Raw genomic sequence first — 178340 nt, 5'->3', positions numbered from 1 at the left:
AAATACGTTTATCTATGTCTAATTGTTCTGTTGCTTTTTCTGTAATTTTGACCAATTCCGTATACACCTCAAAAGCACCAAAATCGCCAATAGTTTTAGCGAGTCTTGTTTTTACAGTTCCTAATTTTATGTTTTTGACAAACACAATAACAAGTGATTTATTCATAGATTTTAGTGCCTTTTAATAACCATTTACTCCAATCCTTAGAGTAAGCGTGTACGTGATCTGTTTCATTTCCTTCTAAATTTAATAGAGGGAAATTGTTGTTCTTCCATTCAAAAATACCACCAAATAAATTGTAAACATTGGTGTAGCCTTTCTTTTTGAGTTGTTCAGCAATGTCTTCAGATCGTATACCAACAGAACAATAGATTACAATAGTTTTTGAAGTATCTGGAATTGATTTTACAACGGTATCTAAATCGAAATCATCATAACCAACATAAGTTGAGTTAGGAATATGACTTACATTATATTCTTTAAGTTCTCTGGCATCCAATAAGATAGCGTCCGTTTTCGGCATCGCTAATTCTTGAACAGAAATATAAGGAACACGCTCTGTATTATGAGTTTTTAATAACTCTTGAAGGGTTTCTTGGCTATTTCCAAAGAAACTTAAGAGTAAAAAAAATATGATAAAGAGGTTTCGCATTTCTAATTAGTATAAATAATTTAATTAACCTTACAATTCTATTGGTTTTCCTTGCTGCTGTTTTTCGGGTTCAGGTAAAATTTCCATGTTGTCCCAAATCCCTGTAACGATCGTTTTTGCATAAGATTCTGGAAGCAATCCGTTTAGCATTAATTTGTTAGTGAGCGTATGGTTATAGTCTAACTTACGAAGATTTACCTGCAAGGGTTTTACAGAATTATCCAAAATAGCAAACCAAACATTGGGTTTTCCATCATTGGCAGGCATACCAATGACACCAGGATTTATCCAACGTTTATTATTGTTTTTGTTTTCGAAAGGTAAACCGCAATGACCAGCAATAATGATGTCACTTTCAGTAGCTTCAAAATTAGAGTGCTTCGTAGTCCAAGGTGTCGATTTAAAAATAAATTCTGAAACGTTAAAATACGAACCATGTACGACAGTTACTTTTTGATTACCGATTGTGAATTGGATATGATCCGGAATCGTGTCAAGATAGTCAAGAGAATCTTTAGAGAGTTTGCTCTTCGCATAAGGATACCATTGTTGCGAAAAACCATCGCATCGCGACCCTTCTCTAAAATCGCAACCGCAATCGTCTTCATCATCACGTAATTGTATTTCTACATTACCAACGATGATTCTGGCATTCCAGTTTTTAAATGTTTGTATGGTTTCTTCAGGTTGTGCGCAATAGCCAATAATATCGCCAGTGCAAATACAATTTTCAGGTGGAATACCTTCAGATTCTGCCACAGCAATTAATGCTTCAAGCGCTTGAAGGTTACTATAAACACCACCAAAGAGTAGTACTTTATCTGAAAGTTTTCCTATGTCAACTATGTTTTTATCCATAACATTTTCCACGAAAGTGGACATCTTATTTATTTGATTTCAACCATTTCGGTATGAAATATAAAATATTACAACTTAAAATTCCCCAAATATTAACCCATAGTAAATCTGCATACTTGCCTTCTGTAAAAATTAAGGCTTCCGGAAACACATTAAAAACTAAGGTAAATCCAAATATTAATCCGGTAATAACACTCAAATAGAAACTCATTTTGGGTACTTTGATATTCCAAAACAGAAAGATGGGTGTTAAACCAATAACCATGGTGCCAGATATGGTGGTTGCTGATAAAATTTCGGCTTCGAGAAAAACAGGCAGTGTACCTAAAATAGCAATTGCTGCCATGGATGCTCTGCCAAAGGTGAGATCGTTAACCATACCTAAATCAATCGCTAATAATTTTGAAAAGGACGAAAAGGTAGAGTCTAATGTTGAAGCGGCTGAGGTAATCATTATAAAATTAATGACTAATAAAATAACCACTCCAAAGGCTTTTCCAACTTCTACGGCGGCTTGACCTTTAAAGCCTTGGGTTTGTGCATAGACACCAATAACACTAAATAGTATAATACAAAGTACACCTAATAAACTTGCCCATAAAAAGCTTTTACGGGTGACTTTAGGAGAGCTGATAAAGGCTCTATCCGTTAAAACGGGATCGTGAAACGGATAACTAAATGATTGGATAATAGCTGCGAAAAATAAATTTAAACCCAATTCAAAACTCCACGTACCAGAGGTTACGACATCCGTAACGCTAAAGGTTTCTATAGAAAAGATATTCCATAAAATTACCATGAGTAAAATACTAAACAATACCATTTGAATGACATCGGTAAAAATAGAACTACTTAAGCCTCCTTTTATCGCATACGCTAGAGTCAAAACGGTAAAAACAATAATCGCCCAATAATAATTTGAACTGCCTGTTTCGCCAAAATAACTACCAATAACCATCGTGTTACTCCAAACTTCATTGAACAACCTGATGGCAATCAATATCGAAAATAAAGCCATGGCTCCTTTTCCGAATTTGGTGGTTAAAAACTGATGAATACTTTTAAATCCGCCAACAACGCGCATTTTGTAAATTAATAAACCAGCGACAGCAAACGAAACATAATAACCAGCATAGGCAACACCACCAACAATACCAAAGTCTAAACCTAAATTGGCTGCATTGGTAATGCTCTTGGCAAAAATCCAAGAAATGATAAGGCTTCCGGTAAGCACTAGGCTGTTTGGTGCTTTCTTTTTATGAACCGCCTTAAAAAATTCCTCCGTTGTCTTTGCTAATGGCGATAATATAAAGAGTATTAAACTCGATGCAATTATCAATGTCCATTGCCAGTTAATTATATCCATCTATGTCTATTCATTCCACCAAACTGGCACGTTTATACTATTGTTGTCTGTTGCATTTGCAGCAACACTGTAATTTTCAAAATTTAAAGCTGCTTCTTCAGCAGGATAAGGCATTCTAATCGGGATTAAATCATTGTTTAAACTTGCTGAAATAGTTTGTAACTGAGGGAAACCTGTTCTTCGGTATTCTATCCAACCTTCGTAACCATTGATCACGCTAGCTATCCATTTCTGAGTTAAAATTTGTTCTATTGGATTTGACCCAAAAGCATTATAAGCCGCAGGACCAGTGAGGTAATCTGTAGGTAATGCTGTGTTCCAATATTCGAAAGCTAAAGTGACTCCGGAATTATAAAGCGTTTGTGCATCTGCGTTGATAAAACCTTTGGCAGCCGCTTCAGCTAAGGCAAGTTGCACTTCCCAAGCGGTAATAAAATTAGCGTCTAAAGTTGAGGTGTCTTCTCGAAAAGCAGTACTTGCTAAAGAGTAATTAGACAAAGCAATAGAAGTAGAGGAGGCGTCAATACCGTTTAGCAAGCCATTAAATTCATTGGCAGTTGAATTAGAAAATGGTCGGAATAAACTTGAAAGTCGCGTATCATTCAAACCCACTAAAATCGTTTCCATTGTTTCGGATAAGACAAAATTGTTGAAATCACCAATGCGTAATTGTGCTAGCCTAAAACTGTTTGGGTCTGTGTTAGTGAAATTGAAAATGGCATTCTCACTGTTGGAAGTGATATAATTACCTTCATCAAAAAGCGTTTGTAAATCATTAGAAACATCAATTTTATCTGAAATACGCACCAAATATTTAATTTTTAAGGCATTCGCGAATTTTATCCAAGCCTCTAAATTGCCATTAAATAAAATATCTCCTTCTAACGGAATGACATCAGTATATCCTTCAATAGCCGCAATGCCTTTATCTAAGTTATCTAAAATGCCGTTTTCATTGAGGTAAATATCTTCTTGTAAATTATATGCTGGTGTTACTGTGCCGTTAACGCCATTAAAAGCTTCAAAATAAGGAACGTCTCCAAATAAATCAGTTAAGCCAGCAGCCATATAGGCTTTTAAAATTAACGCAGGACCTTCATAACCAGCAAAGGTTTCTGTGGTTCTAGCTTGATTTAGTATAATCTCATTATCTCTTAAATTGGTATAAAAAATAGGCCAAGGATTACCTCCTAGTTGTGGCGATTTTAAAGCGTGTCTATCAAATAGATTGAAATCTAAAGCGGTTCTGTGTTGCGCTAATAAATCGCCAGCAACAAAACCTTCATAGCTCATGTTTTCGCCAAAATCGTATATCACTTGTCGCAGTAATAAGCTAGGCTGAACAGAACTTGGTGCATTTGGATTGGTATTGATGTCTTCAAAATCTTTAGTGCAACTCATTGTTGTTGCAATAAATAAAACCAAAAGTATATATGTGAATTTTTTCATATTGCTTTTTTAAAAATTAAATCCGGCTTTAAAACCAATACTTCGTGTGGTCGCATAACTCATATCTTCAACGCCGCTTACAAATCCATTGCCTTGAACGGCTAGTTGTTCTGGGTCAAAATGTGGATTTTCGGTAATTGCAAATAAGTTGTTTCCAACTAACGAAAGACTAATATCAGCACCTTCTTTCAACCCTAAAAATCCATCTTTTAAATCAAAAGTATAGCCAATAGCGAATTGACGTAACTTTAAAAAGGAAGCGTCATAAACATTATTTTCTTCGTGATTTCTATCGTAAAATTGTCGGTAATAACTTTCTGCAGTAATCGCAACGGTATTTGCTTGTCCAGTATTTACATTGATACCTTGTGCAACAATTCCGGCATCTGGTCGGTAACTCGTTTCAGCTAGTTGACCACCAACATTTCCTAAGGCACGTGTTCTAGAAACGACTTCTCCTCCTTGTCGCCAATCGAATAAAAAGCTCATATTCCAATTTTTATAATTGAAATTGTTACTCCATCCTAATGTGAAATCTGGATTATAATTCCCTAATTTTTTAAGTTATCATCGGAGATGTAATTGCCGTCATCATCAATTAAAAATTTACCATTATCATTTTTTTGATATCCTGTTCCGTAGAAATCTCCAACACGTCCACCTTCTTCCACCTGAAACCAAACGGTTTGGTTGGCGCTATCATAAATTCTACTGTAAGCCAATGTTAATCTTCCGTCGGCTTGTGGTAAATCTTTGATGACAGAACGATTAGTTGCAAAATTAAATGTACTATTCCAATTGAAGTTATCCGTTTGAATTGGTTTAGTCCCTAAAATAATTTCCACACCTTGCGTATTTACTTTTCCGCCATTAATCACTTGCTGATTGTAGCCAGAAGAAATAGCCACAGGTAAAGAAATGATTTGGTCTTCGGTATTGGCGTTGTAATAGGTAACATCCAATCGTAATCTATTGTCAAAAAAGCGCAAGTGGGTACCAAACTCATAAGAGGTGGTGCGTTCTGGTTTTAAGTTGGCATTCGGGATAAAATTTTGATCGCTAAATGTGGGCTGACTATTATAAGGGGTTTGTGATACAAAAGCACCAGAAGTTTGGTAAGCACTTGTGTCGTTTCCAACTTGTGCCACACTCGCTCTCAGTTTTGCAAACGATACAGCATTTGGTAATTCTACAACATTAGATAAAATAAAACTTGAAGAGATAGAAGGGTAGAAAAACGAAGTGCCATCTACCGAAAAAGGTGTGGCTAATGCACTAGACCAATCATTCCGTCCTGTAATATCTAAAAATAAAAAGTCTTTATAGCCCAGTTTTGTAATACCATAAAATGAATTGATACGCTTTTCACTTTCAAATTGAAAGACTTCAATAGGTGAAGCTGCATTGTTTAAATTGTAAATTCCGGGTTGTGCCAAACTAACCGTTTGTGATTGTTTGGTAGTTGCGATTTGATTCAATCTATTTCCACCTAAAAACACATCTACAGAAATATTATTAAACTGATTTTTATAGTTGATTAAAAAATCGGTATTCACTTCTCTAAACATTACATCGTGTTCTGCATATGCACCATTACTAAAACGATTACTACTGTAGGCTCTGCGTAATTGTCGAGTTTCGGTACTGTAATCCATTCCTGTTCTAAGAGAAACACTTAATTTTTTAGTCAGTTCTTGTGTAATGGATAGATTTCCAAAAATACGATCGCGATTAAAGGAATTGGTGTTCTCATTTAAAATGAAATACGGATTATCAAAAAATGTGTAATTAAATGAATATTGTTGCGTGCCTTCTAAACCAGGTTGCCAATAATTTTTTAGGTTTTCAATATTTAATGAACGTGGTCCCCAAGCTACCAAAGAATAATTGGCATTTTCACTGCCATAGCCATTAGAAGGTCTGTTGTCACTATTAGAATTTATATAACTGAAAGATGAATTGATTTCGGTAATGTCACTTGGTTGAAAGTTTAATTTGGCAGAAATGGTTTGTCGGTCTAAATTAACGCTAGGAATAATAGATTCGCTTCTCAAATCGGTGAACGATAATCTGTAATTACCTGAATCGAACCCATTAGAAACTGAGATGTTATTAATAGTGGTAACACCAGTTTCATAAAAATCCTTCAAGTTATCTGGATTCGATTTAAAAGGTGTTGCTGTGATTTCTAAACCATCGTAAAGCGCAGTATCTCCACCTCTAACAAAAGTGCCATTTGACAATTGCACAGGACTATCAAATTGCGGAATTAACAAACCAGTGTCTAATTGTGGTCCCCAAGAATAGGTGATGTTGTCGTTAATTCCGCCGCCAAGGCCATCACTATATTCAAACTGACCCGAATTTCCTTGACCATAAGAATTTTGAAAATCGGGTAATTTAAAAGCAGTGTCTACAAAAAGAGACGAATTAAAACTGATGCCTAAACCTCTTTGTTTTTCCGTTTTGGTTTCAATAACAATAACACCATTCGACGCTCTTGTACCATATAACGCAGCTGCACTTGGTCCTTTTAAAACGGTAACAGAGCCAATATCATCAGGGTTGACTTCCATGGCACCATTACCAAAATCAATTTCTTGAAATCCGGCTGCAGCTTCATTGGTGAAATTAAAAACAGTCTCATTGTTTATTGGTACACCATCAACCACAAATAAAGGATTGTTGTTTGAAAAGGACGCTTCACCTCTAATCGTGATTTTCGATGAAGAACCAACGCCTGTAGCACCTTGCGTTACCGTAACTCCTGCTAATTTACCTTGCAGGTTGTCTAAAAAGTTCACCGTTTTTACTTCCGTTAATTTTTTAGAGGAAATGGCTTGTACAGCGTAACCCAATTCTTTGGTATCGCGTTCTAAACCTAAAGCAGTAATGACCACTTCGTCTAAAGTAGCCGAGTCTTCTTCAAGTGCAATGTTGATTATAGTTGTATTACCAACACTAATGGTTTGTGTTTTAAAACCTAAAAAGGAAAAAGTAAGTTTTTCGGTACTTGAGTTGACGACAATACTATATGTGCCTTGCTCGTCTGTCGTTGTTCCATTGCCATTACTAGATGTAATGTTTACAAACGGCAAAGGTGTGTTAGAAACAGCATCGGTGACGGTTCCGATAATTGTAATTTGCGCATTGCTAAATAGGCATAAGCATAGCAGCAAACATGAGTAAATGTACTTCATATTACGACCACAAAACGTGGCGATTTTTTAAGATGTGAGAATGTTTAGTTGTAAAAATTCTTAGACTTTAATAGCATTAAAATCCTTCTTTATACATGAAGTGATATTGGTGAGCCTTTATTGTATGGCGATTTAAAGACTGTAGCATATTGAAAAACGGAAGCAGACGTTAAAATGGTCTTTGTTGTTTTTCGAAGTATTAATAATAATTGTTTTATCTTGAAATCTAAAGTTTTGAAACTTTCTAAAACGAAGTCGATATCTGAAACATCATCAATATCTGTTAGCATTTCTAAATAGGAAACACTTTCGTTTTGATGTTGTAATTCGGTGTTTAAACAATGTCTTAGTTTAGACGTTTGCCATGGTAAATTCTGGAAACTAGTTTTATTAAAATGTGCTTTTTTGAAACCCATTAAATAAAAACCACCATCGGTTGAAGGTCCTAAAACATAGTCTGAAGTTGCTAAGTTTTGAGTCGCCTTTAGAATGTGATTGGCTCTAAGATGAGGTATGTCGTTTCCGAGAGAAATAACATGTTCAAAACCTTTATTAAAAACAGCTTCAATGGCATTAGTAAAGCGCTCGCCAAATGAACTACCAATTTGTTCTTTTTCGGAAAAATGAAAATAAGCTAAATTCGTTTTCTTAACTGTTTTTACAGTATCAGAATCAAGCAAATTAAAGAAGTCAGAAGAAGAAATTGATTTTGAGTTCAATTGCTTTTCTGCAGAATTTGCAAAGATTAATATGGCGGTTTTGTTCTTCATTATTTATTCCTGCGAAGGCAGAAATCTTAATTGGTTTAAATCTGAGATTCCTGCCTTCGCAGGAATTTTGTTATGCTACAACACCCTGACAGCTACTTCCTGCGCCAGCAGTACAACCGTAACAATGTTGAGAAATAACGATGTTTCGTCCTTCTAATAATTCTTCGTTAAATTCTGAAATATGTCTCGATTTGCTATTTACGGGTAATTCTAGCATTTGATTAAAATCACAATCAAATAAATACCCATCCCAACTAATTGATAAGGTATTGGTACACATCACATTTTCTACAGCAGCCGGATTATAAGCTTCTACTAAAGAATACATATAATCTTCGTAATTTTCTGAAGCAATTAAATAATCTAAGAATCGTGCGATAGGTAAATTTGTAATGGCAAATAGATTATGAAATTCAATTCCGAAATCGTCCATCAAGGCCTTTTTAAAATCCTTTTCCATCGCAACTTGATCACCTGGTAAAAAGGCTCCAGACGGATTGTAAACTAAATCTAATTTTAAATCGCTTCCTGGCATGCCGTAACCTACAGCATTTAATTCTTGCAAGGCTTTTATAGATTTATCAAAAACACCATCTCCACGTTGTTTGTCTGTTTTTCCTTTTGTCCAGTGTGGCATAGAACTCACTACATGAACATTGTGCTTTTTAAAGAAGTCTGGTAAATCGTAATATTTTTTATTGGCTCTAATAATAGTTAAATTAGAACGTACAATAAAATCTGTAATACCAACTTTGGCTGCTTCTTCTACAAACCATCTAAAATCCGGATTCATTTCAGGTGCTCCTCCAGTTAAATCTAGCGTGTGTGCTCCAGAATTTTTGATCACCTCAAGACATTGTCTCATGGTGTCTCTCGTCATAATTTCTTTTCGATCCGGACCTGCATCTACGTGGCAATGGTCGCAAACTTGGTTACACATGTAACCAACATTAATCTGTAGAATTTCTAGTTTTTTTGCTTTAATTGGAAATTGACTCGTTTCTGAAATCTTATCTTTAAAGGTTGGTAATTCACCACTTTTAAAGATACCATTAGAGAGTATTTCTATTTGTTTATTGCTTTGTGCTAAATCGTTTCCGAGTTTTTTTAGGGACTTTGTTGCCATTAATCGTTTCTCTTGTTTGTAATTCGTACGAAATTAATGCGGTTGAGGTTTTTATCTTAACCGTCTAATTTGTTGACTTTATTCATCATTTGTACACCATGTACTAAAGTTGCGCCGCTTTTTATTGCTGCACCAACATGTATGGCTTCCATCATTTGTTCTTTGGTAATGCCACGTTGCAACGTGTCTTTTGTATAGGCATCAATACAATATGGGCATTGTTCTGTATGCGCTACAGCTAAAGCTATGAGTGATTTTTCACGCGCCGTTAAAGCGCCTTCCTCAAAAACTTTTCCGTAATAATCGAAGAATTTTGTTCCTAATTCTTCACTCCATTCCGTGATTTTTCCAAATTTGCGTAAATCCGCAGCATCGTAATATGGTTTCGACATAAAATTATTTTTTGATTTAGAAAAATCAATATAACGATTAAGTCGAAGTTAAATCTTAAAGATTACAGAAAATTTTAAAAGATTGATTTCTATTAAATGGTTTGACTCTAGTTTTGAAAATAGAAGACTATTTAAATCAAAAAACCTTACTTTTAAATTCTCTTTTTTATTAGAAATGCAAAACTGGATTGAATTACTTTCTGAATTTAAACAAAAGCAAATACCTGTTGCCTTTATAACGGTGACCAAGTGTTTAGGGTCAACTCCTTGTGTGGTGGGTTCGCGTATGCTTGTGACTGAGGATAAGGATATTCACGGAACCATAGGAGGAGGGAAGCTTGAATTTAAAGCCATAGACGAAGCTATCGTTGCTTTAAAAGAGAATAAAATTATTGAATCTACCTATACTTTAGGCCCGGAATTTGAGCAATGTTGCGGAGGAAAAGTAGAATTTATCATAGAACCCATGAATCAATCACCAGAATTATTTTTATTTGGAGCAGGACATATTGGTGTTGAAATCTGCAAACTTCTAGTCGATACACCTTTTAAAGTGAACTTAATAGATTCGCGTGACGATTGGTTTTCTAATTTAGAATTAGACAGCAGTGTAACGACACATCAAGCAACCGAAACCGATTTTAAATCGTTTAAAGATGCTGTGAAATGGGGGCCTAATTGTTATGTTTTAGTGTTGACACATAATCATGCCATCGATTTTGATTTGATAACCATGGCATTACAAAATGAAACTAAATTTTTAGGGTTAATAGGCAGTAAAACAAAAAAGTACGGTTCAATAACATGCTCATTAAAGAAATGGATATTCCCGAAGGGATGACAAATGTGGTTTGTCCAATAGGATTAGATATCGGAGGAAATACACCAAAAGAAATTGCGATTAGTGTGGTAGCACAGTTACTACAAGTGCATTATCAGTCAGTAACTAAATAGATTATGTCATTCTGAGCAAAGCTAAGAATCTCTTCATAAAACGAAACTTAAAAAAGATTCCCGTTTTCACGGGAAGTAACATGAAAAACAACAAATCCATCATAGAAAAACTCACCGCACTTTGGGCTTTAAACGAGTCGGGTTTAGGTGGTTTTTTGCATGTATTTAACTCACCATTTACAGGATTGATCGTAGGTGGAGTGTCCATTTTACTCATTAGTTTAATTGCCTATTATGCCACAAATAAATGGCAAGCCATCTTAAAAGCATTGGTCATTGTCTTAATTATAAAAATGGCAGTGAGTCCATATTCACCTTTCGGAGCTTATGTTGCTTTGAGTTTTCAAGCGGTTTTAGCAGCGATTTTATTTTCTAATTTCTCATGGAAAGGAGCTACGATAATGGTTTTAGGAATGGTGACTTTTTTTAGAATCGGCACTTCAAAAATTATTAATTCTAACCATTGTTTATGGAACAAATCTTTGGGAAGCCATTGATATTTATGGAGCTTGGGTTCAGAAAAAATTAAATTTTGTTTCAGAAACCTCTACAACATCGCTTTTAGTCACCACCTATCTTTTGGTTTATGGGATTTGCGGAATTTTAGCAGGGATTTTTATTAAAAATACGATTAAGATTATTTCGAATAAAAAAGAAACTGATTTTTATCTTCATCTTGAAACGGATAAACTTGATAAGAAAACCAAAAAAGTAGCTTTTAAAACGAAAGTCATTTGGGTGTGGTTAGGCACTGTTACGGTTATGGTTTTAGCATTTTCAATATTTGGAGGTCCGCTTTTGGGTTGGCAAAAAGCCATTTATATTGTCTTACGAAGCTTCTTAATTTTAATGCTTTGGTATGTAGTGATTGGTCCTTTTTTGTTAAAAGTGGTTCAGAAGTATCTTCGAAAAAAAGAATCTAAATATCAAGAGGATATTGCGAATGCGATGGATTTGTTTCCGTATTTCCGTCAAATTATTGCATTCACATGGAAAGACACAAAACACTTAAAAGGCTACGCGCGATTCCAAAATTTTATGGCGAATAGTATTTCTAATTGTATTCATTTTAAAGTGCCTTCAGAATGATATATATCCTCACAGGTGCTATACGAACAGGAAAAACAACAGCTTTACTAGAATGGTGTAAAAACCGTGATGATGTTGATGGATTATTGTGTCCGGATAATGCTGAAGGAAAACGCTATTTTCTGGAAGTAAAATCTAAGAATGAATTTGAACTTGAAACTGAATTCGAAACTGAAGGTATCATTGAAATAGGAAATTTTAAATTTTTAAAATCGGGTTTTGAAAAAGCGAATACTTATTTGCAATCTGTTGCTTCTGAAAACGAATCGCAATATCTTATTATTGATGAATCAGGGAAGTTGGAATTGAAGAAAGAAGGTTTGCATTTGTCAGTAGAAAGGTTGATTCCTAATTATGAAACTAATGAAAACAAGCACCTCATTCTTGTTGTTAGAGATTATTTATTGGATGCTGTTTTGGCGCATTATTCAATAGAAGAATATAGGATTCTCACAAAAGTAAATTTAGAAACACTGAATTAGTTCTGAAGACCTAGCAGGTTTTTCAAACCTAGCAGGTCTAGCTATGGGATATGCCGCATCACAGAATTACATTTGTATGCGTATGGTGAGGTCTTATATGAAATAGTAAGACCTCACTGGTTTTTCAAACCTAGCAGGTCTGGTAAAGCAAGAACATATAATCTATTTGTTCGGCTGTTATCCTGATATGATTTTAAAAAACTTTATTGCTGTTAATTAGCTTTTATACCTGTCAGGTTCTAAAAACCTTACAGGATATGTACAATAGTAATTTTATTCTCATTAATGAGATTCCTGCGTTTGCAGGAATTTGGTTAACTAAAAATAGTCTCACTCAAAGCATAATAAATCGCCATTAAAGCAGAAAAAACGGCAGATCCAAGAAACCTCCATTTCAGTCGGAATCGGTTTTGAATAATATAATTTGCCATAAAGGAAATAGGAATATTTACTAAAAACGACCAAAACGCAATCTGTAAAAGGTTAAAATCAATTGCTTCAAACTGACCAGAAAATAATTTAATAAACAGTAAATGTCTGGCAATCCACAAGGGATTAAAATAGGCTATTGCTAAAATAGTTTTACTTAATGTGGCTTTAGCGCCTTTTCGAAACTGTGTCGTTTTTACAATCCAATCAAAATAATTTGGGATTTCAAACGCATAAAAAGTAGCACCAATAAACATCATGCCTAGTAAGCGATACCAAGAGAACTCGTCTAACAAGAGGGCCGCAATAGTATCACCAGCACTGTAAATTAGTGCGCCTTTAAGGATGTTTTGTTTTTGTAATGAAGTGCGATAAGCTAGGTTTTTATCCTGCAAGGTTTCAGAAACCTTGTAGGTATCGTTTTTAATGAGTATTTATACCTACAAGGTGCAAAAAAGACCTTGCAGGATATGTACGATTATTATTTTACTTTTCATATAGCCCCATCAAAACCTTCTCAGGTGTCATCGGTGCATGAAATTCTAAATCATAATTAGAATTAAAAGCTTTTATCGCATTTTGAAGTGCGAAATAAGCACCAATACCATACATTAATGGTGGCTCACCAACGGCCTTAGATTTCAAAATCGCCATGTCATTGCCTTCGGTTTCTACTGGAATCACTTCCACACGTTTTGGTACAGAAAATATATCAGGTACTTTATAGGTTGATAGCGCATTCGATAACAATTTACCATCATCATTATAGGCAATTTCTTCCATGGTCATCCAGCCGATACCTTGTATTAAAGCACCTTCTACTTGACCTAAATCGATGCCTTCACTCATACTTTTTCCGTAATCGTGTACAATTTTAACAGAGTCAAATTCGTAAGTGCCACGCGTACAATCTACAGTCACCGTTGTGATGGCTGTTCCGTAGACGTGATAGGCAAAAGGATGTCCTTTTTCTTTCGTTTTATCAAAGTGAATTTCTGGTGTGGCATAATGGGCATTTTCAGTTAAAGCGACACGTTTGAGCATGGCACTACTAATGAGGTCTGTCCATGATAATTCGGATGGTTTATCATTTATAAAGACAGATTCATTTTTTAAAGTAATGTCCTTTTCTGACACATTTAAATCTTCTGAAGCTACTAGTTTTAAACGTTCTACCAAAGCATTACAAGCCATTAAGGTGGCTTTTCCGTTTAAATCTGCCGTAGAACTCGCAGCAGAAGGTGAGGTGTTTGCTACTCTGGTAGTATTGGTAGTTTCAATCTTAATTTTTTCAATAGGAATCGAAAATACATCCGCAGCAATCTGCATCATTTTGGTGTTCACACCTTGACCCATTTCTACAGCCGCTGTGCTTATACCAACACTACCATCTAAGTAAATATGAACCAAAGCACGTGCATGATTCATTGGTGTGTTGGTAAAGGAAATACCAAAGGTAATTGGCATAAACGAAAGCCCTTTTTTGAATGCTGTATTGTTTTTGTTGAAATCAGCAACCTCTTGTTCTAAAGCATCACTATTAAATATGTTTTTAGCAGAATGCCATGTGTTTTTGGCTTCTACTTTTTTAGCAATTTGTCCATACGAAAATGTGTCATTTTCATCCAACAAATTAGCCTCTTGAATTTTTATAGCTGAAACCCCAATTTCAGAAGCTGCTTTTGCAATCGCAGACTCAATCACAAACATACCTTGTGGTCCACCAAAACCTCTAAAGGCCGTATTTGGTGGTAAATTGGTTTTACAACTCAATACTTTTGTGGTCACATTTGGTACGTAATAACTGTTGGTGGCATGAAATAAGGTACGCTCAGCAATCGCAGGTGATAAATCTGCTGCTGCTCCAGAATTTTGTAAAAATTCGGTTTGGTAAGCTAAAATTTTTAAGTCCTTAGATAATCCAATTTTATAGGTGCTTTCGTAAGGGTGACGTTTTCCTGTCATGCGTAAATCATCATGACGATTCAGTATCAATTTCACCGATTGATTTAGGTGATGCGTTGCCAAAGCAGCCATAACTGCCCAAGGTGTGGCTTGATCTTCTTTTCCACCAAATCCACCACCAAGACGTGTGACATCGACTTCAATTTTATGCATTGCTAATCCTAGAACTCTAGCTGTTGTGGCTTGTACAGCTGTTGGACCTTGCGTAGATGAAGTGATTTTTATATTGCCATTTTCCATTGGTTCAGCGTAAGCGCCTTGTGCTTCAATGTATAAATGCTCTTGTCCGTTGGAAAAGGTTTCACCTTCAAAAACATAATCACATTCTGTAAATGCTTTTTCAGTATCACCTAAACTAAAAGAACGTGGTGCGTTGATAAAACTACCTTTTGCTTTGGCTTCTTTTGCTGTGGTGATGACTGGTAAATCTTCTATTTCAATCTCGATTAAACCTCTCGCTTTTCGTGCAATAAATTCTGATTCGGCAACAATTAAAGCAATTGGCATGCCCCAAAAATGAACCTCGTCTTCTGCAAATAATGGTTCGTCTGCAATGATGCCTCCAATTTCGTTTTCGCCAGGAACATCTTTGTAGGTAAAAATACGTTCGACACCTTCCAAAGCTTCTGCCTTAGAATAATCGATATGTTTTATTTTTCCGTGTGCTTTTGGTGAGTCAAAAACCACGGCGTGAAATGTGCCTTGTCTAATATTAACATCATCAACATACAAGGATTCACCACGAACATGCGTATAAGAATCTAAGTTTTTAATGCTTTGTTTTAATGATTTTGAAACCGCATCTAATTTAGTGTCGCGAACTGTATTTGTCTTGTTATTATGCATACTGAACAAAATCGTTTAAGGTGAAATGATTGGGGAACAACTCCGTAAAATGTGCGAAAAATAATTGTCTTGCGAGTAAACGCTTATAGTCGCTAGTCCCACGAACATCACTAATTGGACTAATTTCCTTTTGAAGCATCTCGTTAGCTTCTAATATCGTTTCTGAAGTCAGTGGTTTTCCTGTTAAAAATGCTGAGGTATCGTGTAAATATTTCGGAATAGCAGCAACACCGCCCAGAGACACATGCGCTTCTGCAATGGTACCATTTTCAACTGATAAATGTATAGCTGAATTGACACTTGCAATATCCAAATGGGTGCGTTTACAGACTTTTTCAAAATTGAAAAAAGACTGCGCTGTTGGTAACTTAAAGCTGATGGTTTTTAAAAGTTCACCATCGTTTAAGTCGTAAGTTTTATAACCTTGATAGAAGTTGTTTAGTGCAACACTGCGCTCTTCGTCTTTTTCATTGGTAATCGTAAGATCACTATTAAATGCTAAGAAAAATATAGTCATATCTCCAATAGGCGAAGCATTGGCTATGTTTCCACCCAAAGAAGCCATGTTTCTAATTTGCTCTGAAGAGACCAACTTTAAGTGTTTTCTTAAATTGGGTAAAATGCTGTTTAACTCTGTGTGATTCCATAAATCGGAAACAGTCGCATTAGTACCAATCGTGCAAATCTCATCTTCAATTGAAATGCCTTTTAAATACTCTTTTTCAGCAATAAGATGGACAGGATTATCTATTAAATTGTCAGCTTGTTGGACGTATAAATCGGTTCCTCCAGAAACATATTTTCCTTTGGGTTGATTTAAATCTTTAGATTCAATATCTTTTAAACGTTGTGGAATACTTTCAAAATACTCTGGAATAAATCCATTGTCAATTAACCATTTAAAAGAATTTTTTTCTTGATGTTCTAATTTTTCAACCACTTGATGTGCCGCTTTTTCAATGGCTTTATAACCTGTACATCTACAAATGTTTCCACTAATAGCGTCAATGGCATTACTGTAATTGTTTTCAGAATTTGATAAAGCAAAGCCGGTTAAGGCTATCACAAAACCAGGTGTGCAAAATCCGCATTGCGTCGCGTAATTTGCTTTCATGGCTTCTTGAGCTGTGGTGAGTTTGTCTTTTAGATTGGTGCCTTCAACCGTTACAATATGTTTGCCATGTGCGTTTCCTATAGGTGAAATACATGAGGTGATACTTTGGTATTCCATCGTATCGTCGCTTAGTGTACCGACCAAAAGTGTGCAAGCACCACAATCGCCTTCACGACAACCAATTTTGGTTCCTGTTAAGCGTTGTTGGTAACGTACAAAATCCAATAAAGTGGTTCCGGAATGCTCCGATGTTTTAATGGTTTTGTTATTTAGGATGAAGGTGATCATGTTAGTTATTTCAATTATAAATGAATTAAAAATGTAACGATAGCGTCACTTCGAATAAAATTCTCTTTGCGGAATTTTGTATCGAGAAGCTTTATTTGTGATGAAAGTTCTCGATACATTTCGACCCAAAAGTCAAAACACTCGAACTGACGTATTGGATTATTTAGTATTCTGTTTTATCCATTTTCTTAGTCCATTCCTGAAAAGGTTCCAATGCAACCTCACGAGCTAATTGTTCAAATGGAATGCTACGTTCTGAATATGGTAATGGAATTTCTTTGTAAATAAATTCATCATCAAAGCCAATATTTGCAGCATCTACTTGGTTACTTCCATAATATACTTTGTCTGGTCTCGCCCAATAAATAGCGCCTAAACACATAGGGCAAGGTTCGCAAGAGGTGTAAATTTCGCAACCATCTAGTTGAAAAGAATCCAAGTTTTTACAAGCATCTCTAATCGCTGTAACTTCAGCATGAGCGGTTGGGTCGTTGGTAGAGGTAACTTTGTTATTTCCGCGTCCTACAATTTTTCCGTCTTTAACAACGACACAGCCAAATGGTCCGCCTTCATTGTTGTTCATTCCTTTTAAAGCTGCGTTTACAGCTTCTTTCATGAATTGTTCTTTATCTGTCATATAGTGTTATTGTCTTATTTGAATTTTTAGTTTGAATAAAGGTATTAAATTTTTGAGAATAGAATGAAAACGGATTTATTTTAAGAGTCGTGAGTCGTGAGTCGTGAGTCGTGAGTCGTGAGTCGAGAGTCGTGAGTCGTGAGTCGTGAGTCGTGAGTCGTGAGTCGTGAGCCGTGAGTTGTGAGCCAAGATGAGCTGTGAATTTAAAATTTCAGTTTCAACTTCAGCTACAACTTCATTTAAAACGAATACCCAATGGCGAAATTTAGCACAGGTTCATCGATTTTAAAGTCCCATCGTTGACCTTCTGGTAGAGAAGGGTCGTGAAATGGTGCAGCCAAATCGAAACGAATGACAAATCCTTGCACATCTATATGAAGACCAATCCCTGTTCCCATACCCAATTGATTGATGAAGTCGGATGTAAATTTGTCTTCTTCATTATCAAAAGATGGGTTCGATTTTGAGTTCCAAACATTTCCAGCGTCAGCGAAAATAGCTCCTTTAAAAAATGAAAATATTGGAAAACGGTACTCCACATTGGCTTCTAATCTAATGTTTCCGGTTTGGTCAAAGTAAGTGCTGCTATTATTGTCTTCATCAGCTTCTGCGCTATACGTTCCTGGGCCTAAGGAACGAATTCTAAAGGCTCTAACGCTATATGGACCGCCTGAGAAATATTGCTTCACGTAAGGAATCACATCAGAATTGCCATAAGGTAAGCCGTAGCCAGCGAAGAATCGGGTTGCTATAGTTTGTGACTTATTTTTTCCGAAGTTGAGATGAAATCGTAAATCCATATCCGCTTTTGCATATTGCGCATATTGCAGCCCAAGAAATGTTTTAGGCTCATCTGGTTCTCCATCTTTACCAAATAAACCAATGGAGTTTCCTGCGACATCTAGGGTTGTATTTAAATAAAATTGATGCGGATCATTAGAATCTACCATTTCGTTGTAGGTGAAGGAAAAGGTTAATCCGGAAATAAATTGCTGATCGAAACTTTGTTGTAAAAACGGATTGTCGTCTAATATCTCTTCAAATTCCGTTGACGTTTTTGTGAGTTGTGTGTAATTAACTGAAATAGGATTAAACTCATAGGTGATGTATTTGTTAGCATTCCATGAATATCCAAAAAGCGCACTGCCAGATAATAACGTGTATAATTTACTTCGACTTAAATAATTAACACCAAGGCTCGTTTTTGTTTTCGGAATGGAATATTCAAAGAAATTTTCGTTGAATGTTATCGGGAATATCACGCGAGGAAAAATTATTTCACCTTTTAAACCCAACTCTAAACTGCTTAAGCCCGAATTATCACCACTCGCAAACTGCGTTTCATAACCAACATTGGTACTAATGTTTAAAGTCTCGCCACCTTTAAAAAGATTTCGGTTACTATACGTTAAGGCTAAGTTTGGCCCTGTGAAATTGTTAGATTTTGTTACGGCTTGTAGCTCAGCTCGCACTGCGCGTTTAGTTAAAGGTGATAAGTAAATATTAGCTTCGAGAGTACCCAAACTATCGGTTTGTAAGGAGTCTATTTCTTTATATTGAATATTGACATATTTATAAGCGCCAATAGTCGATAAGCGCCTTGCTGTATTTTTTGAGGATTGCGGATCGTAAAAATCTCCTTCTTTTAGCGTAATATATTTATCTAGATATTTTGGCTTTATAAAAAGCGAGTCTTGATAGTAATTTTTTCTTTAAAACGCTGCTTTTCGCTATAGGTTGAATCTTGTAAATCGTAGTTTGGGTAAATGTTAAGCTGTTTAATATGGTAGGGGATGGTTGCCTTTTGAGGAACTTCAGCCTTTAGCCTTAAGAATAAATCGAAACGTTTATTATCGTACTGATTGGTGTCTGCTTCAAAAATAAAAAAATCAGGGTTGAGGTTATAATAACCTCTTTTCTTTAATTCTACATCGATACGCTGACGCTCTAATTTCATATTAGATAAGTCAAAACGCATATTTTTGTGAATAGGGGAATCTTGAGTCACATTTTTGACGTCCTCGTATATTGGTGAGGGCATAGAATCGAGTTGGAAATTTGCTAAGGTGTAGGGTTTTGTAACTTGTACTTTATAATTTACAAAAGCCTCTGTTTCTTTTTCTTCTATAGAAGATGCTGCTGAGCTATAAAAGAAACCTTTGTTTTCTAACCGGTTTATCAATACATCTTCGATTTCAAATGTTTTTATATCCGATTGATAAATAGGTTTTTCTCCTATTTTTTTATTTAACCATCGGTTGATGAAACCTGGGTTGTCCTTTTGAGATTTGTAATGGTAATATAAACCTAAATGCATCCCTAAAAATTTTGAATTAGGTTCTGGTCTTAAAACGGTTTCTAAATCTGATTTTAATGCTTTAATATTTTCAACAGCAGAATCGGCTTCAATTTCAATTTTAGCACCAGTGTATAATTTCTCTCCTTCAGGGATGTATTTTTTAATACTGCAAGAGTATAAAATCATTCCGAAGACTATAAAGTAGATACTATGTTTTAAAATTCGTTTCAAATTCAATTCTTTTTCTGTTCTAAGCTTTTTTCTGTGGTTTCTGCTTTAGCTTCAAGTTCTTTCTTTGCCGCTTCTTTTTTTGCGTCATTCGTTTCATCTTCCTCTTTTTTGGAACGTAATATCGCATCCCAAAGTTCGCTAAATTGGTTAAATTCTTGTGTAAAAATTAAACCGATACCACTAACGATGGTTTGTCCGTCTATAACATTTTCAAATTCACTTTTTCTAAAACCTTTTAAGCGATACCTGCCATCTTCTGTAAGAGTATATTCTAAACTTACGTTACCAATTATTGGAGCTTCTTCACCTGTGCTGCTACTGCCTTGAATATCGACTTCACTACCAACTCTAACGGTTAACCGATCGTTAAATAGTTTTTTCTGCGCTGCAATATCTAATTGTGTTCGGTCTGTTGGAGCATCTCCTTGGTAATCGGTGTAGCTATTTAATCCAAAGTCGAGCTCAATACCAGATTTCCCTAATAATTTATCTGAAAACGCGTTCAGCTGATCCGAAACCGCATCGTTTAAATTGTCTCTTGCAATGGTCGCAAAACCACCATCACTACCATCACTGCCGGCATCTGGATAAAAACGATTTAAGACTAAGAGAGAAAATACCTGACGATTAAGTTCTCCTTCTTGTTGATTAACTTGTTGAACTCTACCATAAACCTGTCCGCCAATGGCACCTTGGTCTTCTTCTGGCATATCTAAACCAAAGGAAATTTTAGGCTGTAACAATTCTCCATCGATATTAAGATACACATTAAATGGTAAAACTTGCTTGTATTTGCTTTTTACTGAGGGATCTGATCCCGAAATTTGTGATGCCATTAATCCAGAAGCAGAGGTTTCTAAATTGTAAATAGCACGCACATCTAATTTGGCATCCAAAGGATCACCAGACCACGTCACTCGACTTCCAGGCGCAATTAAGAATTTTCTATTTACTAAATTGTATAGGTTTAGCTCGTAATGACCATCTAAGATCTCATAAGCACCCGTAAGTGTGATTCGTCCATTTGGGTTCATCGTGAAGACAAAATCACCCTCTCCAGAAGCTTTAAAGTTGTCTCCGGTTTCTTCGTCTATAATAATAGTAACTGCTGCATTTTTGCCAATTTTGAGTAATGCAGAAATATCGAAACCTTTAATAGTGGCGGTTTGTTCTTCTGTTTGGGTTAGAATCGCATCAGGATTTTCACGATTTACAAAAATCACCACACCATCGCGTTCTTCAATACTCGCAACAGAAGACGGCATTACATAAGTTAAATCTGTATCGGAGCCTAAGGTTAATTTGGCGTCTAGTTTAGGAATTTGTAAATCGCCAGTTAATTTAGCGCTAGCATCAAAACTAACTTTGCCGTAAAATTCTTCATTATCTTCTTTTGTGGCATTTAATACCTGAAAATTAGTAGCCTTAACACTTAGATCGAATGTAGGATTAATAAAGTTTTTAGTACCCACTTTTCCTGAAAGCACCAATGCATTATTATTTTCATCACGAATGGTGAAATCGGTCATTGAAAGTCCTGCGTTGTTAATGTTCAATTTTTCATTAGCCATGCTAAATTTTGAGTTGAGCTTGGCAACATTAAAACTTGCATTATTGAATGTTAAAGAACCATTGTATTGCGGATCTGAAGTGGTGCCTGTAACTTTAAAATTACCAGAAAAACTACCATCTGTTTCTTTGATTTCTCCCAAAGATAGCGTGTTGAGTGCTTTCATTTTAAATTCATTAATATCAAAATCAAGATCTAAATTAGCAACGGTGTTGGTAACCGTATAATCTCCAACGAGATCAAAGTCGATATCTCCACCTTTTAATCCTGCATTAAACGCATAACTGCCTGCTCCAAGTGAATTACCGTTAATACTTAATGTGCCTAAATCTGTTTTAAGGGCGTTGAATTCTTCAATGCTTAAATCAGCAATAATTCCTGTATTTTCAAAAGGATCTTCGAGAATAAAATCACCATTTAATTTGCCGCTTGCTAATTCTGCTGTAGGGTTTAAATAGTTGAATACTTCATTAATATCAAAATTTTCAAAAGCTATAGCAATATGTTTTTTTGAAATGTTATTTAATTTATCAGTAAGTTCTATGGATTGATTGTTCTTTGTGATTTTGAAGTCGTTAAACTCAAGATTTTTGTCGGTTAGAACCATTTCATTACTTTGAGGAATGGTCCATTTTTCTTTGTTAAGAATTAAACTGTCAGGACTTACAGTAAAAACTAAGCGTTCACGATCTCCTGTGAGTTTAGTATTTATATTCATTAATTTTTCACCGTCATGATAGCCTAAAAAGTCTAGTGATAATTCATGGTCAGTTTGTTTTCCTTTTATGATGGTTTTCGGAACATCTAAAGGACCAGCATTTACATTGTTAAAGCCAAGATTAAAATTGAAATTCTCCTTATCTGTATCTATTGAAAATGCAAGACTATCTAAAGTGTTGCCGCTATAATTAATGTGTGGGGCCGTAATATTTGCTTTTAGTTTACGCCTTCTTTCATTGAAATCTACAGCAATATTTATAGTGTCTAAATCTCTTGCGTTAACTAAAAAGACGTCGTTAAGTAAAGGTGATTGTGCAATTCTACCTTTAAGGTTTAAATTCACAAAATCAGAAATAGAATCGGATTTATCCGTTTCTCTATAGAAATAGCTAAGCACATGTCTTTTTAAAGCCTTACTAAAGGTTTGTGGATCTGTATTTGATTGCAAATCGAGATCTATAATTTTATTTTTTATCGTAACCGAAGTGGTGTCTTTTTCTACATGCGCAAATGCATTAAGATCGCCTATTAAATAACTTCGATTGTCATAAACCACAACACCTTTATCTAGTGTTGCACTAGCGTCATAACGTTCCCCATTGCTTTTAAAATCTGCCGTTAAATGCATGGCTGTTTTAACATTGCGATTCATTAAACCAAGTGCTTGTAAATTCGCACCAATAATATCTAATGTTACATTGGCTTCAGGAGAAATTGAGTCTAAAACAACATAGGCCTCTAGATTAGCATTTAGGTTGTCGTCTTTGTATTTTGAATTAATAGTTCCGGATCCGTCTTTTATGTCACCATTAATATTAAGATTTTTTATAGCATAATTATTAAGCTGAAAATCCGAAATAGTAGCCTCTAAATCCGCATTTAAGGTATTGATAGTACTACCAGATCCTTTAGATTTTAGCGTAAGACTTAAAGCACCAAGTTGAGGGTTGTTAAGTAATTCGTTCACCTTGTATTCCTCAATAGTTAATAGCGCGTCATAAGAAATGTTATCGGTATTTTTAAAATTCCCATCTACTGATGCCAGACCTTGTGAGGTGGTGAGTTTTGCTTTAGTTGAAATGTCTTCAAGGCTTCCTTTAAATTGTGCGACAAATTTCACATCAATTGGAAAGCTAATTCCTAAGTCTTCCTCATTTACAAACTGAATTAAATCAGATCGTTTTGTAACTGCTGAAAACTGTGGAATATTAAATTGAAGTGTTTCAGGATTGGTGACGTTTTGAAGCGTTCCTTTAGTAGAAATTTTTGTTGAATTTCCCCAATTGAGCTCCGCTTTATTTAAATTAATTGATGCTAAAGTTCCTGAAGCATTTAGATTTCCTAAAACTAGTTTTTTGCTTAATTTATTGAGGTATTCGTTATTTTTTAAATCTGGTTGAAATTTGAAAATCTCTGTCAATGAGAGTTGAAACGCTGGTAGATTTAAGTTAACTTTAGTAGTTTCAGGAGCTTCTATTAATTTTGAAAGTGATTGATACTCTAAATGTGCATAGCCTGAAATTGAGTTGTTATTTAATTTGAATTTTAAATCATCCAAATGCATATTTTGGTCTGTTGCGTTAAAATTAACAGCCAATTGATTAAGGTTTAATCCTGAAAATTCATTAAAATTTAGTTGTTCTAAAGCTAGTGTCGCTTCTTTATCTTTTAAAGAAATGTCTTTCGCTTGAAGCGTAAAATTTGAAAGTGAGATCGCATTCGGGTTAAAAATATCCTTGGTAGGTTTTGCGTTACCCACACTATAATTTATGTGATTGTTTTCAAAATCAATAGACGCGATATTAATTGTTAGTTGCGGCCATTCAAAAGTGGTGATATCTGTTTTGGCTTCGTTTGTAACTTCTTCATTTTTTTGCGTTAATCCATTAATTTCAGCATCTGTGGTTAAGCTGATTTTAGAATTTTTAAGCGTGATGTTTTTAAGATTGAAATCACTAGCCGCTAAATTTATGAGCGGTGATTCTGTTGAGAACTCCGAAATGTCAACATCTGCAATAAGCCGATCAGGTTGTGATTCGTAATAAGCAACCACATTGTTTAATGCAATAGTTTCAAAAGATAATTTTGGTAAAGGAGTCTCTGAAGTTGTGGTGTCAATCGTTACTGGTTTTTGAATAAACTTAATATTGGCTTCGCTGAGTTCAATCGTTGAAGCATCAAAAATCATGTCTTCAATATTGGTAGTTTTCATATTAGCCTTCAACTTCCCAATTTTAAATCTAGAATCGATGCCTGCAACCGCATCATCAAAAACAATATCGAAATTGTTGAAATTTAAGTTGCCTAAAACTAAATTAAGTGGAGTGGAAGTGGTGTCTGTTGCAACGGTTGTCGTATCCGTTGAAGCAAAAGCATCAATTAGAAATTGAAAGTTATAACCTTCAATGCTATCTTTTCTAATCACATTGGCACGCAAACCATCCCAATCTAAAGCGTCTACTCCGATGCCATTACCACTTATCATTTTAATGAGTGGCATGTTAGCTTCTAATGATTTTGAATAAACTAAAGTATCTCCTTTTTTATCTTCAAGATAGAGACCATCGAGTTGTATATCACCATCAAACGTAATAAAAAGTTTTTCTATGGCGACTTTAGTTCTGGTTTTATCAGAGACATAACTGACTGCTTTATCCACAATAATACCTTGTCCCCAAGGGCTACGAACAAAAAGAACTACCAGAAAAAAGAACACAAGAATGCCTAGCAGTACGCGTAAGGTTCTGCGAAACCAACGATATTGTCGTTTTTTTGGTGCTTGAGGCTCTGTATTTTCGATCTTATTCAACAGTCAAATATATACGTGTAAAAGTATAACTATTGTCGTTAATGCTAATAATATTAACGCTCTCACATTAATTTTTAACTAAAATTAAAAACGAAAAAAGCCGAACGACTAGTTCAGCTTTTGTTTACATGTAAGGCTCTTTTATGCCACGCGCTGTTCTAGTTTTTCGTTTGCTTTTAATTTCGTCGAAAAAATAGGCTTCAAAAAACGCGCTAATTGATCAAATTCTATTAAAAAAGCATCATGACCATGCACGGATTTAATTTCATGAATATGTACGTTGTCTTTCACTGCTTTTAAGTCCACGTAAGTATTCCAGTTTTCATCCGCTTTAAAAAACAAATCAGAATTAATGGTGATGATATGAATATCACTTTCAATTTTTGAAGCGACTTCTAAAAAATTAGTTCTGTTTCTGGTAATATCAATAGTGCGCAAAATCTGATTCATCAGTTTATATGCAGCAACCTGAAAGCGATTGTCTAGAGCTGAGCCATGGTAACTCAACCAAGACTCAATGTTGTAAAGGGTATCGTTTTTCTTAGTGCGTTCAAATTTTTGAGTCAACGATTCTGGTGTACGATATAAGGTCATGGCGTGCATTCTAGCATCGACTAAAGGTTGTGAAGAATTGTTCAATATCGCATCTTGAATGTGGCAATTCGCAATCACCCAATCCGTAGATTTCCAGTCGGTCGCAATAGGAATTAAATGTTGAATTAATTGCGGTTTTAATGCTGCTAATTCCCATGCAATTCCGCCACCAACAGAGCCGCCAATTACGGCAAATAAATGTTTAATTTCTAATTGTTCTATGGCTAAAGCAAACAGTTTTGCAATATCTCTTGCTGTAAAGTCTTTGTAATTTTCAATGCAGTTTTCTGCAATATTATCATAGCCATTACCAAGAATATTAAACGCTAAAATGGTATATTCATTGGTGTCTATACATTTGTTGTTGCCAATAATATCATTCCACCAACCGTCTTCTCCAACTACATTTGAGTTTCCGGTAAGGGCGTGGTTGACTAAAATTATGGGTGCGGAATGTAATGCTTTACCAAAAGTTTGGTAAGACAATTTAGGGGTTATTGTCTTACCGCTTTCAGTAACATAATTAGTTAGGGTTATGTAGTGTAAATGTGCCATGGCAAATTTTTATATAGCTGTATATTCTTTTTCTACGGAAATTTTTAAAGGTGTTTTATTCTGTAAATTATCTTTTACAGGACAACGTTCTTCAACAATCTGAAGCCATCGTGTTAAGACTTCGATACTGGCATCGGTCTCCGGAATAAGGTTAAGATTAATGGTTTTAAAGCCTGCGCGTTCTTTGGTAGACGTCCCTAAAAACCGATCAGGATTTAATTCGCCCGTCACTTCAATCTTTAAATTTTTAATTGTAAAACCTAATTCCTTTGCTACGAGATGTCCAACAACATTGGCGCAACCGGCAAAGCCTGCTAAAATGTATTCTACCGGATTGGCATCTTCATCGGTGCCACCTAAAGCTTCGGGTTCATCTACAACTAAAGTAAATTGTCTTGTTTTTCCTATAAATTGGGTTGCAGAAGCACTGTCTCCTACAACGGAGAATTTTAAATCACTCATATTTTTGTCTTTTTAGTATTGAATATTATAAAACAGATGCCTTTACAATTAAAGACATCCGTTCTACGTCACAATTTAAATTTAATTTTGAAGAGCTTTTTTCTGTTTTACAACAGCAAAAGCTTCTTTTAAATCGTCTTTTAAATCTTCTATATTTTCAATACCTACAGACAAACGAATTAAATCTTTAGTAACACCTGTAGTTTCTTGTGCATCATCACTTAATTGTTGATGCGTTGTACTTGCAGGATGAATGATAAGTGATTTTGTGTCTCCTATATTGGCTAATAATGAGAATAGTTTGGTTGTATCAGCAATAGTTTTTGCAGCTTCGTAACCACCATCCACTCCAAAAGTGACGACGCCACTTTGACCTTTTGGTAAATACTTTTTAGCTAACGCATTGTACTTGCTAGATTTTAATCCTGGGTAATTCACCCATTTAACTTCAGGTTGAGATTCTAACCATGTTGCTAATTCAAGGGCATTTTCACTATGTTTTAAAATACGTAATTCTAAAGTTTCCAAACCTTGAATAATTTGAAAGGCATTAAACGGACTCAGCGCTCCACCATAATCCCGTAAACCTTCAATTCTAATTTTTGCTATAAATGCTGCTGCGCCTATTGCTTCGCTATACACTAAACCATGGTAACCTGCAGAAGGTTCTGTGAATTCTGGGAATTTTCCGTTGGTCCAATCAAAAGTACCAGCATCGATAATAATGCCTCCTAGGGATGTTCCGTTTCCGGTGATATATTTAGTTAACGAATGAATTACGATGTTTGCACCGTATTCTATGGGATTTAATAAATAAGGTGTAGCTACCGTATTATCTACAATTAATGGCACTTTATGCGCTTTCGCTCCTTTTGAAATCGCTTCAATATCTAAAACATCTAATTTCGGATTCCCTAAAGACTCTACAAAAAAGGCTCTTGTGTTTTCTTGTGCTGCTTTTTCAAATTCTTCCGGGTTTGACGCATCAACAAATGTCGTCGTAATACCATGTCTCGGTAAGGTAACGCTCAATAAATTGTAAGTGCCTCCATACAAACTGCTCGATGCAACGATGTGGTCGCCTGCTCTTAAAAGTGTTAGTAAAGTTGTTGCAATTGCTGAGGTTCCAGAAGCTGTAGCAACCGCTGCAATTCCGCCTTCTAGTGCTGCTAATCGCTGCTCTAAAATGTCGTTTGTTGGATTGTTTAAACGTGTGTAAATAAAGCCAGGAACCGACAGGTTAAATCGTCCTGCGGCTTCATCTGAATCTTTAAAAACATACGATGATGTTTGGTAAATAGGAACAGCTCTTGTTCCTGAAGTTAGATTGGTGTCGTGACCTGCGTGCAACGCTTGTGTTGCGAATTTTTGTGTACTCATTTTTCTAAGTTTTTGAGTTAATAAATGATTAAACCAAAAGCCAAATAAGCCTCTTTTGTTCCTTGAGCGTAGTCGAAGGAAGAAGCGTACTTAATAGAAAAATATTAAAAAGAAAATGCTAATTACAGATGGGTAATTAGTCTTGAGTTATCTATCCAATTTTTCGATTAATGAATCAAATAATTAAGTAGAATTTAGCACCTTCTTAGTAAATCTAAGGGTTGCTAAGGCTTCATAGGGTCATTCCCTCCGCCTTTCTTGATAACATTTCAGTAAGTGTTTGAACTTTGTGAGCACAAATATTGCAATACAAAAACTACAAATCCAAATAATTTCTTGATTTTGTGATTTTTTTATGAAATTCGTAGTATTACGAACTTTTCTTTGCTAAATACTTAGTTTGGATGATTTTACTCACCGGTTTGTTCTCAATTTTACTCTCTAGCCAAGAAATAATATCGAGATATAAAAATGCACGTCGTTCATACGGATGATCTTCAAAAGTCTTCAGCGTTTTGTGTAATTCTATAAATGCATTTTTAAGGTCGTGAGGGTAAATATCCTGAAGGCCTCTAATGAATTTTATCATTTCTTTTTGGACTTCATGCAGGTCGTTCATCTTAATTAAAAACTTATACGTGCTTCGTAAAAGCGTTTCTAAATGATAATCTAAACCAGCTTCATAATGTGCTACAAGATTTAAAACTCTTGAAAAACAGAGTAAATCTTCGCGCATCGAAAGTGTTTTGTTTGAGATGATTTTATCTAAATATTTTATACAAGCTTTATTGTTTCCGGCTCCAAATTGTAAACTCGCAAACTTGTAATAAAATATCATTTTATGATGCGGATCTATTCTGTTGCTAAATGGAATTAATGTTTTTTCAATTTTAGGAATTAAATCCAAGCCTTCCTCAAAACTCCCGTCAATAAAGTGTTGGTTAATACTGTGGAAATTGGTGTAGAGAAAAACCAAAGTGGCAACATTCTCATCTTGTGGAAAATTAGATTTTTGAACAGTAGCTTCAAATTCTGAAAACTTTTCTAAGAATTTTTGTTTGTTGCCAATGAAAACAAGTGCTTCTAAAAGGTAGTTGTTGCCTTTTAAAAAAAACACAGGATTTAAGTTAATCATGTTTGGATTCTGATAAAATAAATCTACCCATTTTGATGCGTATTTGTAACAGTTCAGGAAATCTTGAAGCAAAAAACTTTGCCATAAATTAGCTTTATAAAGCCATAATTTTTCTCTAAATCCTAATTTTTCAATATCAACTTTTGGAACATGTTTATTAAAATAATCAATAACCATGTTGGCTTCTTTTTCATTTCTTATATAGCCTGTTTTTAGAATAGTACTATAAAGTTGAAGTGATAAATTGGAGAGTTTACTGGCAATGACATTTAGCGAACTCAACTCTTTTGCTTGTACTGCCAGTTCATCTGCTCTGGTGCTAATACTTCTTGTAATATATTGTGATTCAATTACTTTTTCGAGCTCAACAATCTCGAAAGCTGAATTTTTTTCTTCGTTAATAATCGCCAACTCTTTGGCTTTATCTAAAATTTTTAAGCTTTGCTTATATAAGCCTTTATGATACAAAATGGAAGCAAAATCGAGTTGTTCTCTAATTTGTGAACGCACATTTTGATGGGATGGATTGAGCTTAAGACTGATTAAAATTTGTTTGTATAAGTGCGCCTTTACATTGGCAAGTTGTTGCTTTTTTACAATGCCACTTTTTATAATAGAAGCTTCATTGTAGGTTTTAGCTTTGTCCAAAAGATTGAATAAATTCAAGAATTTAGAATCTGAATTTACCCCAAGTCTCCCTACGTAAAGTTTAAATTGCCGTTTTTCGGATTTTGTTAAGGACTTTACAAGTGAGAATAAATTATCTTTTTGGTCTTTAGTTATCAATAGAAAATAGATTTATTAATCTGTTAATCAGTTGTTTGAGGTATATTTTGGCGACTGAACATCGTAAACTAACTATATCAATAATGTTTAAATCTAAATCAAAACATACATTCGTTAGACAATACTATAAAATATATTTTGATATATGTCAAATAACAACATACAAATCTTCGATACAACACTTCGCGATGGAGAGCAAGTTCCTGGTTGTAAACTTAACTCAGAACAAAAAGTGGTTATTGCAGAACAGTTAGATCAACTTGGAGTTGATGTGATTGAAGCAGGATTTCCGGTCTCTAGTCCAGGTGATTTCATATCGGTAGAAGCGATTTCGAAAATTGTTAAAAATGCTACTGTTTGTGGTTTAACAAGGGCCGTAGAAAATGATATAAAAGTAGCGGCAGAATCTTTAAAATATGCTAAGAAGCCTAGGATTCATACAGGAATTGGGACTTCTGATTCTCATATCCTTCATAAATTCAAATCTAACAGAGCGGCTATTATTAAACGTGCTTTTGAAGCGGTGAAATATGCAAAGTCATTTGTTGAAGATGTTGAGTTTTATGCTGAAGATGCAGGGCGAACAGATAATGAATATTTAGCAAGAGTATGCGAAGCAGCAATTAAAGCTGGTGCAACAGTATTGAATATTCCTGATACAACAGGGTATTGTTTGCCAAGTGAATATGGTGCAAAAATAAAATATTTAAAAGAAAATGTAAAAGGTATTGAAAAGGCGATTCTGTCTTGTCATTGCCATAATGATTTAGGCTTAGCAACAGCAAATTCTATTGAAGGAGTGATTAATGGAGCACGTCAAATTGAATGCACAATTAACGGTATTGGTGAACGTGCAGGAAACACGGCTTTAGAAGAAGTGGTGATGGTGTTAAAACAGCATCCATATCTTAATTTAGATACAAATATTAATACATCGATGCTATTCGGAATGAGCCAGTTGGTTAGTGATAGTATGGGGATTTATACACAACCAAACAAAGCGATTGTTGGAGCAAATGCTTTTGCGCATAGTTCTGGGATTCATCAAGATGGTGTGATAAAAAATAGAGCAACTTACGAAATTATCGACCCTAGAGATGTCGGTGTTACGGAGTCGGCTATTGTGTTAACCGCAAGAAGTGGAAGAGCAGCCCTGGCTTACAGAGCAAAAAATGTAGGTTATGAACTTACGAAGTTGCAGTTAGATGATGTGTATGCTAACTTTTTGAGTTTTGCAGATAGAAAGAAGGAAATCAATGATAATGATATTCATCAAATTATCGAAACGAGTAATGTATATCAACAAATAATTTCAGCATAAGATAGATGAGTAAAACATTATTTGATAAAGTTTGGGATTCGCATGTGGTCAGTACAATAGAAAATGGGCCGCAAATACTATATATAGATAAACATTTAATACATGAAGTAACAAGTCCGCAGGCTTTTAATGAGTTAGAAGATCGTGGAATTCCTGTTTTCAGACCTGATCAAATTGTGGCTACTGCAGATCATAATACTCCGACGTTAAATCAAGATCAACCGATAAAAGATGTGTTGTCTAGAAATCAATTGGAGCAATTATCTGAAAATTGTAAAAAAAATAATATAACCCTATACGAATTAGGGCATAAATATAATGGTATTGTGCATGTAATGGCTCCAGAGTTAGGGGTGACACAACCAGGCTTAACCATGGTCTGCGGAGACAGTCACACTTCAACACATGGTGCGTTTGGGGCCATTGCTTTTGGTATCGGAACAAGTCAGGTGGCGCAAGTATTTGCAAGCCAATGTTTGTTGCTTACAAAACCAAAAAGTTTAAGAGTTACGGTAAATGGTAAGTTGAAAAATGGAGTTTTACCTAAAGATGTGATTCTGTATATCATTTCAAAATTAGGAACCAATTCTGGTACGGGCTATTTCTGTGAGTATGCAGGAAATGTGTTCGAAGACATGAGTATGGAAGGTCGAATGACCGTCTGTAACATGAGTATAGAAATGGGTGCAAGAGGAGGAATGATTGCTCCAGATGAAACGACTTTTGAATACGTAAAAGGCAGAGAATTCGCGCCAAAAGGTGAAGCGTTTGATAAGAAAGTGGCCTATTGGAAAACCTTGCCAACAGACAGCGATGCTAAATTTGATAAAGAATACAGCTTCGATGCAGAAGATATAGCGCCAATGATTACGTATGGAACGAATCCAGGAATGGGAATTAAAATTTCTGAAATGATTCCTGTGGATGAAAATCCATCGTTTAAAAAATCTTTAGCTTATATGAATTTTGAAGCTGGAGAAAGTTTAATTAATAAGCCCATCAATTTTGTGTTTATAGGGAGTTGTACCAATTCTAGAATTGAAGATTTTAGAGTGGCAGCAGATTATATTAAAGGAAAGAAAAAGGCTGAAAATGTTACAGCTTGGTTAGTGCCAGGAAGTAAGCAAGTGGAAACTCAAATAATAGAAGAAGGTCTAAAATCTATTTTCGTTGAAGCAGGTTTTGAGTTGCGTCAACCTGGTTGTTCAGCGTGTTTAGCGATGAATGACGATAAGATTCCTCAAGGAGAATATTGTGTATCAACCTCAAATAGAAATTTTGAAGGTCGACAAGGGCAAGGTTCAAGAACCATTTTAGCAAGTCCATTGGTAGCTGCAGCAACTGCTGTAGAAGGTAAAATTATAGATATTTCAAAGCAATTGAATTGATATTATCCTACAAGGTTTAAAAAAACTTGTAGGTATTTAAAATGAATTAAAAGAAGATACCCACTTTTGTGGACATTACTATGGAAAAGTTTACAACATTACAATCGAGAGCCATTCCATTAAATATTGAGAATGTAGATACGGATCAAATTATCCCGGCTCGTTTTTTAAAAGCGACGGATAGAGAAGGGTTTGGTAACAATGTGTTTAGGGATTGGCGGTATGACAAAGACGGAACAATTAATACGGATTTCACACTTAATGATTCAAGATATTCTGGAAGGATATTAGTAGCGGGAGATAATTTTGGTTGCGGATCGAGTAGAGAGCATGCGGCTTGGGCTATAACAGATTTTGGATTTAAAGTTGTGGTGTCTAGTTTTTTTGCAGATATATTTAAAGGAAATGCATTAAATAATGGATTGTTACCTGTGCAGGTTTCGCCAGCATTTTTAAGTGACTTAATGCAGAAAATTGTGTCCAATCCAGAGACAGAATTAGTGGTTGATCTCGAAAACCAAACCATTTCAGTAAAAGATTCAGAACTATCCGAAAATTTTGAAATTGATGCCTACAAAAAAACGTGCATGATCAATGGTTATGATGATATCGATTATCTGATTAATAATAAAGAACAAATTGAAGCTTTTGAAGCTCAAAAAATATACTAATAATTAAACGTAAGATTTTCGTTAATTCGGGAATTGATTTTTCTTCGATGAAATTAAACATAGCAATTTTACCAGGTGATGGTATTGGTCCAGAAGTTACAAATCAAGCTATAAAGGCTTTGAAAGCAATTGCTTCGGAATTTAATCATAATTTTAAATTTACAACGGCAGATGTTGGTGCCGTTGCCATAGATAAGCATAATGATGCTCTGCCAGAGAAAACATTAGAACTTTGTAAAAAAAGTGATGCCATCTTATTTGGAGCTATCGGTGATCCTAAATATGATAATGATCCTTCAGCAAAAGTACGTCCAGAACAAGGCTTACTTAAATTACGTAAAGAGTTGGGTTTGTATGCTAATATTAGACCTGTAAAAGCTTATAAAACATTATTGGATAAATCTCCTCTAAAGAAGCATATCATTCAGGGTACAGATATTTCTATTTATAGAGAATTGACTGGAGGTATTTATTTTGGTGAAAAACATACGTCGGAAGATGGTGATTATGCATCGGACTTATGTGGATATTCTCGTGAAGAAATAGAGCGCATTGCACATTTGGCATTTGTTGCCGCTGAAAATAGAAGTCATAAAGTAACCTTAGTAGATAAGGCTAACGTGCTAGAAACATCTCGACTTTGGAGACGCGTAGTGAAAGAAGTTGCGCAGCAATATCCTGATGTAACACTCGACTTTTTATTTGTAGATAATGCAGCGATGCAGATGATTTTAAATCCAAAACAGTTCGATGTTATTTTAACTGAAAATATGTTTGGTGATATTATTAGCGATGAAGCTAGTGTTATCGGTGGTTCTATTGGTTTATTAGCGTCAGCTTCAGTTGGAGATAAGTATGCGATGTTTGAGCCTATTCATGGTTCATATCCTCAAGCAGCTAATAAAGGGATTGCAAATCCGATTGCGTCAATTTTATCTGCTGCTATGTTGTTGAGTCATTTCGAGTTACATAATGAAGCCGAATTAATTAGGTTAGCTGTAGAAAAATCGTTAAAATTAAACATCACAACACCAGATATAAATTCGGTGGTAAATACGGTGACGACCTCTAATGTTGGTGACTTTATTGAAGATTTTATCTACAATCCAAAAGATACTAATCTCAATTTTAAGAATATCCACTTAGGGCAGTCAACAATAATATAATTTAAGATAATGCCCACACAACCAAAATTAACACGATTTAATCAAAACGTATTGTCTAAGTATCAGATATACAATAGTATATTTATGACGTTGCCTTTTGATACCATAACAAAAACAGGTGCTTTATTGCCCTTGTTTCACGAAACTTGTCAAAAGGGATTTACGCATCAAGAGGATCCAACGACAATTGTTGATTCGTTTTTCGAAAAGTATCAAGCCAGACGCTCTCCTGAAAGTCAAATTAATTTATTATTTCGATTTATTCAATATATAGAGAGACAGGTGGTATTGTTTGATGCTATTGAAGATGCTGCTTTTCCGGTTGTAAATAATATGGACGGTATTGGTACGTTGCGTAATTTGAAAGAAACCGTTACGGCGGAAAATAAATTAGAAACACTTCAAAAATATCTTGAAGAGTTTAAAGTACGTATTGTATTAACAGCGCATCCAACGCAATTTTATCCGGGTTCTGTTTTAGGAATTATAACCGATTTAACGGAAGCTATTCGTGAAAATGATTTATTGCGAATTAATGATTTATTAGCACAACTTGGTAAAACACCATTTTTTAAGCACGAAAAACCATCACCTTTTGATGAGGCAGTGAGTTTAATATGGTATTTAGAGAATGTGTTTTATAAATCTTTTGGAACGATTTACGATTATATTCAGCAAAATATTTATGATGGTAAACAGATTGAAAACGATATTATCAATATTGGTTTTTGGCCAGGAGGTGATAGAGATGGAAATCCTTTTGTAACGCCAGAGATTACATTAAAAGTTGCTGCTAGATTACGTCTCTCAGTTATAAAGAGCTACTATAGAAATGTAAGACAATTAAAACGAAAATTAACGTTTCAAGGTGTTGAAGATCGAATGGGTAATTTAGAGCGCGAGCTTTACAATATTATTACAAATGAGCCTTCTGATATAACGTTGCCTTATTTTGTTTCAGAATTAAAAGCAGTAAAGCAGGTAATTATTGAAAAGCATCAATCACTTTATTTAGATGAACTCAATAGTCTTATTAACAAAACACATTTGTTCGGATTTCATTTTGCGAATTTAGATATCAGACAAGATAGTCGTAAGCACGATCAGTTTTTCAATGATATGGTGGATGCACTCATAAAGAGTGGAAGTGAAATATTTCCTAAGAATTATCATGATTTATCGGAAAAGGAACAAGTGAATATTTTATCTAAGGTAAAAGGAGAAGTTGATTTAACTTTAATAAAAGATGAAGAAACTTTAAAAGCTTTAAATACAATGAAAGCTATAAAAACCATTCAGGAAACGAATGGTGAAAAGGCTGCTAATCGTTATATAATTAGTAATAATCAAACAACGTTAAACGTAATGCAATTGTTTGCGATGTTGAAGTTGGTGGCGTTTCATGATAAATTAACCGTAGATATTGGACCGCTTTTTGAAACGATTACAGATTTAGAAAATGCACCAGCAGTAATGGAAGAGTTGTATTCGAATCCAGAATATGCTAAGCACTTAAAATCTCGTGGTAATAAGCAAACTATTATGCTTGGTTTTAGTGATGGTACTAAAGATGGTGGTTATTTAATGGCTAACTGGGCAATTTATAAAGCGAAAGAAAATTTAACTAGAGTGTCTCGAGAACATGGTGTCAAAGTTATTTTCTTTGATGGTCGTGGTGGACCTCCTGCAAGAGGAGGGGGAAAAACGCATAATTTCTATGCATCTTTAGGACCAACGATTGAGGATGAAGAAGTGCAGTTAACCATACAAGGGCAAACGATAAGTTCTAATTTCGGAACCTTAGAATCTTCACAATATAATCTTGAGCAATTAATAAGTTCAGGTATTGGAAATAGTCTTAGTACTAAGGATTTGAGCATGTCTCAAGAAAATAGAGATGTAATGACGGATTTGGCTGGTAGAAGTTATGAGGCTTATGTGAATTTTAAAGCACATCCGAAGTTTATACCTTATTTGGAAAACATGAGTACGCTTAAATATTATGCGAAAACCAATATTGGAAGTCGTCCATCTAAACGTGGAAAATCTGAAGGCTTAGTTTTTGAAGACCTAAGAGCAATACCTTTTGTCGGTTCATGGAGTCAATTAAAGCAAAATGTACCTGGTTTTTTTGGAGTCGGAACGGCTTTAAAACATTATGAGGATACTAATGAATTTGAAAAAGTTCAGACCTTGTTTAAAACATCAGATTTCTTTAAAACTCTTATTGAAAATAGTATGATGTCTTTATCTAAATCGTTTTTTGGTTTAACTAGATATATGGCGGAAGATCCTGAATATGGTGAATTCTGGAATGTGATATATAAAGAATATGAAACCTCAAAACGTTTAATTTTAAAACTCACAGGTTATAAAGAATTAATGCAAGAAGAGCCATCAGGAAAGGCATCGATTGCAGTAAGAGAATCTATTGTGTTGCCGTTATTAACGATTCAACAATATGCTTTAAAGAAAATACAAGAGCTAGAAAAAGCTGAGGTACGAGATGAAGAGCAGATTAAAATCTTTGAGAAGATGGTAACGCGTTCTTTATTTGGTAATATTAACGCGAGTCGTAATTCAGCATAAAACAAAAAGTTTATAATATTATAAATCCTCAGAAATTTTAAACTTCTGAGGATTTTTTTTGTGTAATTATAAAACAGTATTAAAGCAAAAACCCTCGAAGGTTAGGCTTCGAAGGTTTTTATTCTAACAACTAAATTAATTATCAATTTAAACTTATATGAAAGAATGTTACAAGTTAATTATCTTTCTCTTTTTCCTGGGTAAGCAATTTCACCATGCTCAGAAAGGTCAAGTCCAACTAGTTCTTCTTCTTCACTAACACGAAGACCCATTGTAGATTTTAATATTTTTAGAATAATGAATGACAATCCAATAGACCAAGCGGCGTAAGCTACCACTCCAGTTGCCTGAGCGCCTAATTGAGTAAATCCTCCGCCATTAAATAGGCCTATTCCTGTTTCTCCATCAATTCCCCAAAGACCAATAACGATTGTTCCCCAAACTCCGGCAACACCGTGAACAGAGGCAGCGCCAATAGCATCATCAATTTTAAGTTTTTTCTCAATAAATTCTATAGAGAATACAACGATAATACCACCAATTAGTCCGGCTAAAATCGCACCTAATGTAGACATGTTTCCGCAGCCAGCAGTAATACTTACTAAACCAGCTAAAGCTCCGTTTAAAGTTTGTGGTAGATTTGGTTTTCCGTACCAGATCCATGTCGTTATTAGTGCGCCTAAACCACCGGCCGCTGCTGCTAAGTTTGTTATTAAAACAACATTAGACGCTGCGATAGAGTCTGCACCTCCCCAAGCAAGTTGAGAACCACCATTAAAACCAAACCATCCTAACCATAGGATAAAAACACCTAATGTTGCGAGTACTTGGTTATGTCCAGGTATAGACATTACTTTTCCATCTACAAATTTTCCTATTCTTGGGCCTACCATGTAAGCGGCAACTAAAGCAGCCCATCCGCCAACAGAGTGTACAATTGAAGATCCTGCAAAGTCAATAAATCCGAGTTCTGTTAACCAACCAGATCCTTGCCATTGCCATCCACCAGCAATTGGGTAGATTAATGCCGTCATCACTATAGAAAAAATAGCATAAGTAGAGTATTTTGTTCTACCTGCAATTGCTCCTGATACAATAGTTGCAGCTGTTGCAGCAAACATAGTTTGGAATAATAAATCAGCTCCTTCTCCTTGCATTAAGCCACTCCAGAAAAACCATCCGTTAGATGTGTCTCCGTACATTAAAGAGTAACCAACAAACCAATAGGTCAATGAACCGACACAGATGTCTAGTAAGTTCTTCATGGCGATATTGGCTGCGTTCTTGGAGCGCGTCATACCTGTTTCAACTAGCGTAAATCCAGCTTGCATAAAGAATACTAGAATTGCTGAAATCAACATCCAAAGCATTCCCATGTCGCTATTTATTGCTGCAACTGCGGCTTCGACTTCTGTAGGTTCAGCGGCATCTTGCACTGCTGCTAGAGTTGGGAGTATTGTTAAAAAATTATATATCATAATAGTAGAAATTAGTTAGTGTTGTGATTTAGAATGTGTAGATAGCGGCTAAAGTAAAAGCACTTAGACTACTAGCTGCTAAGCCATCATTGTCAATAACATTACCGTATATACCTCCATCGGCATCAGTTAAAGAATCTAATCTAAACTCTGGCTTAATTATTAAGTTACTATCTACGGTATAGCTACCTGTTAATGTAACTCCAAATACACTTGGGTAGTCAAAATCATCAACTTCACCATGTAAAGCAAAATACTCGCCTCTTAAGCCAATGCTAAAATCTTCAGATGTAGCATATTGTGGATATAAAGCAGCACCATAAAAACCACTTCCATCATTATCATTGTAGGCTGCGTTGATTCCTAAGAAAAAGGCATCAGAAACATCAAAGCCACCTGTGTAATCAACTTCAAAACCTAATCCGCCGTTGTTTCCACTGTCATAATAAAAATTTAAGAATTGACCAGAATAGCCTAATTGCGCTCCAAATGAATATTCGCCAGTTGTAGATGTATCATTAGTGTCCCAAGGATTCATAACGGCTAGCATTAAACTAAAATCATCAGATAAAGCAAAATCTGCTTTTAAGCCCATGTGAGAGAAAGGACCGCTAGAGAATAGGTAAGATGTGCTATAGTTAAAGTTTGCTGCTGGAGCAATTACTTCGTAACCTAAAAATGTATTAAAACGTCCCATTGTTAAGGTTGTCTTTTCTGAAACATTCCAGTAAACATATGCTTGGTTTACAATACCATCAACAATGTCAGTATTAAATGTAGCGGCACCACCTCTTGGTCCTGTAACTAAATCTAAAACGGCACCTACTTTGCCACTTTCATAGCTGGCAATTATATTACCCATACCAAAGGCGAAACCTGATTTATCTGCGAAAGCTGTACCGAATGTTGCGCCAGCATCATCAGGGGCAGATATGTAGGTTTGGTAATAGGCGTCAACGCTACCGCTAATAGTAAAGGATTTTTTTTCCTCAGTTTCCTCTTCTTGAGCAAATAAACCAAATGCAATAAAGAACATTGAAAGCGTAAGTAATTTTTTCATAATAATATATTTAATAATAGTTAGTTCGAGTCAAATCTATATAATCTTTATTTACACCCTATAAAAAAATGGGGTTAAAATGTAATTTTTATGAATATTCAATTTTATACCCTATAAAATTTAGGGTTAAAATTAAATCAAGTGATTTTTTTATTATATCGATAATTAGAATTTTCATAAATTGAGTAAAAACCCGTAATGTTTAAATTATATTTAGTTCTATATCCTTGTTTTAGACGTTTTCGCAATAAAGTGTGATTTTTGTTGAATATTTATAATTGTTTATTCATCATTATATCCCGTTATTATTGCAATATTTTCATTCTGAATGCGCTTAACTATCGATATGGGAAAAGTGTTTCAACTATTTTTTAAATCAATTTTTTGAATATATATTAGAGGAGTAATAAGGTGTAAAAACCTTGAAATTTTATTGAAATATGTTTAAGAAACAAGGGCTCTATTTACCAGAATTTGAACACGAAAATTGTGGTGCAGGATTCATCTGTAATCTAAAAGGAGAAAAGACAAATCAAATTATACATGACGCCTTAGAAATACTGGTAAAATTAGAGCATCGCGGAGGTGTAAGTGCTGATGGAAAAACAGGTGATGGAGCAGGTCTTTTAATAGATATTCCTCATGCTTATTTTAAACGCGTTTGTGGGTTTAAAGTTCCTGTAAAAGGGAAATATGCTGTAGGTATGGTTTTCTTGCCAAAAAACAGAAATCAATATAAATTTTGTAAAGATACTTTCGAAAAAGAAATCATTGCTCAAGGTCTTACTGTTATAGGATGGAGAGAAGTGCCTGTAGATTCTACACAATTAGGTGAAATAGCTTTAGCATCAGAACCAAATATTGAGCAGCTTTTTGTTGGGAAATCGAATGAAGTTTCTGAAGCTGATTTTAAAGCAAAACTATATGCAGCGCGTAAGATAACGGAACATACGGTTCGGAAATCTAAAATGTCTCAAAGCGCTTATTTTTACGTCTCTAGTTTGTCAATGAATACATTGATATATAAAGGTATTATTATGCCTGAAGATATTGGGCCGTATTATAAAGATTTACAAGAATCAGATTTAGTAACGCGTTTAGCATTAGTGCATCAACGTTTTTCAACCAATACGATGCCGACATGGGAATTGGCGCAGCCATTCCGTTTTATGTGTCAAAATGGTGAGATCAATACATTGCGTGGTAATGTGAGCCGAATGCGTGTTCGAGAAGAAATTATGAAAAGTGAAGTCTTCGGTCCGCAAATAGATAAATTGTTTCCAATCATTTTACCAGGAAAATCAGATTCAGCGTCTATGGATATGGTTGTTGAACTATTAACGCATACGGGACGTTCATTGCCAGAAGTCATGATGATGATGATTCCTGAAGCTTGGGAAAAACACGCTACAATGTCGCCAGAACGAAAAGCATTCTACGATTATAATGCTTGTATTATGGAGCCATGGGATGGACCTGCTTCTGTACCATTTACAGATGGAAATTATATTGGAGCACTATTAGATAGAAATGGTTTAAGACCATCGAGATATACAGTTACAAAAAGTGGTAAATTAATTATGTCTTCTGAAATTGGAGTTGTTGATATTGCTCCTGAAGATGTAGAAAGTCATGGCCGTTTAGAGCCAGGAAAAATGTTCTTGGTGGACATGAACCAAGGTCGAATTATTAATGACGAAGAAATAAAAAGTAAAATTGTTAAAGAAAGACCATATCAAGAATGGTTAGATAAAACGAGATTACATTTAAAAGACATTCCTTATACAGGAGAAACATGTCCAATTGAAACTTTAGATATCAAAACAAGACAGCGTTTATTTAATTATACGTTCGAGGATATTCAAGAAGTTATTACACCAATGGCTATAAATTCTAAGGAAGCTTTAGGTTCTATGGGAACTGACACACCTTTAGCCGTTTTGTCAAACAAACCACAGATCATTTCTAACTATTTTAAGCAATTATTTGCTCAGGTTACCAATCCACCTTTAGATGGAATTAGAGAAGAAATTGTAACTGATATTAGCTTGTCATTAGGTAAGGATAGAAATATTTTCAGTATTACAGAACGCCAATGTAGAAAATTAAAAATTCAGAATCCTGTAATCTCAAATGATGATTTAGATAAAATCCGACATATTAATGTTGAAGGCTTTAAAGCTGAAACCATAGAAATGTTGTACCAGAAAGATAAAGGTCTTAATGGATTGGAGGATGCTTTAGACAATGTAATTATTCAAATTGAAAAAGCATTATTAAGAAAAACAAATATTATCATTCTATCTGATAGAGGTGTAAGTAAAGCTATGGCGCCAATTCCGTCGTTATTAGCGTGTTCTTATGTAAACCATCAGATGAATCGTTTACGTAAGCGTTCTTATTTTGATATTATTATTGAATCTGCAGAACCACGTGAGCCACATCATTTTGCAACTTTATTTGGATATGGTGCAAGTGCTGTAAATCCTTATATGGTAAATGAAATCATCAGAGCGCAAGTAAAAGAAGGCTTCATTACGGGAATGGATGAGCAAAAAGCAGTGGATAACTTCAACAAAGCTATTGGAAAAGGTATTTTAAAAGTGATGAACAAAATAGGGATCTCTACATTACATTCTTACAGAGGTTCTCAGATATTTGAAATCGTTGGTTTCAACTCTCAATTTGTTGAAAAATATTTTCCATATACAGCTTCGCGAATTGAAGGTATAGGCTTGTATGAAATCGAAAAAGAAATTGATAAGCGCTACAAGTATGCGTATCCAAATACAGAAGTTGATAAGCGTTTAGGACTCAATATTGGAGGTGATTACCGTTGGAGACGTAATGGAGAGAAGCATTTGTTTAACCCTACAACGGTAGCAAAATTGCAACAAGCAGTTCGATTAAGTGATCAGGCTAGTTATGATGTTTATGCAAAAACAATTAATGAACAGTCCGAAAATTTAATGACCATTCGTGGCTTGTTTGAATTTAATAATATCGACCCAATTCCTATTGAAGAAGTAGAGCCTTGGACAGATATCGTAAAACGATTTAAAACAGGAGCCATGTCTTATGGGTCAATTTCTCGTGAAGCTCATGAAAATTTAGCGATTGCCATGAATAGAATTGGAGGAAAATCTAATTCAGGTGAAGGAGGAGAAGACCGCAGACGTTTTCAACCCGATGTAAATGGAGATAGCAGAAATTCTGCGATAAAGCAAGTTGCTTCGGGTCGTTTTGGAGTTACTTCTCACTATTTAACGAATGCGAAAGAGATTCAAATAAAAATGGCTCAGGGAGCAAAACCTGGAGAAGGTGGTCAGTTGCCTGGTGAAAAAGTATTACCATGGATTGCTGCAGCTCGAAACTCAACACCATTTGTAGGTTTAATTTCTCCACCACCACATCACGATATATATTCAATTGAAGATTTAGCACAATTAATTTACGATTTAAAAAATGCAAATCGCGAAGCTAGAATTAACGTAAAACTTGTTTCAGAAGTTGGGGTAGGAACAATTGCTGCAGGAGTCGCCAAAGCAAAAGCAGATGTTGTGTTAATTGCGGGTTACGATGGAGGTACAGGAGCATCCCCTTTAACATCATTAAAACATGCGGGCTTACCTTGGGAACTTGGTTTAGCCGAAGCACAACAAACCTTAGTGCTTAATAATTTAAGAAGTCGAATTGTTGTTGAATGCGATGGACAATTAAAAACGGGTAGAGATGTTGCAATTGCAGCCTTATTAGGTGCGGAAGAATTCGGATTTGCAACGGCGCCATTAGTGGCTTCAGGTTGTATTATGATGCGAAAATGTCATTTAAATACCTGTCCTGTTGGAATCGCAACTCAAGACAAAACCTTGCGTAAAAACTTTAAAGGCACGCCAGAACATGTCATTAATTTCTTCTATTATATCGCTGAAGAATTAAGAGCGATTATGGCCGAATTAGGATTTAGATCTATGGCTGAAATGATTGGTCAGACACATAAAATAAACGCCAATAAAGCAATTACGCATTATAAAGCTAAAGGCTTGGATTTATCTTCAATTTTATACCGACCAGAAGCTTACAGTAAAATGACAGTTAAGAATACTGAAAAGCAAGATCATAATCTAGATAACGTTTTAGATTTTACGATTCTTAAAGATTCGCATCGTGCTTTATATAGAAAAGAACAGATGACTTTGTCTTATCCAATTAAAAATACAAATCGTACGGTTGGAGCTATTGTGAGTAACGAAATTTCAAAAATATATGGTCATTTAGGCTTGCCAGAAGATACGTTGAATATCAATTTTGAAGGCTCAGCCGGACAGAGTTTTGGTGCCTTTGGAGCGCACGGGTTGACCTTCAAATTAGAAGGAAATACCAATGATTATTTAGGGAAGGGTTTGTCTGGAGCTAAACTAATTGTTAAGAAGCCAACAAAAGCAGATTTCAAAGCAGAAGATAATATCATTATTGGTAATGTTTGTTTGTTTGGAGCTGTGGAAGGGCAAGCGTATATCAACGGAATTGCAGGTGAACGTTTTGCTGTCAGAAACTCTGGAGCAATAGCAGTTGTAGAAGGTGTTGGTGATCATTGTTGTGAATATATGACGGGTGGAAAAGTAATTGTTCTTGGTAAAACAGGACGAAATTTTGCTGCCGGAATGAGTGGTGGTATTGCTTATGTTTATGATCCTGAAAACAAATTTGTAAATGGATTATGTAATACAGAAACCATAGAATTTGAAAAGATTCTTAAAAAAGATGCGCTTGATTTAAAAGCAATAATTGAAAATCATGTAAAATTTACAGATAGTAAAAGAGGTGCTGAATTATTAGCAGATTGGGAGACGAGTTTAAACAATTTTGTTCGGGTGATGCCAACGGAATACAAACGTGCTTTAAAGCGTTTAGAGACAGAGGAACAAATGTTTGAGGAATTAGAAATAGCGTAATTCCAAATCCAATTAGTTGGAGAAAAAAATAAACTTATAGTAGAATTAAAATTAGAAAGTCAGGGTGAGATTCCTGCTTTCGCAGGAATAAAATGGGAAAAGTAACAGGTTTTAAAGAGTTCGAAAGAAAAGATGAGTCCTACAAGCCAGTAAAGGATCGTGTAAAGCATTATAATGAATTTACGGTGCCTTTAAAGGATAAAGATATGGCCGAACAAGGGTCGCGTTGTATGGATTGTGGAATTCCGTTTTGCCATAGTGGTTGTCCTCTGGGTAATTTAATTCCAGATTTTAATCATATGGTACACCAAGGCGAATGGCAAAAAGCATCTTGGATATTACACTCAACTAATAACTTCCCAGAGTTTACAGGACGTTTATGTCCTGCACCTTGCGAACAAGCTTGTGTCTTAGGTATTATTGAAGATCCAGTTTCTATAGAAAATATTGAAAAAAATATTGTAGAACGTGCCTTTAAAGAAGGTTGGATTAAACCGCAGCCACCTAAAACGAGAACCGGAAAAACAATTGCCATTGTCGGTTCTGGTCCTGCAGGTTTAGCAGCTGCTCAACAATTAAATAGAGCAGGGCATTTAGTAACCGTGTTTGAGCGCGATGATGCTGTTGGTGGATTACTACGTTACGGTATTCCAAATTTTAAAATGGAAAAAGGCATCATAGATCGTCGTTTAGCCATATTAGAAGTGGAAGGTATTGTCTTTAAAACTAACGTAAACGTTGGAGTTAATTACGATGTAAAAGATTTAAAAAAGTTTGACGCTGTAGTACTTTGTGGTGGTGCAACGGAAAGAAGAAGTTTACCGACACCTGGCATTGAAGCAGATGGAGTGGTTCAAGCTATGGATTTTTTAACCCAACAAACCAAAGTTGTTTTTGGTCAGAAAATTGAAGACCAAATATTAGCGACGGGCAAAAATGTCATTGTTATTGGTGGTGGAGATACAGGATCGGATTGTATTGGAACATCAAACCGTCAAGGTGCAAAATCAGTTGTTAATTTTGAAATTATGCCAAAACCACCAGGACATCGTTCGCCTGCAACACCTTGGCCATATTGGCCGTTGCAATTAAAAACGTCATCGTCTCATAAAGAAGGTGTGGAACGTAATTGGTTAATTAATACTAAAGAGTTTGTTACGAATGCTAAAGGTAAGTTAACAGCCCTAAAAACTGTAAATGTAGAATGGGAAATGGTGCCAGGAGAGCGTCCTAAATTAGTTGAGGTTGCTGGTACTGAAAAAACTTGGAAATGTGATTTAGCATTATTAGCTTTAGGTTTTACTGGGCCAGAATCTACAATCGCAGATAAATTGGGATTAGATAGAGATGTGCGTTCTAATTATAAAGCAAGCTATGGGCAATATCAAACTAATATTCCCAACGTATTTACAGCAGGTGATATGCGCAGAGGTCAGTCATTGATTGTTTGGGCAATTTCAGAAGGTAGAGAAGCGGCTAGACAAGTTGATATTTACTTAATGGGTAAATCCGATCTAGCGACCAAAAATGAAGATGGCGATTTAGTAGGATTATAATTTAATAATACTTCTGCTGCTATAAATTCTAGGGTAGTCTTTTACTAGAGTAGAAACTTAAAAGCATCTGTTTTACAGATGCTTTTTTTATTTTTCGTGATAAAGATTCAAAACATTTATTACTAACACGCCCTAAAGGCCCCTCAAGGGGACAATCCTCAAAATAAACTTTAGTACTAGTGTCCCCTTGAGGGGACTTTAGGGGTGTTATTTACTTTGGAAACTTCTCTCTAATATCATCCAAACACAAATTATGAATACTTCCTATATGAGAGTGTTCTTTTCCTAAATCTGGTTTATAAGTTCCAGCTTGTACTTCACTTCCAATTTTTTGATACGCTTCTCTAAAGCTCATACCTTCAACCACTAAATTATTAATGCTATCTACTGTAAATAAGTATTGGTATTTCTCATCAGTTAGGTCAATATCCTTCACGATGATTTGTTGAATCGAATAATTAAAGATGTCTAGAATATCTTTTACATCTTCAAAAGCATTGATGATATTTTCTTTCAACAATTGAAAATCTCTGTGGTAACCACTTGGTAAATTATTGGTAATTAATAACATTTCAGAATGTAAGGCCTGAATTTTATTACACTTACCTCGAATCAATTCAAATACATCAGGATTCTTTTTGTGTGGCATGATGCTACTTCCTGTGGTTAATTCATCTGGAAACGTCACAAAGCCAAAATTCTGACTCATATACAAACAAATATCCATGGCAAAACGCGCCATTGTATTACATAAACCGCCTAAAGCACTGGCGATAGCACGTTCACTTTTCCCTCTACTTAACTGCGCGGCAACCACGTTATATTTTAAGGTTGAAAAGCCTAATTCTTTAGTGGTAATGTCTCTATCAATAGGAAAAGAGCTTCCGTAACCAGCAGCTGAACCTAATGGGTTTTGGTCTGCGATTTTAGATACTGCATTTAAAACGTATACATCATCAATCAACAATTCAGCATAGGCAGAAAACCATAAACCAAAAGATGATGGCATGGCGACTTGCAAATGTGTGTAACCTGGTAAAAGTTGTTTTTTATGAGTATCGGCTAAACCTAAAAGCGTATCAAAAAATGTTTTTGTTTTAGAATTTATAATTTCAAGATTCTCTTTATAGTAGAGTTGAAGGGCTACTAAAACTTGATCATTTCTAGAACGTGCTGTGTGGATTTTCTTTCCGACGTCGCCTAAGGTTTTTGTGAGTTCGTGTTCAATTTTAGAATGGACATCTTCAAACGAGTCTTCAATAATAAACGTGCCATCTTCAATAGATTCCGCTAAAATTTTTAATCCTGATTTCAATTGTTCTAACTCTTCCGAAGTTATTATTCCGATAGATTCTAACATCACAGCATGTGCTCGCGACGCTTCTACATCATATTTTGCAATATGCATATCGATTTCTCTATCGTTTCCGACGGTAAATAATTCTATTTTTTTATCTATTGAAAATCCTTTGTCCCAAAGTTTCATACTTATAAATTTTACTTATTAAAATTTAGAGTCAAGATGCAAGACCGCTGCGCTTCTAGAACATAGACTTCTTACTCATATGAATGAGCTATTGGTCTTGATTCTTGTCTCTTGATTCTATTATCTTTTTATTACAATACTTTCTCTAATAATTTAATATACAAATCAACACCTTCTTCAATTTCAGCCAAATAAATAAATTCATCTGCTGTGTGCGAACGTGTGCTATCTCCTGGTCCTAATTTCAGTGAAGGGCAAGTTAAAACCGATTGGTCAGATAATGTTGGCGAACCATAAGTTTCTCTACCTAATTCAATTCCTGCCTCAACCAATTCGTGATTAATAGGAATTGAAGACGAATTCAATCGTAAACTCCGCGCTTTAATACTTGTGCATGGTGACTTTCTAATTAAAATTTCTTCAATTTGTTGATTCGTGTATTTGTCATTCACACGGACATCGATGACTAAATCAACTTCAGCAGGAACCGCGTTGTGTTGTTTCCCAGCATTAATTTGAGTAACGGTCATTTTTACATCACCTAAAACGGGTGAGTTTCGTGCAAACTGATAATCTTTAAACCATTTTAAAACCTCAATAGTATTGTAAATTGAATTATCCTTATTTGGATGTGCGGCATGGCCAGCTGTACCTTTTACTTTGGCATCAAAAACGACTAAACCTTTTTCGGCAATAGCTAAATTCATTAAAGTAGGTTCACCAACAATGGCGACATCAATTTTTGGAATGATGCTTAACATGCTATTGAGTCCGTTTGGGCCACTACTTTCTTCTTCAGCAGAAGCGACGATAACTAAATTATAGTTAAGGTCTTTTTTGTCGTAGAAATAAGTGAATGTTGCAATTAAAGACACTAAGCAACCACCAGCATCATTACTTCCTAAGCCATATAATTTTCCGTCTTCTTCAATGGCTTTAAGCGGGTCTTTGGTATAGCCGTTATTAGGTTTTACGGTATCGTGATGCGAATTTAATAAGAGTGTTGGTTTGCTGTCATCAAAGTGTTTGTTGGTAGACCAAATGTTATGATGATCTCTTTTAAAAGGAATCTTGTGTGACTTAAACCAATCTTCTATAAGCAACGCTGTGTTGTCTTCTTCTGACGAAAATGATTCTGTTTCTATAAGTTGCTTTAGTAAAGCAATGGCTTGTGTGGTTAGTTTTTCAATCATTGGGTTATAGTTGTGTGTCTATTGTTGTTATTGAAAAGCATGTCTGATTTTCCAATACAAACTTTTTGAACGTTTTGATTTATGGCATGAAAACAGTTATCTAATTTAGGTAACATGCCTTCAAATATGATTTTGTTTTCTTTTAATGTTTTGTAGCTTTCTGTATTGATGTTTTCAATTACAGAATCGTCATTATTTACATCTTCTAAAACACCACTTTTTTCGAAACAATAATAAAGCTCTGTGTTGTAAATCGAAGCAAAGCCAATGGCTAATTCTGAAGCAATGGTATCTGCATTTGTGTTTAATAATTGACCGTTTTTGTCGTGTGTAATAGCGCAAAAGACAGGTGTAATATTGTTTTTTAAAAGTATTTCTAAGGTTTCAGTGTTCACTTGTTTTACATCGCCAGCAAATCCATAATCAATCGGTTTTGTTGGACGTTTCTCTGAAACAATCGTGTTACCGTCTGCACCAGAAAACCCAATAGCGTTACAGGTGTTGGCTTGCAACTGCGCAACGATATTCTTATTGATTTTCCCTGCATAAACCATGGTGATAATATCTAAAGTATCCGCATCTGTAATACGTCTACCTTCATTCATTTGCACAGGAATATTCATTTGGGTCGCTAATTTAGTAGCTAATTTCCCTCCTCCATGCACTAAAATTTTAGGGCCTTTTAGAGCTGCAAAATCTGTAATGAACGCTGCTAGTGCATCGTCATTATCGATGATATTTCCACCTATTTTTATGACTTTTAGTATTTTCATCTTGTTGTTTTTGTCATTCTGAACATAGTGAAGAATCTTAAACTAAGAGATTCTTCACTCTGTTCAGAATGACATTCGCTTACTTTTATAAATCCTCCAAAATCTGCTTCAGCACAATTTGTGCCGCATACGTTCTATTATTCGCTTGCTTAATCACCACCGATTGGTCGCTATCTAAAACGGCGTCTTCAACCACAACATTTCGTCTTACAGGTAAACAATGCATAAATTTGGCGCCACCTAATTTGGCTTTCGTCATCATCCAATTCTCATCTTGGTTCAAGACTTTACCGTAGTCTTTATAGTTACTCCAGTTTTTTACATAAACAAAATCGGCATCTTTTAAAGCCTCTTCTTGGTTGTGATTTATAGGCGTATCTTTTGTGATGGCTTCACTTAATTCATAACCTTCAGGATGCGTTATTGTGAAATCAACTTCTAAATCTTGCATCATTTCTACAAACGAATTCGCAACCGCTTGTGGTAATGCTTTGGGATGTGGAGCCCAAGATAATACGACTTTAGGCTTTGCTTTTTCGGTTAATTCAGAAATGGTAATGGCATCTGCTAACGCTTGTAAAGGATGTGCTGTAGCGCTTTCCATATTTACTATGGGAACAGTCGCGTATTTTTTAAAGTTATTGAGAATATATTCTGATTCATCCTTCGCTTTGTCTTGCAACGTTGGAAATGCTCTTACAGCAATGATATCGGCATATTGCGAAATAACTTGTGCGGCTTCTTTAATATGTTCAGATGAATTGCCGTTCATAATGGAACCATCTTCGAATTCAATATTCCATGCGTCATTGACGTTTAATATCATAACGTCCATTCCTAAATTTTTTGCCGCTTTTTCGGTGCTTAATCGTGTTCTTAAACTCGAATTAAAAAAGAGCATGACTAGAGTTTTATGTTTCCCTAAATCTTGAAATTCAAAAGGGTTCATCTTTAATAAGATGGCTTCCTTTATGGTTTGTGACAAGTTGGGTAAATCTTTTATTTTGGTGTAATTCTTCATCTCTGTGCCCACGAAAGTGGGTAACTTTTTAATTAAACTTAATTTAAACCTACAAGGTTTTTAAAACCTTGCAGGTTGCTTCAAAAAAGATGTCAATATGTTTTTTCTGAATCGTTAAAGGTGGAAGAATTCTTATCAAATTAGGATTTGTAGCACTTCCAGTAAAAATATGATGATCGAAAATCAGCTTTTTTCTCAATTCTGAAATCGGAAAATCAAATTCTAATCCTATCATTAAACCACGACCTTTAATTGATTTTAAGTTTGGTAATTCTTTTGCTTTTTCTTGAAAATAATCAGCAATATCTTTAGCATTTTGCATCAGCTTTTCGTCTTCTAAAACATCTAAAACAGAAAGCGTTGCTGCACAAGCTAAGTGATTGCCACCAAACGTGGTACCTAGTAAACCAAAAGAGGCTTTAATTGAAGGGTGTATTAAAATCCCTCCAACCGGAAAACCATTCCCCATGCCTTTGGCAATAGAAATAATATCTGGTGTAATATTGTGTTTTTGAAATGCAAAAAAGTCGCCAGTTCTACCAAATCCTGATTGTACCTCGTCGGCAATTAATGCGGTGTTGTAGTGCTTACAAAGTGTTTCAAGACCTTGATAGAATTCTGTTGTGCTTTGGTCTAAACCGCCAACACCTTGGATGAATTCTACGATGACTGCGCAAGTGTCGTTTTGTTTTAAAATGGCTTCAACAGCATCTAAATCTCCCAATTCTACAAAGTCAACCTGTTGTTGTGCATTTATAGGTGCTACAATTTTTGGGTTGTCGGTTGCAGCAACTGCAGCAGAAGTTCTGCCGTGAAACGAGTTTTTAAAAGCTAAAACTTTCTTTTTACCATTATGGAATGATGCTAATTTTAAAGCATTTTCATTCGCTTCTGCTCCAGAGTTACATAAAAATAATTGGTAATCTTTACAACCAGAAAGCGTTTCCAATTTATCGGCTAATTCTACTTGTAATGGATTTTGAATTGCATTACTGTAAAACCCTAATTTTTCAACTTGATTTGTAATTGCTGATACATATTTTGGATGCGAATGTCCAATAGAAATCACAGCATGGCCTCCATAAAGATCTAAGTATTCAACATTTTTATCATCATAAACGTAAACATCTTTGGCGCTTACGGGAGTGATGTCGAATAATGGGTATACATTAAATAAACTCATGTTATTTTTTTTATCCTGCAAGGTTTCAAAAACCTTGTAGGTATAGTTTGTTATTTTTATACTTACAAGGTCAAAAAAAGACCTTGCAAGATTTATGATTCAACAGAATGTACTATATCTGCTCTTTTTTAATGTTACTAATTTTATTGAACGAAGCTACCATGCCTTGAATTAAAGACGAGCTCAATCCTTTGTGCTCCATTTCATTTAAACCTTCAATAGTACATCCTTTTGGTGTGGTAACACGGTCGATTTCTTCTTCAGGATGATGCCCGTTTGTTATTAATAAGTTGGCTGCTCCTTCGCTAGTGTACATGGCTAATTCTTGTGCTTCTTTAGCATCAAAACCTAATTGAATAGCGGCTTGTGTTGTAGCTCTTATTAATCGCATCCAAAATGCAATGCCACTAGCACAAACAACGGTTGCGGCTTGCATTTGTGATTCTGGAATCGCTAAGGTGTGACCTAATCTGTTAAAAATAGCTTCAGCAATTGGTATGCGTTTTTTGCCGTTTTCATTACTACACATGCAAGTCATGGATTTACCAACCGCAATGGCTGTATTTGGCATAGCTCTGATGATAAATTGATCCGTGCCGACAATAGCTTCAATTTTCGGAATTAAAAATCCTGTAATAGTGGAAATTAATACGTGTTTTTCAGTTAAATGTGGTTTAATGTCATTTAGAATCGTTTCAAAATGTGCTGGTTGAACGGCGAATATTATAATATCAGATTGTTTAACAGCTTCAATATTATCGGTTGTTAATGTTACATTCTTATAACCATCTAAATCTTGAATGCCGTTCAAGTTTCGTTTGGTTAAGTATAGTGTGGTAATGGCGTTGTTGGTGATCAGTCCTTTTGCTATGGACTTTCCTAAATTGCCTGTTCCTATGATTGCTATTTTCATTTTGCTTTTCTATTCTTTTTTAATGGTAAAATGTGTTCGCATTAAAAAATGCTCGGTTCATATTTATTAACCGCGAAAGCGGTTATCTCTTTAAGTTAAACTTTATTTTAATCTAGACCTTTCGACTGCGCTCAATGTGACAACTTTTATCGATTTTAAATTTGATTTTAGACCTGCTAGGTTTTTGAAACCTGACAGGTTTGAGTATGTGTTAAAAATAATTAGCCTTTAATTTCAAGCCTTCAGTTTCCTCATATCCAAACATTAAATTCATGTTTTGAATGGCTTGTCCTGATGCACCTTTTAATAAGTTATCGATGATACTCGTGACTAATAATTTATCGTTGTGTTTATGTAAATGAAGGATGCATTTATTGGTGTTGACCACTTGTTTTAAATGAATGTCGTCATCTGAAATAAATGTAAATGCAGCATCTTTATAGAAGTCACGATATAATTGTTTTGCCTCTTCTAAACTGCCTTCATATTTTGTGTAAAGTGTAGCAAAAATGCCTCTTGAAAAATTCCCGCGATTCGGCATAAAGTTGATATCAGACTTAAAATCTGATTGCAACATATTTACAGTTTGATTAATTTCTCCTAAATGCTGATGCGTAAAAGCTTTATAATGTGAAAAGTTATTATCTCTCCATGTGAAATGTGTGGTTGTAGATAATGAGGTTCCTGCACCTGTGGCGCCTGTTACGGCATTAATATGCACGTCATCTTGTAATACTTTGGCGTTAGCTAGTGGTAACAATGCCATTTGAATCGCGGTTGCAAAACATCCAGGATTAGCAATATAATTCGCTTTTTTTATGGCTTCTTTATTTAATTCAGGTAAACCATAAACAAAGGTTTTGCCATCTAAATTTGACTCTGCGTCTAGCCTGAAATCATTACTTAAATCAATGATTTTAGTCGCGTCGGAAAAGCTGTTATTTTCTAAAAACGCTTTTGAATTACCATGACCTAAACATAAAAACAGGACATCAACTTCTGCATTAATGACATCTGAAAACACTAAATCTGTTGACCCCAATAAATCTTGATGCACCTTACTAACGTTGTTTCCGGCGTTAGAGGTGCTGTAAATAAAATCGATTTCTACTTTAGAGTGATGAATCAATAATCTAATTAATTCTCCTGCTGTATAACCAGCACCTCCAATGATACCTGCTTTGATCATGATTCTGAATTTACTTGCTGATAAATCTTATTTTGATTGCCAAATATTTTAATAAATCCTTTGGCTTCATCTGCAGTCCAACCTTTATTTTCTTCACCATAACTTCCGAATTTAGCATTCATTAAATCGTGCTTAGATTTGATGCCATCTAAAGAAAAATGATAAGGCTTAAGCGTTACGATAACATCACCTGAAACTTTATCTTGACTACTTTGTAAAAAGGCTTCCATATCTCGCATTACAGGATCTAAATATTGCCCTTCGTGTAAATGCATGCCGTAAAAACTAGATAAATAATCTTTGTGTTGCAGTTGCCATTTCGTCAACGTATGCTTTTCTAGTAAATGATGTGCTTTGATGATAATTAAAGCCGCTGCAGCTTCAAAACCAACACGTCCTTTAATACCAACAATCGTATCTCCAACATGTATATCTCTGCCAATCGCGTATGCAGATGCTAAATTGTTTAAGACTTCAATATTGACTTCAGGATTATTTTCAACACCATTTAGAGCGACTAATTCACCTTTAGAAAATGTTAAGACTACTTTTTCAGGATCTGAATGTTTTAATTGTGAAGGATAAGCCGAATCTGGTAATGGTTTTTCAGATGTTAAAGTTTCTTCTCCTCCAACACTCGTGCCCCAAAGTCCTTTGTTTACTGAGTATTTAGCTTTATTCCAAGACATATCGATTCCGTTTTCTATAAGGTAATCAATCTCTTGTTGTCTACTTAAACTTCCATCTCGTATAGGTGTAATGATTTCAATTTCTGGTGCTATAGTTTGAAAAATCATATCAAAACGTACTTGGTCGTTTCCCGCTCCAGTACTTCCGTGGGCAATATATTTGGCGTCTATGCTTTTGGCATATTGTACAATTTCAATGGCCTGAATAATACGTTCTGCACTAACAGATAAAGGGTAAGTGTTGTTCTTTAAAACATTTCCAAAGATTAAATACTTAATTACTTTATCATAATACGATGCAATAGCATCAATGTTCTTATATGTCGAAACGCCCATTTTATAGGCATTGCTTTCAATAGTCTTAATTTCTTCTTGAGTAAATCCACCGGTATTCACACTAACCGCATGAACATCATATCCTGCTTTACTTAAACTTACTGCGCAGTATGAGGTATCTAATCCTCCGCTATATGCTATAACTAATTTTTTACTCATCTTTTTTGTCTTTTTTTAAAAACATATTCTGTTTTATCAATTTTAATCGTGTCCATACTTTCTTGTCGTAAGGACGTTCTTTGGGTTTTGATGTTTCGGCTTTAGCAGGATCATATAACATTCCTGTACACAAGCACATTTTTTGTTCTGTACGTGTTAAAACATCGAAATTTTTACATGTTTGACAGCCTTTCCAGAAGGATTGGTCGTCTGTTAATTCTGAAAATGTAACGGGTTTATAGCCTAATTCGCTATTCATTTTCATAACAGCTAAACCTGTGGTAATACTAAAAACTTTAGAATCTGGAAACTTGGTTCTAGAATGATCAAAAATGACTTTCTTAATTTGTTTCGCGAGTCCTATATTTCTAAAGTCAGGATGTACAATTAAGCCAGAATTTGCCACAAATTTACCATGACTCCATGCTTCGATATAACAGAACCCAGCAAACTGATCTCCTTCTAAAGCAATAACAGCATTACCGTTTTCCATTTTGGTAATGATGTATTCTGGTTGCCGTTTTGCAATACCTGTACCTCTAACTTTAGCAGCTTCGGCAATGGTTTCGCAAATAAGTTCTGCGTAAATACTATGCGATTTATCAGCAATAACAATTTTCATTGTGATTGTTTTTTATAGATTATAAAATGTTTGATTTTCTTTTGAATGAAGAACTGGACACACCTAAGTTCCTAATATAAATTGTACCCTTACGGGCGACGACTTAAAATATGGCGTACAGAAACCAGCTTAGTAGTTGGGGCTGCTATAGTTGAAAAAAGAAATAAATGTGATGAATTGTTCAATGTAAAAAAAATTAAAATTGATTAACTAAATGGTTTAAAGTAGATTCCATTAGCGACGTCGCTTGTTTAATAACAAGCGTGTGGGTCTTTCAATTCTATTTCTTTGACTTAACATAATGTAAATTTAGAATTAATATTTAAATATTGACTCAATATGTGGGCTTTTATGAAATTTTTATCAAATTCATAATTCTTTTAAAAAATACTTTAAATAATTCAAATTGAGTGGCTTCAAACCACCTTTCACTAAAGTATATAATCTGTACTCACAAAGTTTGAAGCTCTAGAATCTAATAAATCTTTTAAAATAGCATTGTTATAATCGTTGTCTTTAGAGGCTACAAATGTTCTAATTGAAAATGAACGCAAAGCATCATGGACACTCAGTGTAGCAACTGCCGAATCTTTACGACCTGTAAACGGGTATACATCTGGTCCACGTTGACATGAGCTATTTAAATTCACCCGACAAACTAAATTCACAAGAGTATCAATTAATGGCGCTAATGTTTTTACATCGTTTCCAAATAAACTGACTTGTTGCCCGTAATTAGATTCTGCCATATCATCTAATGGCTCTTCAATATCTGAAAATGGAACGATAGGAATTACAGGTCCAAATTGTTCCTCTTGAAAGACGCGCATATCTTTTGTGACAGGATATAAAACCGCTGGAAATATGTAGTTTTCAGTGGTGTCTCCACCTTTCTCATTAATGACTTTTGCTCCTTTTTCTGTAGCGTCGTCAATTAGATCTTGAATGTAATCTGGTTTATCTGGTTCTGGTAATGGAGTTAATTTAGCTCCATCTTCCCATGGGTTTCCAAATTTTAAAGCATCGACTTTAGCTGAAAAACGTTTATTGAATTCTTCAACAATGTCTTCATGTACATATAAGACTTTTAAAGCTGTACAACGTTGACCATTAAAAGAAGTGGTTCCTGCAATACATTCATCTATGGCTAAATCTAAATCGGCATCTGGTAACACAATTGCTGGGTTTTTAGCTTCAAGACCTAAAACTAAACGCAGTCTATTACTTTTTGGGTGCTGATTTTGTAACGCATTTGCTGATTTACTATTTCCGATTAAAGCCAAAACATCAACTTTACCAGATTGCATAATTGGCGCAGCAACTGTTCTTCCACGACCATAAATGATATTAACAACTCCTTTTGGAAAACTATCTCTAAACGCTTCTAATAATGGTGAAATTAATAACACACCATGTTTTGCTGGTTTAAAAATGGCTGTATTTCCCATGATTAATGCAGGAATCAGCAAAGCAAAAGTTTCATTTAACGGATAATTATAAGGACCTAAACACAAAACAACACCTAAAGGTCCTCTTCTAATGTGTGCGTTAACGCCAGAACTCTTTACAAATTTAGCACTATCGCGATCCATTTGTTTGTAGTCTTCAATAGTGTCGTAAATGTATTCAACGGTTCTATCAAATTCCTTTTCAGAATCTGGTAGGTTTTTGCCAATTTCCCACATTAATAATTTTACAACTTCCTCACGTTTGGTTTTCATTTGTTCTACAAATTTTTCCATGCAAGCAATCCGATCTACAACTTTCATTGTTGGCCACAACCCTTGTCCTTTATTGTATGCAGAAACAGCAGAATCTAATGCTCTTATAGCTTCTTTTTTTCCTAAAGTAGGAATAGTTCCAAGTAATGTTGGTTTGTAATCTTCAGTGGAGGAAATTGTAGAATATACTTTAGAAGTTTCTCCTCGCCAAGGAATCAGTGCGCCGTCTACTAAATAGGTGTTCTGGTCGACTAAATTTTTAATTTGAAACTGTTCTGGAATATTCACAAATGTTGAAGTCATATTAACTTGTTTTGAACTATTAATTGTAAGTAATAAAGATACTTAATTGTATCCTTTATGTGGGTTAAGTATATGTTAACCTATACTAAAAATTGAAATAAATCGGGTTTGTCATTTAGGTAATCTCCATAGAAATTATGAAGTTTCATTTTGGTAATTAATGGCTCTAAATCATCAGGTGATTTTAATTGTATGCCAACTACGGCCACATCGTTTTCGCGGTTAGCTTTCTTGGTGTATTCGAAATGTGTAATATCATCATTTGAACCTAAAATATCAACCACAAAATCCCTTAAGGCTCCTGCACGTTGTGGAAACTTAACGATGAAATAATGTTTTAGATTGGCATAGAGTAGGGCACGTTCTTTAATTTCTGCCATTCTAGTAATGTCATTATTACTTCCGCTAATAACACACACTACATTTTTGCCTTTTATTTCTTCCGAAAATTGGTCTAATGCACAAAGACTTAAAGCTCCTGCAGGTTCAACAACAATAGCATCTTTATTATATAGGTCTAAAATAGTTTGACAAATTTTACCTTCGTCTACAGTAACCACACGATGTAATGTCTCTTTGCAAATAGCAAAACTTAAATCACCAACACGCTTAACAGCGGCTCCATCTACAAAACTATCGATGGTGTCTAACTTCGTGTTTTTATTAGCTCTAATAGATGTTAACATAGCCGGAGCACCTTTTGGTTCTACGCTAATGATTTTTGTTTGAGGTGATAAGATTTTAAAAACAGAGGACAATCCTGCTGCGAGTCCACCACCACCAACAGGTACAAATACATAATGAATGGGATGCGTTTCTGCTTGGTCAATAATTTCTAAACCAACTGTTGCCTGTCCTTCAATAACTTTTTCATCATTAAAAGGGTGTACAAACGTTTTGTTGAGTTCTTCACTTTGTTGCATTGCGGCATGGTAAGCATCGTCAAACGTATCTCCAACTAAAACAACTTCAACAAAATCTTCCCCAAACATTTTTACCTGTTCAATCTTTTGATTGGGAGTAGGAGAAGGCATAAAAATAGTCCCTTTTATTTTTAAAAGCTTACATGAAATTGCAACACCTTGGGCGTGGTTTCCTGCACTAGCGCACACAATCTCATTTTCAATTTGAGAAGGACTCAAAGAGGATATTTTATTATAAGCACCACGGATTTTGTAAGAACGTACAACTTGTAGATCTTCTCTTTTAAAATAAATGTTAGCATCAAAATCTTTAGAATATCTGGCGTTTTTAATTAAAGGTGTTACTGATGCAATACCTTTTAACTTTTCTGCTGCAGCTTCAATAGCTTTTAATGTTGGTCTGTATGTAGTTTTGGTTTCCATATTCCTGCGAAAGCAGGAATCTCTTGAGAATGACCTACTTTCATTTTATCTTAAAGTTAATGTTCTACGAAGTTTTAATTTTCGCAGTAAACAGAGTTTTTTTTGTCTTAAAACCTACAAGGTTTTTTGAAACCTTGCAGGATAATTTTTGTTACGCTAAAACAGATGCTTTCACATCATCAGTTTTAATCACCTTCATTGCTGTCATTGCCGCACGTAAACGTTGACCAACAGCTTCGATAGGATGATTTCTAATCGCGTCATTAACAGCGATTAACTCTATATTGTCAACTCCTGTTGTTTTTGAAAATGATTGACCAATAATAGATGTATCTACCGTTTTCATGAAATCCGTTAATAACGGTTTACATGCATGATCAAATAAATAACAACCATATTCGGCTGTATCAGAAATGACACGATTCATTTCAAATAATTTTTTTCTAGCGATTGTATTAGCGATAAGTGGTAATTCATGTAAAGATTCGTAATAAGCAGAATCTTCAATAATACCTGCACTCACCATAGTTTCGAAAGCGAGTTCAACACCAGATTTCACAAAAGCAATTAATAATACACCATGATCAAAATACTCTTGTTCTGTAATGTGATCTGAAGTTAATTCTGTTTTTTCAAAGGCAGTTTCTTCAGTTGCAGCTCTCCAAGTTAAGAGGTTGATATCGTCATTTGCCCAATCTTCCATCATAGTTTGAGAGAAGTGACCAGAAATAATATCATCCATATGCTTTTCAAAAAGCGGACGCATAATACCTTTTAATTCTTCAGATAATTCGAATGCTTTTAGTTTAGCAGGATTAGATAAACGATCCATCATGTTAGTAATCCCACCATGCTTCAATGCTTCGGTAATCGTTTCCCAACCAAACTGAATCAATTTAGCAGCATAACCAGGTTCTATGCCTTCTTCAACCATTTTATCAAAAGATAAAATGGCTCCGGTTTGTAATAAACCACAAAGAATAGTTTGTTCTCCCATTAAATCACTTTTCACTTCTGCAATAAAAGACGATTCTAATACACCAGCACGATGACCACCAGTTGCGGCAGCATAAGCTTTAGCTTGAGCCCAACCTTTTCCTTCAGGATCATTTTCAGGATGTACAGCAGTTAATGTTGGTACACCAAAACCACGTTTGTATTCTTCTCTTACTTCAGTTCCAGGACATTTAGGTGCTACCATTATTACTGTTATGTCTTCACGAACTTGTGTGCCCTCTTCAACAATATTAAAACCATGAGAATAACTTAGAGTTGCTCCTTTTTTCATTAAAGGCATTATGGCTTTTACAACATTTGTGTGTTGCTTGTCTGGTGTTAAGTTTAACACTAAATCTGCTGTTGGAATTAATTCTTCATACGTACCAACAGTAAATCCGTTAGAGGTTGCGTTTTTGTAAGAATCACGTTTTTCATCAATAGCTTGTTGACGCAACGTGTAAGAAATGTCTAATCCGGAATCGCGCATATTTAATCCTTGATTTAGGCCTTGAGCACCACAACCAACAATTACTATTTTCTTTCCTTTTAATGCGTTTACACCATCTTCAAATTCTGAAGCGTCCATAAAACGGCATTTTCCTAACTGATCTAATTGTTCTCTTAATGGTAATGTGTTGAAATAATTTGACATTGTTTTTTGTTTTTGAGAAAATAGAAGAAAGATAAAAGAGTAAAGACACTGTAATTGTATGTCATTAAATCTTCTGTTTTCTTTATTCTATTCTCTTATTTCTTTTTAAATTTAATGTTGCAACGCTTTAAGCATTGTTGATATTTTCATTTCGTCTTTAGTTACAGCAATGCGACCTGAACGTGTAAATTGCATGATTCCGAAAACGGTTAATTCTCTATGTAATAAATCTATTTCTTCTTTTCTACCTGATTTTTCTATAACGAAGAAATCACGATTTACAGTGACAATTCTAGCGTTGCTTTCTTTTATTATATTTTGAATTTGGCGTTCATCAAACAATAAGTTAGATCTCATTTTGAAGATACAGGATTCTTGATAAATGATTTCTTCCTCTGTATGATAATAGACTTTTATAACTTCGACTTGTTTTTCAATCTGACCTTGAATCTTTTTCATTTGAGATTCGGTAATATTGACGACAATTGTGAATCTTGAAACACCGTCTATTTCTGATGGTGATGTATTTAAACTTTCAATATTCATGTGTCTTCTTTGGAATATTGCAGAAATTCTATTCAACAATCCAATGTTGTTTTCCGTATAAATTGAAACGGTATATTGTTTGTTTTCTGTACTCATTTTTTTGAGATTATAAATAAAAGAAAATTGAAAACAGACTCATATTTAGTTCTATTTTACTTTTTTCTCTATATTCTATTTTCTTCGTTTTACTCTAATCTTATATCTGAAACACTTGCTCCGGTTGGAATCATTGGGAATACATTCCCTTCCTTTTCTACCCTAACTTCTAAGAAATAAGGACCTTCACAGTCAATCATTTCTTTTACAGCAGCTTTTAAGTCTTTACGTTCTGTTACTTTTTGTGCTTCAATAGAATAGCCTTTTGCAATGGCTACAAAATCTGGGTTGACCATTTCGGTAGAAGCATAGCGTTTATCGAAAAATAACTGTTGCCATTGACGTACCATACCAAGGAATTCGTTGTTTAATACCACAATTTTCACAGGTACTTTTTGTTGAAAAATTGTTCCTAATTCTTGAATCGTCATTTGGTAACCACCATCACCAGCGATCATAACGACTTCTCTGTCTGGCGCTGCCATTTTTGCACCAATAGCTGCAGGTAAAGCAAATCCCATAGTTCCTAAGCCACCAGACGTAATATTACTTTTGGTTTTGTTGAATTCGGCATAACGACAGGCAGTCATTTGGTGCTGACCAACATCACTAACAATCGCAGCATCTCCTTTGGTTTGAATGTTGATTTCTTTCAACACTTCAGCCATAGTTAGGCCTTCTTTGGTAGGATGCAAATCGTCTTTAATTACTTTTTCGTATTCTATTTTATATAGATCTTTAAATTTTTGATGCCAATCATTATGAGAATTTTCATTCAATAATGGTAACAAACTTTTTAGACTGGCTTTTGAATCCCCTAAAACAGCAACATCTGTTTTTACGTTTTTATCTATTTCCGCAGGGTCAATATCAAAATGAATGATTTTTGCTTGCTTAGCATAAGTTTCTAAATTGCCCGTTACACGATCATCAAATCGCATTCCAATAGCAATTAATACATCACAATCGTTAGTTAAAACATTTGGTGCATAATTGCCATGCATACCAACCATACCAACGTTTAATGGGTGAGAAGTAGGGATTGCTGAAGCACCTAAAATTGTCCATGCAGAAGGAATTCCGGCCTTTTCAATAACAGCCTTAAATTCTTCTTCGGCCTTTCCTAAAATGACTCCTTGTCCCCAAACGACTAATGGTTTTTTTGCATTATTGATAAGTTCTGCTGCAGCTTTTAACGAATTTTCATCCGTATCAGGAATCGGTTTATAGCTTCTAATGCCTTTGCATTTTTCGTATTTAAAATCGAATTCTTCAAATTGAGCATCCTTTGTAATATCTATTAACACAGGCCCGGGTCTTCCGCTTCTAGCAATGTAAAATGCTTTTGCAAAAGCCTCTGGGATTTGAGACGCTTTAGTAACTTGACAATTCCATTTGGTAATAGGTGTAGAAATTCCGACAATATCAGTTTCTTGAAAAGCATCACTTCCTAGTAAATGCGAACCTACCTGACCAGTGATACAAACCATTGGAGTAGAATCGATTTGAGCATCAGCAATACCAGTAATTAAATTGGTAGCTCCAGGTCCAGATGTTGCCATGCAGACACCGACTTTTCCTGAAATACGAGCATAACCTTGTGCAGAATGTGTGGCACCTTGCTCATGACGTGTAAGCACATGATGAATTTTATCTTGATACTTATATAGTTCGTCATAAACTGGCATGATGGCTCCGCCAGGATAACCGTAAAGGATATCAACACCTTCGGCTAATAAACATTTAATTACAGCTTCGCTACCAGAAATACGTTCTGTAGTTTCGGTGCTTTTAGTTTTATTTTGTATGGTTTGAGTTTCTTTCATGTTTTTACTTCCCGCTAAATTGGGAATCTCATTTTAAAATCTATCATCTCTTAGGATGCTAGATGGGTTATTCTATACTTATATTTTAGTTCTCTTTTTCAGCGATTGGCTTGATGCTTTTTAACTAAGAGATTCCTTTTTGCAAAGAAATTTTTTAGAATTCGTCTGTGACACACCCTTTAGATGCTGATGATACTGTTTTAGCATATTTATAAAGTACACCACGTTCAAATTTTAATTCTGGTGCTTTCCATTTTTGACGTCTTCTTTGAAGTTCTGCTTCTGAGACTTCTAATGAGATGGAGTTGGTTTCTGCGTCAATAGTAATAATGTCTCCATCTTTTACAACTGCTATGGTACCACCTTCTTGTGCTTCTGGTGTAATATGGCCAACAACAAAACCATGTGTTCCTCCTGAAAAACGACCGTCTGTAATTAAAGCCACATCTTTACCTAGACCTGCTCCCATAATTGCAGCCGTTGGTTTTAGCATTTCGGGCATTCCAGGTCCACCTTTTGGTCCTTCATATCTAATGACGACGACATCTCCTTTCTGAACTTTACCATCTCTAATACCATCATTTGCGGCATATTCTCCTTCAAAAACTTTAGCTTTTCCTCTAAAACATAACCCTTCTTTTCCTGTTATTTTAGCTACACTTCCTTCGGTAGCTAGGTTTCCATAAAGCATTCTTAAGTGTCCTGAAATCTTGATAGGTTCTTCAATCGGTTTTATAACGTCTTGTCCTTCTTTTAGATCTGGTACATCTAATAAGTTTTCTGCAATAGTTTTTCCTGTTACAGTTAAACAATCGCCATGAATCATACCTTTCTTTAAAAGATATTTTAATACTGCAGGAATTCCTCCAACAGCATGAACATCCTCCATTAAGTATTTTCCGCTAGGTTTTAAATCTGCTAAAAATGGCGTGTTATCACTGATAGCTTGAAAATCTTTTAGCGTAAAATCTATTTGAGCAGCTCTAGCAATGGCTAAAAAGTGTAATACAGCATTTGTAGAACCTCCTAAGATAGTCACTAGTCTTACTGCGTTTTCTAAAGATTTTCTAGTAATAATATCTGAGGGTTTTATGTCTTTTTCCAATAATAAACGTAAAGCTTCACCAGCTCTTATGGATTCTGTTTTCTTAGCATCACTTAATGCAGGATTTGAAGAGTTGAAAGGTAAAGTCATTCCTAAAGCTTCAATTGCAGATGCCATAGTATTTGCCGTATACATACCGCCACAAGCACCAGCTCCTGGACATGCTTTTTCAACGATACTTTGATATTCAGTTTCGTCCATAGTTCCAGCAACTTTACTTCCCCACGCTTCAAAAGCAGAAACGACATCTAACTTTTTCCCTTCGTGGCAGCCAGAATCGATTGTACCTCCATAAACCAATATGCTTGGTCTATCTAAACGAATCATAGCCATTAAAGCGCCTGGCATATTCTTGTCGCAACCTACCACAGTTATTAATCCGTCGTAGCTCATGGCCTGGACTACGGTTTCCATAGAATCTGCAATAATATCTCTAGAAGGTAATGAGTAACGCATTCCTGGTGTTCCCATAGAAATACCATCACTAACACCAATGGTGTTGAAAATTAAGCCAATGATATCTTCGTTTTTTGTGCCTTCTTTAACCAATTTAGCTAAGTCATTGAGGTGCATGTTACAAGGGTTGCCCTCATAACCTGTACTTGCAATACCAACAATAGGTTTAAAAAAATCTTCTTTTGTTAATCCAATAGCATGCAACATGGCTTGAGCAGCTGGTTGTGTTGGGTCTTGGGTAACTGTTTTACTGTATTTGTTTAATTCGCTCATACGTTTTATTAATGCAAAAATGATTTGCTGAATCTAAATTACTTGATATGCCATGCTTAAGTAGTAGTGTTCTATTAGTTCTTCTAAATCCAATACTGATAACGTTGGTTTAAGTTGTTGTATATCAGGTTTTTTGAATCTAAATAATTATGATGTTCAAGTGGGTGAATTTTTTATGGAAAAAGTAGCGTTTACCTTTTTATATAGGCTTAAATTCTGTGTCTTTTTTATTGTTAAAGTTATATTAAACCCGACCTTGATAAAATCCATAGGCCTGTATTACCGTATATATAGTATAACCAAGTAAATAAGATTTAATTATGAAATTAAAAATGAATAGAATATTAGGAACCGTAACGTGTATGTTATTTGTAGTATTAACAGCATGTAACGATGGAAAAAAGGATGCGGAGAAGATGAAGATGGAAGCTGAAAAGGTTGAGGTGGAGGCCATGGATAAGAAAGATATGGAAATGAAAAATATGGAAGAAGAGAAGAAGGCAATGGCTAAGGAAACTAGTATTACAGGAAAAGCCTTGTCTAATACTGATTTATCTACTTTAGTCGCAGCATTGAAAGCTGCTGATTTAACTACAATGTTGTCAGAACCTGGAAACTATACTGTTTTCGCACCATCTAATCAGGCATTTTCTAAATTGCCAGAAGGTACGGTAGATAACTTGCTGAAGCCTGAGAATAAAGAGAGTCTTAAAAGTGTTTTACAATACCACGTAGTATCTGGAAAAATAACTTCGGATAAACTGATGGAAGCTATTAAAGGTGGGAAAGGTAAATATACCTTTAAAACTGTGACAGGCGAAGAGTTAACGGCTATGATGGACGGTGATCAATATGTAATCCAAGATTCAAGAGGTAAAAAATCTCAAGTCGTGCAAGGAAATGTTGATGCATCAAACGGTATTGTATATATTATTAATGATGTATTGATGGCTAAAAAATAATAACATTCTAAATAGTAATTGATTAAAGGCTCAACTCAGGTTGAGCCTTTTTTTATATCACGAATTATTTACGTAAGTGCAGTCACGTTGAATGAAATTCTTATTTTTAAAGCGTTTTCATAAAATTTGTATATTGTTGCTACATGAAAAAAATATTATTTTTCTTAATTTTCTTACTTGTTTTTTCTCCAGACTGTTATAGTCAATTCTCTCCAAACATCCATAATTTCACTTTGGCAGAGTATAAAGCGGGTAATCAAAATTGGGGCATTTCTAGAGCTGATAACGGTAAAGTCTATGTTGCTAATAATAGTGGGTTATTAGAATATGACGGTTTAATTTGGAAATTCCATCAATTACCTAATAAGACTATCGTGAGATCTGTTTTAGCAGTTGATGACATTGTCTATACAGGATCTTATGAGGAATTTGGGTATTGGAAAAAAGATGAATTTGGGTATCTAAAATATTATTCCTTAAGTGATACCGTACTTGACTTAATCTCTCCAAACGAAGAAATATGGGAAGTTGTAAGCTTTAACGGTAAAATCATCTTTAGATCATTTCTGAATATTTATATCTATGATTTTGAGAGCGTCATTCAATTAAGTCCTGGTTCGGTTATAATTTCTTGTAGCGTCGTTGAAGACAACTTATATATAAGCACCTTAAATCAAGGTATATTTAGATTGAAAGAAAAGGCACTAGAGCCTTTTTATTCTAATGAGTTATTATTAGATACTAAAATTGTTTCTGTCAATAAATACAAGGATAAACTTTTATTAATGACGTCACTAAAAGGAAGTTTTTTCTTGGGGAATGGACGGCTAATTCCAACGAATTTTGAAATTGATGAACAAATACGTCTACATCAATTAAATGCATTTTCCATTTTGGGCAATGGAGATATGGTTTTTGGAACTATTAAGGATGGTGTATTCTTAACGGATAATAATGGAAAGTCCAAGTTTCATATTAGCAAAGAGAATGGCTTACTTAATAATACGGTTTTAGGGCAGTCTATAGATAATACAGACAATCTTTGGTTGGGCTTAGATAATGGTATCGCTAATATTGAGCTTAATAGTAGTAACTATTTTTTTAATGATGTTTCTGGTAAACTAGGGGCTGTTTATGACGTCGTAAAGTATAAAGGTGTTATTTATATAGGAACTAATACCGGACTTTTTAGATTAGATGAAAAGGAAAAATTGAAATTCATTGAAGGGTCTCAAGGTCAGGTTTGGGATTTAGAGATTGTTGAAGATCAACTTTTTTGTGGACATAATGAAGGTACATTTATTGTAGAAGAAGATCGGATGATTAATATTTCTACGTATACAGGTGGTTGGACCATAAAAAAAGTACCAGAACGGAACCACACCTATATACAAGGTACATATTCTGGTTTAGTGCGGTTTCAAAAGGTATCTGGAGAATGGCATGTGAAACATCTTGGTAAAACCTCAGTTCCTTCACGTTTTTTAGTGTTTGAAAATCCACATACGGCATGGGTGGCTCATGCAACCAAAGGGGTTTCTAAAATTAGTTTTGATGAGAATTATGATGAGATTACTGAAGTTAAGGAATATGATGATAAAGGTTTAAGTTCTCATTATAATGTACGGGTTTACAACATTAGGAATAATATTAGTTTTAAATCTAATGAAGGCTGGCAAAAATATGAACCGATTTTAGATTCTATAGTGCCTTATGAGTTACTCAATGATTTATTAGGTAAGAATAGTTACATTATTTCAGAAGACAATACTGATGTTTTTGCCTTGAAAAATAAAGGTGGTTTTATAGAGTTTAAATCATTTGATACTACACGAGACGATTTTTATTTAAACGACATATTTTTAAAGAATAGATATATTGTCGGCTACGAAAATGTCTCTAAGATTAAAGATTCCATTTATGCTTTAAATCTTGATAATGGCTTTATGATGATAAATAATACCTCTATTGCAGGTGTCAATTTATATAAACCAAACATAGAGACTATTTCAATAAGTGGAGTTCCTCTTAGTGTTTCTGCTATTGAAGATGAATCTGTAGATTTTAAATTCAAGGAAAGTGTTGCTGTAGAGTTATCGTCTTCTAAATCTCTAAATCATTTTTTTGAGTATCGTATTTCAGAAGCAGGTACTGATGAGGATAATGAAATATGGTATGTTATAGATGGTAATAAAGTAGAGTTTTCTAATCTTATAGACGGTGATTATACGATTTCGTTTAGAACTAGTGATAATGCAGGTAATGTGTCAGCGAGTCAATCTCTACGAGTGGATGTCTATCCTCCTTGGTACAGAGATACCTTAGGGTATGTATTATATTTTCTTTTAGCGGTTTTGGTAATATTTATATTTTACACACTTCACAATAAAAAAATAGCAAAAGAACAGCGAATTATAAAAATTAAATATCAAAAAGAGCAGCAAAAGTTATTGCGAGAAAAAACCTTAGAAAATGAAAAGCGAATCGTTCAGCTTAAAAATGAATCATTACAGAACGAAATAAAGCTTAAAAGCAAGCAGCTAGCTAATAATGCTATGGCCTTGGTTAAGAAGAATGAAACGCTGCAAGACATTAAAAAGGATTTAATGATTAATAAGGATGGCTTCAATAATTATTACTCATATAAAAAACTGGTAAAGAAGTTAGATAATTCAATTGTTCTAAAAGACGAATGGGAAGTCTTTGAGAATAATTTTAGTCAAGTACACGATGAATTTTTCGAGGCTTTAAAAGTGCAACATTCTAAACTTACTCCGAAAGATTTAAAAATTTGTGCATACATCAAAATGAATTTATCTTCAAAAGAAATTGCACCACTTATGAATATCTCAGTTAGAGGTGTTGAAACTCATCGATATCGATTAAAAAAGAAATTAAACTTAGAAAATGATATTTCTTTGGTGGATTATTTATTAAATATTAAAAATTAGGTGTGTTTTCTTACTTTATCGCTGTTCTTTAATACGTCATCACTACGTCACATTGTTAATTCTCTTTCTACTACAACGTTTTTTTTATAGCTTTAGAGTACGTCAAATGGGGTTTTATTTACAGTTAATAGCCTTCTTCATAATATGTGGTGTATTTAAAATGTAAATGGATGTTATCAGAGTTTAACTTTTCATTATAATTTAGACTTTTAAATAAACTAACTCTAATTTATTAAATATTAATCAATCTATATGAAAACAAAAATTAGTCTATTGTTGATGTTGTTTATTTCAGTCTGTTCTTTTGCTCAGCAGATTGAAATTAATGGAATTGTAACAAGTGAAAGTGACGGGATGCCTTTACCAGGTGCAAGTGTCATAATTAAAGGAACGAGCAGAGGAACTACAACTGATTTTGATGGTAGATACATAATTAAGGCAGATGCTGGAGAACAAATTGAATTCAGTTATGTCGGTTTTGTTCCACAGCTCATTACTGTAGGTGGTCAAACACAAATAAATATTACACTACAAGATGATGTGGCATCTCTAAACGAGGTTGTTGTTGTCGGTTATGGTACTCAGAAAAAAGCGGATTTAACAGGTGCTATTTCTACTGTAAAATCGGAAGATATTGCTAAAACACCTAGTGGTAATATTATGCAGTCCATACAAGGAAAAGTGGCAGGTGTGCAGGTTGTAAGTAGTGGTTCGCCTGGTGGTTCACCAACGGTTAGAATTAGAGGTGTGAACTCTTACAAAGGAGGATCAACTCCTTTATATGTCGTTGATGGTATGTTTTACGATACTATTGATTTCTTAGATAGTAATCAAATTGAAACAATTTCGGTTTTAAAAGATGCCTCTTCAATTTCTATTTTTGGTCAAGCTGGTGTTAATGGTGTAATCATCATAGAAACAAAGAACGGAAGAACGGAGCAGAAGCCAGTTTTCACTTATAACGGATACTCTGGTTACCAAAATGCTCAGAATGTTGTTAAAATGGCAAATGCAGAGCAATTTGTGACTATGGCTTATGAGTCAAATTCTCAACCAGATATTGATTTTGTTAATAACGCAATGCAACGTTTTGGACGTAGCAGAGTGAATCCTAATATTCCAGATGTTAATACTGATTGGTATAAAGAGATCTTGCGCGTTGCACCAATTTCAAGTCATGGTATAGGAGTTACTGGTGGTTCCGAAAAAACATCTTATAGTGTTAATGCTAACTATTTTTCTCAAGAAGGTATTTTAGATATGGAAAACGAATATGAGCGTTTCAACATTCAATCTAACCTTACGATAGAGTTATCTGACCGTTTAAAAATTGGAACTAATGCTATTTTTAGTAATGCAACGCAATATAATCCTGAAAATGGAGCATGGTTTCAAGCGTATTCTGCAGTGCCAATTTTACCAGTTTATGATTACGCAAATACGCAAGCAACTTCTACGCCGTATTCAGATGCAAGTCTATTAGGATATCGTGGCTCGCAAAACCCGTTTCCGGCTATGACTTACAATAATAATCAACTAAAGATTAGAAAAGTTTTAACCAGCATGTTTTTAGAGTATTCTTTAGTTCCTGAGAAATTAAAGTTTAAAACATCTTATAGTCATGATTACTCAACAATATCTGAACGAAATGTAAGGTCTCCTTATTTTATATCATCACAATCGCAAAGAGCACAGTCTTCTATTAGACGAGCAGAATTAAAGTATTCAAAACAAATTTGGGATAATACATTAACTTATAATGATACTTTTGGGGATCATAATATAACCTTACTAGCAGGTTCTTCATATAGAGATTATCAAGATAATTCTTTTGAAGCTACAGGGAATGAGATACAGGGGATTGATTTAGAAAGCTCTTGGTATTTAGATTTTGCAAATCCAACGACATTTAGTGATCAAGTAAAAGAAATAGGAGATCGCCAATACTCAATAGCATTTTTTAGTCGATTAGAATATAGTTTTAAAGAAAGGTATTTACTTAATGCTACCATAAGACACGAAGGTGACGGAAGATTTCCTAGAGAAATTTGGGTAACTACGCCAGCTGTAGGTTTAGGTTGGATCATTTCTGAAGAGAACTTCATGAAAGATAATAGCACTATTAATTTCTTAAAGCTACGTGCAGGTTGGGGACAATTAGCTAACGGATTTTTAGGCGGAAGCACAGGGACAAGAACCGTATCTACAACAACAGCAGATATAGGTGACTCACAGACGAACGGTATTTTAACAACGAACACATTTCTTAATTTAAAAAGAGAAATTTTAGAAGAAACCAATTTTGGTATTAGTTCTCGTCTATTTGATAATAAATTAAGTTTAGAGATCGATTATTATATACGTGATACTAAAGATTTGGTACTTCCAAAAGATACACCAATTACAGCAGAGGTTGTTGACACTAATATTGGTGAGATGAGAAACCAAGGGTTAGAGGTTGCAGCCAACTGGAACCAACGTATTAATGATAATTGGAGTTTCTCTGTTGGAGGAAATATAGCAACGCTTAAAAATGAAATAACTAAGATTGATAGTGAACAAGGTTATTTTGATACAGGTGAAGCTGAGTTTCGCCAAAGACTTATAGTCGGTGAACCTGTAAATGCTTTTTATGGGTGGGAAGTTGCAGGAGTGTATCAAAATGCAGGTCAAGTAGCAACAGATCCAACGGCTCAGAATGAAGCTTCAGCAAACAATAACCAGCTTATACCTGGTGACTTTATTTATAAAGATCAAAATAATGATGGTATTATTGATGATAAAGATAGAGTGGTTCTAGGGTCGTATTTGCCAACATTTACTTATGGTGGAAATTTTAATGTAACTTATAAGAACTTTGATTTATCAGTAGCAGTTTCAGGACAAACAGGAAATAAAATACTGAACCGTAAAAGAGGTGAAGTAATATTTACGAATGATACAAATATCGATGCTGACTTTGCTGTTAATAGATGGCATGGTGAAGGAACTACGAATTCATATCCTTCTTCTGAAGGAAGAAGAAAAGCATGGAACCAGAAAATGAGTAGCTTCTTTGTAGAAGATGGGGCTTACTTTAGAGTTCAAAATATTCAATTGGCTTACACGATTCCTGCGAAATCACTTGGTAAAAATATGCCAGAAGTTAGATTTACATGTACAGCAGAGCGTCCTATAACATTGTTTAGTTATAATGGATTTAATCCTGAAGTAGAGAATGGAGTAGATCGTCAAACATACCCAGTTCCAGCGGTATATACATTTGGTGTAAATATTAAAATTTAAAAAAATGCTAATTATGAAAAATATAAATCAAGTAATAAAACAGCTAGCATTAATGTTAGCAGTCTGTATGGTCGTTTTTTCTTGTACAGATAAATTAGAAGAAAATGATGGTCAGCTTGCTGCAGGCGATTTAGACTTTACAATCTCAGATGATATGGTATTACCTCTTATTGGAGGGTATTCAGCTGTATATTCTAGAGGTTGGGAAGATCCTTTACTTATTGGTGTTAGGGGAGATGATGTTAATGCAGGTGGCTTAGGAGATCAACCTCAGTTCGCCGATACAGATCTTTTTATCTACGATAATGGGTTTTGGATGTACAACCAAATTTGGGAGAATTTCTATGGTGATATTGTTAGAATTGTAAGCTCTCGCGAAACCATTCAATCATATAAAGATTTTGCAGTAGAAGATGAAGATTTAGATAAAGCAGATCAATACATGGCAGAATGTAAAGTGTTAAGTGGTTTTACACATTTTCAGATGTCAAGACTTTGGGGAGATATTTTCATAATAGGAACTTCAGATATTACAGCTGAGCTAGATAAGGGTGTTAAAACAAAAGCTGAAGTTATGCAATACATCTCAGATTTAATGGATGAAGCTATTCCGTTTTTGCCAGATGCTAGACCTAATGAAAGACAAGATGTTTCTGGAGGTGTTACTAAATATACAGCTTTGGCTATAAAAGCCTTAGCGAATTTAGAATTAGAGAATTATCAAGCAGTAGCGGATGTTACGGGTGAAATAATTAATTCTAGTAAATTTAATCTTTATCCAGATTTTTATGATCTGTTTAAGAAAGAAGGAGAGCGCAGTAATGAAAATTTATTCGAGTTGCAATATTCAGATTACGGTACCGAATCTGGTGCAGAGAATTCTCATGAATATGGCCCATTTGGTCCTTCTAATTGGACTCCAGTTGTAGCGGGTGCATCTGAAGGCTGGGGTTTTTACGAGCCAAGTTTAAAGTTTATTAAATTTATGCTAGACAGAGGTGAAACGACGAGATTAATTACAAGTGTTAATTTTACACCTCGTGGTATAGCTGAAATTACATCAGATCCTGCTTATGCTACCTTACCGAGTTTTGTTTCTAACGTAACACCAGATGGTGATATTTTTAATGACTATTCTAGAGCTAAGTTTGCAAGTGGTAAACATTACCTACCTTCTATTGATTTAACTCCAGGAAGAACAAGATATGGTTCTGGAAAAAACCTCATTGTTATCAGATACGCAGAAATATTACTTATGTATGCTGAAGCTTTAACTCAAGGTGCAAGTGGATCAGCTGGTTCTGCGGATCAAGCAGTTAATACAGTAAGAGCAAGAGTTGGAATGCCTGCACTTTCAGGTGTTACAACAGATGACGTTATGGATGAAAAATTTGCAGAGCTTGCTATGGAATGGGGAGTACGCTATTTTGATATGATTCGATTGAATAAATATGAAGAGTTGAGCTACGAAGGACGCACATTCACAGCGGAAGACGAGCTTTTACCATATCCACAAGCACAATTGGATTTATTACCACTTGATAACAACTAAAAAATTAGAAAATGAAGAAAATTAATAAATATATTGTAGCAATTACTGCATTGCTGATGATGGTGTCTTGTTATGATGGCATAGATCCAATCACAGAAGTAGATTCAGGGCCAGATCTAGAAGATCCTACAGCAGAGCTTATAAGTCCAAATGGAAATGTATTAATTCCATTTACGGATACAGAGGTCGATTTAGATATTGAGGTTTTAGTAGAAGATGATATAGAAATTAATAATGTAACTGTCACTTTAGACGGTAATACAATAAGAACTTTTGATAGTTTTTTAGATTACCGAATATTTATGGAGGCATTTCAATATGAAAACTTACAATTAGGAAGTCACACTCTTGTTGTAGACGTGACGGATACTAGTGGTAAAACAGCATCAGATACCTTAGCGTTTAATCTAGATAATACTTACTTGCCTAGTGTGGAAGGGGAAACGTTTTATATTCCGTTTTTTGAAGGATTGTATACTGAGTTAATTAGTGAATCGGATCCTATAGTTATAGGAACACCAGATATCGTTTCTGGTGGTTATTCTGGTAATACATATGAAGGAGCTACCGATTCATACTTAACATTCCCAATTGAAGGTTTATTTGGTGAAGATACATTTAGTGCAACATTTTGGTATAAGATAAATAGTACACCAGATCGCGCAGGGATTCTAGTTGTTGGAAATGATATTCCTGAAAACAGAAACCAAGGTTTCAGACTATTTAGAGAAGGTAGTGCAACGGAACAAACTATCAAAGCAAATATAGGTGTTGGTACTGCAGAAAGTTGGAATGATGGAGGAATGATTGATGTGACAGCCGGAGATTGGGTTCATGTAGCTTTCACTGTTTCTGCAACAGAAAGTAAAATCTACTTAAATGGTGAACTTAAAAACACAACTGTTCTCGATTCTAGTATCGATTGGACAGGGTGTACAGATATTACAGTTGGTGCTGGTGGGGAAACTTTCAGCTATTGGGGCCATTCATCTGATTTAAGTTTAATCGATGAGTTAAAGTTGTTCAATAAGGCTTTAACACAAGCTGAGATAGAGGATATGCAGTAAAAAGGATAATTCAATTGAGTTAGTCTAATAATTTTTTAATTATCACTTATTTATTTTAAGCGGCATTTTATTTTCTAAGATGCCGCTATATTCTTACTTAATTTTTAAATGATGAACTTATATAAAACACTGGTCATTGGTTGTTTATTGTGTCTTGTTGTTGGGTGTAAATCCAATGATAAAAAGGACGATGTAAGTAATCTAGAAGTGAACCAAAATGAGACGAGCCTTGTAATGGATTTACGTAACAATGGTCTTCTAGATACCATCCAAAAACAAACCATCAATTACTTTTGGGAAGGTGCTGAGCCAAATTCTGGTTTAGCTAGAGAGCGTTTACATATGGATGATGTCTATCCTGATTCTCCAAAAAATACGGTAACAACAGGTGGAAGTGGTTTTGGTTTAATGGCAATCTTAGTTGGTATAGAAAGAGGATATATTAATAAAGTAGAAGCCTTAGATAGATATCTTAAAATCGTCAATTTTCTTGAAAATGCAGATCGATTTCATGGGGCATGGCCACATTGGATAAATGGAGAAACAGGAAAAGTACATCCCTTTGGTAAAAAAGATGATGGAGGAGATTTAGTAGAAACCGCATTTCTAGTTCAAGGTTTATTAACCGTTGCAGAATATTTTGATGGTAACACAGAAAAAGAAAAGCAACTGGTTTCTAAGATCGATGAATTGTGGAGAAGTGTAGAATGGGATTGGTATACTAAAAACGGAGAAGACGTATTGTATTGGCATTGGTCTCCAAAATATGGTTGGGATATGAATTTCCCTGTAGGCGGTTATAACGAATGCTTAATAATGTATGTATTAGCTGCAGCCTCACCAACACATGCTATTACTAAATCGGTTTATGAAAAAGGTTGGGCTAAAAATGGAGCTATTGTTTCTGATAAAACCTTCTACGATGAAGAGGTGGTGTTAAACTATTATGAACACAATGATTATTTAACCGGGCCACTGTTTTGGGCCCATTATTCTTATTTAGGTTTAAATCCAAAAGGCTTGTCTGATCAGTATGCAGATTATTGGAAATTAACCCAAAATCATGCTAAAATCCATTATAAATACGCTGTAGATAATCCAAAGAATTTTAAAGGTTATGGAGATAGTCTTTGGGGATTTACATCGAGTTATTCGGTTAAAGGCTATTTTGGTCACAGTCCAGAAAATGATATCGGCGTAGTGTCTCCAACTGCTGCATTATCATCATTTCCATATACTCCACAAGAGAGTATGAATGTATTAGAAAATATTTATAAAAACCACGATAGCTTGGTTGGTAAATATGGGCCATATGATGCTTTCAGTTTTGAACATAAGTGGTCTACACCACGATATTTAGCTATCGACCAAGGCCCTATTCCTGTAATGATAGAGAATTATAGAACAGGTTTATTATGGAACTTATTTATGAAAAATAAAGATGTACAATCAGGTTTGGATAAGCTTGGTTTTAATTATATAAAGATTGATTAAGATGAGAATTTTCAGTTTAGTATTAATCGGCTTAATGTGTTTTAGTTGTGGTTCGGATGATGGTCCTGGTTACCAAGAGCCTTATAATCCAAACGATGATGATCCTGTTGTAGAAACGTTGACGGATGAAGAATTAATGGATTTAACACAAGAAACAACCTTTAAATATTTTTGGGATTATGCTGATGCTAACTCAGGTGCGGCAAGAGAACGCTACCATCCTAATGATCCTACAAATAGTGAAAATATAGTAACTACTGGCGGAAGCGGATTTGGATTAATGGCCATTTTGGTAGGCATAGAACGTGGTTATATTTCAAGAGCTGAAGGCTTTAATAGATTAAGTCAAATTGTAGACTTTTTTGAAGGCGCAGATCGTTTTCATGGAGCTTGGTCACATTGGGTCAATGGAACTAACGGAAACGCAATTGCATTTAGTACAGAAGATAATGGTGGAGATTTAGTTGAAACTGCTCTCTTAGCTCAAGGTCTTATTTGTGTTAAAGAATATTTTAAAAATGGCTCTACCGATGAAGCGGCTTTAGCGACTCAGGCAGATGAATTATGGAAAGGCATAGAATGGAATTGGTACACGCAAAATCAAAATGCATTGTATTGGCATTGGAGTCCTAATAATGGCTTTTCAATAAACTTAGAACTCAAAGGTTATAATGAAACGCTAATAGCGTTTATCTTAGGTGCAGCTTCGCCGGACTTCCCTATTCCGGCAGAAGTGTACCATCAAGGTTGGGCTGGTAATGGAAATATTGTAACCTCTACAAGTCAATATGGTATTCCATTAGTATTAGATCACGCAGGTTTTGGTACTGGTCCATTGTTTTGGGCGCACTATTCGTTCTTAGGCTTAAACCCTACTAACCTTTCAGATCAGTATGCTAATTACTGGGATCTAAATGTAAACCATACAAATATCAATTATCAACACAGTGTTATCAATCCTAATAATTTCGCAGGTTATGGTGAAGATTGTTGGGGTTTAACAGCAAGTTATAGTCGAAATTCAGATGGTTCCACAGGCTACTCAGCACATAGTCCCGAAAATGATTTAGGTGTTATTTCTCCAACGGCAGCCATTAGTTCTATTCCATATACTCCAGAGAAATCATTAGCAGCAATGCATTATTTCTATAGTAAAAAGGACATTTTAATGGGGCCTGCAGGTTTTTATGATGCCTTTAGTCCACATTATAACGATTGGGTAACCGAACGTTATTTAGCCATAGACCAAGGACCAGAAATTATTATGATTGAAAATTATAGATCAGGTTTACTATGGAATCTTTTTATGCACAATGAAGATATTCACAACGGCTTGGATGCTTTAGGCTTTAACTATTAAATAATAAAAATAACTGAATATGAAATATCAATTATTAACCTTAATATTTAGTGTTATGGTCTTTAGTTCAGGTGCTGTAAATGCGCAGCAAAATGAATCTTCAAAAGAATTATTTTCATATGAAAATCATATTGTAGATGGAGACACGCTTAATTATAGAATGCTTTTACCTAAGGATTTTGATGAATCTAAAACCTATCCATTAGTCCTAATGCTTCATGGAGCTGGTGAACGTGGAAATGATAATAAAAAGCAACTCGCTCATGGTAGCACCTTGTTTTTGAAGGAAACGATAAGAGATTCGTTTCCTGCAATTGTGATTTTTCCTCAATGTCCCCGAAATGATTATTGGTCTAAATTAGAAGCAGATCGTTCAACAAAACCAATCACATTCAAGTATAAATATAATGAGGCACCAACTACTGCGATGGCATTAGTGATGGATTTAATGGACGAGATGGTTGCCAAACCTTACGTAAAAATAGATCAGGTTTATGCTATGGGATTATCGATGGGAGGCATGGGAACTTTCGAAATTATCTACCGCAAATCTGAAATGTTTGCAGCAGCTATTCCAATCTGTGGAGGTGGTGATCCAGCTTCAGTAACGGAATATGCTAAGACAATTCCTTTATGGATACTACACGGAGCAAAAGATGATGTGGTGGATCCTAAATTATCTTTAAATATGGCTTCTGCAATAATAAGTGCAGGTGGCTTTCCTAAATTGACTTTATACGATTTTGCAAACCATAACAGCTGGGATCCAGCTTTTGCAGAACCTGAATTATTAACATGGCTTTTTTCAAAAATAAAATAACACAATGACAAAACAAATTTTCCTTAAACTAACTGCATTTTCTATAATAGCATTCACGTTAACGAGTTGCGATTCAAATTCGACGGCAACTAAAACAGCTTCTGCAAATAATAATCCATTTGAAGCTCAAGTCGATTCTATTTTGGGTCTTATGACTTTAGATGAAAAAATAGGACAACTTAATCTTCCTGTTTCCGGAGATATTACAACGGGTCTGGGTACGAGCTCTGATGTAGGTAAAAAAATCCAAGACGGTTTAGTAGGAGGTATGTTCAATATCAAATCGGTTGAAAAAATTAGAGCAGTTCAAAAGATTGCTGTTGAAGAAAGCCGCTTAAAGATTCCATTACTTTTCGGAATGGATGTTATTCATGGTTACGAAACAACATTCCCAATTCCTTTAGGTTTATCGTCTACTTGGGATATGGAACTTATAGAAAAAACAGCACGTATGGCGGCGACCGAAGCGAGTGCGGATGGTATTAACTGGACGTTCTCTCCGATGGTAGATATTTCTCGCGATCCACGATGGGGACGCGTTTCTGAAGGAAATGGTGAAGACCCATATTTAGGAAGCCGTATTGCAGAAGCGATGGTGAGAGGGTATCAACAAGATGACTTAAGTGAGAATAATACGTTGATGGCATGTGTAAAACATTTTGCTTTATATGGAGCTTCAGAAGCTGGTCGTGATTACAACACGGTTGATATGAGTAAAATCAGAATGTATAATGAATATTTAGAGCCTTACAAAGCTGCTATTGATGCAGGTGTAGGTTCTGTAATGGCTTCGTTTAATGAAATTGATGGTATACCAGCAACAGGAAACAAATGGTTGCTTACAGATTTATTAAGAGATGATTGGGGTTTTGATGGTTTTGTAGTTACCGATTATACCGGAATCTATGAAATGATGGCACATGGAGTAGGTAATGAAGAAGAAGTGGTGGCTCAATCTTTAAATGCAGGAATTGATATGGATATGGCAGGTGATTCGCCAATTGTAACAGCTGCTTTTGTAAAATCTTTAAAGGGTGCTTTAGATAAAGGCATGGTTAAGATTGAAGACATAGACATCGCCGTAAAACGTATGTTAACTGCAAAATATCAATTAGGTTTATTTGATGATCCTTACAGATATTTGGATAGCGACAGAGCAAAAAACGAAGTGTTTACAGACGAAAACAGAGCTTTTGCTAGAAAAGTGGGAGCAGAGTCTACAGTATTACTTAAAAATGAAAACAATCTATTGCCATTAAAAAAAGAAGGTACTATTGCTTTAATCGGGCCACTAGGAAATAATGCCGTAAATATGGCTGGTACTTGGAGTGTGGCGACAAACCAAGAAAAATCAAATCCGTTTTTAGCAGGTTTAAAAACGGTTGTTGGCGACAAGGCTAATGTTTTATATGCTAAAGGAAGTAATCTAGATTACGATTTAGAACTAGAACAAAAAGCAACCATGTTCGGTAAAACCATTCCAAGAGATGGTAGAACAGATAAACAATTATTAGATGAAGCCTTAAGTATCGCTAATAAAGCTGACGTTATTGTTGCTGCTATTGGTGAGTCTGCTGAATTTAGTGGAGAAAGCAGTAGTAGAACAGAAATAGGAATTCCTCAAGTTCAAAAAGATTTATTAAATGCCTTACTTAAAACAGGAAAACCTGTCGTTTTAGTATTGTTTACAGGACGACCTTTAGAATTGGTAGAAGAACATGAAAATGTACCTGCGATTCTTAATGTTTGGTTCCCTGGAAGTGAAGCTGGTTTAGCTATTTCAGATGTGTTATTTGGTGATGTAAATCCTTCAGGAAAATTAACGGCAACCTTCCCAAGAAGTGTTGGTCAAATTCCAATTTTTTACAATCATAAAAATACAGGAAGACCTTTAATGAATGAAGAAGGTAAATTTGAAAAATTCAGAAGTAATTACATCGATGAACGCAACGAGCCATTATATGCTTTTGGTTATGGATTAAGCTATACGACATTCGATTATTCAAATTTTAAGACCAATACAACTTCAATTAATATGGATGGTACTGTAGAGGTTTCTGTAGATGTGACTAACTCTGGTGACTACGACGGTAAAGAAGTGGTGCAACTCTACATTAGAGATGTTGTAGGTTCTGTAACGAGACCTTTAAAAGAATTAAAAGGTTTTCAGAAAGTTGAAATTAAAAAAGGAGACACAAAAACAGTAAGCTTCAAAATAACAGTTGAAGACTTAAAATTCTATAATTCAGATTTAGATTTTGTAGCAGAACCAGGAAAATTCCATGTGTTTGTGGGTACAGATTCTAATACTAAAATGATGAAAGAATTTGAACTAATAAAGTAAATCGAGCATGAAATTAAGATTTCTATATATCGCACTTATTTGCCTTTTCAATCAGAGTTTTTCTCAAAACTATGAAGCTAAAGTAGATTCGTTAATGCAATTAATGACACTTCAAGAAAAGATAGGACAAACGGTTATGTATGGTGGTCATTGGGATCAAACAGGGCCGTTTGTTGGAGCTGATAATGGCAAATATATTCGCGAAGGTAATATGGGCGCCATGCTTAATGCTATGTCTGTAAAAGGCACGCGCGACTTACAGAAAATTGCAGTAGAGGAAACCCGTTTGGGAATTCCGTTATTGTTTGGCTATGATGTCATTCATGGGCATCGTACTATCTTCCCAATTAATTTAGGCTTATCGGCAAGTTGGGATCTTAAAATGGTAGAAGAAAGTTCAAGAATTGCAGCGGAAGAAGCCTCAGCCGAAGGTATTCATTGGACGTTTGCTCCTATGATTGATGTGTCTAGAGAACCACGTTGGGGACGCATTTCTGAAGGTGCTGGTGAAGATGTCTACCTGAATAATGAAATGGGTAAAGCTTACATTCATGGATTTCAAGGAGACGATTTATCACAACCTAATACCATTTTAGCTTGTGCTAAACATTATGTTGCTTATGGTGCTGCACAAGCCGGAAGAGATTATCATACCACCAATATGGGGGAAGGAGAACTTAGAAATGTGTATTTACCACCTTTTAAAGCTGCTGTTGATGCAGGTGTAGAAACCTTTATGTCGGCTTTTAATGAATTGAATGGTGTGCCAACATCTGGAAATAAGTTCACCTTACGAGATATTCTTCGTGATGAATGGAAATATGATGGCTTCGTCGTTTCAGATTACACATCTATTAACGAAATGATTCAGCATGGCTTTGCTAAAGATAGTATCGATGCGGCTAGAATAGGCATGAATGCTGGTGTAGAAATGGATATGATGGGCCATGTTTACCGTTTACATCTTCAAAAATTAGTAGAGGAAAACAAAGTGCCTGAAGCTTATATAAACGACGCTTGTAAACGAATCTTATTAGCTAAATTTAAGTTAGGCTTATTTGATGATCCTTATCATTATATCGATGAAGAGCGTGAAGCGACTACAGCATACAAACCAGAATTTTTAACTAAAGCGAGAGAAATTGCCGCAGCATCATCGGTGTTACTGCAAAATAAGAATAATGCTTTGCCACTTTCAAAAAACATAAAAAAGATTGCGTTTATAGGACCTTTAGTAAAAGATGAATCTGATATCATTGGCAATTGGGCGGCACAAGGTGATCGTGGAGGAAAAGCAGTTAGTGTGTTCGAAGGTATTTCAGAATATCTAAATTCTAATCAGATTTTATACGCCAAAGGTTGTGACATTTTAAAAGATGACGACTCTGGTTTTAAAGAAGCGATTTCAATATCTAAAGAAGCTGACGAAATCGTTTTGGTCATGGGTGAAGATCATCACATGAGTGGAGAAGCAGCATCTAGAACGGACTTGAAAATCCCAGGGATTCAGCCAGAATTGATTAAAAAAATACGAGAAGCGAATCCTAATAAAAAAATCACTTTGGTTTTAATGAATGGTCGTCCTCTAAATCTTTCTGATGAGGTAAACTTGGTGGATGCTATTTTAGAAGTTTGGTTTCCAGGAACGATGGGTGGAGCTGCAACTGCAGATTTATTGTTCGGAACGGTTAATCCTTCAGGGAAATTGACGGTTACATTTCCAAGAAATGTGGGTCAGGTACCAATTTATTACAATATGAAAAATACAGGACGTCCGATTCCTGAAAGCAATCCTAAAGAGGATTATAAAAGTAACTATATCGATGTGCCAAATACGCCTTTGTTTGTCTTTGGTCATGGTTTAAGCTATACGGAATTTAAATATTCGCATTTCAAATTGTCTTCAGAAAACCTCACATTTTCAAATACAATTGAAGCGAGTATTATGATTACAAACACAGGGAATTCTGACGGCCATGAAATCGCTCAACTTTACATTCACGATAAAGTAGGAAGCGTCACACGACCAGTTAAAGAATTGAAAGGCTTTCAAAAAATATTTCTAAAAAAAGGAGAAAAGAAAACAGTCACTTTTACGATTTCAGTAGAAGACCTAAAGTTTTATAACAGTGAAATGATATATGGAGTGGAGACTGGTGATTTTGAGATTGCCATTACACCAAGTTCTGATTTTAAATTTAAACATAGCTTTCAATTACAATAACGGCAATAAAAAATTACAGCGGTTTAAAAACTGAAGTTTTTAAAGAGCAACTTAAATATGTAAGGTCTTTAATTTTAACTTAATAGATTAATAATCAAATTATGCTACATAGAACAACATATAAAGTTTTAGTCTTTAATACATTGTTAGGTGTAGCTTTTTTTATGCAGTAGTAATGTTGAAATATAACACCTTAATCTAGTGCGTGATTTTTAAGGAGGTAAAAGAGTGTAAGGCATTGGAATATGGCAAAAGCAGATGATGATAAATACAGAGTTGAACAAACTGCTTAAAGGCATATTAAAAATAATACAGGATTAACAATTACTCCAAATTCATTTAAAATTGATAGAGTACTAAGTGGAATTTTAATTGAGAAAATAAACGAAATGAAAACTATACTAATCACACTCGTAACACTAATTACGTTTAGTCTTTCTGCTCAAAAAAAGGAAACCTATATCTATTCTATTAAGGGAAAAGATACCTTACGAATGGATGTATTCACTCCGAAAAACATTAAAAAGTCAGATTCACTTCCTGTACTTCTTTGGATGCATGGAGGTGGGTTTTCGGGCAGTCATCGTGCGTATCCAGATGACACCAATTTGGTAAAATATGCAGCTGAAAAACAAAATTATATAGGTGTTTCTATCGATTACCGTTTGCTTAGAAAAAATAAAACTACTGGCTTTGGATGCGATTGCACTAAAGATGAGAAAATGGAAACCTTCAAACAAGCTGCAATCGATTATTTAGATGCCGCAAAATTTTTGGTTGAACGTGCTCAGATGCTTCAAATTGATCCTACTAAAATTATAGCAGGAGGCAGTAGTGCAGGGGCAGAAGGCATACTAAATGCCGTGTATATGAAGGATTATTTTGTAACGGACAAAAACGCTTATATTAGTGTGTCATTTGCAGGAGTGTTTTCTTGTGCAGGTGCTGTGGTTGATGCGAGATATATTACAAAAGAAAATGCCGTTCCAACAGTATTATATCACGGAACAGAAGATCGATTAGTGCCGTTTGCTAATGCATCACATCATTATTGTAACCCAAAGAAAGATGGTTATATTATGTTAGATGGTTCTGAAATTATAGCGAATCAACTCGAAAAATTTGATACTGCATATTCCTTTAATATCGTTAAAGGTGGTGGTCATGAGATTGCCCGAATTCCTTTTGAAGATTTAGAGAAGGTCTTCCGCTTTTTTGAGCAAACTATGCTTAATAAACAAGTTATTCAAACTAAAATTATAAGAACTAAATAATCATGAAAAACATACTTTTTCTAATCACTATAGCACTTCTTTTTTCGTGTAACAACGACAAGAGTCAGCGTTCAGAACAACTTTCTAATGCCAAGGAAAAAGCAGAACTTATAAAAGGGCTCGACACCTATATTAATCCATTAGATATAGATTACACCTATATGGTTTATAATTCTAGCCAAAATAAATCGTACCGTTCTGGGGCAGATCCTGCTGTTATAGAATTCAAAGGCGAATACTACATGTTTGTAACGCGGTCGTTTGGATATTGGCATTCTACCGATTTGGTTAATTGGAATTTTATTAAGCCGCAACAGTGGTTTTTTGAAGGCAGTAATGCACCGACAGCTTTTAATTACAAAGATTCGTTAGTGTACTTTGCTGGTAATCCTGCGGGTTACGGAAGTATTCTTTATACCGACGATCCAAAAAGTGGAAAATGGGAACCAACAGCGTCTATATCGACTGATATTCAGGATTCGGAATTGTTCATTGATGATGATGGTAAGACCTATCTATATTGGGGGTCTTCTAATGTGAATCCACTTCGTGTAAAAATGTTAGATAAAGACGATCGTTTTTTAGAAACAGGAGTTCAGAAAGAATTATTTAACCTGGTTGAAGAAGAGCATGGATGGGAACGTTTTGGGGAAAATAACTTTCATCCTACTTTAAAAGAGGGTTATATGGAAGGGGCTTCCATGACCAAACACAACGGAAAATATTATTTACAATACGCAGCGCCTGGTACACAGTTTAATGTATATGCCGATGGGGTTTATGTTGGCGATACGCCTCTTGGACCTTTTACATATATGAAAAATAATCCGATGAGCTTTAAACCTGGTGGATTTACAAATGGTGCAGGTCACGGAATAACGGTTAAACAAACTAATGGACAATATTGGCATTTTGGTACTATGGCGCTTGCTTCAAATGCGCAATGGGAACGTCGTTTGTGTATGTTTCCGACCTATTTTGATGCCGATGGTTTAATGTATACCAATACGGCTTATGGAGATTATCCGCGTTTTGGTTCTAGTCATCCTACAAAAGCAGGACAGCATAATGGTTGGATGTTGTTGTCTTATAAAGGAGATGTTACGGTATCATCTTCGTTAATGCAGATCATGAAATTTACGTCGAATGATGATGACGTAAAAGTCACCGAATTACCACTCGAAAAAAATGCGGATGGTGAAATAACATCTGAAATATTAACCGATGAAAACCCTAAAACATTCTGGGTAGCAGAAGCTAATGACGATAAACAATGGATAACTATAGAAATGCAAAATCCTGGTAACATCAATGCTTTTCAACTAAATTTTCATGATCATGACTCTGGAATTTACACACGTGTGGAAGGGTTGAAACATCAATTTACTATTGAGGTTTCAGAAGATGGTACAAAATGGCAAACTGTAGTCGACAGAAGTAATAGTGAAAAGGATACACCAAATGCTTATATCGTATTAGATGAAGCGGTAAAGGCAAAGTATGTGCGTTATAACAACATAAAAATACCTGGAGCAAACTTTGCGATGTCAGAGTTTAGAGTGTTTGGGTTAGGACTAGATGCTAAGCCAGCAAATGTTTCCAAATTCGAGGTTAAAAGAGAAGAAGATCGTAGAGATGCGTCATTTTCTTGGAATCCTGTAAAAGGAGCTCAAGGCTATAATATCCGCTGGGGAATTGCAGAAGATAAGCTTTATCAGTCTTGGCAAGTATATGATACTAATGAACATTTTATGCGTTCTCTAGATCGCGATACACCATATTATTTTACGATAGAAGCGTTTAGCGAAAATGGTATTTCTGAAAAGAGTGAAGTCATATTTGTAGAATAATTTTTTAATATGAAGTGTTAATTGATACATGTAGTATCCCTCAAACCATTTGCAAATTTTAATTACATTGCGGCTATAAAAGCTTAAATAAACTAAAACTCTAACTAATATTAAATAAATTTATAAAATGAAAAAAAGTGTTTTTTTATTATTAATCGCAGCGGTTTCCGCTTTAGGAGGCTTGCTCTTTGGTTATGATACAGGTGTTATTAATGGAGCGCAATTTTATCTTACTGAGTATTTTGACTTAAGCGACGCCTTAAAAGGCTGGGTTGTTGGTAGTGCACTTTTAGGGTGTTTTGTAGGGGCTATTATTGCAGGACCTCTGAGTATTAAAATAGGTCGAAAAAAATCTTTAATAATTTCGGCAATATTCTTTACTGTTTCGGCTTATGGATCGGGTTTACCGGAGCTATTCCCTCAAACAGTTAGTATGTTAGTGGTTTTTAGAATTATCGGTGGATTAGGTATCGGTGTGGCATCGATGAATGCACCTATGTATATCGCAGAAATTGCTCCATCAAATATTAGAGGACGTATGGTTACCTATTATCAATTGGCGATTGTAATTGGCTTTTTTGTAGTATTCTTAGCGACTTATTTTATTGGTAACGATTTAACCGTGGCAGAGAATATAGAATTCGGTTGGCGTCGTATGTTTTGGTCAGAGTTAATCCCGAGTTTTTTATTTTTAATACTATTGTTTATAGTACCTAAAAGTCCGAGATGGTTGGCTTTAAAAGGAAAAGAAAAAGAAGCTTTAGCTGTTTTACAAAAGATAAATGGTGATGATTTAGCTGCTGAAGAAATGGTGAATATCCAGAAATCTTTAAATGAAACTAACGATGGTGCTAAAGTGAGTTACTTCTCTAAAGGCATATTAGCTATTATCGCTATTGGTACAGTACTTTCTGTATTGCAACAATTTACAGGTATTAATGCGGTGTTGTATTATGGTGCTGATATTTTTGAAAAAGCACTTGGCTTTGGGAAAGAAGATGTACTTGCCCAACAAATATTATTGGCTTTTGTAAACTTAGTATTCACATTCGTGGCGATGTTTACAGTAGATAAATTTGGAAGAAAACCGTTACTTTATATTGGTTCTATTGGAATGATTATTGGATTCTTACTTTTAGGAGTTACACTACAACAAGAAAATGTAGGTGTGTTATCTCTAATTGGTGTGTTGATTTTTATTGCGTCGTTTGCATTATCAATGGGACCAGTAGTATGGGTTTTATTATCAGAAATGTTTCCAAATAAAATAAGAAGTGTCGCTATGTCTGTTGCTGTTGCTGCACAATGGGCTGCTAATTATGTAGTGTCACAATCATTCCCTGTTGTAATGGGAAGTGAGGTGAATAATAGTGCACCTTGGAATGGTTCCTTGCCTTATTACATATTTATAGCATTTATCTTAATCATAGTCTTTGTAACCTATAAGTTTATACCAGAAACTAAAGGAAAGTCTCTTGAAGAGATTGAAGGCTTTTGGAAGTAAGTAAAATGAAATTTTAAAATATAAAGAAACCCGATTCACATGAATCGGGTTTTTTATGTTAGAGCCAAAAAACTAAAGGAGTAACTATTATAAAAAATAGGATTTATTTAAATTCTGGGATAACTAGAAATGGGATTATAGTATGAAATCCAATTTTCTGAATTACAGGTTCGTTTAAAAAACTTTCAATAAAACTGTGTTTATAGTTTATCATCGTAAGAATATTAATATCAAATTCATCAATAAAATCTATGATGGCTTGTTCTTTAGTTCCAAAGCTTGGCTTCCAATTAATAGAACTTGGATGATCTTCAAGATAAGCCTTTAGCATTGCTAAATTATAACTTTGCTTTTGTGTTAAATTGTCTTTTACATTGACATGAACAACTTGTATTTTAGAATTGTGTAATTTGGTTAACTCTAACAACGGTTGCAATTCATCACCATAAAACCTATTGAAATCAGTAGGGAAAGCGATTTGTGTTGGTTTAACAAAGTCGTAAGCATCTGGAATAATTAAAATAGGGCAAAGTCTTATTTTGTTAATGATATTTACAGTATTACTACCAAAAATAAATTCTTTAGCACCAGTGGCACCTTTAGTACCCATAATGACTAGGTTTATTTTGAATTCTTTAATGGTGTTTTTAATCGTATTCAATAACGGTTCTGTACTATAAACCGTTTTAAATTTGTGATCGGGATTTATGCTTTCTGCCTTTGCTTTATCTTTTAACTCAACAAGATCCTTTTTTGCTTCTTCTTTGTTTAAATCTATAAAACTTGAAGTGATATAGGTTCTAGATGTTGGATTCTTAAAAGACCATGTATGTAAAAAATAAAACGTACAAGGTTCGTTAGCGTATAGTTTTAATGCATAAAGTATAGCACTCCATGAATTATCTGAAAAATCGGTTGGAAGTAATATGTGATGTCTCATAATCTTTTGTATATAAGCAAAATTAAAGCACGGCTACTCTAATAAAAATGATTTATATCAGTTTTGAGGTATGACTAAAAAAGGAACAGTAGGATGAAACCCAATATTGGTTATTACAGGTTCTTTGATTATGTTTTCTATAAAGCTATGCTTGTAATTTACCATAACTAAAATATTGATTTTGAACTCCTCAATAAACTCTTGAATCGCTTTTGCTTTTCTATCGTAATTAGGCACCCAATGTAAACTATTGTCATAATGCTCTAAGCTCATTTCTAATAAAGCTAAATTTTGTTTTTGAGTTTCAGAAATGTCATCTTCATTATTAATATGAACAATTCTAATCTTAGAGTTATTAATATCTGCTAATTGTTTTAGTGCTAGTAATTCATCTCCATAAACGCGGTTAAAATCTGTAGGAAAAGCGATTTGCTCAGGTTTAACGAAATCAAATTTATTTGGAATAACCAAAATAGGACAGTTTTTTACCTGTTTAATAATATTTACGGTGTTACTTCCAAAAAGTATTTCTTTAGCCTTAGTTTCTCCTTTTGTACCTATAACAATAAGATCTATATCTTCTTTTTCTACTATAACTTCAATTAAACTATGCAAATCATTAGAGCTTAATATAACTTCGAAAGTATGGTTCTCATTAGCATAATCTCTTTCTGCCTTAGTTTTTAAATCAGATAATTCCTTTCGTGCATTTTCAGCTAAAACACGAGATAGTTTATTAGACATACTAGTCATTGAAGACATATTTATTTTAGAAGAATGTAAAAAGTGAAATATACAATGTTCTTCTTCGTATAATTTTATAGCGTATATAGCAGCGCTTAAGGCATTATCCGAAAAATCGGTAGGTAAAAGAATATTTTTTGGCATAATTACGTTTTTATATTAAGGGTGAATACTAAGTTTTAATTTCTGACCGTGTTTTGAAAAGCCAGAAGAGGAATGTCTAACCCAAGACTTACTTTGTCTATGGTAGATGGAAAAAGCATATCCTCTAGAAATGAATGTTGTGTGTTTATCATGGTTATCATTTCTATAGTGTTGTCTTTGATGTGATTAGTAATGGCATCCGCAATTTTTTTACTGTCTTTAATAATAAAATTTACTTTGTTAGGTGATAAGGTGTCTTTAATAAATTTTTGATTATCCTCTTGTCTCATAGATAATTTTGAGCTTGTGCTGATGTAAATGACGTCGATTTCACTTCGGTATGATTTTGCTAAAACGGATAACAGTTTTAATTCGCGTCGTTTATAGGGAATGAGATAATTTGTTGGAAACAAAATTTTCTGAGGTTGTGTATTATTATAGTTCTCAGGAATAGCTAAAACCGGACACTGTACATACTTTAAAACTTGAAATGTCTGACTTCCAAATACAATATTACGAGCATTAGATTTTCCTTTTGTACCCATAACAATTAAATCGATATTCTGCTCATTAGCTATTGTGTTTGCTTCTTCTACAAGTGTATTGTCAGCAGAAATACTATGGTAAGTATATCTAGGGTTTGGTGCAATTTGTTTTAACTCAGTTAATAGTTTATCTAAATTATTTTGAGAATTTGTTTTTACCTTATTCAATACACTTTCAAAAACATCACGAGAAACCAATTCTCCATGGTCATAAAACTCATTTCTGTAAGCATGCATCACATAGAATTTAACGTTTTGATATTTAAAAAACTCTAAAGCATACATTATGGCATTTCTAGAATTTTTAGAAAAATCGGTAGGTAAGAGTATGGATAACATAGCTTTGTATTTTACATTGAAATGTAAAATTAGAGACTAAATATATTTTAAACTATGATAAATGTCAGTAGATAAGTAGGTATCAGTAATTAAGGTTTACAGCAAAAAGAAGAAAACTTAGTATTTAGGTGCGGTAAATACATGATAGAGGTATTTCAAAAATTTTTTAAAACCAAAAAAGCCTTAAATCATTTATTTCTAAATGTTTAAGGCTTGTTAGTGGTGGTGCCTCCAGGAATCGAACCAGGGACACAAGGATTTTCAGTCCTTTGCTCTACCAACTGAGCTAAGGCACCAATTGCTTTGTTAAGCGGGTGCAAATATAAAAGCATTTTTATTATTAACAAAAGGAATTTGATAAAATTTGATTTTATAAATTTGCAAATAACAAAATTGATTATGAATCTTATTGTAGATGTGGGGAATACGTATGTTAAGTTTGCTGTTTTTTTTAACGCAGATTTAATTTATAAATTGAGTTTTGAGCTTAAAGAGTTTAAAAAGCAGTACAAAATTGTAAAAAAAGACTTTCCAAAGTTGAAAAAAGCAATCATTTCATCCGTTGGTCACTTGTCAAAAGAGCAAGTAGAACTTATAGAAAATGATTTAAATGTGATGGAATTAACATCAGAGTTAAAATTTCCATTTAAAAATGATTATCAAACACCAAAAACATTGGGTGTAGATCGTATCGCTTTAGTTTGTGCTTCGGTAAATCAGCTTCCAAATAGAAATGTTTTAATTATTGATGCAGGTACCTGTATTACATATGATTTTGTTACAAAAGAAAATCATTATAAAGGAGGTGCTATTTCACCAGGATTAAGATTGCGCTATTTATCTTTAAATAATTTAACAGCGAATCTTCCGTTATTAGAGACCATGATACCCAATAATGTTATCGGAAACTCAACAGAGACATCAATTCATTCAGGTGTTGTTTATGGTGCAATTAATGAAATTGATGGAGTAATTAATCAATATCTAGAAAATTACTCAGATTTAACAGTTATTTTAACAGGTGGAGATAGTAAATTTTTGTCAAACCAATTAAAAAATACCATATTTGCGAAATCAAATTTTCTTTTAGAAGGTTTGAATTTCATTCTAGAATATAATTCAAAATAATGATAAAACGTTTTATTGTAATATGTATTACAATTATAAGTTCTGCAGCTTTTGCACAACAAGGGACAGGTTCTCCATACTCATTTTACGGTATTGGAAGTCTAAAGTTTAAAGGAACTGTAGAGAACCGTAGTATGGGAGGCATGAGTGTTTACTTAGATAGTATACATTTTAATTTGAAAAATCCGGCGTCTTACGCAGGCAATCCTTTAAAGGGTACTTATTTCAATGGTGAAAGTAGACCAGTGAAATTTACAGTTGCAGGTACTATGACTGAATCTACATTAAAAAGCGACTCTGGTGAGGCAAATACCAATAGTACTATTTTTGATTATTTGGCTGTAGCAGTGCCTTTAGGTAAATTTGGATTAGGATTTGGTTTATTACCATATACTTCGGTAGGTTATAGACTAGACGATGTTAATGATGAGAGTGTTATAGTCAATCGTTTTAATGGTGAAGGTGGTTTAAACAGAGTTTTTGCTGGTTTAGGGTATCAAATTACAGAAAAATTGAGTGTTGGAATGGATTTTAACTATAACTTCGGAAACATACAGAATGTAGCTCTCGAAATTCAATATACTCCAGAAGGTGATGTTGTACAGTACCAGACAAGTGAGTTTAATAGATCTGATTTAAGTGGTTTAAACGTTAATTTTGGTTTGAATTACAAGACCATGATTACTGATAAGTTAGAGTTGTCTACAACAGCGACGTATGCGCCAGGAAGTAAACTTAACTCAGATAATACTAGAACATTTTCAACGGTTACTGTTGATGCTACTACGCTTGAAACTACAGCGACATCTAATAGAATTGAAGCAGACCTTGGAGGACAAAAAAGCACAAAATTAACTTTACCGGCAACATTATCTTTTGGTGTAGGCGTCGGAGATCCAAAATCATGGTTTGTAGGTACAGAATATACCTACCAAAGCTCAGCTGATTTTTCTAATCCTGTTTTTCCTAATCAAAATTCTACTTTCGAAAATTCTTCAAGGATTGCTGTAGGTGGATTTTTTATTCCGGACTATAATGCGTTCTCAGGGTACTTAAAACGAGTAGTTTATAGGGCTGGATTTAACTTTGCAAATACAGGTTTAGTTGTAAAAGATGAATCCATAAAGGAGTTTGGCATATCTTTTGGTTTAGGTTTACCAGTTGGGAATCGAAATATGTTCTCTAATGCCAATTTAGGCTTAGAGTTTGGAAAACGAGGAACAACGAATCAAAACTTAATTCAAGAGAATTTTATAAATTTAAATGTAAGTTTATCTTTGAACTCTCGATGGTTTGAACAAAAGAAGTATAACTAACAAAATAACTAAAGATGAAGACGAGAATTACAATACTTTTTTTAGCACTATTTATGAGTGTTAATTTAGGGTTTGCTCAACAAGATGAAGAATGTATGAACAACCTATCAATTTTTTGATAGTTATGTAAAGAGCAAAAAATATGATGACGCATACGGTCCTTGGAAAATAGTTAGAGAAAAGTGTCCAAAGTTTAATAGAGCGATTTATGTACATGGAGAAAAAATCCTAAAACATAAAATTGAAAACTCGTCTGGAGCAGAACAAGTAGCACACATTAAAGATTTAATGTTGTTATATGATCAGAGTAGAGAGCATTTTGAGTCTAGATACGATCTTGGTGAAATTTTAGTCGATAAAGCTAACTTAGCTTACAAATACAGAAAAGAGTTAAATCTGTCAGACGAACAAGTCTATAACATGTTTGACGAAGCATTTAAAAAAGATGTGGAGAATTTTGATAGTTCAATAGGGCTTTATACTTATTTTTCATTAGCCGTAGATTTATATGATGTGCAAAAGAAAACTGCGCAGCAAATGTTTGATAAGTATGATGATGTCATGGAGATGATTGAATCTATCGAGGAATCTTACACAGAGAAACTAAACAAATTAGTAGAGAAAGAAGAAGCTGGTACGGCGTTGACTAAAAATGAACCAAAGTACAAAGCTAATTATGAAGCCAATCTAGAGGCCTTTGATAAAGTGAAGTCTAGTATGGATCAAAAAGTTGGTGAAAGAGCAACTTGTGAGGTTTTAGTACCATTATACGAAAAAGATTTTGAAGAAAACAAATCTAATGGTGAGTGGTTACAACGTGCAATGAACAGAATGTATGCTAAAGGGTGTAAAGAAGATCCTTTATTTTTAAAATTAGTTCAGCAAAAAAATAGTATTGAGCCTAGTGCAGATACAGCATTCTATTTATACTTATTAACTGGTGAGCAAAAGTATTTTGATCAGACTGTTAAATTAGAAACAGACCCATTAAAAAAGGCAAAGCTTTACAAAAAATTAGCGCAAGAACTTAAAGCTAAAGGTAGTTACGGAAAAGCAAGACAATATTATATGGAAGCTTTAAAACTTAACCCTTCAGATGGTTCACCGCATTTATCAATTGCTAGCATGTATGCTAGTAGTGCAAACAACTGTGGAGATACTAATTTTAATAAAAGAGCGGTGTTTTGGTTAGCTGCTCTTGAAGCAGAAAAAGCAGGGCGAGTAGATGGACGCTTAAGAAGTGCTGCTGCTCAATCAGCAACTAGCTATAGAGCAAGTGCTCCTTCAAAAACTGATATTTTTAACTGTACATGTGCAGGTGAAGTTATCCAAATCGGTTGTTGGATAGGACGTTCGGTAACGGTTCCTAAAAATTAATGAGAAAACATTTTTTACATATAATAAAAAACCTAGTCACAGCAATTGTTGTGACTTTGTTTTTTTCGTGTGATAATGACTTTAACGAAGTTCAAAAAGTTGGTGTATTACAAAACCAACCTATTGGTGAGGCTGAAAATATAGATTTAAAATATACTGAGGTAAAAGAAGATACCGTTAGGTTACTCGCCAATTTACTAAGTCCGAAAATGTTAGATTATTCTAATCGGAATTTTGCGTTTAATGTGTTTCCAGATGGTGTGGTGCTTTATGTCTACGATGATAAAAAAAATAAGACTACAATAACCTCAGATTATGCCATTGTCTATTCTGAAACGGATATTATTGATTTGCGTGGAGATGTACAGATAGCAACCCACCAAAAAGATACGTTATTTACAGAGCAACTGTATTACAACCAAAAGTTAGAGTGGGCGTTTACTAATGAGCCCTTTGTCTTTAAAAGTTTAACAAATAGCACACACGGTGTCGGCTTTGATTCTGATAAAGAATTTAAAAGGTATCAGATGTTAGAAATGGGAGGCGAAATAGAACTCGATAATTAACTATCTTTGCCACATAATTATATTAATTAACAGATGAAGATACAGAAGATTTTTCATTACGCTTATATTATTTTTGCAGTACTGTTTGTATACGATGCCATTACTAAATGGACCGAAAATAGAGACGGTGCGTATATGTCATTAGTTTTTGCTGCTTTGGCAACGTTTATGTTTTTCTTTAGAAAACGCTTCAGCAAAAAGTTTGAAGATCGTAATAACCAATAATTCATGACTTCCGACATAGTCATTATTATAACTACACTTATACTTTCAGCCTTTTTCTCTGGTATGGAAATCGCTTATGTATCTTCCAATAAAATTCATATTGAGTTAGAGAAGAAACAAGGGGATTTTTTAGGGAGAATCTTGGGTAAGCTTACAGCTAAACCTTCCAAATATATAGCAACCATGCTTATTGGAAATAATATAGCATTGGTTATCTATGGTTTTAAAATGGGTGAGGTTTTGGTAAGTTGGTTTCAGACCAAGTTGCCTTCAGATAGTCCGGCACTAACTTATATGCTTGTCGATTTGCAGTTGTTAACTCAAACGGTGATTTCAACTCTAGTAATTTTAATTACAGCAGAATTTTTACCTAAAGTATTCTTTCAAATTTACGCTAATACTTTATTAAAGGTGCTAGCCTTTCCAACGTATATCTTCTACATCTTGTTTTCGTGGGTTTCAGATTTTATTATTTGGATTTCGGATGCTGTTTTAAAATACATATTTAAAGCCGAAGGTGAAGATGTTGTTTTAGCAATGACTAAAGTAGAGCTTGGTAATTATATTACTGAACAAATGGAGTCGGTGGAAAATCATGATGATGTTGATAGTGAAATTCAGATTTTTCAGAATGCTCTAGAGTTTTCAGAAGTAAAGGCACGTGAGGTAATGGTGCCACGTACAGAGATCACAGCTGTAGATATTTTAGATTCTATTGAAAACTTAAGACAGCTTTTTATAGAAACAGGTAGAACTAAAATTATCGTTTATAGGGATAGTATCGATGATATTTTGGGATACGTTCATTCTTTTGAACTATTTAAAAAGCCTGAAACCATTAAATCTATAATTATCCGTGTTGCTTTTGTGCCCGAAACCATACTTATAAAAGACGTATTGAATATTTTAACTAAGAAACGTCGAAGTATAGCAGTGGTAATAGATGAATATGGTGGTACCTCTGGAATTATGACTGTTGAGGATATCGTTGAAGAATTATTCGGTGAAATTGAAGATGAGCATGATGTGATTGAGATGGTTGAAGAGCAACTTAATGACAATACTTATAAATTTACAGCAAGACTAGAAGTAGACTACATTAACGAAACCTATAAGTTAAATCTTCCTGAAAGCGAAAATTATGAAACCTTAGGAGGATTAATCGTTCATGCCACAGAAGGTATTCCACAAGAGAATGACGATGTGCAAATCGAAAATTTCAAGTTTACAATTACAGAAGTATCCTCTACAAAAATTGATGAAGTTATACTAAAGGTTTTAGATGTGGACTAACCATTTTTGAGCGTTTCAAAAATTAGAATCTTACAGTTATATCTTCATATTATAGTGAAGTTATTTAGGCATATTTTAATGAGATTTTGAATAAAGCTTCTTACGCTTATAAAAACTACGCTTCTCCTTTTATTATTTAGTAGAATATACTATTTTCGCAGACTTATTTACACCAAATTAAAGACATTACAAAAGACTATGGCAGTTTTAAATAAAATTAGACAACGCTCACTGGTATTAATATTAGTAATTGCATTAGCGTTATTTTCATTCGTAATTGGAGATTTATTCAAAAATTCTGATGCCTTAACAGGAGGATCACAAGATGTGGTTGCTACTATTAACGGAACAGATATCAACCGAAATGAGTTTCAGCAAAAAGTAAAAAGCTATCAAGATAGATCAGGTGGAAGACAAACGTCTACACAATCTATGAATGCTATTTACAACCAAGAAGTGCGTAGAATTGTATTACAATCAGAATTTGAAGAATTAGGATTGTCTGTCGAAAAAGACGAAATGAGAGATTTATTGAAAACTAGTTTTTCTTCATATCCAGAATTTCAAGATGTAAATGGAAACTTTGATGTGAATCGTTTAAATGCATTTATTGCAAACTTGAGAGATTTAAATGGTGACACTGCTCCTTTAGGAAACTTTTTAGTAAACTATGAAAGTTGGACAAGCAATGAACAAACTATTGCTGCAAACGCAATTCAGCAAACCTATTATAATATGGTTAAAGCTGGTATCGGTACAACAGTTTCTGAAGCAGAAGAAGACTATTTTGGTGATTCTAAAACAGTAGATATTAGTTATGTCCAAGTGCCTTATACAACTATTGCAGATAGTTCGGTTGCTGTTTCTAAAAGTGAAATAACTGCTTATATGAAGAAGCATGAGGATACATACAAAACGGATGCGACTACAGAAGTTGTTTATGTAGAATTTAAAGAGGGAGCTTCTAAAGCGGATGAAGATAAAATAAAAGCAGATTTATTAGCTTTGAAATCGGATAGAACTGAATATAACGAGAATAGTAAGAATACTGAAAAGATTCAAGGTTTTGATTCTGCTACTGATGTTGAAGAATTTGTAAATTCAAATTCAGCTATTAAGTACAACGATGCTTTTTTAAGAGCAGCACAATTACCAGCTGTAGCTAAAGACACGTTGATGAAATTAGGTGTTGGTAGTTACTACGGACCTTATAAAGATGGTGAGTTTTATAAATTGTCTAAAATTGTTGCAACTCAACAATTACCAGACTCGGTAAAAGTGCGTCATATATTAGTTCCTTTTGTAGGTGGACAAAGAGCAGATGCGTCTGTAACTAAAACACCAGAAGAAGCTAAGAAAACTGCGGACAGTATTTTTGCGAAAATTAAATCAGGTACTAAATTTATGGATTTATTAGAGTTATCTTCTGATAAAGTAAGTAATGAGCAAGATGGTGAAATTGAATTTGACTATTTAGCAGGAATGGCACCAGAATTTAAAGCATTTGCTTTTGATAAAAAAGAAGGTGATATTGATGTTGTACAGACATCTTTCGGATACCATATTATTGAAGTATTAGAGCAGAAGAGTTTTAATAGTGCAGTGAAAGTTGCAACAATAGCAAGTAAAATTGAGCCTTCAGATCAAACACTTCAAGATGTGTTTAACGTAATGTCTAAGTTTGAAATTGCTGCTAAAGATGGTGATTTTAATGCATTAGCTCAAGAGCGTGATTTAACTGTAAAACCTATTACATTTGCAGCGTTAGATGAAAATATTCCAGGTCTTGGAAGTCAAAGAGAAGTCGTTCGTTGGGCTTTTGATGGTGATACAGAAGCAGGTGATTTTAAGAATTTTGCAATATCTAACTTTGGTTTTATCGTTGCTAAAGTTGTAGAGAAGAGAGAAAAAGGATTAATGAGTACAGAAGATGCTTCTATTACTGCATTACCAGAAATAAGAAAAGAGAAGAAGGCGAAAATGATTCGTGAAAAGATTACAGCAACGACATTAGCTGATGTCGCTAAAAATCAAGGTCAGAGTGTTAGAACAGCGGCAGCAGTTACTATTAAGAACACAACCTTATCAGGTGCTGGTGTTGAGCCTAAAGTTGTAGGTGCAGCGTTCGGTTTAGCTGAAGGAGCAACATCTAAACCAATTGATGGTGAAAAAGGTGTTTATGTTGTACAAGTAACTAAAGTTAACGACGCTACTAAGTTAGAGAACTACGGAGCTATTGTAAACAGATTAAATGCTGAACGCAGAAATACAGTACAAACTAAAGTGTTTACAGCGTTAGAAAAAGCTGCAGATATAGACGATAATAGAGCTAAAACGGTTTACTAACCTAATAGCAATTAGAATAATTTGAAATGGCTTTGCAGAAATGTGAAGCCATTTTTTTTGTATTATAGCACCATGTCTTTATAGCTCAAGATAGTATCAAAACCTTTGGCATTAAAATAGGCGGTTGGATCTTCCTTAGAGGTTACCAATACAAAATCGCCTCCCCAAGCTCCTAAACTTTTTATGGCTCCTGAAAAATCAGAAAATAGTCGGGTTTTAATCGGACTTTGTTCTATGAGGTTAGAAATGATAGTTTCATGAGTGTCAATTAAGTTTTCAAAAATAGATAGCGATTTGCAACTGATCATTGCTTCACTAATAGTATTTATGTTTTCGATAGTATTAGAATCAATTTTACCAAGGGTCTTGTAGGCCGAAATCCCATCTCTACTATTCTGCTTCTGATTAAGATATACAAAATAGAGTTGATGTTTAAATTCAGGTTGAAAATCGACTGATGTAACCAGCGGTTTTTGTTCTGATTGTAATTGAAATGTGATTGAAGTGTTATTTTGAGCACAAGCAATATCATAACCACTGCCTCCAAATGTTTTTTGAAGTAATTGATGAGCGTCAACATTAGCCCAGTTTGCTATATTATTTATTAAAGTAGAAGATGTGCCCAAACCCCAAAGTCGATTAAAGTCTTGGTGTGTCGTAATATCATAACCTTGATTTGAAGCTAAAAATTCAGGATTTAAGCTTTGAGTCGCTTTTAAAATTTGTAACAACCGTTCTTTAACGTCATTGTTCGGTTGGCTTTTTTCGTCAGTCGTCGTAATCTCATTAAATGATATACGACACTCAAACCAAACCTCATTGAGTTCATTATAACTCATCCAATTAATTACTTTAGAATCATTAGGCTTAACAACTAAACTCTGTCCATATTTAGTTGGTATAGCCAAAGCTTTTGCGCCATCTAAAACAGCATATTCTGCGGTGAGTAATAGCTTTCCGTTACTTCTGTATGTTGTCGGTTGTGGATTCAAAGTTTAGCGTTCAAAAAATTAAGTAATTAAGTTATTAAGGCTTTGCAGCTCTGCAACTTTGCGTATTTGCGAGATGTTCCATCCGAGTAAGCATTAAAATTTAGTTATTGCTATTTAAAATTCCCTGACTCACGTATTTTAGTAATAGCCTCAACAACCGAACTATGCGTAACGATATTCGTTTTAAAATGTTCAATTAAAGTTACTTTCTCGGTATCTGCAGCTTCAAACTGATTCAAAATATTCATTAAGTGCATTTTCATATGCCCTTCTTGAATTCCTGTTGTCGTTAAAGATTTTACGGCACCAAAATTCTGAGCTAATCCTGCTACTGAAACAATTTTCATTAAGTCTTTTGCAGTTGGTTTCTGAAGCATTTCCATAGAAAACTTCACCAAAGGATGTAAGCTAGTCAATCCGCCAACGGTTCCTAGTGCCAACGGAATTACAATCCAGAATTTAAAAATACCATCCGTAATTGAACAGTGTGTTAGGCTAGAATATGTACCATCTTTTGCTGCATACGCATGTACGCCCGCTTCAACAGCTCTAAAATCATTTCCGGTAGCTAAGACAACGGCATCAATACCATTCATAATGCCCTTATTATGTGTCACAGCTCTATAAGGTTCAACTTCGGCTATGCTAACCGCTTGCTTAAATTTTTCTGCAAACTCTTCGGGATTAGGAATGTCTTTACTTTTTAAATCTTCAATCTTACAAGAAACTTCAGCACGCACTAAACATTGTGGAACATAATTAGAAAGAATACTCATTACAATAGAAATGTTACTTTCGTCACCAGTAAAGTCTTTAAACAGTAGGGCTTCATTTTTAAAAGTCGTCGCAAATTGTTCTAAACACGTATTGATGAAATTGGCTCCCATCGCATCTAAGGTTTCAAAAGTGGCATGAAGCTGATAATAATTTGGTAAATCTTCAGATTTATTGCGTAACTGAATATCTAAAATCCCACCCCCTCTGCGTTCCATATTTTTAGTTATGGAAGCTGTGTCACTGATTAATTTTGGCTTAACATTTTTGAAAAAAGCTTCGAGTTTATCAAAACCACCTTTATATATAAAATGAACTTGTCCAATTTTTTCTGTAGATAATACTTCGGCTTTAAAGCCACCACGATCCAACCAAAATTTAGCAGCTTTACTTGCCGCAGCAACAACTGAGCTTTCCTCAATTGCCATTGGAATCGTATAAATAGTCTTGTTAATTAAAAAATTAGGAGCAACACCTAGTGGTAAATAGTAATTAGTAATGGTGTTTTCAATAAACTCATCGTGTAACTTCTGAAGTTTATCATCTGTATTCCAATACTGTTTAACAAGTGCTCTTGCGCTATCTTTATCTGTAAAATACGTGTTTAAAAGCCATTCAATCTTTTCGGATTTAGAAAGCTTAGAAAAGCCAGAAATGGTATGAGGCATGTTGGTTCTTATTTTTGTAAAACAAAGATACTAGGATTGGTGTAAAATGTCTGCATAATCAATTCTAAATGCCGATTTACTGTTAATAATAGCGATTTTTTGCGTAATTTTTAGTAAACTTGGCATTGCTTTATTAAAACAGGAAATTTAAGAAAAGAGCATGCTAAAAAATAGTATTGATTGAGGAAATGATCAATAGCCAGCAGGTTCTACGCTTTTATAAATACTAAATATAAACATATGAATTTGAGACATCTTGCAGCTGTTTTTTGCTTTTTAATGACCTCATTAGTTTTTTGTCAGGAAAAACAAATCACGCTTCAAGACATTTGGAGTGGAACTTTTAGAACTGAAGGAATGCAAGCTTTACATTCAATGGAGAATGGAAATCAGTATTCAGTGTTGAATTTTGATAGACAAAGCCGAACATCTACCATAGATATTTACGATTATAAAACGTTAGAAAAAGTAAAAACCTTAGTGTCTTCTACTGATATTTCTGAGATTCAAGGTTTTTTTGATTATTCATTTAATGCTGACGAATCTAAAATAATTCTAACTACAAAATCACAACCCGTTTTTAGACGTTCTACTTTGGGTGAATATTATATATATGATATAGCTTCGAAAGACGTAACTAAAGTATCGGATGATTTGGTACAAGAACCAACATTGTCACCAGACGGCACTAAAGTGGCTTACGGATTTGAAAATAATTTATTCGTAAAGGATTTAAAATCAGGAAACGTAGAACAGTTAACTACAGACGGCGAAAAGAATAAGATTATAAACGGTATTACGGATTGGGTTTACGAAGAGGAGTTTAGCTTTGTAAGAGCTTTCGACTGGAATGCAGATAGTAACCAAATTGCATTTATAAGATTTGATGAGTCTGAGGTTCCTGAATTTTCTATGGACGTTTATGGTTCAGATTTATACCAGACACAACATGTGTTTAAATATCCAAAAGCAGGTGAAGCGAACTCTATAGTATCTTTACATTTATATGATTTAGATTCCAAAAAACTTACTGAGTTAAGTGTTACGAAGGACTATGTAGATTTCTATATTCCAAGATTAGAATGGACTAACGATACTAATGTGTTGAGTGTTCAGTTTATGAATCGTCATCAAAATGAATTAGATCTTTGGATGATTGATACCAAAGCCAAAACTTCAAAAATTGTATTGGCAGAAAAAGATAAAGCCTATATTGATGTCACTTTCAACTTAACGTTTTTAAAAGATAATAGTTTTATCTGGACGAGCGAGTTAGATGGTTTTAATCATGTTTATCATTATTCAAAAGAGGGCAAGCTCATTAACCAAGTTACTAAAGGCAATTGGGAAGTTACCGACTACTATGGTTTTAATGAAAAAGCCAATACAATTTATTACCAATCCACAGAAAATGGTTCTATAAATAGAGATGTATACTCCATACAATTAAGTGGGAAAAATAAAAAACGTTTGACGGAAAAAGTCGGAACAAACAGTGCTTCTTTTAGTGCTGACTTCACCTATTTTATTAATACGTTCTCAAGTGCAGCAACACCTCAAGAATACACGTTATACAGTTCTAAATCGGGTAAAGTTGTTAAACAAATTAAAGATAATGATCAATTAGCAAAGAAACTCGAGGGCTATGTGATGTCTGAAAAGGAATTTAGTACTATTTCTGTAAATGGAAATGATTTAAATATGTGGACGATTAAGCCTAAAGATTTTGATCCTAATAAAACGTATCCATTATTTATGTATCAATATTCAGGTCCAGGCTCGCAGCAAGTGGCTAACCGTTGGAATAGTACAAATGATTATTGGTATCAAATGCTAGCACAACAAGGTTATATTGTAGTTTGTATTGATGGAAGAGGAACGGGTTTTAAAGGAGCCGATTTTAAAAAACTAACACAAAACGAATTAGGTAAATACGAAGTTGAAGACCAAATAGAAGCCGCAAAACAATTAGGTAAACGAGATTATATTGACGCTGAAAGAATTGGGATTTGGGGCTGGAGCTATGGTGGCTTTATGAGTAGTAATGCGCTTTTTAAAGGAAATGATGTTTTTAAAATGGCTATTGCAGTTGCACCTGTAACGAGCTGGAGGTTTTATGATTCTATTTATACCGAACGTTATATGACCACACCTCAAGAAAATCCAACGGGTTATGATGAAAACTCACCAATAAATCATGTAGATAAACTTAAAGGGGATTTTCTTTTAATTCACGGTACTGGAGATGATAATGTACATGTGCAAAACACCATGCGAATGGTTGAAGCATTAATTCAGGCAGACAAACAATTTGAATGGATGATTTATCCAGATAAAAATCACGGCATTTACGGTGGAAACACAAGATTGCATTTATATAAAAAGATGACAGATTTTATCCATCGAACATTGGGTGATAAATTGTAATCGTTATAAGATTAAATGCTGAGATAAATGACGACAAAACTAACTAACACTAACTAATAATATTATGTCAACAACAATTAAACAAGCACATCAAAAAGAATTTTTTGGGCATCCAGTAGGTCTATTTATTTTGTTTTTTACAGAAATGTGGGAACGTTTTTCTTATTATGGAATGCGAGGTATTTTAGTGCTTTATATGGCAACTTCTGCAACTGCAATAGATCCAGGTTTAGGTTGGTCTAATAAAGATGCGATTTGGTTATACGGTTGGTACACTATGTTAGTTTATGTAGCTTCTATTCCTGGAGGTTGGATAGCCGATAAGTTTTTAGGTCAAAAGAAAACTGTAATGCTCGGTGGATTACTGTTATGTTTTGGTCATGGTATTTTAGCAATACCTCAGAGTTGGGCCTTTTTTACAGGTTTAGGTTTAATTATTTTAGGTGTTGGTGGTCTTAAGCCAAACATTTCTACAATGGTTGGTGGTTTATATAAAGAAGGAGATATTAGACGCGATAGTGGATTTACAATCTTTTATATTGGTATTAATGTTGGTGCATTCTTAGCAAGTATTACTGTTGGTTTAGTAGCTTATTATTACGGATGGCATTATGGTTTTGGTTTAGCTGGTATCGGTATGTTACTTGGACAAGTTGTATTTATCTGGGGGCAAAAATTCTTAAAAGGAGTTGGTGAATTTACTGGTGGTAGTCAGGCTACAGAAGCAGAACGCTTAGCTTCAAAACGTCCGTTGAGTAAAATTGAAAAAGATAGAGTTGTTGTTTTATTAATTTCATTCTTAATTGTTGTTGTGTTTTGGGGAGCTTTTGAGCAAGCTGGAGGACTAATGAACTTATATACGGATGCTAAGGTTGATAGAACAACTGGATGGAGTTGGATGGAGGAAATTCCTGCAGCTGTTTTCCAATCTTTAAATGCAGGTTATATTATTATATTCGGAACGATCATAGGTGGTTTCTGGATTTGGTGGAAGAAAAGCGGAAGAGAATCTTCTTCATTATTCAAAATGGCTATTGGTACTATCATTATGGGTCTGGGATATGTCTTTATGATGTTTGCTTCTCAAGAAGCTAGTGCAGAAACGTTTGGAAAAGCAGCTATGATGTGGATTTTCTTAGCGTACTTATTCCATACAATTGGAGAATTATGTACATCTCCTGTATCATTATCGTTTATAACTAAGTTAGCGCCATTAAAATATGCTTCTATTATGATGGGTGTTTATTTTGCAGCCACAGGTTTTGGAAACAAGTTAGCTGGTACTATTGGTGAGTCATCTCAGTTAGAGTCTTTTACAGGTGAAATGATTGTTAGCAAACAAGAGATGTTGCCATTCATTTCAAAAGAGACATTTAAAATTAAAAATGAAAACAAGAAAGTTGTTGAAATAACAGAGTATCCAATTAATGAAGATAAAAACTTCATTATAAGGACTACGGTATATCCTGAAAATGGAGAAGTGGTATTCAAGGATTTTGAAACAGGTAAAGACTTAAATTCTTTATTCAAAATGTCTCAAGGAGAAGATTCAAATACGAAACAGTTATTGGAAGATTTAACTGAGAATAATGTTTCTGCTTCAAATCCATATCATGCAAAATTAGTATTTGAAAAAGATAAAGACAAAGCTCAAATTACAGAAAACAAAGGAGACGGAAAAAATTATGGAGTATCTTTTGTGTTAGAGGAAGAGCAAAGTGAGCAAGAGTATGCAACCTTTATGTGGTTAACTATATTTACTGTTGCCTTTGGATTATTATTGCTTTTATTCTTGAAGAAATTGAAGAAATTAACCCATGGAGCAGAAGATAATGAACATGAAATTTTAGAAGCAGAAGAGTTCGAGTTAGCAAATCCAGAACTTAACAAATAATCTAAACTCCTAAAAAAAAGAATTCTCCCTTAAGAATTCACTCTAACTAAATTATTTTTTATGAATACTGATATCGAAAATTTATTTAAAGATAAGGTCATTGGTCATCCAGCTGGACTATTCGTGATATTTTTCACCGAAATGTGGGAGCGTTTTTCCTTCTATGGAATGAAAATATTATTGGTGCTGTTTTTAACTGCACCCTTTTTAAGTGATAATCCTGGTTGGGAATGGTCTCGTGAGAATTCGTTAGCCCTAATTGGAACCTATTCTTCATTACTGTATTTAACACCAATTGTTGGTGGTTGGTTGGCTGATAAGATAACTGGTTATAAATGGGCAGTTATTATTGGTTGTTTTATAATGATGCTTGGTCATGCTTTTATGGTTTTTGAGACAACGTGGTCTTTGTATTTAGGTTTGGCTCTATTGGTTATAGGTACGGGTTTCTTTAAACCAAATATGACCTCAATGATTTCTGAAATGTATAAAGGTAAAGAGTCTAAAAAAGATGGAGCATACACTATTTATTACATGGGAGTTAATGGTGGTGCCTTTTTTGGGATGATGCTGTGTGGTTATTTGGCTGAGAATTTAGGTTGGAGTTATGGTTTTGGTTTAGCTGGAATTTTTATGCTTGGTGGCTTGATTCAATTTTGGTTAGCAAAAGATCTTTTTGGAATGATTGGTGAAAAACCTTCAAAAATTCATGAAGTAGAATTGCCTCAAAATATTAATGAAGAAAGTCCTAAAGAGCATGATGTAACAGATGTTCAAGAGAAATTGAATCCTTTTACTTCAATAGACAAAATCTTAATTATTTTGTCTTCAATTGGTGGTGTATTGTATTTGTTTAATGATCCTTTGTCTAAAATTGGAAACATTAATTTATTAGACTTTGAATTATTAGGGTTAGATGGTTCTAATTTTATTGTTTTATTGGCATTAGCACTATTCTTGTTTTTAATAACTTCAAGAATATTAAGATACAATGCAATAGTAAGAGATAAGATTATTGCCGTGTCTATATTCGGTGTTTTTACTGTGTTTTTCTTTGCGGCTTTTGAGCAGTCATTAGGCTCTATGACATTATTTGCAAGAGATTATACAGATAGAGTTTTAACAGGTTCTTCTGCAACGATATTTAAAGTTATAGATACTATTCTTACCATTGTTCCACTAGCTATTATAACTTGGGTATTGTATTTATTGTTTAAGAAAACATATTCAAAAATTGCAGCTTCGAATATTGTGTTAGGATTAACTTTTGTCTTCCTTTGGATTGTAGTTGGTTATAAAATTTATAACGAATTTAGTAAAGATGCAACTGAAGTTGGAGCATCTTGGTTTGGTATTTTAAATTCTTTCTTTATTATTACTTTGGCTCCAGTATTTTCTAAATGGTGGGAAAGTAAATACAATCCAAGTGTAGCGATGAAATACGGTATGGGTTTAATGTTATTAGGCTTAGGATTTGGAGTCTTAGTATTTGGAACTATGGGAATTGAACCCGGTGCTAAAACCGCTTCAGTAAGTATGATATTCTTAATTCTCGCTTACTTATTACATACTATGGGCGAATTATGTATTTCTCCAGTAGGGCTCTCGTATCTAAGTAAATTGGTTCCTGGAAGAATGATTGGATTTATGTTTGGTATTTGGTATCTGGCCATTGCTATTGGTAATAAAGCAGCTGGTTCTATGGGTGGAATGATTGATAAAATTACGGCAGAATATTCATTAAGTACATTCTTCTTAATCTTTACGTTAGTTCCTGCAGGAATTGGTGTGATCTCAATGTTACTTAACCCATTACTTAAAAAATTAATGCACGGTGTACGTTAACACAAACCGTTAAAAATATCTAAAATGCTCCTGTTTAGGAGCATTTTTTGTAAGTTCGGCTCATTATTTGCAACAAATCGAATATGATGAAAAAAATAACCTTAGGATTAATAGCTATTTTTGCATTTTCATTAACTGCAGTAGCGCAAGAGATTAATTGGGTAACTTTAGAACAGGCTTTAGAGCTTCAGAAAAAGGAGCCTAAAAAAATATTTATGGATGTTTACACCAATTGGTGTGGACCGTGTAAAATGTTAGATAAGAATACATTTCAGAACCCAGATGTAGCCACTTATGTCAATGAACATTATTATGCTGTGAAATTTAATGCAGAAGGTAATGAAGAAGTGACTTACAAGGATCAAACGTTTAAAAATCCAAATTACGACGCTGCAAAAGCAAATAGACGCAACAGTTCACACGAGTTTTCGCGATACTTAAAAGTACAAGCCTATCCAACGATGGTCTTTTTTGATGAAGAAGGTGGGTTTATTTCGCCAATAACAGGATATCTAAAACCACAGCAATTGGAGTTGTACTTAAAACTTTTTCAAAGTGATAAACATAAAGAAATGACTTCGCAAGAACAGTTTAATGAATATTTTAAGTCGTTTACTCCAACGTTTAAAGAATAGTAAATCGAATTATTTAATTATAAAAGCTCCCTTTTCATTCGTTTGATGGAAAGGGATTTTTTTATGCTCACAAGTCGCCTTCCAACGTTTTAAATAGGACTTGTAATTACTAGCGTCTGCAATGATTAATTGTGGCTTTAAACTATCAATAACTCTATTGAGATTCAGTTTTGGGGAGTTCCGTAATAAGATATAACTGGGTCTAAATGATAGTCCTTCATAAATAGATAAACTGTCTATGGCTAAAATAATCTTGTCCTTGTATTGGTAAACAGATTGTAAACTATCCGACATTATAATATCTAGAGATTCTCCTACTTTATAATTCTTTATGGCATAATCTGATTTTAGTTTTCCAGAATCGAGATTATGGTATACGGTTAGTTTATTGTTTTCTTTTAGTCCAATCATTGAATAGCGACTCTTATTAAATATCACTAAAGCATTATGTTGCGTTTGATACGTATTATAAAAGTACACACCTTGAAGTCCTATTATAGCGATTAAGCTAATTGCTGTCCATTTAAAATTCCGGAATTTGCAAACCTGAATCAAAGCCACAACAATCATATAACAAACAATAACCTGAAGTAGTGTAAACGGAATATCTCTAAATAGAAAATTTTCAAACTGAGCTACCCAAGCGATAAAACCATTTAAGCTATCAATTATATAGCTATAAGCCGTTACTATGGAGCTATGAAGCATATTCATAAGCGCTAAAGCAATAACGAATAAACCAAAACCTAGGATTAAACCTAAAAATGGAATTACGACAAGATTCGAAATAAAAACAAACCTGGAAACTGATGAAAATAAAATAAACTTATTGGAACAACTCCAACTTGTGCAGCTAAAGTCACTGTAAAAATTTGCCAAGGCTTGTCAATAATCCAATATTTTGGTTTCCATAATCTATAAATGATTGGTTGTACACTCACAATACCTAACACGGCTAGATAACTCATCTGAAATCCAACAGCAAACAAAAATGTAGGTTTAAACAGTAATATAATAAATGCCGAAATCACCAAAGTATTATAAATATTAGTGCGTCGTTTAAGATGCATAGCAATACTTATAACGCTAAACATAGTTACTGCTCGTGTTACAGAAGGCGACAAACCTGCAATAACAGCAAAGCTCCATAATATGCAGACTAAAATAAAAGGTCTAATAAAATGCCCGTATTTAATATAGAGTAGAGGTCTAAATAAAAAATTTAGAATCCATAAGATAATACCAACGTGGAGCCCAGAAACTGCGAGAATGTGGATTGTACCAGAGTCAACATAATTATTATAAATGGTTTTGTCTATACTTTGTCGTTGTCCAAGCAAAAGCGCGTTCATAATACTAAGTGCATCTTTTTTGAATCCTGCAGCTATAAGTTTGGTGTTAATTGTTGTTCGTAAGGCATCTGCATATCCATAAATTGTAGATTTAGAGTCTGAAAGTTTTAAGATGTTACCTGTATTTAGATACATCTGATGATACACTTGATCTAATTCTAAATACTTGCTATAGTCAAACTGATACGGATTTAATGGTTGTTGAATTGTTTTTAATTCCGCTTTGGTATAAAACACATCATCAACATTAAATTGAATAGGAATACTATCGCGCCTAGTGTTTATCAATACTTGTCCGATTGCTTCTTCGTCATTAAAAGCGATTATAGAAGCAATATATTTATCATTATAAGAATCCGGTTTTAGTCGTTCTTCAATTTTAAAAACGATAGCATTATAATTGTCAGATGAATTTTGATTTGTATAATGTTCAGGTCTCAGTGTTTCATCTTGAAGATTGTAAGAAGTCATTCCAACTCCAACCATGCATAAGTAAACAAGGCTTCCAAAAAATATTGAGCGATTAATTTTAGATTTTATTAAAAGCCAGTAAACTCCAAGGCAAATGACTAAACTTATAGTCGTATATAATACCACATAGAAATCTAGCCTAATAAAATGCGCTAGAAGGATTCCAATAACCAAGCAAATGGTCAGTTTTATAATGGTGAAATTTAGTAACTTCATGGTTGTGAGTTACTAAGATAATTAAAAATGTAATTATAACACGCGTCTTGCCTGCACAAAAGAAAAGTACCAGTACTTTTCAGCGATAGAAGAAATCATAACACCTCTACTGGTTGAGGCATGGATAAACTCAACATTACCAGTTCTTACATTGGTTACAATGCCAACATGATTCACTTTTCGACTGTTTTTGTTAGTCGCGAAAAACACTAAATCACCAACGTTAACTTCTTTTAAATCAACCCACTCTCCAGTACCTTTTAGTCCAGATGTTGTTCTAGGTAAGCTAACATCATGTTTTTTGTAACTCGTATAAATTAAGCCAGAACAATCCATACCGCTTTTAGTAGTACCCCCATACTTGTAACGTGTGCCATCAAAAGTTTTAGCATATTTTACAATACTTTCGGCTTCAGCAGTGGGTTTTGCAGACGTATTAACCTTTACAGAATGTGTTTGGTTTTTTTTACTAGAATAGGTTTTTTTCGATTTGCAACTGCTAACAATAAAGAGTAGTAAAATAAGGGGTAATAGTTGTTTCATTTTTTATTAAGATTTGGTAAGCTGTTTGTATATGTAATTTAGGTTAAGTCGTTGTTATTTTGAATTTCTAATAGCGTTGTAAATTAATTTTGCCGTATTCTCACTAGCTCCACGTCCGCCTAATAGTTTCTCTAATTCGTAATAATCTAAAAAGAGTTGTTCTCGTTTTTTGGTGTCTAAAATGGCAGTTAATTCTTTTTTAAGGCGTTTTTTATTTAAATCACCTTGAATAAGTTCAGTAACCACTTCCCGATCCATAATTAAATTTACTAATGAAATATATTTCAAGGTTATAATACGTTTTGCAATTTGATAAGAAATGGCATTCGCTTTGTAACAAACCACTTGTGGTACTTTAAACAGAGCTGTTTCTAATGTTGCAGTGCCAGAAGTAACTAAAGCAGCAGTAGAAATACTTAGTAAATCATATGTTTTGTTAGAAATAAATTGAATGTTCTTCTTTTTTATAAAGCCTTCGTAAAATTCATAATCTTGACTAGGAGCTCCTGCGATAACAAACTGATAGTCTTTAAAATCATCAACTAAACTCAGCATTACGCCAAGCATTTTAGTTATTTCTTGTTTCCGGCTTCCAGGTAGTAATGCAATGATAGGTTGGTCACTAAGGTGGTGCTCTTTTCTAAAAACGCTATCTTCAATCTGTGGCCTATCTGCAATCGCATCGATTAATGGATGACCTACAAAATTAACTTCGTAGTTGTATGTTTTGTAAAATTCTTTTTCAAAAGGAAGAATGCAATACATCGCATCAACGTCATGTTTTATTTTTTCGACTCTACTTGCTCTAGAGGCCCAAACTTGAGGAGATATATAGTAATGCGTTTTATAATTGAGTGCTTTTGCCCATTTGGCAATTCTAAGATTGAAGCCAGAATTATCAATAAAAATAAGCACATCTGGCTGAAATTTTTCAATATCAGATTTACAGAATTTTATGTGTCCTAAGACTTTTCTAAGATTTAGAATCACTTCAGCAAAACCCATAAATTGGCGCTCCTTATAATGCATCACTAATTCTCCTCCAACATTCTGCATAAGGTCACCACCCCAAAATCTAATATCAGCTTGTTCATCTTGTTTAAACAAGGCTTTCATAAGATTTGAGCCGTGTAAATCACCCGAGGCTTCACCAGCAATGATATAATACTTCATTTTAATTCATAAATTTAATGATCATTGTAGTGATGAGTATTAAAACTGTAGATATTAAAACACCTTTTGCTCTATGGTCTTTATTTTTCTTTAGGAAGAGGAAGAAAGCTCCCAAGTTTAAAAGCGCGCCAATACTCATAAGTTTTGTGAAAAAGCCTTCTGAGATGGCTTGTTCAATAACAATTCCCCAATCATCGGATTGTCCAAAAAACTGAATTGCAAAAACAAACCCGAAAACTGCAGCTATCACACCGACTAAAAAACCTATTAATATTTCTTTTTTCATATACTATTGCTTCTGCTATGGTTAGGTTTTAACTATTTAATTTCCAAGTATTCAAATTCTGTATGGCATGGTGTGCTGTTAAATCAAAATGAACAGGCACTACGGAAACATAACCGTGTTCTAAAGCCCATTCGTCAGTATCTTCGCCCTTATCCATATTTACAAATTTACCGCTGAGCCAATAATAGTCGCGACCCATAGGATTTGTGCGTTTATCAAATTCCTCTTTCCAATTGGCACGAGCTTGTCGGCAAATTTTAATGCCTTTTATAGCGTCTTTTTCTAGGTTTGGTAAATTTACATTTAGCACCACACCGTCAGGTAATCCGTTTTCTAGTACTTGTCTGGTGATTGTTTCTACAAAAGATGTGCAATGTTCAAAATTAGCATTCCAATTATAGTCTAGTAAAGAAAACCCAATAGCAGGAATACTTTCAATACCAGCTTCTAGAGCCGCGCTCATAGTACCAGAATAAATGACATTAATAGATGAGTTAGAACCATGATTAATACCTGAAACACAAATATCTGGTCGTCTTTCTAAAATTTCATTGACAGCTAATTTTACACAATCGGCAGGAGTTCCAGAGCAACTATACTCGGGTTGTTTACCATCTACTGTAATTTTCTCCATATGTAATGTAGAATTTAGAGTAATAGCATGTCCCATGGCGCTTTGTGGACTGTCAGGCGCAACGACAACGACATCTCCAATTTTGTTCATTACCGAAATCAACATTCTAATTCCCGGTGCCGTTATTCCATCATCATTAGTAACTAAAATTAAAGGGCGTGCAGACATTTTGTTCAAAAAATTTAATGAATTGTAAAAATACTAAAAAAGGTATCGATTTATAAGTAAACTCACCTTTAACAAAAAAATAGGGTACCTATTTTTTATGGCACGGTTTTTTCTTCTATTTTAGTGAAAAATTGAGAACCTACTTAATTAATAAGTAAAAAAAAGATGAGTCTATCCATAGATAAACCTTCAAGTGAAGAAGAATTATAAATGGCGAACACATTTTTTCCAAATTAAAATAATAAAAAAAGAAAAATGAATCGAGCCATAGATGAACCTTCGGTTGAAGAATTAGTGTAAATGGCGAACACATTTTTTCCAAATTAAAATAATAAAAAAAAGAAAAATGAATCGAGCCATAGATGAACCTTCGGTTGAAGAATTAGTGTAAATGGCGAACACATTTTTTCCAAATTAAAATAATAAAAAAAGAAAAATGAAAGGGAATTATAAATTTTTGTTACTCGCTTTATTAATAGCATTTGCCTCATGCAGTTTTACGAGTAAAAAATTCGAGGATCCAGATAAAGATAAATTGTTAATCCAACTTATTTCGTATCTGCTCGATCAAGGTCATTTTGAGCCTAAAGACATTAATGATGATTTTTCATCACATGTATACGATAGTTACTTAAATAATTTAGATCCATTTAAGCGGTACTTTTATGAATCGGATATTAAAGAATTTGAAGCGTACAAGGATAAAATTGATGATCAAATTAAAGCATACGATGTATCGTTTTTTAACCTTACACATCAACGTTTATTACAGCGTATCGCTGAGTCTAAAGAAATGTACAAGGATCTGTTAGATAAACCTTTTAATTTCTCTAAAGACGAAGACTACAATGCTAATTATGAGAATCTTACTTATGTAGCTAATAAGCGTGAAATGAAAGAACGTTGGAGACAACAATTAAAATTTTCAACCATCGTTAATTTTGATGATGTTGTTTCGCAACAAGATATTGATATGGATTCGGAAACAGCTGCAGATCTTGATGTTTCAGAAGCTAATGAAAAACCAAAGGCTAAAAAAATCTGAAGCTAAAAAATCAGATAAAGAATTAGAAGTAGACGCACGTTTGTTGACAAAAAAATCACTCGATGAGCTTTACGATTACATTGATGATAGAACACGTAACGATTGGTTTGCGATGTACATAAATGCTATTGTAGAAGGGTATGACCCGCATACATTTTATTTCGCACCAGAAGATAAGGAGCGCTTTGATAGAGATATTTCAGGTAAATTTGAAGGTATTGGTGCGCGTTTACAAAAGAAAGTAGACGGTATTATGGTAAATGAAATTATCAGTGGTGGACCAGCGTGGAGAGCTAATGAGTTAGAAGTGGGTGACCAAATTCTAAAGGTTAGACAAGAAGATGAAAAAGAGGCTATCAACGTTGTTGGTATGCGATTAGATGATGCTATTAAATTTATAAAAGGGCCAAAAGGAACTGTTGTGACATTAACCTTAAAAAAGGTAGATGGAACGATTCAGGATGTTTCTATAAAAAGAGATATCGTGGAACTCGAAGAAACGTACGCAAAATCTTCAATCGTTGAAAAAGATGGTAAAACCTTCGGAGTTATTAATCTTCCTAAATTTTATATCAGTTTTGAAGATTATAATGAAAGAAATGCAGCTTCAGATATTAAACAAGAAATTTTAAGATTAAAAGAAGAAGGAGTTGAAGGTTTGGTAATGGACTTAAGAAATAATGGAGGTGGTTCTCTACAAACTGTTGTAGATATTGCTGGTTTATTTATTGAAGAAGGGCCAGTTGTACAAGTAAAAACTACAGGTGAAGCCAAGGAAGTGCTTAGTGATAAAGATGCATCTATAGTTTGGGATGGGCCTTTAGTGATTTTGGTAAATGAGTTATCGGCATCTGCTTCTGAGATTTTAGCAGCAGCAATGCAAGACTATAAAAGAGGAATTGTTATTGGTAGCAAACAAACTTATGGTAAAGGGACAGTACAAACTGTAATGGATCTAAACCGAATGGTAAAGAATAATACCAAAGGAGATATGGGAGCTTTAAAGTTTACCACTCAGAAATTTTATAGAATTAATGGAGGTTCAACACAATTAGAGGGTGTAAAGAGTGATGTTGTTGTTCCAGACCGTTATAGTTATATTAATATTGGAGAAAAAGATCAGGACAATCCATTAGCATGGGATAAGATTGATGCTGCTGATTATGAAGTTTGGGGCAACTATTTTGATTACGATACTACAATTAGTAAAAGTAAAGAAAGAATGGCTGGTAATGAGCAGTTGAAGCTTATTGACGCCAATGCACAATGGGTGAAGAAAATAAGAGACCGTGAGTCTTACTCGTTAAACTATGATACCTATAAAAAGGAAATGGAGATTAATGAAGATGAAGCGAAGCGTTTTGCAAAGCTTTCAGAATATCAGACGAATTTAACATTTAGCTCATTGCCTTATGAAGTGAAGCTAATGAACGAAGATTCGGTGTTATTAGAAAAGCGTAATCGTTGGCATAAAGCTTTGTCAAAGGATGTGTATGTGGAGGAAGCAATTAATGTGCTTCATGATTTGAAAATGACTTACGCTATAAAAAATAAAGTTGCAGAATCTGTAAAGAATTAAAGTAATAAATCAGCCTTGTTTTGCTACACTAAGTTAAGTCTAAGTGTAGCAAACAAGAAGCTTACTAATTAATAAAGATGAATGTCTAGTCAAAATAATTCATTAACAAGTTTAGCGCTTCAAAAGTTTAAAAAAACTTTTGGGGCGTTTTTAGTTTGGGTATTATTATTTGTATTGGTTTAATTTCTGTGTTTGCATATGTATTTGCGCCAGATGCTTCAAAAAATGCCAATCAAATGCATTTGGCTATTCATTCAAAATCACCTGGTTTTGAAGTGCAAATGTTAACGATTCCTTCAGGGATTTTGTCAGAAGGTAGCTTTATTTCAAGATTATTCTTTGGATATAATAATACAGATACAGAGATTCCTATTCAATCATACAAACTTGAAAAGGATGTTTTATATTATGTAGAATATGCGTCAGATGGCTTACAGGGTGAAGAAAAACAAATTGCTGTGTCGCGGTTTCCTAATTCAAATTATGAATCTTATATAGATACTAAAAGTTTTGTTTTTGGTACAGATAAATATGGAAGAGATTATTTGAGTCGTATCTTAATCGGTTCTCGTATTTCGTTTTTTATTGGTTTTGTAGCTGTCTTTATTTCATTAATTGTAGGGCTCTTAATGGGGAGTTTAGCGGGTTACTATGGAGGAAAAGTAGATACGGTTATCATGTGGATAATTAATGTGACGTGGTCTATCCCAACCTTATTATTAGTGATTGCCATTACGTTGGCTTTAGGAAAAGGCTTTTGGCAAGTGTTTATAGCTGTAGGTTTAACCATGTGGGTAGAAGTGGCAAGAGTAGTGCGAGGGCAAATCATTAGTGCTAAGGAAATGCAATACGTAACAGCTGCTAGAGCTTTAGGTTATAACGATTATAGAATCATCACAAAACACATCTTACCCAATATTTTTGGACCATTAATAGTGATTTCCGCTGCCAATTTTGCAGCAGCGATTTTAATAGAAAGTGGGCTGAGTTTTTTGGGTATTGGAGCGCAACCACCAATGGCAAGTTGGGGAGCGATGATAAAAGATCACTACAATTATATCATTTTAGGTAAACCATATTTAGCTTTAATACCAGGTGTTTGTATTATGCTATTGGTTATGGCTTTTATGTTGGTTGGTAATGCCTTGCGTGATGCATTGGATGTAAAATCTTAATTTAATTATTAGATCTTAATTGTTCAATTTCTTCGTTGGTTTCTTCAATGAAATTTAGTACTTCATCCTTGCCCGTGTAATTAGAAGCTGACGTTACAAAATAAGGTGGTAATTCTTCCCAGAATTTAAGCAGCTCTTGGCAGTATTCATTTACATGACGTTCAATAGCAAGAGGCTTTAGCTTGTCAGCTTTCGTAAATATAATGCCAAAAGGAATTTCGCTTTCTCCCATGTATTTCATAAATTCCAAATCTATGGGTTGCGGTTTGTGTCTAATATCTACGAGTACAAAAGCAGAAACCAATTGTTGACGTTTTTCAAAATAATCAGTAATAAACTTCTGAAATTTCTTCTTAGAGGATTTTGAAACTCGCGCATAACCATACCCTGGTAAATCTACTAAGTACCAAATGTCATTAATAAGAAAGTGGTTTATTAATTGTGTTTTTCCAGGTCGTCCAGAAGTTTTTGCTAAACTTTTTCTGTCAGTTAGCATGTTGATTAATGACGATTTTCCAACATTACTTCGCCCAATAAAGGCATATTCGGGTAGGGCATTCTTGGGGCATTTTGCCACTTCAGAATTACTAACTACAAATTCAGCTGATTTTATTTTCATCTTCAGTTCCCGTGAAAACGGGAATCTTTTTTAATTAAACTTAGTTTTTTGTGAAGTAAAAAAGGGGATTTTCCAAAAGGACAAATGCTAGTAACATTTTTTAAAGTATAAACGTTGTGTCTCTGCGCCTTTGCGTGATATTTTTACTTCATGCTTCCGACTTATCAGTCTTCAAGCTTTTTTCTTACCTAAAACCCACGCTTCTCCAGCCAACCCATCAGAATCGTATTAAATTCTTCTGGATGTTCCATCATAGCTGCATGTCCGCATTTATCAATCCAATGCAACTCAGAATCAGGCAAAAGTTCATGAAATTCTTCAGCAACTTCAGGTGGAGTGACATTATCATTTTTTCCCCAAATAATGCAAATAGGCGTATTCATTTTTGGTAAATCTTTAGCCATATTGTGTCTAATAGCACTTTTGGCGATCGCTAAGGTTTTTATAAGCTTATTACGATCATTTACGGTGTCATAGACTTCATCAACAATTTCTTTGGTTGCTACTGCCGGATCGTAAAACACTTCTTGTGCTTTCTTTTTCATAACCTCGTAGTCGCTCCGTTTAGTGTAACCACCTCCCATTGCACTTTCGTAAAGTCCTGAGCTTCCGGTGATAATTAATGCTTTTACTTTTTTAGGGTATAATTTTGTATGGTATAAGCCAATGTGTCCACCAAGAGAATTTCCTAGCAAAATAACATTATCTAAACCTTTGTACTCAATAAAATCTTTTAGATAATTAGCAAAGCTTTTAACGTTGGTTTTTAATAACGACATACTGTAAATAGGAAGTTCTGGAATAATAACTTTATAGCCCTTAGAACTAAAGTATTTAGTGACTCCATCAAAATTACTGAGCCCACCCATTAATCCATGCAACACAATAATTGGTGTGCCTTCGCCTACTTCAATATATCTAAAATCCTTTTCTTTTTTTAAAAGGTGTGCCATGTGCGAGTTCGTGCTTATGTGTTAGAAACAAATATAACCAAATCCTTTAGAATATAAATAATATGGAAAAAATATCAACTTTTTTTATCAAGAGGGAGATGCGTGGGGTGATGTTAATAATTCCCACTTGAAAATATTTGCTTAAAAGTTGAATTCATTGACGTGATAATATATTGAGGCAATTTCAAACCAAAACTTATCAACAAATGTGGTAGAATGTGGTAAAAAGTGGTGATTTTTTCAATATCTTTGACTCTTAACCGTTAAAGTAGTAAACGAAACCTTTTGAATTCATTTATAGGAACATACGAATGTAAAGCTGATGCCAAAGGAAGGCTAATGATACCTGCTGTGCTTAAAAAGCAGTTGTCGGCGGCTTTGCAAGATGGTTTTGTTTTAAAGCGCGCTGTATTTCAGCCATGTTTGGAGCTGTATCCTATGTCTGAATGGAATAAAATGATGGAGAAAATTAATAAGCTCAATCGCTTTAAGAAAAAGAATAATGATTTTATCAGACGTTTTACGGCTGGTGTTAAAATTGTAGAAGTAGATAGTGCTGGTCGCTTATTAATTCCTAAGGATTTAATTGGATTTTCTGGTATTGCTAAAGAAGTGGTTTTGGCATCTGCAGTAAATATTCTTGAAATCTGGGATAAAGATAAATACGAACAAGCTATTGATGATGCGGCTGAAGATTTTGCAGATTTGGCCGAAGAAGTAATGGGACAAGATGACGACGAGAATGGATTATCATAACGCAGTATTACTTAAGGAAACTGTTGATGGTTTAGCAATTAAACCCGACGGTGTGTATGTGGATGTGACTTTTGGTGGTGGAGGTCATAGTAAAGAAATTTTATCACGATTGGGTCCAAATGGAAAGTTGTACGCTTTTGATCAAGATAAGGATGCATTGGCGAATACAATTGACGATGATCGTTTTGTGTTGATTAATGAGAACTTCAGATTTGTAAAGCGATTTTTGAGATTTTATGGAGCTAAAGAAGTTGATGGTGTGTTAGCAGACTTCGGAGTGTCGTCGCATCAATTTGATGTTGCCGAGCGTGGTTTTTCAACACGTTTTGAAGCGGATTTGGATATGCGAATGAATCAAGATAGTAAGCTGTCTGCTTATGAAGTTATTAATAATTATAATGAAGAGCAACTAAGAGCTGTTTTGTTTCAATATGGTGAATTAAGAAATGCTCCAGCAATGGCAAGAGTAATTGTTGATGAGCGTAAGAATGCTGAAATTAAAACAAGCGAGCAGTTAAAAGCGGTTTTAAAACAATTTTTAAATCATCAAAAAGAGAATAAGGTTTTAGCGCAAATATATCAAGCTATTAGAATTGAGGTGAATCAAGAAATTGAAGTGTTGAAAGAGTTATTGCTTCAAACACCAGAAATCTTAAAAAAAGATGGTCGCTTAAGTTTTATCTCATACCATTCTTTAGAAGATCGGTTGGTAAAGCGTTTTATACGGAATGGATTATTTGAAGGGGAACCAGAGAGAGATATGTTCGGAAACTTTGAAGTGCCATTGAAGAAAGTCGGAGGTTTAATTGTGCCTTCCAAAGAAGAAATAAAACAAAACAATAGAGCGCGAAGTGCGAAACTGAGGATTGCCAAAAAAATATGAAAAAAAATATATACAGCATATTAAGAGGTAAGTTTCTAATCAGTGATGATTCGTTCAAAAATTGGCGTATCATCATTTTTATTTCGTTTCTAGCTATCATAATGATTGCAAGTTCGCATAGTGCAGATCAGAAAGTATATGAGATTGCAAATTTAACAAATGAGGTTAAAGAATTGCGCTCGGCATTTGTAGATAAAAGAGGAAAGCTGATGCAGCTTAAAAAAGAATCTTTTGTAGAAGCAGAAATGAAAGAAAAGGATATTGGGATTTCCTTAAATCCACCGACAAAAATAATAGTAAAATCATCTAAACCAGTGAAGTGAGCAGGTGAGAACTTGAAATAGGGTATAAAAAAATCCTAAATATAATTAAATCTCGATTATCGAGTAAAATCACAACAGCAATAATAATAATAGACCTTGGCAATAACAGAAAAAAACATATTAAACAGATTGTACTTCGTAGCAGGCTGCATGTTTGTATTCGCCTTGGCTGTGGTGTTCAAATTGGTGAGTATTCAGTTTATACAAGGTGATGAATACAGGGCGCTTGCAGAGAAACGAACTTTAGAGGATTTTGATATTCCTGCAAATCGTGGTAATGTGTATTCTGCTGATGGCAGTTTATTAGCGACTTCTATTCCTAAATATGATATTAGAATAGATGCCATTCAAGCAAAAGAAGCCACATTCGAAAAACATATAGGTGCTTTAGCAGATTCACTTCATGCGTATAAAGGAAAACCAGTATCCTATTACAAGAATGTGATTCGCAAAGCCCGAAAAAATAAAAATAGATATTTTCTTTTAGCTCGAAATATTAGTTATTCCGATTATATAAGAATGCGCAATTTTCCTTTACTAAATCTCGGAGCAATTAAAGGGGGTTTAATTGTAGAGCAAACGACAAGACGTGAGCATCCAATGGGAGGTATTGCAGAACGTACCATTGGATATGAAAGACAGGATGAAGATGGTAATTTTACAAGACCAGGTATTGATGGTGCCTTTGGTGTGAAATATTTACAAGGTAAAAATGGAAAACGTCTTAAACAAAAGATCGGTAATGGGCAATGGAAGCCTATCGCTGATTTCGATCAAATTGAACCTCAAGATGGTTACGATGTTTATACGACTATAGATGTTAATATTCAGGATATAGCACACCATTCGTTATTGAAGCAATTAGAGATTTACCAAGCAGATCACGGTTGTGTGGTGGTGATGGATGTGAAAACAGGAGAGATAAAAGCGATTTCTAATCTTGGGAGAAACAAAAACGGAAACTACTACGAGCGTTTAAACTATGCGGTTGGAGAAAGTCATGAGCCGGGTTCTACATTTAAGGTCATGGCAATGATGGCTGCATTAGAAGATAGAGTTATTGATACATCAACCGTTGTTGATACTAAAAAAGGGAGAAAATCTTTTTATGGTCGTGTAATTACGGATTCGGGTAATGGTTATGGAGAGATTTCTGCAGCACGCGCATTAGAGGTGTCTTCTAATATCGGTATGGCAACGATTATAGATGAGCATTACTCAAAACAACCAGAGAAGTTTTTAAATAGGTTGAGTTCTTGGGGACTAGATAAACCTTTAGGTGTTGCTATCATTGGAGAAGGGAAACCAGATATTCCTAAGCCTGGAGCTTCAAACTGGAGTAGAAACGCGTTGCCTTCTATGGCTTATGGTTACAATCTTAGAATGACGCCACTGCAAACCTTAGCATTCTATAATGCGATTGCTAATGATGGAGAGTTGATAAAACCGCGTTTTTTGAAATCAGTAAAGTCTTTTGATAAAAACATCGAAGTGTTTAAAAAAGAAGTGCTTGTTGAAAAAATCTGTTCTAATAGAACATTGAATGAAATGCGAGATATTTTAAAGAATGTTGTTATTCGTGGAACGGGAGCGCGAATGTATTCGGAGACGTTTTCTATGGCTGGTAAAACAGGTACGGCCAGAACGGATTATGCAAATACTGAAGAATGGAATAAAAACAGGAAATATATTTCTTCGTTTGCTGGTTATTTTCCTGCGGACAACCCAAAATATTCGTGCATCGTAGTTATTCACAAGCCTAGTACAAAAGTGGGTATTTATGGGTCTGATGTGGCTGGTCCAGTATTTAAAAGAATAGCGCAAAAGATATATACAGATACACCGATTATAGATGAAGTTGAAACTCTAAACTTTAAAAGCAAATTAGTTAATAGAGATTTTGAGAGTTATTATGAAAACGCTCGTAAGTATAAAGAGTTAATGCCAAGTGTTGTTGGTATGCCTGCTATGGACGCTCTTGCATTGTTAGAGAATTTACAAATTGATGTTAGAGTGAAGTTAAATGGAAATGGAGTTGTTAAAAAACAGTCTGTAGAAAAGCATCAAAAATTACAAACGAATCAAACCATTGTTTTAGAAGCGTCATGATGGTACTAAAAGACATATTATATAAGGTTACTATCAATGCAGTCGTTGGCAGTACAAGTATTACTGTGGGTAAAATTGAATTTGATTCACGTCAAATAGAAGTCAATGACATTTTTGTAGCCATATCAGGTACTATAACAGATGGTCATAATTTTATTGAAAAAGCAATAAAAGATGGTGCTACGGCAATAATCTGTGAGGTGCTTCCAGAGAATCTAGAGGATGGTGTTACGTATATTGAGGTCGCTAATTCTAACCAGGCTATGGCTTATATGGCGGCTAATTTCTATGGTCATCCATCTGAGAATCTAAAATTAGTTGGTGTAACAGGAACGAATGGAAAAACAACAGTCTCAAGTTTATTGTATCAGTTGTTTAAAAAGGCAGGTTATAAAGTGGGACTGCTATCTACCGTGAAAATTATGGTGGATAATACAGTATATAAGACAACGCACACCACGCCAGATTCTTTAACTATTAATAGGTATTTGCAGTTAATGAATGATGAAGGTGTTGAGTTTTGCTTCATGGAAGTGAGTTCGCATGGTATTCATCAAAGCAGAACTGAGGGCTTAAGGTTTGAAGGTGGCATTTTTACAAATCTATCGCACGATCATTTAGATTATCACGATACGTTTGCGGAATATAGAGATGTCAAAAAACGGTTTTTCGATCAATTACCAAAAGATGCTTTTGCGCTAACCAATATTGATGATAAAAATGGTTTGGTGATGTTTCAGAATACAGCAGCCATAAAATACACATACGCCTTAAAAAATTATGCGGATTATAGAGCGCAAATTTTAGAAAATGAATTCAGTGGTCTATTATTAAAATTGAATGATAGTGAATTATGGACGCGTTTAATAGGGAGTTTTAATGCCTACAATATTCTAGCAATTTATGGAGCGGCAGAATTATTAGGATTAGATAAAGTAGAAATATTACGCTTAATAAGTGAGCTCGAAAATGTAGCAGGACGTTTTCAATATTTTATGTCGGAAGGGAAAATTACGGCCATTGTCGATTATGCACACACACCAGACGCCTTAAAAAATGTTTTGGAAACCATAAACGATATCAGGACTAAAAACGAAGAGTTGATTACGGTTGTGGGTTGTGGAGGAAATAGAGATAAAACAAAACGACCAAAAATGGGGCATATCGCTTCGGCTTTAAGTACTAAAGTGATTTTAACAAGTGATAATCCGAGAAACGAAGTTCCTGAAGTCATAATTGAAGAGATGGAAAAAGGCGTAGAGCCTCAGAATTTTAAAAAGACCTTATCCATAACAGATAGAAATCAAGCGATTAAAACAGCGTGTCAGTTGGCTGGGCCAAATGATATTATTCTAATTGCAGGAAAAGGTCATGAAACATACCAAGAAATTAAAGGTGAGCGCTTTGATTTTGATGATTATAAAATCGTTCAAGAGTATTTAAAACAATTGCAGAAATAAATAATAAAGAAGAATGCTGTATTACCTATTCGAATATCTAGAACAACAGTTCCAATTTCCTGGAGCATCACTTTTTGGGTTTATAACCTTTAGAGCGGCTGTGGCAATCATATTGTCATTGTTGATTTCTACGATTTTTGGTAAACGCATCATTCGATTTTTGCAAAAGCAACAAGTTGGCGAGACGATTCGTGATTTAGGCTTAGAAGGTCAGGTTGAAAAAGCAGGAACACCTACAATGGGTGGAATCATTATTATTCTAGCGACGCTTATACCTGTGTTGTTATTGGCTAAGCTTGAAAATATATATATCATTCTTCTGATAGTGACAACGCTTTGGATGGGGGCCATTGGTTTTATTGATGATTATATTAAGAAGTTTAAAAATGATAAAGAAGGATTAAAAGGGAAATTCAAAGTGCTTGGGCAAGTTGGCTTAGGAATTATTGTAGGGGCAACATTGTTTTTTCATCAGGATGTAACGTTAAAAGAAAAATTACCAATTCAGCAACAGAATGAAATACGGGCTGAAAATCCAGATGCTCCAGCAGCAAAATTATTTAAAGCAGAAGAAAAGTCCACGAAAACAACAATTCCGTTCTTAAAAGATAATGAATTTGATTATTCAGATTTAATTACTTGGATCAATCCAGGTTTAGAGAAATACACATGGATAGTGTTTATTTTGGTTAGTATTTTCATTATCACAGCAGTTTCAAATGGTGCGAATCTTACCGATGGAATAGATGGTCTTGCAGCTGGAACTTCGGCCATAATAGTATTAACATTAGGGATTTTTGCATGGGTTTCTAGTAATATCGTTTTTTCAGGATACTTAGATATTATGTATATACCAAGAGCGGAAGAAATTACAATATACATCGCAGCATTTGTTGGGGCTTTAATTGGGTTTTTATGGTATAATACGTATCCGGCTCAAGTATTTATGGGTGATACTGGAAGTTTAACCATTGGCGGGATTATAGCAGTGATCGCCATTGCGGTAAGAAAAGAATGGTTGATTCCAATATTATGTGGAATATTTCTAGCAGAGAATCTATCAGTAGTATTACAAGTTAGCTATTTCAAATACACAAGAAAAAAGTTTGGTGAAGGACGACGTATTTTTAAAATGTCGCCTTTACATCATCATTACCAGAAATCCGGCTATCATGAAAGTAAGATTGTCACCCGTTTTTGGATTATTGGAATTCTGCTTGCTATTATAACAATAGTAACCTTGAAAATTAGATAAAACAATTTGTCATTCCTGCGAAAGCAGGAATCCACAATAAGAGTAGTAATAAAGTAGATTCCTGCCTGCGTAGGAATGACAAAAAGGATTAATGAAATGAAAAGACTTGTAATTCTTGGTGGAGGTGAAAGTGGAGTAGGAACAGCGCTTTTAGGAAAAGCAAAAAGATACGAGGTATTTGTATCAGATAAGGGAAAGATTAAAGAAAAGTATAAGGACGTTCTTTTAAATAATGAGATTGAATTTGAAGATGAGCAGCATACGGAATCAAAAATTCTGAATGCAGACATCATTATGAAAAGTCCTGGTATTCCAGATAAAGTGGCTTTGGTGAAACAAATTCGTGAAGCAGGAATTAAAGTGGTTTCTGAAATTGAATTTGCTTCAAAATTTACCGAAGCAACTTTGGTAGCTATTACCGGTAGTAATGGTAAAACGACTACGGCAACGTTAACGCATCACGTGTTAAAGCAAGAACTAGATGTCGGGTTAGCTGGTAATATAGGTAAAAGTTTTGCGAAGCAAATTTTAGAGGAAAATCATGATAACTATGTATTGGAGATTAGCAGTTTTCAATTGGATGATATCATCGATTTTAAGCCAAAAATTGCGGTGTTAACAAATATTACACCAGATCATTTAGATCGATATGATTATAAATTTGAAAACTATGTCGCTTCAAAATTTAGAGTCGTAGAAAATCAAACGGAAGATGATTATTTCATATATGATGCGGATGATGAAGTCATTTTAGACTATATGAAAACGCATCAAATTCAATCCAAAAAATTGCCTTTTTCATTGACGAAGAAAATTGATGAAGGAGCGTATTTAGACAACAACAATATAATAATAACAATAGATAACAATAAAATCATTATGCCAACAGATAATTTAGCATTAGAGGGAAAACACAACGTGAAGAATGCAATGGCAGCTTCTACTGTGGCGCATTTACTTAAAATTAGAAAACAAACGATACGCGAAAGTCTTGAAAATTTTCAAGGTGTAGAGCACCGTTTAGAGCACGTCTTAAAGATTAATAAAGTGCAATATATCAACGACTCAAAAGCAACCAATGTTAATGCAACCTATTTCGCTTTAGAAAGTATGAATGCACCAACGGTTTGGATTGTTGGAGGAGTAGACAAAGGAAATGAATATAGAGAATTATTCAAATTTGTAAACGAAAAAGTAAAAGCAATCATTTGCTTAGGTGTAGATAATGCAAAACTTATGGAGTCTTTTGAAAACATGGTAGATGTAATTATTGAAACGCAGTACATGAGTGAAGCGGTAAAAATAGCATACAAACTAGCTAATGCTGGTGATAATGTATTATTGTCTCCAGCTTGTGCAAGTTTCGATTTATTTGAAAACTACGAAGACAGAGGAAGACAATTTAAAAATGCAGTTCGTAATTTATAGAACACTGTAGTTCTTGTGAAGGCAAGAATTCAAAATATAATGGATACATAATTAGATTCCTGCATGTGCAGGAATAAGAAAACAGAAAATGCAAAATTTATTCAAACAGATAAAAGGGGATAGAGCCATTTGGGCTATAGTCACGCTGTTGGCTATATTTTCCTTTCTGCCTGTGTATAGTGCTGCAAGTAATTTGGCATATCATGGAGGAAATAGCAGTACATTTTCTTTCTTTATTAAGCACTTTATGCATTTGTTTTTAGGCTTTGCAATTATGTTTGGTATACATAAGGTGCCTTATAAATATTTTCGTGGTTTATCTATGGTTATGATTCCAATTGTACTTGTGCTGTTGGTGGTTACGATGTTACAAGGCACTACGATAGATGGTGCGAACGCAAGTCGTTGGATACAAATTCCTATTGTTGGGATGTCTTTTCAGACGTCAACGTTGGCAGCAGTAGTATTAATGGTTTATGTAGCGCGGTATTTGTCAAAAATTAAAGATAAAGAAGTTCAATTTAAAGAAACGATTTTGCCTTTATGGTCACCTGTATTCTTAATTTTAATCTTAATACTTCCGGCTAATTTTTCTACGACAGCTATTGTTTTTACTATGATTATGATGTTGGCTTTTATAGGTGGTTATCCTTTAAAGTATTTGGCGTTAATGATGTTATCTGGTTTTGTTGGTTTAACGATTTTTATTCTTGTTGCAAAAGCATTTCCAGAAGCTATGCCAAATCGGGTAGATACTTGGATCAGTAGAATTGAAAACTTTTCTAATGGTGAAGATACGGAGGCAGATTATCAAATAGAGAAAGCTAAGATTGCGATTGCCACAGGAATTACGCCTTTGGGTCCTGGGAAAAGTATTCAGAAGAACTTTTTACCACAATCATCATCGGATTTTATCTTTGCCATTATTATTGAAGAGTATGGCTTATATGGTGGAGTATTTCTATTGGTTTTGTATTTGTGGTTGTTATTTAGAATTGTAGTTGTAAGTCATAAATCAGATACCATTTTTGGTAAGTTATTGGTTTTAGCTGTTGGCTTGCCAATTGTGTTTCAGGCTTTAATTAATATGGCTGTTGCAGTAGAGTTATTTCCTGTAACAGGACAAACGTTACCCTTAATTAGTAGTGGAGGAACCTCTATTTGGATGACGTGTTTATCTATAGGAATCATATTAAGTGTAAGTGCAAAACGAGAAGAGTTAAAAGAACAAGAGGATTTGGAAGATAATCCATTGGCGATTTTAAGTGAAGCAATTTAAATAAAAAATAAAAGAGAGTCAAGAACCAAGAAAAAAGATTTGAATTTAGAGTAATTTGAATTGAGTTATTGTCTCCTTGGGGAGCCTTTAAGGGGGGGGGGTTACTAAAGTTAAAACGTTGGAATTTTAAAGTTTGAAAAATAATAAAACATATCGATTTATCCTATCAGGAGGAGGAACAGGAGGACATATATATCCTGCGGTTGCGATTGCAGACGAATTAAAGTCGCGCTATCCTGATGCAGAATTCTTGTTTGTGGGTGCTTCAGACCGAATGGAAATGGATAAAGTGCCACAAGCGGGTTACAAAATTGAAGGTTTGTGGATTTCAGGGATTCAGCGACAATTAACCTTAAAGAATTTGGCATTTCCTTTTAAGTTGATAAGTAGTTTGTTGCGTTCAAGGAAAATCGTAAACACATTTAAACCAGATGCTGTTATTGGTACTGGTGGTTTTGCAAGTGGACCATTGTTGCAAGTAGCGTCTTCAAAAGGAATTCCAAGTTTAATACAAGAACAGAATTCATTCCCGGGAATTACAAATAAGTTATTAGGGAAAAAAGTAAATACAATTTGTGTGGCTTATGAAGGCTTAGAAAAATTCTTTCCGAAAGCTAAAATTAGAGTAACAGGAAATCCAATTCGAAAGGATTTACTGCAAGTAAAACATAAACATAGTGAAGGTAAAGATGCCTTTGGTTTGATACATAATAAACAAACACTTTTAGTTTTAGGTGGGAGTTTAGGAGCGAGGCGAATTAATCAGCTCATAGAAGCGAATATTTCATTTTTTGAAGCGCAAGACATACAAGTGATTTGGCAATGCGGAAAGTTGTATTACGATCAATACAAGCAATATAATGACTTGAAGAATGTGCAAGTTCATGCGTTTTTAAACCAAATGGATTTAGCATACGCTGCAGCAGATGTCATCATATCTAGAGCGGGAGCCATTTCGGTTTCTGAGTTATGTATCGTCGGTAAACCTGTGATTTTTATCCCGTCACCAAACGTGGCTGAAGATCATCAAACTAAGAATGCGAAATCGGTTGCAGATAAAAATGCAGCTATTTTGATAAGAGAAAATGACTTAGATACTGATTTTCAAACCGAATTTTCAGAATTAATGTCTAATGACAAAAAACAAAAAGAATTAAGTGAAAATATCGAAGCTTTAGCTTTAGTGAATGCCACTAATGCTATTGTTGATGAAGTTGAAAAACTATTGGGAAATAAATGAATTTTGAAAACGTAAATAGCGTCTATTTTATTGGTATCGGAGGCATCGGTATGAGTGCCCTTGCGCGTTATTTTGTAGCCAATGGTAAGCAGGTTGCTGGTTACGATAAAACGGCAACGGATATCACAAGATCGCTTGAAGATTTGGGTGTGGCGATTCATTTTAATGATAGTGTTTCTGAAATTGATGCTACGTATTTAGATTCAAAATCCACCTTAGTCGTATATACTCCTGCAATTCCAAACGGACATTCTGAATTTAACTATTTTAAAGATAATAGTTTTCATCTTTTAAAACGCTCAGCCGTTTTAGGAGAAATTACACGGCAAACCGTGTGTCTTGCAGTTGCTGGTACGCATGGTAAAACAACAACGACTAGTATTTTAGGTCATTTGTTGAAGGCATGTAATGTTCCTGTCACGGCATTTTTAGGAGGTATTAGCGAGAATTATAATTCTAATTTAATTATCAACGGAACGGAAGTTACCGTTGTAGAAGCTGATGAGTTTGATCGGTCGTTTTTAACGTTATCGCCAGATTTAGCTTGCATTACGTCCATGGATGCTGATCATTTAGATATTTACGGCAACGCAGAAGAGTTAGTAAAAACCTTTAAGGATTTTTCAGAGTGTATTAAGCCTAACGGAAAGTTATTTGTAAAAAATGGTTTGCCGCTAAAAGGTATCACTTATGGTATAGAGGATGATTCGGACTATAGTGCACAAAATATTTCTATAGAAGATGGTCGTTACGTGTTCGATGTAAAAACACCAACCGGAACGCATAAGGATTTCAAATTTAGTTTACCAGGTAGGCATAATCTTTCTAATGCTATTATTGCAATAGCAATGGCTGCTGAGTATGGCTGTTCTTATAAAGATCTATCTCAAGCTTTGGAGACTTATAAAGGTGTGAAACGACGATTTACATATCAAATTAAAACGGAGAATTTTGTTTTTATTGATGATTACGCACATCATCCTGAAGAAATTAATGCAGTACATCAGGCAGTTAGAGAAATGTATCCCGATAAAAAAGTATTGGCCATATTTCAACCACATCTATTTAGTAGAACAAGAGATTTTATAGATGGTTTTGCGGAAAGCCTTTCAAAATTTGATGAATTATTGCTGTTAGATATCTATCCAGCAAGAGAGGTTCCTATCGAAGGAGTGACTTCGGAGTGGCTTTTAAATAAGATTGAAAATTCAAATAAAAAATTAGTTCAAAAATCGCAATTAATTGATGAAATAAAAAAATCTGATGCTCAAATTGTATTGACTATTGGGGCAGGTGATATCGGAGAAGAGGTAAAACATATAAAAGAAGCGTTTTATGTCGAAAATTAATTTTAACTATATTAAAGTCATAGGGTTGGTTGTTTTGGTTGGCTTTTTGTTTGCCTTTTCAAATGAACGAAATAAGGTTCGGAAGGTTAGTGAGCCGGACATAAAATTTTTGGGAGCGAATAAATTGTTTATTACTGAGGCGAATGTTAGTAAATTGTTAATACTAAATCAAGAACCTGTTTCGAAGCAACCCAAAGATATTATAGATTTGAACGAATTAGAAATTGCCCTGAATTCTAATCCAATGATTAAGCAAGCCGAGGTGTTTATGTCAGTAAACGGTAGGCTTTCAGCTGAAATCGAACAAAAGAGACCTATAGCAAGAGTTAACACAAATGCATCATATTATATAGACGATGAAGGTGGTTTTATGCCTTTGTCTCATAATTATGCAGCAAGAGTGCCACTCGTCACCGGAAATATTAAGAAAAATAAGCTTGAAACTGTCTTTGAATTTGCGAAATTTGCAGACGAGGATGATTTTTTGAAGAAACATGTCATTGAGATTCGTCAAAACGACGATAACACCATTGATTTTAAAATTAGAAAAAGTGATTTTATAGTTCATTTAGGAACTTTAAAACAACTCGAAAAAAAGATAAACAACTTTAAGGCGTTTTACCAAAAGGCTATAAAGGACCAAATTTTAGATAGCTACAGTATGGTGAATCTAAAATTTGATAAACAAGTTATTTGCACCAAAAAGTAAGCTATGGACAAACAAAATATTTCAGTTGGTCTTGATATAGGAACCACAAAAATTGTGGCCATGATTGGTCGCAAAAATGAATACGATAAAGTTGAGATTTTAGGTTTAGGAAAAGCCAAAAGTATGGGTGTGCATCGTGGTGTGGTTAATAATATCACGCAAACGATTCAATCTATTCAGCAAGCTGTGCAAGAAGCTGAAGCAGCAGCTGGCGAAAAAATTGTAGATGTTACCGTAGGTATTGCGGGTCAGCATATTCGCAGTTTGCAACACAGTGACTATATCACACGTCCAAATTCTGATTTAGTTATAGATGAAGATGACATAGATCGTTTAATCAACCAAGTGCATAAATTAGTGATGCTTCCTGGTGAAGAAATAATTCATGTATTACCACAAGAGTTTAAGATTGATGGTCAAGCCGAAATTACAGAACCAATTGGTATGTATGGAGGACGATTGGAAGCTAATTTTCATGTTGTAGTTGGCCAGGTATCTTCAATTAGAAATGTTGGTCGTTGTATTAAAAGTGCAGGTTTAAATCTTGAAGGGATCACTTTAGAGCCCTTAGCTTCTGCAAATGCAGTATTAAGTAGAGAAGAGAAAGAAGCTGGTGTTGCGTTGATTGATATAGGAGGTGGAACAACTGATTTAGCTGTTTTTAAAGATGGCATCATTCGTCATACCGCTGTAATTCCTTTCGGTGGAAATGTAATTACTGAGGATATAAAAGAAGGCTGTTCAATTATAGAAAAGCAAGCAGAGCTTTTAAAAGTGAAGTTTGGTTCTGCATGGCCAGGAGAAAATAAGGATAATGAAATTGTGTCTATTCCAGGATTAAGAGGAAGAGAACCAAAAGAAATTACATTAAAAAACTTGTCTAAAATTATTCACGCGAGAGTTGTGGAAATTGTAGAACAAGTTTATGTTGAAATAAAAAATTACGGTCACGAAGAGCAGAAGAAAAAACTGATTGGCGGTATTGTTTTAACAGGAGGTGGAGCGCAACTAAAACACTTAAAACAATTGGTTGAATATATCACAGGGATGGATACCAGAATAGGATATCCAAATGAGCATTTAGCTGGTGATAGCGACGAAGATATAGCGAGTCCACTTTTTGCCACAGCTGTTGGTTTAGTTATGGATGGCTTAAAACGTCAAGAGCGTAAAAAAGTTGAAGCCATCGAAGAAGAGGTGATTGAGGCTGTTGAAGAAGATCAAATCCCAGAACCAGAAATGGAAGTTAGAGAGGAAGCGCCAATAAAGGAGCGTCGTTCCTTTTTAGATAAGTTAACGGAGCGTGTAAAGGATTTTTTGGATAATGCGGAATAAGTGCTAGGCATTTTTATTTCGCGTGAATTCAAATTAGAAAGAATAAAATAAATAAAACTGTAAGAGCAACTCACAAGTTGTTTTTACTTACAAAGAATAGAATAATAGTAAATCCATAATAAAATGAGTAGTAGCAACGAATTTGGAAATATTTCATTTGATTTGCCAAAGCATCAATCAAACGTCATCAAAGTAATTGGTGTCGGTGGAGGTGGAAGTAATGCCATCAATCACATGTTTCAACAAGGTATTAAAGGAGTCGATTTTGTAATCTGTAATACAGATTCGCAAGCGCTTCATAATAGTGGTGTTCCAAACAAAATACAATTAGGTGTTGCCTTAACAGAAGGTTTAGGGGCAGGAGCAAATCCAGATGTTGGAGAAGAAGCGGCAATAGAAAGTTTAGAGGACATTCGCAGAATGTTAGATACCAATACAAAAATGGTATTTATAACTGCAGGAATGGGTGGTGGTACAGGTACAGGTGCAGCACCAGTCATTGCTAAAATGGCTAAGGAACTCGATATTCTAACGGTTGGAATTGTAACTATGCCATTTCAATTTGAAGGTAAAATGCGTAACGCACAAGCCCAACGCGGTATTGAAAAATTGCGTTCTCATGTCGATTCGTTAGTTGTGATTAACAATAATAAACTTCGTGAAGTATATGGAAACCTCGGATTTAAAGCAGGTTTCTCTAAAGCAGACGAAGTGTTATCAACAGCCTCTCGTGGTATTGCGGAAGTTATAACACATCACTACACTCAGAATATTGATTTACGTGATGCTAAAACCGTATTAAGTAATAGTGGTACAGCAATTATGGGATCTGCTACAGCTTCTGGTCAAACAAGAGCGCAAGAAGCTATTATGAGTGCTTTAGATTCGCCATTACTTAACGATAATAAAATTACAGGAGCTAAAAACGTATTGTTGCTAATCGTATCTGGTTCTCAAGAAATTACTATTGATGAGATTGGTGAAATCAATGATCATATCCAAAATGAAGCTGGTCATGGAGCCAATATTATTATGGGTGTTGGTGAAGATGCTGAGTTACAAGAATCTATTTCAGTAACAATTATTGCTACAGGATTTGATTTAGATCAGCAGAATGAAATTTCTAATACTGAAACTAAAAAAGTGATTCATGCTTTAGGAGAAACTACAGAAACTAGTACTCAAGAAAAAGAGCCTGCGATTATCACTCCAGATATTGTTTTAGAAAAAGAAAAAGAAGCTCCAATTGTTCGTCATACATTACTTGAAGAAGAAGAGGTTAAAGATGTGCCTAAAGCAGAAGAAAATAAGGGTACAAACTTAATTGCAACTACAGATTTCTTAAGAAATATGAATGTAGTTTATGATGAAGTTTTAGATAGAAAACCACAAGCTACAATAGAACCTGAAGAATTTGTTATTACACCAATAGTAAATAAAGCAGAACCAATTGAAGAAGTAAAAGAAGAGCAAATAACATTTTCATTCGATTTACCAATAGCAAATAAAGAACCTGAAAAGGGAGAAGAGCCTAAGGTTGAACAAGAAAAGATGTTCTTTAGTTTAGATGAAGACGTTAAATCAATTGATGTTAATGAGCCAGTTGAAATTATCGCAGTAACTGAAGTTAATGAGCAAGGAGAAAAACGCTATGCTTTAGATGATTTTGAAACGTTTCAATCGTCTATAAATACTAAAAAAGAAAAAACAGAAGTAAAAGAAGAGATTGTTTTTGAAAAGAAAACAATTCCTATGGAAAAAACTGAGCAGGTGTCTGAAGACGAAATAGACCCAATGAACAGTCCAATTTCTGAAATGCTTATTGCACGTGCTGATGAGCGCAGAAGAAAAATGAAAGATTTCAATTATAAGTTTAATGATGCTAAAATAAACGAAATCGAAAAAGTACCTGCTTACAAAAGGCAAGGTGTTAATTTAGAAGATGCTCAGCATTCATCTGAAACAAAAGCTTCAAGAATGTCTGTTGGTACAGATGAAAATGATGACATTCAATTAAGAAGTAATAATTCATTTTTACACGATAACGTAGATTAATAGCACGTTTAAGTTATAGTGTTAAATCACTAAAATCTAGTCCAAAAAGTTTCTTAAGCTTTTTGGACTTTTTTTTAGATAAAATTTAAACAGTATCTGCTATTCTTCTGTAAGCTAAGAAGAACTTTTTAGTATCTTTGCTCTTCTTAATTAAAGAATAAAGTTATGAGTTTACAAGTCGATATAATGACTGCTATGAAGGCAGCAATGAAAGAAAAAGATCAAACAGCTTTGGCTGCATTGAGAGCTGTAAAATCAGAAATATTATTAGCACAAACAGCAACAGGATCTAAAGAAGATATTTCTGAAGTTGAAGAAATAAAGATTTTATCTAAAATGGTAAAACAGCGTAAGGATAGTGCTGCTATTTTTTTAGAACAAAACCGCAATGATTTAGCTGAGCCAGAAATAGCACAAGCTGAAGTTATTAGTAAGTTTCTACCAACACAACTCTCTGAAGAAGAAATTACCGTTGTAGTGATGAAAACTATTGCAGTAACAGGAGCTGAAGGTATGAAGGATATGGGTAAGGTTATGGGAATGGTGAGTCAAGAATTAGCTGGTAAAGCTGATGGGAAAACAATATCGAGTATAGTAAAGGCAAAATTGTCTTAAACATAATAATAGATTCCACTTTTAAGTTGGAATTAAGGCTGCGTAGTTCAATTGGATAGAATATCAGATTTCGGCTCTGAGGGTTGGGGGTTCGAATCCCTTCGCGGTCACAAATAAATAGTTTCAAAAGAAAAAACGCCAAGCTAGCTTGAGCGTTTTTTTGTTGAAACTATTTTCAGAATGGAGCATAAGGGATGCGCAGCAATCCCTTGAGCGCCGATCTGTTTTAAAAGGAATTAATATTATAAGCTATCTTGAGCGTTTTTTTGTTGAAACTATTTTCAGAATGGAGCATAAGGGATGCGCAGCAATCCCTTGAGCGCCGATCTGTTTTAAAAGGAATTAATATTATAAGCTATCTTGAGCGTTTTTCGTTAAAACTATTTTCAGAATGGATCTTAAGGGATGCGCAGCAATCCCTTGAGCGCCGATCTGTTTTAAAAGGAATTAATATTATAAGCTATCTTGAGCATTTTTTCGTTGAAACTATTTTCAGAACGGAGCTTAAGGGGAGCGCAGCAATCCTCAGAGCTCCGTTTTGTTCTGAGGAAAAAACGAGTTTCATAATGCTGTCAAATACCAATTTTTAAGTGATGCTAAGTATCTCTAGAGTCTAATAAATGAAAATCTAAATGTTTAAAAAAGACAATAATTTAACAATCATTTTGCATAGGATTATCCAATTATAGATTTACTTTGTAGTATAATTTGAATTTAAAAATGATTAAAACACTTTTTAGTATCGTATTGTTTCTTGCTAGTTTTGGTGCTTCTGCCCATACTTGCGATATTCAATTGCTAAATAGTGATTTAGAATACTCATTAAGTTCTGATATTTCTAATGAAGTCAATGCGTATTCTACAACGCATCATTCGTTTTTTGATATTCAAACTGAGAATTATAGTGTTGTTTTCTTTAGTGATACTGAGCCTTCTCGAGTAGATAGGGTTTTAGAAAGTTCTGATGGAATTACAAATCGCAGTACTCAACTTTCTGCAGTACTACGTTCTCAATTTAGTATCGCAGAACTCCATAGTTTTAAGAATCTTTATTTACGGGAGATCCTTTTTCCATTTCATTCTTTTTGGTAAACTAAGTGTACTAACATCATTAAATATGATGTCTGTCTATGACGTAAAACCGTCATGTCATTTATTATACACTTAAAATTAATATCAAAAAAAATTAATTATCATGGGAACAGGATTATTTATTATCGATGCGATTATAATCGCTATCGTTATTTTGCCTTTTGCTTTATTTATAAACGGAAGCAAAAAAAGAGAACGAAAATTAAAAAAAGCATTGCAGTCTGAAGCAACACAAAACAATTGTAAATTAACTAAAATTGAAGTAGATAGTAACTTTGCAATTGGAGTTGATGAGGTTGAAGAAAAGTTGTTTTTTTATAAAGAAACAAGCGAGTCAGCGTTTGCGCAAGTTGTAGACTTAAAATCAATAGTGTCTTGCAAAACGATAAGAGATAACAAACGCGTTAAGGACAAAACGAAGCATTACGATGTTATTGATAAGCTTCAATTGTCTTTTGTGCATCACAATTTAAAAGAGGCTACAGATTTGATGTTATACAATAATGATGATGAAATGGTTTTAAATAATGAAATAGCTATAGCACAAAAGTGGCAAGATTATGTAAATCATCTTTTAGCAACTAAAGCTTCGTCGTTAGAAAACGATAAAGGAATGGTTATGGCTTAATCTCATTCTTCTTTTTCAAAAAAACTTCTTTCAAAACGAATTTCGAAAGAAGTTTTTTTTTGTGTCACTATTTTGGAAGCTTTTAGTGGTAAAATGAAAGATTAATCGACTTTAAACTTAGATGTTAACTTTAGCATTTTTTCACTTAGCGAAAACAACCAATACAATTGTTCCCAAACTAAATGTGCTTCTTTGTGAGTGCGTTCACTATCTGTTTGTGAAATAGTATCATTTGCAATACGATCAAATGGGAAATCAAAAGGTTCTGGTTTATAAATTGAACCATTGATTCTTGAGTCTTCAAAATTTATATCTTTTAATAGGGTACAGACTTTGTCGAGATTGTTATTAATTTTTTCCGAAACAGCTATAAAATCTTCTGAAGCTTCAGTTGTTGTGTGGTTTTGTATATAGGAACTCAAAGAGGCCAAGGACGATAAAAAACTATGGTTAATTACTACAAGTTCATAAATGTCGTCTATATGGTTTTGTTTAGATTCTGGTTCTTGAGCCATCCGCTGAAATGCAGAACTTAGATTAGAGGTTTGTAAAAAGGCTTCTTTTCGATTTACTTTTAAACTTGTTGGTACTAGACCTTTTTTCTGGTAAAAGGTATTAATTGATTTAAAAAATGCTGTATTCGCTTTTAAACTATCCCTAATGTTATCGCCAATTTCCATAAACGACCAAGCAGGCCATAGCCAGCGCATTACCATATAAGAAAGCGTAGCGCCAATTAACGTATCAATAACTCTGAATTGAATGACTTTTAAAATGTCGGGTTGTATAATAGCATATATAAATATAACACTCAATGTAATAAAGGTTGCGGAGGCTTTGTAATTTTTCTGTACCATAGAAAATGCTATGACTAAAGATAGTACACCCAATGCTCCATATACATAAGGGTCGTTAATTAAAAAGACCAATCCACTTGCTAAAGCTGCACCTATGAGGGTGCCAATCATTCGGTCTTTAGAGCGTGTTTTTGTAAGTCCGTAACTTGGTCGCATTATAACAATTACAGTAAGTATAATCCAATACGGGTTCTGAAAATCAAAGAACAAACCAATACCGTATCCTAACATTACAGCAACTGCTAATCGTAAAGAATGCTTAAAAATGGTTGATCTAAAACTAAGATTTCTAAGAATTAATTTGGGATCGTAATCTTGTGAACCTATAAAACGTTTTAGTTTCTCGTTTTTAATAATATCGTCTGATGATAGTTCGGGATTGCCTAATAACCATTTAATTTTCTTTAATTTTTCAAATTGCTTCTTTTGATAGTCTAGTAGATTTTGAAGCATTAAGTAACGTTCATAATCTTCTGTTTGATTTTCATTTTTTAATTTTAAAATGTCATTTTCAAGAGTTTTTAAAGCATCAGAAAGCATTCTGTTAGACGGAAATAGTTTTGATTTGTTGATGTTTTTAGTAATAGACCGAAGTTGATAAGATAATTCTAAAATCAATTTTTGAAAATCAGTTTTTAACTCAGGATATTTGCTGAATAGCACATCCATTTTATCATAATTTACGGGATTAGCAATAGCAGTTTCTAATAGTTCTACAAGTTGGATAAAAACTAATAAACGTCTGCTTTGATAGTTAGATTTTCCTGAGCTTTTTCGAGATAAAATTAAGATTTCGCGTAAGGTCTCATGATGTTCTGTCAACGCACTTTGCAAGGTCATAAGCTGTGTTTGCAAGCTCTCTCTGTCTGGTTGATCTCCTATGAGCTGTCTTCTAGTATCTAGAAAATCAGCTGTGAGTAAAAAAGTTTCATTTAGTGTTTGTTCGGTTTGGGCTTTTGGATTTAGTTGAAACCATAATGTTGAAAGCAATAAATACCATAAGCCACCAACACCAATGAATAAGGCATATTGGTAGACTTCTAAGTTTTCAGAAGTATGTGCAAAACTTAAGACCAATGCTAGTAGTCCCGAAAAGCTAATTAACGATGCTCTAAAACCATAAATAGATAAAAAGGCTATACTAAACGTTAGTACACCTAAAATAGGAAAGAGTAAAAAGTTTGAAATATCGAGATAACCACCAATAAAACTAATGACTACGACTAAAATAGCAGAAAAAAGGATCCCAACTTGTTTGTGTTTTAAACGACCGCTAACATCACTTGGTGAGCACCAAAATGCACCAAAACAAAGAGCAAGGCCAATTTCAAAGTGATCAGTTACAAGCCCTAAAACAATAGGGATACTAACTGCAATCCCAATTAAAACGGCTTTTGAGAAGCTAGTGCTTTTAAAGAATTCTATTAATTCTTTAGCGGGTTTTGAGATGAAAGTTAAAATTGGATTAATGATTTAATGGTTTCGTACAAAGATACGATTTGAATAGAGAAGTGTATTTTTATTTATCTGCAGCGAAAAGAAGGACATGCTAGAAAAAATAAAAGCTGTTAACTTATGTTTTGACTAAAGTTAACAGCTAAAAAAAATATAATAAGTATCCGTATTATTTCATAATACGAGTTAACTGGAAAAACTTTTTGTATTCCTTAGGTATCGTATCAATGTTTAATAAAGACCCTTCTTCAATAGGAGGGTAAATGTCATGGTATGTTTTCACAATGTATAGACCAACCCTTTTGCTAATATGATCTCTTGTTAATTCAGCAGGACTATTAAGACCAGCTGCAGCTACAAGTTCTAAGAAACTGTGAATTGTTGCTTCGTGATATCGTTTTGCTCTTGGTGCCTTATCTTCAACAACTAACCCTTTTACTAAAGAAGGGTTTTGTGTTGCTACGCCAACAGGACATGTATTCGTATTACATTGTAATGCTTGTATACATCCAATAGAAAGCATCATAGCACGTGCGCTATTGCAGCCGTCAGCACCTAAAGCTAAGGCTCTCGCCATGTGGAAACCAGTGATTATTTTTCCGGCAACAATAACTTTAATATCTTTTCTTAAGTTGAAACCAACTAAAGTATCATGCACAAAAATTAAACCTTCACGCAATGGCATACCCATAGAATTAGAAAATTCAACAGGAGCAGCACCTGTTCCTCCTTCACCACCATCTACGGTAATAAAATCTGGAAGAATTCCTGTGAAAATCATAGCCTCACAAAAATCCATAAATTCTTGTTTTCTACCTAGACATAATTTAAAACCAACAGGTTTTCCATCAGAAAGATCTCTAAGTTTTTTTATGAAATGCATAAATTGAATAGGATCCGAAAATGCTGAGTGCGACGGAGGCGAGTGTACTGCAATACCAGGTTTAACGTGTCTTATTTTTGCAATTTCTTCCGTGTTTTTTGAAGCAGGTAAAATACCACCATGACCAGGTTTAGCACCTTGAGACAATTTAATCTCAATCATCTTAACTTCTGTTCGTAACGCATTTTTTCTAAAGGTTACTTCGTTAAATGTACCATCATCATGTCGGCAACCAAAATATCCTGTACCAATTTGCCAAATTAGATCTCCACCATGTTTTAAATGGTAATCACTAATAGCACCTTCACCTGTATTATGAGCAAAATTCCCCATTTTGGCACCTTTGTTTAATGCCATTACAGCATTTTTACTTAAGGATCCAAAACTCATCGCTGATATATTCAATAGGCTTGAAGAATAAGGTTGCTTACAATCTTTTCCTCCAATTAATAAACGTGGAAATTCACCAATGTTTTTAGGATTCGTTTTAGCATACATAGAATGTTCTAACCACTCATATCCCGAGTGATAAATATCCATCTGTGTGCCAAAAGGTTCCGTGTCATTTTCTCCTTTTGCTCGTCTATAAATTAAAGATCGTAAAATACGATTGAGCGGCCTTCCTTCAGTATCAGTTTCAACAAAATATTGCATAATTTCTGGACGAATAGATTCTAACATGTACCTAAATCGTCCTAGCAATGGAAAGTTACGTCGTATCGTATGAGACGTTTGTAAAATATCAAAAACACCCATAATAATGAGTGGACCTACTAACAGGAATGCCCACAAAATAGGCTGCCAAACAAAAGCTATTCCGATAATAGCCAAAACAAGAAGTATAGAAACTATAATAAAATATTCACGGACTTTCATGGTGATAATTTTAAATTAATTGGCAAAGATAGGATTACCCAATCAAATAATAAATTAAAACTGCGTGGTTTATCTTTTTTTGCTAATTATTTTTTTAAATCGATAATTATCTCTGATGTTTTTTAAAAATCTCATAAAATAAGTATTCGAATAAATAAAGAAGATTTTTATTTTTTGTGATAAGATCTTCTTTTTAGAATGTATACTTTATCAAAAAGTAACGTTAATTTTTAATTATTTTGATATGTAAATCTTATATTTGAAGTTAATCTTTCTCGGAACAAAACTACTTATATGATTAAAAGAGTATTTCTCACACCATTCCAAAAATTCGTAAAAATTGAAAGCTTTAGTGGTATTTTACTATTGCTGGCTACAATACTAGCTTTAGTTTGGGCAAATTCACCTTGGGGTGATATCTATAGAGAAATATGGCAATATGATATAGGAATTGTAACTGATACATTTGAATTTAAAAAGCCGTTAATTCTGTGGATTAATGATGGGTTAATGGCCATATTCTTTTTTCTGATAGGATTAGAAATAAAGCGCGAACTCTTAATTGGTGAACTTAACTCACCTAAAAAAATCGCATTTCCGTTAGTTGGCGCTATCGGAGGTATGTTGGTTCCTGTAATTCTCTTTTTGGTGCTTAATCAAAATCCAGATACAACTAAAGGCTGGGGAATACCTATGGCAACTGATATTGCTTTTTCATTAGCTATTTTAAATGTATTAGGAAATCGGGTGCCCTTAAGTTTAAAAGTGTTTCTAACTGCGTTTGCTATTGTAGATGATATAGGTGCAGTCTTAGTTATTGCCTTGTTTTATAGCGGTAGTATTAACATTACCTTATTATTAGTTGCCGTTGCCATGCTTGCTTTTTTATATTTTTTATCTTATAAAGGATTTTATTCTAGGTTTTTGGTGTTTTTCTTAGGAGTAGTTATTTGGTTCTTGTTTTTAAAAGCAGGAATTCATCCCACGGTAGCAGGTATTTTATTGGCATTTTCTGTACCTATTAGACAGAAGATAGATACGTCAACGTTTTTAGAGCAATTAGAAAATGTCTATAATGATATTAAGACTGCAAGTGTATTAAAAAAACCAATTCTTTCTACGGAACAAATTTTGCATATAGATGACTTAGGAGATTGGTCTTCTAAATTTCAATCTCCATTGCAACACTTAGAGCATAATTTACATGGTTGGGTGGCTTATTTTATTATTCCAATTTTTGCACTTGCAAATGCAGGAGTTTTAATTAGTGGAACAGAAAACCTCGAAATGGCATTAGTAACTAATATTATAATTTGTTTAATATTAGGTAAAGGTATTGGTATAAGCTTAATAGTATTTTTAGCTAAGAAAATTAAATTGATAGAAGTGCCGAGCGAAATTAGCTTTAAACAGATTTTAGGTGTCTCGTTTATTGCAGGTATTGGCTTTACTATGGCTATTTTTATTGCAAGTCTCGCATTTGCGTCAACACCAGAATTTATAGACTCTGCTAAAATTGGCATTTTAATCGGATCCTTCATTTCTGCAATCATTGGTTATCTGATTTTACGCTCTACATCAATGAAAGTTCAAGTCGAAGAATAGTTCATTAGTTTATGATTCAAAGGACATGAAGTTAAAGTTGTCCTTTATATTAAATGAACTTTATCTAATTCAATTATTCCGCAATTCTAATTACAAATGAGGGCAGGTCTCATTGAAAAGCCTGCACATTAAAACGTGATGGTTATTGACATAAGCAAAATATTTTAATAGCTTAAATAGTGCCTTGGTATTCCTTAAGAACCACTTATATATTGTACAATAATGGTAATATGAATTATCAATAATTTTTTCGTAAAATCTAATTTAGTTATTTACTAATATAACCGCTTTATATTATTGAAAGTGTTATTTTTGCGTTAGAAAAATATATAATTCCAAAAATAAGACCACATAAATGGGAAATTCAAAAAATAATACCAAACCAAAAGTTAAAAAAGTGCCTTTGAAAGGAATGATGGATAATGTAATGGAGCAGTTTAATAGTGCTGCAGACCACATTAATCTACACCCTAATATTAGGAAAATATTAAGCATCACTAATAATGAAATTTTAGTGAATTTTCCGGTAAAAATGGATAGCGGAGAAGTTGAGGTTTTTACAGGTTATCGCGTACAGCATAATGGTGCTTTAGGTCCTTATAAAGGTGGGTTACGTTACCACGCTACAGTAGATTTAGATGCAGCAAGAGCATTAGCAATGTGGATGACATGGAAAACGTCTTTAGCTGGTTTACCATATGGTGGAGCTAAAGGAGGTATAAAAATTGATCCTGCATTATATTCACAAAATGAACTAGAACGTATAACAAGACGTTTTACATATGCTTTAGCTGACAATATTGGTCCAGAGCACGATATACCTGCTCCAGATGTTAATACTAATAGCCAAACTATGGCGTGGATTGCAGATACATATATGAGTACGAGACCTCCAGCGCAGCGTACCGCGAATCAGCATGTAGTTACTGGTAAGCCAGATGGGAGTGGCGGATTAGAAGGTAGAGATAGAGCGACAGGATTTGGTGTGTATTTAACAATTAAGTTTTGGGCTGATAAAAACAATACGGATTTAAACGGTAAAAGTTTATTGTTCAAGGTTTTGGCAATGTAGGGTATTGGGCGTCACACTTTTTAGAAAAAGATGGTGCTATATTAGTAGGTGTTCAAGATGCGCAAGGAAGTATTGAAAATCAGGACGGATTAAATGTTGAAGCACTTTTCAAATATAATGAGGCCAATAAAGGAACTATTGTAAATTATCCGGACTCTAAACCAGTTAAAAAGGGTGAATTCTTTTCAATAGATTGTGATATCTGTATTCCTGCAGCGTTAGGAAATCAAATTACAAAAGTAAATGCGCCTAATATAAAAGCAAAATTAATTGCAGAAGGTGCCAACGGGCCAACAAATGTTGAAGGAGAAAAGATATTAAAAGATAGAGGGATTTTTATTATACCAGATATTTTATGTAATTCAGGTGGAGTAATTGGTAGTTATTTTGAATGGTTACAGAACAGAAGTGGTGAGATATGGCACCTAGAAGAAGTTATGGAGAAGCTAACGAAGAAGCTAAATGGTTCGTTTAATAAAGTCTACGACTATTCAGAAAGTGAAGGTATAGACATGAGAACGGCAGCGTTTTGTATCGCTATTGAACGCATAGAAAAAGCTTATGTACAAAGAGGTATTTTTCCATAGACTTTAGGTTTTATAGATTTATTATTAAAAAAGTAAGTATTGTTTTATAGCGATACTTACTTTTTTAGTTATAGGCAGTATTTAAGAGGTTTAGTTAATTTAATTTGAAGCCGATTAGAAAGAATACAAGTGTTACAATGAATTGATAATTATTATTGTACACTCGTGGTTTTAGTTTAAAACTTATTTTTTAGACCGACCTTTTATTTTATGACCCCAAATTGCAAAGAATAAAATCATAAGATAACAAGGAATAAGTATCCAATAGCTATCTGTTGACGCGTTTGCTAAAGCATCTGATTCATTCATTCCAGAACTGATAAGGTCTAGTTTTTTACTATCAACTATTTTTCCATATAATGGTGGGATTATTGCACCACCAGAAATAGCCATAATTAATAAAGCAGAGGCTGTTTTAGTGTGTTTACCTAAACCGTCTAAAGTTAATGGCCAAATAGCAGGCCATACTAATGCATTAGCAATTCCTAGAGCAGCTACGAATAAAACAGATGTTAATCCTGAAGTTGATAAAATAATAAGACTAAATATAATTCCTAAAATGGCACTAATAATCAATGCTGTTTTTTGTTTAATATATTTCGGAATTAAAAAGACACCTAAGGCGTAAGTTGCAACCATAGCCATTAAGGTGTAAGTTGTAAAGTATTTAGCTTCTTCACCTGTAAAACCTAATGAAATGCCATAAGCGATTATGGTATCACCTGCAATTACTTCAGCACCTACATATACAAATAGTGCTAGAACGCCTAACCATAAATGCGGGAATTGGAAAATCGTTTTGTTTGAAGCCCCTTCTTTAGTCGTTGCTTCATCTTCTATGGCCTCAACATGTGGTAAAGGAGCTTTTCTAATCAAAACACCTAAAATAATTAAAACAATGGCCATAATAATATAGGGTACAAAAACACTATCTGCCATAGTATCTAGAAGTACGGCTTTTTCGGAATCAGAGGCATTTGCTAATTGTTCTTTTACGGCATCAATTCCTGAGAGAAGAAGTGCTCCAAAAATTAATGATCCCAATGCGCCAGCTACTTTATTTGCAATACCCATAATTGCTATACGTTTTGCTCCGCTTTCTATTGGTCCTAAAATTGTGATGTATGGATTGGAAGCCGTTTGTAAAATGGTCATACCAATACCTTGAATGAAAATTCCAGTTAGAAATACCCAATAGGTTCTGGCTTCTGCTGCTGGAATAAATATCAGAGCACCAATAGCCATAATAAATAAACCGAGTGACATACCTTTACGATAGCCTATTTTATTTAGAATATACGATGCAGGAAGCGCCATCACCACAAACGAAATATAGGACGCTGATGCAACCAAATAAGATTGAGCATCCGTAAGTTCATTAATGGTTTTCATAAAAGGTATGAGTGCACCATTAATCCAAGTTACAAAACCAAAAATAAAGAAGAGTCCTGCAATAATTATAATTGGAACTAGGTTGTTTTGTGATTTTACGTTTGTGCTCATAAGATCTAATGTTGTATTTAGTTTTTGCGCTATGAATTTAGGTGTTAAGATAATAGTTTTGTTTATAATTTAGTTATGCTTGCTTATTAAATTGTACTTATATCATATAGACATTCATATTTAAAATGGATATGTTTCATTATATTTTTATATTTAAGCATGATAAACATTTTAAAAACACAGATTCATATTTTTAAGCAAAATTTAGAGTTCATAATTATTAAATTAGGTTATTAATGGTATCTAAGACTGAACAAGAAATTTTTGAAATGGGATTAATTTCTAATTATATAGTACCAATTGGTATTATTGTAATAGGTGTTTTTGTACTGTATAGACTGATAAAGATTTTTCAGTATTCTTACGCCTCAATATATAAAAAGCCATTATTTGCACAACGTTATTTTATGCTGAATAATTTAACACGAGCGCAATATGAGATTTTAAAAAACGAGCATTCTTTCTTTAGGGATTTATCAAGGAAGGATCAACTTCAATTTGAACACAGGGTTTCTAAATTTATTCAAACGAATACATTTGTTGGTAAGCAAGATCTTGTAGTTACCGATGAAATGAAAGTTACGATTGCGGCTACTGCAACCATGTTAAGCTTTGGGTTTAAAAAATATCAATTAGACATTGTAGAAACTGTTATGATATATCCCAATGCCTATTACTCTCAAATCAATAAAAAGTTTCACAAAGGTGAGGTGAATCCTCGGTTAAAGGCTATTGTGTTTTCTTGGGAAGATTTTAAACATGGGCATAACATTGAAGATGATAATCTTAATCTTGGTATCCATGAATTTGGACATGCCATACATTTAAATGCTTCTAAAAATAATGATATAAGTAGTTTGATTTTTAATCAAGGTTTCAATAAGTTAACTACGTATTTGCAAAGTAATGAATCTGTTCGACAAAATTTAATTGCCTCAAAATATTTTAGAGCTTATGCTTATACCAATCAGTATGAGTTTTTTGCTGTATTATTAGAGAATTTTATTGAAACTCCTTCAGAATTTCAATCTCAATTTCCTGAATTATATAAATGTATGAAACAGATGCTTAATTTTAAGTTTGCAAGTTATTAGCCGTTGTTCTCAGAATAAAAATAGCATTTGAGACTTTTAAAAATATCTTATGAGTTTTTTTTAAATTAATATTATAGAGGACTTATTTTTTGAAATATGCGCAAAAAAAAAGACTCACTATTGTGAGTCTTTATATATATAATACTAAATGTTATAGCTTAAATACAGCTTGTAGATGATATTGGTAATGGTTATTATCGTAACCACTGTTAGCATGATCAAAAGCAAATTTTGCAATAGTTTGAGCTCTTAGACCAAAAGTTCTATCCTCGTTTAACCAAAATAATACACCACCACCTAAATTTGCAGATATGTTACTTTCGTCTATATGAAAGAAACCGACACCAACATTAGCGTATATGTCAAACCAATCATTTCTACCACGACCAAAAATAAGTTCGCCAAAATAATATTTAACATGCGTATCTAAAGATATATAATTATAGTCTTCATCTGTAGAATCGAAATCAATACTCTCATCATCACTAAAACCGTTGAAAGTAATAGATTGTTCTATTGCAAATTTGTCTGTCCAATTAAATTCAACTCCAGCAGAGATTGGGGTTTGAAAGCTCCAGTCTCCTGGACGATCAAATGGTGATTGAGTTCCCAAGCTGTTTATAGCATTAACACCAATACTCATAGACCAATCGCTATTGCGTCTTTGTGCAAAAGAGGATAGACTAAATATTAATATAAGTGCTAGTAAAAGTATTTTTTTCATACTAAAATAATTTTGTCAAAGGTAAACTTTATAGATTATAAAACAAATATAGAGGTAAAGTTCTTATAATAATAAGCAAAAAAAATTAAAAGTGATTTTAATTCGACTTAAAATTAATTTATCTAATGTTTTTGTGTCATATTTTGCGTTTAAATGATTCTGTTTTTTTTATAAAACTGAAAAGCAATGGATTAATGCGAGCTAAAAAATCTATTATAGAAAAAAATAAACTTGGATATTTTTAAAGGCGGGAGATTAAAAGCTCTTGAAAAGATTTATTTTCTTCAAAAAATTTCTCTTTTATTATATGTTTTGTGTAACTTTTATTGGTGTAAATTAAGTGTAAGCGACTCGTTATAAAAATGGTGATTAGTTTGATATAATTAATAACAACGCGTAGAGGTTTAAAGGACATTTTCATTTTATGAAAAAAACCTCTGTATGTCATAAAATTATTAGAAGTTATATCAGAGAATTCAGGAAAATAGTATTTCGCCAACACTAAATAAGATTGTCCATATTTGGAATTTAACAAAGTATCTATGTAATTTTTATCCTTGTAGGTTTCTATGGAAATAAGGTCATAAATTGATTTTAAACTTATCATATTATAATAATGTCCCTTATCATTAAGCTGCCAGCTCAATATGAGGTGTCGGCTTAAGTCGTGTGTATTCGGAATAGGAATGGTGTTGTTAATTTTTTTAGAATTAAGAATAGATGGCATATTCATTAGCGGCCAATGTCTTTTATTCAAAAGTTCGGTGTGAAGTTCTATTGCAGCTAGTTCATTTTCTGAGATCAAGCGATCAAGATGTCTAAAATCTTTCTTATTATACGCAAAACCAAATGTTTTGTTATAGCCTGAGTTTTTTAAAATATCAAACGCATTATATACTTCCGATTTTTCAACTAAAATATCAATATCACCGATCATACGTTCTCCTTCGTCATTGTAGTAACCTGAAGCCAGTAGGGCAGTACCTTTTAAAAACACATGATCAATATTGTGTTGGTTTAAAATTTGTGATATGGTATGTACTTGATTGAGTATTCTTAGGTTTCTAGATCTATTTATATTGGTGATTTCTTCTAAATAAAGAATTAACTCTTCGGGTAATAGATAAAGAAGTCCTTTTGCTTTTAATCTACAGTATATTGTAGGTAATACTAAGTGCTTGCTACCTTCTATCACTATGGCATCCCAATCAAAAGTAGGTTCACTAATCGTTTTCTCTAGTTTAGAATTTGGAGTTTCAAAACTCAAGATATCTGCGATATGTTGATATGTAGTCGCTAAATTATCCATAGATCTTAATACAGACTACTAATATAGGTTATTAATTTTCGTGAGTAAATTGTTTAAACAAGGTTGAGATTTGAGAACATACACTATTCGTGTCGCTATAAGTTACTTCATATAATTTAACGTTCTGTAACCAGTCTAAAAACTGCTGAGCATGCTTAGGGTTTGGTGATAACCAAGAATCTTCAATTAAGGTTTCTAAAATGTGTTTAATAGAAATCGGCTCAATTATAGTGTCTGACTCAGGTTTATAATTCACTAAAACAATTGCACGGCATGGATAGTGGTCTTGTTTTGGTTTTGCACAAGGCATATATTTTAATTGACCTTTAGTTTTGTTAAATTCTACTATAGGTAATTCTTCAAAATTCTTTACTAAGGGTTGTAGCAGGTTAAAAGCTCCTTCTTTAATAGAAATAGAGGAGGGGTTATAATATATATGTTGGTTTTCGGAAAGCAAAGGAGATACATCATCAGCTAATAGTTCAAAGCCATTTGTGGCTAATAATGCTGATAAGGTGCTTTTTCCTTTTCCAGATTTGCCAACAAAAAGAATAGAAGAATTACCATCTGTTATCGTTGACCCATGAAGTGTTCCAATCCAATCTTGCTCTACTTTATTATGTAATTCACAAAGTAATTGCATAATAAATTTACCTTGAATAAGATGATAGTCTCTTTTGGGAACACAAGACAGTAATTCTCCATTCTTAAAAAGGTATAACTTATCATGCTTTAAATAAATATCGAATGTTACATCTGTCTCTTTTGTACTTGTATTGCAGTAATGAGCAATAGCAGGATGAACTGTTTTTAATACTAATTCTGAGCTGTAATAAATTTGAACTCTCTTAGATCCAAATACATAATGCTTAGTAATGTTTCGGTGAGACGTATCTAAAGTGTCTGAACTTGTATAGGGTGGACTGTAAGGATTATTGCAATCCTTGAGATAGTTATGAATTGTTTCGGAAAGTTTTAAGCTATCAGAAACAGAAATTTGGTTAGAAGTGGTATTGGAAAATTCTGTTTGTGTATTGGCGGCGAGATAAGAATCTAAAAATAGCTTAAATTCAGAATTGATAATACTATAACTATTAGAAATGGCATACCACAATACCCAATAGTCACCGAACATCATTTCGTATGTTGGTGCTAATTTAGTATTCAAAATAGAAATAGAAAATTAACCGAATGGATTTCCACCTGGATCTGGAGGTAAAGATTGTGCCTGTGATTTAAGTGGATTTAAAATCACAAACGTTCCTACTGCTGTTATAGCAGCATATTTACCCATTTTTGAAATGGCTTCTTTACGAGTGATTTTATCTATGTTGTTTTCTTGCTTCATGGCTCTTGCCCTAAATTTGAGTTCAAAAATAATAAAATTATTTATTTAACAACCTAAAATATGAAAAGGTTTACATTAAAAATTAATTTCATCTCTAAAATGCTGATGTTTTTAAATATTTGATATCTAAATTATTAGACTTCAAAATTTCAAAGCACCCTTTTATCTTGTAATACTTAGTTTATAGTGCTTATAGTTGATACAAGTTACAATTATATGAATCTAAACGTAACGTGTTAATTACTAACTAACTTATGATTAAAACCGGGCGCAAGATATGTAATATTTTATGAAATAACCACAAGTACTTAGCGTATAATTGCTTTTTTCGTTGTAGTTAGAATTTATCTGTTAATATGAGAGCATAAATACTTACATAATGTGACCTGTGGATAAGTGCAGCGCTACATTCGTTGTTTTCTATTGATTTCTGAAATGCATGTTTTGAATTCTAATACTGAATTTATAGGGAGTCCTAATCTTAATTTTTTGAAATCCCCACCTGTGGATAATATAACTCACATAACCATAACTAAAAATAACAATAGCATGCATTTAAGTAGCGTTCATTGCTAAGAAATCGTTATTACGTAAGTGTGTATTTTATAAAAAAAAACGCGCTAAACCTAGTTTAACGCGTTTTCTTAACAATAAGAAATATAATAAGACGACTTATCTTATAATCACTTTTTGAGTTTTGTTTTGAGCTGCATTATGCAGTTTTACAATATAGATACCATCATTTAATTGACTTACGTCTATAGTCTGTAATCTAAGAGATGTTTGTAATTGCGTAGTAGATACCAAACGTCCTTGAACATCATAAACAGATGCTGTTGTAGGCTCTAATAATTGACCTGCAATAACAACCGTTTTATCTGCTTTATTAGTGTAAATACTTAATTGGTCTAAGGTATGATCTACTGTAGATAATGTGCTATTTGCTACACGTAAATAGAATCGACCTGTACCATTTAATTCTGTATTTGGTGTTAGCACATAATCATTAGTATTTAATAGGGTAGAAGTGCTAGCCACATTATCTTCTAAATACACACTTACTGTACTTGGTAATGTGGACGCGTTAATACTAAATGTTAATTGCTCTCCTTGGTTTGCATTTACACCAAGTGGAATTGTAACATTAGAAAGATCGGTTACATCTAAGGTTTGCAGCGCTATAGGTAACCCACTATTATCTTCAACTAAATGTGAGAATAATGAGAAATTAGGAGCAGTACCTCCCCAAATGGTAGCATCATATCCGGCATCTAAACCTTTAGTAGCATTAGCATTAAAGTAAAATTGAGTTGTGTAAAATTGAGTTGTAGTACGCGCGTTAAGTTTCAAAAAGGTTAATGTATTGGCATCACGACCAACAATAAAATCATCACCACTTCCTGTGGTTCTCATAGTTGCTTTAAATTCTAAATCGTACCCAATAACATTTGCAGCATCTGCACCTATTAGGAAGCCTTGACCTGGCGTCATAAGTTTTCCAAAGGCATTAGAAAGATTTATGATATCCCATCCATTTGAGGCATCGCCGTCATAGCCATAGATACCAGAAGTATCACCTAGTAAATCAATATTCTTAATGTCTGTGTCTACTTCATAGTTTAAAAAGGCATTAATATCTAAATACGAAGGATAAGGATTTCCAATTAAATTCCATTCTTGGTAACTAGGTCCAGAATGGTCAATATTAATGTCGATATCTCCTGAATTAGCAGTACCTGTAAAAACAAGTGTTGACGTGTTGTCTGATGCAGCTCTATAGCCTGTACCTGCTACTAATAGTGTACCAGCATTATCATTTGTATTATAGTTTTCATAATCACCTGTAGACTTATCAAATATGGCAAATGCTTTTTCTGAAGCATCCCCAGGGTTAGTAAGTAAGTTACTATTGGCAGCAACAAAATCTCCAAATGTTTGACCAGATAATGGTGGTGTAATTAAATCGTTATTACCAATTGCATTAGCATCTTCTAAAATAGTGTTACCATTTACATGACGCTCATAGTTAATAGTACCTGAAACAATTCCATCTAATAGTAAACTAGAATAACTATTTGATACAGATTCTAATAATAAACCGTTAGTAACAGTAAGTGTAATACCGGTGTCCACAGTAAGACCAGCACCTGCATTTACGGTTATTGAATTAGCAGTAGTGTTGGTGTCAATTATTGCATCTCCTGAAGTAATAACAATATTATCATTAGCTGTAGCTGAACCATTTGGGTCACTTGGTGACCATGTGCCATTGTAGGTGTAGGTTGTAGGTGTTGATGTTACTATTGTTCCTTCAATTTTAAAGTTATCTACTCCAAAATAATCACTTCCTCCATTGAATTTAGCTAGAATTTGTAAACTTATTGTATTAGTTCCTTCAGGAGCATTAACACTAATAGTACCCTCGTTGTTTTGTTGGTTACAACCATCACATAAAAAGACTTCGGTTTGTGATATAGTATTAAATGTGATTATATAACTTAATTCATCTGACACACCATTAAAACCATCAACTTCATAATCAAATGATACAGTAATGTCTGTATAGTTAGCAGTATTTATGGTATTAAAATCTATGGTTGCTATACCGGATGTTCCGCATCCATTAGAGCCTTCTAGATCTTGTCCGCCGAAAAAATCACCAGTACTATTGGGAACTGTTATATCGCCTAGGCTACTTACCACATTCCAAACATCACCACTAGATACACAAGAAGAATTGTTTTCAGACGGACTAGTTGTATATGTCCATTCCGGTGTAGTTCCATCAAAATCTTGAATAGCAATAACAACAGGTCCTACAGGTATTGCTTCAATATCAAAAGCACTACTATTTACAGTTGGATATAAATCATCATCAGCAGTTAATACTAATGCTGTTCCTAATGCAGTATGAGTTAAACCTGCAAATGTTGCAACACCATTAACCGGAGTTGCTACTAGTGGACTTCCTGTTAAGGTGCCAGTAGAAGTGATTTTTATATCTAAATTGTAACTCGTGTCTATGTTACCATTGGCATCAACTGCAGCGACAGAGACATCTGGTGTCATGGCTGCATTCACAAAGGTGTTAGATGGTTCTTGAGAGAAAATCAATTCTGTTGCATATACATCTATGGTAAAGTTGTTACCAACGACATCTTCAAAAAGTAATGAATCTGCAAAACTAGAGCCACTAGCATCGGCTTCAAAGCCATGGGCAGTCTCATTTATTTGAAATTGTATGATGCTCTCATCTACAATATTAGTAGTGTTAAGATAAAAACCAAAGAAGAACTCTAAAGCTGTACCATCTACAATGGTGATTGGTGTATCAAATTCTAGAATTAGCTCTGAGTCTGTAATAGTTGTTGTAGGACTGTAATCTACAAAGTTTTCATCGTATAAAGTAATCCCTTGAATATGATCGCTCCAATCTGCCGTATTATTTGGGCCAGGTACAAAACGCATGGTGGTAACTTGGGTTGGTTCGCCATCGGTGGTTCCTTGGTCTTCAATGATAAACGCAAGCGCATCTTTAGCGGTAGCACTGGTAGTAATAGCATTGGCATAATAAGAGTTTCCTGCAATTTGCGTCATGGATTCATACACTTCGGTGTCTGAATCTAAAGCAATATCCTCATAGATTTCAATGTTTTGCACTCTCCAGTCTTCTGGACCATTGCCATAAGTCATATCGTATTTAAATGCAATATACGCTACTCCTGTAATACCAGAAGCATCAACAGAAGTAATAGAAGGAGTTGATAAGCCCCAACCATCCGATGTGTTATTTGGATCAAATGTAAGTGTTGTCCAAGTAGCTGTTGTTGGATCTCCAGATCCTGCATAATCGGTTGAGTATAATAATTCAAATTCACCAGGTGTATTTGTGGTGTCTCCATGTTGTTCTTGCGTAGTCACATCAATGTTTACTGATGTATAAGCGTCAAAATCTATAGAGAAATCTGAGATTAACCAATCTACGTCTGTACTCCCATAGCCATTCATAGCGTACTCATCACTATCAATATCACAAGACCAAGAGTTATCTCCAGCTTCATCAAATGCCGTCCATTCTGCAGCGCCACAATCTGAAAAATCTTCACTATAAGGTAATGCAATTGGAGGTGTTACATCATTATTAGTAATAGTAAGTGTAAATGTACTATTTGAACCTGCAACGGCATTGTTGCCACCTGATACATTTTGGATTTCAAACGTTAAGGCTTCATCAGTCTCTAAATCAGTATCATCTGTAATAGTAAGTGTAACGGTTTGGTTAGTACTTGTGCCACCGGGAAATGTTACTGTTTGAGTAGTATATCCATCTATATCTGTAGCGTCACCATCGCCACTTGTAAGTACCACATCAAAACTAGTGGCAGCAGCATCTTCATTAGTTATTGAAAATTCCAAATCGTAAGTTCCTGTATCTTCAATAACAGTTGCTGTAGAAGCTGTGAATTCAACGAGTGTGTCGGTAGTCGGAATTTCTCCATTAATTTCGATGTCATCCAATACGACACCACGGCCATAATTTCCAGTTGCATCAAATGCAATATAATAATCTGAAGTAGGGTTAGGTAGTAAAACAGATTCTTGTGTCCAAGACCCTATTGAACTAGTGAATTCTTGTCCTGGAATAAGTGTCCAAGTACCACCCGCAGACGTTTTGTAATATACTCTAAGCTCATCTTGATCTCCACTCCAATCTAATTGTGCATGGTAAAAGGTTAACGTCGCATTAGTAATACTTGATAAATCTAAGGCAGGAGTGATTAATTTAGTTTGATCCCCATTCGTATCATAAAAATAGGCATTCTTAGCGCCAGTATGTGCATTAACCGAACCGTTTTGATTTCCGTCTTGGTATGCCCAATCCACCGTTCCTATTTCATATTCTTGAGACCAACATGTTGGTAATGCTCCATCTTCAAACCCTTCCGTAAAAGGGAAAGAATTTACGGTTGCACATGGTGTCATTGCATCTGCACTCAAACCAGCAGAATAATCTGTACCATCATAAGAATATGCTTTATAATAATAGGTAGTAGAAGCACTTAAGCCTGTATGATTATAAGTTCCAGAACCATTACTGTCATATAATATGATTCCACCTGCAAAGGTGTTACCTACAGCTGCAGGAATTCCACTTGGAGCAGTAAAGGTGTTATCGGTATCGAAAACTATAATAATATCATCTCCGTCCGTGTTATCATTATATATTAAATCTATTTGAGATCCGGAAATTGCTGCTGCAGAGAATGTGTCTGGGTTGGCTGGACCTGAAGCGAAAGATGTTATTTCAAAATCATCTATAATCAAATGTCCAGCATTATCATCACTTAAAATTCGAATAGTTAAATTAGAGCTAGCATCATTTATATCATAACTGAAAAGGGTAAAAGTACTTCCTGAGTATGATTGAGTCGTTATCGTAGTATAATTTGAGCCGTCCGTTGATTTTTGTACTTCGAAAGAACCGCCTCCACTAGATAATTCACGGTACCAAAATGTTAAAGTGCCTGCTCCAGTCATGCTCGGTGATGTTAAATGGGCACCAGATTTATCATCATTAATTCTAGCTGCACTACCAGATCTAGAAGAACTAGTTTCTTTAAATACTTCTTTCATTGTCCAAGTTCCACTAGTTAGTGTTTGACTACCTGTGTAGTATCCTGATGTAGATAAACCAGAATCGAAATTTTCTGAAAGTTGAGCAAACCCAAAACTCCCAATAAATAGAGTAATTAAAAATGTGTAAATGTGTTTCATGTGTTAATTTGTGTCAGTTTTAAGATGATATGCGGATAAATAAATAGTACTATTTAGAGAAAAGTCCTACGTATTTATGACGTACAACATCATAATGAGTTATTAATAGCTAAAATATCAAAAAAGCGCGTAAACGCCCTAGTGATAAGGGATTGCAAATATAGCAAAAGTGTGTAGTGCACGTTTTTAAATATATTAACAAATCATTAAGGTTAAGTGAGATATATGTTAGAGGAGAGCTGTAACTTAGGCTTAAGTTGCTGTTGTTTAATTTGTTAAATAAATGGTGTTGAGGTTGAAAAAATGTTTATTTTTTAGAGATAAGTTTTGTATAGGTATTTAGGAATGTATTGGTTTATAAACACAAAAAAGTGCATCTTATTAAGATGCACTTTTAGCTTAAATGATATAATTATTACACTTATCTAATAATAACTTTTTGAGTTCTGTTGCCAGTTGTATTTTGTAATTGTACAACGTAAATACCAGCGGAAAAATTAGACGTATCAATACGATGTTGCATCGTAGTCGTCATAATCAGTTCAGAAGCGACTAAGCGCCCTTGCATATCATATACATTTGCTGTTGTAGAGGCTACTAAAGATCCTGCAATAACAATGGTTTTCTCATCAGATTGGGTGTAAATGCTAAGAGCGTCTAAGGTAGTATCATTTATAGATAATGCACTTTCTGTGACTCTTAAATAAAAACGTCCTATACCATTTAAAGAGGTCGTTGGAGTGATGATGTATTCACTAGAATTTAAAAGTGTAAACGTGTTGGCTACCGTGTCTTCTAAGTAAACTTCAACAGTACTTGGTAGTGTAGAAGCATTAATACTAAATGTAATAGCTTCTCCTTCATTGGCGTGAACTCCTAACGGAATCGTGACATCAGATAAATCACTATCTCCTAACGATTGAATGGCCATTGCTTTGCCTTGGTTATTTTCAACTAAATGAGAGTAGATATAAAATGCTGGTGAATTACCATTAAAAATTGCAGCATCATAACCTGGGTCTAATGCTCTTGTAGAATTGCTGTTAAAATAAAAATCAGTATGATAATTAGAAGTCGCATTTTCAAGATTAAGACTTAAAAAGGCATTAGTATCTAAAGTTCTTCCTAATATAAAATCATCACCACCTGAAGCTCTTCGCATTTCTGGTGTAAAGTTTAGTGTTGCGGAACCTTCTGCAGCAACTAAAAAACCTTGTCCTGGCGTTATGTTCTCAGATGTATTGGCATTATTGAAATTAATAATAGTCCAATTGTCTAATGCACTACCATCATAACCGTAGATACCTACAGCGTTTTCATCTAAAAAGGAAGCATTTTCTGTTAAGAAATCCCCAGCATTAATATAAGACGGGTAAGGATTACCAATTAAGTTCCAATTATAAGCAGAGCCAATATCAATACCAACAGCAACCGTTCCGGTTTCAACGTCACCGACAAATGTAAAAGTAGACGTATCCGTAGAAGCTGTTCTGTAACCAATACCTGCGGTTAGTGCCGTAGCATCATCAGCTGCAGAATATAAGGTGTATGGGTTAGATGCGCTATCATTATCGAATGGTCCAAATAAATACATGGTTGCTCCACCTCCTATAGTTCCTGAAGGGATATTAGCATTAGTACCTCTAAAAACCCCAAATGTTTGGCTAGCGTTTGTAACAGGAGCAGAAATTAAATCATTTTGACCTGTAACTGAGCCTGTAGTAGTATTAAATGTGTTAATATGGCGCTTGTATATAACACTTCCTGTAAGAGTACCATCTAAAATTAAACTAGAATATAACTGTGAAGATGATTCTAAAGTTAGTGTATTTAATGATAACGTTGTCCCAGAATTTACAGTTAAGCTAGCACCTTCTTCAATATATAAATCGTCTAAATCTACATCTGTTGTAAATGTTGTGCTCTCGTTAGGCTTAATAAGACCTATTCTTGTGTCGGTGTCTGTTGATGGTGTTGTATTCCAAGCTCCATCTTTAAAAACTAAATAAGAGACTATTTGATCTGTACCGTTAATGCCAGGAGAACCAAAATCAACAGCAATACCTTCGGCAACTGTAGAAAAAGCCCAAAGCGAACCATCATTATTATCTTCTATATCACTACCAATAAAGATCATTGCGGGACCAGATGTCATAGGATCTGGCCAAGCGGCACCACCATACGCTACACTGTCAATTCCTGTTCCGCTTGCATTTGTTAAAATAATTTCGTCGGCAAAATTTGAAATAGAAATATTATCATATTGGTAATCTATGGTTACCCCACCATTTGCGAGCGTGTCTGAATTGCGACCTAGCACAGCAAAGCCGTAAGCAGGTACAACAACACTAGTTGCTATAGTGTGGCTATCAGTATGTGTATCTAGTATAACCCATCCAATCAGGTCTATAGGGCTATCTGTTGTGTTGTAAACTTCAAAATATTCACCATTAGTATCACCAACACTTGCTGGGTTTATCATTATTTCAGTAATCATAATACTGTTAGAAGATGCAAGTAAATCGGGAGTAGCATTACCTATAATACCTGTACTCCAAGACAATCCTTTACGAGCAAATACTTTAAAATGATAAGCGGTAGAATTTGTTAAGCCTGTTATAGTTTCAGACGTACCAGTCCCTTTGTAAACGGCATATTCGTCTGTTCCTATAGCTGCACCAGCTCCAAAAATGGGATTTGCGCTGTAAGTAGTGCCATCGCCAGTTGGTGTAAAAGTAACAGCAGAGCCTTCCTTTGCTATTATTAATAGTTCATCAAAACAAGCAGTATTAGTCCAATTTAAATCAATTGTGGCATCATTGCCTATGGCATTGAATGCAGAAACGTCCGTTGGTGTAGTACAATCTGTTGTAAAACTACCAGTTATTTCATTAAGATTATAGCAAAAGTTTGTAGCGTTATATTCATAAACCGCAACATGGTAAGTTGTAGCTTCTTCTAAACCAGTTATGCTTACAGATGAAGTTGTAGATGAAGTTGCAGGACCACTTTGTACAACATAATTACCAGTACCAATAACATTTCCAGTTCCAAATACGGTATTTTCAATATAGTCTACTCCATTTGAAGGATCAGTATCTACAGCAGTTTCTTTTTTTACGAGGACTAAAACGTTATCTCCATTTCCAACCGTCCAATTCAAAGTAGCGCTTGTAGTACCTATACTTGTTGTATTATATGCTGACGCTTGAGTTGTAGGATAGCAAGGAGGTACTAAACTTTGACCAGTGTTTAGGGTACCTGTTGTGGCAGTTGCAGGAGTATGCCATGTGAAATCTGAATACATAGTTCCTGTTCCAGAAAGTTGCAAAGATTCACCAATTGGTGTGCTACCAGTTTCAGAAACGCCGATGTCTGTTGAGGTTTGTCCTAGTGCAATGCCATTAGTAGCGGTAAAACTACCTTCGTAAGAAAGAAACTGTACTAGAGTTGTGCCATTGTAAACGAGCGCCATACCTTCAGTATCATTCTGAATACCTGATTTTGCTTGCCATGCTATTGTGAAACCAGAATCTATGCTTGTAGTTGAGGCTGCGTCGTAAGTTACTGTTCCATAGGTTTCCCCATTGTTGCCATTATATAATACTACAGTCCAATTTTCTAAAGGATAGGTTGCTGCATCAGCAATAACAATTTCGATGCCTTCACCAGCATCTGTACTAGTGTTGTCATAATGAATTTCATTTATCCAGCCATCAGCAGAGGTTTGGGCAAATCCTATGCAGCTTAAGCATAGCGCAATTAAAAAGGGGTAAAGATTTTTCATAGTAGGTTTGGGGTTATTATTATTATTATTATTAAATGAAGAATGGGAGATATTTTAATTTTTTCCGACGAAAAAAAAATATAAAATCTACCACACCGCATTTGGTTAGGTTATTTACTTTTTAATAATTATTGAGTCAGCAAGACACGAGGGAAGATGCAAAAATAATAAATTTAAGTATGAGTTTTTTTAAGGATAGTAAAAAGGATTAAATAATTAAAAATAAAGCTATATTATTTTAAACTAAGTATGTGTGTGTTTTAAATAAGGCATAAAAAAAAGCGCATCTTATAAAGATGCGCTTTTTAAATATAATGATATAAGTATTAGACTTATCTAATAATAACTTTTTGAGTTCTGTTACCAGTTGTGTTTTGTAATTGTACAACGTAGATACCAGCAGTAAGATTAGAAGCGTCAATATTATGCTCTGTGTTATTCGAGTTTAGTGATTGTGTGGTTACTAATCGTCCTTGTATATCAAACAATTTGAATGCTGTTTGGCCTTCTAACTGTCCTTTTACAACAATTGACTTAGGATTTGCATTTACAAAAATTTCTAAACCATTAAGCAAATTGTCATTGACACCTAATGTAGATTGTCCGAAATGTAAATAGAAACGTCCAGTGTTATTCAAAGTTGTAACTGGTGTAAACGTATAATCAACTTCTAATAGATTCGTAAATGTATTGGCGACATTATCTTCCAAAATGACTGTCGTACCTTCAGGAATATTACGTTCCGCAATACTAACGACACCTTGTTCACCTTGTGCAATATTAATTCCTAAAGGAATTGTGACATTGTTTAAGGCAGAATAACTAACCGCTTGTGCTGCTAAATTGTTTCCTGTGTTATCTTCTACAAGACGAGAATAAATAGAAAAGTCAGGAGCGATAGTTTCAAATAGTTCAGAATCGTAACCCGGATCCATGCTTAATGATGCATTATCATTAAAGTATAATGCGGTTTGGTAAGCCCCACTTTCTTTAGAAACTCGAATATTTAAATGTGCTAAGTTTTGATTCTCAGCTCTACCACTAATATAATCGTCAATTGTTCCTATTCTTCGCATTTCTGGTGTGAAATCTATCATAGCTCCACCCGATTTTGAGGCCACAAAAAATCCTTGCCCTGGTGCGATACGTGCTGTAGGATTGGCATCAGAGTACGCTTGGTTCCATATAATATATCCAGTTAAAACATCTCCTCTATAACCATATACACCAGAGTTTAATGAGTTGAATTTAGTGTTGTTACTTGCTAAAAAGCTAGAAAGGCTTAAGTAAGATGGGTAAGGGTTTCCAATAAGATTAAAGGTGCTTTGAGTACCTACAGTAATAGGAACAGATACAGATCCTGTTTTAACATCACCAACAAACTCAAAAGTAGAACCTGTAGGAGTGTCTGAAGCTGTTCTGTAACCTATACCAGATTCTATAACGGACGCATCGTCGGCTGCAGTATAGTTAGTATAAGCCGTCGTATTATTATTGTAAGGACCAAATAAAAATGAAGGTACTCCATCTATATTTCCAGATGGCATATCTGCATTAGCGGTTCTTAATGCAAGGAATGTTTGATTAGCATTAGTTACAGGTGCAGAAATTAAATCATTAGCACCAGTTGTAGAACCTGAGCTTGCAAATTGATTAACGTGACGGTTATACGTTACTTCATTTAATATTGAACCATTAACTATTAAACTTGAATAACTGTTGCTTATAGAACTTAATATCAAAGAGCCTTCGTTTATTAAATTGTTGGTTGTTATCGACTTACCAAAGTCAATAACTGTAGAAGCAGCACTGTTAATTATGAGGTTATTAATGTTTACATTGTTGTCTACATTATACGTACCATCAATAACTAGAGCGTTTAATGCGCCTGTTGTGGCGTCAGGTTTAATATTGTCTTTCCAGCCATCTGAATTGGTGTAGATTAATCCGCTAAACTGACTAGCTAATCTAAAATTGTCAAAACCAGAATAACCATTTGCAAGATTATTTCTTAGTCTCACTTGAAGTCCTACAGTAGAATTACCATCAGGTATAATGATTTTAGTTCTACCTTGGTCGTTGTCATTACTGTCATCTCCAGAGATACCATTAAAAACAGAAATCCATCCGCCACTTGTACTACCATTTAGGAATAACCTATATTGTACGTCGTTTGCATTGTTAAGGTAACCAACAACTTGCCAGTCAAATTCTATTCTTATAGCCGTTAGATCAGTAACATCGATATCTGAAAACGTTAAAGTTGCAAAAGAATTTCCATCATCATTTAAATCATTTTCTCCAAAAATTTCATCAACAAACAATGTGTTATCTAGTGGTGACGCATCAGCTAAGGCAATTTCTCCAAAATAACCTAAAGTATCGCCCCAATCTGCAATAGTGCCAAAAGGTGCTCTATTCGTAGTGTAAGCCCAACCTGTAGCGGTATCAAAGTTCTGTTCTGCGATAGTAATTAATGGGCCGTTAATAGTAAAGGTATCACTCGTTCCAGATATACCCGGTGCATTAGCAATTATGCTTACACCTGTAGCTGTACTTGTAAAGACCACATTATCTAAAGTTGCTTCACCATTGACCATATCATAAGTTTCTGGTACAATACTACTGCTAGGAGAAGCGGTAACGCTAATGCCTGTAATGTTCGCGTCTAAATCTAAATTTGAATTCACATCAACCGCAATTATTGTAGGAAAAGGTATTATAGCTTCATTTTGATTTCCATCGGTAGGTTGTTGGGTATATTCAAATTTACTTGCAATGACTTCAATACGGTTGTCGTCTCCAACTATTGAAGTTTGTGCGCCACCTGCGTTCGCTAATCCAAAAAGAGAACTGCCAGTTGTAAGTGTAGTTGCATTAGTAACCGTTAATTGTAGTTGCTCGTTATCGGTTACTACAGGTTTAAATGATCCTAAAATAATGAATTGTCTTGTGCTATTATCTGAAGCTGTTAAATTTAAACCACTAAACGTAGTAAATTCTGTAATGGTTGTAACTTCTGAAACAATTGTAAACGTACCTAAGTCTAAGATAGCTAATGCAGCTAGGTTTTCGTAATTGTCTACGGCAAATTCAATGGACGTTAATGTCGTGCCATCAGAATCGGTATCTGTACCGATACCACCATCTCTAATAGTAAACGCTCCTAAAGGTACTGAGTTACTTAAATTAAGACCAGAAGGTGTAATATATGTTGAATTATAATCGATGTTTTGTTGAACAGGAAATAAAGCGAAAGTAGACGCGATAATATCAGAATCAGCACTATTCGTTGAGCTCGTTGATACGCTACCAATCAATCTTAATCCTGGGGTTGGAACTGCAGCAGATATTGACCAAGCAGCATTAGGCAGTACTCTTAAAATACCTCCACTACTTGTAGCGCCCCATGCATATAGTCTAAATGTTATGGTTCCAGAAATTCCAGATAAAACACTTAAGCTAGGTAAGTTGAAATTTGTATTTGTATCAGCAGCTAATGTTTCAGAACCAGCTAAAGCACTACCTGCCGTAGTAAAGCCGTCTAAGCTGTAAAATATTTGGAAGTCACTTGGTCCATTTGTATTCCTTCTCAGCCTAATATCTAGCTCATCTAATGTGATTTCGAATGCAGTATTAGCTGTAATAGACCACTCTATATAGTCATTATTAACTGCCGAAGTGGGTTGGTCTCCCCCAATAGTCCAGTCATTTGATGTGAAATTGACATTAGCAGTACTTAGGTTAACACTTGCTCCACGTATAAATCCACTAGATGAAACAGAAGTTACGTTATCTGTTTGCGTTGGTCCAACAATATTGGGACGATCTACGGTAACGATTGTTTGGCTAAACCCATATGAAAAAAGGGTAACCAAGATGCAAAAAATGTAAGTTTTAGTCATAGTCTCTATTTAATTAAATCTTTTAAAATGTAGTAGTAGTTTACTGAATTGTAGGAGGTTTGCTTAAATTTGAGACAGGTCAAAGATAATGAAAATTGTGATAACTACACCTCAGAAAATATGTTGAGGTTAGAATGTTTTATTGTCAATTTTACTTGCAAATAAGCAATATTATTTACTATATGAAAAATCGTACTTTTTTATTTGATTAAACGTTAGGAATGTTTCTTTTATCATGCTTCAGCATTTTTTGTTCTAACGATTTAGTACTGATTTTTATATGATTAAACATCCCAATCTTAAATTTTATAATGATATTGAGTTTCGATTTGTCTAAGAATTGAAGTTAAAAAGCGACTAGATTGAGTTTAAATCATAAATATTGGTTCAAAAATTTAAAATCTTAAAATATCCTAATAATAATTCTCAATTTATCAATTGTATGAATAATGTGATTTTTTTAAAAGCTATGAGCTGTTAATTAAGTATTTTTGCTCAATTTTCATTTGTATATCGGTTCGTTTTTTGTTCTAATAGTGGTGAAAATCATCCCTTTATTTAAAAGAAAGCACGAAGGGAATATGTGATTAAAAACACTATAAATAAATGACTATAAAATTTTAATATTGGTAAAGTTTGAAATTTAGTAAAAGACATTTCGCTAAAACGATTACGTGGCGCATTATAGGAACCTTGGACACGTTATTATTGTCATGGTATATTTCTGGTGATTTAGCCATTGGTATGAAAATGGGGGCATTTGAAATGATTACTAAAATGGTCTTGTATTACATACATGAAAGGGTTTGGTTTAAATCGAAAATAAAGTCGTCTAATAAACGACATATTCTTAAAACCTTTTCTTGGCGTGGAGTAGGTACTTTAGACACCATTATTTTAGGTTGGTTGATTTCAGGGAATCCGCTAACTGGACTTAAAATTGGTGGTGCCGAAGTCGTAACAAAAATGCTATTGTATTTTGGACATGAAAAACTTTGGTACAGAATTAATTTTGGACTAGACAAACGAAATGAACGTAAGCGATTAAATAATTTAACAAAACAAAGTGAATTATGAGTCTAAATACCGTTAGACATGATTATAAAATCACAAAAGCAGATCGAGAGCGCATAAATGATCATCGCTCTTTTTTAGTGTGGTTTACAGGGTTGTCCGGATCAGGCAAATCTACTTTAGCTAACTTAGTAGAGGTTGAATTACACAAAAGAAACATTTCAACCTTTAGTTTAGATGGTGATAATATAAGAGAGGGTATTAATAAAGACCTAACATTTGCTCCAGAAGATCGTACTGAAAATATAAGACGTATTGCCGAAATCGCTAACTTAATGGTGGATGCAGGTGTTGTTACTTTCGCTGCTTTTGTATCTCCTTATATTAAGGACCGAGAAAATATTAAAACCATCGTTGGTAAAGAAAATTTCATAGAAATATATATTAACACCTCTTTAGAAGAGTGCGAGCGTAGAGATGTTAAAGGTCTCTACAAAAAAGCACGAGCAGGAGAAATTAAAAACATGACTGGTATTTCAGCACCATATGAAGCGCCTGTCAATCCAGATTTAGAAATAGTAACAGATAATCAGTCAATTGAAGCATCTGTTCAAACTATTCTAGACTTTATTATTCAAAAATTAAAATAAATAACATGAGTAATTACGTAATTAATCATTTAAAAGAATTAGAATCGGAAGCCATTTTTGTGATTCGAGAGATAGCAGCACAATTTGAAAATCCAGTATTATTGTTTTCTGGAGGAAAGGACTCTATTTTATTAACGCATTTGGCAAAAAAAGCATTCTTTCCTGCAAAAATACCGTTTCCTTTAATTCATATAGATACAGGTCATAATTTCCCTGAAACGATTGCTTTTAGAGATCAATTGGTTGAAAAACTTGGGGTTAAACTTATAGTAGGTTCAGTACAAGAAGCTATTGATAACGGGCGTGCTAAAGAAGAAACTGGTGCAGATGCGTCTCGTAATTCACTTCAAATCGTGTCTTTATTAGATACCTTAGAAGCCTACAAAGTAGATGCAGCAATGGGTGGTGCAAGACGCGATGAGGAAAAAGCACGTGCTAAAGAACGTTTCTTTTCTCACAGAGATGAATTTGGGCAATGGGATCCTAAAAACCAAAGACCAGAACTATGGAATCTTTTCAATGGTCGCAAAAACTACGGAGAGCATTTTAGAGTGTTTCCTATTTCTAACTGGACAGAAATGGACGTTTGGGAATACATCAAACTAGAAAATATTGATTTACCATCACTTTACTTTTCACACCAACGTGATTGTGTGGTTAGAGACGGTGTGATTTTAGCAAACTCAGAATTTATTAAATTAAAGGAAGGTGAAGAAGTCGTAAACATGACCATTCGTTACCGAACTTGTGGAGATATGCCAATTACTGGTGCTGTCGAATCTGAAGCAGATACGCTAGATAAAATCATTGAAGAAATTGCAACTACAAGAACAACAGAACGTGGAGGTAGAGCAGATGATAAACGTGCAGAAACAGCTATGGAAGATCGTAAAAAACAAGGTTACTTTTAAAATATAAATAGAAAATTAGGTTGAGACTTTAGAAGTCGAAAAGCTTACAAGCAGAGGACTAAAGACTAACAACTAGCAACTAACAACTATTAAAAATGAAATACCAAGACATAGAATTACTAAGATTCACAACAGCAGGAAGTGTAGATGATGGCAAAAGCACATTAATTGGGCGCTTATTGTATGATAGTAAATCAATTTTTCAAGATCAATTAGATGCCGTTGAAGCCTCTAGTAAATCTAAAGGTTTTGATTATGTAGATTTATCATTACTTACAGATGGTTTAAAATCAGAACGCGAGCAAGGCATTACGATAGATGTAGCCTATCGTTATTTTGCGACTCCAAAGCGTAAATTCATTATAGCAGATACACCAGGTCATATACAATATACCCGTAATATGGTAACGGGGGCTTCTACAGCGAACTTAGCCATTATACTTATTGATGCTCGTAAAGGAATGTTAGAGCAAACGCATCGTCATGCCTTTATTGCGTCTTTATTACGTATTCCGCATGCTATTGTTTGTGTTAATAAAATGGATTTAGTGGATTATAGCGAAGATGTCTATAATGGAATCGTTTCAGATTTTAAAGCCTTTTCATCAAAGTTAGGTATTAGTGATATTCAGTTTATTCCTATCTCAGCTTTAAATGGAGATAATGTGGTTAACCGTTCTGAGAACATGGACTGGTATGGAGGAAGTACGTTAATGTATCATTTAGAAACGGTGCATATTTCAAGTGATCATAATTTGGTAGATTGTCGTTTTCCTATTCAATCTGTAATTCGTCCACACACCTTAGATAATCAAGATTACAGAGGTTTTGCTGGTCGTATTGATGGTGGCGTTTTTAAGCCAGGTGACAAGGTGAAATCATTGCCTTCAGGATTCGTATCTACGATTAAAACGATTGAACTTAATGGGGAGCAAATTTCAGAAGCATTTGCACCTATGTCTGTTACGATGACTCTAGAAGACGAAATAGATAACAGCCGTGGCGACATGATTGTGCGCGAAAATAATGTGCCTTTAGTGAGTCAAGATTTAGAAGTGTTAGTGACTTGGATGAGTACTAAACCAATTCAGGCACGTACAAAGGTGGTCATTAAACATACCACAAACGAGTCTATTGGTATGGTTAAGGAATTAAAGTATAAAATAGATATTAATACATTACACAGAATAGAAGGTATTGATAAGGTGGAGATGAATGATATCGCACGTTTGTCTATTAGAACAGCTAAACCTTTGTTTTATGATGCGTATAAGAAGAATCGTCAAACCGGAAGTATCATTATTATAGACGAGCAAACCAATGAAACTATTGGTGCTGGGATGATTATATAGTGGTGATGCGGTGATACAGTGAAACTGTGATGCGGTGAACCTTTAGAATAGGGATTTTAAAATTTTAATTATGACTCATAAAGATTTAGAAGTTTATAAATTAAGTTTAAATCTAGTAGAGGAAATTTATAAACTTACAAAGGGTTTTCCTTCGTCTGAAAACTTTGGATTGACCTCTCAACTTAGAAGAGCAGCTGTGTCGTTGCCTTCAAATATAGCTGAGGGTTCGAGTAGAGGTTCTACAAAGGATTTTATTCGATTTTTAAATATAGCATCGGGATCACTGGCCGAAATAGAAACACAGTTAGTCATAGCAGAACGAATAGGGTATATAACGTTCGATGATACATTACAAAACAATAGCATTACAATTAGAAAAATGTTATACCGTTTAAAACAGGCTTTAAGTAAAAAACTAAGTAAGTAAAATGAATAATAAAAGCTCCAATCTAACGAATCACCGTCTCACCGAATCACCGCCTCACGGCCTCACCGCCTCACCGTCTCATCGCCTCACGGCCTCACGGCCTCACCACCTCACCGAATTACTGCATCACAGTATCACCGCAGCCCTAGAAGCCGGAAAAGTAATTCTAGACATCTATCATTCCAATGATTTTGAAATAGAACTGAAAGGAGATAATTCACCATTAACGAAAGCAGATTTAGCGTCCCACGATGTGATTATGTCGCATTTAAAAGCAACGAACATTCCTATACTTTCCGAAGAAGGTAAATCTATTCCTTACAATGACCGTAAAGACTGGAATCAATTATGGATTGTAGATCCCATAGATGGAACTAAAGAGTTTATAAAACGCAATGGTGAATTTACCGTAAACATAGCTTTAGTTGAAAATCAGAAAACAGTACTTGGTGTTATTTATGTTCCAGTATCAGGGGAGCTTTATTTCTCAACTAAGGCATTGGGGTCTTTTAAAGTAACCGTAAATCTTGAAGATTATAATATAGACAGCTTATTAAGCAACGCCAATAAATTACCATTAGAACGAGAAGACAAAACATTCACTATTGTAGCGAGTCGCTCGCACATGTCACCAGAAACGGAAACTTACGTTTCCGAAATGCGAGAACAACACGGAGCCGTAAATCTAATTTCTAAAGGAAGCTCATTAAAACTGTGTATGGTTGCCGAGGGGAAAGCCGATTGTTATCCAAGATTCGCTCCTACTATGGAGTGGGATACAGCTGCAGGCCAAGCGATTTGTGAACATGCAGGTTTTGAGGTTATAGACTGGAGCACGAAAGAGCGCATGTTATACAACAGACAAGAATTACTGAATAATTGGTTTTTAGTAAAGGGAGTCTAACTAGCTGAAATAGAACTGAATGTTCGCATAAGTATCTGAACGTATAGTTGCATTTTAGATGTCACTAATGGCTATTTTTGTTGGAAGCTTTAATGTTATTTTTTAAGCTGAAAAGAGGAGCAAGTCTTATATTTTGTTAGCTTTGCTGACTGAAATAATATTTTATAACTATTTTATTTTATAGCTTTTATGAGTAAAGTTGCCTTTATAACAGGAGTTACAGGACAAGACGGAGCCTATCTTAGTGAGTTTTTACTAAAGAAAGGGTATGAAGTTCATGGCCTAAAACGACGTTCGTCATTATTTAACACCGACAGAATTGATCATTTATACCAAGATCCGCATGTAGATCATCGAAATTTTTATCTGCATTATGGTGATATGACGGATAGTACGAACCTTATTCGATTGATTAAAGAAATTCAACCCGATGAGATTTATAATTTAGCGGCAATGAGTCATGTGGCTGTATCGTTCGAAATTCCGGAATATACAGGTAATGCAGATGGTTTAGGAACGTTACGAATCTTAGATGCTGTACGATTATTGGGTTTAGAAAAGAAAACAAGAATATACCAAGCCTCAACATCCGAGTTATACGGTAAAGTACAAGAAGTACCACAATCTGAAACGACTCCGTTTTACCCACGTTCACCTTATGCTGTAGCAAAAATGTATGCCTATTGGATAACGGTAAATTATCGTGAAGCATACAATATGTATGCGTGTAATGGGATTTTGTTTAATCACGAATCACCAATTAGAGGGGAAACCTTTGTAACACGAAAAATTACGAGAGCAGTATCTCGAATAGCTTTAGGTTTACAAGATAAATTTTACTTAGGAAACCTTGATGCTCAAAGGGATTGGGGACATGCAAAAGATTATGTGCGTATGATGTGGATGATTCTTCAAGCTGATGAAGCAGAAGACTGGGTCATTGCAACGGGAAAAACCACACGTATCCGTGATTTTGTACACATGAGTTTTGCCGAAGTCGGCATAGAACTAGAGTTTAAAGGTGAAGGCGAAGCAGAGAAAGCTTATGTCGTAAAATGTAATAATCCAGAATATCAAATTGAAATAGGTAAAGAAGTTTTAGCGGTAGATCCACGTTATTTTAGACCAACAGAGGTAGAACTACTTATAGGAGATGCTTCTAAAGCTAAGAATAAATTAGGTTGGGAATGCAAATATGATCTAAACGATCTTATTAAAGATATGATGACTAGCGATTTAAAACTCATGAAAAAGGAGCAATTCTTAGATCAGTCGGGTTATAATACAATGAATTATTACGAATAAACCGGAACACCTTATTAAAAATGTCTAAAAGCGCACTTAAAAAAAGTAATCACGAATCACGCATCTACATTGCCGGTCATCGTGGAATGGTTGGTTCTGCTGTTTGGCGAGCATTGGAAACAAAAGGCTATACAAACCTTATAGGTAAAACAAGTGCCGAACTCGATTTAAGAAATCAACAAGCAGTAATTGATTTTTTCAATAAAGAACAACCAGATGTTGTCATAAATGCGGCAGCAAAAGTAGGTGGGATACTCGCGAATAGCGAGAATCCCTATCCGTTTTTAATGGAAAACTTACAGATTCAAAATAATTTAATTGATACGGCTCATAAGACGGCTGTTTCAAAATTTGTGTTTTTAGGAAGTTCTTGTATTTACCCAAAGTTTGCTCCGCAACCACTAAAAGAAGAATATTTACTGACAGATAGTTTAGAGCCAACGAACGAATGGTATGCTATCGCTAAAATAGCAGGAGTAAAAGCCTGTGAAGCGATACGAAAACAATACGGTAAAGATTTTGTAAGCTTAATGCCGACAAATCTTTATGGCCCGTTCGATAATTTTGATTTAAAAAGTTCTCATGTGTTACCAGCCATGTTACGAAAGTTTCATGAAGCCAAGGCAAGCAATGCGCCAGTAACATTATGGGGAAGCGGTACACCAATGCGCGAATTTCTGTACGTAGATGATTTGGCGCAAGCTGTTGTATTTGCCGTAGAAAATATATTACCAGAACACCTCTATAATGTAGGTACAGGTACTGATGTGACCATAAAAGAATTGGCAGAAACAATTCAGTCTATTGTTGGTCACAAAGGAGAATTGGTTTGGGATAGTTCTAAACCCGATGGTACACCACGTAAATTGATGGATAGTTCGAAGTTGCGAAGTTTAAATTGGGAACCAAAAATTGCATTGCACAACGGTATTAAATTAGCTTATAGTTGGTATTTGAAAAATGAAAATACCACGAGCTGATTAAAGATGTTTTAAGAATAAACGGTTATTAATTTTTGTTAGTACGATACTTAACTATATTAAGGTTAGGTAATTTAAAATAGTATTAAGGAAAAATTCAAAAATAAATTTTGAAATTTAAAAATATCCGCATTGGTTAGCGTTTATAAAAGGTAATAGATAGTTTTTCAATGCATCCAATAATCCAGAATACAGTTGAAAAGTTTACTTTTACACGGAATTGTTATTTTAGCTTTCAAAATCTCATATAGTATTGCAAAATGGTATTAACGGATAGTGACGGCATACAAGAGGAAACCCCTTTAAGTTAAAGCCTTATTAAATACTGCGCTCAAATACAGAGCGACCTAGCACTATTATAGAAGACTCAAATACCTTATTAGATTTTGATACCCAAAACATTATGGAGTAGGCGGAAGCAATAACAGCCGGAAATTATAAATACAGTTCTGTTCCAAAATTTTGGGATGTTAACGTTACAGAACGTATTTTAGCGGTTGTTGAGAAATTAAATGAATAAGAATATTTTGTATAAGTATCGTTCTAACTCATAAAAAGTAAAATTGATGTTTTAATTTAAATATCAGATGAAAAATAATTATAAAAGTTTATGTGAAAATTCTATTTGTTTTTCGTAGAATGAATTTTAGACTTTATATAAGTATTAATCGTGAAATTCCGACTGCATAATAAATAATTACCATGCTCTAAATAATATTAATCAGTTATATGAATTACCTTATTACTCTTAAACCACTAAAGCATAATTCAAATATAGGATCTTACTCTATTCTTGCAGAATTAGATTCTACAACTAATAAAATTATAAGAAAACTATTAATTCCATCAGCTAATTTTACAGCAAAGGACGGATGTATGCGAAGTTTTTCGCAAGGAGTGCAAAAAGTAAATGATTTAATTTATTTGGCTGGCTATAATTTCATAATGATAATAGACTATGCAACTTTCAATATCGTAGACACTTTTTCACACCCATTGATGTCTGATATACATTGCTTAGAAGTATTTGAAGATGAAATTTATGCTGTTTCTACAACGATTGATGCTTTATTGTGTTTTGATAAAAAACAAAAGCTCTTAAATGGCATTGGAGAATAGAAGATTCTAATTTACAAAGTAAAATAAGTCTTAATTACCGACTTTCTAAAGTTAGAATGAAGTCAACTATTGTCGGTAAGTATTTTTCTGTATTAGGTTTGAATAAGATATTTAAAATCCAATTCTTGAAATTTGATTTTCGAGGAATAGGTAAATCAACATCACCATACCATAGTTGTCACTTTAATGAATTAAAAGTTATCGACCATAATACGATATTACTAGGGACTAAGGGGTGGCAAGATTTGAGTCTTAAAGATAGTTCTTTGATTAAATTATCAACGAATGATATGTCCGCTGAATTTTTAGCAACCCCAGGGTCTTTTATTGCTTCTCATGATATATTGAACACATCTGATTGTGTAATTGTAACCGAGTCGATAAATGAGTCAATCGGAATTTTCAATAAGAAGACGAACGAAACATATAGGATTCAATTACCTAGAAGAGGATATTTTATACGAGGTATTGCTAAAACAAATAAAGGTTATCTTGTTGGTTTTTCACCAAACAGAACATTGTTGAATTCTAAAGAATACAAGAAAAAAGATAAAAAAAATGCTTTTATTGAACATTACAATAATGATTTCACGAAGGTATTTGGTGAAGTAGATTTAGATAATTTTTATCCAGAATATACAGGTAGTGCTATTCACAATATTGTACAATGTGATTAATTTTACATAATTAAATTCAATTGAAAAAAACTATACTCTGGGCCATATTAGAACAAACAGGACCGCAAGTAATTGGCTTTATTACGTCAATTGTATTGGCAAGATTACTTTTACCGAATGATTTTGGACTAATTGCCATGCTTGCTATTTTTATGGCTATTGGGCAACTCTTTGCTGATTCAGGAATGAGCCAAGCATTAATACAAAGAAAACACAACTCCGATGACGATACCACCAGTGTGTTTTATCTAAATATAGGAATTGGGCTTTTAATGACGGCTTTACTGTTTTTATCAGCTCCTTTAATTTCAAGGTTTTATGACCAACCAGAACTAATAGACTTAATCCATTGGCAATCTCTTGGTTTTTTTTATCTGCTTTTGGTATTGTACATCACTCATTGCTTTCTAGAGATTTAGAGCTTAAACAAACGACGATTGCTAGTTTTTTTAGTACACTTATTGGAGGTGCCGTGAGTATAATAATGGCTCTAACGGATTATGGTGTATGGAGTTTAGTCGCTGGTTACCTTGTAGGTACTGTTACACGTGTTGTGGCCTTATGGATAGTAAGCACATGGAGACCAAGAGGAAAGTTGTCTATGAATTCAATAAAATCAGTTTGGAAATATAGTATTAATATTTTATCTGCTAACATATTTATGACTATCGTTAATAATTTGTCTAATGTTTTAATTGGTAAAAAATATACAGCAAGTGACTTAGGACTCTATAATAGGGCATTCAATCTCTATTATTTACCAGTATCGCTTTTAACGGGTGTAATCAATAGAATTGCATTTCCTGTATTTTCAAAAAATCAAGATAATCTAACGGCAATGAAAGGGCAACTTAGAAAAGCTGTTGTTTTTTCGGTATTTTTATCTGGTTTTGTCTGTTTTTTAATCGCCATACTAGCAGATCCTTTTGTGCCTTTGTTATTGGGTGATAATTGGAGTGGATCAATTGAATATTTGCAGATTTTATCTTTAGGAGGTGTTTTTTTTCCTGTAAATGTATTATTAATTACGGCCATTAAGTCTACGGGACGTTCAGATTTGTATCTCAAAGTAGAACTTCTTAAGAAAACAATAATTATGATTGTTTTATTCATTACTGTAAATTATGGTATTATTTACATGACATGGGGGCTTTTGTTTACTGGCTTTCTAGCTTATGTATTAAATGCAAAATTTACAATGAAAAAAATAGACTATTCTTGGAAAGAGCAGTTTGAAGATTTTCTTCCGGTATTACTAATGTTAGGTGTTGCATCGGCAATAGCACTAGGGTTTAAAGTTGTATTAAATATAGATAGTAGATTGTTAGAAATGGTAGTGGTTGGAATTATTTATTTTATAACATGTTCAGCTGTTATTTATAATTTTAGACATACCATTTATAAGGAAATCTATACCAAGTGTTTTGAGTTTTTAAATCCAGTATTAAAGAAATTAAAAATAAAGTAAATGTTTAAAAAGTTACTTCCAACAGGTTTAAAGGAAACTTTAAAGGATAAGATAAAGGCAGGTCTATTTCTAGTGCCCGAGCGCAATTTAAATATAGCCAATAGAGTGGCGAAAGATGGTATAGATAATTATATAAATTTTGATTATGAAACGTTTAAAACTAAATCTTTGGGTTATATAGAAACCATGAAGATTGAAGGCTATGAATATCGTTTCGCAAAATCTGTAACTAAAAGTACATTGTATGCATCCATTTATGCTTGCATGATTAAAGGGTTATTTGGGGAGTTAAAAAACTTAAGTCTAGACGAAAAAAAAGCATGGGCGAATTATTTAGATGCATTTCAGTCGGAAGCTGATGGGTATTTTAGAGACCCTAATTTAAATGGTGATGAATTTGAAACTGATGGTGCCTGGGGAGATGGCTGGGGAAAAAATCACTTAGCGGGTCATATAATTATTGCTTACGGACGTTTAGGTCATAGACCTAAACATAGTTTTAAATTTTTAGAACCTTACTATAACGAAGACTATTTAAATAAATGGTTAGCTGAGTTTGATTTTTCTGATAGAGTATGGCCGCAAAGTAATTATATCATGAATTTAGTTACTTTATTGCAATATTCAAGAGATTATATGAATAATGAAAAAGCCCAAAAACCAATTACCCGTATTTTAAATTGGTTAAGGGAATCTCAAAGAAGAGATACAGGTATGTGGCATACTTATGATTTAAAAACCTATCATAATGTTGCAGATGCCATACGAGGAGCTTATCATTTTTATCCGCTCTTTTTTTATGAGAATGAGGTTTTACCTTTTGGAGATAAAATTGTAGATGTCATTTTAAAGTCTCAAAACTCATGGGGTGGTTTTGAAGATGAAGGAAAGGCAGCAGGTGCATGTGAAGATATTGATGCTTTAGATCCATTGTTGCGTTTTGCTTTATGCACAGGGCATAAAACAAAGGACGTAAATTTTGCGGTAAAAAAAGCGATGATATGGTATCTGGCTAGTTTAAATAAGTCAGGTGGTTTTGAGTTTATGGTTGAGACCCCAAATGAGTATGGGAAACACCCAGTAACTACGAGTAAAATAAATGAAGCAAATATGTTTGCAACTTGGTTTAGAACGCTTGGAATGGCATACATCTGTGATTATTTGGAAGTGGATAATGATTTTGATATTGGAACTTTTCCAGGTTACGAGATAAGCCTTAATGTCAAATAAAGTATGAGAATCGATCAAATTAGTTTTAAAAGGTTTCTAGTAGCAATGGCAATAACTATTTTTAAGACTAATAAAAAATGCCTGCCATATGTGTAAAGTATCCGTACTCATGTCCGTGTATAATGGTGAATTGTATTTGGCAGAAGCTATTGAGAGTATATTAAGTCAGACCTATACAGACTTTGAGTTTATTATTTATGAGGATTGTTCAACCGATAATTCTTTATCTATTTTACAAGATTATGAAAAACAAGATAAACGTATTACAGTCATAGTAAATGAAAAGAATAAAGGCTTAACAGCAAATTTAATTGATGGCGTTAATACAGCAAAAGGAACGTATTTGGCACGTATGGATGCCGATGATATTTCTTTACCTAAGCGTTTAGAAAAACAAGTTTATTTTTTAGAAAATCATAAGGACGTTGTACTATTAGGAAGCTCAGTCATATTCTTTGATAACAATGGAAACGAGTTCGTAGCGTATCAGCCAACGGAGCATAATGAAATAAAAATACAATTACTTTTAGGGTTTACTTTATTACATCCTTCCGTAATGTTACGTACAAAAGCATTTCATGACCATAAACTTAACTATAATCCTGAATTTCGGTATGCACAAGACCATGATTTATGGGCTAGAACAGTTATGGTGGGTTTAAAGACAGCCAACATTTATGAGCCGCTTATTAAAATGCGTGAACATGCCAATAAGATTTCCACAACATTAAAGCCTAAGCAACAGTATTACTCTAATCAAACGCGACTATTACAACTCAATGCTTATGGCATAACGCTTGGTGAATCAGAATTAATGGCCTTCCATAATCTTACCTCTGGAAAAGCAAATTTTGAACTTTTAGAATTAAAGACTTTTGAGAAAGCGTTGCTTAATATCGTTAGAGAAGAGCAAAATGTAAATGGATTAAATCATAATATTCTGAGTGCTAAAGTAGCGGAAATATTTAGGCTTAAATGCCGTGAGCTTATGATTAATAAAAAGAATGGTGCTTGGCTCTATTGGCAATCACCGCTTAGGAAATATGATAATATGACTAAAAGTAACCAAATGACTTTTTTTGTAAGAAGTCTTAAGACTTTTCTTCAATTTTGAACCTAATAGCAATGAATTTATTTAATAAAATATTCTTTCACTTGAATAAAAACCTGAACCAGGTTATAAGTTTTAATTGGAAAGAACTAGCATTAACTATAAAAAATAGTAAGTATTTAAACAATTTAGACGTTCCTAATAAATCGGTTTTAATTATAGAGCCTAATGAGTTTCATGCTGAAATTTTACCAGGTTATTGTTATTATTGGAATCAATTGGGGTATAAAGTATATTTAGTAGTAAGGCACAAGAACTTACTTAGTGGTGTTTTTTCAAGATATAATGAAAATGAAAAACCTCAATTGATTTGTATGGGACATTATGGTTTAAAATATTTTGTGAAAAAGAATATTATAAAATCATTTGACTATACGTTTATTACTTCTACACGCCTTTCTAATAAATACGGTTTTTATGGTCTTTTTTCTGATTATTTAGGCTATTTACCAGAAGGAAGAAAAGGTTATTTTTTGGTAGAACATAATTTAGAGAGTCTAAAGCCGTATTTAGAAAGCCAAAAATATGATGCGAACAAAATATTTTTACTTAACGCTTATAATGAAGACGATTTTACTATTCCTATGTTAAATCCAAATTATTTCGGAAAAGTAAAAACGCCAAAAAAAGATAAAGAAACAGTTTTTATTACCATTGGTACGGTAACAGAGAGAAATAGAAATTTCAAAGAACTTTTGGAAGCTATTGAGACACTTAAAACAGAGAAGATTTTAAATTTTAAAATTTATGTAATTGGGAGAGTAGATAAAGGAGTTGAAATTTCTAAATTACCAAAAGAAATTATTTTTTTAGGGTACTTGAGTTTTACAGAAATGTATATAAAATTAGAGGAAGCACATTATTTTTTACCGCTTTTAGATCCTGAAATTAAAGGACATCAAAGGTATTTAAAAGGTGAGACAACTGGATCTTGGCAATTATGTCAGGGCTTTATAAAGCCACCAATTATTAGAAAAGAATTTTCTGAAACCTATTTGTTTTCAAATAAAAATGCGATTTTATACGAAAAGAATGGTTTGGATTCCGCACTAATACAGGCTTGTAAACTAAGCGTTGATAAATATTCAAGTTTACTGGAGGAGATGGAGGCATTAAGAGATAAGACTAGAACAAGTTCAATAAGAAACTTAAAGAACAAAATAAATTAATACCGGTTTTTTAATCATTAAATATGGAAGCGCGGAAATTTTTGAATTTATAAAATGAAAAGAATATTAATTAAAATCTACATTGCATTATCATTAACTTTAATTAAGTTGTCATTTTTTTTAAAAAACAAACGTATACTTAGAAAGGTGAAAATTGATTTTTTTACAAAACTAGAGAAGAATATAAAAATAGGCAAAGGCTGTGATGTGTCTTCATCAATTATTGGTACTGGAACTTATATTTCTGAAAACTCTAGTATAAGAAATACAAAGGTGGGGCGGTTTTGTGCTATAGCAGATAACGTTAGAACAGGTATGGGAAGTCATCCTACAAAAGAATTTGTAAGTATACATCCAGCTTTTTTTTCAACTATTGGTCAAGCCGGTTTTACATTTGT

General features: G+C 34.2%; 124 protein-coding genes, 2 tRNA genes, 6 pseudogenes and 1 riboswitch. Of the genes and pseudogenes, 72 read left to right on the top strand and 60 right to left on the bottom strand.

The features are described 5' to 3' along the window. Window positions 1-158 precede the first annotated feature (158 nt). The 8 genes and pseudogenes from ADIWIN_RS01295 to ADIWIN_RS01260 all read right to left on the bottom strand — a co-directional run bounded on the left by ADIWIN_RS01295 (window position 159) and on the right by ADIWIN_RS01260 (window position 9814). A complete protein-coding gene (locus ADIWIN_RS01295) occupies window positions 159-653 on the bottom strand; it encodes a rhodanese-like domain-containing protein (RefSeq protein WP_020895869.1) in 495 nt (164 codons plus the stop codon). 30 nt (window positions 654-683) lie between these two features. Then, window positions 684-1511 (bottom strand): metallophosphoesterase family protein, encoded by an 828-nt coding sequence (locus ADIWIN_RS01290; RefSeq protein WP_020895868.1) that lies wholly within the window; start codon window positions 1509-1511, stop codon window positions 684-686. A gap of 25 nt (window positions 1512-1536) precedes the next feature. Beyond that, the gene (locus ADIWIN_RS01285; protein ID WP_020895867.1) at window positions 1537-2877 is read right to left on the bottom strand and encodes a sodium:solute symporter family transporter; all 1341 of its coding nucleotides are present in this window, start codon (window positions 2875-2877) and stop codon (window positions 1537-1539) included. Between the two features lie 6 nt (window positions 2878-2883). Next, entirely contained in the window at window positions 2884-4326 is a 1443-nt protein-coding gene (locus ADIWIN_RS01280) for a SusD/RagB family nutrient-binding outer membrane lipoprotein (RefSeq protein WP_020895866.1), read from the bottom strand. Between the two features lie 9 nt (window positions 4327-4335). Then, window positions 4336-7526: pseudogene (locus tag ADIWIN_RS01275) on the bottom strand (SusC/RagA family TonB-linked outer membrane protein). Window positions 7527-7615: 89 nt separating this feature from the next. Beyond that, on the bottom strand, window positions 7616-8296 hold the full coding sequence (locus ADIWIN_RS01270) for a TIGR04282 family arsenosugar biosynthesis glycosyltransferase (RefSeq protein ID WP_020895863.1): 681 nt from the start codon (window positions 8294-8296) through the stop codon (window positions 7616-7618). Window positions 8297-8366: 70 nt separating this feature from the next. Next, a complete protein-coding gene (gene arsS / locus ADIWIN_RS01265; RefSeq protein WP_020895862.1) occupies window positions 8367-9422 on the bottom strand; it encodes an arsenosugar biosynthesis radical SAM (seleno)protein ArsS in 1056 nt (351 codons plus the stop codon). A gap of 56 nt (window positions 9423-9478) precedes the next feature. Further along, complete coding sequence (locus tag ADIWIN_RS01260; protein WP_020895861.1) at window positions 9479-9814, bottom strand: arsenosugar biosynthesis-associated peroxidase-like protein; 336 nt, start codon at window positions 9812-9814, stop codon at window positions 9479-9481. Window positions 9815-9896: 82 nt separating this feature from the next. Between ADIWIN_RS01260 and ADIWIN_RS01255 the strand changes: the two genes are divergently transcribed. The 5 genes from ADIWIN_RS01255 (at window position 9897) to ADIWIN_RS01240 (ending at window position 12339) form a co-directional block, all read left to right on the top strand. Then, window positions 9897-10655, top strand: coding sequence for an XdhC family protein (locus tag ADIWIN_RS01255; protein WP_020895860.1), 759 nt, complete (start codon window positions 9897-9899; stop codon window positions 10653-10655). Beyond that, window positions 10634-10768 (top strand): XdhC family protein, encoded by a 135-nt coding sequence (locus tag ADIWIN_RS22275; protein ID WP_020895859.1) that lies wholly within the window; start codon window positions 10634-10636, stop codon window positions 10766-10768. Before ADIWIN_RS01255 ends, ADIWIN_RS22275 begins: the two co-directional genes overlap by 22 nt. A gap of 80 nt (window positions 10769-10848) precedes the next feature. Next, window positions 10849-11265: a hypothetical protein gene (locus ADIWIN_RS01250; RefSeq protein ID WP_020895858.1), complete on the top strand. Its 417-nt coding sequence runs from the start codon at window positions 10849-10851 to the stop codon at window positions 11263-11265. Between the two features lie 82 nt (window positions 11266-11347). Further along, complete coding sequence (locus tag ADIWIN_RS01245; protein WP_020895857.1) at window positions 11348-11857, top strand: hypothetical protein; 510 nt, start codon at window positions 11348-11350, stop codon at window positions 11855-11857. Next, complete coding sequence (locus ADIWIN_RS01240; protein ID WP_020895856.1) at window positions 11854-12339, top strand: nucleoside-triphosphatase; 486 nt, start codon at window positions 11854-11856, stop codon at window positions 12337-12339. The genes ADIWIN_RS01245 and ADIWIN_RS01240 overlap by 4 nt, the downstream gene beginning before the upstream one ends. Window positions 12340-12653: 314 nt before the next feature. Here the strand turns inward: ADIWIN_RS01240 and ADIWIN_RS01235 are convergent, their stop codons facing one another. The 11 genes from ADIWIN_RS01235 to ADIWIN_RS01190 all read right to left on the bottom strand — a co-directional run bounded on the left by ADIWIN_RS01235 (window position 12654) and on the right by ADIWIN_RS01190 (window position 30156). Next, window positions 12654-13163 (bottom strand): hypothetical protein, encoded by a 510-nt coding sequence (locus ADIWIN_RS01235; RefSeq protein ID WP_020895855.1) that lies wholly within the window; start codon window positions 13161-13163, stop codon window positions 12654-12656. A gap of 91 nt (window positions 13164-13254) precedes the next feature. Next, complete coding sequence (locus tag ADIWIN_RS01230) at window positions 13255-15579, bottom strand: xanthine dehydrogenase molybdopterin binding subunit (protein WP_020895854.1); 2325 nt, start codon at window positions 15577-15579, stop codon at window positions 13255-13257. Next, on the bottom strand, window positions 15572-16981 hold the full coding sequence (locus ADIWIN_RS01225; protein ID WP_020895853.1) for an FAD binding domain-containing protein: 1410 nt from the start codon (window positions 16979-16981) through the stop codon (window positions 15572-15574). Before ADIWIN_RS01225 ends, ADIWIN_RS01230 begins: the two co-directional genes overlap by 8 nt. A gap of 163 nt (window positions 16982-17144) precedes the next feature. Beyond that, entirely contained in the window at window positions 17145-17618 is a 474-nt protein-coding gene (locus ADIWIN_RS01220; protein WP_020895852.1) for a nucleoside deaminase, read from the bottom strand. A gap of 239 nt (window positions 17619-17857) precedes the next feature. Beyond that, window positions 17858-19273 (bottom strand): translocation and assembly module lipoprotein TamL, encoded by a 1416-nt coding sequence (tamL, locus tag ADIWIN_RS21715; protein ID WP_498370479.1) that lies wholly within the window; start codon window positions 19271-19273, stop codon window positions 17858-17860. 23 nt (window positions 19274-19296) lie between these two features. Beyond that, complete coding sequence (locus tag ADIWIN_RS21710) at window positions 19297-20148, bottom strand: hypothetical protein (RefSeq protein ID WP_020895850.1); 852 nt, start codon at window positions 20146-20148, stop codon at window positions 19297-19299. A gap of 2 nt (window positions 20149-20150) precedes the next feature. Next, window positions 20151-25247: a translocation/assembly module TamB domain-containing protein gene (locus tag ADIWIN_RS01210; RefSeq protein WP_051155379.1), complete on the bottom strand. Its 5097-nt coding sequence runs from the start codon at window positions 25245-25247 to the stop codon at window positions 20151-20153. A 141-nt stretch (window positions 25248-25388) separates the two neighbouring features. Further along, window positions 25389-26396, bottom strand: a complete 1008-nt coding sequence (locus ADIWIN_RS01205; protein WP_020895848.1) for an alpha/beta fold hydrolase — start codon at window positions 26394-26396, stop codon at window positions 25389-25391. Window positions 26397-26405: 9 nt separating this feature from the next. Beyond that, a complete protein-coding gene (locus ADIWIN_RS01200; RefSeq protein WP_020895847.1) occupies window positions 26406-26858 on the bottom strand; it encodes an OsmC family protein in 453 nt (150 codons plus the stop codon). A gap of 81 nt (window positions 26859-26939) precedes the next feature. After that, entirely contained in the window at window positions 26940-28238 is a 1299-nt protein-coding gene (locus ADIWIN_RS01195) for an O-acetylhomoserine aminocarboxypropyltransferase/cysteine synthase family protein (protein WP_020895846.1), read from the bottom strand. A gap of 144 nt (window positions 28239-28382) precedes the next feature. Next, window positions 28383-28506: riboswitch (SAM riboswitch) on the bottom strand. Window positions 28507-28608: 102 nt separating this feature from the next. Beyond that, a complete protein-coding gene (locus ADIWIN_RS01190) occupies window positions 28609-30156 on the bottom strand; it encodes a hypothetical protein (protein WP_040756182.1) in 1548 nt (515 codons plus the stop codon). 148 nt (window positions 30157-30304) lie between these two features. On the opposite strand from ADIWIN_RS01190, the gene ADIWIN_RS01185 reads away from it, so the two are divergent. The 5 genes from ADIWIN_RS01185 to ADIWIN_RS01165 all read left to right on the top strand — a co-directional run bounded on the left by ADIWIN_RS01185 (window position 30305) and on the right by ADIWIN_RS01165 (window position 37294). Further along, entirely contained in the window at window positions 30305-31480 is a 1176-nt protein-coding gene (locus ADIWIN_RS01185; protein ID WP_020895844.1) for a 2-isopropylmalate synthase, read from the top strand. Between the two features lie 5 nt (window positions 31481-31485). Beyond that, the gene (leuC, locus tag ADIWIN_RS01180; RefSeq protein WP_020895843.1) at window positions 31486-32868 is read left to right on the top strand and encodes a 3-isopropylmalate dehydratase large subunit; all 1383 of its coding nucleotides are present in this window, start codon (window positions 31486-31488) and stop codon (window positions 32866-32868) included. Between the two features lie 80 nt (window positions 32869-32948). Further along, window positions 32949-33539, top strand: a complete 591-nt coding sequence (gene leuD / locus ADIWIN_RS01175) for a 3-isopropylmalate dehydratase small subunit (protein ID WP_040756154.1) — start codon at window positions 32949-32951, stop codon at window positions 33537-33539. A gap of 47 nt (window positions 33540-33586) precedes the next feature. Beyond that, the gene (gene leuB, locus ADIWIN_RS01170; protein WP_020895841.1) at window positions 33587-34705 is read left to right on the top strand and encodes a 3-isopropylmalate dehydrogenase; all 1119 of its coding nucleotides are present in this window, start codon (window positions 33587-33589) and stop codon (window positions 34703-34705) included. Window positions 34706-34714: 9 nt separating this feature from the next. Continuing rightward, entirely contained in the window at window positions 34715-37294 is a 2580-nt protein-coding gene (locus ADIWIN_RS01165) for a phosphoenolpyruvate carboxylase (protein WP_040756152.1), read from the top strand. 179 nt (window positions 37295-37473) lie between these two features. On the opposite strand, the gene ADIWIN_RS01160 is transcribed toward ADIWIN_RS01165, so the two are convergent. Further along, window positions 37474-38769 carry an ammonium transporter gene (locus ADIWIN_RS01160; protein ID WP_438874645.1) on the bottom strand — a complete coding sequence of 432 codons (1296 nt, stop codon included), beginning with the start codon at window positions 38767-38769 and terminating at the stop codon, window positions 37474-37476. Between the two features lie 31 nt (window positions 38770-38800). After that, window positions 38801-39832: an outer membrane beta-barrel protein gene (locus ADIWIN_RS01155; RefSeq protein WP_020895838.1), complete on the bottom strand. Its 1032-nt coding sequence runs from the start codon at window positions 39830-39832 to the stop codon at window positions 38801-38803. Between the two features lie 440 nt (window positions 39833-40272). Between ADIWIN_RS01155 and gltB the strand changes: the two genes are divergently transcribed. Together gltB and ADIWIN_RS01145 are read left to right on the top strand one after the other, a co-directional pair. After that, window positions 40273-44787: a glutamate synthase large subunit gene (gene gltB, locus ADIWIN_RS01150; RefSeq protein ID WP_020895837.1), complete on the top strand. Its 4515-nt coding sequence runs from the start codon at window positions 40273-40275 to the stop codon at window positions 44785-44787. Between the two features lie 92 nt (window positions 44788-44879). Continuing rightward, window positions 44880-46343 carry a glutamate synthase subunit beta gene (locus ADIWIN_RS01145; protein WP_020895836.1) on the top strand — a complete coding sequence of 488 codons (1464 nt, stop codon included), beginning with the start codon at window positions 44880-44882 and terminating at the stop codon, window positions 46341-46343. Between the two features lie 211 nt (window positions 46344-46554). Here the strand turns inward: ADIWIN_RS01145 and argH are convergent, their stop codons facing one another. From argH to ilvD, 15 genes are all read right to left on the bottom strand, one after another. Continuing rightward, the gene (gene argH / locus ADIWIN_RS01140; RefSeq protein WP_020895835.1) at window positions 46555-47829 is read right to left on the bottom strand and encodes an argininosuccinate lyase; all 1275 of its coding nucleotides are present in this window, start codon (window positions 47827-47829) and stop codon (window positions 46555-46557) included. A 131-nt stretch (window positions 47830-47960) separates the two neighbouring features. Continuing rightward, window positions 47961-49022, bottom strand: coding sequence for a M20 family metallo-hydrolase (locus ADIWIN_RS01135; RefSeq protein WP_020895834.1), 1062 nt, complete (start codon window positions 49020-49022; stop codon window positions 47961-47963). Further along, the gene (gene argB / locus ADIWIN_RS01130; RefSeq protein WP_020895833.1) at window positions 49019-49795 is read right to left on the bottom strand and encodes an acetylglutamate kinase; all 777 of its coding nucleotides are present in this window, start codon (window positions 49793-49795) and stop codon (window positions 49019-49021) included. The genes ADIWIN_RS01135 and argB overlap by 4 nt, the downstream gene beginning before the upstream one ends. Before the next feature lie 85 nt (window positions 49796-49880). After that, window positions 49881-50816 (bottom strand): Rossmann-fold NAD(P)-binding domain-containing protein, encoded by a 936-nt coding sequence (locus ADIWIN_RS01125; RefSeq protein ID WP_020895832.1) that lies wholly within the window; start codon window positions 50814-50816, stop codon window positions 49881-49883. A 49-nt stretch (window positions 50817-50865) separates the two neighbouring features. Beyond that, on the bottom strand, window positions 50866-51999 hold the full coding sequence (locus ADIWIN_RS01120) for an aspartate aminotransferase family protein (protein ID WP_020895831.1): 1134 nt from the start codon (window positions 51997-51999) through the stop codon (window positions 50866-50868). A gap of 112 nt (window positions 52000-52111) precedes the next feature. Further along, entirely contained in the window at window positions 52112-52912 is an 801-nt protein-coding gene (gene proC / locus ADIWIN_RS01115) for a pyrroline-5-carboxylate reductase (protein WP_020895830.1), read from the bottom strand. A gap of 211 nt (window positions 52913-53123) precedes the next feature. After that, window positions 53124-54101, bottom strand: coding sequence for an N-acetyl-gamma-glutamyl-phosphate reductase (argC, locus tag ADIWIN_RS01110; protein ID WP_020895829.1), 978 nt, complete (start codon window positions 54099-54101; stop codon window positions 53124-53126). Next, the gene (locus ADIWIN_RS01105; protein WP_020895828.1) at window positions 54098-55285 is read right to left on the bottom strand and encodes an argininosuccinate synthase; all 1188 of its coding nucleotides are present in this window, start codon (window positions 55283-55285) and stop codon (window positions 54098-54100) included. The genes argC and ADIWIN_RS01105 overlap by 4 nt, the downstream gene beginning before the upstream one ends. Further along, window positions 55278-55907 carry a GNAT family N-acetyltransferase gene (locus ADIWIN_RS01100; RefSeq protein ID WP_020895827.1) on the bottom strand — a complete coding sequence of 210 codons (630 nt, stop codon included), beginning with the start codon at window positions 55905-55907 and terminating at the stop codon, window positions 55278-55280. The genes ADIWIN_RS01105 and ADIWIN_RS01100 overlap by 8 nt, the downstream gene beginning before the upstream one ends. A gap of 431 nt (window positions 55908-56338) precedes the next feature. Next, window positions 56339-57931 carry an NADP-dependent glyceraldehyde-3-phosphate dehydrogenase gene (locus ADIWIN_RS01095; protein ID WP_020895826.1) on the bottom strand — a complete coding sequence of 531 codons (1593 nt, stop codon included), beginning with the start codon at window positions 57929-57931 and terminating at the stop codon, window positions 56339-56341. 80 nt (window positions 57932-58011) lie between these two features. After that, complete coding sequence (gene ilvA, locus ADIWIN_RS01090) at window positions 58012-59277, bottom strand: threonine ammonia-lyase IlvA (protein WP_020895825.1); 1266 nt, start codon at window positions 59275-59277, stop codon at window positions 58012-58014. A 151-nt stretch (window positions 59278-59428) separates the two neighbouring features. After that, a complete protein-coding gene (gene ilvC, locus ADIWIN_RS01085; RefSeq protein ID WP_020895824.1) occupies window positions 59429-60928 on the bottom strand; it encodes a ketol-acid reductoisomerase in 1500 nt (499 codons plus the stop codon). A 111-nt stretch (window positions 60929-61039) separates the two neighbouring features. Beyond that, entirely contained in the window at window positions 61040-61570 is a 531-nt protein-coding gene (gene ilvN / locus ADIWIN_RS01080; RefSeq protein ID WP_020895823.1) for an acetolactate synthase small subunit, read from the bottom strand. Between the two features lie 89 nt (window positions 61571-61659). Then, window positions 61660-63396: a biosynthetic-type acetolactate synthase large subunit gene (ilvB, locus tag ADIWIN_RS01075; RefSeq protein WP_020895822.1), complete on the bottom strand. Its 1737-nt coding sequence runs from the start codon at window positions 63394-63396 to the stop codon at window positions 61660-61662. A gap of 154 nt (window positions 63397-63550) precedes the next feature. Beyond that, complete coding sequence (gene ilvD, locus ADIWIN_RS01070) at window positions 63551-65230, bottom strand: dihydroxy-acid dehydratase (protein WP_020895821.1); 1680 nt, start codon at window positions 65228-65230, stop codon at window positions 63551-63553. 332 nt (window positions 65231-65562) lie between these two features. Between ilvD and ADIWIN_RS01065 the strand changes: the two genes are divergently transcribed. The 13 genes from ADIWIN_RS01065 to ADIWIN_RS01005 all read left to right on the top strand — a co-directional run bounded on the left by ADIWIN_RS01065 (window position 65563) and on the right by ADIWIN_RS01005 (window position 87917). Further along, on the top strand, window positions 65563-66192 hold the full coding sequence (locus ADIWIN_RS01065) for a fasciclin domain-containing protein (protein ID WP_040756179.1): 630 nt from the start codon (window positions 65563-65565) through the stop codon (window positions 66190-66192). A 143-nt stretch (window positions 66193-66335) separates the two neighbouring features. Then, window positions 66336-69143 carry a LuxR C-terminal-related transcriptional regulator gene (locus ADIWIN_RS01060; RefSeq protein WP_040756147.1) on the top strand — a complete coding sequence of 936 codons (2808 nt, stop codon included), beginning with the start codon at window positions 66336-66338 and terminating at the stop codon, window positions 69141-69143. Between the two features lie 252 nt (window positions 69144-69395). Next, window positions 69396-72428, top strand: a complete 3033-nt coding sequence (locus ADIWIN_RS01055; RefSeq protein ID WP_040756145.1) for a SusC/RagA family TonB-linked outer membrane protein — start codon at window positions 69396-69398, stop codon at window positions 72426-72428. A gap of 13 nt (window positions 72429-72441) precedes the next feature. Continuing rightward, complete coding sequence (locus ADIWIN_RS01050) at window positions 72442-73980, top strand: RagB/SusD family nutrient uptake outer membrane protein (protein ID WP_040756143.1); 1539 nt, start codon at window positions 72442-72444, stop codon at window positions 73978-73980. 11 nt (window positions 73981-73991) lie between these two features. Beyond that, entirely contained in the window at window positions 73992-75047 is a 1056-nt protein-coding gene (locus ADIWIN_RS01045) for a LamG domain-containing protein (protein ID WP_020895816.1), read from the top strand. 108 nt (window positions 75048-75155) lie between these two features. Continuing rightward, window positions 75156-76541, top strand: coding sequence for a glucoamylase family protein (locus ADIWIN_RS01040; protein WP_081669510.1), 1386 nt, complete (start codon window positions 75156-75158; stop codon window positions 76539-76541). Between the two features lies 1 nt (window position 76542). Then, on the top strand, window positions 76543-77901 hold the full coding sequence (locus tag ADIWIN_RS01035) for a glucoamylase family protein (protein WP_020895814.1): 1359 nt from the start codon (window positions 76543-76545) through the stop codon (window positions 77899-77901). Between the two features lie 19 nt (window positions 77902-77920). Continuing rightward, on the top strand, window positions 77921-78721 hold the full coding sequence (locus ADIWIN_RS01030; RefSeq protein WP_020895813.1) for a carboxylesterase family protein: 801 nt from the start codon (window positions 77921-77923) through the stop codon (window positions 78719-78721). Between the two features lie 4 nt (window positions 78722-78725). Then, window positions 78726-81065: a beta-glucosidase BglX gene (gene bglX / locus ADIWIN_RS01025; RefSeq protein WP_020895812.1), complete on the top strand. Its 2340-nt coding sequence runs from the start codon at window positions 78726-78728 to the stop codon at window positions 81063-81065. A 7-nt stretch (window positions 81066-81072) separates the two neighbouring features. Continuing rightward, on the top strand, window positions 81073-83289 hold the full coding sequence (locus ADIWIN_RS01020) for a glycoside hydrolase family 3 N-terminal domain-containing protein (protein ID WP_020895811.1): 2217 nt from the start codon (window positions 81073-81075) through the stop codon (window positions 83287-83289). Between the two features lie 389 nt (window positions 83290-83678). Beyond that, window positions 83679-84563, top strand: a complete 885-nt coding sequence (locus ADIWIN_RS01015) for an alpha/beta hydrolase (RefSeq protein WP_020895810.1) — start codon at window positions 83679-83681, stop codon at window positions 84561-84563. A gap of 2 nt (window positions 84564-84565) precedes the next feature. Beyond that, window positions 84566-86413 (top strand): family 43 glycosylhydrolase, encoded by a 1848-nt coding sequence (locus ADIWIN_RS01010; protein WP_020895809.1) that lies wholly within the window; start codon window positions 84566-84568, stop codon window positions 86411-86413. Between the two features lie 127 nt (window positions 86414-86540). Then, window positions 86541-87917 carry a sugar porter family MFS transporter gene (locus ADIWIN_RS01005; protein WP_020895808.1) on the top strand — a complete coding sequence of 459 codons (1377 nt, stop codon included), beginning with the start codon at window positions 86541-86543 and terminating at the stop codon, window positions 87915-87917. Between the two features lie 103 nt (window positions 87918-88020). Here ADIWIN_RS01005 and ADIWIN_RS01000 read toward each other — a convergent pair whose 3' ends face one another. The 4 genes from ADIWIN_RS01000 to ADIWIN_RS00985 all read right to left on the bottom strand — a co-directional run bounded on the left by ADIWIN_RS01000 (window position 88021) and on the right by ADIWIN_RS00985 (window position 90925). Next, window positions 88021-88857, bottom strand: a complete 837-nt coding sequence (locus ADIWIN_RS01000) for a universal stress protein (RefSeq protein ID WP_020895807.1) — start codon at window positions 88855-88857, stop codon at window positions 88021-88023. Between the two features lie 57 nt (window positions 88858-88914). Beyond that, window positions 88915-89745, bottom strand: coding sequence for a universal stress protein (locus ADIWIN_RS00995; RefSeq protein ID WP_020895806.1), 831 nt, complete (start codon window positions 89743-89745; stop codon window positions 88915-88917). Between the two features lie 35 nt (window positions 89746-89780). Next, window positions 89781-90629: a universal stress protein gene (locus ADIWIN_RS00990; protein ID WP_020895805.1), complete on the bottom strand. Its 849-nt coding sequence runs from the start codon at window positions 90627-90629 to the stop codon at window positions 89781-89783. A 220-nt stretch (window positions 90630-90849) separates the two neighbouring features. Next, window positions 90850-90925, bottom strand: a tRNA-Phe gene (locus tag ADIWIN_RS00985). Between the two features lie 103 nt (window positions 90926-91028). Here ADIWIN_RS00985 and ADIWIN_RS00980 point away from each other — a divergent pair. The 7 genes from ADIWIN_RS00980 to ADIWIN_RS00950 all read left to right on the top strand — a co-directional run bounded on the left by ADIWIN_RS00980 (window position 91029) and on the right by ADIWIN_RS00950 (window position 98880). Next, on the top strand, window positions 91029-91757 hold the full coding sequence (locus tag ADIWIN_RS00980; protein ID WP_020895804.1) for a type III pantothenate kinase: 729 nt from the start codon (window positions 91029-91031) through the stop codon (window positions 91755-91757). After that, window positions 91757-93073 (top strand): BamG family beta-barrel-assembly machinery protein, encoded by a 1317-nt coding sequence (gene bamG, locus ADIWIN_RS00975; RefSeq protein WP_020895803.1) that lies wholly within the window; start codon window positions 91757-91759, stop codon window positions 93071-93073. The genes ADIWIN_RS00980 and bamG overlap by 1 nt, the downstream gene beginning before the upstream one ends. Window positions 93074-93361: 288 nt before the next feature. Then, window positions 93362-94450 carry a hypothetical protein gene (locus tag ADIWIN_RS00970; protein WP_020895802.1) on the top strand — a complete coding sequence of 363 codons (1089 nt, stop codon included), beginning with the start codon at window positions 93362-93364 and terminating at the stop codon, window positions 94448-94450. After that, the gene (gene lptC / locus ADIWIN_RS00965; protein ID WP_020895801.1) at window positions 94450-95016 is read left to right on the top strand and encodes an LPS export ABC transporter periplasmic protein LptC; all 567 of its coding nucleotides are present in this window, start codon (window positions 94450-94452) and stop codon (window positions 95014-95016) included. Before ADIWIN_RS00970 ends, lptC begins: the two co-directional genes overlap by 1 nt. 33 nt (window positions 95017-95049) lie before the next feature. Further along, the gene (locus ADIWIN_RS00960; RefSeq protein WP_020895800.1) at window positions 95050-95241 is read left to right on the top strand and encodes a hypothetical protein; all 192 of its coding nucleotides are present in this window, start codon (window positions 95050-95052) and stop codon (window positions 95239-95241) included. Between the two features lie 3 nt (window positions 95242-95244). Beyond that, window positions 95245-96534: a hemolysin family protein gene (locus ADIWIN_RS00955; protein WP_020895799.1), complete on the top strand. Its 1290-nt coding sequence runs from the start codon at window positions 95245-95247 to the stop codon at window positions 96532-96534. Window positions 96535-96732: 198 nt separating this feature from the next. Next, window positions 96733-98880 (top strand): SurA N-terminal domain-containing protein, encoded by a 2148-nt coding sequence (locus ADIWIN_RS00950; protein WP_020895798.1) that lies wholly within the window; start codon window positions 96733-96735, stop codon window positions 98878-98880. Window positions 98881-98942: 62 nt separating this feature from the next. On the opposite strand, the gene ADIWIN_RS00945 is transcribed toward ADIWIN_RS00950, so the two are convergent. After that, entirely contained in the window at window positions 98943-99872 is a 930-nt protein-coding gene (locus ADIWIN_RS00945) for a GYDIA family GHMP kinase (protein ID WP_020895797.1), read from the bottom strand. Between the two features lie 110 nt (window positions 99873-99982). Next, a complete protein-coding gene (locus ADIWIN_RS00940; RefSeq protein WP_262507753.1) occupies window positions 99983-101326 on the bottom strand; it encodes a hydroxymethylglutaryl-CoA reductase, degradative in 1344 nt (447 codons plus the stop codon). A gap of 228 nt (window positions 101327-101554) precedes the next feature. On the opposite strand from ADIWIN_RS00940, the gene ADIWIN_RS00935 reads away from it, so the two are divergent. The 4 genes from ADIWIN_RS00935 to ADIWIN_RS00920 all read left to right on the top strand — a co-directional run bounded on the left by ADIWIN_RS00935 (window position 101555) and on the right by ADIWIN_RS00920 (window position 108115). Beyond that, window positions 101555-103741 (top strand): S9 family peptidase, encoded by a 2187-nt coding sequence (locus ADIWIN_RS00935; protein WP_040756140.1) that lies wholly within the window; start codon window positions 101555-101557, stop codon window positions 103739-103741. A gap of 64 nt (window positions 103742-103805) precedes the next feature. Then, window positions 103806-105635, top strand: coding sequence for a peptide MFS transporter (locus ADIWIN_RS00930; protein ID WP_020895794.1), 1830 nt, complete (start codon window positions 103806-103808; stop codon window positions 105633-105635). A 60-nt stretch (window positions 105636-105695) separates the two neighbouring features. Further along, window positions 105696-107480 carry a peptide MFS transporter gene (locus tag ADIWIN_RS00925; RefSeq protein WP_020895793.1) on the top strand — a complete coding sequence of 595 codons (1785 nt, stop codon included), beginning with the start codon at window positions 105696-105698 and terminating at the stop codon, window positions 107478-107480. A gap of 86 nt (window positions 107481-107566) precedes the next feature. After that, window positions 107567-108115: a thioredoxin family protein gene (locus tag ADIWIN_RS00920; protein ID WP_200859772.1), complete on the top strand. Its 549-nt coding sequence runs from the start codon at window positions 107567-107569 to the stop codon at window positions 108113-108115. 9 nt (window positions 108116-108124) lie between these two features. Here ADIWIN_RS00920 and ADIWIN_RS22380 read toward each other — a convergent pair whose 3' ends face one another. The 6 genes and pseudogenes from ADIWIN_RS22380 to surE form a co-directional block, all read right to left on the bottom strand. Continuing rightward, on the bottom strand, window positions 108125-108526 hold the full coding sequence (locus ADIWIN_RS22380; RefSeq protein ID WP_498370478.1) for a hypothetical protein: 402 nt from the start codon (window positions 108524-108526) through the stop codon (window positions 108125-108127). A gap of 195 nt (window positions 108527-108721) precedes the next feature. Beyond that, a pseudogene (locus tag ADIWIN_RS00915) lies at window positions 108722-110154 on the bottom strand (ComEC/Rec2 family competence protein); the annotation flags it as partial. Window positions 110155-110187: 33 nt separating this feature from the next. Continuing rightward, window positions 110188-110697, bottom strand: coding sequence for a C40 family peptidase (locus ADIWIN_RS00910; RefSeq protein ID WP_020895789.1), 510 nt, complete (start codon window positions 110695-110697; stop codon window positions 110188-110190). 54 nt (window positions 110698-110751) lie between these two features. After that, entirely contained in the window at window positions 110752-111870 is a 1119-nt protein-coding gene (lpxB, locus tag ADIWIN_RS00905; protein ID WP_020895788.1) for a lipid-A-disaccharide synthase, read from the bottom strand. Between the two features lies 1 nt (window position 111871). Further along, window positions 111872-112156, bottom strand: coding sequence for a hypothetical protein (locus tag ADIWIN_RS00900; RefSeq protein WP_020895787.1), 285 nt, complete (start codon window positions 112154-112156; stop codon window positions 111872-111874). Between the two features lie 28 nt (window positions 112157-112184). Continuing rightward, window positions 112185-112958: a 5'/3'-nucleotidase SurE gene (surE, locus tag ADIWIN_RS00895; protein ID WP_020895786.1), complete on the bottom strand. Its 774-nt coding sequence runs from the start codon at window positions 112956-112958 to the stop codon at window positions 112185-112187. A 436-nt stretch (window positions 112959-113394) separates the two neighbouring features. On the opposite strand from surE, the pseudogene ADIWIN_RS00890 reads away from it, so the two are divergent. Together ADIWIN_RS00890 and ADIWIN_RS00885 are read left to right on the top strand one after the other, a co-directional pair. Next, window positions 113395-115582 (top strand): annotated as a pseudogene (locus tag ADIWIN_RS00890) (carboxy terminal-processing peptidase). Window positions 115583-115663: 81 nt separating this feature from the next. Further along, window positions 115664-116757: pseudogene (locus ADIWIN_RS00885) on the top strand (ABC transporter permease). A 1-nt stretch (window position 116758) separates the two neighbouring features. Here ADIWIN_RS00885 and yihA read toward each other — a convergent pair. Both yihA and ADIWIN_RS00875 read right to left on the bottom strand, forming a co-directional pair. Next, a complete protein-coding gene (gene yihA, locus ADIWIN_RS00880) occupies window positions 116759-117376 on the bottom strand; it encodes a ribosome biogenesis GTP-binding protein YihA/YsxC (protein ID WP_020895782.1) in 618 nt (205 codons plus the stop codon). A 188-nt stretch (window positions 117377-117564) separates the two neighbouring features. Next, window positions 117565-118329 carry an alpha/beta fold hydrolase gene (locus tag ADIWIN_RS00875; RefSeq protein ID WP_020895781.1) on the bottom strand — a complete coding sequence of 255 codons (765 nt, stop codon included), beginning with the start codon at window positions 118327-118329 and terminating at the stop codon, window positions 117565-117567. 285 nt (window positions 118330-118614) lie between these two features. Here ADIWIN_RS00875 and mraZ point away from each other — a divergent pair, with 285 nt between their 5' ends. The 17 genes from mraZ (at window position 118615) to ADIWIN_RS00790 (ending at window position 136845) form a co-directional block, all read left to right on the top strand. Beyond that, entirely contained in the window at window positions 118615-119085 is a 471-nt protein-coding gene (mraZ, locus tag ADIWIN_RS00870; protein ID WP_020895780.1) for a division/cell wall cluster transcriptional repressor MraZ, read from the top strand. Next, on the top strand, window positions 119072-119968 hold the full coding sequence (gene rsmH / locus ADIWIN_RS00865) for a 16S rRNA (cytosine(1402)-N(4))-methyltransferase RsmH (protein ID WP_020895779.1): 897 nt from the start codon (window positions 119072-119074) through the stop codon (window positions 119966-119968). Before mraZ ends, rsmH begins: the two co-directional genes overlap by 14 nt. Beyond that, window positions 119965-120291: an FtsL-like putative cell division protein gene (locus ADIWIN_RS00860; protein ID WP_040756137.1), complete on the top strand. Its 327-nt coding sequence runs from the start codon at window positions 119965-119967 to the stop codon at window positions 120289-120291. The genes rsmH and ADIWIN_RS00860 overlap by 4 nt, the downstream gene beginning before the upstream one ends. Window positions 120292-120441: 150 nt before the next feature. Further along, on the top strand, window positions 120442-122400 hold the full coding sequence (locus tag ADIWIN_RS00855) for a PASTA domain-containing penicillin-binding protein (RefSeq protein WP_020895777.1): 1959 nt from the start codon (window positions 120442-120444) through the stop codon (window positions 122398-122400). Next, window positions 122397-123860, top strand: a complete 1464-nt coding sequence (locus tag ADIWIN_RS00850) for a UDP-N-acetylmuramoyl-L-alanyl-D-glutamate--2,6-diaminopimelate ligase (RefSeq protein WP_040756133.1) — start codon at window positions 122397-122399, stop codon at window positions 123858-123860. Before ADIWIN_RS00855 ends, ADIWIN_RS00850 begins: the two co-directional genes overlap by 4 nt. A gap of 13 nt (window positions 123861-123873) precedes the next feature. Next, complete coding sequence (gene mraY, locus ADIWIN_RS00845; protein ID WP_040756131.1) at window positions 123874-125115, top strand: phospho-N-acetylmuramoyl-pentapeptide-transferase; 1242 nt, start codon at window positions 123874-123876, stop codon at window positions 125113-125115. Window positions 125116-125211: 96 nt separating this feature from the next. Beyond that, window positions 125212-126543: a UDP-N-acetylmuramoyl-L-alanine--D-glutamate ligase gene (gene murD, locus ADIWIN_RS00840; protein ID WP_020895773.1), complete on the top strand. Its 1332-nt coding sequence runs from the start codon at window positions 125212-125214 to the stop codon at window positions 126541-126543. Window positions 126544-126631: 88 nt separating this feature from the next. Then, window positions 126632-127822, top strand: coding sequence for an FtsW/RodA/SpoVE family cell cycle protein (locus ADIWIN_RS00835; protein ID WP_020895772.1), 1191 nt, complete (start codon window positions 126632-126634; stop codon window positions 127820-127822). Between the two features lie 133 nt (window positions 127823-127955). Then, window positions 127956-129062 (top strand): undecaprenyldiphospho-muramoylpentapeptide beta-N-acetylglucosaminyltransferase, encoded by a 1107-nt coding sequence (gene murG / locus ADIWIN_RS00830; RefSeq protein WP_020895771.1) that lies wholly within the window; start codon window positions 127956-127958, stop codon window positions 129060-129062. Beyond that, window positions 129059-130411: a UDP-N-acetylmuramate--L-alanine ligase gene (murC, locus tag ADIWIN_RS00825; RefSeq protein ID WP_020895770.1), complete on the top strand. Its 1353-nt coding sequence runs from the start codon at window positions 129059-129061 to the stop codon at window positions 130409-130411. The genes murG and murC overlap by 4 nt, the downstream gene beginning before the upstream one ends. Beyond that, complete coding sequence (locus tag ADIWIN_RS00820) at window positions 130398-131120, top strand: cell division protein FtsQ/DivIB (protein WP_040756129.1); 723 nt, start codon at window positions 130398-130400, stop codon at window positions 131118-131120. The genes murC and ADIWIN_RS00820 overlap by 14 nt, the downstream gene beginning before the upstream one ends. Before the next feature lie 3 nt (window positions 131121-131123). Then, the gene (gene ftsA / locus ADIWIN_RS00815) at window positions 131124-132455 is read left to right on the top strand and encodes a cell division protein FtsA (RefSeq protein ID WP_020895768.1); all 1332 of its coding nucleotides are present in this window, start codon (window positions 131124-131126) and stop codon (window positions 132453-132455) included. A gap of 123 nt (window positions 132456-132578) precedes the next feature. Next, window positions 132579-134510, top strand: a complete 1932-nt coding sequence (ftsZ, locus tag ADIWIN_RS00810; RefSeq protein WP_020895767.1) for a cell division protein FtsZ — start codon at window positions 132579-132581, stop codon at window positions 134508-134510. A 165-nt stretch (window positions 134511-134675) separates the two neighbouring features. After that, window positions 134676-135125, top strand: coding sequence for a GatB/YqeY domain-containing protein (locus ADIWIN_RS00805; RefSeq protein ID WP_020895766.1), 450 nt, complete (start codon window positions 134676-134678; stop codon window positions 135123-135125). Window positions 135126-135161: 36 nt separating this feature from the next. Then, window positions 135162-135235: transfer RNA gene (locus ADIWIN_RS00800), tRNA-Arg, on the top strand. Between the two features lie 610 nt (window positions 135236-135845). Then, window positions 135846-136217 carry a hypothetical protein gene (locus ADIWIN_RS00795; protein ID WP_040756126.1) on the top strand — a complete coding sequence of 124 codons (372 nt, stop codon included), beginning with the start codon at window positions 135846-135848 and terminating at the stop codon, window positions 136215-136217. 103 nt (window positions 136218-136320) lie between these two features. Continuing rightward, complete coding sequence (locus tag ADIWIN_RS00790; RefSeq protein ID WP_020895764.1) at window positions 136321-136845, top strand: hypothetical protein; 525 nt, start codon at window positions 136321-136323, stop codon at window positions 136843-136845. Between the two features lie 101 nt (window positions 136846-136946). Here the strand turns inward: ADIWIN_RS00790 and ADIWIN_RS00785 are convergent, their stop codons facing one another. Together ADIWIN_RS00785 and ADIWIN_RS00780 are read right to left on the bottom strand one after the other, a co-directional pair. Next, window positions 136947-139028, bottom strand: coding sequence for an FUSC family protein (locus tag ADIWIN_RS00785; RefSeq protein ID WP_235046950.1), 2082 nt, complete (start codon window positions 139026-139028; stop codon window positions 136947-136949). Between the two features lie 298 nt (window positions 139029-139326). Continuing rightward, entirely contained in the window at window positions 139327-140916 is a 1590-nt protein-coding gene (locus tag ADIWIN_RS00780) for an FMN-binding glutamate synthase family protein (protein WP_040756122.1), read from the bottom strand. Between the two features lie 294 nt (window positions 140917-141210). Between ADIWIN_RS00780 and nhaA the strand changes: the two genes are divergently transcribed. Both nhaA and ADIWIN_RS00770 read left to right on the top strand, forming a co-directional pair. Beyond that, window positions 141211-142521, top strand: a complete 1311-nt coding sequence (gene nhaA / locus ADIWIN_RS00775; protein ID WP_020895761.1) for a Na+/H+ antiporter NhaA — start codon at window positions 141211-141213, stop codon at window positions 142519-142521. Between the two features lie 355 nt (window positions 142522-142876). Next, window positions 142877-144180, top strand: a pseudogene (locus ADIWIN_RS00770) (Glu/Leu/Phe/Val family dehydrogenase). Window positions 144181-144363: 183 nt separating this feature from the next. Here the strand turns inward: ADIWIN_RS00770 and ADIWIN_RS00765 are convergent. Beyond that, complete coding sequence (locus tag ADIWIN_RS00765) at window positions 144364-145683, bottom strand: sugar MFS transporter (RefSeq protein WP_020895758.1); 1320 nt, start codon at window positions 145681-145683, stop codon at window positions 144364-144366. 236 nt (window positions 145684-145919) lie between these two features. Between ADIWIN_RS00765 and ADIWIN_RS00760 the strand changes: the two genes are divergently transcribed. Continuing rightward, window positions 145920-146777 (top strand): zinc-dependent peptidase, encoded by an 858-nt coding sequence (locus ADIWIN_RS00760; RefSeq protein ID WP_020895757.1) that lies wholly within the window; start codon window positions 145920-145922, stop codon window positions 146775-146777. A gap of 151 nt (window positions 146778-146928) precedes the next feature. Here the strand turns inward: ADIWIN_RS00760 and ADIWIN_RS00755 are convergent, their stop codons facing one another. From ADIWIN_RS00755 to ADIWIN_RS00730, 7 genes are all read right to left on the bottom strand, one after another. After that, entirely contained in the window at window positions 146929-147501 is a 573-nt protein-coding gene (locus tag ADIWIN_RS00755; RefSeq protein ID WP_020895756.1) for an outer membrane beta-barrel protein, read from the bottom strand. 241 nt (window positions 147502-147742) lie between these two features. After that, entirely contained in the window at window positions 147743-148810 is a 1068-nt protein-coding gene (locus tag ADIWIN_RS00750; RefSeq protein ID WP_020895754.1) for a nucleotidyltransferase family protein, read from the bottom strand. A gap of 31 nt (window positions 148811-148841) precedes the next feature. Next, window positions 148842-149978: a phosphoenolpyruvate carboxykinase (ATP) gene (locus ADIWIN_RS00745; protein ID WP_152487186.1), complete on the bottom strand. Its 1137-nt coding sequence runs from the start codon at window positions 149976-149978 to the stop codon at window positions 148842-148844. A 15-nt stretch (window positions 149979-149993) separates the two neighbouring features. After that, on the bottom strand, window positions 149994-150158 hold the full coding sequence (locus ADIWIN_RS20705) for a hypothetical protein (RefSeq protein WP_020895752.1): 165 nt from the start codon (window positions 150156-150158) through the stop codon (window positions 149994-149996). Window positions 150159-150830: 672 nt separating this feature from the next. Then, a complete protein-coding gene (locus ADIWIN_RS00740; protein WP_020895751.1) occupies window positions 150831-155933 on the bottom strand; it encodes a DUF8693 domain-containing protein in 5103 nt (1700 codons plus the stop codon). 421 nt (window positions 155934-156354) lie between these two features. Next, window positions 156355-159720, bottom strand: coding sequence for a T9SS type A sorting domain-containing protein (locus tag ADIWIN_RS19255; RefSeq protein ID WP_020895750.1), 3366 nt, complete (start codon window positions 159718-159720; stop codon window positions 156355-156357). A gap of 332 nt (window positions 159721-160052) precedes the next feature. Continuing rightward, on the bottom strand, window positions 160053-163625 hold the full coding sequence (locus ADIWIN_RS00730) for a beta strand repeat-containing protein (protein WP_020895749.1): 3573 nt from the start codon (window positions 163623-163625) through the stop codon (window positions 160053-160055). A gap of 636 nt (window positions 163626-164261) precedes the next feature. On the opposite strand from ADIWIN_RS00730, the gene ADIWIN_RS00725 reads away from it, so the two are divergent. The 14 genes and pseudogenes from ADIWIN_RS00725 (at window position 164262) to ADIWIN_RS00655 (ending at window position 177942) form a co-directional block, all read left to right on the top strand. Continuing rightward, complete coding sequence (locus ADIWIN_RS00725; RefSeq protein WP_040756111.1) at window positions 164262-164702, top strand: DUF2061 domain-containing protein; 441 nt, start codon at window positions 164262-164264, stop codon at window positions 164700-164702. Next, window positions 164699-165289 (top strand): adenylyl-sulfate kinase, encoded by a 591-nt coding sequence (gene cysC / locus ADIWIN_RS00720; RefSeq protein ID WP_020895747.1) that lies wholly within the window; start codon window positions 164699-164701, stop codon window positions 165287-165289. Before ADIWIN_RS00725 ends, cysC begins: the two co-directional genes overlap by 4 nt. Before the next feature lie 5 nt (window positions 165290-165294). Beyond that, window positions 165295-166200, top strand: coding sequence for a sulfate adenylyltransferase subunit CysD (gene cysD / locus ADIWIN_RS00715; protein WP_020895746.1), 906 nt, complete (start codon window positions 165295-165297; stop codon window positions 166198-166200). A 95-nt stretch (window positions 166201-166295) separates the two neighbouring features. Then, window positions 166296-167552 (top strand): sulfate adenylyltransferase subunit 1, encoded by a 1257-nt coding sequence (locus ADIWIN_RS00710; protein WP_020895745.1) that lies wholly within the window; start codon window positions 166296-166298, stop codon window positions 167550-167552. 70 nt (window positions 167553-167622) lie between these two features. Beyond that, window positions 167623-167979: a four helix bundle protein gene (locus ADIWIN_RS00705; protein ID WP_020895744.1), complete on the top strand. Its 357-nt coding sequence runs from the start codon at window positions 167623-167625 to the stop codon at window positions 167977-167979. Window position 167980: 1 nt separating this feature from the next. Next, the gene (cysQ, locus tag ADIWIN_RS00700) at window positions 167981-168883 is read left to right on the top strand and encodes a 3'(2'),5'-bisphosphate nucleotidase CysQ (protein ID WP_020895743.1); all 903 of its coding nucleotides are present in this window, start codon (window positions 167981-167983) and stop codon (window positions 168881-168883) included. A 189-nt stretch (window positions 168884-169072) separates the two neighbouring features. After that, complete coding sequence (gene gmd / locus ADIWIN_RS00695; protein WP_020895742.1) at window positions 169073-170188, top strand: GDP-mannose 4,6-dehydratase; 1116 nt, start codon at window positions 169073-169075, stop codon at window positions 170186-170188. 20 nt (window positions 170189-170208) lie between these two features. Beyond that, window positions 170209-171168, top strand: a complete 960-nt coding sequence (locus ADIWIN_RS00690) for a GDP-L-fucose synthase family protein (RefSeq protein ID WP_020895741.1) — start codon at window positions 170209-170211, stop codon at window positions 171166-171168. A gap of 729 nt (window positions 171169-171897) precedes the next feature. After that, a complete protein-coding gene (locus tag ADIWIN_RS00685; protein WP_040756109.1) occupies window positions 171898-172287 on the top strand; it encodes a hypothetical protein in 390 nt (129 codons plus the stop codon). Window positions 172288-172343: 56 nt separating this feature from the next. Continuing rightward, window positions 172344-172964 (top strand): hypothetical protein, encoded by a 621-nt coding sequence (locus ADIWIN_RS00680; RefSeq protein WP_020895739.1) that lies wholly within the window; start codon window positions 172344-172346, stop codon window positions 172962-172964. A gap of 137 nt (window positions 172965-173101) precedes the next feature. Further along, a pseudogene (locus ADIWIN_RS00670) lies at window positions 173102-174432 on the top strand (lipopolysaccharide biosynthesis protein). Beyond that, window positions 174433-175662, top strand: a complete 1230-nt coding sequence (locus ADIWIN_RS00665) for a prenyltransferase/squalene oxidase repeat-containing protein (protein WP_020895737.1) — start codon at window positions 174433-174435, stop codon at window positions 175660-175662. It abuts the pseudogene before it with no gap. 88 nt (window positions 175663-175750) lie between these two features. After that, window positions 175751-176776, top strand: coding sequence for a glycosyltransferase (locus ADIWIN_RS19250; RefSeq protein ID WP_081669508.1), 1026 nt, complete (start codon window positions 175751-175753; stop codon window positions 176774-176776). Window positions 176777-176787: 11 nt separating this feature from the next. Then, window positions 176788-177942, top strand: coding sequence for a glycosyltransferase family protein (locus ADIWIN_RS00655; protein ID WP_152487185.1), 1155 nt, complete (start codon window positions 176788-176790; stop codon window positions 177940-177942). The last annotated feature ends 398 nt before the right edge of the window (window positions 177943-178340 follow it).

The sequence above is a fragment of the Winogradskyella psychrotolerans RS-3 genome (assembly GCF_000427335.1).
GTDB classification, from domain to species: domain Bacteria; phylum Bacteroidota; class Bacteroidia; order Flavobacteriales; family Flavobacteriaceae; genus Winogradskyella; species Winogradskyella psychrotolerans.
The sequence above is the reverse complement of the archived record's forward strand: the minus strand, read 5'-3'. Positions and strand labels throughout refer to the sequence as shown.

Coding starts and splice junctions, on each gene's coding strand:
- ADIWIN_RS01125 (WP_020895832.1), bottom strand. CDS start 50,816: ATGAAGAATTACACCAAAATAAAAGATTTACCCAACTTGTCACAAACC.
- ADIWIN_RS00875 (WP_020895781.1), bottom strand. CDS start 118,329: ATGGCACACCTTTTAAAAAAAGAAAAGGATTTTAGATATATTGAAGTA.
- ADIWIN_RS22380 (WP_498370478.1), bottom strand. CDS start 108,526: ATGATTGGACTAAAAGAAAACAATAAACTAACCGTATACCATAATCTC.
- ADIWIN_RS00980 (WP_020895804.1), top strand. CDS start 91,029: ATGAATCTTATTGTAGATGTGGGGAATACGTATGTTAAGTTTGCTGTT.
- proC (WP_020895830.1), bottom strand. CDS start 52,912: ATGAAAATAGCAATCATAGGAACAGGCAATTTAGGAAAGTCCATAGCA.
- ADIWIN_RS00685 (WP_040756109.1), top strand. CDS start 171,898: ATGAATTACCTTATTACTCTTAAACCACTAAAGCATAATTCAAATATA.
- ilvA (WP_020895825.1), bottom strand. CDS start 59,277: ATGGAAACCAAAACTACATACAGACCAACATTAAAAGCTATTGAAGCT.
- ADIWIN_RS01290 (WP_020895868.1), bottom strand. CDS start 1,511: ATGGATAAAAACATAGTTGACATAGGAAAACTTTCAGATAAAGTACTA.
- ADIWIN_RS00960 (WP_020895800.1), top strand. CDS start 95,050: ATGAAGATACAGAAGATTTTTCATTACGCTTATATTATTTTTGCAGTA.
- ADIWIN_RS01145 (WP_020895836.1), top strand. CDS start 44,880: ATGGGAAAAGTAACAGGTTTTAAAGAGTTCGAAAGAAAAGATGAGTCC.
- ADIWIN_RS01040 (WP_081669510.1), top strand. CDS start 75,156: ATGATGAACTTATATAAAACACTGGTCATTGGTTGTTTATTGTGTCTT.
- ilvB (WP_020895822.1), bottom strand. CDS start 63,396: ATGAAAGAAACTCAAACCATACAAAATAAAACTAAAAGCACCGAAACT.
- ADIWIN_RS00920 (WP_200859772.1), top strand. CDS start 107,567: ATGAAAAAAATAACCTTAGGATTAATAGCTATTTTTGCATTTTCATTA.
- ADIWIN_RS01100 (WP_020895827.1), bottom strand. CDS start 55,907: ATGAAAATTGTTATTGCTGATAAATCGCATAGTATTTACGCAGAACTT.
- ADIWIN_RS01295 (WP_020895869.1), bottom strand. CDS start 653: ATGCGAAACCTCTTTATCATATTTTTTTTACTCTTAAGTTTCTTTGGA.
- ADIWIN_RS01065 (WP_040756179.1), top strand. CDS start 65,563: ATGAATAGAATATTAGGAACCGTAACGTGTATGTTATTTGTAGTATTA.
- ADIWIN_RS00805 (WP_020895766.1), top strand. CDS start 134,676: ATGAGTTTACAAGTCGATATAATGACTGCTATGAAGGCAGCAATGAAA.
- cysD (WP_020895746.1), top strand. CDS start 165,295: ATGAGTAATTACGTAATTAATCATTTAAAAGAATTAGAATCGGAAGCC.
- ADIWIN_RS22275 (WP_020895859.1), top strand. CDS start 10,634: ATGGATATTCCCGAAGGGATGACAAATGTGGTTTGTCCAATAGGATTA.
- ADIWIN_RS00995 (WP_020895806.1), bottom strand. CDS start 89,745: ATGCCAAAAAATATTCTTTTACCTACCGATTTTTCGGATAATGCCTTA.
- ADIWIN_RS00835 (WP_020895772.1), top strand. CDS start 126,632: ATGCAAAATTTATTCAAACAGATAAAAGGGGATAGAGCCATTTGGGCT.
- ADIWIN_RS00680 (WP_020895739.1), top strand. CDS start 172,344: ATGAAGTCAACTATTGTCGGTAAGTATTTTTCTGTATTAGGTTTGAAT.
- ADIWIN_RS00910 (WP_020895789.1), bottom strand. CDS start 110,697: ATGAAACAACTATTACCCCTTATTTTACTACTCTTTATTGTTAGCAGT.
- ADIWIN_RS00655 (WP_152487185.1), top strand. CDS start 176,788: ATGAATTTATTTAATAAAATATTCTTTCACTTGAATAAAAACCTGAAC.
- ADIWIN_RS00705 (WP_020895744.1), top strand. CDS start 167,623: ATGACTCATAAAGATTTAGAAGTTTATAAATTAAGTTTAAATCTAGTA.
- ADIWIN_RS01285 (WP_020895867.1), bottom strand. CDS start 2,877: ATGGATATAATTAACTGGCAATGGACATTGATAATTGCATCGAGTTTA.
- ftsZ (WP_020895767.1), top strand. CDS start 132,579: ATGAGTAGTAGCAACGAATTTGGAAATATTTCATTTGATTTGCCAAAG.
- ADIWIN_RS00710 (WP_020895745.1), top strand. CDS start 166,296: ATGAAATACCAAGACATAGAATTACTAAGATTCACAACAGCAGGAAGT.
- ADIWIN_RS01280 (WP_020895866.1), bottom strand. CDS start 4,326: ATGAAAAAATTCACATATATACTTTTGGTTTTATTTATTGCAACAACA.
- ADIWIN_RS00860 (WP_040756137.1), top strand. CDS start 119,965: ATGAAAAAAAATATATACAGCATATTAAGAGGTAAGTTTCTAATCAGT.
- ADIWIN_RS20705 (WP_020895752.1), bottom strand. CDS start 150,158: ATGAAGCAAGAAAACAACATAGATAAAATCACTCGTAAAGAAGCCATT.
- ADIWIN_RS01240 (WP_020895856.1), top strand. CDS start 11,854: ATGATATATATCCTCACAGGTGCTATACGAACAGGAAAAACAACAGCT.
- argB (WP_020895833.1), bottom strand. CDS start 49,795: ATGAAAATACTAAAAGTCATAAAAATAGGTGGAAATATCATCGATAAT.
- ADIWIN_RS00795 (WP_040756126.1), top strand. CDS start 135,846: ATGATTAAAACACTTTTTAGTATCGTATTGTTTCTTGCTAGTTTTGGT.
- ADIWIN_RS01155 (WP_020895838.1), bottom strand. CDS start 39,832: ATGAAAAAATTACTTACGCTTTCAATGTTCTTTATTGCATTTGGTTTA.
- ADIWIN_RS00900 (WP_020895787.1), bottom strand. CDS start 112,156: ATGAAAAAAGAAATATTAATAGGTTTTTTAGTCGGTGTGATAGCTGCA.
- ADIWIN_RS00930 (WP_020895794.1), top strand. CDS start 103,806: ATGTCAACAACAATTAAACAAGCACATCAAAAAGAATTTTTTGGGCAT.
- ADIWIN_RS00990 (WP_020895805.1), bottom strand. CDS start 90,629: ATGTTATCCATACTCTTACCTACCGATTTTTCTAAAAATTCTAGAAAT.
- ftsA (WP_020895768.1), top strand. CDS start 131,124: ATGGACAAACAAAATATTTCAGTTGGTCTTGATATAGGAACCACAAAA.
- ADIWIN_RS01010 (WP_020895809.1), top strand. CDS start 84,566: ATGAAAAACATACTTTTTCTAATCACTATAGCACTTCTTTTTTCGTGT.
- ADIWIN_RS01050 (WP_040756143.1), top strand. CDS start 72,442: ATGAAAAATATAAATCAAGTAATAAAACAGCTAGCATTAATGTTAGCA.
- yihA (WP_020895782.1), bottom strand. CDS start 117,376: ATGAAAATAAAATCAGCTGAATTTGTAGTTAGTAATTCTGAAGTGGCA.
- bglX (WP_020895812.1), top strand. CDS start 78,726: ATGACAAAACAAATTTTCCTTAAACTAACTGCATTTTCTATAATAGCA.
- ADIWIN_RS01270 (WP_020895863.1), bottom strand. CDS start 8,296: ATGAAGAACAAAACCGCCATATTAATCTTTGCAAATTCTGCAGAAAAG.
- surE (WP_020895786.1), bottom strand. CDS start 112,958: ATGTCTGCACGCCCTTTAATTTTAGTTACTAATGATGATGGAATAACG.
- leuB (WP_020895841.1), top strand. CDS start 33,587: ATGAAATTAAACATAGCAATTTTACCAGGTGATGGTATTGGTCCAGAA.
- argH (WP_020895835.1), bottom strand. CDS start 47,829: ATGAAACTTTGGGACAAAGGATTTTCAATAGATAAAAAAATAGAATTA.
- ADIWIN_RS00740 (WP_020895751.1), bottom strand. CDS start 155,933: ATGAAACACATTTACACATTTTTAATTACTCTATTTATTGGGAGTTTT.
- bamG (WP_020895803.1), top strand. CDS start 91,757: ATGATAAAACGTTTTATTGTAATATGTATTACAATTATAAGTTCTGCA.
- ADIWIN_RS00925 (WP_020895793.1), top strand. CDS start 105,696: ATGAATACTGATATCGAAAATTTATTTAAAGATAAGGTCATTGGTCAT.
- cysC (WP_020895747.1), top strand. CDS start 164,699: ATGAGTCTAAATACCGTTAGACATGATTATAAAATCACAAAAGCAGAT.
- ADIWIN_RS01095 (WP_020895826.1), bottom strand. CDS start 57,931: ATGACTTCAACATTTGTGAATATTCCAGAACAGTTTCAAATTAAAAAT.
- ADIWIN_RS01200 (WP_020895847.1), bottom strand. CDS start 26,858: ATGAGTGATTTAAAATTCTCCGTTGTAGGAGACAGTGCTTCTGCAACC.
- ADIWIN_RS00665 (WP_020895737.1), top strand. CDS start 174,433: ATGTTTAAAAAGTTACTTCCAACAGGTTTAAAGGAAACTTTAAAGGAT.
- ADIWIN_RS01205 (WP_020895848.1), bottom strand. CDS start 26,396: ATGGCACATTTACACTACATAACCCTAACTAATTATGTTACTGAAAGC.
- nhaA (WP_020895761.1), top strand. CDS start 141,211: ATGATTAAAAGAGTATTTCTCACACCATTCCAAAAATTCGTAAAAATT.
- ADIWIN_RS01165 (WP_040756152.1), top strand. CDS start 34,715: ATGCCCACACAACCAAAATTAACACGATTTAATCAAAACGTATTGTCT.
- ADIWIN_RS01230 (WP_020895854.1), bottom strand. CDS start 15,579: ATGCATAATAACAAGACAAATACAGTTCGCGACACTAAATTAGATGCG.
- ADIWIN_RS01060 (WP_040756147.1), top strand. CDS start 66,336: ATGAAAAAAATATTATTTTTCTTAATTTTCTTACTTGTTTTTTCTCCA.
- ADIWIN_RS01135 (WP_020895834.1), bottom strand. CDS start 49,022: ATGATTGAAAAACTAACCACACAAGCCATTGCTTTACTAAAGCAACTT.
- ADIWIN_RS01195 (WP_020895846.1), bottom strand. CDS start 28,238: ATGAGTACACAAAAATTCGCAACACAAGCGTTGCACGCAGGTCACGAC.
- rsmH (WP_020895779.1), top strand. CDS start 119,072: ATGGATTATCATAACGCAGTATTACTTAAGGAAACTGTTGATGGTTTA.
- ADIWIN_RS01120 (WP_020895831.1), bottom strand. CDS start 51,999: ATGAGTTTATTTAATGTATACCCATTATTCGACATCACTCCCGTAAGC.
- ADIWIN_RS00855 (WP_020895777.1), top strand. CDS start 120,442: ATGTTTGTATTCGCCTTGGCTGTGGTGTTCAAATTGGTGAGTATTCAG.
- arsS (WP_020895862.1), bottom strand. CDS start 9,422: ATGGCAACAAAGTCCCTAAAAAAACTCGGAAACGATTTAGCACAAAGC.
- ADIWIN_RS19250 (WP_081669508.1), top strand. CDS start 175,751: ATGTGTAAAGTATCCGTACTCATGTCCGTGTATAATGGTGAATTGTAT.
- leuC (WP_020895843.1), top strand. CDS start 31,486: ATGAGTAAAACATTATTTGATAAAGTTTGGGATTCGCATGTGGTCAGT.
- lptC (WP_020895801.1), top strand. CDS start 94,450: ATGAGAAAACATTTTTTACATATAATAAAAAACCTAGTCACAGCAATT.
- ADIWIN_RS01005 (WP_020895808.1), top strand. CDS start 86,541: ATGAAAAAAAGTGTTTTTTTATTATTAATCGCAGCGGTTTCCGCTTTA.
- ADIWIN_RS19255 (WP_020895750.1), bottom strand. CDS start 159,720: ATGAAAAATCTTTACCCCTTTTTAATTGCGCTATGCTTAAGCTGCATA.
- ADIWIN_RS01105 (WP_020895828.1), bottom strand. CDS start 55,285: ATGAGTAAAAAATTAGTTATAGCATATAGCGGAGGATTAGATACCTCA.
- ADIWIN_RS00760 (WP_020895757.1), top strand. CDS start 145,920: ATGGTATCTAAGACTGAACAAGAAATTTTTGAAATGGGATTAATTTCT.
- ADIWIN_RS01260 (WP_020895861.1), bottom strand. CDS start 9,814: ATGTCGAAACCATATTACGATGCTGCGGATTTACGCAAATTTGGAAAA.
- lpxB (WP_020895788.1), bottom strand. CDS start 111,870: ATGAAGTATTATATCATTGCTGGTGAAGCCTCGGGTGATTTACACGGC.
- ADIWIN_RS00730 (WP_020895749.1), bottom strand. CDS start 163,625: ATGACTAAAACTTACATTTTTTGCATCTTGGTTACCCTTTTTTCATAT.
- gltB (WP_020895837.1), top strand. CDS start 40,273: ATGTTTAAGAAACAAGGGCTCTATTTACCAGAATTTGAACACGAAAAT.
- ADIWIN_RS01225 (WP_020895853.1), bottom strand. CDS start 16,981: ATGATCACCTTCATCCTAAATAACAAAACCATTAAAACATCGGAGCAT.
- ADIWIN_RS01185 (WP_020895844.1), top strand. CDS start 30,305: ATGTCAAATAACAACATACAAATCTTCGATACAACACTTCGCGATGGA.
- ADIWIN_RS01000 (WP_020895807.1), bottom strand. CDS start 88,857: ATGAGACATCACATATTACTTCCAACCGATTTTTCAGATAATTCATGG.
- ADIWIN_RS00690 (WP_020895741.1), top strand. CDS start 170,209: ATGTCTAAAAGCGCACTTAAAAAAAGTAATCACGAATCACGCATCTAC.
- ADIWIN_RS00750 (WP_020895754.1), bottom strand. CDS start 148,810: ATGGATAATTTAGCGACTACATATCAACATATCGCAGATATCTTGAGT.
- ADIWIN_RS00755 (WP_020895756.1), bottom strand. CDS start 147,501: ATGAAAAAAATACTTTTACTAGCACTTATATTAATATTTAGTCTATCC.
- ADIWIN_RS01015 (WP_020895810.1), top strand. CDS start 83,679: ATGAAAACTATACTAATCACACTCGTAACACTAATTACGTTTAGTCTT.
- ADIWIN_RS01035 (WP_020895814.1), top strand. CDS start 76,543: ATGAGAATTTTCAGTTTAGTATTAATCGGCTTAATGTGTTTTAGTTGT.
- ilvC (WP_020895824.1), bottom strand. CDS start 60,928: ATGTCAAATTATTTCAACACATTACCATTAAGAGAACAATTAGATCAG.
- ADIWIN_RS00780 (WP_040756122.1), bottom strand. CDS start 140,916: ATGAAAGTCCGTGAATATTTTATTATAGTTTCTATACTTCTTGTTTTG.
- ADIWIN_RS00820 (WP_040756129.1), top strand. CDS start 130,398: ATGTCGAAAATTAATTTTAACTATATTAAAGTCATAGGGTTGGTTGTT.
- ilvN (WP_020895823.1), bottom strand. CDS start 61,570: ATGAGTACAGAAAACAAACAATATACCGTTTCAATTTATACGGAAAAC.
- ADIWIN_RS00970 (WP_020895802.1), top strand. CDS start 93,362: ATGTTGTTATATGATCAGAGTAGAGAGCATTTTGAGTCTAGATACGAT.
- ADIWIN_RS01030 (WP_020895813.1), top strand. CDS start 77,921: ATGAAATATCAATTATTAACCTTAATATTTAGTGTTATGGTCTTTAGT.
- leuD (WP_040756154.1), top strand. CDS start 32,949: ATGGAAAAGTTTACAACATTACAATCGAGAGCCATTCCATTAAATATT.
- murD (WP_020895773.1), top strand. CDS start 125,212: ATGAAAAGACTTGTAATTCTTGGTGGAGGTGAAAGTGGAGTAGGAACA.
- murC (WP_020895770.1), top strand. CDS start 129,059: ATGAATTTTGAAAACGTAAATAGCGTCTATTTTATTGGTATCGGAGGC.
- gmd (WP_020895742.1), top strand. CDS start 169,073: ATGAGTAAAGTTGCCTTTATAACAGGAGTTACAGGACAAGACGGAGCC.
- mraY (WP_040756131.1), top strand. CDS start 123,874: ATGCTGTATTACCTATTCGAATATCTAGAACAACAGTTCCAATTTCCT.
- ADIWIN_RS01055 (WP_040756145.1), top strand. CDS start 69,396: ATGAAAACAAAAATTAGTCTATTGTTGATGTTGTTTATTTCAGTCTGT.
- ADIWIN_RS01045 (WP_020895816.1), top strand. CDS start 73,992: ATGAAGAAAATTAATAAATATATTGTAGCAATTACTGCATTGCTGATG.
- ADIWIN_RS00935 (WP_040756140.1), top strand. CDS start 101,555: ATGAATTTGAGACATCTTGCAGCTGTTTTTTGCTTTTTAATGACCTCA.
- ADIWIN_RS00765 (WP_020895758.1), bottom strand. CDS start 145,683: ATGAGCACAAACGTAAAATCACAAAACAACCTAGTTCCAATTATAATT.
- ilvD (WP_020895821.1), bottom strand. CDS start 65,230: ATGAGCGAATTAAACAAATACAGTAAAACAGTTACCCAAGACCCAACA.
- cysQ (WP_020895743.1), top strand. CDS start 167,981: ATGAATAATAAAAGCTCCAATCTAACGAATCACCGTCTCACCGAATCA.
- ADIWIN_RS01220 (WP_020895852.1), bottom strand. CDS start 17,618: ATGACAGATAAAGAACAATTCATGAAAGAAGCTGTAAACGCAGCTTTA.
- ADIWIN_RS01250 (WP_020895858.1), top strand. CDS start 10,849: ATGAAAAACAACAAATCCATCATAGAAAAACTCACCGCACTTTGGGCT.
- ADIWIN_RS00950 (WP_020895798.1), top strand. CDS start 96,733: ATGGCAGTTTTAAATAAAATTAGACAACGCTCACTGGTATTAATATTA.
- ADIWIN_RS00790 (WP_020895764.1), top strand. CDS start 136,321: ATGGGAACAGGATTATTTATTATCGATGCGATTATAATCGCTATCGTT.
- ADIWIN_RS00955 (WP_020895799.1), top strand. CDS start 95,245: ATGACTTCCGACATAGTCATTATTATAACTACACTTATACTTTCAGCC.
- ADIWIN_RS00850 (WP_040756133.1), top strand. CDS start 122,397: ATGATGGTACTAAAAGACATATTATATAAGGTTACTATCAATGCAGTC.
- ADIWIN_RS01020 (WP_020895811.1), top strand. CDS start 81,073: ATGAAATTAAGATTTCTATATATCGCACTTATTTGCCTTTTCAATCAG.
- argC (WP_020895829.1), bottom strand. CDS start 54,101: ATGATCAAAGCAGGTATCATTGGAGGTGCTGGTTATACAGCAGGAGAA.